Source organism: Microbacterium resistens (assembly GCF_021172025.1).
GTDB classification, from domain to species: domain Bacteria; phylum Actinomycetota; class Actinomycetes; order Actinomycetales; family Microbacteriaceae; genus Microbacterium; species Microbacterium resistens.
The window spans coordinates 960,704-1,183,412 of the sequence record NZ_CP082781.1; the positions used below are offsets into that span (position 1 = coordinate 960,704).

Consider the following 222,709-nt stretch of genomic DNA (forward strand, 5'->3'; position numbering starts at 1 on the left):
CAGCGCCACCGCGGTGGCGCGGCCGATGCCCGAGTCGGATCCCGTGACGATCGCACGTCGCGGCTCGAAGTGCTTCCCCCGCGCGGGACTCACGGCAGGTCCTCGACGTCGATCGTGTCGGAGTCCTCGTCCTCGTCGGTTTCCTCCTCGTCTCCGACCGGGTCTTCGCCGACCTGTCGAGCCACGAGGTCGTCGGGAACGTCCGCCCGTTCGTCCTCGGGCAGTCGCGGGTCCTCGGGCAGTCGCGAATCGCTCATCCTCGTCCTCCTTCGTCCGCCGCCCGGCGGCTCCGGGCGTGGTTCCGAGGATGCGCGGCACATCGTCCGCCCGCCCGGGGGTTGACATCCGCCTTCCACGGGGACAGGACGACCCTCTCCGCGTCGTTCGCTGCGCGACCGGCTCCCGACGGGTCAGGCCGTGGCCTGCAGCGTCTGGCGGCCGATCTCCAGCTCCTCGTTCGTGGGGACGACGAGTACCGTCACCCGGGAGTCGTCCGCGGAGATGACCCGGATCCCACGATCCGTGGACTCGTTGCGGGCGTCGTCGATCACCACGCCGGCGAAGCCGAGCGTCGCCATCGACTCGCGCCGCACGAGCGGATTGTTCTCGCCGACGCCCGCCGTGAACACGATCACGTCGGCGCCGCCGAGCTGAGCGAGGTACGCGCCGGCGTAGGCGCGGAGCCGGTGGATGTACACGTCGAGCGCGAGCGCGGCGTCCAGGTCGCCCCCACGCGCGCGCCCCTGCAGATCCCGCATGTCCGAGACCCCCGCGAGCCCCAGGAGCCCGCTGCGCTTGTTCAACAGGTCGTCGAGCTCGTCGATCGACAGTCCCGCACGGCGGGCGAGCTGGAGCAGGGACGCGGGGTCGATGTCGCCCGACCGGGTTCCCATCACCAGGCCTTCCAGGGGGGTCATCCCCATCGAGGTCTCCACCGATCGGCCTCCGTCGATCGCCGACACGGATGCGCCGTTCCCCAGGTGGAAGACGATCTGGCGGAGGTCCTGCACCGCCCGTCCGAGAAAGAGGGCGGCGGTCTCGGAGACGTACTTGTGCGAGGTCCCGTGGAAGCCGTACCGGCGCACGCGGTGCTCCCGCGCGAGCTCCTTGTCGATGGCATAGGTGTACGCCGCCGGCGGCAGGGTCTGGTGGAACGCGGTGTCGAAGACCGCGACGTGCGCGAGGTCCGGGAAGGCCTCCTCCGCCGCGCGGATCCCCTGCAGCGCGCCCGGATTGTGCAGCGGCGCGAGGACGGACAGCTCGTCGATGCCGCGCTCGACCTCCGGGGTGATGATCGTGGGGGCGAAGTAGCGCGCCCCGCCGTGGACCACCCGGTGGCCCACGGCCCGAGGCGGGTGCTCCTCCAGGGAGGGGCCATGCGCGGCGAACGCGTCCAGCATCACCTGGAACCCGGCCGTGTGGTCCGGGATCGGGAGTTCCCGGGTGAAGGTCTCCTCGCCGGCGCCGAGCGCCTCGTCGGCGGAGACCGTGTGCGACGACACCCCGAGGGGCTGGCCGATCCGCTCCACGAGACCCGATGCCAGCGCATGCTCGCTCTCGACATCCAGCAGCTGGTACTTGAAGGACGACGAGCCGCTGTTCACGATCAGCACGACGGTCATGACGGCGCCCCCGCCTCCGCGACGGACTGCGCCTGGATCGCCGTGATCGCGATCGTGTTCACGATGTCCTCGACGAGCGCCCCGCGGGAGAGATCGTTGATCGGCCGGTTCAGGCCCTGCAGCACCGGTCCGACGGCCACGGCGCCCGCGGAGCGCTGCACCGCCTTGTAGGTGTTGTTGCCGGTGTTGAGATCGGGGAACACGAACACCGTCGCCCGCCCCGCCACCGCCGACCCCGGCATCTTCGCCCGTGCCACGGCGGCGTCCGCGGCCGCGTCGTACTGGATCGGTCCCTCCACCGCGAGCTCGGGGGCGCGCTCGCGGACCAGGGCCGTCGCCTCGCGCACCTTCTCCACGTCCGCCCCGGACCCGGACTCCCCCGTCGAGTAGGAGAGCATGGCGATCCGCGGATCGATGCCGAACTGGCCCGCGGTCGCCGCCGACGAGATCGCGATGTCCGCGAGCTGGGTGCTGGTGGGATCGGGGATCACCGCGCAGTCCCCGTACACGAGGACGCGGTCGGCCAGTGCCATGAAGAAGACCGACGACACCACCGAGACACCGGGGCGCGTCTTGATGATCTCGAACGCCGGGCGGATCGTGTGGGCGGTCGTGTGCGCCGCGCCGGACACCATTCCGTCCGCCATCCCGAGGTGGACCATCATCGTGCCGAAATAGGACACGTCGGTGACGGTGTCCGCGGCCTGCCCCACCGTGACGCCCTTGTGCGCACGCAGCCGGGCGTACTCCTCGGCGAACCGGGCGACGAGCGCCGGATCCGTCGGCGACACGATCCGGGCCGCGTGCAGGTCCACACCGAGCTCCTGGGCGCGGCTGCGCACCGCGCTCTCCTCGCCGAGGATCACGAGATCGGCGATGCCGCGGCCGAGGACCACGCCGGCGGCCCGCAGGACCCGGTCGTCGTCCCCTTCGGGCAGCACGATCGTGCGCCGCTGGGCCCGCGCCCGTTCGAACAGCTCGTACTGGAACATCAGCGGCGTGACGACGCTGGAGTGGGCGACACCGAGCACGTCGATCAGCGCGGGCACGTCGACGTGACGCTCGAACAGCGCCAGCGCGCGGTCGGCCCGATGCGGTGCGTCGACGGACAGCCGGCCCGGCGTGTTCATCACGCGGACGGTCGTGTCGTAGGTGCCGAGATCCGTCGCGATGATCGGCAGCGTCGGGCCCAGGCCGTCCATGAGCCGGTCGACGGGCTCGGGCACGGCGAAGGGCCCGTTGAGCACGATCGCCGACACGGACGGGAAGGTCCCGGAGGCCTGCGCGAGCAGGGTCGCCAGAAGCACGTCGGCACGGTCGGCGGGGATCACGACGACCGCGCTGTCGAGCAGGCGCGGCAGTACGTTCACCATCGACATCCCGGCGATCACGACCTCCTGCACGTCACGGTCCAGGAGCGCCTCGTCCCCGCGCAGCAGCGTGCCGCCGAGGGAGCGCAGCACACCGCGGACGGAGGGCGCGACGAGCGACCGGTCCTCCGGCAGCGCCCAGACGGGGATCGCGGTTCCTTCTTCCCCGGCACCGCCGGAGAGGACTCCGCGGATCGCCGCCACGATGTCGTCGAGGCGCTCGCCGTCGGCCCGGTTCGCGACGATCGCGGCGAGCTCGGCGCGCTCTTCGGCGAGCTCGGCCAGGGCCAGAGCGGCGATCTGCGCCATGTGCTCCGGCGTGCGGGCGGCGGTGACGCCCAGCTGCTCCCCGTGCCCCTGGTGCTCGCGACCGCCCAGCACCAGGAGCACGGGCGCGCCGAGGTTCGCCGCAATGCGCGCGTTCATCCCCAGCTCGGCGGGACTGGCGACGTCCGTGTAGTCGCTGCCCAGGATCACGACGGCGTCGCACTGCGCCTGCACGGCCCGGTACCGCTCGACGATGCGTCCGAGCGCGGCGTCCGGGTCCCGTCGCAACTCGTCGTAGGTGACCCCGATCGCCTCCTCCGCGCCGATCTCGACGCCGTCCCGGGCCAGCAGCATCTCGAGCACGTCGTCGGCCCCGTCCGCCGAGCGCGTGATCGGGCGGAAGACGCCGACCCGGGGCGTCGCGCGTCGGAGCGCATCGATCACGCCCAACGCGATCACGGACTTCCCGGAATGGCCTTCGACCGACGTGATGAGGATGCTCTGCGTCACCGTCCCAGGCTACGGCGCCGGCACTGTCGGGGCGAGGCGCATCCGCCGGGACAAGCGCGCCTCAGGCGGTCGTCCAGCCGAACCGCCGCTGCAGCACCGCGGCGACCCGATCGAACCGGCGACGGTCCAGCGCCGCGGCCTCGCGCCGCATCCCGTCCCGGTGGACGCTGTAGAGCTGGTCGACGTCCACCCAGGACTCCCGGCCCTGCGAATCCCAGGCGCCCGTCCCGATCGAGAGGTAGTCCCGATCGCGGTCGTGCGACTTGCTCGTGAGCTTGACCGCGTAGACGCGATCGGTGCCGTGCTTCGCGATCACGAGCACCGGGCGGTCCTTGCCGCGTCCGTCCCGCTCCGCGAACGGCACCCACGTCCAGATGATCTCGCCCGCGTCCGGCTCCCCGTCGCGGTCCGGACGGTACTCGAGGGCGAGCCCGGTCACCGCGCGCGGATCGAGCTCCACGGTCTCGGTGCCGCCGCCGCGCCCCGGCGACGCAGCGATGGATCCGCCGGGACGCACCGCAGGGCTCGACGCGACGCCGTTGTCGCGTCGAGCCTCGGCGGAGCGGGAGGTCAGGGCCCGGAGCACCGCCATCCCCGCTTCCACCAGCGCGGAGAGGATGCCGTTGCCGTTGCCCGTTCTGCTCACGACGACACCCTATCCGCGCTCCGCCCGCCGGCCGCTCAACCGCGGGCGGAGCAGGCTGCTCACGAGGTGAGCGCGTAGCCCTCCTCGCCGTGGACGACCAGGTCGACCCCCGCGATCTCGTCCTCGCCGGTGACCCGGAACCCGATCGTCTTCTCGATCGCGAAGCCGATCGCCAGCGCGACGACGAAGGAGTAGACCAGCACTCCGCCGGAGGCGATGACCTGCACGGCCAGGAGCCGCAGGTCGCCGCCGGTGAACAGCCCCTGCCCGGTCGCGAAGAAGCCGAGATAGATCGTGCCGAGCAGACCGCCGATGAGGTGGATGCCCACGACGTCCAGGGAGTCGTCGTAGCCGAGGCGGAACTTCAGCTCCACCGCCAGCGCGCACGCGACGCCGGCCAGCGCGCCGAGGAGCAGCGCCCATCCCGGGTCCAGGTTCGCGCAGGCGGGGGTGATCGCCACGAGGCCCGCGACGGCGCCGGACACCGCGCCCACCGACGTGGGCTTGCCGTCCTTGATCTTCTCCACGAGGATCCACCCGAGGATCGCCGCGGCCGTCGCGCCCAGCGTGTTGATCGCGATCAGGCCGACCTTGCCCATGTCCTCGGACACCCATTCGGCGCCGGCGTTGAACCCGAACCACCCGAACCACAGCAGCGCCGCCCCCAGGAGCGTCAGCGGGACGTTGTGCGGCTTCTGGATCCCCTTCTGGAACCCGATGCGCTTGCCGAGGACGATGGAGAGCGCCAGCGCCGCGGCGCCGGCGTTGATGTGCACCGCCGTGCCGCCGGCGTAGTCGATCACGGCGATCCCGCTGTCCTCCCCGAACAGGGTCGTCCCGAGGTTCATGATCCAGCCGCCGCCCCAGACCCATGCGGCGATCGGGAAGTACCCCAGCGTCGCGAACACGCCGACGAAGATCAGCCACGGACCGAACTTGGCCCTGTCCGCGATGGCGCCCGAGATCAGGGCGACCGTGATGATCGCGAACGTGGCGCCGTACGCGACCGTGAGGAGGGAGACGTTGGCCTCAGGCGACGCCGCGATCGACGCGAGCCCGAAGTCGGCGAACGGGTTGCCGGCGAACGCACCGGGATCCGACACGGCGCTCATCGAGGATCCGTAGAGGATCCAGAGGACGGCCACCAGGCCGATCGACCCGAAGCTCATCATCATCATGCTGACGACGCTCTTGGCCTTCACCAGACCGCCGTAGAAGAACGCCACGCCGGGCGTCATCAGCAGCACGAGTGCCGTCGCGGTCACGCCCCAGGCGATGTTCCCCGGTGCATCCATGTCCATACCTCGCATTTCGGAAAGAGTGACCCCAGTGTGGCGAGGTCGCGTTTCCGCCGAGGACGCGCGGTGTTGCGCGCGGGTTACAGGAGCGGCTCCGGTGTGAACAGCGTGTTACGCGGCGAGCGGGCCGGCAGGCGTGCGCTCGGCGTGCGTGAGGGCGTTGAGACGGGAGATGGCGCGCAGGTACTTCTTGCGGTAGCCCCCGGCGAGCATCTCCGGGGAGAACACCTCGTCCAGGGACACCCCCGTGGCCGCGATGGGGATCTGCGCGTCGTAGGCGCGGTCGACGAACGCGACGAACCGCAGCGCCTCGGACTGGTCCGTGAGCTGGTGCACGGCGCGCAGACCCAGCACGCCGACCCCCTCCACGAGGCGGATGTACCGCGACGGGTGCACGCGCGCGAGGTGCCGGATCACGTCGTCGAAGGCGTCGTCGGACACGCAGGCCGTCTCCGCGAGCCGCGCGAGCTCCGCGCTGTACTCCGCGTCGTCGAGCACCACCGCATGCCCGTCCAGCGCCCGCTGACGGAAGTCCACGCCGTCGATCCGGATGGTCTCGAAGCTGTCGGCCATCTGGTGGATCTCGCGCAGGAAGTCCTGTGCGGCGAACCGCCCCTCCCCCAGCGCGTTCGGCGGTGTGTTGGAGGTGGCGGCGAGACGGGTCCCGGAACCGACCAGTTCCCCGAGGAGCCGGGTCATCACCATGGTGTCGCCGGGATCGTCGAGCTCGAACTCGTCGATGCACAGCAGGTCGGCTCCGCGCAGGAGGTCGACGGTGTTCTTGTAGCCGAGGGCGCCGACGAGCGCGGTGTACTCGATGAAGGACCCGAAGTACTTCCGGCGTGCGGGCATCGCGTGGTAGATCGAGGCCAGCAGGTGGGTCTTGCCGACGCCGAAGCCGCCGTCCAGGTAGACCCCGGGCTTCGTCTCCGGCTCCTTGGGCGCCCGGCGGAACAGCCCCGCCCGCTTGACCGGGGCGCTCCCGCCCGCGAAGCGCATCAGCGTCTGCTTCGCGTCCTCCTGCGAGGGATAGGCGGGGTCGGACCGGTAGCTGTCGAAGGTGGCCTCGTCGAACTGGGGCGGCGGGACGAGGCTCGCGAGCATCTCGGTCCCGGTGACCTGCGGCTGACGGTCGGTGAGGTGGACGATGCCGGGTCGGGCCGTCTGTTCGGTCATGCGAATCCTGTGTCGAAGTCTTACGGAACGACCCCGTCGCGCCGCGCGGCGCTCTAGGGTCGGAGAGACGGATCCACACTACGCCGTCCCCGCACCGAACCCGCCCGCGCACCACATCGAGGAGCCCGCCGTGACCGTCGAGATCGACACCTCATCCGCCAAGTTCGCAGAGTACGCCGAACCCGGACGACTCCTGACGACCGAATGGCTGGCCGCGCATCTCGGCGAAGAGGGACTCGTCGTCGTCGAGTCCGACGAGGACGTGCTGCTCTACGAGACCGGGCACATCCCCGGCGCCGTCAAGGTCGACTGGCACACCGAGCTGAACGACCCGGTGGTCCGCGACTACGTGGACGGACAGGGCTTCGCCGACCTGCTCAGCCGCAAGGGCATCGCGCGCGACGACACCGTGGTCATCTACGGCGACAAGAACAACTGGTGGGCCGCCTACGCCCTCTGGGTCTTCTCCCTGTTCGGTCACGAGGACGTGCGGCTGCTGGACGGAGGCCGGGACCGCTGGATCGCGGAGGGGCGCGAGCTCACCACCGACGCCCCGGACCGGGACCGCACCGACTACCCGGTGGTGGAGCGGGACGACACCGTCCTTCGCGCCTACAAGGACGACGTCAAGGCGTTCCTCGGGAAGGGACCGCTCATCGACGTGCGTTCCCCCGAGGAGTACAGCGGTGAGCGCACCTCGGCACCCGCATACCCCGAGGAGGGCGCGCTGCGCGCCGGCCACATCCCCACGGCGCAGAGCGTGCCGTGGGCGAAGGCGGTGGCGGAGGACGGCGGCTTCCGCCCTCGAGCCGAGCTCGAGGCGATCTACCGCGACGGCGCCGGCCTGTCGGACGGAGACGCGATCATCGCGTACTGCCGCATCGGTGAGCGCTCCAGTCACACCTGGTTCGTCCTCAAGCATCTTCTCGGGTTCGACGACGTCCGCAACTACGACGGCTCGTGGACCGAGTGGGGCAGCGCCGTGCGCGTCCCGATCGTGACGGGCTCCGAGCCCGGCACCGTGTGAGCGTGGGAGAATGGCGGGGATGACCGCCACGCTTCCGAACGCCCTCGCCGAGATCCGCGACGAGTTCCTCGAGCTGCCCGAGTCCGAGCGGCTTCAACTGCTCCTCGAGTTCTCCGGCGAGCTTCCCGACGTCCCCGCGGAAGTGGCGGATCACCCGGAGATGTGCGAACGCGTCGCCGAGTGCCAGTCGCCGGTGTACATCTACGTCGCGGTCGAGGACGGCGCCGTCGCGATGCACGCGACGGCGCCCGCCGAGGCGCCGACCACGCGCGGCTTCGCGAGCATCCTGGTCCAGGGGCTCACGGGTCTCAGCCCCGAGGAGGCGTTGGCGATCCCCGACGACTACCCGCAGTCGATCGGGCTGACGCGCGCCGTCTCGCCGCTGCGGATCGCGGGGATGACCGGCATGCTGATGCGCGCCAAGCGACAGATCCGGGAGCGCACCGGGATCAGCCCCGCCGCGCGCTGAGGCACAGGGGCGGTCACGCCTCGGCGAGACCCTGCTCGGCCAGCCACGAGGTGATCGCTTCCGACCAGCGGTTCTGGTCGTAGTTCCACAGTTTCGCGTGCCGCGCCCCGGTGAACGCCGGCATCGTGACGAGATCCGGGCGCGCGGCGGCCAGGGCGTGCGAGGCGTCCGCGGGCACGAACCCGTCGTCGTCGCTGTGCAGCACGAGCATCGGCACCGAGAGCTCGCCGGCCCGGGCGACCATGTCGAGGTCGTCGAAGGGGATCGCCTGCTCCGCTCCGCTCAGCCGGGCGCTCCACTCGCGCGACAGCGCGTCCATCGCCAGCCGGGGCAGCGGATCCGGCAGCCCCATCCCCTTCGCCTGAAAGCGCAGCACGGTCCGCCAGTCCACGACGGGCGACTCCAGGATCAGACCGGCGATCGCGTCGCGGTGCGCCGACGAGGTCACGGTCTGCAGGGCGATCGCGCCGCCCATCGACCACCCCATGAGGACGATGCGCTCCGCGCCGTGCCGCAGGGCGTGACCGATCGCCGCGTCCACGTCCCGCCACTCCGCGGCGCCCAGGGCGTAGGCACCGCCCCGGGTGCGCGGCGCCTCGCCGTCGTTCCGGTAGGAGGTCACGAGGACGGGCAGGCCCGCGGCATGGAGCACCGGCACCGCCCGCAGGCACTCGGCCCGGGTGGCCCCGCGCCCGTGGACCTGGATGACCCAGGTCGTCGAGGACCCGGGGAAGTACCAGGCCGGACACGGACCGGCGGGCGTCCCGATGAGGACGGACTCGTACGGGAGATGCAGTTCGCCGGGGCCGGTGTAGTAGATCCCGCTGAACGCGGCGCCGCGATCGAGCTGCGCCCCCGGCTCGATCTGCGTGAGCAGCTTCCTGCGGACGCTGTGGCCGTCGGCGGCGAGAACGGCGCCGAGCTTCACGTAACCGGGTGTCCCGCCGACGTAGAGGCCGTACCGGCCAGGGAGCTCCGTATCGGGGGTCCGGGCCAGCTCGATCGTCTGCGCGCCGGTGTCGACGGACAGGATCTCGGTGTCGAGCGCCCGGATCGACGGGGTGACCACCTTCCGCGCGATCCGGAGCACGAGTGCGCCGCCGATCGCGCCGCCGACGGCGACGGCTCCCGCAGCCGCCAGGAGCCCGATCGTCGCGGCGTGCCTGAGACTCTTCATCGCCTCCTGACTCTAGTCTGTCCGCGTGGACGCTCACCCCGGATCCGACGACGCCTTCGCGCGTGCGGCGACGGAGGTGCGCGCGATCCGCTTCCGCTCGGACATCATCGTCCGCGAGATCCCGGCCCCGGCCGGGCTCGCCCCGTCCTCGCTGGCGCTCGCCGCCGATGTGCGGCCCGACGACGACGGCGACTCCATCTACGGCAGCGGGCGGTTCGTCCTGCTGCACGACCCCGCCGAGCCGGACGCCTGGGGCGGACCATGGCGGATCGTCTCGTTCGCGCAGGCGCCGCTGGAGCCCGAGATCGGCACCGATCCCCTGTTGTCGGACGTCGCGTGGTCCTGGCTGATCGACGCCCTCGACTCCCGGGGCGCCGAGTATCACTCCGCGTCGGGGACCTCGACCAAGACGCTGTCGAAGGGGTTCGGCGGACTCGCCGCGGAGGGGGACGGCGCGCAGATCGAGCTGCGGGCGTCGTGGTCGCCGGACGGGGCGCTGACCCCGCATGCGGAGGCCTGGGCGGAGCTGGTCGGAATGCTCGCGGGACTGCCGCCGGGCTCGGAGAACATCGCCGTGTTCGGCGCCAGGAGAACCCTTCGTGACTGAGTTCGTCGTCATCGACACCCCCGTCGACTTCGCCGAGGCCTGCCGCCGTCTCGCCGCCGGCAGCGGCCCGGCCGCCGTCGACGTCGAGCGGGCGTCCGGTTTCCGCTATTCGCAGCGCGCCTACCTCGTGCAGGTGTTCCGTCGGGACGCGGGGGTCTTCCTCTTCGACCCGATCGCCATCCCCGACTTCGCCCCGCTCCAGGAGGCCCTCGCGGACGAGGAGTGGGTGCTGCACGCCGCGAGTCAGGACCTGCCCTCCCTCCGGGAGCTCGGCCTGCTGCCGGCCCGTCTGTTCGACACCGAACTCGCCGGGAGGCTCCTGGGCCACGAACGCGTGGGACTCGCCGCGGAGGTCGAGCACGCCCTCGGCATCACGCTCGCGAAGGAGCATTCCGCGGCCGACTGGTCGACCCGGCCGCTGCCGGAGTCCTGGCTCGAGTACGCCGCGCTGGACGTGCTCCATCTCGTGGACGTCCGCGACACGCTCGTCGCCGAACTCGAGGAGCAGCACAAGACCGAGTACGCCCGCCAGGAGTTCGAAGCGACCCGGACCCGGCTCCCCAAGCCCCCGCGCGAGGAGCCGTGGCGGCGGCTCAGCGGTCTGCATCAGGTCCGCGGCGCCCGCAACCTCGCTGTCGCGCGCGAGCTGTGGCAGGCCAGGGAGGACTACGCGCGGGAACAGGATGTGGCGCCCGGTCGCCTCGTGCCCGACCGCGCGCTCGTCGCCGCCGTCCTGGCCGCCCCGGCCTCCAAGAGCGCCCTCGCCGGCGTCTCGGCCTTCACCGGGCGTGCCAGCCGCACCCAGCTCGACCGCTGGTGGGCGGCGGTCGAGCGCGGCCGGACGAGCGAGCTGCTGCCCCGCGAGCGTGTGCCCAGCGACGCCCCGCCGCCGCCGCGCGCCTGGGCCGATCGGAACCCCGAGGCCGACGCCCGGCTGAAGGCCGCGCGCCCCGTGGTCGAAGCGCGCGCGGAGGAACTGCGCATGCCCACGGAGAACCTCCTCACGCCGGACTCGCTCCGCCGCGTCGCCTGGGAGCCGCCGAGCGTGATCGATGAGGCGACGATCGGCGAGGCGCTCGCGGAGCTCGGGGCGCGCCCCTGGCAGGTTGAGGAGACCGCACAGCGGATCGCACTCGCGTTTGTGGATGCCACGCAAACCGGTGAAGACCGTCCCGACGCGGCTTCGTAGGTTCGATCCAACCGATTCCCTCGGGGCGCCACCGACCCTCCTAGGCTGGGGACAACCCTGATAACTGGAGGCAGAGTGGCCGAGATCTCGGACGTCTTCTTCGTCGATGGAGTGCGCACCCCCTTCGGGCGCGCCGGCGAGAAAGGCATGTACTGGAACACCCGCGCGGACGACCTGGCGGTCAAGGCGACGATCGGGCTGATGGAGCGCAACGGCGGGGTCCCGCTGGACCGCATCGACGACGTGGCGATCGCCGCCACGTCCCAGACCGGAGACCAGGGCCTCACCCTCGGACGCTCCGTCGCGATCCTGGCAGGCCTTCCGCAGACCGTGCCCGGTCTCGCGGTCGAGCGCATGTGCGCCGGGGCCATGACGAGCGTCACCACCATGGGCGCCTCGATCGGCGTCGGCATGTACGACCTGGCGATCGCCGGCGGCGTCGAGCACATGGGGCGTCATCCCATCGGCAGCAACGCCGACCCCAACCCGCGCTTCGTCGCGGAGAAGATGGTGGACCCGGGCGCGCTCAACATGGGGGTGACGGCGGAGCGGATCTTCGACCGATTCCCGCACCTCACCAAGGAGCGCTCGGACCGCTTCGGCATGCTCAGCCAGCACAAGGTGCAGGCCGCCTACGACGCGGGCAAGATCCAGCCGGACCTCGTGCCCGTGGCCGTCAAGGGCGCCGACGGCGCCTGGGGCCTCGCGACCGAGGACGAGGGCCGCCGCCCGCAGACGACCATGGAGGACCTCGCCGGTCTCAAGACGCCGTTCCGCCCGCACGGACGCGTCACCGCCGGCACCTCCTCCCCGCTCACGGACGGTGCGACGATGTCGCTGCTCGCCGGCGGCGGCGCGGTGAAGGAGTTCGGCCTCTCGCCGAAGATGCGGATGGTCTCGTTCGCGTTCGCCGGCGTGCAGCCGGAGATCATGGGCATCGGTCCCATCCCGTCGACCGAGAAGGCGCTGAAGAAGGCCGGTCTCACGATCGACGACATCGGGCTGTTCGAGCTCAACGAGGCGTTCGCGATCCAGGTCATCTCGCTGCTGGACCACTTCGGCATCGCCGACGACGACCCCCGCGTCAACCCGTGGGGCGGCGCGATCGCGCTGGGTCACCCGCTCGCGGCCTCGGGCGTGCGTCTGATGATCCAGCTCGCCGCGCAGTTCGCCGAGCGTCCGGACGTCCGCTACGGCCTCACCGCCATGTGCGTGGGCCTCGGCCAGGGCGGTTCGGTCATCTGGGAGAACCCGTTCTACGACGGCAAGAAGCGCAAGTGAGGGATGCAGGAATGACGAACTACGACGCCATCGACTTCTCCCCCATCCAGGCTCTCACCGAGGGCGAGGTGGTCACGCACTCCCCTGTGCGCGACGTCCGCCTCCCCTCCGGCAAGGTGCTCGCGCTGATCACCCTGGACAACGGCCGCGACCACACCCGCCCGAACACGCTGGGCCCCGCGACCCTGACTGAACTCGGCGAGACGCTCGCCGGGCTCAAGGCCCGGGCGGCCGCCGGCGAGATCCAGGCGGTCGGCATCACCGGCAAGCAGTACATCCTCGCCGCCGGCGCCGACCTGTCCGACATCAGTCGGGTCGGCTCGCGCGACAACGCCCGGCTCATCGCGCAGCTCGGCCACAAGGTTCTCGGCTCGCTGTCGGAGCTGGGCGTGCCGTCGCTCGCCTTCGTCAACGGGCTCGCGCTGGGCGGCGGCATGGAGATCGCGCTCAACTCCACCTACCGCACGGTGGACGCCTCCGCCGCGGCGCTGGCGCTGCCCGAGGTCTTCCTCGGGATCATCCCCGGCTGGGGCGGCGCCTACCTCCTGCCGAACCTCATCGGCATCGAGAACGCGCTCGAGGTCGTCATCTCCAATCCGCTCAAGCAGAACCGCATGCTGAAGCCGCAGCAGGCGTTCGAGCTGGGCATCTTCGACGCCATCTTCCCGGCCGCGAACTACCTCGAGGACTCGCTCCGCTGGGCGGACGCCGTCCTCGGCGGCAAGAAGGTCGAACGCAAGAACGAACCGGGCAAGATCGAGCGCCTCACCAAGTGGCCGATCGCCATCAAGATGGCGCGCGGCATGCTCGAGTCCAAGATCGGCACCGTGCCGAAGTCCCCGTACGTGGCCCTCGACCTGCTCGACAAGGCCAAGAGCGGCACGAGGGAAGAAGGCTTCGCCCGTGAGGACGAGGCGCTTGCCGATCTCGTGACCGGCGACCAGTTCGCCGCGTCGATGTACGCGTTCGACCTCGTCCAGAAGCGGGCGAAGCGACCGGTCGGCGCGCCCGACAAGGAGCTCGCGAAGAAGGTCACGAAGGTCGGCATCATCGGCGCCGGGCTCATGGCGAGCCAGTTCGCCCTGCTGTTCGTGCGCCGGCTCCAGGTGCCCGTGCTCATCACCGACCTGGATCAGGCCCGCGTCGACAAGGGCGTCGCCTACATCCACGAGGAGATCGGGAAGCTCGAGGCCAAGGGGCGCCTCGACGCCGACACGGCGAACAAGCTGCGTGGGCTGGTCACCGGCACCACGGACAAGAGCCTCTACGCGGACTGCGACTTCGTCATCGAGGCGGTCTTCGAGGAGGTCGGCGTCAAGCAGCAGGTGTTCGGCGAGATCGAGCGGATCGTCGCCGAGGACGCCATCCTCGCGACCAACACCTCGTCGCTCTCCGTCGAGGAGATCGGCGCGAAGCTCGCCCACCCGGAGCGCCTGGTCGGGTTCCACTTCTTCAACCCGGTCGCGGTGATGCCGCTGATCGAGATCGTGAAGACCCCGCACACCACGGACGCGGCGCTGTCGACCGCCTTCGTCGTCGCCAAGGGCCTGGGCAAGAACGCGGTCCTCACCGCCGACGCCCCCGGCTTCGTGGTCAACCGCCTGCTGGCCAAGGTGATGGGCGAGGCCGCGCGCGCCGTCTACGAGGGCACGCCGGTGGCGGAGGTCGAGAAGGCGTTCGCCCCGCTGGGGCTTCCGATGGGTCCGTTCCAGCTCATCGACCTCGTCGGCTGGAAGGTCGCGGCGCACGTGCAGGACACGATGGTCCGCGCCTTCCCGGTGCGCTTCTACGCGAACGACAACTTCCACGCGCTCGCCGAACTGCCCGAGGTCGTCGAGAAGGACAAGGGCGGCCGCGTGACCGGCTTCACGAAGGCGGCGGAGAAGGTCGTGAAGGAGGCGGCCGGGTCGTCCCCGGCCTCCGCGGAGGAGATCCTGCGCCGCGTCCAGGACGGCCTCGCCCAGGAGATCCGTCTCATGCTGGACGAGGGCGTCGTCCCCGAGGTGGAGGACATCGACCTGTGCCTCATCCTCGGCGCCGGGTGGCCGTTCATCGACGGCGGCGCATCGCCGTACCTCGACCGCGAGGGCGCCTCGGAGCGCGCGTTCGGCGGGACCTTCCACACACCCCCGATCCGCGGCATCGCGAGCCGCTGACCCGCGCCGTGACGCGGAAGGGCCGTCTCCTCGGAGGCGGCCCTTCCGCGTGCCCCGTGCACGGCGCCGGCCTGCCCCTCATCAGCGCTGCGGCGTGTCCCGAAGCGCCCGCGCGGTGAACACGCCGCCGCGGAGCTCCGCCACGACCGTGCTCGCGTCGAGCTCGGCGGCCAGACGGATGTCCGTCTCGGCGTCCGGGTACTGCTCGGGCCGCGCACGGAGGTGGCGAGCCGAGCCGCTCGCGCTCACGAGGTGCCGCAACGCCCCGCGCAGGCTTCGGAACGACTCCGCGGTGAGCATCGCCTCGGGCGACACATGGTCGATCCCGCGTCGGATCAGCGCGTCGATGATCGCGCCCGCGCCCAGCTGGTCCTCCACGGCGAAGCGGAGACGCGGGTCGCCCGGCGCGATCGCCTCGCCTGCGGCGATCACGGCGACGCTCGTTCGCCGGTCCCGCCGCACCTGTTCGCGCAGGATCTCCTCCGCGACGGCGTCGGCGTTTCGGAGGCTCCCGGCGAGGACGACAGCGCCCGGAACGGTCGCCGCAGCGGCCGCCACCGGGGCGCCGTTGATCGAGGGGGCATTGTGCAGCGGCGTCGTCTCGGAACGCTCGGCGCGGACCGTCACGGTCGTCGTGAACCTCAGCACGTCGAGGACCACCACGACATCCGCCGGTGCAAGTCGGTCGAGCCCCGCGGCGCCCCATTCGAAGCGCACCTGGTACATCGCCTGGTCGAAGGCGGGATCGCGCATCGGTCCCGTCTCGGCGGCGCGACGGACCGCGCCGATCGGCGGGTTCACCGGGCCTCGTGGAGCGGGAGGTCGATCGCGCCGGTCTCGCCGGTCTGACGGGCCACAGGGATCCGCTTGCCGAGGACCTGGGCCACGACGTCCTGGGCGATCTTCGGCGCCGTGAGGCCCGCCGCCTCGAGGATCTGCTCGCGCGAGGCGTGATCGATGAACTCGTCCGGCACGCCGAGCTCGTCCACCGCCGTGTCCACTCCCGCCTCCCGCAGCACCTGTCGCACACGCGTGCCGATGCCGCCCACGCGGATGCCGTCCTCGAGCGTGATCACGAGGCGGTGTCGAGCGGCCAGCTCGATCACCGACGGCTGCACCGGGATGGCCCACCGCGGATCCACCACCGTGGCGCCGATCCCCTGGGCGCGCAAGCGGTGCGCCACGTCGAGGCCCAGGGCGGCGAAGGGGCCGATGCCCACGATCAGGACGTCCTCGGCCTCACCCCGAAACAGCACGTCCGTGCCGTCGGCGCGACGCTCGATCGCGGGGATCTCCTCGGTGGCCGCGCCCTTCGGGAACCGGATCACGGTGGGCGCGTCGTCGACGCGGACGGCTTCGTCGAGCGCTTCCCGCAGGCGCACGGCGTCGCGAGGGGCCGCGATCCGGATGCTCGGGACGATCTGCAGCATCGCGAGGTCCCAGATGCCGTGGTGGCTGGGACCGTCGGGTCCGGTCACGCCGGCACGGTCGAGGACGAAGGTCACGCCGGCACGGTGCAGTCCCACGTCCATCAGCACCTGATCGAACGCGCGTCCCATGAACGTGGCGTACACGGCGACCACGGGGTGCAGGCCCCCGTACGCGAGCCCGGCCGCGGACGCCACGGCGTGCTGCTCGGCGATGCCCACGTCGTACACGCGATCGGGGAAGCGCTCCGCGAACGGGGCAAGCCCCGTCGGCCGGAGCATGGCCGCCGTCATCGCGATGACGTTCGGCTCGCGGGCGCCGACGTCCACGAGCGCGTCCGAGAACACGTCGGTCCAGCTGCGCCCGCCGGACCCGCCGAGCGCACCGCCCGTCTTCGGGTCGATCTTGCCGACGGAGTGGAACTGATCCGCCTCGTCGTCGAGAGCGGGCTGGTAGCCGCGCCCCTTCTCCGTGATCGTGTGCACGATCACGGGTGCGCCGAACTGCTTCGCCATCTCCAGCGTCTCGGTGAGCGCCTCGATGTCGTGCCCGTCCACGGGACCGAGGTACTTGATGTCCAGGTTCGAGTACAGCGCCTCGTTGTTGACGAATCTCGCCAGGAACCCGTGCGTACCGCCTCGGACGCCGCGGAACAGGGCGCGGCCGAACGGTCCGAAGGCCCGGAACAGCCGGTCCGACTTCCGGTGCAGGTCGCGATAGGCGCCCGCCGTCCGCACCCGGTTGAGGTAACGGGACATCCCGCCGATGGTCGGCGCGTAGGAGCGGCCGTTGTCGTTCACGACGATGACGAGATTCCGGTCGTTGTCGTCGGTGATGTTGTTGAGGGCCTCCCAGGTCATGCCGCCGGTCAGGGCGCCGTCGCCGACGACGGCGACCACGTGACGGTCGGCACGTCCGGTCGCCGTGAGCGCGCGGGAGACGCCGTCCGCCCAGCTCAACGAGCTCGACGCGTGCGAGGACTCCACGACGTCGTGCTGGCTCTCCGAGCGCTGCGGGTAGCCCGCCAGACCGCCGCGCGAGCGCAGACCGGAGAAGTCCTGGCGCCCGGTGAGCAGCTTGTGCACGTAGGACTGGTGCCCGGTGTCGAAGATGATCGGGTCCTCCGGCGAGGAGAACACGCGGTGCAATGCGATCGTGAGCTCCACGACGCCGAGGTTCGGCCCGAGATGCCCGCCCGTGCGGGCCACGTTCTCGATGAGGAAGGCGCGGATCTCCGCCGCCAGCTCCTTGAGCTGCCCTGGCGAGAGGTCGTCGAGATCGCGCGGACCTGAGATCCCGGGGAGAATCGCCACCGTGCCTGCCTCCTGCGAGCTTGTCCGGCGCCGCCTGTGTGGCGCGCACCGCATCGTCCCAGACTACCGAGCCCTGCTCACCGCCCGCTGGACATCCGCCGGATCCGGACCCGTGTACCGGCCCCGCGGCCGCAGCCGCAGAGGCGTCCGCCCGTACTCGTCCAGGGCGTGCGCGCACCAGCCCGCGGAACGCGCGATCGCGAAGACGGTCTCGCCCGCGTCGTCGGGCATGTCCCAGGCGAGCATCATCGTGGCCAGTGCGAGATCGATCGACGGTCGCAGGCCGGTCCTGCTGCGGACGAGACCGGAGACGCTCTCGGCCGCCTCTCGCGCCCGGACCACGGCGGGATCGGATAGCTCGCCCAGGACCGACAGGAGGGTGCGGGCACGGGGATCTCCGTCGGGATACAGCGGCTGCCCGAAGCCCGGGACACCGGATCCGCCGCGCCGAGCCGCCGTTCCGACGGCCGTGGCCGGTTCCGCGCCCGCGGCCACCTCGCGGAGCATCCGGACCGCCTCGCCGCTCACCGCCCCGTGCAGAGCGGAGTCGAGCGCTCCCAGCCCCGCCGCCACGACCGCGTACGGATGGGCCCGCGCCGACGCGGCGGCCCGGGCCGCCACGGTCGACGCCGCCATGTCGTGGTCCACCAGCAGGACGAGCGCGGCGTCGAGGACGGCGACCCGATCCGGCGCCGCGGCCGCAGCGGTCAGGCGGGGCCAGAGACGGCCGGCGACCGGCTCGTGCGGGGCCGGCGCCGGGCCGAGCAGCGGCAGCGCGTCGGTCAGTCCCCCGATCAGACGGACGGCGACGCGGGCGACCGTCGGCGGCGCGAAATCGAACCGCTCCGGATCCGTGGCCGCCAGCGCGGAGACGGCGCTGAGCAGGCGGCTGAACGCCGGCGCCTCGGAGGGAAGCACGTCGAGAGCGCGGCGCGCGTACGACACCGTCCCGGGCGACGGCAGCGGCTCGGCGTCCGGGTCCGGTCGCACCGTCCCCTCCAGGAGCCAGCGCACCACGGCGTCGAACCGGCCGAGACTCGCGCCGTCGACGTCTCCCTCGCCGAACACGAGGTCGGTCACCGGGATCCCCCGGTACCAGAGCTCGCCGTCGTCGATCAGTGCGACGTCCGTGTCGATGACGCCGAGCGGGCTGCCGTCCGAGCCGGCCGCGGGTGCCGGACCGCGGACGGCCTCGGGCTTGCGTCGCCGCGACCGGGCGAAGCGCTCGACCTCCAGGACGTCGAAGGAGGATCCACGGCCGTCGCGTTCTCGGGAGATGAGCCCGCGCGAGACATAGGCGTAGAGCGTCTCGGTCCTCACCCCGAGCCGGGCGGCGGCCTGTGCGGCCGTGAGTCGGTCCATCTCGCTCCCATTGATCCGATCAACATTGACGATAGCGCCGTCCATATCGGATCGTGAAAGCGATCCCGTCGCGTCCGGCGACGGGAAGGAGCAGAGGAGCCGACGCATGGCCATGACCGTGGAACGCGATGACGACCGCCCCATCGAGGTGCCCCGCGGCCTCACGAACGTCGTGGTCGCGGAGACGGCGATCGGTGACGTCCGGGGCGCCGAGGGGACCTTCCACTACCGCGGCGTCTCCGGACCCGACCTCGCAGCCGACGCCCGCTTCGAGGACGCCTGGCACCTCGTCACCCTCGGCGCGCCGCTGCCCGACGACGCGGCCAGGGCCGCGTTCCGACGGCGGATCGGCGCCCTGCGCGCCCTGCCGACGGAGACCGCCGAGGGCCTCGCCGCGCTCGCCGGGAGCGGCCTGGACCCCATGGCGCTGCTGCGGACCGGCATCGCGCTGGTCTCGGCCGCGGACGGCAGACCGGCCCTCTACGACGAGGATCCGGACGGCCGGATCGACGACGCCCTGCGGATCGCCGCGGTCGCCCCCACGCTCGTCGCCGCCCAGCACCGCCTCGGCGCAGGCCTCGCTCCCGTCCCGCCCGACCCGTCGCTGGATCCGGTGACGGACTATCTCCGCATGCTCACCGGGGCGCGGCCAGACCCGCGTCTCTCCCGCGCGCTCGCGACGTACCTCACGGCGGCGATCGACCACGGTTTCAACGCCTCCACGTTCACGGCGCGCGTGATCGCCTCGACCGGCGCCGACCTCGCGTCCTGCGTCGGCGGGGCCCTCGGCGCGCTCTCGGGCCCGCTGCACGGCGGCGCGCCCGCCCGCGCGCTGGAGATGCTCGACGACGTGCGGGACCCGGACCACGCCGACGCGTGGGTACGCGAGCGCGTCCTCCGCGGCGAGCGGATCATGGGTTTCGGGCATGCCGTGTACCGCACCGAGGATCCGAGATCCCGGCTGCTCCGGGAGGTCGCGCTCGCGCTGCGCGCCGACGGGCTGGCCGGCGCCCGGGTCGATCTCGCCGTGGCCGTGGAGCGGACCGTCATCCGTGTCCTCGAGGAGCTCAAGCCCGGGCGCTCGCTGCGCACCAACGTCGAGCTGTACGCGGCCGTTGTCATGGAGGCCTGCCGGATCCCGCGTGAGCTGTTCACCCCGACGTTCGCCGCGGCGCGGATCATCGGCTGGGGCGCGCACGCGGTCGAACAGGCCGGCGACGGCAAGATCCTGCGGCCGTCGTCCCGCTACGTCGGACCCGAGACCGCCTGAGGGCTCGCTGCACGGTTCCCGTGAGAGACGGAAGGACCCCCGAGAGTCGCGGCTCTCGGGGGTCCCTGTCTCCTCGCGGCTCAGACCAGCGAACGCAGCACGTACTGGAGGATGCCGCCGTTGCGGTAGTAGTCGGCCTCACCGGGGGTGTCGATACGCACGACCGCGTCGAACTCGATCGTCTGCTTCCCCTCGGGCGAGAACTCGCTCGGCTCGGCCGTGACCTTGACGGTCTTCGGCGTCACGCCCTCGTTGAGCTGCTCCAGGCCCGAGATCGACACGATCTCGGTGCCGTCGAGACCGAGGGACTCCCACGACTCGCCGGCCGGGAACTGCAGCGGGACGACGCCCATGCCGATGAGGTTCGACCGGTGGATGCGCTCGAAGCTCTCGGTGATGACCGCCTTCACGCCGAGGAGGTTCGTGCCCTTGGCCGCCCAGTCGCGCGACGACCCCGAGCCGTACTCCTTGCCGCCGAAGATCACCAGCGGCGTGCCCTGCGCCTGGTAGTTCTGCGAGGCGTCGAAGATGTACGCCTGCGGACCGCCCGGCTGGGTGAAGTCGCGGGTGAAGCCGCCCTCGATCTGCTGTCCGTCGTTGACGGCCTTGACCAGGGCGTTCTTCAGGCGGATGTTCGCGAAGGTGCCCCGGATCATCACCTCGTGGTTGCCGCGGCGCGAGCCGTACGAGTTGAAGTCCTTCTGCGCCACGCCGTGCTCGGTGAGGTACTGCGCGGCCGGGGTGCCGGCCTTGATGTTGCCGGCGGGGCTGATGTGGTCGGTCGTCACCGAGTCGCCGAGCGTCGCGAGCACGCGGGCGCCCGTGATGTCCGTGACCGGTGCCGGCGTGCGCTCCATGCCGTCGAAGTAGGGGGCCTTGCGGACGTAGGTCGAGTCCGCGTCCCACTCGAAGATCGGGCCCGTCGGGGTGGGAAGGCTCGTCCAGCGCTCGTCCCCGTCGAAGACGGTGGCGTACTGCTTGATGAACTGGTCGCGCGAGATCGACGAATCGATGATCTCCTGGACCTCCTCCGGGGCGGGCCAGATGTCCTTGAGGAAGACGTCGTTCCCGTCCGCGTCGGTACCCAGCGGGTCCGACTCGAAGTCGAAGTTCATGGATCCGGCCAGGGCGTAGGCGACCACCAGCGGCGGCGAGGCCAGGTAGTTCATCTTGACGTCGGGGCTGATGCGCCCCTCGAAGTTGCGGTTGCCGGAGAGGACGGCCGTGACGGCGAGGTCGTGCTCGTTGATCGCCGCGGACACCTCCTCGATCAGCGGGCCGGAGTTCCCGATGCAGATCGTGCAGCCGTAGCCGACGGTGTAGAACCCGAGACCCTCGAGGTCCTTGTCCAGGCCGGACTTCTCGTAGTAGTCGGTCACGACCTTCGAACCGGGGCCGAGGGTGGTCTTGACCCAGGGCTTCTGCTTCAGGCCCTTCTCGAGCGCCTTGCGCGCGAGCAGGCCCGCAGCGATCATCACCGACGGGTTGGAGGTGTTCGTGCAGGACGTGATCGCCGCGAGCGTGACCGCACCGTTGTCCAGCAGGTACTTCTGCCCGTCCGGAGTCTTCACCTTCACCGGCTTGGACGCCACGTGCGGCGACCCGCTGGAGATCAGCACCTCGCCCGTGTGGGTGTGCTCATCGCCCGGCACCGCGCCCGGGTCGGAGGCGGGGAAGGTGCCCAGCGCGTCCGCGTCGACGATGTCCTCCGAGGTGGAGGGCGTGGCGTAGTTGACGATGTCCTTCTCGAACTGGGACTTCGCCTCGGACAACAGAATGCGGTCCTGCGGGCGCTTCGGGCCGGCGATCGAGGGCACGACGGTTCCGAGGTCCAGCTCCAGGTACTCGCTGTACTGCGGCTCGTTGGCGGGGTCGTGCCAGAGCTTCTGCTCCTTGGCGTACGCCTCGACGAGCGCGACCGCCTGCTCCTCGCGGCCGGTCAGGCGCAGGTAGTCGAGCGTGACGTCGTCGATGGGGAAGATCGCCGCGGTCGAGCCGAACTCCGGCGACATGTTGCCGATGGTCGCGCGGTTCGCGAGCGGGACGGAGGCCACGCCCTCGCCGTAGAACTCGACGAACTTGCCAACGACGCCGTGCTTGCGCAGCATGTCGGTGATCGTGAGGACGACGTCGGTGGCCGTGACGCCCGCCGGGATCTCGCCGGTCAGCTTGAAGCCGACCACGCGCGGGATGAGCATGGAGACGGGCTGGCCGAGCATCGCCGCCTCGGCCTCGATGCCGCCGACGCCCCAGCCGAGGACGCCCAGGCCGTTGACCATCGTCGTGTGCGAGTCGGTGCCGACGCAGGTGTCGGGGTAGGCGCGAAGGACGCCGTTCACGGAGCGGTCGTAGATGACCTTCGCCAGGTGCTCGATGTTCACCTGGTGCACGATGCCGGTGCCCGGGGGGACCACCTTGAAGTCGTCGAAGGCCGTCTGGCCCCAGCGGAGGAATTGGTACCGCTCGCCGTTGCGCTCGTACTCGATCTCGACGTTGCGCTCGATCGCGTCCGGGCGCCCGAAGAGGTCCGCGATCACGGAGTGGTCGATCACCATCTCGGCCGGCGAGAGCGGATTGATCTTGCTCGGGTCGCCGCCCAGGGCCGTCACGGCCTCGCGCATGGTGGCGAGGTCCACGATGCAGGGGACGCCGGTGAAGTCCTGCATGACCACGCGGGCCGGCGTGAACTGGATCTCCGTGTCCGGCTCCGCCGACGGGTCCCAGCTGCCCAGGGCCTCGATCTGCGCCTTGGTGACGTTCGCGCCGTCCTCGGTGCGGAGCAGGTTCTCCAGGAGCACCTTGAGACTGAAGGGGAGCTTCTCGAAACCGGGCACGGTGTCGATGCGGAAGATCTCGTAGTCGGTGCTGCCGACCGTCAGGGTGCTCTGGGCACCGAAGCTGTTCACCGTGGACACGAATCCGTCTCCTTCTGATCGGATGGGAGCGACAGGCGACTCCATCTTGCTCGCCCGCTGGGCGACAGGGCTAGCAAGGCGGACCTAACCAGTCTGCGCCTCGACCCGGGCGAGCGAAAGGGTGTCGATTTATCTTGATGTCGAGATAAATCTATCACGCATCCGGTGAGCGATCGGCCGCTTCCTTGGGCGCGTCGCGCGGGTACAGAGCTCGGACCGCGAGCCAGGTGACGGCGACCATCGGCGCGAACAGCGGCAGACCCATCACGATCTTCAGCGTGCCGAGCGCCGTGACGTTCCCGGCGAAGTAGAGCGGGAGCTGCACGGCGAGACGGGCGAAGAACAGCGACGCCCATGCGACGGTCAGCCAGAAGAACACACGACGCTTGCGGCGATCCGCGCGCCAGGCCTGCCCCTCCCCCATGAGCAGTCCCGCCGCGACGCCGATGAGCGCCCACCCGACCAGCGCGGAGACGAGCAGGACCGAGCCGTAGATCGCGTTGGTGAAGAAGCCCGGGACGAAGTTGTCCTGTCCCCGGCCGGTCCACAGCGCCAGCCCCGCGGCGAAGGCGACGGCGACCAGGCCGCCGATGGCGGCGGACGGCGGCGACTTCTGCAGCAGGCGCACGACGGAGAAGACCGCGGCGAGGCCGACGGAGATCCCGAGCGAGAGCACGAGCGGCTCCGGTCGGAGGGTGTAGATCAGGACGAACGCGAGGCTCGGCAGGACGGACTCCAGAACTCCCCGCCAGCCGCCCATCGCCCGCCAGACCACGTGCCCGGCATGGGCGTCGGCGGGCGCGTCGATCCCCATCCGGCGCGCCGCACCGCCGAGCGCCGAGGCGAACGCCTGCGAGGGGTCTGGGGCCGAGGATCCGGTTGCCGGCGGCGGCGTGTACCGTGCGTCCGCGGGCGCGGGGGCTCCCGCGTCGTCGGCGCCCGGCGACCGGTCCTCCCGCGGGTCGCTCACGCCGTGCCGGGCGCCGCGGGCATCCGCAGCGGGATGAGGTCCCGCGGCGGCATCGGCGAGCCGCCGCGCACCACGACGATGGAGCGGAACAGATCCTCGACCGCCGCCGCGGCCTCGGGATCGGAGGTGGCCGCGCCGCCGATGACGCCGCGCAGGAACCATCGCGGCCCGTCCACGCCGACGAATCGGGCGAGGCGCAGGCTGGTGCCGTCGCCCGCGACCGTCGGCACTTCCGCGAGCAGCTCGGCGCCGAGCGCGGTCTCGCGCTCCTCCACCCGGCCGCCCTGCTGGGTGATCTGCTCACGGATCTGGGCGCGCGTCTCCTCCCAGAGGCCCGACGACCGCGGGGCCGCGAACGGCTGGACCTGAAGGGTCGAGTCCGCGTAGTCCAGGCCGACGGCGACGATGCGCTTGGTCTGCTCCTCGACCTCGAGGCGGAGGTTCAGGCCCTCTCGCGGGAGGATCTTGATGCCGCCGAGGTCGATGTACGGACGAACAGGATTCGCCTCCGTCTCGTCGAACGGCCCGTCCACGGAGCGGTCCCCGTGCAGGGTCGGGACCTCCGCGGCGGCGGACTCTGTCGGCTCTGTCGGCTCGATGCTGTTGTCGTCGGTCATGCTCTCTCCTCCGCGCCGCTCGGGGCGGCGCTCTGGGTCTGGTATCCGCTGGAGCCGAACCCGCCCGCTCCGCGGACGCTGTCCTCCAGCGAATCCACGGGGATGAAGCGGGCTCGGGTCACCGGCATCACGATCATCTGGGCGATCCGGTCGCCGGGCGCGATCTCGTACGCCTCGCGCGGATCGGTGTTCAGGAGGCACACCTTGATCTCGCCGCGGTACCCCGCGTCGACCGTCCCCGGGGAGTTCACCACGGTGATCCCATGCTTGGCGGCCAGACCGCTGCGCGGGACGACGAACGCCGCGTATCCCTCGGGGAGGGCGATCCGCACACCGGTGCCGATCAGGGCCCGCTCCCCCGGCGCCAGCACGACCGCCTCGGTCGAGACGAGATCCGCGCCCGCGTCACCGGGGTGGGCGTAGGCAGGGACCTCGGGGGCGATAATGGGGACGTCCACGGTATCGGTCACGAGAAAGAGGCTAATGCAGAACCTCGCCGACGACGCGCGTCCGCGGTACAGCGAGCGTCTCACCCCCAGTCTCTGGCTCTTTCTGGCCGCCGCCGTCGGAGGACCCATGGTCACGCTCACGCTGATCCCGGTCGGCTCGGTCGTCGCGCTCGTGATCGGCTGCGCCGCCACGGCGGCGATCATCGGCCTGATGGTCCTCGCCTCTCCTCGTGTGCGGGTGGGCCGGCGGACGCTGCGCGCCGGCAGGGCGCACATCGATGCGCGGTGGTTGGGCGAGCCCTCGGCGCAGACCGGAGAGGCGGCGCGCGTCGCGCGCGGAGCGGGCCTTCCGGCACGCGGGTGGCATCTGATCCGCGGCGGCATCGACGGGGTGGTCGTGGTGCCGATCCTCGATCCCGACGATCCCGCCCCCACCTGGACCCTCTCGACGAGGACCCCCGACCGTCTGGCGGCGGCGATCGACGCGGCCAGACGCACGGCCGCCGACGGCTGACCCGGCGCGCGGCCGTCACCGGAAAGCAGAACGCGCCCTGGACCGGAGCGGTCAGGGCGCGAACGTCCGTCGGGTCAGGCGGCGCATTCCTTGCAGATCGGGCCCGACGCGTCCTCGTGGTCGAGCTGCGAACGGTGCTTCACCAGGAAGCAGCTCATGCAGGTGAACTCGTCCTGCTGGGCCGGGAGGACGACGACGTCGAGCTCGACGTCGGACAGGTCTGCGCCGGGCAGGTCGAAGTTGCTCGGGTTGTCGGAGTCCTCGTCGCCGACCGAGCCCGACAGCTTGTCGGGGACGCGCTCCTTGAGAGCCTCGATCGACTCGCTCTCGTCTTCGCTCTTGCGCGGGGCGTCGTAATCGGTTGCCATTGCGGTGATTCTCCACTTTCGTGATGCGAGTGGCGCGGTGCCGGGGGTATCGCTTCGTGCCGACTCAGCGGCGTGCCGTCGGGTGTTCGGCGGCCATAGTTTGCACGACCCGCGATCGTTTGGCAAATGCCGCGCTTCCGCCGATCCAAACTCGCGGCACGCCCACGCTATTCCCGTCCCGCGTCCGGGGCCCGTGACACGATGGGCGCACACCCATCAGAGGGGCTCTGCCATGGAACACGTCACGATCGTCGGCACCGAAGACAATCTCCTCGTCCTCGCGACGGAGTCGGGGACGCGCTTCGCCCTGCCCGTCGACGAGGTCCTGCGCGCCGAGATCCGGCGGGCGCGCGCACGCCAGGAGGAACGGGTGGCTCCGCTGGCCGCGAGCCCCCGGGAGATCCAGGCCCAGATCCGTGCCGGGCTGTCCGCCCGCGAGGTCGCCGAGCTCCTCGGCGTCCGCGTCGAGGACGTCGAGAAGTTCGAGGGACCCGTTCTCGCCGAGCGCGAGCACATCGTCGGCCAGGCCCTGGCCGTCCCCGTCCTCATCGGCAGCGAGGTCGAGCCGGACGCACAGCCCACCTTCGGGGTGGCGATCCGCGCCAAGCTCGCCGACGTCGGAGCGACCGCCGAGCGGTGGGCGAGCTGGAAGGACGAGTCCGGCTGGATCATCAAGCTCGAGTTCACCGCGTCCGAGGTCGACCACGACGCCCGGTGGAGCTTCGACCCCCGCCGCAGCGTCCTCTCACCCCTCAACGCGGACGCCACCCAGCTCTCGCGGCAGGGCTCGCTTCCCGAAGGGCTGATCCCGCGCCTGCGCGCCCTCGACAAGGAGCGCCCCTCCCCCTACAAGGACGACTCGCGCTTCGACTCCGGCGCGTTCGGACCGAGACTCGTTCCCGCCCCGAACGAGTCGCGGGAGGACGGTCGCGAGGAGAACGCCGCGCCGCAGCGATCCGCGCCCGCCGTCCAGGAGGCCGCGACCAACCGCGCACCGCAGGTCGCCTCGACGCCGTCGGACACCGCCGATCTGCTCGAGGCGCTTCGGCGGCGCCGCGGTCAGCGGGAGCTGGCGCCGAGCGCGGACGAGGCCGACGAGGCGCCCATCGCCCTCTTCGACGCCCTCGAGCCCGGCTACCGCGCGGGCACGGAGGATGCGACTCCGGATCCCGCTCCGCAGCCTTCGGCGCCCGCATCGCACGACGAGTCCGGCTCCCGTCGTCGCCGCCGCGAGATGCCCTCGTGGGACGAGATCGTCTTCGGCGCACGCACCGACGACTGAGCCCGAGCTCCGCGTCCCCCGAGCGCCCGCGCCCTCGCGCTCCTCGTCGCCAGATCAGGCAAACACACCAGAACAGGCACCGCTGGGCCCAAACCGCCTGAGCTCGCGCGTTCGCCTGACCCCACGCGCATGCCGGAACTCGCGCGTGACTCCTGCGCAAGAACCAGGCCCACGCCAGATCAGGCAAACACGCGAAAACAGGCGCCCCTGCGTCCAAACCGCCTGAGCTCGCGCGTTCGCCTGATCCACGCGCATGCCGGAACTCGCGCGCGGGGTCAGGAGGATCCGGTGACTTCTGGGTCAGCGGGCGAAGGCACCCATCCGCAGCAGGGGGACGCGGAGCTCCTCCGGGGTCAGCGAGCCGTGCTGGCCGACCATGTCCTGGGCCTTCTGATCCTCCGCCGCCCCGTCGTACAACGCCCAGGTTCCCCGCGCCGGGATCACGAGATCGCCGATCCGGGCGGCCGCGTCCGCGGTGACCTCGGCCCCGAACAGTCCGCCGGCGATCGCCTCATCCCGGGTGAGCACATCCGCGGCGCCCTCCGTCCCGGCCGCCCACGCGCTGCGCGCAGAGCCGAGGCGGTCCGGATCGTCGAGGTAGACGTGCAGCATGCGCGGCTCGCCGCCGATGTGCGCCACCCCGTCCCGCATCGGACCCGATTCATCCACGATCAGGTGTCGGTGACGGGGGACGTCGACCATGCCGTGATCCGCGGTCACGAGCACACCGACGCCACGCGGGACAGGGACGGAGAGCGCCGCGTCGATGTCCTCCAGCGCGGCCACCCACTCGGCCGACGCCACACCGTCCCGGTGCCCGGCCTTGTCCGCCTCCGGCAGGTAGCAGTACACCAGGGCGCCGTCGTTCTCCTCGGCGAGCCCGAGGGCGAGCGCGACCCGGTCGGCCCCGGACTTCGCGGCGTGGAAGTCGGCGCCGCGCAGCGTCGCCGCGCTGAAGCCGCTCCGCGCGTACGCGGGCAGGCCCACGGCGTGGACGGGGTGGCCGAGGGCGCGCGCACGCTCGAAGACGGTCGGCTCACGCTGCCACGACGCCGGATCGATCCGCTCCTGCTCCCACCCGCTGAGCTGGTTCACGAGCCGGCCGCGCTCACGGTCGAGGACCCGGTAGCCGACGAGCCCGTGCCGCCCGGGCGCGACTCCTGTGACGAGACTCGTCAGGGCGGATGCGGTCGTGGACGGGAAGACCGAGAACGCGACGTCGCGCTTGGTCATGGCCGACGCCAGGGTGCGGGCATGACCCGCGTGCGCGCGCAGCTGCGCCGCGCCCAGCCCGTCGATCACGACGAGGACTGCCGAGCGCACCGCGGGCAGCGGCTCGGCCTCACCGCGGTTCACGGGGGGATCGGCATCACGGGGGCTGCCGATGGCGTCGAGCAGGTCCTGCGCCACCCCGGTGATGCTCCGGGCGGTCGGCGGCACGGCCGGTAGCATAAGGGTCATCCGAGCCAGTCTCGCACGAGTGCCTTCGTGTGAGTCCCGGGCCGGACCCGGCGTCGAGGACCGCCTCCGCCGGCACCCGACCGACGCAGGAATCCCATGCCCCGCAGCACCACGCCGCCCGAGCCGATCGACGAGCGCATCCAGGACATCGACCTGACCAGCGAGATGCAGGGCTCGTATCTCGAGTACGCCTACTCCGTGATCTACTCGCGCGCGATCCCGGACGCCCGCGACGGCATGAAGCCCGTGCAGCGGCGCATCCTGTACCAGATGGCCGAGATGGGCCTGCGTCCCGAGCGCGGCCACGTCAAGAGCGCCCGCGTCGTGGGCGAGGTCATGGGAAAGCTCCACCCCCACGGCGACTCGGCGATCTATGACGCCCTCGTGCGGCTCGCCCAGGGCTTCGCGCTGCGGGTGCCGCTCGTCGACGGGCACGGCAACTTCGGATCGCTGGATGACGGTCCGGCCGCCTCCCGCTACACCGAGGCCCGCCTCGCCCCGCCGGCGCTGGCGCTGACCGAGAGCCTCGACGAGGACGTCGTCGAGTTCATCCCCAACTACGACGGCCAGTTCCAGCAGCCCTCCGTGCTCCCCGCCGCCTTCCCCAACCTGCTCGTCAACGGGGCGAGCGGGATCGCCGTGGGCATGGCCACGAACATGGCGCCGCACAACCTCATCGAGGTGGTGGCCGCCGCGATCCACCTCCTCGAGCACCCGGAGGCCACGACCGAGGAGCTCATGGAGTTCGTGCCCGGCCCGGACTTCCCCTCGGGCGGGATCCTCATGGGCCTCGACGGCGTGAAGGACGCCTACGCCAACGGCCGCGGCGCGCTGAAGGTCCGCGGAAAGGTGTCGATCGAGTCGCTCGGCCCTCGGCGGACCGGGATCGTCGTCACCGAGCTGCCGTACATGGTCGGCCCCGAGCGCCTGATCGAGAAGATCCGCGACGCGGTGCAGTCGAAGAAGCTCCAGGGGATCAGCGACGTCACCGATCTCACCGACCGCAACCACGGCATGCGGATCCAGATCGGGATCAAGACGGGCTTCGACCCGAACGCCGTGCTGGAGCAGCTGTACCGGCTGACCCCGCTCGAGGACTCGTTCAGCATCAACAACGTCGCCCTCGTGGAGGGACAGCCCCGCACCCTGGGGCTCAAGGAGCTGCTGTCCGTCTACGTGACGCACCGGCTCGAGGTGGTCACCCGTCGCAGCCGCTTCCGTCTCGCGCGCCGAGAAGAGCGTCTGCACCTGGTCGAGGGACTGCTGATCGCGATCCTCGACATCGACGAGGTGATCCAGGTCATCCGCTCCTCCGACGACGGAGAGCAGGCCCGGGCCCGGCTCCGCGACGTCTTCGACCTCTCGGAGCCGCAGGCCGAGTACATCCTGGAGCTGCGTCTGCGCCGCCTGACGAAGTTCTCGCGGATCGAGCTGGAGAGCGAGCGCGACAAGCTGCAGGCCGAGATCGCCGAGCTCCGCGACCTGCTCGGCAGCGACGCCCTCCTGCGCGCGCAGGTCGCGCGCGAGCTGGACGCCGCGGCCGAGCAGTACGGCACGCCCCGGCGCACCATGCTCCTCAACGCCGCACCGCCCAAGCCCCGCGTCGCCAAGGGCGCTGCCGTCGACCTGCAGATCGCCGACACCCCGACGGTGGTCGTGCTCTCCACGACCGGGCGCGCCGTGCGGGTGGACCTCGCCGAAGGGCAGGAGCTCGCCGCGGGAACGCGGCGCAGCAAGCACGACGCGGTCCTCGCGACCCTCGCGACGAGCACCCGGAGCGAGATCGGCGCGGTGACGAGCGCCGGTCGGGTCCTGCGCTTCTCCCCCGTCGACCTGCCCTCGGTGCCCTCGTCGTCCGTCCACCTGGCCGCCGGGGTTCCGCTTCGGGACTACATCGGCCTTCTCGACAAGAGCGAGAAGGTTCTGTCGCTCGTCCGCTTCGACGACGACACGCCGCTGGCGCTCGGAACGCGCGCCGGAGTGGTCAAGCGGGTGGTGCCATCGGGCCTCGCCGCGCGGCCGGAGGTCGAGGTCATCGGGCTCAAGGCAGGTGACACGGTCGTCGGCGCCGCCGCGGCCCCGGACGACGCCGAGCTCGTCTTCGTCAGCTCGGATGCACAGCTGCTGCACTTCCCTGCGTCGTCTGTGCGTCCCCAGGGCGGCGCCGCCGGCGGGATGGCGGGGATCAAGCTCGCCGCCGGAGCGGACGTGGTGTCGTTCTCGGTCGTGACGGATGTCGCGGACGCGGTCGTCGTCACCGTCTCCGGCGCGGACGGCGTGCTCGCGGGCACGGATGCGGGTCGGGCGAAGGTGTCCTCGTTCACGGAGTTCCCCGGGAAGGGCCGTGCCACCGGCGGCGTCCGCGCCCACTCGTTCCTCAAGGGCGAGGACAGGCTCCGCCTCGCCTGGGCCGGTCCGTCGCCTGCCCTGGCGGTCGGCCCCGACGGTGCCGCACGCACCCTGCCGGAATCGGGAGCCAAGCGGGACGCGTCCGGCCAGACGCTGGATGGCGTCGTGGGATCGATCGGCCGGGCCCTCGGCGCATGACGGGCTCCGTCGTCCTGGTCTCCGGTCTCCCCGGCGTCGGCAAGACCACGATCGCTCGTGCGCTCGCCGGCGCCGCGCCGAGGGGTGTGCACCTGGACAGCGATGACATCGGCGAGTCCTTCATCGTGTCCGGGCTGGTCGTCCCCGGCGCCGAGCCGGCGGACGAGGCTGAGCGTCAGCTCGCCCTGCGCCGCGAGAACCTGTTCGCTCTCTCCCGCAACTACACGGCCGCCGGCTTCGACGTCGCGGTCTCCGATGTCGTGCTGTGGCCGGGACTGCTGCGCGCGTACCGCATCGGCGTGTTCGCACCGCTCCGGTTCGTGCTTCTCACCGCCTCGCCGGAGGCGGTCTCGGCGCGCGACGCCGGACGGGACAAGCAGGTGGCAGCCGCCTGGACCCATCTTCGTGCCGCACAGGACGCCTGGCAGGCGCCCGGCCTGCGCATCGACACCACGACGTTGACCGCGGAGGCGACCCTCGAGGCGATCCACGACGGCTGGGACGCGGCGCTGGTCTGACGACCAAGACCCGCACGGATCGACGTCGGCTCAGCCGGTCCGCGTCCGCCCGAGGTCTTCGAAGCCCTCGGCGATGACACGGGAGAGGGTCCGCGCGTGGACGCCGTCCGGATCCAGGTCCGGATCGAAGATCGTGACGGAGGCGCCCCACGCGGCGGGGGCGAGGCCCCGGAGCAGCTCGATCAGCTCGTCCGGCGAGAGACCTCCCGGATCCGGGCTGTCGACCGCCGGCATGTGGATCGGGTCCAGGACGTCCACATCCACCTGGATCCAGTACCCGCCGTTCATCCCGGGCACGGAACGAACCCGCCCGGCCGCCCTCGCCCCGCCGTGCAGGATCACCTCCGATGCGGGGATCACGAGCGCCAGCGCCGCCTCGACCTCCGCGAGATCCTCGTCGTCGTCCCGGCATCCGACGTGCGCCACGCGATCCCCCGCGACGTAAGGGCCGAGCCCGTCGATGTCGGCGATCGCGGGGATGTGCCGGCCGACGAGCGCGGCCAGCCCCTCGCCGCCGACGGCGCCCACCGCGGGGCTGTTGCCGAGGTGTCGGAAGTCGGTGTGCCCGTCGACATGCACGAATCCGCCGCCGACGACGCGGGTGGCGAGTCCGGCGGCCACGGCGATGCTGCAGTCGCCGCCCAGCACCAGTGGAGCGAGCCCCTCGCCGCGGAGCCCGACCAGGCGGGCGGCCAGGCGGCGGGCGTGCTCGACGATCGCCTCCTGGTTGCGGACGACGTCGTGCGGGCGCGGTGCGTCCACATATCGCCCCGGCAGCACGACCCCGGCGTCGACGGCGCCGGCGCGGATCAGCCGCTCATGCAGCCCGGCCTCGCGCAGGGCCTCGGGCGCCTTGGCCGTCCCGGGGACCGCGCCGGGCTCGGGCGGGTTCAGTCCGAGGTTGGTGGGCGCCGAGAGGATCGCGATCATCGTCCCAGTCTGTCAACCGGCACCGACACCGGCCACCGCGGGGTCACGGTGCATCCACACGTCGATCCCGTCGTCCTCGTCGACCACGAACCCGTGCCGTGCGTACAGACGCTGCGCGGCCGAGCCGACCAGCACCTGCAGACGCAGACGGGTCATGGGCGCCTCTGCGCAGAGCGTCCGCAGGACCGCGGACCCGATGCCTCGGCCCTGGTGCGCGGGGTCCAGGTAGAACATCTCCAGCCACAGGTCGCCGCCGTCCGGCCGGAGCGTCACGGTGCCCACGGTCTCCTGGCCGATCAGGATCATCCGGGTGTTCCCGGGCGAGAAGTGCGCGACGACGCGGGCCCGCGACCGCTCGGGGTCCCAGCCCACGAGCCGGTCCAGATCCGCGCGCAGCGTCACCGCCTTGAGCGCGACCACGGTCTCGAGGTCGCCGGGCGTCGCGGGACGGAGGATCGGATCGCCCGCGGACAGCCGGGTCACGCGTCGATCGACTCGCGGGCGAGCTGGTCCGCGGAGTCCACGATGAACTCGCGCCGCGGCGCGACCTCGTTGCCCATCAGCAGCTCGAAGACGCGGCCGGCCTCCTCCGCGTCCTCCATCCGCACGCGCCGGAGCAGGCGTCCCGACCGGTCCATCGTGGTGGTGGCGAGCTGCTCGGCATCCATCTCGCCGAGACCCTTGTACCGCTGCACGGGCTCGTGCCAGCGCTTGTTCTGCTTGCGGAGCTTCGCCAGCAGGCTGTGCAGCTCCTGCTCGCTGTACGTGTAGACGGTCTCGTTCGGCTTGGATCCGGGGTTGATCACGATCACCCGGTGCAGCGGCGGCACCGCGGCGAAGACCCGGCCGTCCTCGATGAGCGGACGCATGTACCGGAAGAACAGCGTCAGCAGCAGCGTGCGGATGTGCGCGCCGTCCACGTCCGCGTCGCTCATCAGGATGACCTTGCCGTAGCGCGCGGTCGAGAGATCGAACGACCGGCCCGAGCCGGCACCGACGACCTGGATGATGGATGCGCACTCGGCGTTGGAGAGCATGTCGCTGACCGACGCCTTCTGCACGTTGAGGATCTTCCCCCGGATCGGGAGGAGCGCCTGGTACTCGCTGTTGCGGGCGTGCTTGGCGGTGCCGAGCGCCGAGTCGCCCTCGACGATGAACAGCTCGGACTCCGTGACGTCGTTCGTCCGGCAGTCGACGAGCTTGGCGGGCAGCGACGAGGATTCCAGCGCGTTCTTGCGACGCTGCGTCTCCTTGTGGGCGCGGGCCGAGACGCGCGCTTTCATCTCCGCGACGACCTTGTCCAGCAGCATGGAGGCCTGGTTCTTGTCGTCGCGCTTGGTGGACGAGAAGCGCAGGCCCAATTCCTTGCGCACCACCTGCGACACGATCGTGCGCACGGCCGGGGTCCCGAGGACCTCCTTGGTCTGTCCCTCGAACTGCGGTTCGGGCACGGTGACCGTGAGGACGGCGGAGAGCCCGGCGAGCACGTCGTCCTTCTCGATCTTGTCGTTGCCCGCCTTCAGGCGCCGGGCGTTCTGCTCCACCTGGCTGCGCATGACCTTCAGCAGCTCCTGCTCGAAGCCCTGCTGGTGCGTGCCGCCCTTGGGCGTCGCGATGATGTTGACGAAGGAACGGATCGTCGTGTCGTAGCCCGTCCCCCAGCGCAGGGCGATGTCGACCGTGCACTCCCGTTCGACCTCGGTCGCCCGCATGGAGCCGTCCGGCTGCAGGACCGGCACCGTCTCGGTGAACGAGCCGCTCCCCTGCAGCCGCCAGGTGTCGGTCACCGGGGCATCGGTGGCCAGATACTCGACGAACTCCGAGATCCCGCCCTCGTACAGATAGGACGTCTCGTTCACGGTCCCGGCATCCTCGCCGTCCGCTACGCGCGACGCGCGCTCGTCGCGCACGACGATCTCGAGCCCCGGCACGAGGAACGCCGTCTGCCGCGCCCGGTTCTCCAGATCGGGCAGCTGGAACGCCGCGTCCTTGGTGAAGATCTGGCGGTCGGCCCAGTACCGCACTCGCGTGCCGGTCACGCCCTTCGGCGCCTTCCCCACCACGCGCAGCTCGCTGCTTTTCTCGAACGGCGTGAACGGGGCGTCCGGTCGTGGCTCGCCGTTGTCGTCGAACACCCCTGGCTCGCCGCGGTGGAACGACATCGCGTAGGTCTTCCCGCCGCGGTCGACCTCGACGTCCAGACGCTCCGACAGCGCGTTGACGACCGATGCGCCGACGCCGTGCAGACCGCCCGAGGCCGCGTAGGAGCCGCCGCCGAACTTCCCGCCCGCGTGCAGCTTCGTGTAGACCACCTCGACGCCCGTCAGCCCGGTCCGCGGCTCGACGTCCACCGGGACGCCGCGTCCGCGGTCGCGGACCTCGACGCTGCCGTCGGCGTGCAGCACGACGTCGATGCGCGTGCCGTTGCCCGCGACGGCCTCGTCGACGGAGTTGTCGATGATCTCCCAGAGGCAGTGCATGAGCCCCGGGGACCCGTTCGATCCGATGTACATGCCCGGGCGCTTGCGAACGGCTTCGAGGCCCTCGAGAACCTGCAGATGATGGGCGGAGTACTCGGCGGTCACAATCCTCCATTTTATGGGCCTCTGCGCGGCGCCCTCGGAGGACACTCCCGTCCGGGGCCCTCGCGGGCGCGCGGCGTACGCGCTGAGCGAAACACGCCGTCGCGCGGGCATGACTCCCAGGTCCGCGTGGTTGTATTGAGCACGCTCCACCGCGTACCCGACAACCGAGGAGGCACCGAGATGAACGCGACAACCGAACGGGAAGCGCCCGCCTTCGAGCACCGCCTCACGGCGATGGATCGCTGCGACTCCTGCGGCGCGCAGGCCTACATCGCCGCCGTGGTCAACGGCAGCGAGCTGCTGTTCTGCGCCCACCACGGTCGCAAGTACGAGGAGAAGCTGCGTGCCGTGGCCACGAGCTGGCACGACGAGACGGCCCGCCTCCTCGACGCCTGACCGTCCCACCGACTGATCGAGACCCCGCGCCCTGCCACAGGGCACGGGGTCTCGCCGTCTCCACCCGGGGCGCCGCTCGCGGGCGAGCCCGTCAGGACACGTGACGACGCCGCACGCGCGACGCCAGGCGGGTGAGGATCTCCTCCCCGACCGTGTCGATGCTCTCCGCCAGCGTCGTCGCCGACGACTCTCCCCTCGTACCGGGCCCGAACAGGACGACCTCGTCGCCGGGAACGGCCCCGGGCCAGGCCTCGACGTGGACCGTCGCGAGCTCCACCGCGCGCAGTGGTCGGGGCCCGGCGGGGGTGCCGACGTCGACGCGACCGGCCAGGATGCTGGGGATCCCGTCGAGCGCGCCGATCCCGACGACCGCCTCTCCGTCCCGGACCTCCTCGACGCGCGCGCACAGCGACGCGATCGGGGCGAGTCCCGGCAGTTCGGGGCCGTCCGCGGACCGGATCCCGTAGCAGAACGCACCGACGCGGACGAGGGATCCGCGCAGCTCCGGCCGTGCCCAGGTCGCGGCCGACGCCGTCAGATGCGTGAGCGGCGACGACGCTCCGGCGCGCGCCGCCTCGTCCACCGCGCCGAGGAAGCGCCGGTGCGCGGCGTCGTCCTCCTCGTCGCTGGCCTCGGCGATATGACTCCAGACGCCGACCAGGTCGGCGTTCGCGTGGCCGCCGTGCCCGAGGACGCGGTCGAGCCCGTGAGCCCATTCCCCCGCCGACAGTCCGCTGCGATGCAGGCCGGTGTCGATCTTCAGGTGGATGCGGGCGCGGGCGCCGACGCGCTCGGACTGCGCGAGGACGCGCTCCAGGTAGGCGAGCGAACCGACCCCGAGGTCGACGCCGGCGATCAGCGCCTCGGCGATCTCGTCGTCCGCGGATGTCGCCCAGGCGAAGAGGCGCGGGCCGGAGCCGATGGCGTCGCGCAGGCCGACCGCGGTGGGGATGTCGTAGGTGCCGACCCAGTCGACGCCCGCCGTCACAGCGGTCTCGGCGGCCCATCCGGCGCCGTGGCCGTACGCGTCGTCCTTGACCACGAGCATCAGGGAGGACGGCTCCACGCGGTCACGGAGGACGGCGAGGTTCCGGCGGAACACGGTCTCATCGATGCGGAGCTCCGGACGAGTCATCACGCCTCCCAGGCCCGATCGCTGCGCTGCCCGGCCACCGCCACCAGCTCCGGGATCGAGAGCCCGGTGTGCGAGGCCCATGTGGCGAGAGCTCCGGCGAGCGGGCCGCGGCCGCCGAAGTAGGTCACCTCCGCGTCGTCCGGGACCTCGGCGTCGCCGATGTCCAGCACGCAGACGTCCATCGCGATGCGCCCGACGATCGGGAACACCGCGTCCCCGATCGCCGCGTGGGCGTGGCCGCCGAGGGAACGCACGACACCCTGCGCGTAGCCGCCCGTGACCAGCGCCAGGCGGGAGTCGCGCGGTGCGCGATACCGATAGCCGTACGAGACCCCGGCTCCCGCGGCGATCTCCTTCGTGGACAGCACGCGGCCCGTGAGCCGCATCACCGGCTCCCCGGGAAGAGTGCCGTCGGGCAGCGGCAGGCCGTAGAGCAGGTGCGGATCCAGGTCGGGCTCCACGTCGACCGACGCGGTGATCCCCTCGAGGCGCAGCGCGCCGGCTTCGGCGTCGGAGTCGACGAGGACGCCCCGCGCGCCGGCGGCCACCACGGCCTGCGCCACGGCGAGAAGGCCGTGCCCCCACGCGTCCCGGCGGAGGTCGGCGATCCCCGGACCCCCCGCCTCGACCGCACGAGCGGCGCCGAGCGCGAGCGCGGAGCGGGAGATGAGGGCTCGCAGCATGGCGCTCCGGGACAGCTCACTCACTCCGCCAGCCTACCTTTCGCCCTGTCGGCCGCCTCCGTGAGGAGGCGGTCACACCTGCATGTACGTGAAGACCTCGCCGTCGACGTTCTTCTCGATCGCGGCCCTGGCGCCCGCCGCGAGCTCATCCAGGGCGGCATGCGCGTCGCCCGTCGCGTAATGGAGGCCTCGCCGATCCACGACCATCGAGAGGATGGCGTCGGCGAACCGCGGGTTCAGCGGGAGGACCGGTCCCTGGACGTTCGTCGCGAACGCGCTGCCGGCGCGCACCGCCTCCCCCGTCCCGCCCGCGTGCGGGAACGACCCCTTGCCCGCGCGCACCGTGCCGTAGGGCTGCGCCCCGTCGTCGAGGCGCCAGGTCGACGCGTGGTCCTCGAACCCGATCAGCGGGCCGTCGGCGGTCTCGGCGATGATGTAGCCGACGCGGCGCTCACGCGTCCGTTCCACCCGGAACGGCAACAGGCCGAGGCCGTCGAGCACCTCGCCGTCCAGCAGGGTGACCCCTGCCGACAGCAGCTCCGCCCCGCCGCCGACGGCGAGGACGGGGACGTCGTCCTGCAGCGCACGGGCGAGCTCGTCGCGGCGTGCGCGCAGATCGTCGGCGACGATGCGCATCGCCGACAGCGGACCGTTGCCGATCACGATCGCGTCCGGGCTCTCGGGGGTCGGATCCCCGATCCCGGCGTGAAGGACCTCGACATCATGGCCCGCGCGCTGCAGGCGGGTCTCGAGAGCACGCACGTTGCCGCGGTCTCCGGTCACGCCGAGCTCGCGCGGGTAGAGCTGCACGATGCGGATCGTCTCCGCAGCCGGGGTCTCGCTCATCGTCGTGCCACCTCCTGGTCGCCGTGACCGAGGATCCGGCGCCCGATCATCATGAGCTCGTAGTTCACGAACCAGGTCTGACGTCCCGACGCCGTGTCGGGAAGAGACCGCATGTGCGCCACGGCCTTCTCCATGTCCGGCTCGACGAGCCCCATCGGGATTCCCGCGTGCTCGAGCCGCAGGGCCAGCTGATAGGCCTTCTCGCCGGTGACGACGTCGACATGGTCCAGGACGTCGAGGTCCACGTCGTAGAGCCACGAGACATCGGGCGTGCCCTCGTCGATCGCGAGCAGCAGACGCTCCGGAGCGCCGTCCAGCGCGTCCAGGTTCATCTGCAGGCTCGGTGCGTTCTTGAACATCACGAACTCGACCTGCTCGCCGTCGGCGGCGCCGCGCAGCGGGATCACCTCGCCGCGGCCGTACGCCGGAGCCATCCGCGCGAAGCCGTCGGCGGCCGCGTCCGCCGCGAACGACGAGCCCAGGACCCGCGCGGCCACCGTGAGGGCGGCTGCGGCGTCCGCCGCGTAGTGGAGGCCCTTGGCCGGAAGGGTGATGTCCACGGCGGAGCCGTCGACCGACACCGTCACCGCGCGTCCGTCCACCGCCGTCACCTCGGCGAAGGCCCGGTGCCCGAGGGCCCCGGCCTCGCCGCTGCGGGTGTCGTCCGCGTTCGCAAGCCCGTGCGCGGACGCGGCGATGATCTCCGGCGCCACGCCGAAGAAGGACACCTCGCCGCGCATCGCGTCGACGTCGATCTTGCTGAGGTACGGGTCGTCCCGGTTCACCACGACGTGGGACGACGCGCGCGTCGACGCCTCGAGCATCATGTCCGCCACGCGCTCGGTCTCGTAGAACCGGTAGAGCTGGTCGACCTGCACGTTCAGCGACAGGATCACGGACGGCGAGAGCAGATCGGCGAGATCCGCCGCGTACCCCTCATCCACCTCGAGCACGGCGACGTCCGCGCGCACACGACCGGTGAGGGTCGCATCCGCGAGCAGCGCGCTCGTCACGCCCTGCGGGAGGTTGGCTCCCGTCGGGTTCGTGAACACCGTGAGCCCGTGCGCGCGCAGCACCTCGCTGACCATGTGCGTCGTGGTGGTCTTGCCGTTGGAGCCCAGGACGAAGACGACGCCGTGCGGGAACTGCCCCGCGAGCGTCGGCAGCAACGAGGGCGCCAGACGGTTCGTCAGGTACCCCGGGAACGCCGAGCCGCCCCCGCGCAGGCGCGTGGCGAACCGAGCGAGCTTTCCTGCCGCGACGGGAAAGACGTAGCGGAGCCCGGGTGTGCGTGCGTGCGGCGGTCGCGCCTCACTCAAGGTAGTCACGCAGCGACTGCGACCGGCTGGGGTGCCGGAGCTTGGCCATGGTCTTCGACTCGATCTGACGGATGCGCTCTCGCGTCACCCCGAACGTGTCCCCGATCTGGTCCAGCGTCTTCGGCTGCCCGTCACCGAGCCCGAATCGCATGCGGATGACACCCGCCTCGCGCTCCGACAGCGAGTCGAGCAGCTGCTCGAGCTGCCGCTGCAGCATGGTGAAGCCCACCGCGTCGGCCGGGACCACCGCTTCGGTGTCCTCGATCAGGTCACCGAACTCGCTGTCCCCGTCCTCGCCGAGCGGCGTGTGCAGGGAGATGGGCTCGCGCCCGTACTTCTGCACCTCGATGACCTTCTCCGGAGTCATGTCGAGCTCCTTGGAGAGCTCTTCCGGAGTGGGTTCGCGACCGAGGTCCTGCAGCATCTGGCGCTGGACGCGGGCGAGCTTGTTGATGACCTCGACCATGTGCACCGGGATGCGGATGGTGCGGGCCTGGTCCGCCATGGCGCGCGTGATCGCCTGGCGGATCCACCACGTGGCGTAGGTGGAGAACTTGAAGCCCTTGGTGTAGTCGAACTTCTCCACCGCGCGGATGAGGCCGAGGTTGCCCTCCTGGATCAGGTCCAGGAACTGCATGCCTCGTCCGGTGTAGCGCTTGGCGAGCGAGACCACCAGGCGCAGGTTCGCACCGAGGAGATGGCTCTTCGCGCGCTGGCCGTCGCGGGCGACCCACTGCAGGTCGAGACCCAGCTGGCTCGACTTCTCCGCCGCCGACATGGTCGACAGCTTCTCCTCGGCGAACAGGCCCGCCTCGATCCGCATCGCGAGCTCGACCTCTTCGGCCGCGTTCAGGAGCGCGACCTTGCCGATCTGCTTCAGGTAGTCCTTGACCGGGTCCGCCGTGGCGCCCGTGATCTGGGTCGAGTAGACCGGGACGTCATCCTCGTCGCTCGAGGACAGCACGATGGCGCCCGTCGGCAGCGGCTCGCTGAACGCGGGCTTCTTGCCGTCCTCGTCGTCCCCGTCCGCCTCCGCGGCGGCGTCGGTCTCCGAGGCGCCGGCCTTGGCGTCGTCCTCGGGGATCTCGATGTCCTCGTCGACGGGCTCGTCGTCCTCGTCGGACTTCTTCTTCCGCCCACCGCTCTTCGCGGTCGAGGTGGCCGCGCCCGACGTCTTCTTCGCCGTCTTGGGCGCCCCGGCCTTCGTGGTCGCGGTCTCGTCGGCGACCGTCTCGTCGACGGTCTCGTCCGCTGCGGTCGCCGTGCTCTTCGTCGTCCGTGCGTTCTTCTTCGTGGCAGTCGTCACGTTTCGCCTTTCACGGGGGCTGCGCGGGCACCCCGGGCCATTTCGGACACTAGTAAGACCCTTGTCAAGTCCTCACATCGCGCACGATGAATGGTTGACAACGGGTCGGTCCTCCAGTATTGCACATCCTCAGAGCGATCGCGCCCGATTCGACGGATCTCCGTGGAACTTCGCCGCCGCGGCCGGAACGGGGCGGATGCGGGGCCGGTGATCAGCTCAGGCCACCGCGATCCTCGTCGGTCGGCCGGGAGGCGAGGAAGCGCTCCAGCTCGGCCGCCAGCTCGTCCGCGCTGGGCAGGGTCCCCTCGGCGAACCCTCCGCCCATCTCCACGGACAGGCCCGCCATGTACGCGTCGTGACGCTGCTCGAGCGTGCTGATCATCTGCCGCAGCTCGTCGTTGCCCTGCACCTGCTCGTCGACTCGCGCGAGATACTCGGACTCCTTCTCATGGAGGCCGTCCGTGGTCAGGACGAGACCGGTCGCCGTCATCAGCCGGTCGGCCACCGCGAGGACGGCGCCGGGGTGCTCGGTGTCGGCGAGGTAATGGGGAACCAGCAGCACGAACCCGGCGACGCGGGCGCCGCTCTGCGCGAAGCGGTACTCGAGGAGGTGGCCGACCGTTGCGGGGACCTGCGTGCGGGGACGCCACACGGAGTGCGCCGCGATCAGGTCGCTGCGCGTGCCGCTGACCGTGGTGCCGAACGGGCGGGTGTGCGGCACCGGCATGGCGATGGAGTGCGCCCAGGTCACGCTGCTCGCCCCGTATTCGGCCGCCAGGTCCTGGACCGCGTCGGAGAAGGCGTTCCACAGGAAGTCCGGCTCGTATCCGGAGAGCAGGAGGAACTGCTGCCCGAGAGCGTCGTGCGCCAGGGAGAGCTCCAGCCGGGACGGGCGGAACCCGGTCAGGTGATCCTGATCGAAGGTGATGATCGGCCGACGGGCCCGGTAGTCGAGGAGGAGGTCGTTGTCGAAGACCACCAGCGGCTGGGGAGACGTGGTCTCCTGGAGGTGGTCGATCAGACCGGACACCGCGGATCCCGCGTCGGTGAATCCGGTCAGCAGAACGATCAACGGCAGGCCGTCGGGCACGGCCGGGGCGCTGGCGACGCGTTCGGAGAGTTCACCGGAGAAGGGCATGCTCCCATGCTACGAGCCGTGCCGACGGGCGGGTCCGATGACCGCTGAGAGCGAACACGCAGAGCCGGGGCCGCACGCGGTCGGCTCGGCGCGCGAGCCTAGGATGGACGCATGACGTCTCCTGCGCTCGAGCTCTCACAAGGTGCTCCGGCGGATGCGAACGCGGAAGCGGTCGTGCTCGTCGTTCCCGGCATCCCCGACACCGCCGCCTCCCTCGCTCCGTTCGAGGCCGTGATCGCCCCTCTGGAGGCGGTCGGTCACAAGGCTCCGGTCAACTCCTATCTGCGCGTCGCCGCGCCGGACATCACCGACCTGCCGCTCGCGGTGGTCAGCGCCGGCCCGGACCCCGACGCGCAGCGCGTGCGCGAGGCGGTCGGCGCGGGGCTGCGCTCCCTGACCGGGTTCGACCGCGTCTCGGTGCTCCTGCCCGACGCGCTCCTGCCCTTCGCGGAGGCGGCGGCCGAGGGCGCGCTGCTCGGTGCCTATCGCTTCGACGACTACCGGTCCTCGGACGAGCCCCGCCGCGCCGGGACCGTGATCCTGCACGCGGACATCTCCGACGCGGCCGTGGCTCGGGCCGGCATCATGGCGGACGCCGTCGCGCTGACCAAGGACCTGATCACCACGCCGGCCCAGTGGATGGGCCCGTCCGATCTCGCCGACCGTGCGGTCCAGGCCGTTGACGGTCTCGGCATCACCGCCGAGGTCTGGGACGAGGACCGTCTCGCCGACGAGGGCTTCGGCGGCATCCTCGGGGTGGGCCAGGGCTCGGACCGCCCGCCCCGGCTCGTACGACTGGACTACTCCCCCGCCGATGCGGCCTCCCACATCGCCCTGGTCGGCAAGGGCATCACCTTCGACACCGGCGGGCTCTCGCTCAAGCCCGCGGCCAGCATGGTCGGCATGAAGTTCGACATGGCCGGCGCCGCCAGCGTCCTCGCGGTCGTCCGCGCGGTCGCCGCGCTCGCCCTCCCCGTGCGCGTCACCGCGTGGCTCTGCATCGCGGACAACATGCCGTCGGGACGCGCCACCCGCCCCGGGGACGTGCTCCGACTCGCCGGGGGCACCACCGTCGAGGTCCTGAACACCGACGCGGAGGGCCGCCTGGTCCTCGGCGACGGGCTCGTCGCCGCCAGCCGCGAGACCCCGGACGTCATCATCGACGTGGCGACGCTCACCGGCGCGATCATCGTCGCCCTCGGGATGCGGCACACCGGCGTCTTCGGCGACGACCCGACCGTCGAGGAGGTCCTCGCCGCCGCTTCCGCCACCGGAGAGCAGGCCTGGCCGATGCCGCTTCCCGACCATATGGAGGACGACCTGAAGTCGCCCATCGCCGACCTCGTGAACGCCAAGATCGGGGATCCGGCGGGCGGGTCGCTGTTCGCGGGCCTCTTCCTCCGACGGTTCGTGGGACGCACCTCAGACGCCGACGACGCACCGCGGATCCCCTGGGCGCACCTGGACATCGCCGGTTCGTCCGAGCACAAGGGCGGCCCCTACGGCTACACGGACAAGGGCGCGACGGGGGCAATGGTCCGCACGCTCATCGCCTTCGCCGAGAAGCGCGCGGGCGGAGCCGACGCATGACCGGCGGGAGCTTCGACGTCGTCGTGCTCGGCGGCGGCAGCGGCGGGTACGCCGCGGCGCTGCGCGCGGCCGAGCTCGGCAAGACGGTCGCGCTGATCGAGAAGGACAAGGTCGGGGGCACGTGCCTGCACCGCGGCTGCATCCCGACCAAGGCGCTGCTGCACGCCGCGGAGATCGCGGACAACGTCCGCGACGCCTCCGCCTACGGGGTCTCGGCTTCCTTCCAGGGCATCGACGCCGCCGGCGTCCGCGGGTACCGCGAGGGCATCGTCGCCAAGAAGCACAAGGGACTCGAAGGGCTCATCTCGGCACGCGGGATCACCGTGGTCTCCGGCGAGGGGCGCCTGCTCCCGGACCGCACGGTGGGCGTCGGGGACGACGTCTACACCGGCACGGACGTCGTCCTCGCCACGGGCTCGTACAGCCGAACCCTTCCCGGGCTGGAGATCGGCGGCCGCATCATCACGAGCGAGCAGGCGCTCGCGCTCGACGAGGTGCCCGGTCGCGTGATCATCCTGGGCGGGGGCGTCATCGGCGTGGAGTTCGCGAGCGTCTGGCGCTCGTTCGGCGCCGATGTGACCATCGTCGAAGCCCTCCCGCACCTCGCGCCCAACGAGGACATCGCCCTGAGCAAGGGACTGGAGCGCGCGTACCGCCGCCGGGGGATCACCTCCTCGCTCGGTGTGCGCTTCCAGAGCGCCGTCCAGGACGACTCCTCCGTCACGGTCACCCTCGAGGACGGGAAGACCTTCACCGGCGACTATCTCCTCGTCGCCGTCGGGCGCGGACCGGCCACCGACGGGCTCGGCTTCGCCGAGGCGGGGATCGAGCTCGACCGGGGCTTCGTGCTCACCGACGCGGAGCTGCGCACGGCCGTGCCGCACGTGTGGGCCGTGGGGGACATCGTCCCCGGGCTCCAGCTCGCGCATCGGGGCTTCCTGCAGGGGATCGCGGTCGCCGAGCGCATCGCCGGCCTCTCCCCCGCGCCCGTTCCGGAGAGCCAGATCCCCCGCGTCACCTATTCGCACCCGGAGCTCGCGTCGGTGGGGCTCACCGAGGCCGCGGCCGTGGACGCGCACGGCGCTGACCAGGTGGTCGCCTACGAGTACAACCTCGCCGGAAACGGCAAGAGCGAGATCATCGGCACCGGCGGCCTGGTGAAGGTCGTCCGTCAGAAGGACGGCCCGGTCCTCGGAGTCCACCTGCTCGGAGACCGCGTGGGAGAGCTCATCACCGAGGGACAACTCGCCGTCGCGTGGGAGGCCCACCCCGAGGACATCGCCCCGCTGATCCACGCCCACCCGACGCAGAGCGAAGCGCTGGGCGAGGCCTTCCTCGCCCTCGCCGGAAAGCCGCTGCACGCATTGTGAAAAAGAAATTGCGCATTGTGGAAATCTTGTCCGGCCGGAGCCACGCCACGGCCACTAAGCTGAACACCATCACGAACTTCCTGAAGGAGATCCCGTCATGAGCACATCCGTGGTCCTCCCCGCTCTCGGAGAGAGCGTCACCGAGGGTACGGTCACCCGCTGGCTCAAGCAGGTCGGCGACACCGTGCAGGCCGACGAGGGGCTGCTGGAGATCTCGACCGACAAGGTCGACACCGAGATCCCCTCGCCGGTGTCCGGCGTGCTCGAGGAGATCCTCGCCGCCGAGGACGAGACCGTCGAGGTCGGCGCCGTCCTCGCCCGCATCGGCGACGGGTCCGGGTCGTCCTCCTCCGACGACGCCCCCGCGGCCGCACCCGCCGAGGCCGAGTCCGCATCCGAGGTGGCCGAGGCGGTCGCACCTGAGCAGGCCGCCCCTGAGCAGGCCGCTCCCGCACAGGAGGCTCCCGCTGCGGAGGCTCCTGCCGCCGCGGCCCCCGCCGGCGATGCGACGGACGTCCGCCTCCCGGAGCTCGGCGAGAGCGTCACGGAGGGCACGGTCACGCGCTGGCTCAAGCAGGTCGGCGACACGGTCGAGGTCGATGAGGCCCTGCTGGAGATCTCCACCGACAAGGTCGACACCGAGATCCCCTCGCCGGTCGCCGGCGTGCTGCAGGAGATCCTCGCCGCCGAGGACGAGACCGTCGAGGTCGGCGCCGTCCTCGCCCGCGTCGGCAGCGGTGCGCCCGCAGCCCCCGCCGCCGAGGCTGCCCCGGCTCCGCAGGCCGCTCCCGAGACGCCCGCCCCGCAGGCGGCTCCGGCGGCCCCCGCCCCGCAGGCGGCTCCCGCCGCCCCGGCACCGCAGGCCGCCCCCGCGGCTCCCGCCCCGCAGGCGGCTCCCGCCGCCCCGGCACCGCAGACCGCACCTGCCGCCCCCGCGGCAACCGCCGACGCCGACGGAGAGAAGCTCTACGTCACCCCGCTCGTGCGCCGTCTGGCCGCCCAGCAGGGTGTGGACCTGGCCACCGTCACCGGGACCGGCGTCGGCGGGCGCATCCGCAAGGAGGACGTGCTCAACGCCGCCCAGAGCGCCCCGGCCGCCGCCGCAGCACCAGCGGCAGCGGCACCGGCGCCGCGCGAGGTCTCGCCGCTGCGCGGCACGACGCAGAAGATGACCCGCCTGCGGAAGGTGGTCGTCGAGCGCGCCGTTGCGTCCATGCAGCAGACGGCACAGTTGACGACGTTCGTCGAGGTGGACGTCACCGCGCTGGCCGCCTACCGCGACAGTGTGAAGGGGTCCTTCCAGCAGAAGACGGGCGACAAGCTGTCGTTCCTGCCCTTCTTCACGCTCGCCGCGGCGGAGGCCCTGCAGTCGTTCCCGATCATCAACGCGACGGTCGACGGCGACAACATCGTCTACCCGGCCACCGAGAACATCTCGATCGCGGTCGACACCGAGCGCGGACTGCTCACGCCGGTCGTCCGTGACGCGGCGTCGAAGAACCTCGCCCAGCTCGCCCATGAGATCGCGGATCTCGCGGCCCGTACGCGCGACAACAAGCTGAAGCCCGACGAGCTGGCCGGCGGCACCTTCACGGTGACGAACACCGGCTCGCGCGGCGCGCTCTTCGACACCCCGCTGGTGTTCCTCCCGCAGTCCGCGATCCTCGGCACCGGTACCGTGTTCAAGCGCCCCGGCGTCGTGACGGTGGACGGCGTGGACGCGATCGCCGTGCGCTCCTACGTGTTCCTGGCGATCTCGTACGACCACCGGATCATCGACGGCGCCGACGCGGCGCGCTTCCTCGGCGCGGTCAAGGCTCGCCTCGAGGCGGCGGACTTCTCGGCTCAGCTCGGAGTCTGACCCTCCGGTCCAGCCTCTTCGGATGGCGGATCCCCGACGTCATAGGCGTCGCGGATCCGCCATCCGTCGTCTGTGCGCACGAGGACGAGCATCTGCGAAGCGCCTCCCTCGCGATCGAGCCGGACGGCGGCGACATCGCCGTAGTCTTCGATGAGCACGGCGTCGCCGTCCACGGCGATCGCCCTGCCGGCACCTGGGCTCCCCGTGTCCCGGAGCTCGGGGACCCAGGCCCCTGCGCAGGCGTCCGCCTGCTCCGTCGCCTCACAGGCCTCCGCAGCGCTCAGAAGCGCAGGGACCGCGTCGAGAGGCGAGGCCGTCTCCTCCGGCATCGGGCTCGGCGAGGCGACGACGAGACTCTTCTCGGCATCTGCGGCGGGCGACGCCCCCGGGACCGAACTCGCCGCGTTCCCGCTCGGCGTCGACGCCTCCGGGGGCGGCTCCGTCCCTCCGACAGAGGGCGCGCTCGGCCACAGCATCCCGGCCGCCGACACGGCCACGGCCACCGCGCCGGCCGCGAGGACCGGACGGCGCCATCGCCGTTCCGGTGCCGACGCGGCCGGCGGCGATGCCGGGCGCGCCCCTCGCAGCCTCCGGAGCGCGCTCCACATCCGTGCGCCGACCGGACGCAGGAACACGCCGGAGAGCCTCGACGATACGGTGCGCTCGCTCCGCGCGGGCCAGGTTCCCGCGCCGAGCTCGTCCGACGCTCGCCGCAGGAAGCGGAGCCGCGGACGGCGTGACCGGCTCGGGAAGGCGTGGTCCTCCGCGACAAGGGATCGCGCGCCGGCATCCTCTTCCACGACCCGCCGGAGTTCGCGTGCCCGTACCGGTGTCGGCGGCTGTGTGGCGGCGCCGCCGAGCGGCTTCGGCGCAGCAAGCTCCAGCAGCTCCCGCTCCCACCCGCCGGCACGGTGCGGCAGGCGGCGCCGATCATCGCCGAGACCTTCGCCGATCCGCTGGAGGAGGCGGCCGAGCGTACGGTCACGCGTCTGCGAGGCGAGCGCATCGATGATGCCGCGCGTCGCCTCCTCGATGGAAGAGCCCCGACCGATCACGAACATCGGGCGCCCGTCCGCCGTCAGCCACCAGCCGCCCGACAGCGTGTCCTCGCCCGCTTCGACGAGCCCGCGCAGCACGCTCGCGACCAGCGTCGTCGTCTCGCCGGCGGCGAGCGGCGCCTCCCCCGCCCGTCGCATGCGCAGCGCCTGCTCCACCGTCTGCACGCACCACGGCAGGAGCACGTCATGACCGTCGGACCGGCGCACGAGATCGACCGGGCCGACGATGTGCTCGGCGCCGGCGTACCGCCACCCCGACCATCCCACGAGCCCCGCCGCGTCCGTGCAGACCCGGACCTCCTCCCGGGCGTCCGTGACCAGGCGCCCGGGAAAGGGACCCTCGCCGGGGTTCAGGGTGCGAACGGTGCGATGGGCCCGGTGCAGCGCCTCGGACTCGCCGTCTCGGAGATGACTCATGTGCCCATCTGAGCCGACCCCGGGCCCCGCCGCTCCCCCGCCGGCACGATCGGTGCACAACCCGACGTGGACGGTCCTTCGGGGAGGACGACGGTGACGTGTTCGCCCGTCGCGAGACGGGCAGGATCCGGCGGACGGAATCGGTAGGCTGGAAGGCATGGCAAATCGTCGTCCTCAGCCGGAGAAGCGTCCGGGCTTCTTCTCCCAGATCAAGTCGCTCTACCGCTTCACGCGGGAGGAGTACTCCTGGCTGCCGTGGCTGCTCATCGCCATCCTGATCGCCGGCGTGCTCGTCGGGCTGATCGTGGGCTATCTCATCCCGCCCTTCCAGATCTGGTCGCTGATCCTCTGGGCCATCACGGGTCTGATGGTCGGCGTGCTCGGTGCGATGTTCACCATGACGCGGCTGTCGACGAGCGCGATGTACAAGAAGATCGACGGCATGCCGGGGGCGGCCGGACACGTGCTGAGCACGAGCCTCGGGCGCAACTGGCAGGCGTCCGACACCCCCGTCGGCGTCAACCCCAAGACGCAGGAGGCGGTGTACCGCGCGGTCGGACGCGGCGGCATCGTCGTGGTGGGCGAAGGCGCGCGCGGACGGCTCACGCGTCTGGTCAAGGAGGAGCGCACGAAGGCGCTGCGCGTCGCCCAGGGCGTCCCGGTGAACGTGTACTACCTGGGCCACGGCGAGGACGAGGTCCCGATCGACCAGCTCACCAAGACCATCAAGAAGCTCCCCAAGGCGATCGACAAGGCGACGATGGCGGCGGTGATCAAGCGGCTGGAATCGGTGTCGCAGTCGTTGTCCTCGCTTCCGATCCCGAAGGGCATCGACCCGCTCAAGGCGCGCGCCCCTCGTCCGCGCTGACCCGGGCTCCCGAGCCCAGAAGCCCCGGCCGCTCCGTGAGCGCCGGGGCTTCCGCGTGTCCGCCTATGAGACGGGCGGCAGGGGCTCCTTGGGGAGCTTGCGCACCTTGGCGCGCCGACGCCGACGCTCGGGGATCATCGAGCGCATCTCATCCAGCTTGCCGAAGCACAGCAGCCGGTCCTCGGCCTCCAGCACCTGGTGCTTTCGCGGATTGGGGATGACCGAGACCCCGCGATGCAGGGTGAGCACGGTGATGTCGCGCTCCCACAGCCCGGACTCTCCGAGCGTCTTCCCGACGAGGTCGGCACCGCCGTGCACGAGCAGCTCGGCGACGCCGTACCCGGTCGAGACGGTCAGCCGCTGCCGGACGTCGATCTCGGGGAACGCGACCTGCCCGGCGATGTAGTCGATGATCGCACCCGCCACGTCGAGGTTCGTGGCCTCCTCGATCCCCTGCAGGCCGGGCGAGGAGTTGACCTCCATGACGAGCGGACCGTGCTCGCCCTCCAGCATGTCCACCCCGGCCACGCGCAGGCCCATGATCTGCGCGGAGCGGACGGCGGTCTGCTCGTAGACGGGGTCCAGCGTGACCGGCTCCACGGTCCCTCCCCGATGCACGTTGGAGCGGAACTCGTCCCCGTTGGCCACACGGCGCATCGCCGCGACGACCCGGTCGCCCACCACGAGCGCACGGATGTCGCGCCCACGGCTCTCCGCGATGAACTTCTGGATCAGCACGTTCTGCTTGGTCGAGTGAAGCGTCTCGATGATCGCCTCGGCCACCTTGACCTGCGGGGCGAGGATGACGCCGATGCCCTGGGTCCCCTCCAGCAGCTTGATGACGACGGGCGCTCCGCCCACGCGCTCGATCGCCGGGCGGACGTCCGCGCGGTTGCGCACGAACGCGGTGGCGGGCATGGAGATGTTGTGGCGGGAGAGGATCTGGTTGGCCCGGAGCTTGTCCCGGGCACTGGAGATGCCGTTGGCGGTGTTCGGCGTGTACACGTCCATCTGCTCGAACTGACGGACCACCGCCGTGCCGAAGTAGGTGATGGAGTTCCCGATCCGCGGCAGGATCGCGTCGTAGTCGCTGAGCGGTCTTCCCCGGTAGTGCAGGTCGGGTTCGTCCGAGGTCAGGTCGATCGCGAATCTCAGGGTGTTGAGCACCTTCACCTGATGCCCGCGTTGCAGGGCTGCGGCGCGGAGGCGCTGGGTGGAGTAGGCCTGAGGGGCGCGCGAGAGCACGGCGAGCTTCACTGAGATTTCCTGCCAGGATGGACGTTGTGGATCGGTCATCTCATTCAACCACCCTTACGGGGTGGCGCGAGTGGGTGAGCCTGCCGGACGTCGGAGTCCCGTGGATCAAGGCGAAGATCGACACCGGAGCGCGCAGCTCCTCGCTGCACGCCCAGCACATCCGCGAGTTCGATCGCGACGGCGAGCCGTGGGTCCGCTTCGACGTCCGTCCCTGGCAGGGCGCTCACGAGCTGGTGCCGGTCGAGCTCCCCGTGTTCGATCGACGGGACGTCCGCAGTTCGTCGGGCCACGCGCAGCGCCGCGTCGTCGTCCTCCTGGACCTGCTCCTCGTCGGGCGCCGCGTGACGGCCGAGGTCACACTCAGCAACCGCGCGGAGATGGGCTTCCGCATGCTCATCGGGCGCGAGGCGCTACGGCAGGGGTTCGTCATCGACCCCGCCCGTTCCTTCCTCGGCGGCAAGGCTCCGAAGGACTTCCGCCGCCGGAACCGAGGCGCCGCGCCCGTCGCCTGAGGACAGCGGCTTGCGCATCTGCTGGGTCGAGACCTCGTAGCCCGCGCTGAGGTAGAGCGCGATCGCGGCGCGGTTCCCGCCGAAGACGTTCAGCTCCAGCGCTTCGGCGCCGTGCGCGTGCGCCTCCTGCTCGACCGCGGCGAGGAGGGCTCGTCCGAGGCCTCTTCCCCGTCGTCCCGGCACGACCTCGATGTCGTACAGGAACGCGACCCCGGGAGCGCCCCGCGGATGGTCGAGCCCGACCCAGGCGCGTCCCACGGGCTCTCCTGCCTCATCCGTCGCCGTGCGAACGAGCATCCGCGGCGTCGAGGGCCCCGCGGGCAACGCCTGCTCGTTCTCCGCCCGAGCGCGCGCGACGGCGTCCTCCGGCGACCAGCGGCCCGCGGAGACCTGCTCGGCGGCGTACGCCTCGGCGAGCTCCCGCTGCCAGCGGTCGAACTCGTCGGCGGTCATCTCGCGGAGAAGGACGATGCTCATCGGCCTATCGTGGCATCCGCCGCTCGCGCCGTCACGCCCGGATCAGGACCGTGCCCACCGCCTTGTCATGGAGCCCGCGCTGATCCGGATCCCAGACGACGGCGGGGATGATCAGCAGAAGAAGGAGCGTGCGGACGACCGGACGCCAGACGCCCGTCCATCCTCCCCCGAGCATCACGAGCCGAAGCCCCACCAGGCGGTGCCCGGGGCTCCCCCCGATCGTCGGGATGAAGAGGATCTGCATCACGGCGAAGACCATGAGCGGCGCGAACTGCGACAGCCCCGCCTCCTGCGGGAGGTCGAACTGCCGGAAGCCGAAGAAGGCCATGGCGATGATGGTCGCCGCGGCGTAGTCGATCGCGAGTGCGGCGATCCGCCGCCCGATCCGGCCGACGCTCCCGGTGCCCGATGCGGGGAGACCGAGTCGTTCACCCGGGTAGGTCTGCACAGGATCGGCCATTCCTCCAGCCTAGGCGACGGCGTGTAACACGCCCGAAACATGGCAGACACCCTCGGGAAATTCCGCCGCCGTAGCCTGCTCACAGGCCGCTCGGCCCCACCCGTTCCCTCAGGAGTTGATGCATGTTCACCGATCCGGCAGACGTCCTTGCGTACATCCGCGAGAACGACGTCAAGTTCCTCGACATCCGTTTCACCGACCTGCCCGGCGTGCAGCAGCACTTCAACATCCCGGCCTCGACCGTCGACGAGGACTTCTTCGTCAACGGCCAGCTCTTCGACGGCTCGTCCATCCGCGGGTTCGCGAGCATCCACGAGTCGGACATGCAGCTGATCCCCGACGTCACCACCGCGTACATCGACCCGTTCCGCGAGGCGAGCACCCTCGTCATGGTGTTCGACATCTACAACCCGCGCACCGGCGAGATCTACAGCAAGGACCCGCGCCAGGTCGCCAAGAAGGCCGAGCAGTACCTGGCGTCGACCGGCATCGCCGACACCGCGTACTTCGCGCCCGAGGCGGAGTTCTACATCTTCGACGAGGTGCGGTACTCGATCACGGCCGGGGAGAGCTTCTACAAGGTCGACTCCGAGGAGGCCGCGTGGAACTCCGGCCGTGAGGAGGAGGGCGGCAACCTCGGCAACAAGACGCCGTTCAAGGGCGGGTACTTCCCCGTCTCCCCCGTCGACAAGACCGCGGACCTGCGCGACGACATCACGCTGCGTCTCATCGACGCCGGATTCGCGCTCGAGCGTTCGCACCACGAGGTCGGTACGGCCGGGCAGCAGGAGATCAACTACCGCTTCGACACGATGGTGCATGCGGCCGACGACATCCTGAAGTTCAAGTACATCGTCAAGAACACCGCGCAGGAGTGGAACAAGACGGTGACCTTCATGCCGAAGCCGCTCTTCGGCGACAACGGCTCGGGTATGCACACGCACCAGTCGCTGTGGCTCGACGGGAAGCCGCTGTTCTTCGACGAGAACGGCTACGGCCAGCTGAGCGACACTGCGCGCTGGTACATCGGCGGCCTCCTCGCGCACGCGCACGCGGTCCTCGCCTTCACCAACCCCACGCTGAACAGCTACCACCGTCTCGTGAAGCACTTCGAGGCCCCCGTGAACCTCGCGTACTCGGCGGGCAATCGCTCGGCCGCGATCCGCATCCCGCTGACGGGATCGAACCCCAAGGCCAAGCGCATCGAGTTCCGGGTGCCGGACGCCTCGGGCAACCCCTACCTCGCGTTCGCGGCGCAGCTCATGGCCGGCCTGGACGGAATCCGCAACCGCATCGAACCGCTCGAGCCGATCGACAAGGACCTGTACGAGCTCCCGCCGGAGGAGGCCAAGAACATCCCGCAGGTGCCCAACTCGCTGCTGGACTCGCTCGAGGCGCTCCGCAATGACCACGACTTCCTCCTCGAGGGCGGCGTGTTCACGGAGGAGCTCATCCAGACCTGGATCGACTACAAGTACAACAACGAGATCCTGCCGATGGCCCAGCGGCCGCACCCGTACGAGTTCGAGCTCTACTTCGGAGTCTGACGTCTGCTGACGACACTGTGAGCGCTCGGCTCCCGCGAGAAATCAAGGGAGCCGAGCGCTTTGTCGTACCCGACGTGTCGACTTGTCCACCCACCGGCGTCCATCTATGTCCACGTTCTCCGACGTCTGCTGGGTCACCTGCACGTGCTGCGCAGGGGAACGCACTCGCACGCATCGGGGCCGCATGGCGCCGCACGCACCGGGAAGGCCCCGCTGTACACGCGGCTCGGCCGCCGGGTCGGTTGCCCGGAAGGGGCGCTGACGAAATGGATCGAAAGCGTAGCTCGCCGTCCCCCTCGGCCGCGGCGGGCTCCGGATCGCTGGGTCCGTTGCCCTCCGGTCGGCAGGCGCGTCATCGGCGCGCCGGACCGTCCCCCTCGACCGCGAGCCGCCGGCCTCCGTCGACGACCGACGCGCCGAGTGCGGCTGCGCCGTCGTCCGCACTGACGTCTCGGCGTCGTCTCGGGACATCCGGTGGCAGGACGTAGCCGGGCTTCGGCGCGAGGCGCCTCACGCCGGGGGCTCCGGAGCGTCGATCGCCCAGCTCTCGGTCGCGATGAGATTCGCCCGTGCGCTCTCGCGGGCCGCCTGCGCGTCGCGGCGCTGGATCGCGGCCAGCACGTCGTCGTGTCCGCGCGGCTCCCTACGACGGAAGCCCTCCCGGTTCAGCGCGCGGTGCATTGACTCCTTGAGGTGCGGCAGGAGTGCCTGATACACCTCTCCGAGCACGGGGCTGTGCGCGGCGTCGGCGACGGCCGCATGGAACGCCGCATCGGCTCGTGCCCACTCACCGTCATCGGCCGCGTGCTTCGCCTCCAATGCGGCACGGATCCGAGCGATGTCGGCGTCGTCGGCGCGCATCGCCGCGAGGCCGGCGAGCTCGGGCTCGATGACGGCACGCGCCTCGAGGACCTGTTCCAGCGGCGGCTGTGCGTGAGCCAACGCGGTGCCGATCTCGCTGCGTGACCGGACGTACGTGCCGTCGCCTCGGCGGATCTCGAGCAGGCCCGCGTACTGCAGCGACCGCAGCGCCTCGCGGAGCGTGCCGCGCGACACTCCGAGCTGCGACATCAGTTCCGGTTCGGCCGGGATCCGCATGCCCACGGCCCATCGGCCCGAGAGGACCTCCGCACGGATCATCGAGGCCGCCTCGTCGCCGAGGCTCGTGCGGCGGATTGCGGGGAGTGTCATCCGTCGATAATATCAACCGCGCAAACATTAAACGTCTAACGTCTGATTGGTGAGTCATGTCGTCCCGCCAGGGGCCCATCGCCCCGTTCCTCCTCGTGCTCTGCCTCGGGCTCAATCTCCGCCTCGGCATCACCGGTGCCAGCCCGCTTCTCGGAGAGCTGCGCGCGACCGGGGCGCTGTCCGACCTGTCAGCGACGCTCGTCGCGAGCGTGCCCGTCTTCTTGTTCGCTTTTGCCGGTATCGGCGTGGTTCCGCTGCTGCGGCGGCGGGGAGTGCGCGCGACCGTCGGGATCGCGCTCACACTGCTCACCGGAGGTCTGGCCGTGCGAGCGATTCCGCACGGCACGGTCATTCTGATCGGGACCATCTGCGCCGCGGCCGGAATCGCCGCGATCAATATCGTGCTGCCCGCGATCATCCGTGACTGGTTCGCCGACCGCGGGCGTGGCCCGACCACGGGGTACACCAGCGCGATGGCGCTTGGTGCGGCGATCGCCGCGGCCGTGGCGCTGCCCCTGGCCGAGGGCCTCGGCGCACCGACGGCGAGCCTCGCTTTCTGGGCGCTGCCGGCGCTCGCCACCGGCGTGCTCTGGGTGCTGCTGGCCCCGCGTCGCGTCGGCGATCCGGCCGTGACCGCCTCGGGAGGAGCTGCCGAGACGAAGACGCGCGGCTGGCCCCGGGGCACTGTCCCGCTGCTGGCGTTCTTCGCCCTGCAGACGATGCTCAGCTACATCATCATCAGCTGGCTGCCGCAGATCGCGGCTGCGGGAGGCATCGACGAACGACGAGCCGGGCTGATGCTCGGCCTCGTGATGGCGGTGGGCGTGCCCGCCACCGCGCTCATCGTCCCCGCCGCCGGTCGCCACGCCTCGCGGGTCGTCGGCGTGATCGTCACCACCGTGTGCGCCGTGTCGGGTGCCGCCGGGCTCCTGCTCGCGCCGACCGCCGCGCCCGAGGCATGGGCCGTACTGATCGGGATCGGGATGAGCGGGTTCCCGTTTGCCCTCGCGCTGCTGTCGTCGATCGGCGACGAGCCCGCGCAGGTCGCCCGGGTCTCCTCGCTTACCCAGGTGGTGGGATATCTGCTCGGCGGAGTCGGTCCGCTCGCCTCGGGCTGGGCGGCGGTCTCCGCGGGCAGCTGGCAGCCCGTGGTCACGTTCATGATCGCGGGCGCCGTGCTGCAGGGCGTGATCGGTATCAGGTTGTCGACCGCGCTGCGCCCGGGTGCCTCCCCGCTGCCGCCCGTCGCCGCCCGCGCCGATGTGTGACGTGCCGAGGGCAGATCACGCGGCCGCTCGGTCATCCACGGACTCATCACCTTCTGCACCTTCTGCGTCGACCCGCGTGTCGGGCCGGCCGCGGAAGAGGTCGCCGCGCTCGGAGGCCTCTGAGCATCACAGCCGGATACGAGCTGTACCTCGGGGTGTAACCTCCGTACGGCCTGCTTCGAGGGCCTGACTCCCGTATCGCCCTGCGGAAGTCAGGCCCTCGTGACGTCGCTCGCGACATCCGCCGGGATCGGCCTCGGTCGTTTGACTCGCGGCCGCCGGAGAGTTCTTTGTTACGGCGATTGTTTCGGCGGGGAGGACGACATCGCCGGCGTCGGGATAGCATCTCCCCGTGGCCCTGACCTGTCGTTGTCGTTCCTGAGCGCGTTCCGCGCCTCTTCGACGACCTCAGACCACTTCGCGCAACCCCTGCGCCCCGTCCGTTCAGGAACCCACCGTGCGCTACGCCGCCCACGTCGCCGACCTCGTCGGCGCCACTCCCCTCGTCCGACTGTCCGCCGTGACCGCGGGACTGTCCGCAACCGTCCTCGCCAAGGCGGAGTACTTCAATCCCGGTGGGTCCGCCAAGGACCGCATCGCGCGATCGATCGTGGACGCCGCGGAACGCGAGGGGCTGCTCCGCCCGGGCGGGACGATCGTGGAGGCCACGAGCGGCAACACGGGCGCGGGACTCGCGCTGATCGCCGTCCAACGCGGCTACCGGATGGTGTTCGTCGTCCCGGACAAGTTCGACGGCGCCAAGGTTGCGACGCTGCGCGCCTACGGGGCCGACGTCGTCGTGACACCCGCCTCGGTGCCGCCGGAGCATCCCGAGTCGTACTACTCCGTCGCCGCTCGACTGGCCCGGGAGATCCCCGGCGCGTTCCACCCCAACCAGTTCGCGAACCCGAACGGCCCGCGGGCGCACTACGAGACGACCGGACCGGAGATCTGGTCCGACACCGACGGCCGGGTCACGCATTTCGTCGCCGGCATCGGGACCGGGGGGACCATCAGCGGAACCGGCCGATACCTGAAGGAGGTCGGCGCCGGGCGGGTGCAGGTGATCGGCGCCGATCCCCACGGCTCCATCTACGCCGACGGAGGCCCGATCCACCCCTACCTCGTCGAGGGCGTGGGCGAGGACTTCCTCCCGGACACCTTCGACGCCTCGGTCGTCGACCGGTACGAACGGGTCTCCGATGCCGAGGCGTTCGCGATGACACGCCGCCTCGCCAGGGAAGAGGGCCTGCTGGTCGGAGGTTCCAGCGGCATGGCCGTGGTCGCCGCGCTGCGGGTGGCCGAGGGACTGACCAGCGACGACGTCGTCGTCGTGCTGCTCCCCGATCACGGACGCGGCTACCTGGACAGGGTGTTCGACGACGACTGGATGACCGGGCACGGGTTCGCCGTGCGCCCCGCGCACACCGAAGGAGACCGCGCATGATCATCGAAACCCGCCACACCGCCACGGCCGCCATCCACGCGGGCCAGGCCGCCGATCCGCAGACCGGGGCCGTGATCCCGCCTCTGCACCTGTCGACCACGTTCGTCCAGGACGGGATCGGCGGACTCCGCCAGGGATACGAGTACGGACGCAGCGGCAACCCCACCAGGGACGCGCTCCAGGCCCAGCTCGCCGCGCTGGAGGACGGCACGCACGCTTTCTCCTTCGCCTCGGGTCTGGCCGCGGAGGACACCCTGCTCCGGGCGGTGCTGAAGCCGGGCGACCACGTGCTGCTCGGCGACGACGTGTACGGCGGAACCTTCCGGCTTCTGTCGCGGGTCCTCGGCGCCTGGGGCGTGACCGTGCAGGTCGTCGACATGAGCTCGCTCGACGCCGTGCGCGACGCGGTCGCCGCCCGGCCCCCGCGCGTGCTCTGGGTGGAGACGCCATCGAACCCGCTGCTGCGGATCTCGGACATCGCGGCCCTCGCGGAGATCGGCCACGCCGCCGGATCGGTGGTCGTGGTCGACAACACGTTCGCGACCCCGGCCCTCCAGCGTCCGCTGACCCTCGGCGCCGACGTGGTCGTCCACTCCACGACCAAGTACCTCGGAGGACATTCCGATGTCGTGGGCGGAGCCGTTGTGCTGCGCGATGAGGAACTCGCCGCGGAGATCGGCTTCCTGCAGTATGCCGTGGGCGCCGTGTCCGGCCCGTTCGACGCCTGGCTGACGACGCGCGGGATCAAGACGCTGCCGGTGCGGATGCGTCAGCACGGCGAGAACGCTCGGACCGTGGCCGAGTTCCTGGACGCCCACCCCGGCATCGCACGCGTCTACTACCCGGGCCTGCCGTCGCATCCCGGACACGACCTGGCGGCGCGTCAGATGAGCGGCTTCGGCGGGATCGTCTCCGTGGCGCTGGGGTCCGGAGCGGCTGCCCGGCGCTTCGCGGAGTCCACCCGTGTGTTCCAGCTGGCCGAGTCGCTGGGCGGCGTGGAATCGCTCGTCAACTACCCCGATGCGATGACGCACGCCTCTGTGCGCGGCACCGACGCCGCGGTCCCCGTGGAGGTCGTCCGGCTGTCGGTCGGGCTGGAGGACCCGTCGGATCTCCTCGCCGACCTGGAGCGCGCTTTACGTTGAGTCAGGCGCTGGATCAGCCGTAGAAGAGCTGCTCGAAGACGCGCCGCGCCCGGCGGGTCACCGCGAGGTACTCCTCCTCCACCGGGCCCGCCGAGCGCTCGGGATAGCCGAGGATGCGCCCCACGCCGTCGAGCTCCCGGACATCGACGGGGAGGACGTCGCGGGTCTGACCGGTCAGGAGCGTCATCGCCGAGCGCAGACGGCTCGACAGCAGCCACGCCTCACGCAGCCGCTCCCCCGCTTCGCGCGGGACGAGGCCCGTCTCCACGGCGGCCTCCAGAGCCTGCATCGTGGACGTGGTGCGCAGGCCCGGGACCTCGTGCGCGTGTTGAAGCTGAACGATCTGCACGAGCCACTCGACATCGCTGAGCGTGCCCGGCCCGAGCTTGAGGTGACGACGCGGGTCCACCCCCTGCGGCAGGCGCTCGCCCTCGACCCGTGCTTTGATCCGCTTGATCTCGCGGAGCGACGCGAGATCGAGCTGCGCGGGGTAGCGGACCGTGTCCGCCAGCTCCTCGAAGCGGCGGATGAGTTTGGCGCTCCCCGCGATCCCGCGCGCCCGCAGCAGCGCCTGCGACTCCCACGAGAGCGACCAGCGCCGGTAGTACTGCGCGTACGCGTCGAACGACCGGGCCACAGGGCCGTTTCGTCCTTCGGGGCGGAGGTCCGCATCGAGGTCGAGAGGGACCCGTTGGTCCGCCAGGTGCTCGCGGAGCCCGGCGACGATCTTCACCGCGTACCGCTGCGCACGCTCGGGGTCGATCCCGTTCGCGTCGTAGACGTACAGCACGTCCGCGTCCGAGCCGAATCCCAGCTCCGCACCGCCGAAACGCCCCATGGCGATCACCGAGAAGTCGAGCGCGTCGTCCTCCGGGGAGACGACCTCGCGCCGCACCGCGCGCAGCGCCGCCTGGATCGTCGCCTCCGTGATGGCGGTGAGGGCGGCCGCCACCTCGTCGATGCGAAGGACGTCCAGCACCGCGCCCATCGCCGTGCGCAGCAGTTCCCGGCGCCGGAGCGAGCGAACGGCGCGCAGCGCCGGCGTGATGGACTCATGCCGCGTCTGGATGGCCCGCGCCTCCTCGTCCAGCGCCGCCGCGCTGCGCGGCCGCAGGAGCTCGGTGCTGTCGAGCCACGCGACCGACTCGGGGATCCACTCCATCAGCTCGCCGACGTATCGTGAGGACGACAGCAGGCGGGTGAGGCTCTCGGCGGCGCCCGATGAGTCGCGCAGCATGCGCAGGAACCAGGGTGTGTCCCCGAGCCGCTCGCTGATCCGCCGGAACGCGATCAGGCCGTAGTCGGGATCGCTCCCGTCGGCGAACCAGCGCACCATGACCGGCATGAGGTGACGCTGGATGGTCGCCTTGCGGCTGATCCCCGTCGTGAGGGCGCCGATGTGCCGCAGCGCCCCCGCGGGGTCCCGGAAGCCGATCGCCGCCAGTCGGTCGTGGGCCTGCTCGGTCGACAGCGACCGCTCCTCCGCCGGGAGCCCGGCCACGGCGCTCAGCAGCGGCCGGTAGAAGAGCCGGGTATGCAGGTCGCGCACTTCCCGGCGCACGTCCTCCCAGCGCGCCCATACCCCTTCCGCGGTGTCCGCGACCCCGGTCGCGCGCGCGAGGACGCGGAGCCCCGCCGGCGTGCGCGGCATGAGATGCGTCCGCTGCAGGTCGCGCAGCTGCAGCCGGTGCTCCAGGAGCCGCAGCGTGCGGTAGTCCTGGCCGAACGTGGCCGCCTCCGCCCTGCCGATGTATCCGCCCGCGACGAGGGCGTCGAGAGATTCGAGGGTGCCGCGCGTGCGCAGCGACGGGTCCGTGAGCCCGTGCACGAGCTGCAGGAGCTGGACCGTGAACTCGATGTCCCGCAGGCCCCCGGGGCCGAGCTTGATCTGGTACGGCACATCGTCCGCAGCGATGTGCTCGGTCACGCGCTCGCGCATGCGCTGCACGCTGCCGACGAAGTCCTCACGCGCGGCGCTCGACCAGATCTTGGGCTGCACGGCCGCGAGGTACTCCCGGCCGAGCTGCGGGTCGCCTGCCGCCGGCCGCGCCTTCAGCAGCGCCTGGAACTCCCAGCTCTTCGCCCAGCGGTCGTAGTACGCGAGGTGCGAGCCGAGGGAGCGGACGAGAGCGCCCTGCTTGCCCTCCGGCCGCAGCGCCGCGTCCAGTTCCCAGAGCGGGGGCTCGGCCCCGATCCCCGAGACCGCGCCCGTCATCTCGCGGGCCAGGCGCGTCGCGACATCGATGGCCCGCGCCTCGGGGACGGCGTCCTCGTCGGCGGTCCCCGCGACGAAGATGACATCCACGTCGCTGATGTAGTTCAGCTCCTGCGCACCGGTCTTCCCCATCGCGATCACCGCGAGCCTCGTCGCCGCGACCTCCTCGGACGTCACGCGCACCCGTGCCGACGCGGACTCGGCGACGACGGCGGCCCGAGCGATCGCCAGACCGGCCTCCAGCGCTGCGTCCGCTGCGTCCGCCAACGCCCGCGCCACGACCGGTATGAACGCGACGGGATCCGTCGACGCGAGGTCGACGGAGGCGATCTCCGCGAGCGCTCGCCGGTAGGCCACCCGCAGCGCGATCCGCGCGGCGGCGTCGCCGCTTCGCGCGACCCCGTCCTCGGCGCCGACCGCGGCGAGGAACCGGGACCGCAGCGCATCCGCCGTCGGCACGGCGACCGGCGGGGACGCGAGGACGTCGAGCTCGGCGGGACGACGCTCGAAGAACCGGGCGAGCCCCGTGGATGCGCCGAAGAGCCGCCAGACCCCGGGCCGCGCGTGCGGGTCCCGCAGCAGGCGCGCGACGCCCTCCGGATCGCGACGGGCCACCCGCAGGAGCCCGGCGACGGCCTCGTCGGGATCGGCCGCGGAGAACCCGTCGAGGAGGGTGATCCGGTCCACGCCGGTCGTCGCCGACAGATCACTCAGCGCCGCAGCGGCCGCGGACAGATCGTCGAACCCCAGCCGGGCGAGCGCCGACAGCGAGACGGAGGCATCCGGGCGGGGCATGCGGGGATCAGAGCAGCTCGAGGTTGCTCTTGAGCTCGAACGGCGTCACCTGACCCCGGTACGCCTCCCACTCCTTGCGCTTGTTCAGCAGGACGTAGGTGAACACCTGCTCTCCCAGGGTCTCCGCGACGAGCTCCGAGTCCTCCATGTACTCCAGCGCGTGATCCAGGCTCGACGGCAGCGGCGCGTAGCCGAGGGCCCGCCGCTCCGCCTCGCTCAGCGACCAGACGTTGTCCTCGGCCTCGGGCGGGAGCTCGTAGCCCTCCTCGATCCCCTTCAGCCCCGCGGCCAGCATGAGCGCATAAGCGAGGTAGGGGTTCGCCGCGGAGTCCAGCGCCCGGTACTCCACGCGCGAGGACTGCCCCTTGTTCGGCTTGTACATCGGGACGCGCACGAGCGCGGAGCGGTTCGCGTGGCCCCACGTGATGAAGCTCGGCGCCTCGTCGCCGCCCCACAGGCGCTTGTACGAGTTGACGAACTGGTTCGTCACCGCCGCGATCTCGTTCGCGTGGCGCAGCAGTCCGGCGATGAACTGACGCCCGGTGCGCGAGAGCTGGTACTTGGCGCCCTCTTCGTAGAAGGCGTTGACGTCCCCCTCGAACAAGGACATGTGCGTGTGCATGCCGCTTCCCGGCTGATCGCTGAGCGGCTTCGGCATGAACGTCGCGTAGACGCCCTGCTCGATCGCCACCTCCTTGATCACGGTGCGGAAGGTCATGATGTTGTCGGCCGTGGTCAGTGCGTCGGCATAGCGCAGGTCGATCTCGTTCTGCCCCGGCCCGCCCTCGTGATGGCTGAACTCGACGGAGATCCCGAGATCCTCGAGCATCCGCACCGCGCTGCGGCGGAAGTCGTGCGCCGTGCCGCCGGGCACGTTGTCGAAGTAGCCTGCCGAGTCCACCGGGACGGGGCCGTCGGGCCCCGCCTCCTTCGACTTCAGCAGGTAGAACTCGATCTCCGGATGCGTGTAGAACGTGAACCCGGCGTCGGCGGCTTTGGCGAGCGTGCGCTTCAGCACGTGACGCGGATCCGCCACCGCCGGACGCCCGTCCGGCGTCGTGAGGTCGCAGAACATCCGCGCCGTGGGGTCGATCTCACCCCGCCAGGGCAGGATCTGGAAGGTTGTGGGGTCGGGCTGCGCGAGCAGGTCGGACTCGAAGCTGCGCGTCAGTCCCTCGATGGCGGACCCGTCGAACCCGATGCCCTCCGCGAACGCGCCCTCGACCTCCGCCGGCGCGATCGCCACGGACTTGAGCGTCCCGATCACATCCGTGAACCACAGGCGGACGAACTTGACGCCGCGCTCCTCGATCGTGCGCAGGACGAAGTCGCGCTGCTTGTCCACGGATCAGGCCTTGGCGTCGTCGGGGCCGGAGCCGCCCCAGGAGTCGTCCGCCGCGTCCTCCTCCGCCCAGACCCGGGCGTTCTCCTCGAGCTTCTCGGGCGCGCGTCGGGCCTCCGCCTCGGTGTCGAACGGGCCGACCCGGTCGACGGCGGGCGAGATCATCCCGAACTCGACGTCACCGGTGCGGATGTTGTACCAGTACTTCTTGTCGGCGTCTTCCACAGGGTTCCCCTTCGTCAGCGGCTGTCACGATCCTACTGTCGTCCGCGCTCATCGCTAGGCTGTGACGCATGGCACAAGCGATCGGCGTGGACATCGGCGGAACCGGGATCAAGGCGGGCATCGTCGATCTCGAACACGGCACCCTCTCCTCGGACCGCGTACGCGTCCCCACCCCGAAGGGCGCCTCCCCCGATGACGTGCTCACCGCGGTCAAGGAGGTCCTGGACACCCTCGGCGTGGCCGAGTCCACCCTCCCGCTGGGGGTGGCCTTCCCGGCGATCGTGAAGTACGGCAAGACGCTCTCGGCGGCCAATGTGTCGCCGGATTGGATCGGCTTCGAGGCCGAGGCCTTCTTCGAGAAGGGGCTCGGCCGCGAGATCCACTTCGTCAACGACGCCGACGCGGCCGGCGTCGCCGAGGCCCGCCACGGCGCCGCCCGTGACGCACGCGGTCTCACGATCGTCGCCACCCTCGGCACCGGCATCGGCTCCGCGTTCCTCTACAACGGCGTGCTGGTTCCGAACACGGAGCTCGGGCATCTGCTGTACGACGGCACGAGCGTGGAGGACGCCTCGATCGAGAAGTGGACCGCGTACTCCGCGATGGAGCGCGAGCAGCTGTCCTGGGAGGAGTGGTCGGCACGCCTCCAGGTCTTCTTCGCGCACGTGGAGTTCCTCTTCAGCCCCGATCTCTTCGTCGTCGGGGGCGGCGTCTCCAAGCACCCGGAGAAGTTCCTGCCGCTGCTCGATCTGAACACGCCCATCGTGGCGGCCGTCCACCGCAACTCCGCGGGCATCATCGGCGCCGCCTCGCTCGCCGCCGACTGACTGACCTCCCGGGTCTCCCGGGCCCTGCGCGCTACTCCAGGTCCAGCCGCAGCAGCCCGGGATGCCGAGCGGTCTCGACCCGGAGCACTTCGAACAGCTCCGCGATCCCGGGTGTCATGGTGACGCCCGAGCCGCTGAGCAGGTACGACGCCCTCCTCCCGGCCACCGGCTCCAGCACCAACCGGTGTCGACTGTACGACGGCGGTGTGAGCTGGATGCGGGTGAGCTGCGCGTACGGGTAGTCGACGTCGTCGATCCGCAGACCGAGGTGGTTCGCGCTCAGCTGCGCCGGCACGGACCGCGCCTTCCTGATCTGCTGCACGGATCCGATGAGGACCCCGACGGCGCCGAGGACAGCGAACGGCACGATCAGGATCAGCGCCGAGTAGTCGTTGAACTCCAGCCCGCCGGTCCCGAAGACCACGGCGACGGTCGCGAGTGCGAGCACGAGGAGCCCGACGCCGACGAGCCCGAGGGCCCGGGCGGACCGGCGCACGCGTCCGGCATCCGTGCGGAAGTGCGTGGGCAGCGAGGCGCCTCTCCTCGCGGCCTCCACCGCGTCCGCGGGATCCGGCGGCGCCACCGGTGCGAGCAGGGCCATCAGCTCGTTGAACTGTGCCCGCGTGTATCCGGGCAGGGAGACGGTCTCCGTCCCGGCGTCCGAGTGCACGGTCAGGGCACGGGTCGTCCCCGATCTCAGCCCGTTCGTGTAGTGCTCGGTCACCTTCGAGGCGAACTCCGTGTCCTTCCGCAGGTAGAGCCGGTTCTTCCCGGGGCGGAGGATCATGACGATGTCGGGGCGAACGACGATCCGCACGTTCGCGAACACGAACACGCAGACCGCGATGATGAGCGCCCCCGCCACGCAGAGGGCGAGGACGACCATCCCTCGGCCGCCGGTCGACATCTGACGGGGAAGATGACTCGGCACGATGAACAGCAGCGCCGTGGAGAGCAGAGCGGATCCCAGCAGGACGCCGATGATCGCCCGGAGCGGATTGCGTCGGAACACCCGTTCGTCGACCGGCACGGAGCCTTGAATCGTCATTCAATCATTCTGTTCCGGCGGCCATGCGCTGGCAAACGCGCGCTCGCGGCGCCGGCGGGGTGGTGAACGGGCCGGCCTGTACGCCGGGTTCTGTTCCGGGAGCCCTCTCGGGTGGTCCCTTCGACGGTCATCTCTCTCGGCGACACGTTGCCGTGCCGCTCCAGCGGCCTACCCGAGGACTCGGCGAGCCGCGTCAGCATCCTCTGTCTGGCCTTGCTCCGGGCGAGGTTTACCTGGCGGATCGTGTCGCCACGATTCCCGGTGGTCTCTTACACCACCCTTTCACCCTTACCTCCGCCCGCACGCGGGAGAGGCGGTCTGCTCTCTGTGGCACTGTCTCGCGGATTGCTCCGGGTGGGTGTTACCCACCGCCCTGCCCTGTGGAGCCCGGACGTTCCTCGGTGCGGTCTCCCGCCACGCGACCGTCCGGCCGACCCGTTCCCGATCAGTCTACCGGCGCGACCGGTGCCGCTCCTTTGCCCGCGTCCTCGGAGATGCGCAGGTCCAGCGGGATCTCGACCGGGAAGCCGGGGAACAGCCGCCGCGTCGCCGCGTCCGCCGACGCGCGCACCACGTCGGCCACCGTCTCGGCCTGCTCCTCGGGACAGTGCACGATCACCTCGTCGTGGAGGAAGAACGCCAGGTGCGCCTGCCGGGAGAAGACCGGCCCCGACCTCGGCGCGGGCCGTCCTGCGGGCGTCAGCGAGGCCAGGCGGTGCCGGATCTCGGCCAGCCACAGCAGCGACCACTCCGCCGCCGTCCCCTGCACGACGAAGTTGCGCGTGAAGCGCCCCCGGTCCCGCGCACGGCTGCGGGCACGCCGCTCGTCCGCCGCGCCGGCGTCCGGGTCGCTGGCGCGCGACTGTGTCGTGCTCCAGGACGCGTCCGGCCGCGGCGAGCCACGACCGAGCAGCGTCGAGACGACGCCGCCCTCCTCCCCCTCGCGGGCCGCCGCGTCCACGAGCGCCATGGCGCGGGGGAAGACGCCGCGCAGCCGCGGCGCGAGTCGACCGCTGTCTCCCGTGGTGGCCCCGTACATCGCCCCCAGCACGGCGTACTTCGCCTCCTCGCGGGTGGCCACCACCCCGGAGCGCACGATGCCCGCGTAGAGGTCGGCGCCCTGAGCCGCGGCGGCCATCGCCCGATCACGTGACATGGCGGCGAGCACGCGCGGCTCCAGCTGGGCGACGTCCGCGCACACGAGCAGCCACCCCGGATCCGCACGCACGGCCGGGCGCAGGCTCCGCGGGATCTGCAGCGCCCCGCCCCCGGCCGAGGCCCAGCGGCCGGTGACGACGCCGCCGGTGATGTACACCGGACGGAACCGCCCCTCGTGCACCCATTCGGCGAGCCAGCTCCACCCGTTCGCCGTGAACAGACGAGCCATGCGCTTGTACGCGAGCAGAGGAGGGATCACCGGGTGGTCCACCTCGGCGAGCTCCCATCGGGAGGTCGAGTCGACCATGACGCCGGCGCGGCGGAGCGCGCGCAGCAGCCGCGGCGGGCTGTCCGGGTTCAGCTGCGGGTCTTCGAGGAGCTGCCCGATCTCCCGGACCAGCGCTGCCATCCGTTCCGGGCGGCTCCCCCGTGGCGGACGGCGACCGAGGGCGTCGGTGAGGATCCGGTCATGGACGGCCTCGTCCCACGGCAGTCCCGCCGCCGTCATCTCTTCGGCGACGAGCGCCCCGGCGGACTCCGCGAGGCACAGCAGCTCCAGGCGCGCGTCGGGAGCGGTGCCGAGGGCGGCGCGCTGCCGGCGGAGCTCGGCGAGCACGGACTCGGCCTCCTCCTCGGCGCCGGCCCCGTCGTCGCCCAGGGAGAACAGGGCGGGGCGCCCCTCCGACGCGGGAGGATCGCCGCGCCGCCAGGCCGGGGATGCGGCGACAGGGTGGGGCAGCATCGTGGTGTCCCGGAGGATCGCATGGCACAGCAGGAGATCCTGGGCGCGGCGCAGCCGGACTCCGCCGGAGAGCAGGCGGGGATAGACGTCACGGACGCTGCGCACGACCCACCTCGGGGCGGACCGGCGCTCGTGGGCACCGACCCAGGCCACGAGCCCGTCGTCCCCGATCTCCTCCGTGGCGAAGACCTCGCCGTCCGCGTCCAGCAGCAACGCGCGCCACGCACCGCGACCCGGTGCGCGCCCGAGCACGATCGACGTGGGCCCGGATGCAGCCGGGGCAGCCGAGGTTGCCACGTTTCGAACCTAGGCCCTGCCGCCGACATCGACCGCCCGCGCCGCCCCCGATTGTTGCGTCCCGTCTCCGCGCACTCCCCACGCGCGTCCGAGCGCGTTAGCGTGGAACCGACCGATCCGCCGTCGAGAGGACCGTCATGACCGACATCGATCCCTTCACCGCCCACAACGGGTTCCGCCTGCCCGTTCAAGGCCTGGGCACCTACGCGTTCCGCGGCGAGGCCGGCGCCGACGCCGTCCGCGCCGGGATCGAGACCGGCTACCGGCTGATCGACTCGGCGTTCAACTACGAGAACGAGGGCGCGGTCGGCTGGGGCGTCTCGGGCGCGGCCGTGGACCGCGGAGAGCTCATCGTCACCACGAAGCTCGCGGGGCGTCACCACGAGCGGAGCAAGGCCCTCGTCTCGATCGAGGAGAGCCGGTTCCGGCTCGGTGTCGACGCCATCGACCTCCTCCTCATCCACTGGCCGAACCCCCGCGTGGACAAGTACGTCGAGGCGTGGGAGTCGCTGATCGAGGCCCGGGACCGGGGCCTGGTACGCCAGATCGGCGTCTCCAACTTCCTGCCGGAGCACCTCGAACGCATCGAGGACGCGACCGGGGTCCGCCCGGTCGTCAACCAGATCGAACTGCACCCGTACTTCCCGCAGACGGACGCGCTGGCGTACCACCGGGAGCAGGGCATCATCACCGAGGCGTGGAGCCCGCTGGGGCGCGCCGGCGACCTGTTCTCCGAGCCGGTCGTCACGAGGATCGCGGAGGAGCGCGGGCTCTCCCCCGCGCAGGTCGTCCTGGCATGGCACGCGACACGAGGGTCGGTCGCGATCCCGAAGGCCGCGGATCCGGCCCACCAGTCCGCGAACCTCGCCGCCGCCGATCTGCGCCTGTCCGCCGACGACGTCGACGCGGTGACGGCACTGGGGCGCGCGGACGGACGCCTCTTCGGCGCCGACCCGCGCACGCACGAGGAGCTCTGAGCGCCGAGCGCGCGATCAGCGCCGGTCGTCAGTCCGCGGCGGGGGTCGCCTGCAGACCCGACTCCTCCGTGCGGACGAGGATGCAGCCGCACTCCGGGCAGGACACGACCTCCTCCGGGTCCGCCTGGCGGATCACGTTGAGGTCGGTCCCGGAGAGCACCATGCGGCACCCCTCGCACGTCTGACGACGCAGCAGCGCGGCTCCGGCCGTGCGCTGCGCGCGGCGCTCGTACTCGCTGAGGAGCGACGGCGGGACCGAATCGGTGAGCGCGGCACGGTCCCGCGCGAGCTGCTCACCCTCCGTCGTGGCGGCGGCCACCTGCGCCTTGGCCTCGGCCGTCAAGCGCGTCCCCTCCTCGACGGTGGCGTCGATGAGAGCCTGCTGCGCGGCTCGCGCCGCTTCCGCCTCCTCCAGGCGCCCCATCACGTCGAGCTGCATGTCCTCCAGGTCGCTCTGGCGGCGTGCGAGGCTCGCGAGCTCCTGCTCCAGCGCGACGGCGTCCTTGGGGTTCGCCGTGGCGGCAAGACGCTGCGCGTCGCGGTCGCGGCGCTGCTCGACCAGCGCGACGTCCGACTCCACCCGTGTGAGCTCTGCCTGCACGTCGTCGCGCCGCCCCGTCAGGACCGTGAGCTCGCGCAGCTGCTCCTGACGGAGCGCGGCGAGCTCGTTGATCCGCTCCCCCTGCGGCGGATGGGTCCGCGCGTGCTCGGCGCGGGCGATCCGTCGGTCGAGGTCGGCGATGTCCAGGAGCACAATCTGGTGCGCGGGGTTGGCTTTCACGTCTCAAACCTACGCCAGGAACCGCGGCGTGCGGGGTCAGGCCGTCGTGCCGTCGACATAGAGCCATCCGCTCGGCTCCCGGACGAAGCGGCTCCGCTCGCGCAGTGCGCCACGCCCGTCCGCATCGCGGTAACGCGCGACGAACTGCACGGTCCCCTCGCGGTCGAACGGACCGCCGCTCTCCGTCGCTTGGACGTCCAGGGAGAGCCAGTCCATGTCGGCGTCGAGATCCACGCGGGCGGGTCGGGAATCCGGATGCCAGGTGCGGAGCAGGTGCTCCTCGTCGCCGACCGCGAAGGCGGTGAACCGCGATCTCATCAGACGCTCCGCGGTCGGGGCGGGGCGTCCGGCGAGGATCGGGCCGCAGCATGATCCGTAGACGTCGCCCGTCCCGCACGGACAGCGCTGGTCCTCCCGTATCCGCCGCATACGCCCTCCTCGTCCACCACCATAGCGCCGCCGTTCGACCCCCTTTCGGAATACCCCAATGGGGTATAGCGTTGGCGGGGATATGGACGACGAAGCGCACGAGACACATCGACACGCCGCCCCACGACCCTCCGATTCGGGCGCGCCGCAGCGCACGGACCACGCGGGCCACGCGCACGCAGCCCACGGAGCCCACGGAGCCCACCGGAGTCCTTCGGCACCTGCAGCGCATCACGCCCGTGACGGCGCCGCTCACGGAGACCACGCCGGGCACGCCGGCCACGGGGCCCCGACCGACCACGGCGGTCACGAGGGCCACGGCGGACATGCCGGCCACGGCGATCACGTCGGCCAGTTCCGACGGCTGTTCTGGATCATGCTCGTCCTCGCCGTCCCGGTGGTCGCGTTCTCCCCCATGTTCGCGATGCTGGTGGGCTACGTCGTCCCCGACGACCCGGTGATCCGCGCGATCCCGCCCGTGCTGGGCACCGTCGTCTTCCTCTGGGGCGGTCGGCCGTTCCTCACCGGCGCCGTCGACGAGCTCCGCGGACGCCGACCGGGCATGATGCTGCTGATCGCCCTCGCCATCACGGTCGCCTTCCTCGCCTCCTGGGGAGCGACGCTCGGGCTCCTCCACCACGAGCTCGACTTCTGGTGGGAGCTCGCGCTCCTGGTGGTGATCATGCTGCTCGGGCACTGGATCGAGATGCGCTCCCTGGCGCAGACCACCTCCGCGCTGGACTCGCTCGCCGCCCTGCTTCCCGACGAGGCCGAGCGCGTCGTCGGGGACGAGACCGAGTCCGTCTCCCCCGCACAGCTGCAGGTGGGCGACGTCGTCCTCGTGCGTCCGGGCGGACGGGTCCCGGCCGACGCCGTGATCGAGCAGGGGTCGGCGAGCGTGGACGAGTCGATGATCACCGGGGAGTCCCGCCCCGTGCAGCGCACCGTCGGCGACACGGTCGTGGCCGGCACCATCGCCACCGATTCGGGGATCCGCGCACGGGTGACCGCGGTGGGCGACGACACCGCCCTCGCGGGCATCGGCCGCCTGGTGGCGGACGCACAGAGCTCCAGCTCCCACGCCCAGCGTCTGGCGGATCGCGCCGCCGGGTGGCTGTTCTGGTTCGCGCTCATCGCCGGGGTCGTGACCGCCGTCGTCTGGACGGCCGTCGGGCTCCCGGACGCCGCGGTCGTACGCGCCATCACGGTCCTCGTGATCGCCTGCCCGCACGCGCTCGGCCTTGCGATCCCGCTGGTCGTCTCGATCGCGACGGAGCGCGCGGCGCGGGGAGGCATCCTCGTCAAGGACCGCATGGCGCTCGAGCGGATGCGCACCGTCGACGCGGTGTTGTTCGACAAGACCGGAACGCTCACCGAGGGCGCGCCCGCCGTGACGGCGGTCGTCCCGGCGGACGGCTACGACCAGGACGAGGTCCTGGCTCTGGCGGCGTCCGCCGAATCCGACTCCGAGCATCCCCTCGCCCGCGCGATCGTGACCGCCGCGGAGAGCCGGGAGCTCTCCCGGGCCACCGCGTCTGAGTTCCGCTCCGAGCCCGCCCTCGGCGTCCGCGCCCGGGTGGGCGACCGAACCGTCGAGGTCGGCGGACCGGCGCTCCTCGCGCAGGCCGGAGCCGACGAACTTCCGGCGTCCGAGGCATGGCGTGCCGAAGGCGCGATCATCCTGCACGTCCTCGTCGACGGGCGGGTCGCCGGTGCCCTCCGCCTCGCGGATGCGATCCGCGCCGAGTCCCGTGACGCCGTCCGGGCCCTCACCGCTCGCGGCATCGAGGTGGTGATGATCACGGGCGACGCCGAAGCCGTCGCGGCGTCCGTGGCCCGCGAGCTCGGCATCTCCCGCTATTTCGCGGGGGTGCGCCCCGAGGACAAGTCGGCGCGCGTCGCCGAGCTGCAGGCCGAGGGCCGCGCCGTCGCGATGGTCGGGGACGGAGTGAACGATGCCCCCGCCCTTGCCAGGGCCGACGTCGGCATCGCGATCGGCGCGGGGACCGATGTCGCCATCGGCTCCGCCGGGGTCATCCTCGCCAGCGACGATCCGCGGTCGGTCGTCGCCACGATCGAGCTGTCGCGGGCCGCCTACCGGAAGATGACGCAGAACCTGTGGTGGGCCGCGGGGTACAACCTCGCCGCCGTCCCGCTCGCGGCCGGCGTGCTCGCCCCGATCGGATTCCTCCTGCCGATGTCGGTGGGCGCCGTCCTGATGTCGGTCTCCACCGTGGTCGTCGCGCTCAATGCGCAGCTCCTTCGCCGACTCGACCTGCGCCCGGAGCGGTTCACGCGCTGACCGCCACCGGTGACGGTCGGAGTCAGAGACCGACGCGGTCCAGAGCCGCCGCGAGACGTGCGACCGCCCCATCCACGTCGTCGAGCTTGTCCAGTCCGAACAGGCCGATGCGGAACGTCGAATAGGTGTCCGGTTCGCCGCAGTGCAACGGGACGCCGGCAGCGATCTGCACACCGGCCTCGCGGAAGCGGGCGCCGCTCTGCAGCGCGGGGTCGTCCGTGTGCACGACGACGACGCTGGCGGCCGCGAACTCGGGCGCGGCGACGGAGGGCAGGCCCCGTTCGGCGAGGAGCGCACGGACCCGTCGTCCGAGCTCGACCTGGGCGCCCCGCAGCGCCGCGAACCCCCGTTCCCGGGTCTGCGCCATCAGACGCGCATCATGAGCCAACGTGTCGGTCGGCATCGTGGCGTGGTACGGCGCGCGTCCTTCCCGATACTCCTCGGCGATCCACAGCCATCGGCCGAGATCGATCGCGAAACTCGACGCCGTCCCCGCGCCGACCGCCGCGTGCCCGGCGGGGCTGAGCATCACGTATCCCGCACCCGGCGAGCCGCTCCACCCCTTCTGCGGCGCACTGAGGAGGACGTCGACGCCCAGGTCGCCCATGTCCACCCAGAGCGCCCCCGATGCGATGCAGTCCAGGACGAGCACTCCGCCGACACCATGCACCGCATCCGCCACGGCACGGACGTAGTCGTCGGGGAGCACCATGCCCGATGCGGTCTCCACGTGCGGCGCGAAGACGACCTCGGGGCGCTGCGTCCGGATCGCCTCCACGACCTCTTCCAGCGGCGCGGGCTGCCAGGCCGCCTGAGGCGCACCGTCCACGGGGCGCGCCGCGAGAACGGTGACGTCGTCCGAGATCCGTCCGGTCTCGAGGATCTGCGACCACCGGTACGAGAACAGCCCGTTGCGCAGGACGAGACAGCGGCGGCCTGTCGCGAGCTGACGGGCCACGGCCTCCATCGCATAGGTCCCGCCTCCCGGGACCACCGCCGCGCTGTGGGCGCTGTAGGCGGCACGGAGGATGGCGAGGATCTCCTGCATCACCCCGACGAAGCGCGCGGACATGTGGTTCAGGGAGCAGTCGGTGAAGACCACCGAGTATTCGAGCAGGCCACCCGGATCGACGTCATCGTGCGGAAGGGTCATGGGGCCAGCCTGGCACACCCGCGCGCGCGACGCCGATCCGATGCCGTTCAGGCGATCGCGTACTGCACGAAGCCGGTGTCGCGCGCGACCCGGTCGTACAGTGCGCGGGCGGCGGTGTTGCCGGACTGCGTCAGCCAGTACACCTTCGCGCACCCGTTCTCGCGCGCCCAGGTCGCGACGTGGCCGATGAGCGCGCGACCGGTCCCCGCCCCGCGCGCCGACGGGACGACGAACAGATCCTCGAGGTAGCAGTAGGGGCCGCGCGTCCAGGTCGCCGGGTGCGCCAGCCAGTGCACGAGCCCCACCGCGGTACCGTCGTCGTCCCGCGCGATCGTCGCGTGCATGTCGATCCCCGCCACGAGCCGCTCGAACGTGTGAGCGGTGACGTCGGGCGCGATCGTGGCCTCGTAGAAGTCGAGGTAACCGGTCCACAGCGCGAGCCAGTCGTCGTGGTCGGCCGCGGTCAGCGGGGCGAGGGTGGTCATCCGTCGATCCTAGGCCTCGCCACCGGCGTCGCCGTGACGGGATCGTCCTTCGAGGCCAGAGGCCACGCCGTCAACGAATCACCTCCGCCGAGGCCCGGAACGCAAGTATGGTGGTATAGCTATGGCTCAACGACGCGACCGTCCCCCGGCTCCCGCATCGGCGGCGGACGAGGCCCAGTGGTGGGCGACTCCGCGGGTCGCGGAGGTCCTCGGCATCAGCCGCCAAGCCATCAACGCCCGCGTGCGCAACCGGAAGCTCCTCGCTGCTCCGGGCCACGGCGTCACCCTGTTCCCGGCATGGCAGTTCGACGAGCAGACCGGCGCCGTCCGGCCCGAGGTCGCCGAGCTCCTGGACGCCGTGGACAGCGGGATCCCGGCGGAGGCGATCGCGCGATGGTCCGTCTCCCCCGGGCCGGACGCCGCGCCCCCGGGAGACCTCCTCCGCAGCCCGGCGACGAAGGCCGAGGCGCTGCGCCTCGCGCGCTCTCTCGAGCCGGAGGCGCTTCCCGCGCCCGGGGCCGAGGACGCCGACGAGGTTCCCGACGACGTCGCCGGCTGGATGCCCGCCCGCGCCGAGTCCAGCGAGGCCCAGCGGGCGATCCTCCTGGCGGCGGCCGAGCTGTTCGCGCGGAAGGGACCGGCGAAGACCTCGCTCCGCGAGATCGCGACCGCCGCCGACGTGCCCTACGGACTGATCCACCGTCACTACCAGACGAAGGAGAACCTCCTCGTCGCGGTGATGCAGCTCCTCGTCGCCTACGGCGGTGAGCGTCTCTCCGGGGAGCAGGACATCTACGCCGCCATCGACAACTCCTTCGGCGCGGACCTCGACGCGGGGCAGTTCGGCCGGATGCTCACCTGGGCCGTGTTCGAGGGCACCCCGCCGGAGCGCCTGCTCGGGGGCGCCCGGTCGCGCGGCTACCGCACGCAGATCGAAGCACTGTGGCAGGACCCCGCCCGGCCGACGACGCCCGGACGCTTCGACGCGGAGGTGCTGGCATCGTTGATCGCGCTCATCGGCTCGGTCTGGAACATGTACGAGCCCTACTTCAGCGCTCTCTCGGACCGCGCCGACGACCCCGCCAGCCGCGAGGGCCTGCGACGTGAGGTGGCTGACATGCTGAAGCTCCTCGTCTACGCGACGCGACCCGCGGACGGATCCTGACGGGATCAGGCGGGCATCCGCAGCACGCCGCGGTCGAGCACCCCCGCGCGAGCATCGTCGAAGAGCATCTCGAAGTCGTCGAGCTCGTAGGTCCGCGTCACCAGCTCGTCGAGCAGGAGGAGCCCCCGGCGATAGAGCTCGAGATACATCGGGACATCCGCTCCCGGCCGGGATGAGCCATACCGGCAGCCGAGCACCGAACGATCCATGTACAACGCGCTCGCCGGCACCGACAGCCGCGTCTCCGGGCCGGCCACTCCGAGCATGATCAGCTGACCGCCCCAGTCGAGCATCTCCATGGCCTGGCTGGTCACGGCCTCGCCGCCCACGCAGTCGAACGCATGGCCGACGCCTCCGCCGGAGAGCTCGCGGACGCGTGCCGCCGCGTCGCCATCCGTCGCGTCGACGAACGCGGTGGCCCCGAAGCGCTCCGCCTGGGCCGCCTTGCCCGGATTGGTGTCGACGACGATGATCCGGGCGGCACCCGCGACCCGGGCCGCCTGGACCACGTTGAGTCCGATCCCGCCCGCGCCGATCACCGCCACCGAGTCGCCCGGTCGCACGCGCGCACGGTTGAAGACGGCTCCCGCGCCGGTGAGCACCGCGCAGCCGATCAGGCACGCCGTCTCCAGAGGGACGTCCTTCGGGATCGAGATCGCCTGCTGCGCCTGGACCACGATCCGTTCGCTGAAGGTGGACAGCGTCGCGAAGTTGTGGACGGCGGTGTCGCCGCGCCGGAACGGCGTGGCGGTCTTGCCGAACGACTCACGACACATCGTCGGGTGACCCGCCGCGCACGACGGGCATCGCCCGCACGTCGCCAACGTGGCCAGCACCACGTGATCCCCGACCTGCGGCGCCGTGACCCCGGGCCCTACCGCCTCCACGACGCCCGCGCCCTCGTGGCCGAGGATCACCGGCGAGGGGAACGGGATCTTGCCGCGCATCACGCTCAGGTCGCTCTGGCACAGCCCGCTCGCCACGACGCGGACGATCACCTCGCCGTGTCCCGGGTCGCGGAGCTCGACATCGTCGACGAGCGTGTTCTCCGTACCGTCAAAGACGATCGCTCTCATGGTCTTCCGCCTTTCAGTGGATGCGTGCGGTCAGGAGCTCCCGCGGCGACGCTGTCGACGCCGCGGTGAAGTGGTAGTCGGAGACCTGCAGCGCCTCGCACATCTCGAAGAACCGCTCGCCCGTCCAGGGCGCGTTCATCTGCAGCCGCCCGAACTCGTTCACGTAGTAGTTCCGTTTCATCGTGCTGTGCTCGGACAGGTAGATGAGCTTCTGCGCCTCCGCGTGCAGCTCCTCGTTATATCTGTCGAAGACGTCCTGGCGCACCGCCATCGAAGCATGACCGCCCTCGAGCATCGCGACGATCCCCTGTGCGACGTACCGGCTCCAGATCTCGAACCAGGTGGGCAGCCCCGCTCCTCCGGCGACCGGCTGCGAGTTCGGCCCGTACAGCAGGAACAGGTTCGGGAAGCGCGGAACCGTCATGCCCAGGTAGGCCTGTGCTCCCTGCGGACGCCAGACCTCCTCCAGGCTCACCCCGCCCTCGCCGTAGTACGCGGTCGGCCAGACGTACTTCTCCGTCTGGAAGCCCACCGCCGCGAGGATCACCTCCGTCTCGCGCGCGGTCCCGTCCGCGGTCACGATCGCGGTCTCCTCGATGCGATCGATCGCGGTCGACACGAGCTCGACGTTCGGTCGCGTCAGTGACGCATACCAGTTGTTGTCGACCACGGGGCGCCGCGTCATCGGCGCGTAGTCGGGCACGAGCTGATCCACCAGGTCGCGCCGGCCACCGACCTGATGCTCGATGTAGCGGGTCAGGAGAGCGCGCAGGTCGTCATTGCGCTCGCTGACCGCGCCCCCGCCCTCGATCCATCGCGCGTCGGTCGTGAGGACGTTGCGCAGCTCGATCGTGCCCATCGCGGCGACGTACTTGTTCCAGTTCCAGTAGAACGGCAGAGCGCCGATGAGCCACTGGAGCTCGTCGGGGATCGGGACCCCGTAATTGGCGCGCGGCGAGATCCACTGCGGGGTGCGCTGGTACACCGTCACCGACTCGGCGGTCTCGGCGACCTTCGACAGGAGCTGCACCCCCGTCGACCCGTTGCCGATGACCGCCACCCTCTTGCCGGTGCAGTCCACTCCGTCGTGCCACCGCGCGGTGTGCACCACATCACCGGCGAACCCCTCCGCGCCCTCGATCGGCAGATCGCGCGGCGTCGCGAAGATGCCGCTCGCCGCGACGACGACATCGGCGCGGACGATCTGGTCGGGCTGCCCTTCCCGGGAGACCGTCAGCGTCCAGTCCTGGCTCCGGTCGTCGAATCGTGCGACGCGGACGTCGCTGCCGAACGAGATCCGATCGAACACCCCGTGCCGCCGCGCCACGTGCTCGATGTACGCCCGGACGTCCGCCTGGCGGGCGAAGTACGCGGGCCAGGGGTACTTCTTCTCGAACCCGTACTCGTACGTGGCGCTGAGTGTGTCCACCCCGGCATCCGGATAGGTGTTGATGCTCCAGACGCCGCCGACCTCGGACCGACGTTCGTAGACGGTGAACGGGATGCCGAGCTGGGCGAGCTGGACCCCCATCGCGATCCCGGCGATGCCCGCGCCCACGATCGCCACGTGGTACCCGTCCGGGACCGAGGGGTCCGCCGTCCAGCGCGCCTGGAACGGCATGTCGCCGAAGCTCGGGATCTGACGCCGCAGCGTCAGCTCGGGAGGTTCGAGCCGGCGCCCTTCGAGCATCTGGATCAGCTCGTCGATCTCAGAAGCCGTCGGCTCGGGCAGCTCCTCCTCTGCGGGGGCGCCGGTCAGCAGCAGTTCGACGGCCTTGCGCCGGATCAGCTCCTCGTCCTCGACCGCGAACGAGACCGTGTCGGCGACGGCGCCGTACACCCGACGCGGCACGATCGAGGCGATCTCGGGGTCCCGGGTGATCTGGTACAGGGAGAGCCGCAAGGCGTTGACGTCGGCGTGCGCGACCGCGCGCTCGACGAAGCTCCGTTCAGGCATGTCTGCTTCCAATGCTCGATGGGCGGCCTGGGCCGCCGGGGACTGCGTCAGCCGGCCGTCGGGACCGCGAGGGCCGCGTCCGACACGGACTCGCGGAGGACCTGCTTGCGGATCTTCATGGTCGGGGTCTTGGGCATCTCGTCCACGAGGACGACCTGCTCGGGGAACTTCGCCGGTGAGATGCCCGAGGCGCGACAGTGCTCGCGCACCGCGGCCAGATCCGGCGCCTCGCCTCCTGGTGCCGCGACGAGCACCGCGCAGATCCGCTCCCCGGTCCGTTCGTCCGGAAGGCCGAGCACCGCCACGTCGGCGATGCCGGGGTGAGCCGCCAGGACGTCCTCGATCTCCGCCGGGCTGATCGTCTCCCCCTTCCGGATGATGAGGTCCTTCTCGCGCCCGACGAGGACGAGATGTCCGTCCGGGTCGAGACGCCCCACGTCGCCGGTGAACAGCCACCCCTCGGCGTCGAACGGCGCGACCGGCTGACCGTCCACGAGGTAGTGGAGAAAGCGCATCTCCCCGCGCAGCCAGACCCGGCCGGCCTCCCCGGCCGCCAGGGCGTCGCCCTCCTCCGACCGGATCTCCACCTCGCACCCCTGCACCGGACGCCCGGAGGTCGTCGCGAGGTGTTCGACGCTGTCGCCCACGCGTGCGGAGGTGATCATCGGGCACTCGGTCATCCCGTATGCGTGCAGCACCGGCACTCCCATCTCGGCGAGCACGTCGCGGAACAGGCTCTCCGGCATCGGCGCGCCTCCGCCCGCCAGGATCCGCAGAGTGGGCACGAGCACGGTGCCGGGCGCCTTGCGCTGCTGTTCGAGCAGCAGCGCGTAGTGCGGCGTCGATCCGCCCGTCACCGTCACGCCGGCGTCCCGCATCAGCGCGACCGCGGCTGCCGGCTCATAGACCTCCATGAGCACGAGCGACATGCCGCTCACGAGCGACGCCACGAGCATGTCCGGGCCGCCGATGTGCGCGTACGGGAACAGCACCGTCGCGACGTCGCTCGCCGTCGCCTCGATCGCCGCAGCCAGCGCGCTCCCGCCGGCGATCAGCGTGCCGTCCGCGTGGCAGACTCCCTTGGGCGCCGAGGTGGTGCCCGACGTCGTGTAGATCCACCGCACCTCGTCACGTCCTTCCGGCGCGGGCGGCAGCGACGCGGGGTCGCCGTCGGGCAGGGTCTCCCCGAGCACGATCACCTCGACCCGGTCACCGCTGGCGGCGCGGACGCCGTGCGCCATGGCGGCGTGGTCGAAACCGCGGAACTCGGGGATCGTGATCAGCCACTCGGTGCCGCACTGCGCGACCATCGCGGTGACCTCCCGCTCCCGGTACAGCGGGATGATCGGGTTCTGCACGACGCCGAGCCTCGACAGGGCCAGGCTCAGCACGATCGTGTCGATCCTCGTGGGGAGCTGCCAGCTCACCACGGCTCCTGGTCCGATGCCGAGATCCCTCAGTCCGGCGGCGACCCGCTCGGCGCGGCCGGCCACGTCCGCGAACGTCTCCGTGCGGCCGTGTTCGTCGCGAAGCGCCACCGCAGCTCCGGTGGCAGCGGCCCGGAGACTCAGCAGGTGCCAGAGGGAGACGGCATCGGCCGTCGAGACGTCTCGGGGCGTGTCCGTCGGCCTCACGAGTCCTCCTTGGTGTCCGGCGCGGATCGCAGCGGATCCGGGGTGAGCAGGGGGTATCCGGTGCGCAGCAGCGCGTTGGCGTGTCCGTGCCAGTGGATGTCGAAGGCCGCCTGGATCGCGGTGCGCTGCCCCATCACGTCGAGCCCCTGGTTGATGGCGCGTTTGGCCGTGGCCAGCCCCCACGCGTCCATCTCCGAGATCTCGCGGGCGAGCGCCATCGTCTGGGCGTCCAGATCGTCCAGGGGAACGACGCGGTTGACCATCCCGGCGTCGTACGCCTCGGCCGCGCTGAAGGTGCGCGCTGTGAACAGCATCTCCTTGGCGCGGCGAGCGCCGAGCTCCCAGAGATGCGCGTGGTACTCCACCCCGCCGACGCCGAACTTGACGACCGGGTCGCTGAAGGACGCCGTCTCGGCCGCGACGATGAGATCACACGGCCAGATCACGTTCAGTGCACCGGCGATGCAGGCGCCCTGCACCGCGGCGATGGACGGCTTGGGGATGTCGCGCCAGCGCTGGGAGAAGCCGAGATAGTGCTCGCTCTCCCATCCGTAGGCGCTCTCCATCACGGTCTTGCCGTCGCGGAAGTATCCCGGCGCGGGAGTGCGGAGATCGTGCCCGGCCGAGAAGTTGTCGCCGTTGGCCCGGATCACGATCACCTTCACCGCGTCGTCGGCGGCGGCCTGCTGCCATCGTGCGTCGAGGTCGCGCAGCATCGACTCGTCCTGGGCGTTGTGCTTCTCCGGCCGGTCGAGGCTGATGACGGCCACGGCGTCATCCACGCGGTAGTCGATGTAGCTCACGCGGCCGACTCCGCCCACCGTCGGTCGAGCGCCGACACGACGTCGGCCTCGTTGCGGGCATCCGATCCGAAGTCGAACTGCCAGCGCTTCGCGGCATTCGTGAACAGGTGGACGGACGACTCGACCATGAAGCCGATGCCCGCGTGCACCTCGTGGGCACCGTGCACCATCACCTGCGCCGTGCGCGCGGCCTGTCGGCGGAGAAGGCCCAGGTGCGGCTGCACGTCCTCTCCGGCATCGAGGGCCCGGGCCGTGGAGCGCACGTGCACCGAGGTCCGATGCACGGCGAGGGCGATGTCCGTGCAGAGGTACTGCACGGCCTGGAACCGTCCGATGGGACCGCCGAACTGATGCCGCTCCCGCGCATAGCGGACGGTGATCTCCAGCAGGCGCTGCCCGGCTCCGACCACCTGCGCCGCTCGGAGGACCGCGGCGCGGGCGTCGGCCAGCTCCACGGCGGCATCCGCGCCCGCGCCCCGGGCCAGCACGTCCTCGGACGCGAGCGGCGTGTTCGAGAACCTCACTGCGAACAGCGGACGCTCCCCCAGATTCGGCATCGCCTCGACCTCGACGGAGTCCCCGGACGGGACCCGTGCGAGCGCGTTCTCCGCACCTCGCGCGTGGACCAGAAAGGCATCCGCCCGGTCCGCGAAGCCGACGGCGAGCGCGGTGCCGCTCAGCGCGCCGTCCCGGACGGAGACGTGCTCTCCCCAGTCGGCGGAGGAGAACACCGGGACGACGATCGTCGCGCCATCGCCGATGCGATCCGCCAGTTCCCTGGCGTCTGCCGTGCCCGCTGCCAGCGAGGCGTCGCGCGCCGTCATCAGGTCCAGGAGCGGCCCGTCCACCAGCGCGCGCCCCATCTCCGTGAAGATCGCCGCGATCGTGCCCAGCGGCGCACGATCTTCATCCGCGCCCGTCGGGTCCCCCAGCTGCAACCAGCCCAGGTCGGCGAACTGCGCCACCTGCTCCTCGAAGGACAACGTGCTCGCACGATCCTCCAACGGCGAGTACCGCGAGAACGCGGCCCTGCCGATATCCGCGAGGACGTCGTAGTCCTCGCCCCATGCCACATCCATCTTGTCCTCCTATCGCGGCAGACCGAGTCCGCGCGTGGCCAGCACCATGCGTTTGAGTTGGGAGGTCCCTCCGGCGTGGTTCGCGAACGACTGCCTGTACCAGGCCTCGGGTCTCCCGTCGAGCACTGCTCCGGGCGCGCCGGGACGGAGCTGACTCGCGGGTCCGAGCACGCGATCGTAGATCTGCGCGAACAGCGGTTCGGACTCCTTGGCGATCACCTGCTGCACGCCCCCGCCCCAGGGCGTCTGGCGTCCCGCCGCGTTGTCCCCGATGATCTCGTACGCCATCAGGCGCTGGGTCTGCACGATATCGGCGAGCTCGGTGAGATCGGCCCGCACGTGGGGGTCGTCGAGCAGGCCCGGGATGCTCCGGCAATGCGCGATGAGCGCGCGGAGCCGTTCCTCCTGCATCGCGTAGATCGGCTCCACCGTTCCCGACGCGTAGAAGGCGCGCATGATGTAGCTCCACCCCATGCCCTCCTCGCCGATCAGCGCGTCGGCCGGCACCCGGACGTGATCGAGGTAGGTCGTGGACTGCACGCCGCCGCCGTAGTTGCGCATCGGGTGGAGCGTGACTCCGGGGCTCTTGAGATCCACGACGAAGATGCTGATCGCGTCGCGCGCCGCCTCATCGGTGGAGGTGCGCGCGGCGACGTAGAGCACGTCCGACATCGGCCCCCAGGAGGTGAACGCCTTCTGGCCGGTGATCACCCACTCCTCGCCGTCACGGACGGCCTTCGTCCGGAGCGACCCGAGGTCGGACCCGGCCTCGGGCTCGGTGAGCCCCTCCGCCCAGAGCACGCGCATGTTCGCGATCTCGGGCAGCAGTCGCTTCTTCTGTTCTTCCGTGCCGCCGACCAGGATGGTGCCCGCGGCCAGGAAGATGCCGACCGAGTTGATCATGGGCGCGTCCGCCGCGTACAGCTCCTCCAGCAGGATCTGGTTCGCCACGGGCGGGAGTCCCTTGCCGCCGTACTCGACCGGCCAGGTGAGGCCGATCCATCCCTTCGCGGCGACCTTCCTGCTGAACTCCAGTGCGATGGCCCATTGCTCCGGAGCATCGTCGAACTCCGGGTTGAAGGCGTGCTCCTTGGGCAGCTCCGCGTCGAGGAACGCCCGGATCTCGGCACGCCAGCGTTCGAGATCCTCCCCCAGTTTCCCGCGCATCAGGCGTTCTCCGCCACGAGCTCGTCGGTCCCCGCGCGCTGCTCCTCGGCGCCGCTGCCCTTGTGGCCGGCGGGGTAGAAGCGACGCGCCCACTGGCGGATGTCCCGGAAGCCGGCCGCCTCGGCCGTCGCCAGCCCGGGAGGCTCGGTGTACCGCTGGTGCTCCCAGATCGCGAGGTCGGCGCGCAACTGCCCGATGGCGCTGCGCTGCCGCTTGGCGACGCGCTCCTCGCTCTCGCCGTCCTCCTTGCTGGCCCAGGCGGTGAAGCGGAGGATCGAGGTCTCGTCGTCCACGGGGGTGACCGCGGTGATGCTGCAGATGGCACCGACACCGTAGGCGTACGAGAAGCCGAGCCCGAGGCCCAGCAGACCGGCGAACGTCCGGCCTTCGACGGTCTCGGTCCCGCCGTCCGCCGTGCGGACGGAGAAGTCGAGCGCCAGCTCGGAACGGAAGTCGTGCTCGCCGAACTCACGGCTCACCACGGTCGGGATCTCCTCGGCACGGTGCACGTACTTGAAGTGCGCGAAGTCGACGCCGTTCTCCGCGACGTACTGGGGGTGGATCGGCAGAGCCTCGGACTGGAACCGCGCGCCCTCGTCGGGGACGTGGTAGTCGTCCTCGGAGCCGCTGCCGGGAAAGAGACCGAAGACGCTCGGCACCTCGTACAGGGGCGCACCGCCGTCGTGGTTGTGCCAGAGGTACACGATCCCGTCCCGCTCGGCGGTGTGCCAGGCCCCGATCCGCCGTGCCCGGTTCACCGAGTCCTGATACGGGATCAGGGTGTTCTTGCCCGCGATGCTCCAGCGCCAGCCGTGGAACGGACACTGGATGTCCTCGCCGCACACCGTGCCGCCGTACGCCATGTTCGCGCCCAGATGCTCGCAGTACGCGTTGAGCACCGCGAGCTTCCCGCTCTCGGTGCGAAACGCCACCAGATCGCGATCGAAGTACCGGAGGGGTGTGACGTCACCGACCTCGAAATCGCTCGACCATCCGATCTGGAACCAGCCGGTCGGCTTCATGGAAAGGGCCATCGATGTCACAGTCGTCCTCCTTGAACCCTGGCGGCGGGCACTCGCGGAACTGTGCGACCCGCGATGCGTCCGATGCGGTCCGGTCCTTCGCGGGACCTCCTCCATGAGGCCTCGCGCGGTCACCCGCCGTGGTGACTGCAATCACTGTAGCCAGTGGCTACACTTGCGTCAACCTGAGGCAACGCCGCCCGGGTCCTGATCGGAGGAAGGCCACGATGACGCGCACAGATCCCCCCACCCGCACCTATCCGGGACGACTGCGACTCGACGGGCGCGCGCTCGTCGTCGTGGGCGCCGGCCAGGGCATGGGACGAGAGACCAGCCATGCCCTCGCCCAGAGCGGAGCCCGCGTCGTCTGCGCGGACATCGACGCGGATCGAGCCAGGCAGGTCGCCGCGGAGGTCGACGGGATCCCCTGGTCCGGCGACGTCACGCAGGACGACGAGGTCGCCCGGCTCGTGCATGACGCCGTCGGACTCCTGGACGGCCCGCTGAGCGGCTTCGTCGACATCGTCGGCATGGCGGAATGGGCCGCGGTGCTGGACATGGATCCGCAGACGTGGGATGCGCAGTTCTCGATCTGCCTCCGCCACGCGCATCTGCTCAGTCGGCACATCGGCCGGCACATGATCGAGACGGGAACGGCGGGGACGATGACCTTCATCTCATCGCTGCACGGCCTGACCGCCTCCGTGCACCATGCCGCCTACGGGGCGGCGAAGGCGGGGCTGGTGTCGCTCGTGAAGACGCTCGCCAGCGAGCTCGGCCCTCGCGGCATCCGCGCGAACGCGGTCGCGCCGGGCTCCATCCTCACCCCGAGGATCCTCGCCGCAGGCACGGACGCCCTGCGCGAGCGCGCCGCCGCGGTCGCGCCCCTGAAGCGCAACGGCTCCCCCTCCGACGTCGCTTCCGCCGCTCTCTTCCTCACGAGCGACCTCTCCGCCTTCGTCACCGGTCAGACGATCGCGGTCGACGGCGGCGTCAGCATCATCGACCCTTTCGAGAGCCTGCTGTCATGAGCGCCGCGATCCCCGCCGAGCGCGCCTGTGCCCTCGCCACTCCGCAGAGCCTCCTGGATCGACGTCAGCGGATCGCCTCCGCACCGGAGGCGCCTCCGCTCCCCGGTGTCGAGACCACCGAAGTCCGGATCGGCGGCGTGCGCTGCCTGAGCAGTTCCGCGCAGCGACGACCGGACGACGGGCCGCAGCCGACCACCGTCTACTTCCACGGCGGAGGCTACCGCCTCGGGTCCCCCGAACTGTTCCGAGCCTTCGCGGAACAGCTCGCGCTCGCCAGCGGCGAGCGTGTGATCGCCGTGGACTACCGCCTCGCCCCCGAGCATCCGTATCCCGCAGCCCTGCACGACGCGATCCACGTCTACCGCGCGCTCGCGGGATCGTCGCCGACGCCGCCCGCTCTCGTCGGCGACTCCGCTGGAGGCGGGCTGGCCGCCGCGCTCGCCGCCGCCGGGGCCGCGCTCGGGCTCCCCCGTCCTCGCGCGCTCGTCCTGCTCTCGGGATGGGTGGATCTCCGCTGCACCGCCGAGAGCTATCGCACCCGCGCCGACACCGATCCCCTGTTCGGGCACGCAGACGCCCGCACAGCGGCGGCGCAATACCTGCAGGGCTGGCCGGACGACGATCCGTTGGCCTCGCCGGTCCTCGGCGATCTCCGCGGGTTCCCTCCGGCGCTCCTCCTCGCCAGTTCTTCGGAGTGCCTCCTCGACGACACCCTCGCGATGTCCGCAGGACTCGCGCGCGCAGGGGTGCCGGTGCGGGCGGAGGTCTTCGCCGACCTCCCGCACGCCTGGCCGACGGTCGATCCGGCCCGCGCGGAGTCCGCTCGGGCCGTCCGCATCGTCGCGGACGCCCTCGCGCGCACCACCACCGGGTGAGCGCGGGCTGTCCGCCGGGTCGGACGCCCCGGCGGACAGCGCGCAGCATCAGCCCGCCCACGCCTCCGCGATGTCCGCGGCGGTCGGTTGGGCCCCGAGCGCCCGCAGCGAGTGCCGCAGCACGTCGTCGCCGTACTCGAGCGGGACTCCGACCACCCCGTCACGGACCACGACGACCCTGTACCCGAGGTTCACGGCCTCGATCGCCGTCCCGATCACGCCGACGTTGAGCGAGACGCCGCCGAGGACCACGGTGCGCACGCCCAGCGAACGCAGTACGGTGTCGAGATCGGTTCCGGTGAACGCCGACATCCCGTGACGCCGCCAGGAGAGCACATCGCCGGGTCGCGGCCTCAACTCGGGGAGGACATCGGTGTCCGCCGCCCCCTCGCGCAGCCGGTCCGGATCGCTGCGCTGCAGCCGAGCCAGCGTCGGCGTGTTGATCGGAGTGCCGACGCCGTCCGCGCGGAAGCGGACCACCGCATGGACCACCGGCACGTCGACCTCGCGCGCCGCCCGGACGACCTCGGCGAGCGCGGCGACGATACCTCGCTCGCGCGCGGCGTCGACCAGCGGAGCGAGAAGCGGACCGGAGAGGTCGCCGACCACCCCGCGCTGCATCTCCATGAGCACGACGGCCGTGTGCTCCCGAGAAACGAGCTCTCTGAGGTCCATCGCCTTCTCCTTGCTCTTCGTCGATGCGCCGACCAGCCGAACCGCCACGCGTCAGAAGGCGATCTCGACCTCGTCCGAGGCCGGTCGCGTCTGGCAGCCGAGGAGGTATCCCTCGTCGATGTCCTCCTGGTCCATCGCCTCGGTCGGAGCCATGGACACCTCCCCGGAGACGAGGCGACAGGCGCACGAGCCACACTCTCCCGAGCGGCACGAGTACGGCACGTCGATTCCGCGGGCCAGCAGCACGTCCACCAGCGTGCGATCGCGCGGCCAGGCGACCTCGTGCGTCTCCCCGTCGAGATGGACGACACCCTTCGCAGCACCCGCGGATCCGGCGTCCTGGTCGGCAGGCTCCTCGGGCACGGGTGCCACCTCGTCGAACGGGTTGCCGGAGAGCGAGGAGAACACCTCGCGGTGGACCCGGTCGGCGCCGAACCCGGCGTGACGGAGACCGTCGGCGACGGTGCGCATGAAAGGCGGCGGCCCGCACAGGTACGCGTCCGCGTCGGGATGGCTCGCCGCGGCGTCCGCGACCCGCGGGATGTCCGGGTAGCCGTGCTCGTCGTCGTACCAGTGCAGCATGCTCAGCCGGTCGGGATGCTTCTCCGCCAGAGCGTTCAACTCGGCGCGGAAGATCACCGAGTCCCGATCCCGATTCGCGTACACGAGTCGGATGCGCCCCGTGCCGTCGCGAAGCGCCGCCTTGAGGATCGAGATCACCGGGGTGATGCCGCTGCCGCCGGCGAAGAGCAGGAGGTCCGCGTCGAGCCTCCTCAGCACGAAGGACCCCGACGGCGGGAGAACGGTGATCAGGTCCCCGACGCGAATGCTGTCGCACAGCCAGTTCGATGCGTATCCGCCGTCGGTCCGTTTCACGGTGACCTTGAGATGCGCGTCGATGCCGGGCGTGCTGGAGAGCGAGTAGGAGCGGGCGACCGCACCGGTGCGTTCGCTGGGGATGCGCAGCGTGAGGAACTGCCCCGGGCGGTAGTCGAACACTCGCGACAGCTCGGGCGGGACGCCGAAGACGAGCGAGCGCGCGTCCGCCGTCTCCTCGATGACGTCCACGATGCGCAGCTCCGCCGGTGCGATCCGTGCCGGCTCAGCCATGGGGTCCTCCTTCGGGCCTGCCCGTCGTGGGCGCGGGGCAGCGACGCAGGTCAACGGGCGATCGCCTCGACTGTAGCCATTGGCCACAGTCGCGTCAATATCGAGGATCGCACGCCAGTCCGGACACGCCGAGCGGCAGGGTTGACGCTCGCGTGGCCACTGGCTACAGTCGGTGCGATCGTCATCGATCATCGGGGCGGCGGCGCCGCTGCCACCGTCCCGGAAACGATCGACGTCATGCGATCGTCGTCGAGCACAGAGCTCGGCGGACACGGATCGCACCCGTCTTCAACGAGGAGGATGATGTGAGCACACACAGGTCGAACTGGGGCCGCTGGGGCGCGTCGGATGAGCGCGGTGCCCTGAACCTCCTGACACCGGAACGCGTCCTCGCGGCCCTGCAGCTGCCCAGGACCGGTAAGACGTACGGCCTGAGCATCCCGATCCAGCGCAGTGGCGTCCCGAACCTGGACTACCGAGGCGCCCCGCAGCGGCTCACCCTGACCAACCACGATGACGAGGCGATGGCCCGGGCCAACGGCGGCGCGCCCGGAGTCGGTGCGAACGAGGATCAGCTGATCATTCCCTCCCACACCTCCACGCACATGGACGCGCTCTGTCACGTCTACGCGGACGGAAAGATCTACAACGGATTCCCCGCCGAGGGGATGACCCCGTATCTCGGCGCCGACAAGTGCGACATCACCCAGGTCGGCGGCATCGCCGGACGCGGGGTGCTCATCGACGTCGCCGCATCCAAGGGAGAAGATCCCCTCCCGGCCGGCTACGTCATCACCGCCGCCGACCTGCAGCAGGCGCTGGAGGCGCAGGGCGTCGAGCTTCAGACGGGCGACATGGTCCTCATCCGCACCGGCTGGATGGAGGACTACCTCAAGAACCAGGGCCAGCAGATGCCGCAGCCGGGCATCGGCCGGGAGGCCGCCAGGTTCCTGGCGGAGCAGGACGTCGCCCTCGTGGGCTCGGACAACGCGGCCGTCGAACCGATCCCCTTCGACGAGAACGTGTATCTGGGCGGGCACATCATCCTGCTCGTGGAGCACGGGATCCACCTGGTCGAGAACATGAACCTCAGCGAGCTCGCGGCCGACCGCTGTTATGAGTTCCTGCTGTCGATCGGCGCGCTGAAGGTCACCGGCGCCACGGCGAGCCCGGTCACCCCGGTGGCCATCGGCTGAGCGAACGCCCCATCGGATCGAGACCGCCGCGACGACGGAGCCGCCGCATGTCCCCCTCACTCCCTCGTACCGGCGCCCCTGACAGTCGCCCCGCCCGGCCGAGCACCACACCTATCGACGAAGGACGATGATGACCCTCACCGACACGACCACGACCACGACGCGCGACCCGCACCTGTGGGTGCCGCAACGCAAGGTGGACGACCTGGAGTGGTTCCGCCGGAAGTACGCCGAGGAGCGCGACAAGCGACTGCCGAACACCGGCGCCGACACCTATCAGGCGGTCGGTTTCGACGGAGACCTGGCCGCTTTCGACGCCGATCCGCACGCGACCGGCACCCGCACCGCGCCGCCGTGCACCGCGGAGGTCGACGTCCTCATCATCGGCGCGGGCTTCATGGGGATGAGCGCCGGGATCGAGCTCACCAAACGCGGGCGGACGGATTTCCTCATCCTCGACGTGGCGGCGGACTTCGGCGGCACCTGGTACTGGAACCGATACCCGGGCGTGCGGTGCGATGTCGAGTCCTACGTGTACCTGCCGTACCTGGAGGACACCGGATACATCCCGACCGAGCGCTACGTCCGCGGCAGCGAGATCTTCGCCTACTGCCAGTCGCTGGCGAAGCAGTTCGACCTCTACGAGCGCGCCCTGTTCCAGACCCGCGTGACCGGGATGGAGTGGGATGAGGCGGCAGCGCGCTGGATCGTCCGGACCGACGCCGGAGACGCGGTGCGCGCACGATTCGTCTCGACGCAGAGCGGGACCTTCAGCCGCCCGCAGCTGCCCGGCATCCCCGGCATCGAGACGTTCGCGGGGCACAGCTTCCACACGAGCCGGTGGGACTACGACTACACCGGAGGAGACATCACCGGGAACCTGGAGAAGCTCCGCGACAAGCGGGTCGCGATCATCGGCACCGGGGCCACCGGCGTGCAGGCGATCCCCCAGCTCGCCGAGTACGCGCAGTCGCTCGTCGTCTTCCAGCGCACCCCCACGCAGATCGCCCCGCGGGAGAACGCGCCGACCGACCTGGAGTGGTTCCGCTCGTTGCCGGAGGGATGGCACCAGGCGCGACGCGCGACCTTCGACAAGTGCGCCATGGACCGCGCGACCGCGGACTGCGAGGTGGACGACGGCTGGATCAAGTTCGCGAAGTACCAGCTCGGCGCGATCTTCGAAGCGGGTGGCGCGGAGCCCACTCTCGAGCAGCTCATGGACGCGATGGAGCGCTCGGACTACGAGTGGAACGAGATGCTCCGTGACCGCGTCGACGCGATCGTCGAGGATCCGGAGAAGGCCGAGAAGCTCAAGAGCTACTACCGCACCATGTGCAAGCGCCCCGGGTTCAGCGATGACTTCCTCCCGGCGTTCAACCGGGACTCGGTGACCATCGTGGACACGTCCGAGACCCCGATCGACCGGATCACCGAACGCGGCATCGTGGTCGGCGACCACGAGTATGAGGTGGACCTCATCGTGTTCGCGACGGGGTTCCAGATCGGCCGGACCTGGACAGACCGGGCCGGATACGACGTCGTCGGCCGCGACGGCAGGATCCTGTCGGAAAAGTTCGCCACCGGAACGAGCACGTACCACGGCTTCCTCAGCGAGGACTTCCCCAACCTCTTCTTCCTCGGCTTCGTCCAGTCCACGGCGGTCTCGAACATCGCGAACCTCATCGATCATCAGGCACGGCACATGGTCTACATGATCGACAAGTGCCTGACCGAACAGATCAAGGCGATCCAGCCGACCTCCGAGGCCGAGGCCGGGTGGAACGAGACGATCGCCGGGCACGCCGAGATGCGCCGGGACTGGAACCGGACCTGCACCCCGGGCCAGTACAACAACGAGGGCCGGATCGACGACAAGCGCAGCACCCTGGTGGCAGGCCTCTACGGCCCGGGGTACGAGTACTTCGACATGCTGCAGCAGTGGCGCGAAGACGACCGGTTCGACGGCCTGGCGCTCACCCGCTGAACCGAGAAGGAGAAGACCATGACGCTGACGCCCGTCCGACTCGGATACGCGCTGTTCACCCTGGTGGATCCCCACCGCGGCCACGAGGTCGCGTACAACCGGTGGTACGAACGGGACCACCGATACTCCGGCTGCATGATCGGCCCGGGCTGGTTCGCCGGCAGCCGATGGGTGGCCACCCGCGCGATGAAGGACCTGCGCTTTCCCGCATCGGGCCCCGTGGCCAGCACCGTGGACGAGGGCTCGTATCTCGCTGCCTACTGGGTGCACGAGCCGGATGCCGAGGTCGCGGACGCCTGGGCGCAGAAGCAGGTCGGCGAGCTGTACGCCGCCGGACGAGGCTTCCCGGAGCGCTCGCACGTCCACACCGCCCAGTACCTGCCGGACTCGACGGTGTCGGCGGGAGAGGACTCCGTGCCGTTGGAGCTCGCGCACGATCACCGGTACGGGGGTCTCGTCGTCCTGATGATCGAGCCCGCAGCGGGCGTCTCGCGCACCGACGCGATCCAGGCGATCGAAAAGGGGCCCGCGGCCGCCCTGCTCGGCAAGGGCGCCGTCGACCTGATCAGCAGCTGGCGGATGAAGCCCTGGCCCGCCGACCATGACGTCCCGATGAAGATGGGCAATGACGGCGGCACCGCGGAGCGCATCCTGCAGATGCTCTTCCTGGAGGACGAGCCCGTCCGGAGCTGGCCGCAGATCATCGACTATGCGGCGGACATCGAGCGGTCGGGGGCCGGCACCGTGACCTTCGCCTCACCCTTCCTTCCCACCATTGTCGGCACCGACATCTACACGGACGAGCTGTGGTGACCGTGCACGACGACGACCGGACGCCGACATGCTGAGCGGCGAGAAGATCCTGGTGACCGGGGTCGCGGGACAGATCGCCTTCCCGATCGCCCGCATGCTCGCCGCGGACAACGACGTCTGGGGGCTCGCGCGCTTCAGCGATCCGCAGGCGCGGGAGCGAGTCCGCGAGGCGGGGATCACTCCGGTCGCGTGCGATCTCGCAGCCGGGGACTTCACCGGAGTCCCGAGCGACGTCACCTACGTCGTCCACCTGGCCGCAAGCCAGGCGCCGGGCTGGGACTACGACGGCGCCATCCGCGCGAACGCGGAGGGCACCGGGCTGCTCCTCCAGCACTGCCGGAAGGCCCGGGGCGCGCTCGTCATGTCGACGCACTCCGTGTACCGCCCGCAGGACGACCCGCGCTACGTGTTCACCGAGGAGTCGCCGCTCGGCGACTGCAACGCCACACACAGCCCGACGTACTCGATGTCGAAGATCAGCCAGGAGGCGACAGCACGACTGGCGGCCCGCGCCTTCGACATTCCGGTCACGATCGCCCGGATGAACGCCTCGTACGGGCCGAACGGCGGTCTGCCCGCTCACCATGTCGATGCGATCGCCGAGGGTAGACCCGTCACGACCCGTTGGGATCCGTGTCTGTACAGTCCGATCTACGAGGACGACATCAACGCCCAGACCTCCGCGCTCCTGGAGGCGGCGACGATTCCCGCGACCATCGTCAACTGGGGCGGCGACGAGCCAGTGAGCGTCCAGGAGTGGTGCTCGTACGCCGCCGAGCTCATGGGGACGGCCGCCGACGTCGTGGTCGCCCCGATCGACAACACGCTCCGGGGTTCGGTCGCCGACAACGCCCGCAGGCTCTCGATCACCGGCCCGTGCACGGTCGACTGGCGCGAGGGCATCCGCAGGACCGTCGCCGCGCGGCACCCGCAGCGGCTCACCGCATCGACCCGCTGATCCCCGATAGACGACAACAGTGAGGACTTCGGCCATGACCGCGCAGAGCGCACCGTCGCACACCACCTTCGACCCGTTCGCCGAGTACGACACCGCCACGCTCGTCTCCTCCGACCTCTTCGAGATCGCCGCTCCCGTCGAGCGAGTGTGGGAGGTGCTGGTGGACATGCCGCGCTACGGCGAATGGAACCCGTTCTGCGTTCGCGCCGAGTCCACCCTCGAGCTCGGCGCGCCGGTCCACATGAGCCTGGTCGACTACACCGGCGGCGGTGCCCTCTTCCCGGGCGTCGAGTTCGTCTGCGCGGTGGAACCGAATCACTTGCTGTCGTGGGAGCTTCCGTTTACCGAGGAGTGGCCGTACGCGGCACGGCGGGACCAGATCCTGGAGTCCGTCGGCCCCGAGCTCACCCGGTACCGCTCGACGGACGCGTTCCTCGGTCCGAACGCCATCCATGTCATGCGGTTCTCGGGTCCGTGGGTGACCCGCGCCTTCAACGACACCGGTCGCGCGCTGAAACGGCGTGCCGAGGCGCTCCACCGCGGCGAGATCGCCTGACACGTTTCACCGGCGGGTCCTGATCCCGGGACGGCGAGGTCGTTCCTGGCCTGTTCGCACCTGGGGAACACTCCCGCCCTGTCCGAGACCGTCTGGCGGCCGCCTTCTCATCGACATCGAGGAACACACAATGCCGAACATCCCCAGCACGATCGACCAGATCCTGCTCGAGCACGCGCTCAGCCAGGTCCTGATCCGCTATGCCACCGCGGTCGATACCCGCGAGCTCGCCCTGTTCGACGAGGTCTTCACCTCCGACTGCACCTCGACGTATGGCGGCGATTACGTGTGTCACGGAGTCGAGGAGCTCCGCCGCATGATCGATCTGCACATGGGAGGGTGCGGTCCGACCCAGCACCTCCTCGGCAATCTGGAGGTCGACGCCTCCGATCCGAGTCGTGTCCGCAGCCGGATCCATGTCCGCGCCGTGCACGCGGGCGCGGGTGATCGGGCGGATCTCCGCTACGACGCCGTCGGCCACTACGACGACGAGTGGGTTCTCGTGCCCGCGGGCTGGCGGATTCATCGCCGAAGCATGACGCTGCTGCTGGAGATCGGCGACCGGAGCGTGATGCGGCCCGCGCCTGCCGTCGACTACCCCGCTCAGGACGTGTGACAACCGAGAAGGACGATCCATGCTGCTGCAAGACAAAGTCGTCATCGTGTCCGGCATCGGACCCGGTCTGGGCATTCGCCTGGCACGACAAGCCGCCCGTTTCCAGGCGTCCGCGGTCGTGCTTGCGGCGCGCACCCCGTCACGCCTCGACGACGCGGTCGCACAGATGACGGCAGCCGGGCACACCTGCGAAGTGATGGCAGTGCCGACCGACATCACGGACGCCGATCAGTGTCGGCGACTCGCGGACGCGACGGTCGAGCGGTTCGGCCGCATCGATGCGCTGATAAACACCGCGTACGAGCATGGCCCGTGGGAGCCCTCGGGCACGGCATCCATGGACGGCTGGCGGCAGGCGATCGAGGTCAACCTGTACGGTTCGGTGCAGATGACGCAGGCCGTGATCCCGCAGATGACGCGACAGGCGGACGGCAGCATCGTCATGATCAACACCGTGGCGACGCGCCGGGTGAATCAGCTCGAATCCGATCGGCATCCGCGTCAACAGCACCTATATCGGCTGGATGGACGGCGAGCCGGTCCGTCAGTACCTGGAGGCCGATTCGGGACGTCAGGGGATCACCGCGGATGCGCTGGCCGACGAGATCGGGAAGCAGATCCCGCTGCGGAACGAGATCCCTCGCGAAGAGGACTGCGCGACGGCCTCACTGTTCCTCGCAAGCGACTATGCGCGCGCGATCACCGGGGCTCATCTCGACGTCAACGGCGGCTTCTTCCTCGGCCGCTGACCGTTCCGCCTCACTGCGCGCGGCGGTAGTGCACGGCGATCGCCCCGTTGCGCAGGGGCGTCGCCGACACCAGAGCGAGATTCCGCGTGTGCCGTAGTCCCCGCTCATAGAGGGTGGGGCCGTGGCCGGCGATCCGGGGGTGGACCAGGAAGCGGTACTCGTCGATGAGGTCCAGGCGGTCCAGCGAGACCGCCAGTGCGCCGCTGCCGAGGAGCACTCCGTCCGGGGTCTCGTCCTTGAGCCTCTGTACCGCCCCGCGCAGGTCGTCGCCGGCGAGGTGATGACTGTTCGTCCAGGGAAAGTCCGTCCTCGTCGAGGACACGACGTGTTTCGGCTTCGTCTCCAGTGCGACGGCCCAGTCGCGCATGGCCGGAGGCGCCGGCTCGTCCCCGCGCGCCACCGCCGGCCAGAAGGCCTCCATCATCTCGTACGTGACCCGACCCCAGAGCATCGCCCCCGTCTCGGACATGAGGCCGGTGAAGTAGGCGTGCGTCTCGTCGTCGGCGATCCCCTCCTCGTGGTCGACACACCCGTCGAGCGTCAGGTTGAGGGAGAACGTCAGAAGTCCCATGGCGCGAGCCTAGGCCTCGGATCGGAAGACCGCCACGGGTGGGAGCCGAAGCCGACGTCGGCGCGTGGGCCCTGCCGGGATCGAACCGACGACATCCACGGTGGAGTCCGGGCACTTGGCTCCGGTGACGCCGCTGTTCGGTCGTGCCGTCAGCTAGGCCCGCTACCGCATTCTGCCGCGGATGCCCGCGGCACGACTCGCACGAGAATCCCGCTGCGACTCTGGGCGTGGCGGTCCTCGAAGCCGATATCTCGGAGTCCCTAACGTCAGCATCATGCTCGACGACGAGCGGTCCCCTGAAGGAGTCCCCATGCACGTTCACGACCTGGAAGCGCTCGAGATGTTCCTGGACTACCAGCGCTCCAAGAACCTCTCCCCCACGACGATCCGCAACCGTCGAAGCATCCTGACGACCCTAGCCGGGCAGGTCGGGAACCTCGTCGAATGTGACGTGTTCTCGCTCCGCCGTTACGTCGGCCGAGAGAACGTGAAGGCAGGCACTCGTCGCACCGAGCGCGGAGCGATCGTCGCGTTCTACACGTTCCTCCACGAGGAGGGCATCCGCCCCGACAACCCATCGACGCGGCTGCCGATCATCCGCGTCCCCAAGGGCGAGCCTCGTCCGTTCAGCGCCGAGCAGATCGACGCCATGCTGAACTCCGGCGCGTACCGACGCACCCAGGCGATGATCCTCGTCGGCTATTACCAGGGCTTCCGGGTCTCCTCGATCGCCCGCGTGCACGGTCACGACATCGACCTGATGACAGACACCATCAGCACGCTCGGCAAGGGCGCGAAGCTCCGCCGGCTACCCCTGCACCCGGTGATCCGCGAGCTCTCCCACACGATGCCGAAGGACTCGTGGTGGTTCCCGGCACGCAAGGACCCGTCGAAGCCGATGCGGTCCGACTCGGTCACGAACCTGATCACGAAGGCGAAGATCCGGGCCGGCATCCTCGACCCCTTGCTCACCCCGCACTCTCTGCGCCACGCGTTCGGTACAGACCTCGTCGAGCAGGACGTCGACATCCGTGTGGTGCAGGAGCTCATGATGCACGAGACGCTCACCACGACCCAGATCTATACGCGGGTCAGCGAACGGAGGAAGCGCGCAGGGATCGTCGCCCTCCCCGCGCGTCCGATCCCCACCCGCTCGGGAAGGAAGACCCCCCACGCGGCGTGAGCCTGCCGCAGACGCACGAAATCGCCCCGCACAGCCGATTGGCTACGCGGGGCGATTCTGTCGCTCCTGATTGGTACTCAGCCGTTCAGGTTCGCGATCGCGAAGTCGGCTTCCTCCTGGGTGAACTTCTCGCCATACTCGCTCGTCAGCTGGTCCCGGATCGCCTCCGGCGACATCGCCATCTGCTCCTGGTAAGTCTTCGCCTTCGCAAGCGCGTTCGCGTTCCAGTCTGCCTTCACGTTGTCGACCGCATACTGAGCTGCCTCAGGGCTGAATTTCTCACCGTATTCGGACGTCAGCTGGTCGTACAGGCCCGCCTTGCTCATGTACATGACAGACGAGTACATCTCCGCCTTCTTGAGCGCCGATACGAACTCGGCTGGCACCTCAGGCTGTGCCGGCGCAGGTGCCTCCTCTGGCTCAGCAGGCGGAGCCTCGGTCTCTACGACAGGCGCGGGCGTGGCCTCCGGTTCGCTGACCGACGTCTCAACCGGAGAAGACGCCGGCTGGCCCTTGTTCCCCAGTCCGAGAGCGCTACCGATGCCACCGATCACAATCACAGCAGCCGCGATCGCGCCGGCGATGATCCAGCCCTTCTTGGACTTCTTCGCGGGCTGTGCGGGTGCCACAGGCGCCGCAGGAGCGGCTGGCTCAAGCCACTGCGTGCCGTCCCAATAGCGCTGCTCGTTGTTCGCGTGCGGAGCGGGGTACCATCCGGGCGCGGGTGTGTTCTCGGACATGGACTGCCTTTCGGAGACTACGAGAGCGGAAGCGCCGGCGCTTGACTCTCGGAGCGCCTGCGCGCTCTGATCGGGAGACTACTGGTGAAGCGATTCCCGTTGCCGGCCGGTCAGATAACGATTCAGGATCACCGCAGGGCGCCGTTCTCAACGATGGTGACGTCGGCGGTTGGGCGTAGTCTCCGGCCACGATGGGAACGAACCGCCGCTACGCGCACGTGATCGACCGGGAGCGGGATGAGCAGATCCTGGCCCGGTGGGTCGCGACGGCGGGGCCGTTGCAGTCCCTGACTCCGGACGAGCTGGACCTGGCGAACGAGCCGGTGACGATCGCGCCGAAGCCGCCGCATGCGCGGGCGTGGGTGCGGTTCGGGGCGCAGCCGGCGAAGGTCGACTGCGTCGTCGAGCGGTGGACGGAGAAGGCGTGCGGGGTGTCGTTCACGGTCCAGGGGAAGACGTTCCGCTGCTGGGTGTGGTCGAACGCGGTCATGGCGCCGGCACCTCGGGGCGGGCAGAGCGCGTGAGCAGCTAGTGAGCTCGTCAGTGTTCACCTCGCCCCGGTGCGGTCAGAGTTGCCAGGTGCGTCGCCCGTGTCCGTGCGGGTTGTCTCGGTGGTGCCGCTTCTTCGCTGTCCGGGCAACCGTCTCCTCGGAAGGGATGTACGTTTGCCAGTGTCTCGACAGCTCGTCCTGCCACGCGCTCGTGTGGGCCGGTGGTGGTTGCGCGCCGCCCTCGTTCTCCCATCGGGCTTCTGCGCTGCGATCGGCACTGGATGTTGTGGTGTTCATGTTCGGACGTTACGCCCCGAACATGTGGGCGTTCCCAGGTGGCTCCACCTGTCGGTTCCGGCGCCGCCCGGCCACGACTCGGGAACGGTTTTGTCGTGCGGCTCAGATGGTGAGGTGTGCGCGTTGTTCGAGGAGCGGGCAGGTGAACACGTCGCGTTCTCCGAGCCCGACGCGGTTGATGTAGCGGACCACAATGGCATAGGAGGCGAAGAGCCCGACCTGGGTGTAGGGCACATCGTGCGCGCGGCAATAGCGTTCGACGATCGGCGCCGCGCTGCGGAGGTGCGGCCGCGGCATCGACGGGAAGAGGTGGTGTTCGATCTGGTAGTTGAGTCCGCCCATGGCGACGTCGAGGAATCGATTGCCGCGGATGTTTCGACTCATCATCACTTGCCTGTGCAGGAAGTCGAGCCGCAAGTCTCGGGGCACGATGGGCATTCCTTTGTGGTTCGGTGCGAAGGCGACTCCCATGTAGAACCCGAAGACTCCCAGTTGGACGGCGAGGAACGCGACGGCGATCCCGGGCGACAGCACGAGGAAGACGAGGGCCACGTATCCGATCATTCGGATACCGAGAAAGGCGGCCTCAGCCCAACGTCGTTCCAACCGGCCTCGCGCGAAGACACGCCTGGCGCTGGACGCGTGGAGCGATATTCCCTCGAGTAGCAAGATCGGGAAGAAGAAGACACCTTGGTGCGCTCGAAGCCAGCGCACCATGTGGTTGCGGTTCTTCGATGAGGCCTCGGCGGTCACGGCGATCACGGGAAGCTCGATGTCGGGGTCGGACCCGAGCTTGTTCGGGTTCGCGTGATGTCGGGTGTGCTTGTTCTGCCACCACCCATAACTCATCCCGATCAGCAGGTCACCGAGGATCAGGCTGACCCAGTCGTTCCATTTCCCTGATGCGAAGATCTGCCGGTGAGCCGCGTCGTGTCCGAGGAACGCGATCTGCGTGAGCACGATTCCGAGGGTCGCGGCGACGAGAAGCTGCCACCAGCTCTCCCCGATCCAGACGAACACGGCGAGACACGCGCCCAACAAGACTGGCGCGACGATCAACTTCGTCCAGTAATACCCGTAGCGGCGGCGCAGGAAACCGCCCGCGCGGATCTCCTGCGCGAGTTCCGTGAAGGCGCTGGTGCCGCGCACGGCCCTGTCGCGCGGGCCGGTCCGGATCGTCGTGCGTATCTCACCCATGATGACCTCATTCCCGGGGACGCGAGTCAGCGATCCGCACCGCCCTCTTCGACCCAGTCTTCGATTCGTTGATCGTCGTCGACGATCGGTACGGCGACTTCCCAGGTGAAGGACACCGCATCGGCCAGTTCCTGCACCGACGCCACCCGCACCTGCTCACGCTGCGAAGCATCCTGGAATCGCCGTGCCGCCATCTCGCGGCGAGCAAGAATCGCCGCGCTGATGGACGCCACTCTCTCCGCAAGCGCTGCGGCGAGACCATCACGTAGCTCTTCGAGATTGGTGTTAGCGATCTCCAACCGTCGATCCGCGACGCGGAGCTCGACAGCGGGATACCCGCGCGACGAAAGGAACGCACGCATCAGTTCCCCGTGGATCGCCGCCTCCTCCTCACGATCCACTTTGCGGGAGAACACCGCCTCGACGGTATAGCGGTCCGGGGCGTCCTCCGTCATCAGCGTCCCTGGAAGCGAGCCGGCGAGGACGACGGTCAGGCCGAGCAGTTCAGAGCTTTGCCCTTCGATCTTCACTTTTGCGTTCATCTCCTGACGGTACGCCCCCTCCCTGGGACCGCATACAGGTGACCACCTGCATCATCGCTCACTCGGCCACGGCGGCCGGCTGGCAATCGGATTCGGCTTCATGGACCGCGCAGCCCGCGGGGCGGAGACGAATGCCAGCGCGGCGCGGAACAGATCGTCGAGGATCCGGAACGTGGCCGTCCCCACACCGAACCCAACCCACGTCACCTCATACGCCCCTTTTCCACGCTGCTCGACATACGCGACGAGATAGCGGGGGTCGCCCTCGCTCCAAGACTCGTCACAGAGCCTCCACGAATGGGCGGAAGACCGAAGCAACGCAAGGCGCGGGGCGGGCCAAGACGACATCACGGGACCTCCGTCCGTTGGCGAAGATGCGCACGCCGTTGTCCGCAACAAGGCCCAGCATGCTCATGGGACGGGCCTCACGACAGGGGCTTGACAACAACTCTGACGCTCCCCGCCCCAACACGACCGCTAGGCCACTTCATGGAGGACTCCCACCGGGACCACGAACGTCCCCGTTGACGACAGCCACGGCGAGAGCCCTCATCCTGCAACGAGCCACCGCTAACGCACTCCCCCAGAGCACGCCGGTAACCCACTCCGGACGCTACGCCTGTTGTCTCACCATTACTAGCCCCGAGCATGAGATCGCTCGTTTCGGCCCTTCACGCTCGGAACCGGCGTAGCGTGACCCTCATGTGGACAGTACTCGTGATCTTGCTCATCGCATGGGTGGTGCTGTCAGTCATCGGATTCGTTTTCGAGGGTCTGCTTTGGCTCGGCATCATCGGGATCGTGCTCTTCATCGGCACGGTCATCTTCGGGATCCTCCGGCAACGCGCGAACCGCGCAAAAGCCTGACCCCACCCACCGCGCGAACCGGCCCGGTATCGACACGGAACACCCCACCCCCGAGGGATGGGAAACAGGAAGCAGGACCATCATGACCGTAGGCGACAGCATCAAACGCGCCGCACAAGGAACGAAGAACGTCACCGACAAAGTCGTCGACGCAGTCGAATCAAAAATCGGCGACGTCACAGACACCATCCATGACGCGGCCCACGACGCCAGCGACAGAATCCACAAAGCAACCGGACGCGAGCCGAAGGAAAAGTAGACGTGCCCGAACAAACGAAATCCGCCCCACCCTCCCGAAGGAGAGTGGGGCGGTTCGCTCAGATCGGGAGGTCTCTGTCAGTCATCCATCGTTGCGAGATAGGTCGCCGCGAAGTGCTGGATCACCGACTCCGCATCCATGCCTGCCGCGACTGAGAGCTGATCGACCATCTGGGCGGCGTAGCGTGCCAGCGCGAACGCGATTGCCTCGGCCGACACCTCGTCGGGCAGATCCGCCACTGTCGCACGGAAGTCACGCTCGGCACGTTCGGCGGTCTCGCTGCCGGGCATGGATCTCGAGTGTTCCAGGGCACTCGTGAGCAGTGCTGGCACCCGCAGGTTGACCTGTCGCGCGAGACGTTCGGCTTCCGTCATGCGGGCGAGCTTAGTCGTCGGAAGATCCGTTCATGTAGTCGCTGGCGGCCCGGTCCTGGTTCGCCCCGTTCATGCCTGGGAGACCGCGAGGGATGCGGAAGTGCCCGCCTCCCCGGCCGTCCGGTGTAAAGCTCCCGTCCTCGCCAGCGGGTATCGCCTCGGCGGTAACGATAGGCGCCTCGCCCACGGTGGTCGTGTTGCCGCCGCCGTTGACGAAGGCGCGCCACTGGCGTCGGGTCATCGGGGTGGTGGTGCCGTCGATCAATGTGTAGGCGGTGGCGCCGGCGGGCGCGGATCCTGCGCCGAGCTTCTTCAGCCACTCGTCGACGGCCGGGATCGCCATCACACGAGAGATCGCAGCGCTGATGGCAGCGAGAGCGGCTATCGCTCCCGAGATCCACGCCACCGCGGGGCCCGGGAGGACGTCCTGGATGGCGGTGAGGATCTGCGGTGCGACCAGGACGGTGGTGGCGAGGATCGCGGCGCCGGCGACGAGCACCTGCACCGCGGTTCGGATGGCCCGCTGTAGCGGGAACCAGATGTTGCTCATGGGGTCTCCTGGGAAGGTGTGGGGAGGCAGACGATTGCCTGCGCCCGGTGGAAGGTGCCGAACTCTTCGTCGGCGATGGAGAGCCAGACCGTGGTGGCGGTCCAGCCGTCGGGACAGGTAGGTCCGGGCGCCCCGTCGAGTCCCGGAGCGCCGGGCTCTCCCTGGGGCCCCTGTGGCCCCTGGGGTCCTGCGGGCCCCTGGGCTCCGCTGGGACCGGGCTCGCCTCGCGGGCCGGGAGGTCCGGGCTGCCCTGTAGGTCCCGGCGCTCCGTCCTTGCCAGGGACGCCCGGAGCGCCAGCCGGACCTTGCGCACCGGCGGGACCGGGGACGCCATCGGCGCCGGGGCGCCCCGGGAGTCCATCGACTCCGGCCGCGCCCGGCGCGCCGTTGACGCCGTCAACTCCCGCAGCGCCGGGAGCGCCGGGGTCGCCCTTCGGACCGGGGTCCCCTGGGGCGCCCTTCTCCCCTCGCGGTCCCTGCGGGCCGGGGGCACCGGGCGCGCCGGGTTCGCCCTTGACGACCTCGGCGGGTTCCTCAGCGGCGGGGTTGTCGCCGGTGCGGTGCACGTACTCGTCGTACAGCGACTGGTACTCGGCCCAGATCGCATCACGCTGTCGGGTCGTGTCGATCGCCCACCAGGCGACGGATCCCATCGCGAGAACGACGACCGTGAGAACGACGATCAGCCAGCGGCGAGCGGAACGCGCCTGACGGCGGTCCCACTCCGCCACCGCGGCCGTGGTGTCCGAGATGTTGTCGGTCATGACTTCAGTCCCTCCGGGTACGGCGGGGGCGGTGGCTTCTTCCCGTCTGTGATGTGCTGGCGGAGCACGTGGATGTAGTCGTCCTTCGCACGGCCGACCCTCTCCCCCTGCTCGACACGCTCAGTGAGACCGTCGACGCGCTCGGAGAGACGCTCGATCTCGGCGTGCAGCGACGTAACGAGCGTCTTCGTCGCGTCACCCTTCGACGGCAGCTTGCCGAGAAGCTGGGTGACCGCCGCGCCGAGGACGATCCCACCGGCACCGATCAGGGCCAGCAGGATGTCCTGCGGCATGGCGGCTCCTCAGGGGTCAGGCGGCAGTCTTGGTCTTCGCGATGAGCTCGTCGAGGGACTTCGCGAGCCCGTCGGTGCGGACCTGGACGCCCTGGACGGCGGCGAGGGCCTCGTCCTCCTTCGACCAAAGCCGACCCCGGCCGAAGTTCCCCTCGAGGTCGAAGGCACGGCCCGCCATGACGAGGTCGAACGCGTACCAGGGGATCCCGAAGGTGCGCTGGATCCGGTTCAGGCCGTCGTTGCCGACCTCGACGAACATCGTCCGCTGCCCGTTCTCGGTGCCCATGCGGGACTCACGGTTCAGCAGCCATCCGGCCTGCCGCGCCTGCTCGACGTCGGTCTCGTGCTCCAGGAAGCGCGGACCCACGGTGAAGACGTGCAGCCCGTTCCAGCGGGCGGTGATCATGCTCATGACGGTGTCCTCCTCGGGCACGTGGACGGTCGCGGGCGCGGCCGAGAGTCGGTCGGTGATGAACGGGACGGAGTCGATCTGGTCGCCGTCGACGACGACCTCGAGGTGCAGGTGGACACCGGTCGCGGTGCCGGTCATCCCCATCACGCCGAGCGGCTGCCCGGCCGTGACGTGGTCGCCGACGCCGACGCTGCGGGAGTCGAGATGCAAGGACCGGGACACGCCCCACGCGTGCTGGATCCACACCTGCGTGCCACCGCCGGACCATCCGGCTGGGGTGCCTGCGACGATGACCTCGCCGTCGTCGATCGCACGGACCGTGTCGAAGCCGACGAAGTCGGTTCCGTAATGCCAGGCGGGCGTCCCCCAGACCGGGTGGATCCCGCGGTAGCCGAAGTCGTCCGAGACAGTCGGGCGATCCGTCGATCCGTTGGGCCAGAGCATGCGTGCTCCTCTCATGACGAAGCCCCGCACAGGGCGGGGCGAGCAGATCGTTCGGTGGGAGCGGTTATCCCCAGAGGGGGCGGTACCGGTACGCGAGGATCCCTTGCCGGAACCCGAACGTGTCCTGCGTCGTGGTGTAGGTGTCGATCAGTGCCTGGCTGTCCTCGTTGGGCCAGAGGGCGTGGAGGATGTCGACGTGCGCCTGAATCCGGATCGTGCCGCTCCCGGGCCAGTACGGGTACAGGCTCGGGTACCGGGTCCAGTGCGCCACGGTTTCCCAGACGCCCTTGAACGTTGACCCGTCCGACGTCACATAGTCGTAGAGCCATTCCCCGTTGAACCGGGCGATCTCTGCCGTCTGCGCCATGGCGCTGAGCAGGAAGTTGCAGTAGTGCAGCCCGTTGGCCTCGCGCAGGATCTCCCGGACGGGAACGTTGCCCTTGATGTCGCTCTCGAAGATCTCCCGCCAGCGAGCGATCCCCTTGTCGAACATGGCCCGGTCGTTGAGGAACGCGCCCGCTGCGACTTCGAGGAGGCACCCCCACATGGCGCGGTTCTCGGTCTGGACGTACGCGGTGCTCATGTCCATGTGCGCGCGCGTGAACGTCTCCATCGTGCTCTTCAGCTCCGGCGTGTACGCGGCGGATCCTTCGATGAGCTGCGCGGCCTGCATGAACAGGGTCCACTTGTACGACCAGGTGAGGCGCGACTCTCCGAGGTTCACGAACGTCTGGATCGTCGTCCACGGTTCGATGATTCGAACAACAGCTGCCGCGTCCGCCTCGTCTCCGAGCATCCGATACCGGATGCCCAGATCCACGGCGGTGATCCCGTCGTCACGCATGATGACCGTCAACGCGTTGTTCGCGACGGGGTCGTCGTAGTAGTTCGGGATGTTGAACGGGTCGATCGGCCCCTTCGGGGTGTACGTGTTGTCGATCTCCAGGATGCCGTTCCACTTCTGCGTCATCCGGTTGTCGAGCTGATCGTTCGCGATCATGTCCGCGAGCGTCGCGAGCCGGTCCCGGTTGAACAGGTGCATCGACGTGGCGAACTTCTCCGGCTGCGAGATCGTGCGGATACGTTCCGGCGTCAGGAGGCTCACGACAACCGCTCCAACCTGGCGCTGAGGATGAAGATCGCAGCCGCGAACGTGTCGGAGGTCGAGTTTCCCGTGCGCTGCACCTCGATGCTGATCTCGTCCATGTCCGTCACGTCCAACGACCCGGACACCACATGCGACGACACGGAGTCGATCGGTCCGACAACTAGGGTGTTCGTGCTGACGCCGAACGTCCGCACGGGAGCTCCAGACTTGTAGGCGACACCGGCACGCGCGAGACGCAGGTTGCCGCTCCCCGAAACAGCAGGGATGTAGAAGATCCGGACAGCCGCGGTGTTCCAGCCCTGGGGGATCTTCACGGTCCCCGCGAGACGGTTCTGCGCACCCTGCGGACAGTTCCACCCGTAGAACCCGGGGATGCCGTTCACGACCGTGTACTGCGCCGATTCCCCGTTACGCAGCGTCAACGGGATCGACACAGACGGCGCAACGACCGCCGTCTGGATCGCGGCACGCATCGCACTCGACGGGTCCAAGATCGCCGCCACGACCTCCGCGATCGTCGTCACAGCCGGATCCGCCCACACGTCATCTGACGTCATCGCCAGGCCAGGGTCCACCGGCCCGATGAACAGGTTCGTCGCACCAGGAACACGCGCCGGGTACGCCGTGCCATCCCAGACGCGCTTCACCGGGTAGTCCCCGTTCAGCGCAGCCTTCGTAGCCGAATCGACCGCCAGAACATACGCCGCCACCGCCGCGTCGTTCTCGATCGCGTTCGTCCCCGGCAGACCCCGCGGCACCTTGAAGTGCGCGTGCTTCACCTCCGTGGTGCCCGACATGATCACCTCAGCCGGGGCATCCGCCGGCACGGACTCCGCCGACGCCGACGACAGCGTGCCCGGGACACCCTGCTCACCCTTCGCGCCCCGAGGGATACCGAAGTGCACATGCACGTCCGTGGTGCCCGACATCGACGCGGTCGCCGAAGCCTCCGGCGGCAGCGTCGCGACCGAGATCGAACTGATCGTCCCCCGGTCGCCCTTGTCGCCCTTCGGCCCACGGATGTTGTCAACGAGTTCCCAAGCCATCTCAGCTCCAAACCTTCACGTCACCCGTGGTCGGGTGAATCCAATAGATTCCGGATCGGTCGACCGGTGGCCGGGCCGTGTCGTACCAGACACGGGTCATCACGCCAGGCATCGTCGCGACCGGCCCGCCACCGATCTGCGCGGTGAAATCCCACTGAGCCCACCCCTTCGGGTCCGGGTCATCAGCGGACTCCAGCCACTCGCAGCGCAGCGTGTACCTGGTCGGCGGGACCAGATCGACCGACGCCGTCAGATCGACCGAGAACGAACCACTCGACGAGACCGGCACCGGGATACGCTTCGCCGCGGCCGGCCCAGAAGGCGACATCGCGTCCTGCTGCGGAGCAACCCACAACCGAGGAACCGCGTTCGGAAACGGAGCCTCCCCGAAATCGGTGAGCTTCCCCGTATACGTGTAGACGGCCATCAGTGCCTCCAAACGACGAACGCCCCTCGCGGGGCGTCAGATATGTTGATGCGCATGAGCGCAGACGTGTACGGGCAGGACCTCTCACCCGAGGCTCTGTACGACCCGACAGTGATGTCGTTGCCAGAGACTTTCGAGTGCCCCAAATGCAGCGCCCGCTCACGGCATCTGCGAGTGCCGCTAGCCGTGCTCGTCCACCACGAGTACGGGCGGTCTCACGATCCATTCGTAGACGACGTCCCATACGGCTTCGAAGGCAACTGGCTGAGCGGCCCTCCAAGCACCTATGAGCAGTGGACGGCTTCGGTCTGTCTTGGATGCGGCAAGTCGTCCGTCTGGCGTGGGCAGAAGCTGATCTACCCGGCACCACCCCAGAAACTGAATCCCCATCCCGACCTCAGCACGGAAGCCTCTTCTCTGTTCAAGGAGGCCACCGCAGTGCGACCTCACTCGCCTCGCGCGGCGGCGGCCCTCGCGCGGGCAGCGATGGAGGCTCAGCTGAAGGCGCTCTTTCCCAGTACACGTGCCGCCAACCTGCAAGATCGTCTAGGAGAGCTACGACAGCACGTACGGCCGGGACTCTGGAAGCTGCTCACCACCCTTCGCGTCGTCGGGAACGACGCGCTCCATGGCAGTGATGGTTCCGTAGCGATCGACCTCACCGGGGCCGATGCGGACGTCATTGATGCACTACTCGGAGCAATCAATCTGCTGGTGGACGAGATGGTTACGCAAGCCCGCGAGACGGATGCGCTGTACCTCAAGATCCCGGAGTCCAAGCGAGAGGCCGCAGAGCGGGCGGCGGACCTCTTCACGCCACGGGAAGGACCCACTCCGCCGGCAGCATGACCCGCCCGGCCGACGTGTCGACGAGCACGGCGGGACCATCCGTGTATGCGACGAGCATGCCTCGCCACTCCGCGTCGGTCAGCCGAGGATTCCTCACCGCCACGACCTCGCCCACACGATCTGAAACGTCCATCGCTCCCGCCCACCTCTCTGGCGCCCTCGCCGCCGTTCGCGATATCGTCAGGGCACGAAGAAGCCCCCGCCGGTGGACAGACCGACGAGGGCAACGACCCAGAATGGACCTGGATCATGCCCAAGCGTACAAGCGCCGCCACCATCGCAGTAGCGGCCGTTCTCCTGCTCACCCTGGCCGGGTGCGCCGGGACCCCGGAGAGCCCCGCATCCGAGCCCACAGCACCCGCCGCGGCCACGTCCGCTCCCCCAGCGGAGACACCGACGCCGACCGATGCTCCGACCGGACCGGTCGAAGTCACCGCGGCACCGTCCCCCGAGTCCACGTGGACGCTGCGCGACCAGGTCATCGCTGACATCCACGCCTCGCTGGTCGGACAGGGCTACAACGTGACAACCGAGCAGGTAGTCCAGGCCGCCGACTACACGTGCGAGCAGCTTGCCGCGGGTGTGGACAAGTCAGAGATCGTGCCCTTCACTGGCGACTTCCCTGCCGACAGGGTCGAGGGGATAATCAACAGCTTCGAGCGGGTCTACTGCGCGCCCTAGATCTGCTGCGGCAGCTTCGACCGCGGGTTCACCGGCACACCGTCGACGTGTACCTCGAAGTGAAGGTGCGCACCGAACGATTGTCCCGTGTTGCCGACGGGGCCGAGGATCTGCCCTCGGTTGACTACCTGGCCGACGCTGACGAGCGGCGCCGTGTCCATGTGCGCGTAGAGCGTCTTGAGGTTCGGGCTGCCGCCGTGGTCGATGATCACGCAGTTGCCGTACCCGCCGTTGTCGCCGGCCAGGATCACGGTGCCGGCAGCTGCGGCAGGGATCGGAGATCCCGTGGTCACCCCTCCGGTTCCGAAGTCGATGCCCTGGTGGAACGCTGAGCCGCTTTCTCCCGGTTCGCGAGGACCGAACTCGTCGGTGACGGTGTTCGGAGGGAACGGCCACATCAACAGGCTTCCGTGAGGACCGCCCGTGTTCGACTGCACCTCATAGAGCTGCTTGCTCGTCGGGTCGATGCCGAGCCAGGAGAGGCCGACTCCCGACCCATCGACCGGCGCACCTCGGACGGTGATGCCGGAGTTGGAGAGCGCGATGCTCTTGTCGGCCCCGTACTGAAGGGAGACGAGGTTCGGTCCGACGTAGGCGCGGTTGTTGCCCTGGATGATCCGGGCGCCACCGTTGGGATCGGCCTGCACCTTCGCCCCGCCGGGGAAACTGATCGAACCGCCTTCGGTCGGGTCGATGATCATGTTCCCGATGCGCAGCTTCCCGTTGTCGAGCACCTCGACGTCGCCACGGATCTTGCCTGCGCCGACCATCTCCCAGAGGCCGTTCCAGGTGAGCTTCCCGGTTCCGAGGACGTCACCCTCGATGGTGCCGTTGCCGATCAGGTTCCACAGGCCCCGCCAGTCCAGCTTCCCGGTGCCGACGGTGTCGCCGCTGATCGTTCCCGGACCTTCGAGGGTCCACGGGCCGACCCACCGGAAGTCGCCCTCGCCGACCAGCTGGCCGATGACCTGGAGTGTGCCGCCGGAGTCGATCAGCAGCAGCCCGCCGATGAACCGCATGCGCCCGTTCGTGATCGAGCTGTTCTCCAACATCGCGCCGGAGTAAAGCCGGTCCACACGGCGGACGAGACGCTCGATCCACCCCCATGCGTCGTTCAGGTCACGCGCCACCTTGCACCTCCACGTTGATCTGGTTCGAGAACGACCCCGAAGCGGCGATGACCCGCAACGGGTGACGACCGTTCGGGAAGACGCGGTGACCAGACGATTCGAGCGTCCACCCGCGCGCGACCGTGGCGTGGCCGGCGGGGTACTCGTCCGAGGCGGTGAACGTCCTGACCGTCCACTGTGCTTGCACGTCCCGGTTCGCGGCCACCCACGCGTTCGTCGCGGCCTGCAGTCGGTCGCCGTCGAGGTCGGGAAAGTCTCGCTTCGCGTCCCGGATCGGGATCAGGTACGGGCCGCCGCCCGCCCACCGGACGGGCTGGTCCTGACCGGTGCCGGATCCGATGCCCTGGCCACCGGTGATCTGTGATGCGCCGGACTCCTTGTAGCGGACACCGCCGAGCGGTGAGTCTGCGGCCTGCAGGTGGAAGTAGCTCATGCCGACCGACACCGCGGCGGCGACGTGCACCTGGAACCGGAGCTGCCTGGTGCCGGTGAGATAGGGGCGGAACAGGACCTCGTAGCCCTCGTCCTCGACCTGCTTCAACAGGTCCGCGATCGTGAGCTTCTTCCAGAACTCCCACACCGCCGAGAACGACCCGGCACTGTCCGCGGGGAGATCGATCGGGTACGCCCACTCCGGCGACCACTGCATGAACCGGGCGAGGATGGCCCGCACCGCGCCCGAGTGGGACCGGTTGGAGATGGTGAGGGTGCCCTGGTCGTAGATGGAAACGCCGTACGTCAACCGCCAGTTGGCCTCATTGCGGATCTCCACCCCGGTCACGGTGACCGTGGACGTGTCCTCGTCGAAGTCCCAGTCCTCGACCTTCCACGCCCCGACGACCGAGGCCGCGCCCCAACGGAGGGACAGCAACGTCGAGTTCGGCGCGAACAGCCGGCGGATCTCGGCGAGCGTGAGCCCATCATCCGTGTCCTCTACCGCGAACACGAACGTGCACGTGCCGGTGCCGCTGACGTTCATCGACCACTGCGTACCGCCCTCCGTCGCCTTCGCGGTGACCTGCTCGCGTTCGTCCCCGGTGATCGCGTCATGTGTCCAGAGGGTCAACATGCGCGCCTCCTCACACGTCGGTGTCGGTGATCCGCACCCGCCCCGGAACGGACAAGGTGTGCTTCATCGGCTCGCGCGGCGGCACCGCCCAGAGGTCGCCACGTCCGACGCCGGGCATCTCCGTCCCGTTGCGGCGCACCCGGCCATTGCGAAGGTCCACGGTGTGGGTGCCGCCCGCGGTCGCACCGGACACGGTGAACGTTCCGGCCGAGGAGGTGATGGTGTAGCCGGCGGGGGCGTTCGGGATCTCCACCACCGGGAAGGCGGGGAAGTTCCCATATGAGAACACGTCGACCACCGTCGCCGTCGCGGAGGGGCTCGGCGGGGCCAGCCGGTCCCCTGGGAGCACCGCGGTGTCGCCGTACTTCCGGGGATCCGCGAACACCAGCTGCACCTGGAACTCCGCACGCAGGTACCGTCCGAAGCGGATCCCCTTGTCGTCGCACTCGGCGAGGATCCTCCGCCCGTATGCCCTCCGAAGGTTGCCCTGGTGCTCGATGGTGACGGTCATCCGCGGACCTGTCGCGCCGATGCCGGCGACGGAGTCGGACAGCTTCCCCAGCTCGAACTCTGACGGGGCGATCACCCACCCGTCGATCGTGACCACCCTCGACGGGAGGAACACGGGCACGTCGAACTCGCCGTGCTGCACGGCGCGCGCGAGCGCCTCGCGACGCCCGGCAGGGAGTCCCTGCCATCCCTGGAACCCGTCTTTGCGGACGAACAGCCCATACGGGCGGGACATGTCCCGGGGGTGGCCGAGGATCTCCCGCCCATCAACATGGATCTGGAGCATCAGCCACCCCCGTTCTCATACCCGTGCCCGTCGAGCCAACGACGACAGCCGCTGCCCCGTCGCCTCCACCGCCTCCTCAGGAGGCATATGAGCGAAGTGGTTGTTTTGCGTGATCCTGGCCCCTGCGGCCGGCACGGATCCCGAACCGCCGGAGACGTCGGGCCCGGGACCTGCACCGTTGCCGGGGAAACCCGGGAACGGCGGGTCTCCCCCGTCGTCGAAGCCAGACACGAACTGATCCCACGTCGCCTGACCCGACCGGCGAAGCGCCGTCCACCCGGAGCCCGCGAGCGGTCCTCGCTTCGCGGGCGAGTGCGGGAAGAACCCGGTCAGCCAGTCGAGCGCACCCGACACGGCATCACCGATCGGGCCGAGCATCTCCTCGATACCGTCGAGGAACCCCTGCATCAGGGACCGGCCGGAGTCGACCAGCCACCCGCTGAGATCCCCCACCGCGTCGACCGCCCGCTGCGGGAGCCCCTGCAGCCATGCGATCGCACCGTCGACACCGGCCCCCACGATTGCGGGGATCTGGCCGAACCAGTCCAGGAAGCCGGACAACAGTTCCCCGCCCCACGCGATGACATCCCCCAGCGGGCCCGAGAGGTTCAGCAGCCGGTCCTTGAACTCTTCAAGGGAGGCATCCCCGGAGATGAGGTCGAACAGCGCCCCGAGCATGTTGGTCGCATCGAGACTGCCCTGCGCCCACCACGCCACGAGCGGAGCGATGGCTCCGACGAGGTCAAGCACGGCGGGCAACGCGTCCGCGAACGACTCCAGAAGATCCGGGAGCAGCGGAAGCAGGTCCTTGGCAATCTCGGTCAGATCAGGCAGTACATCCGCGAATGCCTGTGCGAGCGCGGGCCCCTGCTCCTCGGCGAGTTGACCGATGACCGGAAGGAGATCATCACCGACGATCCCGGCGAGCTGCTCAGCGACCGGTAGGAACCCGTCACCGATCTTCGCTTGAATGTCCTCCCAGGATGCCGCGTTGACTCGGTTCTTGTTCGCGAGCTCATCCTGCGTGTTCGCGAAGTCCCCCGCGACGTCGGACGTCGCCTCGAGGAGCTTCCCGTACCGGGCTTGAACCTTCTCAGCCTCGGTGAGCTCGCCGGTACCGTCGCCGATACCGTTCGCGAGCGCGTATGCCTCCACGGCCGCCGCGGATAGGTCAATGCCGTACTTCCGCAACGGCTCCGTCTCGCCTGCAAGACCGGACTGGAAGAGCCCGAGCGCGTCGGACACGTCCAGGTTGAACACCGACGCGAAATCGGTCCCACGGCCGATCAGGTCTTCCAGCGTCCCAACGACGTCACCACCGGATCCCGCGATCGTCTTCACGAACGCTGAGAACTGAGTCGCGTACCCGTTCAGGTCGTTCTTGCTGAGACCGAACGCCTTCGCGCTGTTCTCGCCGAGTTTCAGGACCGCGTCGGCCGCGTCACCATAGGACACCTCGACAGCGTTCACGGACTCGTTCAGATCCGATGCGATATCGATCGTCCCAAGGACGAAGTCTTTCGCCTCACGGAACGCGTCGGCGGCGATGCTTCCGATCCCGAGAGCAGCGAACGCGGCGATCAGCGGGCCGGCGAAGGACTTCACCCCTCCGATCACCGAGGACCGGAACCCGTTGACGCCCTTGCTACCCGCCTCAGTGAGCTCGTCCCCGGCCCGGTCTGCGGCACGCGCCAGTTCGCCCTGTGCGCGCTTCAGATCGTCCGTCGCGGACTCGGTCTGCTTGTGGTCGCGTTCGAGGTCCCTGGACGCCTTCGCGAGCCGCTCCTGAGCACGGATGACCTGCGACGAGTCCTGCGCGTACTTCTTGTTCGCCTCGTTGAGCTGCGCCTGCGCGACCCGGACCTTCCCGATCGCGTCCTGTTCCTTCAACCGCGCGGTCGACAGGGCACGGGACGCCTTCGCGACATCCGCCTCGAGCTGCTTCGTGACCTTGTCCGAGGCGCCCTTCGCGGATCCCTCGAACGCGGCTTTGAAGCCCTGCCCCGCGGCCTTGCCGGAGTCGGATCCGGTCTTCGAGAAGATGCGCCGGAAGCCCTGCCCGGCGGACGTCGCGGCACCCTCCGCCTCCGCGTTCGTCTTCTTCCGGAAGCCCTGGAAGGTAGGGACGACGGCGACCTCGGCGACAGCGACCTGGGATGCCATGCAGACACCCCCTATCGATCTCGGAGTGCGCTCCGCTTCATGAGCTGCTTCGTGAGCTCTTCCCGCTGCTCAGCGGACACGTCCTCGTTCGTGGTCTCGTCCGCCCACGGCCGCGGGAACCGGAACGGCTCAGGTGCGGCCTTGACGTCGCGGTGCACGTTCGCGAACCACTCCGCGAGCGTGATCTGCGCGATCTCGGCGTGCGACCCGACCCGCAAGAACCCACGCAGGTCGGCGAACAGGTGCGACCCGGTCTCCCGCAACAGCTCCTCGATCAGATCCGCCGCGCGCAGGTAGCGCAGTCGGCGGGTGCCGAGATCGTCGAGGTCGAGACCAAGCCTCTGCAGGTCGAACCGGATTGGCTTGCGGTGCTCCTCTACGAATCGGAGGAGCCCAAGGATTCCCCCAGCGGCATGTCCATCGCCTTCTGGAACTCGAGGAACATCGCCCGCTGGACTCGCCGGCGCTCGATCACGCCCATGGCCGCGTAGGCCTCCTGGAAGTTCGCGCCGAACGTGCGCGCCATGATCTCGAACTGCTCCTCTTCGGAGCGGTCCTCCTCATCCGCGCCCATCGCGAGCTTCAACAGATCAGGCGGGAAGTCGAGATCGATGGTGAGCTTGAAGCCCGCCTTCGTCGTGTAGTGCAGCACGTCCTCCACGACCGTGTAGGTCAGCGGGGACGTCTCGGCCGTCTTCGGTGCGCTCGGCTTCCGGGCGGGCGTCTTGCGCGCGGTGGGCTTCTTCGTGGTCGTAGCAACCATGTCGGACTCCTTCGTGGGTGATGTGGGTGCGTGGGTCAGGGGTAGCGGGGCGCCGGTCCACCCACGAGGAGCCGGCGCCCCGCCGTCTGTCACTCGGCGGGGAGAACCCACTCGCCGAAGTGGTCGTTGTTCACCAGCGGCGACCGGTTCACCTTGAAGGTGATCGCGTCGCCGAGGACCTCGCCGCGCGTGTTCCGGTCCTCCGCGACCGTGTCGACCTGCGTGTTCGGGGCGACGCGACGGCGGATCATCCCGTTCTTGAAGATCTCCTCCGAGAACAGGACGTACTGGGTCGCGTGACCGCCACCGTCGAACGTGATGTACCCGTTCGCGTCCGGGGTCTTGCCGGACTTGATCTCCCGCACCCACGGGTTCTGCTCCGCGGCGGTCGCAGCGACCTGCACATTCGACAGGCCCGACGGGATCGAGTACCCGTCCTGCCAGAACTCGAGCGCGTCGCCGGTCTTCTCGTAGGTCCATCCGGGCCCGCCGTCGGTCTTCAGCAGACCGAGCTTCTTGAACGCGGCCGCGAGCACGAGAGCGGGGTCTGCGCCCTCGACCGGGGTCGGGAACACCGTCCCGAACGGTGCCAGCGCGACGAATCCCGTGACGGGGACGCCGACCAGCGTGATGTCATTCCCAGCGGCGTCAGCCATCAGGGGTTCCTCCTTGCACGAGGAAGACCCCCGTGCACGTCGCGCGAGGGCCTTCGGAATGGGGTGTGGGTGGTCAGAGAGCCGAGCCGACCACGGTCAGCTCGAACGTCAGATAGCGGCACGCGAGAGGCTGAGTGCCGCCCTCGACCGGGATCGGGCCCGACGAGGACTGCACTGCGGCGACCGGGTTCCCCGGCTCCACGCGTGCACTGTCGTCGATCAGGGCCCGCACGATCCGGGCCAGGTCGTTCGCGTCCTTCGGGAGCGCCTTCGTGCCCGCGTAGACGGTGACCCCGAGCGCGGCGTCGTCGGTGATGATCTCGCCCGACGAGGACCCGTCGTACCGGATCACGACGAGCCGCTTCGGCCACGCCGCGTTCGGGTCCGGGTGCTTGTTGTCGACCTTCACGTCCCGGCACACCGGCTCCGGCCGGGCCTGAAGCTGAGCGCGCAGCCACGTCGTGAAGAACAGCTCCAGGTCCGCGTGGATCACGGCGGTCATCGGCGTCTCGCGTTCTTCTTCACCGCGCGCGCCAGGTTCCCGGTCTTCGCCTCCACGATGAGCGCCTTGTCGTCGTCCGAGTAGACGAGTCCGACCGCGCGCTCTTGGTACTTCATGCCGGTCTTGATGGAGTTCCGGTACTCCTTCGTCGCGCCGACCGGGGCGTCCGCGCGGGCCGTGCGGGCGATGTCCTCGGTCGCAGCCATCACGGCGCCCGCGATGCCTGAGCTGCGGGCGAGCTCGTTCATCGACGGGTTGTCCCACTTGAGAGCCATGATCAGCCCTCCTTCATGTCGAGCGGGATCTCGACCACCGGCTGCCACCCGGTGAACGGGTTCGTGTCGGCCGCGGGGCGCACGTTGACGTAGAACACCTCGGAGCCTCGACGGATCCGGTCGCCGGGGAGCACGTCGACGTCCGGGTCGTTGCAGTAGAGCGACTTCTCCGTGAGGATCTGCGACCGTGTCGCGTCCAGAGGCGCCGTGGACGACGAGGACGCGATGAACACCTGGTCGATGGTGAGCGTGTCCAGCGGGTCGTCCCACGACCCCGGCACCTGTGTACCGGGGTCGTAGGGATCCTCGACCGGTCGGCGACGCTCGCGCACCACCGTCTCGCCGAAGGGGAACTCCATCAGCAGTCACCCTCCTCAGGCGGGATCATCTCCACACGGCGAAGACGGTTCCCGAACCGGATTGCGTCCGGCGCCGGCATCCGCACACTGCGGACGTTCCCGAGTCCCACGATCGCGTCGAGGTCGTCGAGCTGCTCCGGGAGGAACCACTTCAGCAGGTGGGCGCGGGCGTTGTAGCGGACGTTCGCAGGCCCGATGGTCTGCGAGTCCACCATGACCTTGGGCTGACCGAGCTTGTGCACGATCGCGTCGGCGCATGCCGAGACGAACGCAGGCTCGTTCTCCGTGGTCATCCGGTCCCCGTACCGCGCGTTCAGACGCAGCGCGAGGACCGGAAGCCACGCCTCAGCCCTGGTCGTCTGCGCCGCCGTCAGCGTCGGCAGGAACGGATCCAGCTTCTGCATCGTTAGCGTCAGCATCGCCGTCCTCCTCCGCGCTCGCAGCGGCCTCGATGACCGACACGATGTCGGCCTTCTTCTTCGCGCCGCCGAGGTCGATGCCGTGTTCCTCGGCGTATGCCCTGAGCTCGTCGACCTTCAGCTTCGAGATGTCCACCGTCTCCTGCTCAGCAGGGGCGGGCGATCCTGGGACCACCCACCCCTGCGAGATGTAGGAGTCGGCGACGTTGTCCGGCACGGTGACCTGACGGCCCTTGCCGGGGTGCTTCAGCGTGATGCTCATGCTCGTCGCCTCCTTCGCTTACGGCGTGACCGCGGCCGGAGTGACTGCGGCCGCGGGCTCGGCCTTGCCGGTGCCCGTGATGGTGTTGCCCAGCGCGTACGCGTACCGCGCCTTGAAGCGCAGTGCGACGTAGTCGCGCTCGGCCAGGTTGATGCCGCCGACCGTTGCCTGGTCGAGGAACTTCACCTGGATGTCGGACCGCTGGCCGATCTTCACCCGGCCCCGGTCGGCGACGATCGCCGTGGCGCGCGCGTTGTCCCATGCACCGTTGTCGACGAACTGCGCCGACAGGCCAGCGATGTCGTCGCTGAAGGTGCCGTCGCCGCCGAGCGTGCGCGAGAGGATCGCGGTGCCGTCCGACGCGCGGAGGTTCGCGAGACGGAAGCGCAGGCCACGGGACGAGAGGATCGACGTCGGGTTGGCGCCCGAGTCAGCAACCGCGCCCGCGGCCTGGAAGATCGACCCTGCGAGGTCGTCTTCGCCGGGCGTGGTCGACACCTGGAAGACGTTGCCGTCCGCCGTGGCCGACGCGAGCAGGTCCGGGTCGAGCCAGGTCGTCGGCTTGTCGACGCCGAACAGGATCGCCTCGTCGAGCTTCTGCCCGATCGCGCGACCGCCCTGCGTCGCGAGCAGCGTCAGACCGTCCTCGGACATGTCCTCGAGGACGTCCTCGTGGATCGGGAGGATCACCGCGAGTTCCTCGACGACGAACTTCTTGTTGCCCCAGATCACCTTCGAGGTCGGCTTCACGCCAGCCGCGTCAGTCGCGGACTCCGACACCCACTGAGCCTCGGGGAGGGTCGTGAGCACCGGCGCGTTGGTGGTCTTGGTGCCGAGAGGGACGGTACCGAAGGCGCGGATCGCAGCCGAACCCTCCACGTCGCCCGCGGCGTCGAGGAAGATGTTCGAGTACTCCTCCTGGATGAGCGTCGCCACATCGGCGCGCGAGATATCTGCCATGCTGTCGTCTCCTTAACGACGAAGCCGCCCCGGGCGGGACGGCGGATGGTTGAGGGTGTGATGCAGGTCAGGCGGTCTTACGACTCGCGCCGAGCGCGCGAAGCGCAGCGGCGGCCTTCCCCTTACCGGCCTCGGTGGCCGTGTCGGTCTGCTCACCCGTTCCGGGCTTCGGCCGGGTCCGCGGCGTCGGCTTTCCTGCCTTCAGCAGGTACGGCTTGTCCGTCGCGAGCTTGTCGATCGCCTTCTTGATCGCGTCGACGTCCGGCTCGTCGTCCTTCACGAGCTCCTCCGAGTCGAGGAACGCGAGCACGTCGCCCGGATCCGTGAAGCCAGCAGCGGTGGCCGCGAGCTTCACCTCCGACGACACGATCCGGCCGAGGAACTTCGTCCGCGTCTCGCCCGCAGCCTCTGCGCGAGCGGCCTCCAGGGCCTTCTCGTGCTCGGTCTTCTGCGACTCGAGGTACTGGTCGTGCTCCGCGGCCTTCTTCTTCAGGTCCTCGTAGTCGGCGTACTTCTGCCGCTCCCGCGCGAGACGGGACTCGATGACGCGGTTGAACTCCTCTTGCGTCGCGGGAGGCGTGTACGCGGGCGGCTCGACGCCGTCCTGACCGCCCTGCTGGGTGGCCTCGCCTCCCCCGCCACCGTCGCCGCCCTCCGTGTTGAACACGAGGAACGGGTGACGATCGAACTGGGTGAACATGGATCCTCCTACGGAGTTGTGGGTGTGCCGGCATCGATGGCAGGTGCCGTTCCTGCATCCCCGCCCGAAGCGGGTGTGATCTGCGCGAGGTCACCGCGGAGGCCAGCGCCTGCACGATTCGCGATCTCGCGAGCTTCGTCCGACGTGAGGACCTTCCCCACGCCGAGGTAGATGGACTGGATCAGGTTCGCCAGCTCGACCGGAGACGACGCCGATCGCAGATTCTCGGCCGCCACGACCGCCGCCTCAGCGTCCGCCTTCGTCCAACCGGGGATCATCCGGTACAGGGCCTCGAGCGGGCCCGTGTCGGCCATGACCTTCTGGATCGCGTCGGTCACCTGCGACAGCGACCACGACGAGACGTTCTCCCACTCGACCTGATCGCTCGCGGACTTCGCCGCGCTCTCGTCGCCGAGCATCGCGGCCGCCGTGCGCATCGCGAGCTCGTACCCCTCACCGAGCGCCTTCTTCCGCGCCGACAGGTTCCGGTGGTACCCAGCCTCCGCGGCCGCGATGCCCTCAGCGGACATATTCACGACGGCGCCGAGCAGGTAGTGCGGCGGGACCTGCACGACCGCGCTGAAGTGCTTGATGTGCGCGTCGAGCGCCGCGACGGCTTTGTCGAGATCCGCGGCCGGGAACGCGCCGAAGCGTGCCGTCTCCCCTGCCTCGCCGCCGGCGTGCAGCAACGAGTCCACGGAAGCTCGCACCTCGGGGTCAACGTCCCCGCCGGCCATCCACTTCTGCGGGAACCCGGCGTACCGCTGGAGCATCTGAAGCGTGAACGTGCCGTCCACGATCCGCTTGTACACGGGCACCTTGTCCGCGATCGAGGAACGCGGGGACGCGTCAAGCGTGTTCGACACCCCGACCACGGGGGCCGCGGCCATCCCGTGCTCCTCGGTCTTCACGTCGACCGGCGCCGCCGGCGTCCCCGTGAACCGGTAGATGACCTCCTCGTCGAGGAGCATCCACTCGCCCTGCCAGAACGTCTCTTTGCCCGTCCGCGGCTTCCGCCGGTGCAACACGTACCGGGGGTACTCGTCCCACGGGTCGTCGTACACGGCGTACGTGTCGAGTGCACCCATGGGACGCATCACGACACTGTCGGAGTCCGCGCCGGGCAGGATCGCGACGAACCCGCGACCGAAACCGACAGCGTCGCGCGTGACGACATCCTGCCGTCCGTCCATCCCGTTCGCGCGCCACGCACGCTCCCAGATCTCCGCGTTCGTGTAGCCAGAGACGATGCAGCCCTGCGCGATCGCGTCCCGCGCGAAACCCAGCCAGGGCGACGCCGACTTCCGCAGCAGGTCCTTGTACTCGGCGTCGGCGTTGTCCGGCATCCACGTCTTCAGCAGTTGCCCGTCGATGTGCTTCTGCAGCGTCTGGAGCGGCGCCCACGCGGCGCGCGCGTCCGACTGCAGGTCCGCGCCGAGCTTCCCCAGTGCCGCGTTGTCGAGGCTCATGCGTATCCCTTCACGACAGGTCGCTTCTTCACGGGCGTGGACTCGCGCTTGAGCACACCCCAGACGGCCCAGGTGACTGCCTGCGCCTGCGTGATCGGCTTCTTCGAATCGGACGGCTCCCACGTCTGCCCACCCGCGCGCGTCGTGCGCACGGCGGCGAACTGCAGGGACGCGGTCACCTCGGGCTGATCGCGATGCACGACCATGCGCGCGTTCGAGTGCTCGATGAACAACTGGTGCGCGGCGGTGACCTCGTGGACGTTCATCGCGAGGAACTTCACCCCGGCGCCCGTCAGCGCAGCGATCACCGCGGTCGCATTCTTCGCATCGAGCACGACGAGCGCATCGCCGAGGTCAGCCTTCAGCTTCTTCACGTAGGCGGCCACCCACAGGGTGCCGGCCGCGGTCTTCTTGTGCTCGACCGCGATCCGGTCGCCGTCGACACGGCGCGCTGCCGCGACCGTGGCCGAGCCCCCGCCCTGCGACAGGGCAATCGCGATCACGGCCCCTGGCGCCGTGCCGTCGACCGGGAACTGGCCGGCGGCGTCGATCCACGTCTGTAGGTCCAGTTCGGACAGCGACTCGGCAACCTCTTCGGGACGATTCGGCCACACGGCGAAACGCTCCTGCAGCAGCTCGTCGCGATCCGTCGCACGGGCGACCTGCTCGGCGACCGTCTCAGGTTCGATCCACGAGCCCATCGCGGGGACTGCCTGACGCCACACAGCAGGGTCGTTCACGTCGATCTTGCTCGCGCGCTTCGGATCCTCCGCGCCCTCCGGCGACCACTCCTGCCACGCCGTACGGGCAGCGCCACGTCGACCGCGGTCACGGACACCTTCGAACACCTCGCCGTCGTTCTCCTCGGACGGCACCGTGCCGACGTACAGCTCCTGCCGATTCGGAATGGTCGACTGCGTGTACGTCAGAGCCTTGCGCGCCGACGCCGGCAGCTCTTGCGCCTCGTCATAGACGATGTCAGTCGCAGCGAAACCGCGGCCCGACTTCTTCGACCTGGCCACGAACCGGACCCGGTCGCCGAGCAGCTGCCCCGGACGGCGCTTCAGGACGATCGCTTCCTTGCCGTTCGCCGTGTACACGTGATCCACCAGCTCCATGAGCCGGTCGTTCGCCTGCACGATGCCCGATAGCTTCTCGAACGTCTCCGTCGCCGTCTTCAGCTCGTGAGCCGTGTGCAGCACCGTCCGCCGCCGCTTGTCCTCGGTGGGGAACAGGAACAGCCGGGCGAGGTCGTACGCGACGAGGATCTCGCTCTTACCGTTCTGCCGAGACACCAGCAGACCGCACTCCGACGCAGCCCAACGGCCATCGCCGTCGATGTCGTGCCACGCCCACAGGACGTACTCCTGCCAGTCCTCGAGCTTCATCCCGCACGCCGTCGCGAAGTCGACCGCGAGCTCTCCCCACGACCCGACCGAGTCAGGACGACTTTCGAGGCGCGGGCGCTGGTCCCCGAGCAGCGATTCCAAGGAAGGCAAACGGATCAGCCTCCCCCGACGCGGCGGCCGGAGCCGTCCCGCTGACCTTCACCAGCTCGTCGACCAACTCCGAATGCCGCTTCGACAGCGTCACGATCTTCATCGGGTCGGCGTCGACGAGCGCCTCCATCGCCTTCTTCACCAGCGCCATGTTCGCCAGCAACTCCGCTCGCGCGTCAACGTCCCCCTTCGGCGCGATCGGCATCTCCACCGAGCCACCCGGCAGCGCCACGATCGGCGCCGACTGCTCCTCGTCCTGCGCCCGCCCCGACTTCGACCGCTGATACTCCGCGTTCGCCGCCCTACACGCCTCGTCCACAGGCTCTCCACGCCGCTGATGACGCTTGTAGGCCGTCCGGGTGCCGCACGGGGCGAGCTCACGAGGCATCCGACACCTCCTGGGTCATGGGTCAGGCCGATGGGTCGGAGAGAGACGAGGACAGGCGGAGCGGGAGGTGTCCCTTGAGTCGGGCCTTGGGGTGTACCCCCGGGTGTCAGGTTGCCCGGGCATCACGCGAGACGCTACGGTTGCGGGCAGACCGCTCGTAGCTCAATGGATAGAGCAGCCCTCTAACGAAGGGAAGGTTGTGGGTTCGAGTCCCACCGGGTGCTTCCGAGGGCTCTGACAAGGACGTCAGGGCCCTCGAGCCTTCTTTCAGGAGGCTGCCCATATCTCTACCTCCGCCGCGTCACCCTTCCGGCTGTTGCAGCCGAGGTGCATCGGGACCAGGTCCTGCTTCACCAGGTGCCCGCCGTTCGTGAGCGCGGTGTCGTGGTCTGCGCTGAACGACATCGGGTCGGGGTACGGGATCGACAGGTCGAACGGCTCCCCGCATCCGTAGCTCCCGCCGTACCCGCACGGCAGGTTTTCCCGTTCGACGCGGCGCTTCAGCGCGGCGCGCTTGCGGCGATACGCCTTGTACCCGCGGCCGTGGTGAAGGTCCCCCATCGAGCACCTCGATCCTGACCGGCATCCGATGTCCCCGGGCTTTTGTATCGTCGAAAGCCATGCTCTGCACTTCGCGGGGCGACAGAAGAGATGGGGTTCCGTGGACAGACCAGAGACCTACGAGTTCGCCGAGGTGATCGTCGGCTTCCTCAATGATGACGACGGCATGGCGACCTTCATGCAAGTGCGCAGTATCACCGGCGATGAGACGACCGCTGACTTCGGTCATGGCCCTCTCGAAGCGCTCAACCTGATGGGAGCGCAGGGCTGGCAGCTACACTCCGAGCGCGAAGCCACCGAGGGTCGCATCATGTGGGTCTGGAGCGCACTGCGCCGGAGCTCGAAGAACCCGCCGTACCAGTGGCAGGCTCGCGAGTTCCTGATGTCACGCCCAGTTCGCGACTAGTCCATCCTCCTGTGGGGCGGCCGGTCTGGGGAAGGCCGGCCGCCCGTGGGAGGGGACGCGGGTTGGGGACCCGGGGCAGGAAACGACGAAGGGCCCGCACCGTGTGGTGGGGCCCTTCCGACATTCCTGCTGATCATTAAGTTAGGGGGATTCAACGGAGACCGTGCAAGTTGCTCTCTCGGCGTGTCGCTTCTTCGCGTTCCCGTTGCATCTTGCGAAGTCGGGCCTGCCAGACCGGGTCGGCGGTCATGCGTTCCCGCCACCACTTCTTGAGCACCGCCTCCTCGACGACCCGGTGTCGTTGCCCGTCGCGGACCTGCCAGCCCATCGGCATCCCGTTGCGGCGCCACCGCTTGATCGTGATGACCGACCGGCGAGCGACCTTCGCCGCTTCCCGGTAGGTGAGGTACTCAGCCATCGGGAACCTCGTCGAGCGTGACTCCATGGTCGCCTCTGAGGCACTCTGACCCGCCGAACGCCCTGCGGATCATGCACGGCTCGCATTCGAGGCCACGGGACGCCCTGTCGAGCCAGGAGCCCGGGTAGGGCGCCTTGTGATGGACGCAGGCAGGATCCGTCGTCAGGTGCCGACGGCGGGGCTTGTCGAGGAACTCCTGGAACCACCACGACGCGACGATCAGCCAGGCGCTCATCGGTTCCCTCCCTCGGCTTCGGCGGCAGCACGCAGAGCGGCGCGCATCGACTCACGGAGGCTCTGTCGGCTCGTGCGAAACCACGCATCCAGACCTGCGGCCACCGCCGCGTCGGACGGTTCGCCCTGCGGCTCCGCTGCCAGAGCGTTCGCCATCTCCACGAGGGTGCTCACCAGCGTCTCGGTGTCGTCGTAGCGGCGGTAGTGGTCGGCAAGCTCGCGAGCCTCGCGGATCAGGGTCGCCCGGTATCCGGACGGTTCGCCCTGCACGGTGCGCTCGCGGAACAGGATGCCCGCGTTCTGCATCGCATTCACAGCGTCTTGCGCCTTCGGCATCGAGAGCGGTCCAGCGGGATACACCAGGGCGGCATACACCTTGCGAAGAGTGCCCTCGTCGTAGTAATCGCCCTGCACGGTGCGGCGGAGAGCGGCGAGGACGCGCTCTACGCTCTCGTCGTCGGTCGTCCCCAAGGCGTCGTGCCACCCGCAGTGAGGGTCTACTAGTCCTCGGGTCGTGTACGCCTCATCGCAAATGCACATCCCAACGGAATCCATGAGATTCCGCTCCAGAGCTTGACGGATGGCTTCCCGCTCGTCGTCGGTCGGGGCCTGCGCCTCCTCGAACACGGCGAGGGCGGCAGCGGCGAACTCCCGGTCCCGGAGTCCGACATGCGCGGTCACTCCGCGCATTGCCACGGCCCCCGCCTTCGCGGCCTTTTCGATCAACTGCTCACGGTTCATCGGTCCCTCTTCTCTCGTGCGGTCCGCAGGAGTTCTGCGAACCTCGTGCGGTCGGCCTCGGAGACGCCGCCCTTCGCCTGGATGGGTTTCCCGTCGACCTCGGTGATCTCCATCCGCTCCTCGACGGGGGTTTCTTCTCGTGTCTCGTCGCCGCAGGTCGAGCACTGGCGGACTTCGACGGATCGGGGGCCGGTGGTCCCGCTGACCCAGTGGGACCGGACCGCGGTCTCGCCGCAGATGACGCACAGTTCGGGTGGGCGCCGGCGGGGCGCGTTGAACACCCCGTACCGGCCGCGGAGGTGCCGGATGAGGCGGAACATCTCGTCCCTGTGCTCGTCGAGCTCGCTGATCTCGCTGATCGGTTCGGCGTGGTCGATGAGCCACCCGACGGTCACCAGGGCGATGCTGCGGGCCGTGAGCGGGTCAGGGTTCACCCGGGGTGCTACCGGGGGTAGATCGGCCGCCCACGGGGCGTACACGTCCCGATTCAGCCATGCCGAGCACGCCTCCGTGTACCCCGACACCCACTCCCAGAGCTCGCGGGCGTCAGCGGCGGCACCCTTCGGCACCATGGCCCCGTCCGAGGTCACGTCGAACTGATCCAGGAGCGCCATGTTGTCGATGTGGCCGCCGCCGGTGATCTGGATCTTGTCGAACCGGGAACCACCCCGGGAGACGGGGATCTTCGGGAGGGTGGCCTCGACGAGCGCGTCCATGATCGCCGGGACGTGCGAGAGATGCCACTCGAAGCTGTCCACCCAGCGACGGTGCACGCTGTCCTGCAGGTCTTCTGTAGTGAGCATCACGCAGCCTCCTTCATGATCTCCGCGTAGAAGGCATCGGACAGCGCCTGCATGCGTCCGTCTGCCGTCCCGAGCCTCTTCACCGCGCGGTTGCATGCCGCGCAGAGCCGGCGGCCCGTGTGCTTGATGTGCCATCGCACGAGGTTCGGCTCCACGAGCTCGTGCCCGCGCTTGCAGTGGGTCTGTGCGAGGCCCCTCTGCGTGCCATGTGCCGTGCGGTCCGCCGCGTTCGCGAGCGACGTGTCCCACCGGAGGTTGCTCAGGCGGTTGTCGTCGCGGACGCCGTTCTCGTGGCACGACTCCATGCCGTCAGGGCATGGGCCGACGAACGCCTCGAGCACCAGGCGGTGCACCTTCTTCGTCTCACAGATGCCGTTGGCCGTGAGCGTCGTCTGCAGGTAGCCGCGAGGGTGCGGGCGTAGCCCCATCATCCGTCCGCGCACGCGGCGCCCCGACGATGAAAGCCGGGAGAGTGAGCGCACGCGCCCGAGGTTGCTGACCTCGTACTTGCCCTCGTAGCCGACGACGGGTCGCCACTCCTCGAACTCCCGGATCCACCGGTGATGCGCCGCCACCGGGTCGATCGCCATGATGATCTCGGTCATGACGCTGCCACCTTCCGGAGGTACGCCGCACGTCGCTTCTGCTGAGCCGCGATCAACTGGTCGTGCTCATCAGAGCGGTGGGATTCGCCCCAGTGTGAGACGTGCCATTCCGGGCCGCGGTCGTGCTTGCGAGTCGTGCAGTGGTCAAGCTGAGCGCACTCGTCGCAGACACGAAAGGCCTTGCCGCCTGCGGCACCGCCTTGGTTCATCGCACAACTGCGGCCACAGTCCCGGCAGCGCGCGGAACTCAAGAATCGTCTCCACTCGTCCTTTGTGATCTTCGAGTCGTCCTTGCGTCGCGGGAGATCCGACCGCATGCCCTCCTCCGCCCAGTGCCAGCCGAAGTCCTCGATCTCGGGCTCCCAGACGGGTTCCCACACGACCCGGGTTTCCTCGAACTGGTCGAGCTCGAACAGCGCATCCATCACCTCGTCTCCTCGTCCGCTCGGAGCGCGGCGAGACAGTTCGGGCAGGTCACGTCCTGCCGGGCCATCGCCGACTTCGTGTTCGGGGAACCGCAGTAGGCGCGGTTCGGGTACGCCGACGGGGCATGGACACGATCCCCCACGGGCGTCGGCTTCATGCCGCACCGTCCTCGTGGCACTGGTGAGCGCACGGCACCCATTCGTCCGTCAGCGTGAGGACTTCCCCGTCGCAGTTCCCGCACTTCCCCGCGATGCACTCCGGGTGCACATGCTCGACGTCGAACCGTGCGACCGCGACGGGTCGCACAAGCTCGGCTGCCGCGCTCTCCGCCTCCCCCGCAGCCCGGACAAGCTCCGCGGCGAACTGGCGCGCCTGAGAGGCCGTGAGCGTCTGCCGGCGCTTCCTCATCTCCGCTTCGACTCGGCAGTCGTCGGTGACGTCCGCCGCAGCCACGAACCGGATGTGCTCTTCCTCGATCATCGTTCCGTCTCCTCGATCCCCAGCCGGGCGCGGATGTCCGCCCGGAGCGCATTCATCCGCGCGACCCTCGCGCGCGTGGCGTCGGTCTTCGCACGGTCGCCCTTGTCGTGGTCGAGGCCGGACGCGCCCAGGCGCAGCGCCTCGATCTGGTTCGCCAACCGCAGCTCGGCGGTGAGGTCGTCGATCGCGTCGACGATCCGGCGTGCTGTCTTCGTTCCCATTCCCCAGGTCCCTTCTCAGTAGGTCGGTTCCCACGGCCAGACCTGGCCGCGGACAAGTCGTGTGGGCCACTCGCGGCGGTCGCGGTCGCCGCGCCACCGGACGAGGCTGAACGTCGGGTGCCGTCCCTCGATCTGCTTGTCGCGGCGGAGGCCGAGGCCGAACTCGGGCCAGCCGAGGAGCGCACTCGACCCGCGAGGGCGGAGCTCGCGCTCCCCCGACGTCGAGCGGGCGTGGCCGGCGTGGACCTCGAGGAGCATCGCGACGCCCCGTTCACGGATGGAGTCGAGTGCGTGCAGCAGCGGAGCGACGTCCTCGTCCGTGTTCAGCGACGACCCGCCCGCGACCCGGTACAGGGGGCCGAGGAGCAGCAGGTCCGGTTTCGCTTCGTCGATCCACCGGTGGATCCGTCCGAGGTCGTTCGGGCGGGTGATGTCCATCACCGGGACGCAGTGCACCGCCATGTGGTTGCGGGGATCCCGCCGGCCACGGGTGGCCGCGGTCTCGGCGAGCCCGCGCACCGCACGCCGCCACTGCCGTTCGCTGTTCTCCGCATCGACGACGAGGACGTTCAGCGGGTCGATGTGATGGAACTGGAACGGGTGGATCCCGGCCGCGCACAGCACGGCGACCTGCCGCAGCCACGTGGACTTCCCGACGCCCTCGCCGGCGGACAGCATCAGCCGGTCGTTGCGTTCGAGGAGGTCCGGGATCACCCAGTCGTAGGCGTCTTCCGCCTCGGGAACGTCGAGGAGGCTCCGCAGCCATCGGATGGACTCCGCGGACGCTGCCATGTCCCGCACCTGTCGCAGGTCCTCGGCGGCGCGCGCCATGACCGTCCCGAGCTCCAGGCCGCCGTCCTGCAGGCGGGCGCCGATCTCGGCGAGCATCCGCCGCACCGACGCCTCCCGGACCTTCTCCGCGTAGTACAGGGCGGCGTCCGCGGTCGTGGTTCCCCAGTCGGCGAGGTGGTTGAGGTCGATGCCGACGACGTCCCACGCGGCGAGCTGGTCCCAGACGGACAGGTAGTCGACGTGCGCGCCCGCGGCGATCATCTCCGAGACGCCGGTGAAGATCCGGCCGAGCCGCAGGTCGTGGAAGTCGCCCGCGGTGACCTCCCGGCGCAGCCCGTCCATGATCCGCGGGTGCGCGAGCAGCCCGCCGATCACCCGCTGCTCGAACATCGCCAGCGTGTCCGCACGCTCCGGTTCCGGAGCCGCGTACGGGTCCTCCGGCGGAGTCTCGTCGATCAGGTAGTCGCTCACCGTTCGACCGCCTTCCGGCCAGCAGCGAGCCGCTGAGCAGCCTCCAGCGCCGCGGGCTCCGGATCGACGAGGTTGCCCCACTCGTCCTCGACCGGGCCCAGCGCGGCGAAGCGAATCCTCTCCACGTTCGCCCGCACGTGCGCCGGCGTCAGGTAGGCGGTCGACTCACGGAAGTGCAGCTTCGCCGCCTCGACCGCCATGCCGTGATCGAGATCCGCGACGAGCTCGAACCACGCGAGGACCGTCGCTTCCTCGACCCGCCGGTTGTCGATGATCTGGATCCGTGTCAGCAGATCCGTCGTCTCCTGGACGTTCATCGCAGTGCTCCCCGCTGGGCGTCGTACTGCGCCTGCAGCCGCGCGCCCATCTCCATGCCCGCGAGCAGCCGATCGTTCGGGCCGAGGCTGAGGTGACCGCCGCGTCCCTGCGCTGGCTCGGGCAGCGGGTCGTTCCATCTCTCCGCGTTCAGCCACGACGCCCCATACGGCACGAACTGCCGCTCGGGTCGATACGGCGACTGCGCGTACGCGCGAGCGGCCTCCACGATCACGTTCGGGTCGGTCTTCTTGATTGCCTTCGCCCAGGCGCTCTGCGCGGTCTTCTTCGAGTCCTTCCGAGGCCAGACAGCCCAGAAGTCATCGAATGAGCAAGAGGCTCTATCTACCTCTTCTCTATCTACCTCTATAAGAGGAGCGCATTGCAGCTCCTGTCCGGTCGCTCGGCCTTCCGTGTCCGGTCGCTCAGACCGACCGGACAGATTGGCCGATCCCTCCGCGCGACCATTCGGATGCAATGTGTAGGCGTCGGTCTTGCTGTTCGCCCGACCCTCACCGCCGCGCCGTGCTCGACGCTCGATGACCCCCAACTCCTCGAGGTGGCCCATCATGCGGCGCACGGTGCGCTCGCTCAGCCCCGACTCCTCAGCGATCGTCGCCTGCGACGGGAAGATCGCTCCCATGCCCGCGCGCGAAGACAACGACGCGTAGACGAGGATCGCGTTCCGCGGCACCCGCTTCTCGCGGATCATCCAGTTCGGGACCGCCGCGAATCCCTCAGCCCTACTCATCTCCCCAGCCCTTCTCTACTTCGACGGCGCGCCCGGCTCGGGTGAGCAGCCACCAGGTGCCGTCTTGTCTCTTGACCCGCGTCCCCGCGGGAGTGTCGATCCCGTTCAGCGGGACCAGGTATCCGTACTCGCGTGCCATCGCCCGGAACCTCTCCACCCACCCGTGGCACCCGGTGGTCCCGGAGCCGCAGAGGATGAGGCAGTTCGAGATGTCCGCGACTTCCAGCCGCGACGTCCCGCCAGCACCCCGCGGGCGCCGGTGGTGCGCCGACCATCCGCGGCCGCGGTCCTCGAACCGGAGCGGGCGCCGGCAGCGGAAGCACGCCTCCCGCTCCCGCTCGAAGAACGCGACCCGAACCGTCGCCGCGGTGAAGTCTCCGGCGCCCATCAGATGTCCACCACTTCGATGGCCTCATCGAACGTCGGCGACTTCCGATGGCAGGCGCTGCACTCGATACCGGTCGCGCGGCGCAGGGCCCGCTCGATCTGCCGCCGGATCCGAACCGCATGCGACCGACACAGGAACACGCACCGTCGGCATCCACGGCAGACGAACGCGACCTGCGCGTCGTGGAAGCTGCCGATCTTCCGTTCGCATCGTGGTCTCAGGTCGAGACGACTCAGCACTGCCTCCTCGTTCAGCAGCGTGGCCATCACGCGCCTCCCGTCAGCCCGCGCGAGTGCGCCTGATCGGCGAACCGCGCATCGGCCCTGTCGGTCCTGTGGTTCTCCAGAGCCGAATCGAGCGCCTGCAGGAAGTTCCGCATCGCCCGCTCCCGCTGCTCCGCAACGAGATACGTCAGCTTCAGGTCCGCGAGCTCGGCGGCGGCCATGTGCTCCGCCAGACCGAGCGCCACCTTCCGACCCTCGAGTGCGGCCTTCTCCGTGATCTCGACGACCCGCTTCGCATGCTGGCCCTCGTAGTCGCCCTTGGCCTCGCCGAACTCCTTGCCGGCGGTGCGCAGCTCCCAGGCGAAGTCGAACCGCAGTGCGGTGATCCGCTGCCCGTAGGTCGCGCCGGCGCCGAGGTGGTAGATCGTGTCGGCGAGCTTCTGGTGCAGCGGGTCGGAGTCATCGACTTCGAGGCCGATCAGGCTCCGCAGCAGGTTCCGCACGTCCGGGTGGATCTCGTTCATCGGTCGAACACCCCCACCGCGACGACGTCGACCTGTGCGTGCGGTGCGCGCTCGAAGACGATCTCGGCGCCATCGTCCGTGCGGGTGATGATGTGGACCCGGTCGGCGGGGACCGCGCCGCCGCGGATGCGGAGCACGGTCACCGCCTGACCGTCCAGCTGGACCCGGTCGCCGGGCATCACCGCGTGGACCGGGATCCGGCCAGGGACCTTCACGGACGGGTCCGCGAGTGGCGACTGCCGGAAGTCGATCCCGAGGATCGCCCCGTGCTCGTCACGCACCACGGCGACGCTCACGGCTGGTCACCGCCTTCGATGCCGTACTCGGCCATCTCCTCCGGCGTCAGCGACAGCGGATCCTCAGCGACGGCAGGAGTGCCGCTCCCCGGTCCGGTCGGCTCGTCTGACGCGCTCCCGGTCGCCTCCGCACCGTTGGGGCCACTGGCGTCCTTCGGCTCGCCAGCGGGCAGCGGGTCACGCTGAGCGGAGCGGGTCCCGGCTTCGAGCGTCGGCGCCGTCGCGCGCGGTCCCTGAGGTGCGGGCTCGTCGTGCAGCTCGTAGTCGAGCTCCTCCTCCGTGTAGAGCCCGGAGAGCTCCATCGGGAACGCGCGCCGCAGGGCGAGCGCCTCGGCGACCTTCCCGAGCATGAGGTCCGGCATCCGCTGCCACATCGGCGACAGCTCCTCGCCAACGCGCTGACGGTTCTCCCACTTCGGGACCATCACCGCGTACGACGACCACCGCGCCACCGCGAACAGGGGTTCCTCGAATCCGCGCCGGCGGACGCCGACACGCGCCGCGGCCGGTGGCTTCTGGTCGAGCCACACGTCGACCCACGTCTTGCCGTCGCCGGTCCACTCGACCGGGGTCTGCCCGGCGTACTGGCCTGACCGCTGAGCGACCAGCCGGAACCCGTCGATGCTGACCGTGATCGTCCATTTCCCGCCCCGCTCGATCGCGTAGATCTGCTTCGCGATCGGGTCCAGGCCGGTGCGCTGGCAGTGGGCGAGGAACGCGACGACCGTCGATCGCGGCGCCGGCTCGGGCGGTCCGTTCTTCGGCCGCTTGACCAGGCCAGCCGCGTCTAGCAGCGCCTTCTCGTCGTCTGACCACTGCGACGGGTCCGCGGTCGTCGGGAGCGCGATCGGCTTCGGCCGCTCCATCACTGCGACGCTCACAGCCACGCCTCCCCCGGCCGGTACAGCTCACCGATCACGAGCGCGTCCATCTCCGACTCGCCGCGGGGACCGTCCATGGCCCGCGCGATCCCGGTCGCGTGGAGGAAGGTCCCCCACACGTCGTCGCCGCGTTCCATCTCGACGACGTGGTAGTTGTTCTCCTCGACGTGGATGACGACGTGATCCGTAATCCCGAGGTTCTCCATCGGCACCTCGCCGCCGCCGTCGCCGACGTAGAAGTCGGCCCGACCGTACGCTTCGAGTTGCAGGGCGTTGTCGCCATACACGGCCCGTGCCGTCTTGATGTCCGCGAGGAACACCCGCCCCGGGAACAACGGCGAGGTGAACACCAGGTCGAACGTCCCGCCGTAGGGCACAGCGAGGTTGCACACCGGCGCTTCCGTGATGACCGGGACGACCTGCCACTCGTTCAGGAACCGGACGTACTGGTCGACCTTCTTCGCGACCTCGTCCGGGATCCCCTCTACCCGCTCGCCGTGGACCAGCTTCTCGCCGTACGCGTGCACGGCCGTGCCCTTCACCGCCGCGGTGTTCCGCTTCCGCTCGTGCGCCTTCGACACCGTCTGGATGAACTCCGAGTACGGCGCCTTCGCGAGCTCGTCGCGCTTCTCCCACGCCAGCTGTGCGGCCTCGCCGGCAGCCCAGTTGATCAGCGCCGGCTTCGGCATCCCGAGGGACAGGATCTTCGTGACCGAGAGGATCTTCTGTCCGTCGAGGAGGTAGCCGTGGTTGCGGCCATAGTTGCGGCGGCGGAAGCGGCCCGCGCTCACACCCGCCAGAGTCGCCGTGCTCATTCGTCGACCTCCGGGAGGTCGAGAGCCTCAACGCCCGTGCGGTCCTTCTGTGCCGCGTCGCGCAGCTTCACCGCGGCGGCGATCGCCTTCTCGTCGTGCAGCGGCTCGATGCTGAATGTCTTCACGACCGGGTACGTCTCCCCCGCCAGCGCCTTCGACACGACCTCGTCGAGCCGGTAGGTGACGATCGCGACGATCGGCTCCGCGTCCTGCGCGTTCTGGATCAGCTCCTCCTCCATCCCGAAGAACCCGTTGCGCTCCTCCGGAGGCACGGACTTGTTGAATGCGGTCGGCTTGGTCTCCATCAGCTCTTCCCCTGTTCCGCGAGCACGAGCTCGCCCTCGACGGGCCACGCGACCTTCGCGTGCGCCCTGACCTGGTCCGCCCGGTACGGAACCGGCAGGCCCAGCTGCGCGGCACCGGCGCCCGCGAGGGCCACCGCGTCCGCAACGTTGTGATCCGGGACGTGAACGCCCGGGAAGTCCGCCCGCACCTGAGCGAGCACCGAGTCCTTCGAAGAGCGCCCGTAGCCGGTCGCGATCAGCGCCCGCGTCATCGGATCGATCGCCACGACCGGGCCGCGAGCGAGGAGCTGGTCGATGAGCATCCAGCGCAGCCCTCCCATCTCGTCCGGCTTCCCACGGAACTTCGCGTGCGGCGCCGGCCCCTCGATCACCGACAAATCGACCCGTCGCGGCACCACCGCGAGGATGTCCATCAGCAGGTGCCGGATCCGCCTCCGCTCCTGCGCGACGTCCGCCGGGGTCTCGCCGCGCCACCGTGCCCGCCACGTCTCCCAACGCAGCGGCTCGCACCCGTCGAGCACGGGCCCGAACTCGACCATCGCGACACCCGTGCACGTCAGCGACGGGTCAACGCCCAGCACGACGCTCACCGGATCACCATCGCGACGACCAGCAGCCCGAGAGCCACGACACCCGACACCGCCGCAGCGAGCGGCCACCCGCTCACGAGCGACACCGGCTCAGGCTCGGGCAGCTCGACCGGACCGGACACGACCGGGACGCGCTCCACGCGCGTCGGCGCCGCGGTCACGCCGCACCACCCATGTCGAGCATGTCCTCGGCGTGCAGCTCATGAGCCTTCGCCAGCCCCCGCAGGTAGTCGAGGCCCCAGCCCATCCGCGCGGCGATGTTGAACGCCGTCACGTGCTCCGGCCAAAGCGCCGCGAGCTTCCCGCGATTGTCCTCGTCGGCGGCGGCCGTGAGCGCGAACAGCCGCGTCACGAAGTGCCCGCCGTCCTCGCCGAGGTTCGTGTCCCCGAAGTACCACAGCGCCTGCCGCACCACCTCCGGCGACAACGTCACCCGCTGCACCTCGACAGTCCCGTTCCCTGTTCCCATGTCCCTGTCCCTCTTGCTCAGCGCGACAGCGCCGTGTAGTAGTCGTCACGCAGCTCCTGCGTGACCCTGGTCTTGTGCTGCTGCGCGTGAGCACGGGCTCGGCTGCACGCGAGGCAAGCCCGACGCCCGATCCGCTCATGCGAGGCGACGAGGTTCGGCTCAACCAACGGGTGCCCATACGGGCACTCGGATCGACGCGTCATCGAGTGAGTTCTCTGCCGCACCGCGTCTTGGACGTTCCCGCTACGGGAGTCCCACCGGAGGTTCGTCAGGCGCGCATCGCGGCGGTTGCCGTTCTCGTGGCACGCATCGGCACCATCAGGACGGGGGCCGACGAACGCTTCCAGGACAAGGGTGTGAACCGTCCGCATGCTTCGACGCCCTGGAGCTTGAAGATCGACGCTCGGATAGCCGGAGCTCTGCGGCGTGGCACGTAGAAGCCGCTCCGGGACCGACTGCCGCTTGCCGTCCGACCTCGTGATGATGCGCGCCAAGCTACGTACTCGACCGTGATCGCTCACCTCGTAGGCGCCTTCGAACCCGACGACCGGAAGCCATTGCTCACTCATCTCGCCCCGCCCAGAAGTCCGATCGGAAACCACCGACCGCCCACACCAGGACGACGGCGAAGACCGTTGCCAGCAGCAGGAGGCCATTCGCCCGCATGCCCACGAGCGCCAGCACGAGGCACAGCAGCGTGAGCAGCAGCGACACCCACGCGATCAGCGGGCGCGCGCTTCCCGTGCGGAGCGGCGCATCGGCCCCAGTCGTGCGCCGCTCCGTGGGAGACCCATCCCCAGGGGTCCGGTCCGGTCCCCACGACCGGGAGTTCATGCCGCTGCCTCGGCCGTCTTCTTCGACGGCTCGTGACGCAGCGCCTCAGCGATGCTCGCCATGTCGTAGCGCCGATGCCCCGACGGGAGCTTGATGAAGGCGATCTCGCCGCGGTCCGCCATTCGCCCCAGCGTCTTCACCGAGACGTACAGTCGCTCTGCTGCCACACGCGGCGGAACGTATGTCCGTTCTGCCGGATCATTCCGTTTGGTCATGTTTCAGCACAGTACATGCCGTTTGGGCATGATCAAGCCTTCTCGACCGAAAACTTGCGAAGCTGTCCGATTTGTCGCTAATATCTCCTACATGAGCACCGACACGCATGCACAGGACCTGACGGAACAGTCGATCGAGGTCGAGGTCAACCGTCGTGTCGTGATGCTGATGTGGGACCGCAAGCTCACGCAGACGACTCTGGCGTCCGCCATGGGCTTCACGCAGTCCGCGCTCTCGAAGAAGCTTCACGGCCGAAGCGGCTGGGGTATCGACGAGCTCGCGTCCGCTGCCCGCGTCCTGAAGACGTCGATCGGCTATCTCGTCGGGGAGACAGAAGACCCCCACCCGGCATCGCCGAGCAGGGGTCGCATGGTGGGCCCTGCCGGGATCGAACCGACGACATCCACGGTGTAAACGTGGCGCTCTACCAGCTGAGCTAAAGGCCCGCGCTCGGAAGTCTACCGATCCCGACAGCGCGCGGCGACGGACCTAGACTGGCGGCCATGGCGGAACGAGGAGGCAGCGGGAGCCTCGTCGACCTGCTCGACCGGCGGTGGGGGCGCGCCTACTTCGCGTTCCAGGCGCTCGCGGGGATCGCGTGGTGGATCGGCGTCTTCACCGCCCCGCTCGTCCGCGACAGCACACTGGGACGCCTCGATCCCGTCCTCGTCGCGGTGTTCGACATCCCGCTCTTCGTCGGCGCCTCCGTCCTCGTCGCCGCCGGTGTCCGTGCCGCCGTGTGGGTGGCGGTCCCCTGGACGGCGCTCGTCTCGATCGGCATGGCGACGTACGCGACGGTGACCGGGCTGGGCGGATGGGGCGCCTTGGCGATGGCGGTCGCCGCGCTCGCCTCGGTCGGGGCCGGAATCCTCGTGCTTCTCGACCGCGTGCCCGTCGAGTGGATCGTCGTCGGACCGTTTCGGTTCCGGTCCGCTCCCCCGGCTCCGGCCGGAACCCACCTCGCCCGCACCGGGATCCAGACTCTCGTGTTCTCCGGCGTGCTGCTCCTGGCCGTCCCCCTGGTCATCCTCTTCTTCGAGCAGCGTTGGGGACTGCACCCTCCCGTGCCGCCCGCCGTGCGCCTCGCGGGCGCGGCCCTGTTCGTGCCCGCGCTCGCGCTCTCGCTCTGGTCCGGTGTCGCCGTGTCGCTGCGTGGCGGCGGGACACCGCTGCCGTCCGTCATGCCGAACCGCCTCGTCGTCACCGGTCCGTACCGGTTCGTGCGCAACCCCATGGCCGTGGGCGGGATCGCGCAGGGGGTCGCGGTGGGACTGATGCTCGGATCCTGGCTCGTCGTCGCCTACGCGCTGGCCGGATCGGTGGTGTGGAACACCCTGGTGCGCCCGCAGGAGGAGGCCGACCTCGAACGCCGCTTCGGCCGGGAGTTCCTCGACTATCGGGAGGAGGTCTCCTGCTGGATCCCCCGGTTGCACCCGCGCGCCGCGGAGAGGACCCGCGTGCACCACGGGTCGGCGACCTCACCGCCCGATGCGCATCTCGACCCCCGCGAACGGGGCTAGGGTATCCAACAAGGCGTGCTGTACGAATGCGACAAGCGTTCCTCATGCCTCATCCCGTTTCCTTGGCACGACCTGCCAGACAGACGAAAGGCTCCCCGTGACCGTTCACGATCAGGATCCGTACTCTCAGGGCCCGCTGGACAGCGACCCCGAGGAGACCGGCGAATGGCAGCAGTCCCTCGACGAACTCGTGGAGGCGAAGGGCCACGGCCGCGGACGAGAGATCATGCTCAGTCTGCTCAAGCGCTCCAAGGAGCTGCACCTGGGCGTCCCGATGGTCCCGACGACGGACTACATCAACACGATCGCCCCGGAGAACGAGCCCGACTTCCCCGGCGACGAGGAGATCGAGCGCCGTTACCGCGCGTGGATCCGCTGGAACGCCGCCATCACGGTCCACCGCGCCCAGCGACCTGGCATCGGCGTCGGCGGTCACATCTCCACGTACGCCTCCTCGGCCGCTCTCTACGAGGTCGGCTTCAACCACTTCTTCCACGGCGCGGACGCCTCCGGCGGCGCCGACCAGATCTTCATCCAGGGGCACGCGTCTCCGGGTATCTACGCCCGGTCGTTTCTTGAGGGACGCCTCACCGAGCAGCACCTGGACGGATTCCGGCAGGAGGCCTCGGCCGCCCCGTACGGTCTTCCCTCCTACCCGCACCCGCGGCTCATGCCGGAGTACTGGCAGTTCCCGACCGTGTCGATGGGTCTGGGACCGATCAACGCGATCTACCAGGCGATGTCCAACAAGTACCTGGAGAACCGCGGGATCAAGGACACCTCGGGCTCGCACGTGTGGGCGTTCCTCGGCGACGGCGAGATGGACGAGGTCGAGAGCCGCGGACAGCTCCAGGTGGCCGCGAACGAGGGCCTGGACAACCTCACCTTCGTGATCAACTGCAACCTGCAGCGCCTCGACGGCCCGGTGCGCGGCAACGGCAAGATCATCCAGGAGCTGGAGAGCTTCTTCCGCGGCGCCGGCTGGAACGTCATCAAGGTGATCTGGGGCCGGGAGTGGGACGACCTCCTCGCCCGCGACGCCGACGGTGCCCTGCTGAACATCATGAACTCGACTCCGGACGGCGACTACCAGACGTACAAGGCCGAGTCGGGCGCGTTCATCCGCGAGCACTTCTTCGGGCAGGACGAGCGGGCGGCGAACCTCGTCAAGGACTACTCGGACGAGCAGATCTGGAACCTCAAGCGCGGCGGCCACGACTACCGCAAGGTCTACGCGGCCTTCAAGGCGGCCACCGAGCACAAGGGCCAGCCGACGGTCATCCTCGCCAAGACGGTCAAGGGCTACGGCCTGGGCCCGCACTTCGAGGGGCGCAACGCGACGCACCAGATGAAGAAGATGACCCTCGAGAACCTGAAGACGTTCCGCGACGCGATGCACATCCCGATCACGGACGCGCAGCTCGAGGAGAACCCGTACCTGCCCCCGTACTACAACCCGGGACCCCAGGACGAGACCATCCAGTACATGCTGGAGCGCCGCAAGGGGCTCGGCGGGTTCCTCCCGGAGCGTCGCAGCACCCACGTGGGTCTCAGCCTTCCGGACGAGAAGGCCTACGCCCTTCCCAAGAAGGGCTCGGGCACGCAGGAGGTCGCCACCACGATGGCGTTCGTGCGTCTGCTGAAGGACCTGCTGCGCTCGAAGGACTTCGGGCACCGGATCGTGCCGATCATCCCGGACGAGGCGCGCACCTTCGGCATGGACGCGTACTTCCCGACCGCGAAGATCTACAACCCGAACGGCCAGCACTACACCTCGGTCGACCGCGAGCTCCTCCTCGCCTACAAGGAGAGCCCCCAGGGACAGATCGTCCACGTCGGCATCAACGAGGCCGGCGCCCTGGCCGCGTTCACGGCGACGGGCACCTCGTACGCCACGCACGGCGAGCCGCTGATCCCGATCTACATCTTCTACTCGATGTTCGGCTTCCAGCGCACCGGCGACGCGCAGTGGGCCGCCGGCGACCAGATGACCCGCGGGTTCATCATCGGCGCAACGGCGGGCCGCACGACGCTCACCGGCGAGGGCCTGCAGCACGCCGACGGGCACTCCCATCTGCTCGCGGCGACGAACCCGGCGACGGTGTCGTACGACCCGGCCTACGGCTACGAGATCGCGCACATCGTCCGTTCCGGCCTGGAGCGGATGTACGGCGGCGAGCACGCCGACCCGAACGTCATGTACTACCTCACGGTGTACAACGAGCCGATGATCCAGCCCGCCGAGCCGGAGGGCGTGGACGTCGACGGCATCGTCCGCGGCATCCACCGCGTCTCCGTCGGCGAGGGCGACGGGCACCGCGCGCAGATCCTCGCCTCGGGCGTGGGCCTGCCGTGGGCGCACGAGGCGCAGCAGCTCCTGAAGGACGACTGGGGCGTCGTCGCCGACGTGTGGTCGGTGACGAGCTGGACCGAGCTGCGCCGCGACGGGCTCGCGGTGGACGAGCACAACTTCCTCCACCCGGAGCAGGAGCCGCGCACCGCGTACCTGACCGAGAAGCTGAAGGATGCGCAGGGACCGGTCGTCGCCGTCAGCGACTTCATGAACGCGGTCCAGGATCAGATCCGCCCGTGGGTCACCCAGCCGTACTACACGCTGGGAGCCGACGGCTTCGGGTTCTCCGACACCCGCGCCGCCGCGCGGCGGTTCTTCAAGATCGACGGCCCGTCGATCGTGGTCCGCACCCTGCAGGCGCTCGCGGACGCGGGCGCGGTGGACCGTGCGCTCGTCGGCCAGGCGATCGAGAAGTACCGCCTGCACGACGTCAACGCCGGAACCAGCGGCAACGCGGGCGGCGAGAGCTGACACCCGCGTGACCGACTCGTCCCCCACGATGACCAAGGCGTCGACGCTCACGTGGCTGCGACGCATCTCCGGGGACCTGGCCACGGCGACGCTCCAGCGGCTCGAGGAGTCGCTGCCCTGGTACGCCGAGATGCCACCGGCCCGACGCTCCGCCGTCGGGCTGGTGGCGCAGGCCGGGATCACGTCGTTCATCCAGTGGTACGACGACCCGACGTCCACGCCGTGGATCGCCGCCGACATCTTCGCCGCGGCCCCGCGTGAGCTGCTGCGCAGCGTCAGCCTGCAGCAGACGCTGCAGCTCATCCGCGTGACCGTCGAGGTCACCGAGGAGCGTGTCGCCGGCAAGGGCGAGCATCTGCGCGAGGCGATCCTGCTGTACTCCCGGGACGTCGCGTTCGCCGCGGCCGACGTCTACGCCCGGGCTGCGGAAGCCCGCGGCCTCTGGGACGCCCGCCTGGAAGCCCTCGTCGTCGACTCGATCCTGACCGGCGAAGCCGATGAGGAGCTGCCCAGCCGGATCGCCGCGCTCGGCTGGCACGGCCACGGCGAGGTGTGCGTCATCGTGGGCACCACGCCGCCGCAGTTCGACGTCGACCAGGTGCGGCGCACCGCTCGCAAGCTGTCGGTCGACGTGCTCATCGGCGTCCAGGGATCGCGTCTGGTCCTCGTGATCGGGCGGGCGCGGTCGGCGTCCAAGGCCGAGGACGAGGGCGACGCCGAGGAGGAGCAGCTGTCGTTCAGCGAGATCGCGCGGCGGCTCGAGCCTTCGTTCGGCCCCGGCTACGTCGTCGTCGGCCCCGCCGTCGCCGCGCTCGTCGATGCGGGGCAGAGCGCCCGTGCCGCGCTGGCCGGGTTCGCCGTCGCGAAGGCCTGGCGCGGCGCCCCCCGTCCGGTCGAGGCGGACGACCTGCTCCCCGAACGGACCATCGCCGGCGATCCGCTCGCCAAGCAGACGCTCATCGAGCGGATCTACCGCCCGCTGCAGGCGCACTCGACCGATCTCATCACCACGCTGTGGAGCTACCTCGACAACGGCCGATCGCTGGAGGCGACCGCCCGTGAGCTCTTCGTGCACCCGAACACCGTGCGCTACCGCCTGAAGCGGGTGAGCGAGGTGATCGGGTGGGACGCGACCGGACCGCGCGAGGCCCTGATCCTGCAGACCGCGCTCGTGCTCGGATCGATCGGGGCGGCCGAGCCCGTGCGCCGCCGCGCCCATCCGCGCCGTCCGCGGTGACCCCGCTGTACGCCACACACAACTGTTCCTCGGATTCTTGTGAGGGATGTGCCACCGAAACCGCGCATTCGTTGGCAGACTGGAACCCGTGATCGTCGTCGCATGTCCCGGACAGGGCTCTCAGACCCCCGGATTCCTCTCCCCCTGGCTCGAGCTCGAAGGAGTCGCCGAGCTGCTGGACTCCTTCTCCGAGGCGGCCGAAGTGGACCTCGCTCTGCACGGCACGGAGTCGGACGCCGATACGATCCGGGACACCCGGATCGCGCAGCCGCTCATCGTCGCCGCGTCGATGATCGCCGGCAAGCTCCTGCGCGAGCGCGCCGGACGAACGCCGGACGGAATCGCGGGCCACTCGGTCGGCGAGCTCGCCGCCCTGGCCGGCGCCGGGGTCGTTTCGGGGACCACCGCGATGCGTCTGGTCGGCATCCGCGGCCGAGCCATGGCCGATGCGGCCGCCGCCACGCCCACCGGCATGAGCGCGGTGCTCGGCGGCGACGAGGACGCCGTGCTCGCTCGACTCGCCGAGCTCGAGCTGACCCCCGCGAACTACAACGGCGGCAGCCAGATCGTCGCGGCCGGGACCCTCCCGGCCCTCGCCGCGCTCTCCGAGGAACCGGTGCGCGGCACGCGCGTCATCCCGCTGCAGGTGGCCGGCGCGTTCCACACCTCCTACATGGCCCCCGCGGTGGAGACCCTCCGCGCGGCCGTCGACGGCGTCGAGGCGCAGGACCCCCAGACGCTGCTGTGGACGAACCACGACGGATCCGTGGTCTCGGACGGATCCGCGGCGCTGGAGCTCCTCGTGAACCAGGTCGCCTCCCCCGTGCGCTGGGACCTCTGCATGGCGTCGTTCGCCGAGCACGGCATCACCGGCCTCATCGAGCTCACCCCCGCCGGCGCGCTCACCGGTCTTGCCAAGCGCGGGCTGCGGGGCGTGCCGGCCGTCGCGGTGAAGACCCCCGAAGACCTCGACGCGGCCGTGGCGCTGCTGAACGGAGAAGCCGCATGACCGGGCTCACGCAGGCCACCGGGCCCGCCTACACGCGCATCTACGCATACGGCGCCGCACGCGGCGAGAACGCCGTCCCCAACGAGGACCTCGTCGGTCCGATCGATTCCAGCGATGAGTGGATCCGCCAGCGGACCGGAATCGTCACGCGGGTCCGGGCGGACGCCGGCACGGACGCGATCGACCTCGCCACCGAGGCCGCCAAGGAGGCCGTCGCGACCGCGGGCGTCGACCCGCGGGACGTCGACCTCGTGATCGTGGCGACGATCAGCAACCCGAAGCAGACCCCGTCCGTGTCGGCGATCGTCGCGGACCGGATCGGCGCGAACCCCGCCGCGGCCTACGACATGAACGCCGCGTGCGCGGGGTACGCGTACGGCATCGCCCAGGCCGACGCCCTGATCCGCGCCGGAGCGGCCCGGTACGCCGTCGTGATCGGCGCCGAGAAGCTGTCCGACATCGTCGACCCGACCGACCGGAGCATCTCGTTCCTGCTCGGTGACGGCGCCGGCGCCGCGGTCGTGGGCCCGAGCGACACGCCGGGCATCTCGCCCGCGGTGTGGGGCTCGGACGGTTCCAAGGCCGATGCCGTCGGCATGAACCACACCCTCGTCGACTTCCGCGACGGGAAGGCTCCGTGGCCGACCCTGCGCCAGGAGGGCCCGACCGTGTTCCGCTGGGCCGTCTGGGAGATGGTCAAGGTCGCTCGGGAGGCGCTGGAGAAGGCCGGTGTGGAGGCCTCGGATCTCGCCGCCTTCATCCCGCACCAGGCGAACATGCGGATCGTCGACGAGTTCGCCAAGCAGCTGAAGCTCCCGGAGAGCACGGTCATCGCGCGCGACATCGAGACCACCGGCAACACGTCCGCGGCCTCGATCCCGCTCGCCAGTCACCGACTCATGCAGGAGCACCCGGAGCTCAGCGGCGGCCTCGCCCTGCAGATCGGGTTCGGCGCGGGTCTCGTGTTCGCCGCGCAGGTCGTCGTGCTCCCCTGACGATCCGTCGTCGCCTCCTAGACTGTTCACCGGTTCCGAAACCATCCAAGAAAGAGGAAAAGCCATGGCTTTCACCAACGATGAGGTCCTCGCGGGCCTCGCCGAGCTCATCACCGACGAGACGGGCATCGACGCCTCCGAGGTCGCCCTCGAGAAGTCCTTCACGGACGACCTCGACATCGACTCGATCTCGATGATGACGATCGTCGTCAACGCCGAGGAGAAGTTCGGCGTGACCATCCCGGACGACGAGGTCAAGAACCTCAAGACCGTCAAGGACGCGGTCGACTTCATCGTCGCCGGCCAGGAGTGACACCCGTGGATGCCACCCCCGCGTCCGCGGGGCGTGGCGTCCTCGCCTCATGGCGCCTTCTCCCCCACACGGACACATGACCCGCGATCGCGGACACCCAGCCCCACAAGGACTCCCCACATGACCAAGCGCATCGTCGTCACCGGCATCGGCGCGACCTCCGGGATCGGAGGGACGGCTCCCGAGAACTGGGCCAACCTCCTCGCCGGCGCGTCCGGCGCCCACACCCTGGAGCACGACTGGGTCGCGCAGTACGAGCTGCCCGTGACCTTCGCGGCCGAGGCCTCCGTCCGGCCCGAGGAGGTCCTGCCCCGCCATGAGGCCAAGCGGCTCGACCCGTCGACCCAGTTCGCCCTCATCGCCGCCCGGGAGGCCTGGGAGGACGCCGGTGCGCCCGACGTCGAGCCCGAGCGGCTCGGCATCGACTGGGCGACGGGCATCGGCGGACTGTGGACGCTGCTCGATGCGTGGGACACCCTGCGCGAGAAGGGTCCGCGGCGTGTGATGCCGCTGACGGTCCCGATGCTCATGCCGAACGCCGGTGCGGGGAACCTCTCGCTGCACTTCGGCGCGAAGGCCTACGCCCGCTCCGTGGTCAGCGCGTGCGCGTCGAGCACGGAGTCCATCGTCAACGCCTACGAGCACCTGCAGGACGGACTCGCGGACGTCGTGATCGCGGGAGGCGCGGAATCCGCGATCCACCCGATCACGATGGCCGCGTTCGCGTCCGCGCAGGCGCTCTCGCGTCGCAACGACGACCCGGAGCACGCATCGCGGCCCGGCGCCGTCGACCGCGACGGCTTCGTAATGGGCGAAGGCGGCGCCGCGGTCGTCATGGAGACCGAGGAGCACGCCAAGGCCCGCGGGGCGAAGATCTACGCCTACGTCGTGGGCGGCGGGGTCACCGCGGACGCCTACCACATCACCGGCAACGACCCCGAGGGATGGGGTGCGGCCCGCGCGGTCGAGCAGGCGCTGGCCGCCGCCGGGGCCACCGCCGACGAGGTCACCCACATCAACGCCCACGCCACCTCGACCCCGGTCGGCGACCCGAACGAGTACGTCGCGCTCAAGCGCATCTTCGGCGACCGCCTGGACGAGATCCCCGTCTCGGCCACCAAGGCGTCGACGGGGCACCTTCTCGGCGGCACCGGCGCACTGGAAGCGGTGTTCACCATCCTGGCGCTGCGCGACCGCGTCGCACCGCCCACGATCAACATGACCGAGCAGGATCCCGAGGTGCCGTTCCGGCTCTCCGGCGAGCCGCAGCCGCTCGGCGAGGGCCCGCAGCTCGCCATCAGCAACTCGTTCGGCTTCGGCGGGCACAACGCGGTCGCCGCGTTCCGCAGCTACGACGGCTGAGACGGCGTCCGCTCGTCTCGCGACCTCGAGGCCCCCGGGATCATCCCGGGGGCCTCGTATCGTCCGGGGCGCCGATTCCCTTTCCCGCCGGCCGGGTCCTTGCTCTCCGGTCTTCGGTAGTCGGACCTCTGCGCCCCTGCCTGACCCCGACCCCGACGAGACGTCGGGATCGGACGCGGCTAGCCGACCTTGTGGAGCCAGACCACGTGCGCGTCGTCGCTCGCGTGCCGGAAGGGCTCGAGCTCTTCGTCCCACGCCGCACCCAGCGCGACGTCGAGCTCGCGCTGGAGGTCGACGGCGTTCCCGGCGGCGATCTCCATCGCGTAACGGATGCGGTCCTCTCCGACGACGATGTTGCCGGCGGCGTCGGTCTGCGCGTAGTGGATGCCGAGCCCCGGCGTGTGCAGCCAGCGTCCGCCGTCGCTGCGCGGCGTCGGGTCCTCGGTCACCTCGAAACGGAGATGCTCCCAGCCGCGGATCGCCGTCGCCAGCGCGGCTCCCGTCCCGGCCGGGCCGTCCCAGTAGAACTCCGCCCTGCGGGCGCCTTCCAGCACGGGCTGGTCCGCCCACTCGAAGTTGACGGCGCGCCCGAGGGCGCGACCCACCGCCCACTCCAGGTGGGGGCAGAGCGCGCGTGGCGCAGAGTGGATGAACACCACTCCGCGTGCGTGTGCAGTCGCCATGTTCTCTCCGTTTCCTCAGGTGCGTCTTCCCCTACGACCTGATCCGCGAAGCACGGCGTTCCTATGCGGTTATGCGCCTATTCTCACCGAGAACCGGTGAAATCACAAGCATGTAACTCTTGACGTCGCCGGCGTGTCGGCGACGGGCGCCCGCCGACAGGACGACGCGGGCCCCGGACGCTGTCGCGCCGGGGCCCGCGGTACGTGTCCGCCCGGAGGCGGTCACCGTGCGAGGAGGCTCAGGCCTCGCTCATCGCGATCTTCTCCTGCTGCCCCTTGGCGGCGTAGTAGGCCGCCCGGGCGGCGTCGCGCCGCGCCTGCTCGGCGTAGCCGGCGTCGAGGACGTCCTGCGAGACCTCGTAGTTCTCGACGTCCTGCGTGCCGTGGTACTTCTCGATGTACGCGTCGAGCTCGGGGCCCGAGGTCCACGAGGTGATGAGGCAGTAGCGGGGCTCGGTGCCGTTGTGGGTAGCGGCGTGCCACAGACGCTGCGTGTCCACGATCAGCTGCGCGCCGGCCGGCAGGGCGATGCGGTACTCGACGCTCGGGTCGGTCCGGTTCTCGCGCAGGACGAAGTAGCTGTCCTTGTCGTCGGTCAGGTTGAAGAAGCCGCGAACGACCCAGCCGGTGCCGTCGGGGTTGAGGCGGTTGTTGTCGTCCTGGTGCAGGTTGTACAGGCACTCGCCGTACGTGGTCGGCTGCAGCTCGATCACGCGGCAGCGGCCGACGTTCGCACCCGGCTCCTGCGCGCGACGGGTCAGGTTCGGCGCCTTGGCCGTCTGCGAGTCGATCCAGACGCCGTCCTTGTCGGTGCGCGGGGGCACGTGGTTCCAGAACCCGTTGCACTCGATCTCGCCCTTGGCCGAGGCCAGGGGGGCGAAACGCGTGTCACCCGAGGACTTCCAGTCGACGTACTCGATGTCGAGCCACTCCTTGGGGTCGAGCTCCTGGGCGTAGCTGTCGAGGACGACGAAGCCCTTGTCCTCGAGGGCGGCGGACTTGATGTATCCCATGATCTGAGTCATGTCCTTTCATAAGGGGCCAGCGAAGTTTTTACAGGCCCTTCTTAGGACAGCCTAACATCGGGCTCCGCGCGTGCCCGGGGACCCCGCGCCGTGAAAAACCGACGGGCCGCCCGGAGCACCGGACGCCCGCTGCGGAGAGGGGCACGGCCTAAGCTGGAAGGGCCGGCGAGCGCGCAGCATGCCGGCGTACGAGGACCGCAGAGCAAGGGACGAGTCAGCAGAATGAGCATGGCCACGAACGTCGAGGCGACCGCAGTCAACACGATCGAATGGCTCTCCGCCGACTCCACGACCATCGTGGTCCCGGTGTATCAGAGGCAGTACCGGTGGGACATCGGCGGCTGCGAGCAGCTCCTCGCCGACGTCCGCGCGGTGGCGGCTCAGGACGACGCGCACCGCCACTTCATCGGCTCGATCCTGTCGGCTCAGGACGCCGGTGCCGACGCGGACCTCGTGCTGATCGACGGGCAGCAGCGGATCACCACCCTCATGCTCCTCGTCGCCGCCCTGCATCACGCGGTGCGGGAGCAGGACCCGGCGCTCGCCGCCGAGCTCGAGCGCGTCTTGGTGCGGGCCGACGACGCGACGCGCACGAAGCTGCGCCCGCACCACGCGTGGGCGGACCTCTACGAGTCCGTCGTGCTGGACCGCCGCTCCCCCTCCGACGAGCGCGAGTCGCGCTTCGACGACAACTACGCCTTCTTCCGCAGTCAGGTCCACGCGGACGAGGCGCCCCGGATCTGGCGCGGGCTGCAGAAGCTGGAGCACGTGTCCATCACGCTCGGCGCGGACGCGAACGCCCAGCAGATCTTCGAGAGCCTGAACTCGACCGGAGAGCCCCTTCGCGACCACGAGCTGATCCACAACTACGTGCTGATGGGCCTGTCCCACGCCGAGCAGCTCGCGGTGGAGACGGAGTTCTGGCTGCCGATCGAACGCAACACCGGGGAGCTCATCGGCGCGTTCTGGCGTCACTTCCTGATCATGACGACCGGCCGCGAAGTGGCCGTCGCCGGCGAGCACGGCGTGTACAGCGCCTTCCGCCAGAGCTTCCCGCACCTCGGGCTGGACGAGCTTCGGACCCAGGCGGGCGTCTGGCGCGAGTTCTCGGAGATCTACCGGGTGCTGCTCGACCCCTCCCGCGAGCCCGATCCCGACATCCGTCGCCAGCTCCGGTACGTGAACACGTTCGGGCGCGCGACATACCCGCTGCTGCTCAGCGCCTACCGCGACCACTCGCTCGGCCTGATCGGCAAGGACGAGCTCATCGGCACGCTGGAGAACGTCCAGTCGCTCCTGCTGCGGCGCAGCGTGGTGGGCGTCCCGACGGACCGCCTGATCGCCCGGCTCTGCCGCGCGCGCGCCCAGGGCCCGGAACAGCTCCTGCGCGCCATCGCCCGGATCACCCCCTCCGACGAGCGCGTGCGGGTCGCGCTGAAGTACAGCGAGCTCCCCCACGCGGCCTACGTCCTGGGCCGGCTCGAGGGGATCGACGATCCGGAGGCCTTCGACGTCGAGCACATCGTCCCGCTGGCGCCGCATGAGTCCTGGTCCGGTGACGGCGAGCGCCCGTGGAGCGAGTACACGGAGGACGAGCAGAACAGTCACCGCGCGCTCGCGCCGACCCTGGGGAACCTCACGCTGCTGGAGGCGCCGCTGGCAGAGCGGGTGTTCGGGGCCTCCTTCCCCGACAAGCGCGACACCTATGCGCGCAGCCGTGCCGCGGCCACCCGCGTGCTCGCGACGCGCGACGCCTGGGGCACCTCCGCCATCACCGCGCGGACGGTGGAGCTGACCGAGACGTTCGTATCGGTGTGGAAGCGGCCGGCGGTCACCGACATCGACGACGACGGACTGACCCCGATCCTGGACGCCGTGCGCCGGCGCGGATGGCCCCAGGGCTGGGACCGCGAGTTCGAGTACGTGGAGTACCGCGGCGAGCACTGGGAGGTCTACGACGTCAAGTACCTCTTCAATCGCGTGTTCCGGCGGGGATGGACCGACACCCGCGACGCCGTCCTCGCGTACAGCGCCCGTCGGGGCGGTCCGATCTACGAGGAGAAGGCGTGGAACGGACAGTGGGACGAGCTGGACGAGAACCACTTCCTCTACATGGGCTGGGACTCCAAGTACATGATGGGCGCGATCCAGGGTCTGCTGGAGGAGTCCGGACTCGCCCCGGAGGTCTTCGTCAAGTACTCCTACATCGGGAACGTGATGTGATGACCTCGGCGCGCACCGCCGTCCGCCGGATGCAGGATCTGACGGTTCACGAGCACACGCTGACGGTTCCCCTCGTGTGGGGGGACCCGTCCGACACCCGCACCATCGACGTCTTCGCCGCGGTCGTGTCGCGGTCCGGCGGCGAGGAGCTCCCGTTCCTCGTCTTCCTCCAGGGCGGTCCCGGACACGAGGCGCCCCGGGCCTTCCACTCCCCCACGGGGCCGCTGTGGCTGGACGACGCCCTCCGGGAGTACCGCGTCGTCCTGCTGGACCAGCGGGGCACCGGGCGCTCGACGCCGGTCGGGGACCGAGATCTCGACGCGGGCCCTGATGCGGCCGCCGAGCGTCTCACCCATCTGCGCGCGGACGCGATCGTCCGCGACGCCGAGGCGCTGCGGGCGCATCTCGGCGCCGACCGGTGGAACCTGCTCGGCCAGTCGTTCGGCGGTTTCACCACGCTCGCCTACCTCAGTGCCTTCCCCGACGCCCTGGACCACGTGTACATCACCGGAGGGCTCAGCACCGTCACCCGCCATCCGGACGAGGTCTACGCGCTGTGCTACGACAAGATGCGCGACGCGTCGAACCGCTACTACCGGCGCTTCCCCGAGCACCGGGACCGGATGCACCGCCTCGTCGACCGGGCCGCGTCCGGCGGCATCGTGCTCCCGGACGGCGAGGTCGTCTCGCCGTCCCGCCTGCGTTCGGTCGGCTCCGCCCTCGGCACCAACGACGGCTGGCAGTCGATCTGGTCCCTGCTCGAGCTCGATCCGGACTCCCCCGCCTTCCGGTACGACCTCGCCCGCGCGATGCCGTTCGACGGACGCAACCCGCTCTACTACGTGTTCCACGAGTCCAGTTACGCGAGCGGCCACACCACCTCGTGGTCCGCCGAACGGGTCGAGCCGGACGACTTCCGCGAGGACGTCACCCTGTTCACCGGCGAGCACATCCGCAGCGAGTGGACCGAGACCGTACCTGCGTTCCGCCCCTGGGCGGCCGTCGCCCGTGCCCTCGCCGAGCACCCGTGGCCGCGGATCTACGACGCCGAGGCCCTCGCCTCGTCCGGCGCGCGGGGTGCCGCCGCCGTGTACGTCAACGACGTCTACGTCCCGCTGGAGTTCTCCCTGGAGACCGCCGCGCTCCTGCCGGGCGTGACCCCGTGGATCACGAGCGAGTACGAGCACAACGGCCTGCGATCGGGCCCCGTCCTCGCCCGCCTGCAGGACATCGTGCGCGGTCGCCGGGTGCGCTGACCCGACGCCGCCCGGGCTCTGCCGTTGCAGGGCGCCGGCGTCAACCCCCTCGAGCATCGGTCGTCGCCTGCAGTAGCGTGCATCGTCCACGAACCCGACGGAAGGCGCAGACATGTCGCACGACGACGCACGAGAGCCCGCACACGGCCTCCCCGAGCCGACCAGGGGCGGAACGACGCACGCCGCCTGGGGCGCGGGGAATCCGCGGCTGCTCGTCTCCCGGGAGGACGAACGCCAGGTCTTCGATCTCGTCGACGACCGCACGGCGATCGGTTCCGCACCGGATGCGCAGCTCCGACTCGACGGCGCGGACCCTGTGCACGCGACGATCACGCATGACGACCAGGACGAGTACGTGCTGGAGCTGCACGCCGCCGGGGAGATGAACGCCCGCCCGGACGTCTCGGGGACGGACGCGGAGCGGGGCGAGATCCTCCGCACCGGGGCCCGGTTCACCGTGGCCGACTGGACCCTCGTGTTCCAGCGCGACGAGTTCGCGGATCATGGCCGCCCGTACGGCGGGCGCGAAGGCGGCGAGCTGTCCGACCAGCCTCCGCAGCCCGCGCGACCGGACTACCGGCGCGACGAGCCGGGCGACGAGCGCCCGCTGGAGGTGCACGACAGCTGAGGGCCGCGGAGGACGACGGGACGCGCGGGCGCCCCGTCGTCCTCCCCCGCGAGCTCAGCTGTTGCGGAGCATGTCGATCAGCTCGCCCTTTCGGCGATCGGAGTAGCCGTGCAGACCGATCTCCTTCGCGCGATGGCGCAGTTCATCGACCGTCCACTCCTCGTACGGTTCCGCATCGCCGCCACGGCGACCGACCGCGGAACGGCCGTCCCTGGCCGCGGCGTTCGCGATCCGCGCGGCCTTCTGCTTGGAGGCGCCGTCCTCGCGCAGCTCCTGGTAGACCTCTTCATCCTTCACGCTGTTCCTGCGCGAACCGGGCATGTCTCTGCTCCTCTCGTGTGATCCGTTCTCGCGGCCTCAGTCCACCTGTTCGCCCTGGGTCCGGATGAACTGTCGGTCCTCCGGGCCCAGACTCGCTCCGTCCGGGATGTCGGTGCCCGTGGATTCCGCGATCTCGCGGCGCACCTCCTCCGACAACGGGGCGTCGAGGTCGCGGAGGATGCGGTGCTTGGCCTCCATGGACAGCGTCGGCCACCACCGATGCGCGTCGTACTCGGCCATCCGGATCTCCTCTCGGCTCGGCGGACGTCGGCCCGCATCGCCAGGCTGTCGCGGTCACGCGGAGCGGACGAGGGCCTTGACGATCCCCGCTCGGCGTGACAATGCGCCGCCGTGTCAAGAGCCTGTCGCGTCGGCGGCGTCCGTCTCAGAATGAGGGGCCCCTTCCGACAGGAGAACGCGATGACCGCAGACACGTTCGGGGTCGAGGAGGAGTTCATGCTCGTCGACCCGGCGCGGCTCACCCCCGTGCACGAGGGGCCGGCGGCCATCGCCGCGCTCCGTGGCGGCCGAGGATACGGAGATGTCGCCGCCGAGTTCCTCCCCTGCCAGGTCGAGCACTCCACGCGGGTCTGCTCCGGCTGGGACGAGCTCGCGGACGAACTCCACACCTTCCGACGGGCGCTGTCGCACTGGGCCGACCGGCACGGGCTCCTGGCCGTCGGCAGCGGCACCCCGTACCGTCGGCCGCAGGAGACGGCGTCGCCGCGCTCCGCCCGCTATCGCCGCATCGCCCGCGACGTCGGAGCACTGACGCAGGAGCACCTCCTGAACGGCCTGCACGTGCATACCTGCATCTCGGACAGGAATCAGGGGGTGCGAGTGATGAACGGCCTGCGCCCCTGGCTGCCGCTTCTGCTGGCCGTGTCCGCGAACTCCCCGTTCTGGGAGGGGCAGGACACCGGGTACCGGAGCTGGCGGGCGATCCAGACCCGGCGCTGGACCACCTACGGGGTGCCCCCGTTCCTCCGCGACGCGGACGAGTACGACCGGCTGCACGCGCGGTTGACCGACGTCGGCGCCACGCGGAAGGGCGATGGGCTCAACTGGGCGATCCGCTTCTCCGCACACCTGCCCACCATCGAGACCCGCGTGTGCGACGCCCAGCTGGCCCCTGCGGCGTCGGTCTCGCTCGCCGCCCTCCTCGTGGCACTCGCCCGCTCCTTCGACGACGCCCGCGTCGAACCGGAGCCGGTGCCGTCGGCCGAGATCGATGCCGAGATGTGGCACGCCGCCCGCTACGGGCTCTCCCGCGGCGCCTTCGACCCGGTTTCCGGCAGGCACGAGCGGACCGGCGTCGTCCTCGACCGGCTGCGCGCGACGATCCGCCCCGTGGCCACCGCATCGATGCGCGTGCTCATCGACGACCTTCTGGACGCGACATCGAGCGAACGCTCCGGAGCGGATCTCCAGCGCCGTGCCGGAAAGGAGGGCGACACCGCCCTCGCCTCCCTGTACCGCAGCGCGATGACCGCCGCACCCTGAAAACCTTGTGTCCGCGGCACCCCGTGCCCGACCGCGTGCTCAGCGCCCTCCGCCGTCGATGTCGTCCTCTTCCCACTGGGTGCTCGGCGCCGCCGACGAGGACTCGGCGGGCTCGGGCACGAGGTACAGCCCGTGCGGCGAGTTCGCGGTGTACGCGAGCGCGTCGATCCACGCGACGTTCAGACGCGGCTGCCTGCTGCCGAAGTACTTGTAGACCATCGGCACCTGCGGATGCATCCAGACGCTCGTACGGCCGTCCCCGACGCTGGCGTCGTCGCGCCAGGTGAAGAAGAACGACTCGCCGCGGCGCAGTTTGCTGCCGATCACCACCTGCAGGTGGGCGAGCACCCGGTCGTCGAACTCCTTTTTGACGGTCCCGTCGTACGTGAGAGTGCCCATGCTCCTCCTTCGGGCGCGACTCCGGCGGGCCGGAGTCCGCCGTGGGGGAAGCCGCCCCGTGGTCCCAGGCTGGCATCGACCCGCCGCGGGGGCAAGTTCGGGGGCGGATCAGTCCGTCTGCTCCCCGCCGTGGATCTCTCCGCGCCAGGCTCCCGTGGGGTGGTGCGTCTCGATGAACCGCTTGAAGTTCTCCAGATCCCGGCGCACCATCGCGTCGTCGATGCCCAGGGCGGCCCCCGCGCGCTCGGAGAACGTCTCCGGCCGCCAGCTCATCTCCAGCGACACGCGCGTGCCGCCCGACGGGTCCACCGCGAACCGAACGGTGCCGGCGTGGACCTCCTCGTCGACGCTGCGCCAGGTGATGTGATCGTCGGGCACCTGGTCGACCACCGTGGCGGTGAACTCGCGTCTGACGCCGCCGATCTCCACCCGCCACCGCGTGCGCTCCGCTGTCGTCTGCTCGATGCTCTCCACCGCCGTCATGAAGTCGGGGAAGTCCTCGAACTGGGTCCACTGGTCGTAGGCGACCGGCACCGGGACGTCGACGACCGTGGATGCCCGCACTGTGCTGTACATGCTCGTCTCCTCGCGCTCGGAAGAGCGAGATTACGTCCCTCTCCGCACCGGCGCAGGAGGGTTCCGCCCGCCGGAGGGCATGAGTATGCTCCGCTACCCCGCTACCCCGCTACCCGCGACGCCCGGCCAGGGCAACCCCCTCGCCGACGCCGACGCGTCGCCCTAGCCTCCGATCCAGAGGCGCATGGCGCCTTCGGCACGCGTGCCCCGCGTCGCCGCACGTCAGCCCCCCGGGAGGACACCATAAACGCACGACACGACCCCGGTCGTCCCGACCCCCGCGATCGCGGAGCGCAGGGACACCCTTCCCAGGCGGAAGGAGAGGATCCGGACGCCCCGGAGGGCACCGACCCCTGGATCCCCGGCCACCCGTCCCAGGCCGAGGGCGAGGATCCCGATGATGACGCCGACTCCTGAAGGGATCGCCGAGGAGCGGCGGGCTCGTATCGGCATGGCCGTCGTGTTCTGGACCTGGATCACGATCCTGGGCGGCGGGCTGGTCGTCATGCTGGCCATCGCCGGGGCGGGACGCTGACATGCGCCGCCTCATCCGCGACCATGCCCTGAGCCTGCTGTTCCTCCTCCTGTTCCTCGGGGCGCTCGGGGGCCAGGCGATCGCCGGGTACGCCCGCTACGCCTCTGAGCAGCAGGAGCACGGGGGCGTCGTCGAGAGCTTCGGCGGCTTCCTGCTCTCCTCCGAGTTCGTCGTCGACGTCGCCGAGAACTGGCAGTCCGAGTTCCTCCAGTTCCTGCTCTTCATCACGGCGACCATCTGGCTCGTGCAGCGCGGCTCGCCCGAGTCGAAGAAGCCGGAGGACGAGGGCCCCGGGAACGATGAGGATCAGCTCGTCGGGGCGCACGCGCGACCGGACTCACCGCGATGGGCGCGCGCCGGCGGCTGGCGGACCTGGCTCTACGGCAACTCCCTCGTCCTGGTGATGGGGGCGGTCTTCGTGCTGTCGTGGCTCGCACAGTCCCTCGCCGGCGCGGTGGTCTACAACGCCGAGCAGGCACAGCACGGCCAGCCCGCGATCACCTGGGCGCAGTACCTCGCGTCCCCCGACTTCTGGGATCGCACGCTGCAGAACTGGCAGTCGGAGTTCCTCGCGGTGGGTGCGATGGTGGGCCTGTCCATCTATCTCCGCCAGCGCGGGTCGGCCGAGTCCAAGCCCGTGGGCGTTCCGCATCGGCTCAGCGCCTGGGAGTCCGACTGACCTCAGTCCAGTGCGCGGACGCCCGTCGCCCGCGGGCGTCCGCGTCGGCCGATCACCAGCGCGGAGAGGATCATCAGGACGGCCAGCACCAGGTGCAGCACGTTGTCGGCGGCATTGAGCGGGACGACATCGCCCTCCCGGCCCGCGAGGAAGAGCCCGTAGACCCACAGCGCCAGATAGACCACTCCGCCCCACAGCAGGTAGTGGCGGGAGGCCGCCGGGCGGATCGCCGCGACGACGCCGACGACGCCGAACAGCAGGTGCACGGCGTTGTGGAGGACGGACACCTGGAAGAGACCGAGCAGGTACGCCTCCGAGCCGTGTCCCAGCGGCTGCAGGTGCTCCAGGCCCTGGGTCAGCCCCGGGACGAAGCCGGCCACCCCGACGAGGAGGAAGACCACGCCGGCGGCGAGCGCCACCTTCTGCACCGCGCTGCCCGCGTACGGCTGCCCCGGCCGTGCCTCGGATCGGTCGTCCGTCGTCATCATGGCTCCTCCTGCGGTCGTCGCCGGACGCACGACGCTAGCCCGGCCATGGCGGGCCGCCGAGGGGATTGACAACGTCCCGGCGCCGACCGATCCGGTGTCAACCCCCTGCCGGTCCGGACGAGGCCGGGCGAGGGTGCGAGGCGGGCGCAGAGGACCGCGACGCGCCCGAGAGGAGGGTCCCATGCCGATCCGTGCGGAGTCGCTGTGGCGGGAGCGCCCCGTGGAGGTGCCGACGACGCCCCTCCCCCAGGCCGTCGAGGTCCTGGTGGCGGGCGCCGGGCTGACCGGTCTCACCTGCGCCCTGGAACTGGCTCGCCGCGGGCACCGCGTGCACGTCGTGGAGGCGCGACGGATCGGCGCGGGCACGACCGGAGGAACCACCGGCAAGCTGAGCCTGCTGCAGGGCGGGAGGTACGGCGAGGTGCACCGCCGCGCCGGACGCTCGGCCCTGGGCGCATACGCGGCCGCGAACCGCGTCGGCGCGGATTGGCTCCGCCGCGAGATGCGCGAGGATCCCGGCGCCCTGCACGGCGAGACCGCCGTGACGTTCGCGACCTCTCCCGAGGGGCTGCGGGCACTGTCGCGCGAACGGGAGGCGAGCAGGATCGCCGGCGTCCCGCTGCTCTCCGGCGGCGACACAGGGCTTCCCTTCCCGGTGCTCGGCGTCCTGCGGCTGGGCGACCAGGCCGCTCTCGATCCGCGGGAGGTCCTGCGGATCCTGTCGGAGCGGGCGTTCCGTGCCGGCGTCGGGTTCAGCATGGGCGCCCGCGTCACCGGCGCCGATCCGCTGCCCGGCGGGGTCGACGTGACCACGACCGGAGGAAGGACCCGTGCGTCCCGTCTCGTCGTCGCGACGGGCTTCCCCGCGGTGGAGGACGGGTCCTTCACGATGCTCCTGTCGCCGTCCCGGGAGTTCGTCGCCGCCTACCGGGTGCGGGATCCGGACGCCCTGCCCCGCGGGATGCATCTCTCCGTCGACCATCCGCGCCGGTCGTTGCGCACGGCGGTCGACGGATCCGGCGAGAGGCTGCTCCTCGTCGGCGGAGAGCCGTTCGTCCCCGGGCGGGTGTCTGACACCGGCGCGCGTCTGGCCGCGCTCGACGCGTGGACGCAGGAGCGCTTCGGCGTCGCGCAACGCGTGCGGTGGTGGGGCGCGCAGGACTACGCCCTTCCGACGATGCTCCCCTTCGCCGGCGGCCGTCCGCGGACGGGCGAGCGGATCCTTCTGGCCACCGGCTACGCGAAGTGGGGAATGACCAACGCCGTCGCCGCCGCGCTCGCCGTGGCCGCCCGCGTCGACGGCGGCTCGCCGCCCTGGTCCGAGGTGTTCGAACGGCCGCGGATCGGCCTGCGGAGCGCGCCCACGCTCGTGGGCGCCGCTGCGGCGACCGCGGTCAACGCCCTGCGCGGCCGGGTGCTGCCGACCCGTCGCCCCGCGCCGGACTCCGTCGTGCGTGCACGGGTGGTGCGACGGGGTCTCGGCCCTCCCGTGGCCGAGACCCGCACCCAGGAGGGGCGCTGTGCGGTGTCGGCGGTGTGCACGCATCTCGGGGGCATCGTCACGTGGAACGACGTGGAGCGCAGCTGGGACTGTCCGCTCCACGGCTCGCGGTTCGCGCCGGACGGGACCGTCCTCGAAGGGCCCGCCGTCCGGGATCTTCCCCGCGTCGACGAGGAGCGGCCGTGATCGTCGGGTATCACGCGTCGCACGAGCAGTTCGGCCCGGACCTGCTCCGGGACTGCGTGATCGCGGCGGAACGTGCCGGGTTCGATGCCGCGATGTGCTCGGACCACCTCGCCCCGTGGGGCGCACGGCAGGGCGAGTCCGGATTCGCCTGGGCATGGCTCGGGGCCGTCCTTCAGGCCACCTCCCTGCCTCTGGGCGTCGTGACCGCGCCGGGCTACCGGTACCACCCCGCGGTGATCGCCCAGGCGGTCGCGACGGTGGAGCTGATGTTCCCCGGGCGGTTCTGGGCGGCGTTGGGCAGCGGCGAGGCGGTCAACGAGCACGTGACCGCCCTCCCCTGGCCCGCGAAGCCCGACCGCGACCGCGCCTGGGAGGCCACTGCCCGCTCCATCCGAGAGCTCCTCCGCGGGCAGGTCGTCACCGCGCTCGATCCTCCGCGCATCGACCGTGCCCGGGTGTGGAGCCTGCCGCCCTCCCCTCCGCCGCTGCTCGCCGCGGCGGTCTCTCCGGCGACCGCCGCCCGGGCCGCCGGCTGGGCCGACGGGCTGATCACGGTCGCGCCCCAGCCCGATCCGCCCGAGCGGGTGCTGGCGGCGTTCCGCGATGCGGGGGGACGAGGACGCGCAGTCCTCCAGGTCCACGTCTGCCTCGCCGAGAGCGAGTCGCTGGCGCTGGCGGCCGCCAGGGACCAGTGGCGTCACAGCGCCGTCTCCGCCGATCGCGTGTGGGACCTCGCGCTGCCGGAGGAGTTCGACGCCCATCCCGCCCCGGACGACGACGCCCTCCGCTCCGCCGTCGTCATCGACACCGACGCCGGACGACTGGCGGAGAGGATCCTCGACCTCGCCCGCGGGTTCGACGAAGTCCAGCTCCACCAGGTGGCCAGGGACCAGCTGGCCTTCATCGACCGCGCGGGAAGCGACCTGCTCCCCGCGCTGCGGAGCGCCGCATGAAGCCCGCGGACGTGAGCGACCTCTGGTGGCGTACGGCCGTCGTCTACTGCCTCGACGTCGAGACGTTCCAGGACTCGAACGGCGACGGCATCGGGGACTTCCCCGGCCTGTCCAGTCGGATCGAGCACCTCGTGGAGCTCGGGGTGACCTGCGTCTGGCTCCTGCCGTTCCACCCCTCCCCGAACCGCGATGACGGCTACGACATCAGCGACCACTACGGAGTCGACCCGCGCCTGGGCACGGCGGGCGACGTCGTGGAGTTCCTGCGCATCGCGCACGACCGCGGCATCCGCGTGATCATGGATCTCGTCCTCAACCACACCTCGGACCGGCACCCCTGGTTCCGCTCGGCCCGTCGCTCGCCGGACAGCCCGTTCCGCGACTACTACGTCTGGTCCGACGATCCTCCGCGAGCGGGGCGTCATCCCGTGTTCCCCGGCGAGGAGGACGACGTCTGGACGTTCGACGAGAAGGCCGGGCAGTACTACCACCACTCGTTCCACCGGTTTCAGCCCGATCTGAACCTCGCCCACCCCGCGGTGCGGGCCGAGTTCGCGCGCATCGTCGGCTACTGGCTGGAACTGGGCGTCGACGGCTTCCGCCTCGACGCCGTGCCCTTCCTCATCGGACCGCCCGGCGCCGCCGACCACGCGGATCCGCACGCCTTCCTCCGTGAGCTGCGACGGTTCATCGGACGGCGGCGCGGGGACGCCGTGCTCCTCGGCGAGGTGGGACTCAGCCACGCCGACCAGGTGGAGTACTTCGGCACCCGCGGGACGGAGCTGGACCTGCAGTTCGACTTCGACACGATGACCGCCACGTTCCTCGCCCTGGCCCGCCGCGAGGCGGAGCCGCTGCGCGCGATCCTCGGGAGCCGTCCGCTCGTGGACGCGAGCCAGGGATGGGCGATGTTCCTGCGCAACCACGACGAGCTGACGGTCGAGCTCCGAGAGCCCGACGAGCGGGAGGACGTGTTCGCGGCGTTCGCGCCGGACGAGCGCCAGCGCGTCTACGACCGCGGGATCACCCGCCGGCTCGCTCCCCTGCTCGACGGCGACCCGCGACGCCTCCGTCTCGCCTACAGCCTGCTCTTCTCCGCGCCCGGCGCACCGGTGCTGCTCTACGGCGAGGAGATCGGGATGGGAGAGATCCCCCGGACGCCCGACCGCCTCGCCGTCCGCACGCCGATGCAGTGGACGGCGGAGCCGGCCGCAGGCTTCTCCACGGCCCGGCGCTCGCGCCTGGTCCGCCGCCTCCCGGACGACGGCTACGCCCCGCGTCATGTCTCGGTCCAGGAGCAGCAGAACGATCCCGGCTCCCTGCTCGCCTTCGTCCGCCGGCTCATCGCGCGGTATCGGGCGACGCCCGAGATCGCGTGGGGGCGGACGGAGGTGCTGCCGGCGGACGACCCCGCCGTCTTCAGCCACGCACAGATCGAGGACGACCGCGTCTTCCTCGCCGTGCACAATCTGTCCGAGTCCGCCTGCAGTGTCCGTGTGGACCTGCGCTCCCTGCCCCCGCACGGCCCGCTGCGCGACATCCTGGGCACCGGTGCTCCTGCCGCCGACGCCGAGGAGCGGACGATGACCATCGACCTCGACGCCTACGGCTTCCGCTGGTTCCTGGGCGACCGGGGGCAGGGATGATGTCAACCCCCTCGTGATGCCGTCGTGCGCACGGCAGTCTCGGACGAGGCCATCGAGAGGAGACACCGTGAACCGTGCCGCCGACCCCCGCACCCTCCACGACGACCAGTTCGCCCCGCAGAGCCAGGAGCAGCCGGGGCAGACGTCGCGGATGCGTCCCCGACCGGATCATGGCGAGGAGTCCTACCGCGGCCACGGACGGCTCGCGGACCGCAAGACCTTCATCACCGGCGGGGACTCGGGCATCGGACGGGCGGTCGCGATCGCCTTCGCCCGCGAGGGCGCCGATGTCGCGATCGTGCACATGCCCGAGGAGCAGGAGGACGCGGACGACACGCTCGGATTGATCCGCGACGCCGGTCGCACCGGTCTCAGCCTGGCCGGTGACGTGCGCGATGAGGCCTTCGCGGAGGAGAGCGTGAAGGAGGCGCGGCGCAGCTTCGGGCGTCTCGACGTCGTCGTGCTCAATGCCGGATACCAGCACGATGTGGAGGGGCTGGCGCAATTGGACACCGAGGACATGCGCCGGGTCTTCCAGACGAACCTGGAGGGACTGCTCTTCTCGGCCCGCACGGCGCTGCCGCTGCTCGAATCGGGGGCGTCCCTCATCGTCACCGCCTCGATCCAGGCGTTCCAGCCGTCCCCGGGCCTCATCGACTACGCCATGACCAAGGCCGCGCAGGTCGCGTTCGTGAAGGCGCTGGCGGAGGAGGCCGGGCCCCGCGGCATCCGCGTGAACGCGGTGGCCCCCGGTCCGATCTGGACGCCGCTCATCCCCGGCACAGGATGGGACGAGGACAAGGTGGCCGAGTTCGGCAGCGACACGCCCCTGGGGCGCGCCGGACAGCCGGCCGAGCTCGCCGGCGCCTACGTCTTCCTCGCCTCCGACGACGCGTCGTACGTCTCGGGCGCCATCCTGCCCGTCACCGGAGGGAAGCCGCTGTGAACGTCTCGGGGGAACGTCCCGGACCGAGACCCCGCTGGCGGCTGCGACCGCTCGGCGAGACGGGGTGGCGCATCTGCGACGACACCCGGGGCGAGCATGATCCCGCGCACCTCGTCGCCTACGTCGACCGGGACGGCTTCGGCGCACTGAACGTCATCTGGCTGCGCTCGCCGTGTCCGTCGCGGCGCCGCTTCCACGACCTGGACGAGCTGCTCTCGGCACTGGAGTCCCTCGGCGACGTGGACCCGCTGCCCGGGTCGACCCGCCCGGTCCCGATCCCCCACCTCCCGCCGGCGACCGGATGAGGGCCACGATGAGATCCTCGACCGCAACCGGGCACGCGGGCTCGCGCCCCGCCGCAGCGGGGACGTTCTGGACCCTGCTTCCGAACCCCACCCCCGCCGAGCTCGCCCGGGCCACGCAGGGCTGGGACCTGCACCCGCTGATCACGGCCGACCTCACCCAGCGCCGCCGACACCCGAAGCTCGAGCGCTTCGGAGAGGTCCGGTACCTGACCGTGTGGGACATCGACCCACGGGACGGGCGTCAGGCCTCCGATGCCGAGCTGCGGTTCGTCTTCGACGACGAGCGGCTCCTCATCGTCCAGCAGGGGCCGACGGAGCACCTGCGCGACATCGGGGCCCTCCTCACCGCCGCCGACGCGCTCCCGGTGCGCTCCCCCGTCTCCGCGGTGTACCGGGTGCTCAACGCCGTGGTGACCGACTTCGTCCAGATCGGCGCGGACATCGAGCGGGAGCTCGAAAGGGTGGAGGCCGAGGTCTTCGATAGCCGCGTGCACGAGGACTACCGGCGGATCTACCGTCTGCGGCAGCGGATCGGGACGATCGACCGGGCCGCCTCGGGGCTCGCGGAGGCAGTGCGCGACGGGCGGGCGGAGATCGAGGCCGCCACCGTCGGGGAGACGGCGCTGCGCCCCTACTTTCGCCGCCTCGTGAACGATGTCGAGGGAGTGGCCCGGCTCGCCGCCGCAGAGCACGTCGCCCTCGACGCCGTCGTCTCCAGTCACGAGAGCAACGTCTCGACGCGGCAGAACCAGGACATGCGGACGATCTCCTCCTTCGCCGCGCTCCTGGCGATCCCGACGGTCGTCGCCGGCATCTACGGGATGAACTTCAAGAACCTGCCTCTGGTGCAATGGCAGTTCGGCTGGCTCGTGATCGGACTGTCCATCGTCGTGGTCGATGTCGTCGCGGTCGTGCTCTTCCTCCGGCGGGGCTGGCTCGGCAAGGGGCGGAGGGGCCGTGCCGCGGAGGACGAGGAATAGCCCGGCAACGGCTGCCCCCTACGCCCGCCGGACGGCTCGTGGGGCAGGCGGGACTCGAACCCGCGATCGTTGGGTTATGAGCCCACTGCCTTGACCAGCTTGGCCACTGCCCCGGAGACTCCAGCCTAGCGGGGCGTGACGACGCGCTGTTCGTGCTCGTCAGCGGGTCTCGGCGGGGACGTCGACCGCGGCGGCGTGGGCCGTGGTGTGCCGACGGTACGCGTGGGCGTTCTCGCGCAGGCGCGCCCGTTCCTCGGCGCTGAGCGCTCGGCGCACCTTCGCCGGGACGCCCGCGACGAGCGAACCGTCCGGCACCACGGTTCCGCCGAGCACCACCGCTCCGCCGGCGATCAGGCACTCCTCGCCGATGACCGCTTCGGACAGCACCACGGCGCCCATTCCCACGAGGGACCCGTCACCGATGGTGCAGCCGTGGACCACGGCGTTGTGCCCGATCGAGACGTCCACTCCGATCCGCACCGGATGGCCCGCGTCGACGTGAACGGACACGTTGTCCTGGACGTTGCTGCCGGCACCGACCGTGATGGTGTCGGAATCCGCGCGGAGCACGGCGTTGTACCAGACGCTCGCGCCCTCGCCGAGGACGACCTCCCCCACGATCCGGGACCCTTCGGCCAGGAAGGCCGTCGGATCGATGCGCGGAGAACGGCCAGGCAGGGACAGGATGCTCCCCCGTCCGCTCATCGCGCCATCGCCTCCTTGAGGGCGGCCGTGTACTGCGGGGCCAGGGTGTCCACGAACGTGGCGGTCAGGTGGTCCTGGTCGCGATAGACGTTGGCCCCGCCCACGACGGTGCGGCAGATCTCGTCGTCGCAGAACACCGGGGTGAAGTCCAGCAGGGTGACGCCCTCCGTCTGCGCTGCCGCGTCGCGCAGCGGGTCGTCGGCGGTCAGCAACTCCGAGCGCGCGCCGTCGCACGAGGCCGCGTCGCGCGTGCGCAGGCACTTGTTGGGGTCGGTCTCCCACACGGGGTTGTCCACGACGGTCACCACCGGCGTGCCCCGCGCGATCATCTGGCCCCACACGTCCTTGTAGCCGGCGACAGCGGCGTCGTGGCCCGAGTCGAAGCCCCGGGCATCGAACGAGGTGGTCGAGAGCGCGGCGGTGAACGCCACGTCGAAGTCCCGCTTCTCCAGGTCCGCGGCCACCCCGGCGCGCCAGTCGTCGCACGCCTGGCCGAACGCGCCGCCCGCCGCGAGCGGCGTGCTGTTCCACGGGCATGCGCCCTTGAAGTACGTCACCAGGTGCCAGCCCTCGCGCTCGGCGATGTCCTGGAACGTGCTGAGAACCTGGAAGGCGTGGCTGTCGCCGATGAGCGCCACCTGCGGGGCCTCGGGATCGTCCGAGCCGTACTCGCACACGACGGGCCGGGAGTCGTTGAGCTGGACGAAGCAGCCGTCGGCGTTGGACGGTCGGTCCACCCGAGCGAACCCGGGCGCGGGGAGGATCGTGTCACTCACCGTGCCCGCGCACGCCTCGTCCAGGACCACGGCGGCGCCGAAGCACTCCGGCGGGTTCTCGCGCAGCTCCTTGATCGCCTGCACGCCCCGGTCGTAGGCGGGGGCGTTCACCACCCAGCCGATGCCCGCGGACCCGGCGACGACCACCATGGCCGCGAGCGACGCCCACAGTGTCAGCCGCGGCGGGCGAGACGTCAGCGGCTTCCAGGAGCGCACGGGGTCCTCCACGAAGCGCTTGGTGAGCCACGCCAGCACGAAGCAGATCACCAGCAGCGCGACCCGGTGGTAGATCGTCAGCCCCCAGAACGGGACCGAGGGGGCGATGATGATGAGCGGCCAGTGCCACAGGTACAGGCTGTAGGAGATGTCGCCCGTGAACGTCATGGGGCGCAGCGACAGCACCCGCGTCGGATACCACCAGCGGTCCGTGTTCGAGGCCGCGATCACCGCCGCCGCGCCGAGGGTGGGCAGGGCCGCGGCGTATCCGGGGAAGGGCGTCTGCGCATCGAAGCGGAACGCGCTGTACAGGAGGGCGACGATGCCGGCCCAGCCGAGCACGAAGCTCAGCGCCGCACCGCGCACGCGCAGCATCGGCACCAGCGCGATGACCGCTCCCACGCCGAACTGCCACATCCGGCCGAACGTGACGAAGTATGCCGGCGCCGGGTTCGTGATCGTGAAGACCACGCAGAAGACGAACGACGCGACCGACACGACCCCGATCGCGATGGCGGCGGCCCGCAGCCGCGCACCCCGGAACCACTTCACCGCGACCCATGCGGCAAGGAGCATGATGAGCGGCCAGAGCACGTAGAACTGCTCCTCCAACGAGAGCGACCAGTAGTGCTGCACGGTCGTCGGGTCGCCGGAGTGCGCCAGATAGTCGGCGGAGTCGAAGGCGAGGAACCAGTTCTCGACGTAGAAGGTGGAGGCGACGATCTCCTTGATCTCGCCCGGAAGCGCCGCGGTGGGCATGAGGTAGGGCGTCGACACGACGATCGCGCAGAACAGCAGGACGAGCAGCGATGCCGGCAGGAGCCGGCGAGCCCGCCGTGCCCAGAACCGGCCGAGCCGGACCGTCCCCGTCGAGGTCAGCTCGCGGGCGAGGTGCGAGGTGATGAGGAACCCGGAGATGACGAAGAACACGTCGACGCCGACGTAGCCGCCGCTCAGCCGCGCGGGCCAGAAGTGATAGAGCACCACGAACAGGACGGCGATCGCGCGCAGCCCCTGGACGTGCGGCAGGAACCGGGAGGCGGATGACGAAGCGGTCGGGGCGTCCGCGGAAGGACGAGGACGGGATCGTCGGAGGTCGACGCGGGAGGATTCACCAGCAGAGGCCACCAGACGACGGTAGCGCGGATCCCTGGACGCCCCGGTCCGGCGCGCGCTCACACCGCGGGAAAGGAGTGAGGCGAGCCTTCCCGAACTTGCCTCTGATCTGCGTCTTAGCCATGCCTCAGCTTGCTTGCGGAACATTCTGAGACGAGTAGCGTTGTCCCTGACGAAGCCGGAAACGATCTACGGAGGACGATCAGAATGAGCAAGGCAGAGACCATCACCACCACCGCGAGCGACCCGACCGTCGCCGCCGCCGCCGCGCAGTTCCTGACCCCGGTCGTGCTGGGCCTCCAGGCGCTGACCATCAACGGCAAGCAGGCGCACTGGCACGTCCGCGGCGCCAACTTCGTCGGTGTGCACGAGCTCCTCGACACCATCGTCGCCCACGCCGGCGACTTCGCCGACACCGCGGCGGAGCGCATCGTGGCTCTCGGTCTGCCGATCGACGCGCGCGTCGCCACGGTCGCGGAGAAGGCCGCCGCCACGAAGGTCCCCGCGGGCTTCACGAGCTCGGACGAGCTCGTGCGCGACGTGATCGCGGACATCGACGCGATCCTCGCCGACGTGCGCGCGGCCGTGGAGGGGCTCGACGAGATCGACCTCACCAGCCAGGACGTGGCCATCGAGATCCAGCGCGGCCTGGAGAAGGACCGCTGGTTCCTCGTCTCCCACGTCGCCGCCTGACCACGGCTCACCCGACGAGACCCCGCGCCGCTCCCGGTGCGGGGTCTCGTCGTCTGCGCGCGCGAGAAGCGCTCAGGCGCGGGCGCCGTGCTGCAGATAAGTGAGGACCGCGAGGACGCGTCGGTGGTCGGTCCCCGAGTCCTCCAGCCCGAGCTTGCCGAAGATCGCGCTGATGTTCTTCTCCACCGCGCCGACGCCGATCACGAGGCGGTCGGCGATCGACGCGTTGCTGCGACCCGCCGCCATCTCCTCCAGCACGTCGCGTTCCCGCGGCGTGAGCAGGCTCACCGGATCCGGGCCGCGCGATACGAGCTGCTGCACGACATGGGGATCCAGCACGGTGCCTCCCGCCCGGACCCGGAGAACCGCCTCCGAGAGCTCCTCCAGCGAGGCCACCCTGTCCTTGAGCAGGTAGCCGACCCCGCCGGTTCCGGAGCCGAGGAGCTCGCGCGCATACACCCCCTCGACGTACTGGCTCAGCACGAGGATCGCGATCCCCGGAGCCTCCGCGCGCAGGGACAGGGCGGCGCGGATGCCCTCGTCGCGGAACGTCGGCGGCATGCGGACATCCAGCACCGCGACATCCGCGCCCGCCTCCCGGGTCCGTGCGACGACGTCGTCGACGTCGCCGTACGCGCCCACGGTCTCGAACCCCGCTTCCTCGAACAGGCGGACCAGCCCCTCGCGGAGCAGCACCGAGTCCTCGAACAGGATCACGCGGGGAGGGCCGGGGATCGTCACCGCTCCAGGATACGGACCCGCGGGTCCGTATCCTGGCGTCACGCGGCCGGGACCCGGACCCGGATCTCGGTGGGGCCGCCGGTCGGGCTGTCGATCTCCATGTCGCCGCGGAGCCCCTGGACGCGCTGACGCAGCCCCTCCAGGCCGTGCCCGGGACGCGGGAGCGCCCCGCCGCGTCCGTCGTCTCGCACCCGGACCTCCACCGCCGCGCCGTCCAGCGTCGCGGTGAGCTCCACGCCTGCGGCCCCCGAGTGCTTCGCGGCGTTCGTGAGCAGCTCGGCGACGACGAAGTAGAGGTTGCGCGAGGTCTCGGGAGTCAGCACGCCGTCGATGCGCGGGTCGATCGCGCTGGTGACGGGCAGGGCGCCGGCCGTCCCGAGCGCGCGCAGCGCCTCGACGATCCCTCGGTCCTGCAGCAGAGGCGGCGCGACCCCGCCCGCGAGCGCCCGCAGCTCGTCCAGCGCCGCCTGGGCATGCGCGCGCGACTCCTGCGCGAGGCGCTGCGCCGCCTCCGCGTCGCCCGCCGCGGCGCGTCGCTCGATGGCGCCGAGATCCATCTGCAGCCGGACCAGACGCTGCTGCGGGCCGTCGTGGATGTCCCGTTCGAGCCGCCGGAGGGCCAGGTCCTCGGCCTGGATCGCGGCACCCCGGGACGCGTCCAGCTCCGCGACCTCCGCCTCGTGGTCGTCCGCGTCCCAGCGGCCGAGCATCCCGGCGGTGGCGGCGTGGTGCAGGCGCACGAGACCGCGCAGCACGAGCGGAAGCGTGACCAGGAACACCAGCCCCACCACCAGGTACATCATCGAGGCCCACAGGTGCGGATCCGGATCGGGATCGATGCCGCCGAAGAGGTGCTCCACGGCCCAGCCGACCCACACCTGCTCGGAGTTGCCGTCCGGGATGAACGAGGCCCAGAACCAGTAGGTCGGACCGCCCAGCGCCATGGCGAGCCACGACACCCCGAGTCCGAACGCGAGAATCGCGATGACGGGGCGCACGAGGACGGCATGCACGAGGGCCATCCAGTAGTGGCCGTTGCGCAGCGGCTGGGTCAGACCCGCCCATCGTCCCTCCCCGCGCCCGCGCCGCCAGTCGGGAGCGGGGAACGCCGGCATCCCGACCCACCGCTGCAGCGCGGTGTCCGCGGCGGCGAAGCCACGGGAGAGGAAGAGGGAGGCCACCATCAGCGGGACGCCGATCACGAGGACCAGCGTCCCGACGCCGAGCAGGAACACGCTGACGCTCAGCCCCATGGCGAGGATCGCCAAGGGCAGCGAGAGGATCGCCAGGTAGACGGCCGCGCGCGGCGCCATGATCCACGCCGCGGCGTAGCCGCGCGAACGTGCCGCGGGTGCGGCCGGCGGATCGGACAGGGGCCTGGTCATCGTCGCCTCCGGGGCGGGTCGGGTGGTGTCCTGCAGGGTCATCGGGTCCTCCGGTTCCGGCCGGACGACCGCGGCGGTCGTCCTCCGTCCAGGATCCCGCGGGCGTATCCGCGTCCGCCATGCGGTGGCCGCCCCGAAGGATGGTGGGGCTATCCCCCGTATCCGGGGTCGAGGTATGTCGCCCGACCCGCCAGCAGCGTCGCCTGCACGGGCATGCTCCGCAGCTCGGCGGCCGACGCGGACGACGGATCGAGACCGCACAGGACGAGATCGGCGTCCGCTCCGGGCCGGATCCGGGCCGGAGACTCCCCGTCCGTGCCGGTCCCTCCGCGGCCGCTGGCCGCGAGGGCCGTCTCGACGTCCAGCCGCTCCTCGGGGTGCCAGGCGGGCCGGTCGTCGTCGGTGCGGTGCACGGCCGCAGCGACAGCCAACCAGGGATCGAGCGGGGCCACGGGCGCATCGGAGCCGAACCGCAGGGACGCGCCGGCGCGATGCAGGGAGGCGAGGGGGTAGGCGAGCGCGGTCTGCGCGGCCCACAGCGCATCCGCGGCATCGCGGTCGTCGACGGCGTGCTGCGGCTGCACGCTCGCCGCGACCCCGAGGCGCGCGAAGCGCGCCAGATCGGCATGACGCACGAGCTGGGCGTGCTCGATCGTCCCCGTCGCCCCGCTGAGCGCGAACGCGTCGAACGCCGACGACAGCGCCACGTCCCCGATCGCGTGGACGGCGGCATCGATGCCTGCGCCGGCGGCGCGGACCAGCATGTCGCGGAGCTCTTCGGGGGCGACGGTGAGCACCCCGTGGTTGTGCGGGTCGTCCGTGTATCCCGCCGAGCACGCGGCGGTGCGCGTGCCCAGGGAGCCGTCGGAGATCACTTTCAGCGGGCCGCGTCGGACGAGGCCGAGCGGATCACCCTCGATCCCCGATCCGCTCGTCCATCCCTCCGCGATCGCGCGGTCCAGGTGATCGGGGTAGACGGCGAACGCGACCCGGTGGGCGTCGAAGCCCGCGGCCAGTCGCCGCGCCCAGGCATCCTCGTTCCAGGCCATGTCGAAGTCCACGATCCCGACGACGCCGCGCGACGCGGCGCGGCGGGCCGCATCGGCCACCGCGGCGTCCGCGAGGGCGGGCTCGGCCGCGTTCAGCCGACGAGAGATCTCGAACGCGTCCGCCTCCCGGAGCAGTCCGTCCGTCGTGGGCGCGAACCCCTCGCGACGGAACGCCGCGGAGTTCAGCCACACGCTGTGGACGTCGGCGTTGATGAGGTACGTCGGCACGTCGCCGGTCGCGGCGTCGAGGAGCCCCAGGTCCGGAGCGTCCGTCCATCGCACCGCACGATAGCCGCTGCCCACGCGCCGGCCGTCCGGAAGCACCGCCGCGCGGGACATCCGATCGGCGGCCTCACGCGCGGATCCGACGTCGCCCAGCGGCTCGCGCTGCGCCGCGAGCGCCCACTGCACGGTGTGGACGTGGTGATCCCAGAGGCCGGGCACGACCCAGCCCCCGTCACCGTCGAGGATGCTGCCGCGGGCGAGGCGGCTGAGGTCGAGCGCTCCCGTCGGCGCCACATCGGCGATGCGCCCGTCCGCGATCAGAATGTCCACCGGCTCGTCCGTGGGAAGCAGGCTCCGCTCGGCGGTCGCCACCCGGACGGCCCGCAGCGCCCCGACGAGCGTCACGATCCGGCCCGCGCCGCGCGTGCCGCCCGGCGCGCGTCCTGGGCGCGTCGCATCTCGGCGGCCAGCGCCGCGTTCGCGAACGGACCGGTGCCCGACAGCTCCGCGATCACGTTCTCGATGACCTCGTCCGGACGGTTCTGACTGAGCTTGCGTTTGGCCGTCACTCGCGTGGGCGTCAGCCGGAAGCCGACCGTCCCCGCCTCCAGCCGGCGCACGAACGCGTCGTCGTTCGGCGGGGCCCACATCCCGCGCGGCTGCGGAAGGGCCCCCTCGAACCGATCGACGAGACGCTCGAGCACACGCAGGTTCTCCTCCGTGGACAGGATCTCGGGGATGCCGGAGAGGTGGACCGCGACATAGTTCCACGTCGGGACCGCCGCGGTGTCCCCGTACCACCCCGGGGACACGTAGCCGTGCGGTCCCTGGAACACGATCGTCAGCTCCTCCCGCCCGAGTCCGAGGACGAGGTCGTCGGGGCGTCCGACGTGGCCCAGCACCGTCAGGTCCTCACGCTCGGGGTCGAGCAGCACCGCGTAGTGGGACGCGGTCGTGCCCTGTGCGTCCCGGCCGACGAGGGTCGCCCACGGGTGGGCGTCGATCACCCGGCGCAGCTCCGCCGGGTCGGTCATCGCGAAGCTGGGGTTCTGACGCACTCCCTCAGCCTAGGCCCCCGGATGCGGAGCGGATCAGCCCTTGGCCTGCTTCACGACGGGGATCGCCTGCGTCTTCCAGTCGTCGTAGCCGGGGTCGCCCGCCATGAACGACTCGATCTCCCCCTTCGAGGCGCGCAGCTTCGGATCGTTGTCCAGGTACTTCTTCGTCTCGCGCGCGATCAGCGGCGACAGGATGAGCAGCCCGATCAGGTTCGGCACCGCCATCAGCCCGTTCATCACGTCGGAGAAGGACCAGACGACGTTGAGCTGGACGGTGCACCCCACGAACACGACCAGGGAGAACAGGATGCGGAAGGGCATCACCGCGCGTCGTCCGATCAGCCGCTCGATGTTGCGCTCCCCGTAGTAGGACCACCCGAGAATCGTCGACGCGGCGAACATGACGAGCCCGATCGTGACGATGTAGTGCCCCCACTCTCCGGGGAGCCCGTGGGAGAACGCCTGGCCGGTCATCAGCGCGGGGCTGATCTGCTCACCGGTGGCGGGATCGATCGCCTTCCAGGTGCCCGTGGCGACGATGACGAGCCCCGTGCACGTCACCACGATGATCGTGTCGATGAAGGTCTGCGTCATCGACACCAGACCCTGGCGCACCGGATGGCTGGTCTGCGCGGCCGCCGCCGCGATCGCCGCCGAGCCCATCCCGGACTCGTTCGAGAAGATGCCGCGCGCCACGCCGAACTGGACCGCGATGATGATCGCCGATCCCGCGAAGCCGCCGACCGCGCTCGTCCCCGTGAACGCCTCCGAGAAGATCTGCGCGAAGGCTCCCGGCAGCGCGCCGACGTTCGCGATGAGGATGTACAGCGCGCCGAGCACGTAGAAGATGATCATGATCGGCACGAACCCCGCGGTCACGCGTCCGATCGACTTGATGCCGCCGACGAGGACGAGCAGGGCGAACACGGTGAGCACGACGCCGGTCACCCACGTGGGCACGGCGAAGCTCGCCTCCAGGTTGGTCGCGATGGAATTGCCCTGGGTCATGTTCCCGATGCCGAAGCAGGCGAAGACCGCGAAGACGGCGAACAGGAGCGCCAGGGTCCTGCCGAGGGGTCCCCGGATGCCGCGCTCCAGGTAGTACTGCGGGCCGCCGGACTTCTCCCCGGCCGCGTCCGTCGTCCGGAACCGCACGCCGAGGAACGCCTCCGAGTACTTCGACGCCATCCCGAGCAGGCCCGTCACCCACATCCAGAACAGGGCGCCCGGTCCCCCGATCCCGATGGCCGTCGCGACGCCCACGATGTTCCCGGTCCCGACCGTGGCCGCCAGCGCCGTCGTCAGCGCCTGGAACTGCGAGATGTCTCCGTCGGACCCGGGGTCCTTCCGAGTGAACAGCCCCAGGCGCAGCGCCGATCCGAGACGCAGGAACTGGATCCCGCCGAGGCGGATCGTGAGGTACAGCCCCGTGCCGAGCAGCAGCGGGATGAGGAAGAACGGCCCCCAGATGAGGCCGCCCAGGAAGTCGAGCGCGGATTGCAGGCCGGAGAGATCCATGGTGCTCCTGTCGGATGCGTCGGTGCAGCGGACCCGTCCACTCTATGCAGCAACGCGGCCGAGATCACCAGCGCGGGGTGTCCCCGGCGTGTCCGCCGACGTCCGTCACGCCTGGCAGGAGGGGCACCAGTAGAGCTTGCGCGCGCCGATCTCCTCGAGCACGATGTCCGTTCCGCAGACGCGGCACGGCAGGCCGGCCCGGTGGTACACCCAGTGCCGATCGTCGCGATGCGCCATCGCCGCACGGTACTGCTCCGGGGTGAGGTCGTCCATCGTCATCATCTGCCCGGTCTCGACGCCGATCGCGAGCAGCCGGACCCAGTCGCGCCAGAGCGCGCGCACGACGTCCTCCGGGACGGCCGTGCCGGGCGTGTGGGGGTTGAGCCGCGCGCGGAAGAGCATCTCGGCCCGGTAGACGTTGCCGATGCCGCTGACGACGGCCTGGTCCATGAGCAGCAGCGCGATGGGCGTGCCCTTCTTCCGCACCGCCGCGACGAAGCGCTCTTCGCCCTCGGCAGGGTCGCCGACCAGCGGGTCCGGACCGAGCTTGGCGACGGTGGCGAGCATCTCATCCGGTGTCTGCAGCACGCAGGCGGTCGGCCCGCGCAGGTCCGCGCAGGTGACGTCGGTGAGCAGGCGCAGGCGCACCTGCCCGACGACGGGCGGCGGCCACTCGTCGCCCTCGTCCGCCAGTCCCCTGGTCTGCTCCGACATCCGCACGTGGACCCGGGTCTTCCGCGGTGCGCCGATCGACGAGAGCGAGTTCTCCCCGGCGGTGTCGAGAATGGGAGCGTCGAGCTCGGAGCCGAGCTCCGTGCCCCGCTGGTTCGTCTGCCCCATCCGCCCGTTCGCCGAGGCGATCGTGGGATCCACGAGGATGTCGCCGGCGAAGTCCCACGCCCCATAGAGACCCAGGTGCACGCGCAGCCACAGGTCCCCCTCGGTCTCGAGGAACATCTGCTTCCCCACCGCCTGGACGCTCTCCACGACCCGGCCGTCCAGCAGCGCCGCCCCTTCCGCGAATCGCCCTTGCGGGCTCGAGGCGGAGACGGGCTTGCCGACGAAGTTCCGGGCGAACTGGCGGGCGATCCGGTGGACGGAGTGACCCTCGGGCATCAGGCGCGCGGGTCCGGGAGCAGCGAGCCGTCGCGCTCGAAGTCCGCGATCTGGCCGATCCGTCGGACGTGCCGCTCGTCGCCCGAGAAGGGAGTCGCGATGAACCGGTCGATGAACTCCGCGACCTGCTCGAAGGTGTGCTGGCGAGCGCCGATCGCGATCACGTTCGCGTCGTTGTGCTCGCGCGCGAGCTCCGCGGTCGCGATGCTCCACACGAGGGCGGCGCGGATCCCCTCGACCTTGTTCGCGGCGATCTGCTCGCCGTTGCCGGAACCGCCGAACACCACGCCGAGCGCCTCGACCCCGGCGCGCTGATCCGCGATGGTGGCCTGAGCCGCGCGGATGCAGAATGCCGGGTAGTCGTCGAGCGCGTCGTACTCGACCGGACCGTGATCGACCACCTCGTGACCGGCCGCGGAGAGGTGGTGCTGCAGCTGCGTGGAGAACTCGAGGCCGGCGTGATCGGTGGCGATGTGGATGCGCATAGGCCAATCCTACGGAGGTGTCAGGGGGCGATGCCCGCGGCGGCGGGACGGAAGCCCAGGCGCACGTTCTCGCAGTCCCCGGGCCGGGACACGTCGTACCACGGGCCGAGCTCGGTCAGGTGCGGGCGCTCGGCCGCCGGGGTGCCGTGGACGCGCTCGAGGACGAGGTCCACGAGACCGGAGACGAACGCCGGGTGCGTGCCGGGCGTGGGCGTGCGGATCATCCGCAGCCCTGCCTCCGCCGCGCTCTCCATGGCCTCGGTGTCCAGGTCCCAGAGCACCTCCATGTGATCGCTGACGAAGCCCAGGGGCACGACGACCACGGCCCGGGCGCCCCGGTCGGGGAGCTCGGCGATGACGTCGTTGATGTCCGGCTCCAGCCACGGCTGGGTCGGCGGGCCCGAGCGCGACTGGAAGACCAGCTCCCACGGCAGGGTGCCGGCCTGCGGGACGCTCGCGGCGAGCGTCGACATGATGTGCGCGGCGACGGCACGGTGCTGCGCCTCGTACGCGCCGCCCTCGCCCCAGTCACGGTCCCGGGGACCCGAGCGACGCGCGTCGTCGACCGGGATACTGTGCGTGGAGAAGAGGACCGTGATCGCCTCGGGGGCGATGCCGTCGCCGAGCAGGGTCCGCACCGCCGCCTCGACGCCCTCCTGGAAGGGGGCGACGAACCCGGGGTGGTCGAAGAAGAGGCGGACCTTGTCCGCGGTGAGCACGCCGCCGAGCCCGGACTCGTCCATCGCGATGGCGATGTCCTCCCGGTACTGACGGTCGCTGGAGTAGGAGCTGTAGGCGCTGGTCGCCAGGACCAGGAGCGTGCGGTGCCCGTCCTGCGCCGCGGCGGTGAAGGCCTCGTGCAGGTACGGACCCCAGTTCCGGTTCCCCCAGTAGACGGGCAGGTCGAGGCCTCGTCGGGCGATCTCCGCCTCCAGGGCCGCCTTGAGCTCCCGGTTCTGCGCGTTGATCGGGCTCACGCCGCCGAAGTGCCGGTAGTGGTGCGCGACCTCCTCGAGGCGCTCGTCGGGGATCCCCCGCCCGCGCGTGACGTTGCGCAGGAACGGGATCACGTCGTCCTGGCCCTCCGGCCCGCCGAAGCTCGCCAGCACGACGGCGTCGTAGTCGACCGGCACCTCCACGTGCGCGGGCCCGGAGCGGGCTGCTTCGGAGGCGTGCAGGACGGGGACGGCTGTCTGAGGCGTGGCGGGATCGATCACGTCCTCCATGCTCCCACCTCACACCTTTCACTCAGCCGAGGATGGCAGTGAACGTGCGCTGGCGTAGGCTGTCAGGGTTGCCGTCGCCGCCAGCAGCGTGAAACCGCGGCAGATCCCCTCACCCCATGGGAGACCGAGTAGTGCCTGGAGAGAACCTCACCCGTATCGAGGCGCAGGAGCGCCGCGAGATCGTCGACACGCAGTCGTACGAGATCTCGCTGGATCTGACGAAGGGCGCGGAGGTCTTCGGATCCCGCAGCGTCGTGCGCTTCACCGCCACGCCCGGGGCCTCGACCTTCATCGACCTCATCGCCCGCGAGGTCCGCGAGATCACGCTCAACGGCGAGCCGGTCGACGTGGACTCCGCCTTCGCCGATTCCCGGATCCGGCTCACCGGTCTCGCGGCCGAGAACACGCTGATCGTGGACGCGGACTGCCTCTACACCAACACGGGCGAGGGCCTGCACCGGTTCGTCGACCCCGTGGACGGCGAGGTGTACCTGTACTCCCAGTTCGAGGTCCCCGACTCCCGCCGGGTCTTCGCCGTCTTCGAGCAGCCCGACCTCAAGGCCACCTTCCAGTTCACGATCACGGCCCCGGCCGCGTGGAAGGTCGTGTCCAACTCCCCCACCCCGGAGCCGATCGTGCACGACGCCTCGACCGGCTCCGGCACCGGCGAGAAGCCCGCGGTCGCGACCTGGGGCTTCGAGCCGACGCCGCGGATCTCCTCGTACATCACCGCCATCATCGCCGGCCCGTACGAGGCGACGTTCTCCGAGCTCACCAGCGCCTCCGGCCGGGTGATCCCGCTCGGCGTCTACGGACGAAAGAGCCTCTGGGAGCACCTCGACGCGGACTACATCTTCGACAAGACCCGCGAGGGCTTCGCGTACTACGAGGAGAAGTTCGGCGTCCCGTACCCGTTCGCGAAGTACGACCAGCTCTTCGTCCCGGAGTTCAACGCCGGGGCGATGGAGAACGCCGGGGCGGTGACGTTCACCGAGACCTACGTGTTCCGCAGCAAGGTGACCGACGCCGTGAAGGAGCGCCGCGTCGTCACCATCCTCCATGAGCTCGCCCACATGTGGTTCGGCGACCTCGTGACCATGAAGTGGTGGAACGACCTGTGGCTGAACGAGTCGTTCGCCGAGTGGGCGTCGACGATCGCCACCGCCGAGGCCACGGAGTGGCGCGAGGCGTGGACGACGTTCAACGCCATGGAGAAGACCTGGGCCTACCGTCAGGACCAGCTCCCCTCCACGCACCCGATCGTGGCCGAGATCAACGACCTCGACGACGTGCAGGTGAACTTCGACGGCATCACCTACGCCAAGGGCGGTTCCGTCCTCAAGCAGCTCGCCGCCTGGGTCGGCATCGAGGCCTTCTTCGCCGGCGTCTCCGAGTACTTCCAGAAGCACTCCTGGGGCAACACGGAGCTGAGCGACCTCCTCGTCGAGCTCGAGCGCACCAGCGGACGCGACCTGTCGACGTGGTCCAAGAAGTGGCTGGAGACCGCCGGGGTCAACACGCTCTCCCCGGTGATCGCCGAGGCGGCGGACGGCACGATCTCCCGATTCGCCGTGACCCAGACCGCCCCCGCCGACTACCCCACCATCCGGCCGCACCGGCTCGGCATCGGCTTCTACGACCTCGACGAGGCGGGCGCGCTGGTGCGCGTGCACCACGTCGAGGTGGACGTCGACGGCGACCGGACGGAGATCCCCGAGCTGCAGGGGCGGAAGCGTCCCGCGCTCGTCCTGCTGAACGACGAGGACCTGGCCTACGCGAAGATCCGCCTCGACGAGCGCTCGCTGGAGACGGCGATCGCGCACCTCGCGGACATCAGCGACCCGCTCGCCCGGTCGCTGGTCTGGGGCGCCGCCTGGGACCAGACGCGCGACGCGGAGAGCGCGGCCTCGGACTACCTCGACCTGGTGCTCGGCAACATCGGCCGCGAGACCGAGTCCACCACCGTCCGCACCACGCTGGCGCAGCTCCAGACCGCGGCGTCGCTGTACGTCACGCCGGAGAACCGCGTCGCCGCCCGGACGCGGGTGGCGGACGGGCTGTGGGAGCTCGCGCAGGCGGCCGCTCCCGGCAGCGACAGCCAGCTGCAGTTCGTCGCGGCCTTCGCCAACGCGCTGGTGACGCCCGAGCACGCGGACACCGTCCGCCGGCTGCGCGACGGCGATCTGACCCTGGACGGGCTCACGATCGACACCGACCTGTCCTGGCAGCTGCTGGCGGGGCTCGCCGCCGCCGGTGCCGTGGATGCCGCGGACATCGACGCCGCGCTGGCCGCCGACAATACCTCGAAGGGCGCCGAGTTCGCCGCCCAGGCGCGGGCCGCGCTGCCCACGCCCGAGGCGAAGCAGGCGGCCTGGGCCGCGCTGGTCGAGAACGACGACCTGTCGAACACCCTCGTGCGCTCGTCCGCTCTCGGCTTCACCCACCCGTCCGGCGCCGCGCTGCTGCGTCCGTTCGTGGCGTCGTACTTCGACAGCCTGCTGCCGCTGTGGGAGGGCCGGACGTTCCAGGTCGCGAACTACCTGATCGTCGGGCTGTACCCCAAGGCCCTCGCCGACGAGGAGCTGCGCAGCGCGACCCGCGCCTGGCTCGCCGCCCACCCCGACGCCGCGCCGGCGCTGCGCCGGCTGGTCCACGAGAACCTCGCGGACGTCGACCGCGCCCTCGCCGCGCAGGCCCGCGACGCCGATCAGGGCTGAGCGCCGTCGACGGGGCCGGGCGATCCGTCGTCCGGCCCCGTCGTTCTCCCTCGTGATCCTCAGTCTCCGCCGAGGTGGCCGGAACTAGGATCGTGACGATGCACATCCTCCCCACCGCCCCCTCGACGGAAGACGTCACCGAAGAGGCGCTGACCCTCTGGCAGCAGTTCCTCAAAGGCCTCGGCGAGGCCGGAATGAACCTCCTCTGGTGCGTGCTCGCCATCGCGGGCTGCGTCCTCGCCGCGTACCTGCTGCGCCTCGTGATCCGGAGGGTCGTGCGCCGGATCGTCGACGGCGCCAAGAACAAGGCACGCGTCACGGACACCCAGGCCCTGGAACGGTCCCCGCTCGCCGACATGCGCCTCGTGCAGCGCACTCGCACCCTCGGCACGATCCTGCAGAACATCGTCAACGTGATGCTCGGCATCGTCGCGATCATGATCGTCGTGACGATCCTCGCCCCGAACCTGCTGGGATCCCTCACCCTCCTGACGGCCGCGGCCGGCGCCGGTCTCGGCTTCGGCGCGCAGAACATCGTCAAGGACGTGCTCAACGGCCTCTTCATCGTCGCGGAGGACCAGATCGGGATCGGCGACGTCGTTGACCTGGGGCTCGCCACGGGCGTCGTCGAGTACGTGAGCGTGCGGGTGACGCAGGTCCGCGACGTCAACGGCACCCTCTGGTACGTGCGCAACGGCGAGGTCACCCGGATCGGCAACATGTCGCAGGGCTGGGCCCGTGCGATCGTGGACGTCGGGGTCGCACCGGACGCCGACGTCGCCGCCGTCGAGGAGGCGATGCTCTCCGCGGCCCAGGGCCTCGCGAAGGACCCGAAGTGGCGCACGCGGATCGTCGAGAAGCCCGAGCTGTGGGGCCTGGAGGCCGTCGACGGCGAGGCGCTGGTCGTGCGCATCGTCATCAAGACGCGGGCGAACGCCATGGACGACGTGGCGCAGGAGCTGCGTCGTCGGCTGCGCTCCGCCATCGCGGAGATCGGCGTCGCGCTCCCGAGCCTCGCCTCGGTGCAGCTCACCGGTCCCGAGGGCGCCCGGCGGGTGCGCGGTGCGAACCCGCCGCAGACCCGGCCCACGGCGGTGACGGGCGTGCCCGAGCGAGGCTTCTGGCGCCGGCGCAAGCCCGAACAGGACCCGATGCCCACTCCCCCGTCGCCGACCAAGCCGCCGGCCCCTGCGCCGAAGAAGGGGTCGGGGCACGCGAAAGGCCGTCCGGCGCGCCCGGACGCCGACACAGCTGACGGCACCGACGACGGCCGCGATCAGGAGAAGCCATGACCCTCACCTTCTACGAGGAGGTCGGCGGCGCGGACACGTTCCGCACGATCGTCGACGTGTTCTACCGAGAGGTCGCGCAGGATCCGGTCCTCAAGCCGATGTACCCCGAGGAGGACCTGGGGCCCGCCGCCGACCGCCTCCGGATGTTCCTGGAGCAGTACTGGGGAGGTCCGACCGCGTACGGGGAGCAGCGCGGGCATCCCCGGCTGCGGATGCGGCACATGCCGTTCCGGGTCGATCCGGACGCGCGCGACCGGTGGCTGCGCTGCATGCGCACGGCACTCGACGAGGCGAAGCTGTCACCGCTGCACGACGCGACGCTCTGGGACTACCTCGAACGCGCCGCGTATGCGATGGTGAACACGATGGAACCCGCGGGGATCGGTCCGCAGGCCGCCGGCCGGCCGACCCTGGAGACCCGCGCCGCGCAGAGGCCGACGGAGACCCCATGACCACGACACCCGCCATCCGCTCCACCGACGTCCTTGTGATCGGATGGGGGTTGGCGGGTCTGGTCGCCGCCGCCGAGGCCGTCTCGGCCGGACGGCGAGTGGTGATCGTCGACCAGGAGCCGCGCACGAACCTCGGCGGACAGGCGTGGTGGTCCTTCGGCGGGCTCTTCCTGGTCGACTCGCCCGAGCAGCGCCGCATGGGGATCCACGACTCCCTGGACCTCGCGCGGCAGGACTGGTTCGGCACCGCGGGGTTCGACCGGCCCGAGGACGAGTGGGCACGGCGCTGGGCCGAGGCGTACGTGCAGTTCGCCGCCGGCGAGAAGCGCGCCTGGCTCCACGAGCGCGGCGTGCGCTTCTTCCCCGTCGTCGGGTGGGCCGAGCGGGGCGGTTACGGCGCCACCGGGCCGGGCAACTCCGTCCCGCGCTTCCACATCGTCTGGGGCACCGGCCCAGGGATCGTCGCGCCGTTCGCGGACGCGGTCGCCGAGGCGGAGAAGCGCGGTCACCTCACGGTGCTGCCCCGCCACCGCGTGACGGGCCTGGTCGTCACGGACGGCGCCGTGACCGGCGCGCACGGAGACGTCCTGGCCAGCTCGCCGTCGGCGCGCGGCGTCCCCTCCTCCCGTGACATCGTCGGCGCCTTCGAGATCCACGCCGGCGCGACGATCCTCGCGTCGGGGGGCATCGGCGGAAACCACGACCTCGTGCGGAGGATGTGGCCGGCGTCGCTGGGCGCGCCTCCCGCCGACATGCTCACCGGGGTGCCGGCGTACGTGGACGGATCCGGGTTGCAGATCGCCGCGGACGGCGGCGCCCGGGTCGTCAACGGCGATCGCATGTGGCACTACGTGGAAGGGGTCCGCAACGTCGATCCCGTCTGGCCCGGCCACGGCATCCGCATCCTTCCGGGACCCTCCTCGCTGTGGCTCGACGCGACCGGCGCCCGGCTCCCCGTTCCCCTGTATCCCGGGTTCGACACGCTGGGCACGCTCGCGCACCTGCGCGGCACCGGCTACGACCACTCGTGGTTCGTGACGTCGCAGCAGATCGTCGAGAAGGAGTTCGCGCTCTCCGGCAGCGAGCAGAACCCGGACCTGACCGGCAAAGACGTCGCGCTGCTGCTGCGCTCGCGGATCGGGAAGGGGCCCACCGGCCCGGTCCAGGCGTTCCTCGACCGCGGCGAGGACTTCGTCGTGGAGGACGACCTCGGAGGCCTCATCGCCCGCATGCGGGAACTGCCGGGAGGCGACGCCCTCGACGCGGATCGGGTCCGCGACGAGGTCGTGGCCCGCGACCGCGAGATGTCCAACGACTTCACCAAGGACGCCCAGATCGCGATGCTGCGCTCGGCGCGCGCCTATCGCGGCGACCGCCTCATCCGCACGGCCGCGCCGCACCGTCTCCAGGACCCCGCGGCGGGCCCGCTGATCGCCGTGCGGCTGCACGTGATCACTCGCAAGACGCTCGGCGGGGTGCAGACCGATCTCGACGGCCGGGCCCTGGACGCCGGCGGCGCGGCCATCCCCGGCCTGTTCGCCGCGGGCGAGGCGAGCGGCTTCGGCGGCGGGGGCGTCCACGGCTACCGCGCCCTGGAAGGGACGTTCCTCGGCGGATGCCTCTTCTCGGGCCGTCAGGCCGGGCGGGCCGCCGCACGCTGAGCGAGGAGCCCGCGGGCCACGTCGGCCACGTGCTCCGGGGTGATGCCGTGCCTCGCCAGGATCTCCTCCCCCGCGCCCGACTCGCCGAACGTCTCGACGCCGACGACGCGTCCGTCCCGACCGACCCAGCGATACCAGCCGTCCCCGCGACCCGCCTCGATCGCGACGCGTGCGGACACCGACGCAGGAAGGACCTCCTCCTGCCACGCCGGGTCGCTCTGCGCGAACCACTCCAGGCTCGGCAGCGACACCACGCGGACCGCGACGCCGTCGTCCGCGAGCATGCGGGCAGCCGCCACCGCGACCGCCACCTCGCTGCCGGTCGCCAGGAGCGCCAGGTCGTCCCCGGCGTCGTGCTGCCAGCGGACGTACCCGCCGGAAGCCGTGAGCCGCGACGCCTCCGCGCCGCCGGGCAGGGTGGGAAGACCCTGCCGCGAGAGGACCAGGGCGGCAGGCCCGGACGGGCGGACGAGCAGGCGGCGCCAGGCGCCGATCACCTCGGCGGTGTCCGCCGGACGGATCACGGCGAGTCCCGGCACCGTCCGCAGCGACGCCACCTGCTCGACCGGCTGATGCGTCGGCCCGTCCTCCCCCACGGCGACCGAGTCGTGCGTGTAGACGTACACCGTCGGCAGCCCCATGAGCGCGGCGAGGCGGATCGCGGGGCGCTGGTAGTCGCTGAACGCCAGGTATGTGGAGCCGAACGGCCGCCAGAGGCCGTGGAGCGCGATACCGCTCAGGATCGCCGCCATCGCATGCTCGCGGATGCCGAAGGGGAGGAAGGCTCCGCCCGGGGCCGCGGCTGAGACCGCGTCGCCCGGGATCGCGACGTTCGTGGACTCCGACAGATCCGCCGATCCGCCCCAGAGCCCACCCCACCGCTGCAGGGCGGCGATCACCTGCCCGTTGGCCTTGCGGGTCGCCACCGGTTCCCCCTCCTCGGGGAAGCGGAGCCCGTCCAGCACGGCGAGGGCCTCCGCGGCGTCGGGGTCGCGCGCGCCGAGCACCGTCGGCACCGCCGAGGAGGCCGCCAGGCGGTCCCGCGCGGCGGCGAGCCCGGGGTGGGCGTTCCGCCACCGCGCCTCGTCCTCCTGCCACGTCCGCTCGAGCTCCTCCCCGCGGGCGAGGGCCGCCCGGGTCGTGGCGAGGATCCCGTCGTCGATCAGGTCCTCCAGGCGGCTCTCGGACGGGTACCCGAGGAGCTCGAGCACGGCCTGCGTCTCCTCGGCGCCCAGTCCGCCCGAGTGCGCGGCGGGGGTCCCGGATCGATGCGGCGCCGGGGCGCCGATGACGCTGCGGACGGCGACGAGGGTCGGCGCGCCCTGGCGCTCTCGCGCGTCCGTCAGGACGCGCTCGATCTGGGCGAGATCGCGGTGATCGTCCACCTCGAGCACGCGCCATCCGTAGGCGCGGTACCGGGCGCGGACGTCCTCGCCGAACGCGACATCGGTCCCGCCGTCGATCGTGATCCCGTTGTCGTCCCAGATGAGGACGAGGTTGTCGACGCCCAATGTGCCCGCCAGACTGCTGGCCTCGCCGGAGACGCCCTCCTGAAGGCATCCGTCGCCCGCCAGCACGAACACCGTGCGGTCCCACAGACCGGCGCCCGCGCCGTGGAGCGCTTCGTCGCGGCGCATCGCGAGGGCGATCCCGACCGCGCTGGCGACCCCCTGCCCGAGCGGTCCGGTCGACATCTCCACGCCGGCGGTGTGCCCGAGCTCGGGGTGACCGGGGGTCCGCGCGCCGAGCGTGCGGCTCGCCGCGATGTCGTCGATCGTCAGCCCGTAGCCGGTGAGGAAGAGCTGGGTGTAGAGCACGAGGCTGGCATGACCCGCCGACAGGACGAACCGGTCCCGCCCCGTCCATGCCGGGTGGGCGGGGTTGTGCCGGAGGATCCGCTGGAAGAGCACGTGGGCCACCGGCGCCATCGCCATGGCGGTCCCCGCGTGGCCGTGGCCCTTGCGCTGCACCGCCACCGCCGGGATGGCGATGGCCGCCCTGACGGCGCGCTCCTCCTCGGCATCACGAGCACCGACGACGGCGCGGTGGACGAGGCGGTCGGCGGGCATGGAGGAGGATGGAGAGGCAACCATGCGGGCCACTTTGGTATAGAAGTAGTCATAAGTCAATCGTCCGATCGCGATCACTCAGGGAGCAGCGATGACTCACGCCTCCGCGACCGGGTCCGGCGTCGTCCTCGGACTCATCCGGTCGGGCGCCGCCACGACCCGCCGCGACCTCCTCGACGCCCTGGGCTGGTCTCGCGTGACGCTGGAGCGCCGGCTGGAGGAGCTGCTGTCCGCCGGGCTCATCGTGCACGCCGGCTCCCGCGCGAGCGGGGGCGGGCGACCGCGGGAGGAGTTCGCGGTCGACAAGGACCGGGGGCTGGTCCTCGCCATCGACATCGGCAGCTCGCACACCCGGGTCGCGATCACCGATCTGCACGGCGCCGTTCTCGTCGAGGACGAGGCCGACATCGGCCTCTTCGACGGCCCCGAGGAGATCTTCAGCTGGTCGCGACAGGTGTTCGAGTTCCTGCTGCGCGGCCTCGGCCGACCCGTGTCGGACGTGCTCGGGGTGGGGATCGGCGTGCCGGGGCCGGTCGATCCGACGACCGGGCGGCTGGGCAGCCCGCAGCTGGATCCGCGCTGGGACGACGTCCGCGTGGTGGACTACCTCACCGAGCTCAGCGACGACGTGATCGTCGCCGTCGACCGGGACGTGAACATCCTCGCGCTCGGCGAGGCGCGGTTCGGATGGCCCGAGTACCGGGACCTCGTGGTCGTGAAGTCCGGAATCGGCCTCGGCTGCGCCTTCGTCCTCGACGGCGGCATCGTCCGCGGCAGCCGCGGAGGCGCCGGCCAGCTCAGCGCCCCTCTGCGCGCCCGCCTGAGCGATCCGCTGCGGCGTCTGGAGACCGTCGCGAGCGGCGGCACGATCCGGGACGACCTGTCCGCCTCCGGCATCCGGGTGCGCACGAGCGCCGAGATCGTCGCCCTGGCGGCGGACGGCGACGCCGAGGTGCAGCGGCTCATCCGCGAGGCGGGCGAGACCATCGGATACGCCCTCGCCGACGTGGTGGGCCTGCTGAACCCGTCTGCCGTGGTCATCGGTGGGAACCTCGCCGAGGCCGGCGACCTCTACGTCGGGGCGATCCGTCGCTCCCTGTTCGGCTCGGCTCACGCCTATTCCCGACAGGGACTGGTCGTCGAGCGCGCACGGCTGGCCGAGAAGGCCGGCGTCCGCGGCGGCTCCGCCCTCGCCCTCGACGCCCTGTTCGCCCCGGATCGGATCAGCGAGCTCACCCGGAGCTGAACGCCGCCGAGGCGCGGGCGTGTCGGGCCAGAGATCTGGCGCTTTCGTATAGAACTATGCAAAAGTAATCCGAGGCGGAGCGCATCGTCCCCGCCGGCGTTCAGCAAGGAGGCAGGATGACGCTCGCCGACCATCTTCCCGAGTCAGCGATCCGCACGGGTGCGCACGCGAGCGACTGGCGGTCGGCCGTGACCCTCGCTGGGGACGTGCTCGTCTCCCGCGGGATCACGACGGACGCCTACACCGCCGAGATGCTGTCCGCGATCGACGAGCACGGACCGTACATCGTGATCGCCCCCGGCTTCGCGCTGGCCCACTCGCGTCCTTCCGCCGCTGTCCTGGGCACGGGCTTCAGCTGGGTCGGGCTCGCCGAGCCGGTGGAGTTCGGCAGCGAGGCGAACGATCCCGTGCGCCTCGTCGTGGGACTGGCCGCGGTGGACCACGACGCGCACCTGGAAGCCATGGCCGCGCTCGCGGGTGTCCTCGCGGACGACGACGTGCTCAGCGCGGCGCTGTCCGCGACGACCCCCGCCGAGGTGCGTGCCATCCTCGCCGGCACGGCCCCGGACAACGGCCGCACCCCGACCCGAGAGGAAGACACGAAATGAAGATCGTTGCTGTGTGCGGAATGGGCATCGGAACCTCCGTGCTGCTGAAGATGAACGCCGAGAAGGCGCTTCGTGCGCTGGACGTCGACGCCGAGGTGGAGGCCGCCGACATCGGCAGCGCCCGCGGCGCCGCGCGGATGGCGAACCTCGTGCTCACCTCGGCCGAGCTGGCCGAGGAGATCGGCGACGTCCCCACCGAGGTCATCGTCATCTCCAACTTCACCGACGTCGCGGAGATCACGGACAAGCTGTCCGCGTTCCTGGCCAAGTAGTCCCCCCTCAGATCGATTGGAGCCCCAATGGAGTGGCTGGTCGTTGTCCTGAACTTCATCGGACAGCAGATACTCAACGTCCCCGCATACCTGATCGGCATCATCACCGCGATCGGGCTCATCGCCCTTCGGCGCAACACCGGTCAGGTCATCGGCGGTGCGCTCAAGGCGACGCTCGGCTTCCTGATCCTCGGCGCCGGCGCCGGGGTGGTAGTCGCCTCCCTGGCGCCCCTCGGCGAGCTCATCCTCGAGGTGACCGGAGCCCAGGGGGTGATCCCCACCAACGAGGTCATCACGGCGATCGCCTCGGAGAAGTACGGCGCGACCAGCGCGTACGTGCTCGTCCTCGGCTTCGTCGTGATGCTCCTGCTCGCGCGGTTCACGCCCCTCAAGTACATCTTCCTGACCGGCCACCACATGGTGTTCATGGCCCTGATGATCTCGGTCGTCCTCACCGTCGGGTTCGGTGAGGAGCTGAGCTGGCTCGTCGTCATCGTCGGCGCCGTCCTGCTCGGGGTGATCATGGTCGTCATGCCCGCCTTCGCCCAGCCGTGGATGAAGAAGATCACCGGTGACGACACGATCGCGATGGGGCACTTCGGCAGCGCCGGGTACATCGCCGCGGGCGCCGTCGGCCAGGCCGTCGGGCGGCGCAGCCGCTCCACGGAGGAGATCCGGTTCCCCAAGGGACTGAGCTTCCTGCGCGACTCGATGGTGGCCACCGCGCTGTCCATGGTGCTCATCTATCTCGTGTTCGTCGTCTGGGGGCTGATCGCCGCCCCCGAGAAGACGCTGGAGCTGCTCGGCAGCACCGACGGCGGCGCCGCCGTGATGGCCGGGTTCGGACAGGCCCTGCAGTTCGGCGTCGGCGTCGCCGTCATCCTCTACGGTGTGCGCACCGTGCTGGGCGAGCTGGTCCCCGCCTTCCAGGGCGTCGCGGAGAAGGTCGTGCCGGGCGCGAAGCCCGCCCTCGACGTCCCGATCGTGTTCCCGTTCGGCGCCAATGCGGTCCTCATCGGATTCATCAGCTCGTTCGTCGGAGGCCTGTTCACCCTCGTGCTCCTCGCCGTGTGGCTGAACCCGATGTTCGGTCTCGCGCTGATCCTCCCGGGCATGGTCCCGCACTTCTTCACCGGTGGGGGCGCCGGCGTCTTCGGCAACGCCGCCGGCGGGCGCATCGGCGCCGTCGCGGGGGGCTTCGTGAACGGCATCATCATCACGATCCTGCCCGCGGTCCTCCTGCTGGTCATGGGCGAGTTCGGCTTCGCGAACAGCACGTTCGGAGACGCCGACTTCGGCTGGTTCGGCACCGTCATCGGCGTGAGCGTCATGGGCCCGACGCTCCTCGGCGTCATCCTGTGCGTCGCCATCGCCGCCGTCCTGGTCGCGGCCGCGTCGGTGTGGCAGCGCAAGGTCGTCGACGGCGGCTGGGTGCCCGGCGCGAAGCGCGACGCCTACCTCGCCGAGCAGTCCGCGCAGGCATCCGCCACGAAATGACCGCGACCGGCGGGGCGCGCCCTGAGCGCGTCCCGCCGACAGGAAGGAACGGCCCCATGACACAGCACACCCGCACGATCACGATCCTCGCCGAGGAGGGCCTGCACGCCCGGCCTGCGAAGCAGTTCGCGCAGACCGCCAAGGACGCCGGGATCACCGTCACGGTCGCGACGGAGGGGGGAAAGCCGGTGAACGCCGCCAGCATCCTGGCGCTTCTCTCCCTCGGTGCCGGAAAGGGCGACACCGTCACGCTCACGGCGGAGGGAACCGATGCGGAGGCGGTCCTGGACCGCCTCCAGCGGGTCCTCACCGAGGGTCACGACGGCGGCGGCGAATGACGCGGCTCTCGGGGAGCGGGATCGGGCTCGGCGTCGCGGTCGGGCCCGTCGCCCGGATGGCGGAACCGGAACCCGACCCCGTCGACGAGGACAGCGCCCTGGGAGCCGATGCGGAGCGCGCGCGGGCCCGCGAGGCCATCGCCGCCACGGTCGGCGACCTCACCGCCCGGGCCGCCGCGGCAGAGGGCACGGCCGCGGAGGTCCTCGAGGCTCAGGCGATGATGGCCGAGGACCCGACCCTCTCCGAGGCGATCGACGCACGGATCGACGCCGGAGCCACCGCAGAGTGGGCGGTCCACGCGGCCATCGCCGAGTTCCGGGAACAGCTCGCCGGCATCGGCGGGTATCTCGGGGAGCGCGCCGCCGACCTCACGGACGTCTCCCGCCGCGTGATCGCATCCCTGCGCGGCCGCCCCGCGCCGGGTCTGCCCGTGCGCGACGAGCCGTACGTGCTCGTCGCGCGCGATCTCGCGCCGGCGGACACGGCGGGACTCGACCGTGCCACCGTGCTCGCCCTGGTGACCGCGGACGGCGGCCCCACGTCGCACACCGCGATCCTCGCGCGCGAGATGGGGATCCCCGCCGTCGTCGCCGTCGGGGACGTCAGCTCCTGCGTGGACGGGGAGACCGTGATCGTGGATGCGGCCCAGGGCGCCGTCGTGGTCGCACCCGGCCCGAAGGAGCGTGAGGAGGCCGAGCGGCGTGCGGACGAGCGGAGGACGCGTGCCGGTGCGACCGGGCCCGGCGTCCTCGCCGACGGCCACCCGGTCCCGCTGCTGGCCAACCTCGGGTCCCCGGCCGAGGCGCCGGAGGCCGCGCGGCTCGGCGCCGAAGGCGTCGGGCTTTTCCGCACAGAGTTCCTCTTCCTCGGTGCTCGGCACGCGCCGACGCGCGATCACCAGGTCGCCGCCTACCGCGAGCTCTTTCGGGCCTTCGCCGGCAAGAAGGTCGTCGTCCGGGTCCTCGACGCCGGGGCGGACAAGCCCCTGCCCTTCCTCACCGACGGCGGCGAGGAGAATCCTGCGCTCGGGAGACGCGGTCTTCGCGCCCTGCGTGCCCACGAGGAGATCCTGCGCACGCAGCTGGAAGCGCTCGCGGTGGCGTCCGCGGACAGCGAGGTCGAGCTCTGGGTCATGGCGCCCATGGTCTCCACCGCCGAGGAGGCCGCCTACTTCGCCGCACTCGCCCATGAGCACGGGATCCGCGCCGCCGGCGTGATGATCGAGGTCCCGTCCAGCGCGCTCATCGCCGATCGGATCCTGCGCCATGCCGACTTCGCGTCCATCGGGACGAACGACCTGACGCAGTACACCCTCGCCGCCGACCGCCAGCTCGGCACGGTCGCGTCCCTTCAGGACCCCTGGCACCCCGCCGTCCTCCGCCTCGTCCGCGAGGTGGGCGTCGCCGGACGCGCGGCCGGTCGCGCCGTGGGCGTCTGCGGCGAGGCCGCCGCCGATCCTCTGCTCGCGGTCGTGCTCGTCGGGCTCGGCGCGGACACCCTGTCGATGGCTCCCTCAGCGATCGGCGACGTCCGCCTCGCGCTGTCGCGCGTGACCCGGACGGAGGCGGAGCGAGCAGCCGTCGCCGCCCTCGCCGCAGAGGACGCCGCAGCGGCGAAGGCCGCGGCGCAGGCCGTTGTGGCGGCGTCCGGGTGACGGGCGCCGCCCACTGATGCGTCGACTCAGGACGACGCGGCTGCGCCGGTCGAGCGCACCGGGGTGAGCCCGGTCGCCACGGGGCCGCGCGCGAGCACGTGTCCCCGGCGGAACGCCAGGCGCGTCCAGCGGCCGGACCGCGTCACCCGCACCTGCTCGGCCCCGGAGATGAATCCGAAGGCGTGCGCCGCGAAGGCCACACCGCGGGGGAGGTTCAGGAGGTCCTCATCCGGCTCGCCCCAGACCCGCGCGCGAAGCGCGCGGACCGCCTCCTCGCCGGCGCCCGGAGGCGTGCCGTGGGCGACCGCCGAGATCCCCCATTGCGCACGCTGCGCGATCAGGTCGGCGCCCAGCTCGCCGACCTGATCCCACCCGCCCCGCGGCGGGGAGACCCCGGCCCATGCGGGGGCCAGACCGGTCTCCGGCAACGCCAGAGCGCGCGGATCGTCGGTCGCGCCGAGTTCGGACACCACGATGTCGCACTGGAGCTCCGGATCGGCGCGCAGCACCCGCAGGGCGAGGATCGTCGGGGTGGAGTCGAAGAACCCCTGCGGCGCCAGCGCCGCGGCCGTCATCACAAGCACCCCTTCGGAGGCCTGCAATCGCACGCCCTCGTCGGCGGCGCGCACGGCGCGGGAGGCGAAGGTCACGGCGTCGCGCGCCGTATCGGCGTCGGCGAGGATCAGAGGGGTCGACACCCGTCCTAAACTACCAAGCGACACCGCCTCCGGATTCGCTCCGCTCCCCCGCGACGAAGGGTCTCGATGAACGCCGACAACGCCCGCCGATCGGTCCGGCAACTCCTCGACGTGCTGGATCTCGACGGGTCGGACGCACGCACGACCGAGGACATCTTCACCGGCGCGTCGCACGCGATGCCCACCGGCCGTGTCTACGGCGGGCAGGTGCTCGCGCAGTCGCTCATCGCCGCCGAACGCACCCTGCCCGACGACCGCGTGGTGCACTCGATGCACGGCTATTTCCTGCGGCCGGGCGATGCGTCCCAGGGGATCACGTTCGCGGTGGACCGGATCCACGACGGCCGGTCCTTCTCGACCCGTCGCTCGCAGGCCTATCAGAACGGTGTGCCCATCTTCTCGATGATCGCGTCGTTCCAGGACGAGGACCCGGGGATCGAGCACGCCGTCCCGATGCCGGAGGGAGTGCCCGCTCCCGAGGACCTGCCCGCGGACGACGCCGTCGAGGGGATCGACCATCACCCGGTCACGCGTCGCCTTCTGGCCGAGCGCCCGGCGGATGTGCGTCATGTGGAGGGCCCGCTCTACGCCTCCGTCGAGGGAGCCCGTCAGCCCCGGCAGGCCGTGTGGATGCGGATGCGCGCCCCGTTCCCGGACGACCCCGCGCTGCACCGCGCCGCGCTCGCGTACCTCAGCGACATGACCATCCAGGAGTCGATCCTCCGTGCGCACGCCGTCACCTGGCAGACCCCGGGCTTGAAGGTCGCCAGCCTCGATCACGCCATGTGGTGGCATCGTCCCGGGCGCGTGGACGAGTGGCTGCTCTACGTCCAGGAGTCGCCGAACGCCCGCGGCGGCCGAGGACTCGCCCAGGGGCGGATCTACACCCGCGAGGGCGTGCTCGTCGCCACCGTCGCCCAGGAGATCATGGTGCGCGTCCCCGGCCTGTGACCGGGCGGCTGAGCGACCGCCCTGTCCCCGGAAGGGCCGGCACCGCAGGCGTCAGCGGTGGGCGTACGCGATCGAGGGGCCGAGGTACGGCTCCCAGGCCGACCGCATCTCCGGGGTGATCCGCGTCGGTCGTCCCGAGGCGGCGTTGACGAGGACGATCACGGCCGTGGAGCGGGCGTAGAGCACCCGCTCCGCGGCAGACGGGTCGTTGAACACCTCGTAGCAGACCTCGATGCTCGATCCGCCGAGCTTGCCGAACCACATCTGCACCTCGAGCGGGTGCCGCTGATAGGGCACCGGCGCGAGGTACTCGATCTCCTGCCGGGCGACGAGCGTGAGCACGCCGGCGTCGATGCCCGAGTCCAGCACGGCCGTCGCCGGTGCGTGCTCGCCGCCGCCCGGACGCCAGAACGCCCGCACCCGCGCCTCCTCGAGGAGCTTGAGCATCGAGGTGTTGTTGACGTGGTTGAACGCGTCCAGGTCCCCCCACCGCAGGTGGATCGGGACGTGCAGGCGCCGGAGCTCGGCCGGGGACTCGGGCATCGCCGGCTCAGTCGCGCGTGAGCTTGCGGTGCGTGGAGCGGTGCGGCTTCGCCGCGTCCGGCCCGAGACGCTCGATCTTGTTCTGCTCGTAGGCCTCGAAGTTGCCCTCGAACCAGTACCACTGGTCGGGCTTCTCGTCGGTGCCCTCGTAGGCCAGGATGTGCGTGGCGATGCGGTCCAGGAACCAGCGGTCGTGCGTGATCACCACGGCGCAGCCAGGGAACTCCAGCAGGGCGTTCTCCAGCGAGGAGAGGGTCTCGACGTCGAGGTCGTTGGTGGGCTCGTCGAGGAGCAGGAGGTTGCCGCCCTCCTTGAGCGTGAGGGCGAGGTTCAGCCGGTTGCGCTCACCGCCGGAGAGCACTCCCGCCTTCTTCTGCTGGTCCGGGCCCTTGAACCCGAACTTGGAGACGTAGGCGCGCGACGGGATCTCCGTCTTGCCGACGGTGATGAAGTCGAGGCCGTCCGACACGACCTCCCAGAGGGTCTTGTCCGGGTCGATGCTCGCGCGGGACTGATCGACGTAGCTGATCTTGACGGTCTCGCCGATCTTCAGGTCGCCGCCGTCGAGCGGCTCCAGGCCGACGATCGTCTTGAACAGCGTCGTCTTGCCGACGCCGTTCGGTCCGATCACGCCGACGATCCCGTTCGGCGGCAGGCTGAAGCTCAGCCCGTCGATGAGGGAGCGCCCGTCGAAGCCCTTCTTCAGGTTCTTCGCCTCGATCACCACGTTGCCCAGGCGCGGACCCGCGGGGATCTGGATCTCCTCGAAGTCGAGCTTCCGCGTCCGCTCCGCCTCCGCCGCCATCTCCTCGTAGCGCGCCAGACGCGCCTTCGACTTCGTCTGGCGCCCCTTGGCGCTGGAGCGGACCCACTCGAGCTCGTCCTTCAAGCGCTTCGCGAGCTTGGCGTCCTTCTTGCCCTGGATGTCGAGGCGCTCGGCCTTCTTCTCCAGGTACGTCGAGTAGTTGCCCTCGTAGCCGATCAGGCGGCCGCGGTCGACCTCGGCGATCCACTCCGCGACGTGGTCGAGGAAGTACCGGTCGTGGGTGATCGCGATGACGGCGCCCTTGTAGGCCTGCAAGTGCTGCTCGAGCCACAGCACGCTCTCCGCGTCGAGGTGGTTCGTGGGCTCGTCCAGCAGCAGGAGGTCGGGCTTCTGCAGCAGGAGCTTCGCCAGCGCCACACGGCGCTTCTCCCCACCGGACAGCGGACCGATCGCGGCGTCGCCCGGCGGGGTCCGCAGCGCGTCCATGGCCTGCTCCAGCTGGGAGTCGAGGTCCCAGCCGTCGGCGGCGTCGATCTCCTCCTGGAGCGTCCCCATCTCCGCCAGCAGCGCGTCGAAGTCCGCGTCGGGGTCCGCCATCAGGGCGGAGATCTCGTTGAAGCGGTCCACCTTCGCCTTGATCGCGATCCCGTCCTGGATGTTCTCCAGAACCGTCTTGGACTCGTCGAGCTCGGGCTCCTGCATGAGGATGCCGACCGAGAAGCCGGGGGTGAGCTTCGCCTCGCCGTTCGAGGGCGTGTCCAGGCCCGCCATGATCTTGAGGATCGTCGACTTGCCGGCGCCGTTCGGGCCCACCATGCCGATCTTCGCGCCGGGCAGGAACGCCATGGTCACGTCGTCCAGGATCAGCTTGTCGCCCACCGCCTTGCGGGCGCGGACCATGGAATAGATGTACTCGGCCACGAAGAAGCACTCCCTCTGTCGGCATGTTTCCGCCGACTCGGATGTCGGCGTCTCCCCCGGCGCCACGCGCGGGGATGAACGACTCTCCAGCCTACCGGCGGATCGCCCCGTGTCGAACGCCGCCCGGGGCGGGCGCGTTTCGTCTCGGTGCTGCGCCCCTCGCTCAACGACCGGGGGGTCGCAGTTCGGTCGTTGAGCGAGCGCAGCGAGACGAAACGTGGTGACCCGGGCTGGGCGCGTTCGTCTCGGTGCGGCGCTCCTCGCTCAACGACCGGGGGCGGGCCGGACGGGGCGGGGTCGCCCGGGCGTCACCAGTCGATCGGCATGGTGTCGCCGACGAGGCAGCGCCCCTCGGCGAGCTGGGGCATGACGGCGGTGACCGGCTGGTCCCCGGTGGACGGCCCGACCTGCCCCATCAGGCACTGATCCGTTCCCCAGCGGACGGAGAACAGGATGCTCTCCGCCGGGTACTCGACGGTCGAGATGTCCTTCGTCACCTGCATGTCGGCGCGGTTGAATCCCGCGGCCGTGAGGGCGTCCACGTACGCCCGGCTGGAGACGCGCTGCTCCGACGCCCAGACCTGCGCCACGATCGACTGGAAGAAGGGGAGATTGTCCTCGGCGGACCCTTCCGGCACCAGCGCGGGCCCCGCCGGGGCCGGTTCCGCGGTCGCGCTCGGCTCCGCCGTCGGCGTCGTGCGGGTGTCCTCCGCCGGCTGCCCCGTGCACCCGGCGAGCAGCAGGAGCGCTGCGGTCGCCGCGACGACGGAAGTGACGAGCCGACGGGGCTCGCGCGAGAGCGTGGACGAGACGGAGCGCAGCACGGTCCGAGTCTATGCGGGCCACCTGCGAAGCCCCTGCGCGCGAGTGCCGCCGCCCCGCGGCGACGCCCGGCTAGAACGGGATCTGACCCGCACCGACCCCGACCGCGGCCCAGTCGTCCGCCGCCCCGGACTCCGCGCCTCGCTGCGGGGAGTCGTCGGCGGGCTCGTGCCGCGGCGTCGCCTCACGGGGCGGTTCGACCGCCCGGATGTTCTTCGTGTAGACGCTCGTCCCGAAACGGAGGTCGGATCCGAGCAGGTCCGCCTCCAGGTCCGCGCTCGTGCCGCGCTGGCCGTCCTTGCTCTCCCAGTCCCGGATCCGCAGTCGTCCGTGGACGACGACGCTCGTCCCCTTGCGGAGGGACTGCGCCGCGTTCTCGGCCAGGCGTCGATAGGCGGACACGGCGTACCAATTGGTGGACAGGTCCACCCACTCCCCCGTCCGGGCATCGCGCTTGCGGAGGTTGCTCGCCAGCCGGAACTTCAGCACGCTGACGCCGGTGGGCGTTCGTTCCAGCCGCGGTTCCGTCGCGATCGTGCCCGCCACGGTGATGGTGTCCGTCATGTGTCGCTCCTCTGGTCGTGCCGGCGGGACCGCCGGGTGCTGTCCAGAGTGGCCGCCCCGTCCACGGCGCGGGGCGCCGATCCGGGAACCGTGCATAACGGGCCGGATCCGCCCGCCGGGGAGGAGGAGACTCAGTCCCGCAGGTACTCCGCGAACCGGGCGCGCACCTTGTTGACCTTGGGCACCGCCACGGCCAGGCAGTACCCCTGGCCCGGGTTCTTCGCGAAGAAGTCCTGGTGATACTCCTCGGCCGGGTAGAACGTGCCGAGCGGCTCGATGGTGGTCACCGGCTGACCGTCCCAGAGGTCGGCGGCGCGATCGCGTGCGGCCTCGAACAGCGCCCGCTGCCGATCGTCCGCGGGGAACATCGCACTGCGGTACTGGGTCCCGATGTCGTTGCCCTGACGATTGAGCTGGCGGGGGTCGTGCATCGTGAAGAAGGCGTCGAGGATGACCTCCGACGGGATGACGTCGGGGTCGAACGTGACCGCCACGGCCTCGGCGTGACCGGTGGTCCCGGTGCACACGAGCTCGTAACCGGGATCCGCCACGGTTCCCCCGGTGTATCCGGACACCACCGACTCCACGCCCCGGAGCGGACGGTACGCCGCGTCCAGGCACCAGAAGCAGCCGCCGGCGAGCACGAAGGTCTCCATCAGTTCCTCTCCCCGCGAGGCCCTCCGGCCCGCGGCGTCCTCCACGCTACGCCCTTCCCCGCCGCCTCCGGGTCGTCCTTCCTGTGAGGAGTCAATGGACCACCAGGAGGAGCGCCGCGACCCCGATGAACAGCGCCCCGAAGACCGTGTTGAGCCGGCGCCGTCCGCGCGCCGTCCGGGTCCAGCGTCGGAACGGACCCGCCGCGGCGGCGAAGAAGAACCACATGACGGCGACGTCCACCACGACGACGGTGCCGATCAGCACGAGATACTGCCCCCAGGGTTCCCGATCGAGCCGGATGAACTGCGGGACGAACGCGAGGAAGAACACGATGGCCTTCGGATTCAGCAGATTCACCCAGAACCCTCGGCGGAGCATCGACCACGCGCTCTCCCGCGGACGGGCGATCTCGGCGGCGTCGTCGACGTCGTCCGACTTCGCGACGATGAGTCGGACGCCCAGGAACACCAAGTAGGCGGCACCGAGGTAGCGGATCGCCTCGAAGACCACGGGCGAGCGGGAGACGAGCAGCCCCACCCCCGCGGCCACGATCGCCACGTGCACGACGAGGGCGAGCTGCTGCCCGGCGATCCCCCACAATGACCGCCGCCACCCCTCGTTCAGGGCGTTGGTCATCGTGTTGATGGCCCCCGCGCCCGGCGTGAAGCTGATCACCACGCACGCGAACAGCAGGGAGAGCCAGATCGTCCACGTCACGACGTCAGTGTAGAGATGCGGCGCGGCGCGCCCCGACGCGGCGCGCATCCGCGAATGTCGGTGGTCGTCCTTATGTTCGAAGACGAAAGGAGTGATCATGACCCCTCACACCCCGCGCGGCCGTAGCGCGACCGCGACCTCGCCCGCCGTTCCCGCCGTCCGTTGGGCGACACCCGCCCTGTCCCGTACACGAGAGACCCTCCAGCCCGCCGGCGAACGCCTGTGGCGGGTCCTGGACGAGCGGGGCACGATCCGCGGGCACCTTCGCGTCGCACCGGATCCGCTCGGCGTCCGCTACCGCGCCGAGCGTCTGCACCTCGCCACCGGGGCCTTCCGCCTCGTCGGAGAGTTCTGGTCGCCGGACGACGCCGTCGCCGCCCTCCGGTTCTAGACCGTGCCCAGCTGTGGACAGCGCCTGAAAGAAGCCTAGGCGATCCACCGTCAGCGCAACTTCGAGCGTGTGCTGGCCCATCTCCGCAACCACCCGTGCGTGGACTGTGGAGAGACGGATCCCGTCGTCTTGGACTTCGATCACCTCCCCGAGTTCGAGAAGCGTTTCGAGATCGCACGCGCCGTCGGCGCGTCGACGAGGTCGTGGCGCAGCATCGCGGAAGAGATAGAGAAATGCGACGTCGTCTGCGCGAACTGCCACCGGCGCCGCACGGCACGCCGCGGCGGGCACAGGAAGTTCCAGGCGGGGATCTCCGGGACCGTCGATCGCGTCGGGTTCACGGTGCCGGCACAGGAGCCGGTGCCTCATGGCGGAGGCGCGAAAGGGCGCCGCGGATGCCCCTGCGAACCGTGTCGCCGACGACGACGGGAGTATGCGCGATCCTGGCGCTCCTCTCGTCGCGTCGCCGAGCGCGGCGCGGAAACGTGACAGCCGGTAACCTGGGTCTCGACCCCCAGTAGCTCAGCGGAAGAGCATCGACCTTCTAAGTCGCCGGTCGCACGTTCGAATCGTGCCTGGGGGACGACCCGACGGCGTGTCCGACCACGTCATTAGGATGGAGGCATGGTTTCAGCCTCCGAGAACGACCGGCTCGTCTGGATCGACTGCGAGATGACGGGCCTCGATCTCGAGGTGGACGAACTGGTCGAGATCGCCGTGGTCATCACGGACTTCGAGCTTCGTCCCGTCGACCCCGGCTTCCAGGTCGTCATCGCGCCGAGCACCGCCGCCCTCGAGAACATGGGCGAGTTCGTGACGGAGATGCACCGCACCTCGGGCCTGCTGGACGAGATCCCCTCCGGGATCCCGCTCGCGCAGGCGCAGGAGCGCACGCTCGAGTACATCCGCCGGTTCGTCCCGCTGGAGCGCAAGGCCCCTCTTGCCGGGAACACGATCGGGACCGACCGGATGTTCCTCGCCAAGTACATGCCCGAGGTCGACCAGTACCTGCACTACCGGAACGTCGACGTCTCCAGCATCAAGGAGCTGGCCCGGCGGTGGTATCCGCGGGTGTTCTTCCAGGCCCCCGCGAAGGACGGCGGACACCGCGCCCTGGCCGACATCCTGGAGTCGATCCGGGAGCTCCAGTACTACCGTCGCGCCGTGTTCGTGACCGAGCCGGGGCCCTCCAGCGACGAGGCCAAGTCGCTCTCCCAGGACGTCGTGTCAGAGTTCGCCCCGAACGTGTAATAGACTTTCCTGGTTGCCTGCTCCGGCAGGCACATGGTGGGTATAGCTCAGTCGGTAGAGCACCTGGTTGTGGTCCAGGGGGTCGCGGGTTCAAGTCCCGTTACTCACCCCAATGTGGCGAGGTTCACTCCTGAACCTCGCCACTTCTCTTTCGGCGGGCGGACGTCCCGAGCGGAGCCGGCCGGATCCGCTCGCGCGGCGACGCTGACGTCCCGCTCGCTCGGTAGCATCGAAGGCATGCCCTCCTTCGTCCGCGACGCGACCGATGCCGACCTCGCCCGGCTGTCGGAGATCGAGCGAGCGGCGGACGCCGCCTTCACCGCGGTGTTCGGCGACGTCGACTGGGGCGAGCCGCCCTCCGGTGCGGAGCGGATCACGGAGCCGGGCTTCGTCCTCGTCGTCGCCGAGGCCGAGGAGGGCGATCCGGTGGGGTTCGTCCACGTCCTCGAGCACGACGGCGAGGGGCACCTGGAGCAGCTCTCGGTGCTGCCCGACCACGCGCGCCGAGGTCACGGGCGCGCCCTGGTTGAAGCCGCGTTGGCGGAGGCCGAGGAGCGCGAGTACACGGCCGTGACGCTCAGGACGTACGCCGACGTGCCCTGGAACGCGCCGTTCTACGCGTCCCTCGGCTTCGCGCAGCGGCCCGCGCCGGACGACGAGTTCCACCGCGCGCTGGCGGCGGCGGAGGATCGCTGGGGGCTCGCCGACCATGGTCCACGGGTGCACATGGCGATCGACCTGCACCGCCCCGCCCTGGAGATGGATGCGGAGGCCTTCGAGGCCCTGGTCGTGGACGAGCTGGACCGCCTTCCCGATGACATGGTGGACGGTCTCGACAACGTGGTCTTCGTCGTCGAGGACCGCTCGGAGGACGGCTCCACCGACCTGCTCGGCCTCTACGACGGGCTCGCCGTCACCGAGCGCGGCAACTACGGGATGGGAGAGCTCCCGGACCGCATCATCGTCTACCGCGAAGCACATCTCGCGCAGTGCGCGACCGAGGAGGAGCTGCGCGACGAGGTGCACACCACGCTCGTCCACGAGATCGCCCACTACTACGGCATCGACGATGCGCAACTGCACGAACTGGGGTGGGCATGAGCACTCCCCTCGCCACCCCCGACCTCGATGAGGAGACCGACCTCCAGGCGGTCGCGGCACGTCCGTGGCAGCTCGTCGTGTGGGACGACCCGGTCAACCTCATGAGCTACGTGGTGCGGGTGTTCCGCACGTACTTCGGCTACCCGTCCGACGTGGCCACCCGACTCATGCTCGCCGTCCACAACGAAGGCCATGCCGTCGTGGCGACCGGACCCCGCGAGACCATGGAGGTCCACGCCCAGGCCATGCACGACTACGGCCTCTGGGCCACCGTCCGCGAATCCGCGGACTGACCACGCACATCAGCGCTCCCGCAAGGACACCCGTGAACGATCGCATCATCCTCGTCCCGCTCGCCCGTCTCGAGGGCCGCCACCTCGCCGACCTGGTCGAGCAGTTCCTGGAGATCCTCGCCGACACCGACCTCGAGCAAGACCCGGGGCTCGACCGGCTCACCCCCGCGGTCTACCCCGACGACCCCGAGGCCTCCGCCGAGTTCGCGCGCGCGACCTCCGACGACCTCCTCGACCGCCGCGCGGCCGACGCGCGCATCGTCCGCGCCGGGCTCGAGCGGTTCACCGCGGACGACGGCGCCCCGGACGACATGGACCCGCTGGACGTCGTGATCGCCGATGCGGAGCTGGACGCCTGGCTGCGCACGCTGACGGCGCTGCGGCTGGTGATCGCGTCCCGACTCGGCATCGAGACGGATGCGCCGCACGATCCCGAGGATCCGCGCTTCGGCGTCTACGACTGGCTCGGCTACCGCTTGGAAGGACTCATCGAGGCCGCCGACGCGCGTGACGACGCCTGATCCGCCACGTCACGGAACCTCGATCAGCACCGTCGCACGCTCCTGTGGGCGATGAGCACGGATGTGCTCCTCCTCCTGCCGCGCCCACCGCTCCCAGTGCGGACGGAATGCGTCCCCGTCACGGGTCAGCGCGCGGCGTCTCCGGCTCGGCTCGGGCGACTGCACCCACACGCGGACGTCCGCGATGCGCGCGGAATCGGCGGTGACCGCGCCACACCCCTCGAGGATGACGCCGCGGGCCGGATCCACCGCATGGCTCTCGGCGTAGGCGCCCGTCTCCCAGTCGTATCGCTCCCAGGTCCCGATCAGTCCCCGCCCGTGCGGACGCAGGATCTGCTCGACCGCGCGCGAGGACCCTTCCTCCAAACCGTCCCACCCCGGATAGATCGAGTCCAGGGCGATCAGCTGCGCGTCGGCGCTCAAGGGCCACTGCGCCGCCAGGAGCCGCGCGATGCTGGACTTCCCCGCCCCGCTGCGGCCGTCGATCAGGACGACCGGGTTCGACGCCGCGACCGCTCGCACGGTCGCGCGCAGACGCGCGACCCCCTCGTGAATGGCGCGGGCGACCGGGTCGTCACTTCTTGAGAGCACGGATGATGCGGGTCACCGCGCGCCCGGCGACCCACACGAAGGGCACGGCGACGGCGAGGAACGAGATGATGTTGGGCTCGAACCGGAGCCCCTCCTCCCGCCGGACGTAGACGCCGAGGGGGATCGCCAGCCCTCCGCCTCCGCCACCGCTGCCTTCACCGTTGCTGCCCGACGCGTCGAAGTCTCCTCCGCCGAAGCCCGAGAACGTGAGCGCCACGGGCGTGAACGCGGCGCCGTCGACCTCCTGCGTCTCCCCGTAGGCGCTCTTCACCCCGAAGGACGCGGAATTCTTGCCAAGCTCGAGTGCGATGTGCGGCATGCGTCCACGCTAACCCACTCTCCCCCGCTACGGGAGGCCGCTCTCGCCCGTGTCCCGCGCCCCGCCTCGGCCGTGGGCTCAGTCCACGCCATGGGCCCGCGGATGCCCGGGCGCCCCTCGCCCCTCACCGGCGCCGACATGCCGTGCGCGGGTGATCATGGCCGACCCGAACCGTGCGCGCGCGTCGTCCAGCGCGCTCTCCACCCGGCGCCAGTCCGCGTCGTCGTCCCACAGCGTCATCCCGCCGCCGGCGGGGCCGAGCCGCTCCGCGCGCACCCCGATGAGCCGAACCGGATCGCGACGGTCGATCGCGTCGAACAGCGCCCGCGCCACCTCGCCGATGCGCTGCCCGACGGCCGACGGCTCGGGCAGCGTCTGGGACCTGCTGAGAGTGGTGAAGTCCGAGAACCGGACCTTGATCGCCACACCGCCCGCTTCCCAGCCCGCCCGTCGAAGCCTCGCGGCGACGCGGTCCGCCAGCCGCAGGAGCTCCGAGCGCAGCATCTCTGGATCCGTCACGTCGTGCTCGAAGGTCTCCTCGTGCCCGACGCTCTTCTCCACCCGCGTCGTCTCCACCGCCCGCGGGTCGCGCCCGAAGGACAGGTCACGAAGCCGCGCCGCCAGCGCCGGTCCGACCGTGCGCTCGAGGGCCGGCTCCGGCACCGTGCGGAGGTCGCCGATCAGCCGGATGCCCCGGGACTCCAGCGCCTCGGCCGCCTTGGGACCGACCCCCCACATGGCCCGCACCGGCTTCGGGGCGAGGAAGTCCAGCGTCTCCGCCTCCGGGACGATGAGCAGTCCGTCCGGCTTCGACAGGGTCGAGGCCATCTTCGCCACATGCTTGGTCGCCGCGGCTCCCACGCTGCACGTGATGCCGACCTCCTCGCGGACCCGGCTCCGGATCAGGCGGGCGACGTGCCCGGGGCTGCCCCACAGCCGACGGACGCCTCGGACGTCGAGGAACGCCTCATCGATCGACAGCGGCTCGACGAGCGGCGTCACGGATTCGAAGATGGCCATCACCGCCCGCGAGACCTCCTGGTAGCGCTGGAAGTCCGGTGGCACGATGCGCGCCGCCGGGCACAGCCGGATCGCCTGCGACACGGGCATCGCCGACCGCACGCCGTAGCGGCGTGCCTCGTACGACGCACTCGAGACGACGGAGCGCCCGTCCGGGGAGCCGATGATCAGCGGCACGCCGCGCAGGCTCGGGTCGTGCAGGACCTCCACCGCCGCATAGAAGGCGTCCATGTCGACGTGGAGGATGTCGGCGCCGGTGTCGTCCGCATCGTCGGGCGAGACGATGCGCCCCGATCCGTCACCGCGTCCCATACGCCCATTCTCGCGCAGGCCACCGACACGGCACGCCGCCGAGCGGCGCGATGCTTCCGGTCAGCGCTGCGCGGCGGCGGCGACCAGGGAGGCGAGGATCGACACCGTCATCGCGACCACCACCGCGTTGAAGGCGAACGCGATCACCGTGTGGACGCGCACTGCGCTGAGGCCGGCGCGCGTGCGCGGTGTTCCGCCCGAGATCGCGCCGACGGCGGAGATCATCACCGACATGGACACGAAGTCGATGAACCGCGGATCGTCGTCGAGATCGAAGGCGATGCGTTCTCCCCCGGCGTGCAGCCGGAAGTATCGCAGCGCGAAGGCGTAGACCATCGTCGCCCATGCCCCGGCGGCGGTGAGCAGCACGATGGCCGGCATCAGCAGTCCGTGGCCCGCGTCCGGAGTGGTCGACGCGGCGATCGCGACCACGATCGCCGCGGCCGCCGCGGAGACGGCCCAGTTCTCGGCTGCGCCGAACCCCAGCAGACGCGTCAGCAGCCCCGGCGGCCGATGGTGCTGCGCGCTCGCGATCCGCAGCGCGCGATCGGCGGCGGTGCGGACGAACAGCACGTGGGTCCAGACGAGATAGATCCCCGTGGAGACGAGGAACATCGCGCAGACCGCCAACAGCACCGAACCGGACGCCAGCCGGTCCTGCCGGACGACGGAGACGACGAACGGGACGACCACGATCGGTGCCGCGACGAGCGCCGCGATCCCTCCGCGGACGTCATCGCTGTACGCGATCGGGTACGCCCCGTTCCTCGTTCGGGCCATCGGTCGCGCCCTACTGGGCCGCACGCTCCAGGATGAGCTCCCGGACGCGCGCGGCGTCGGCCTGGCCCTTCATCGCCTTCATCACGGCCCCGATCACCGCGCCCGCAGCCTGCACCTTGCCGTCCCGGATCTTGGCCAGCACGTCCGGCTGCGCGGCGAGGGCCTCGTCGATCGCGGCGATCAGCGCGCCGTCATCCGACACCACGGCGAGCCCGCGGGCGTCGACGACCTCCTGCGGCGTGCCCTCCCCCGCGATGACGCCCTCGAGCACCTGGCGCGCGAGCTTGTCGGTGAGGGTGCCCTCGTCCACCAGCCGCTGCAGCGCGGCGACGTTCTCCGGGGACACGAGATCCGCCGCGTCACGCTCCTGCGCGTTGGCGATGCGGGAGATCTCCCCCGTCCACCACTTGCGGGCCGCCGCCGGCGTCGCACCCGCGGCGATGGTGGCCGCCACCTCATCGAGCAGGCCGCCGTTGCGGACGTCCTGGAACTCCAGGTCGGTGAAGCCCCACTCCGCCTTCAGCCGCCTCCTACGGGCGACCGGCTGCTCGGGCAGGGCCGCCCGCAGCTCTTCCACGAGCTCGCGGGAGGGGCGCACCGGCAGCAGATCCGGCTCCGGGAAGTACCGGTAGTCGTCCGCGTCGGACTTGGGACGCCCGGGCGACGTTGTCCCCGTGTCCTCGTGCCAGTGCCGCGTCTCCTGCGTGATGGTGCCGCCGCCCGCGAGGATCTGCGCCTGGCGCTGGATCTCGTACCGCACGGCGCGCTCGACCGAGCGCATCGAGTTCACGTTCTTCGTCTCGGTACGGGTGCCCAGCTTCTCCTGCCCGCGCGGGCGGAGCGAGACGTTGGCGTCGCAGCGCAGATTGCCGCGCTCCATCCGCGCCTCCGAGATGCCGAGCCCGCGGACGATGTCGCGGATCGCGGCGATGTACGCCTTCGCGATCTCCGGCGCACGGTGTTCGGCGCCGAAGATCGGCTTGGTGACGATCTCGACGAGCGGGACGCCGGCGCGGTTGTAGTCGACGAGCGAGTACTCCGCGCCCTGGATGCGGCCGGTGGACCCGCCCACGTGGGTGAGCTTGCCGGCATCCTCCTCCATGTGCGCACGTTCGATGGGAACGGTCACGAGGGTGCCGTCCTCCAGCTCCACCTCGACGGATCCGTCGAACGCGATCGGCTCGTCGTACTGCGAGATCTGGTAGTTCTTGCCGAGATCCGGGTAGAAGTAGTTCTTCCGGGCGAAGCGGCTGGACTCCGCGATGGAGCAGCCCAGCGCGAGCCCCAGGCTGATCGAGGAACGCACCGCGGTCGCGTTCACGACCGGCAGCGAGCCGGGAAGCCCGAGGTCGACCGGGGCGATCAGCGTGTTCGGCTCGGCGCCGTGGTAGGCCTCGTTCGCGGGGTTCGGCGCGTCCGAGAACATCTTCGTCGCGGTGTTCAGCTCGACGTGCACCTCGAAGCCCAGCACGGGCTCGAAGAGCTCCAGAGCCTTGTCGAAGTCCATCAGCGCGGCGGCGGCCATCAGCGCTTCCCTCCTTCGAGGACCGGGGCCCGATCGAGCAGCGGTCCTCCCCATGCGTCGACGAGCAGAGCCTCCAGCGCGGCGCCGACGCGGTACAGACGCGCGTCCTCACGGGCGGGGGCGAGGAACTGGATCCCGACGGGCAGACCGTCCTCGGGCGCGAGGCCCGACGGGATGGAGATCCCGGGGACGCCCGCGAGGTTCGCGGGGATCGTGGTCAGATCGTTCAGGTACATCTGCAGCGGGTCGCCGATCTTCTCGCCCAGCCGGAACGCGGTCGTCGGCGCCGACGGCGTGGCGATCACGTCGACCTGGGCGAAGGCGGCGGCGAAGTCCTGCTGGATGAGCGTGCGCACCTTCTGCGCGCTGCCGTAGTACGCGTCGTAGTAGCCCGCGGACAGCGCATAGGTGCCCAGGATGATCCGTCGCTTCACCTCGGGGCCGAACCCCGCCTCGCGGGTCGCCGACATCACGTCCTCGACCGTGGGCGTGCCCTCCGGCGTCACCCGCAACCCGAAGCGCACGGAGTCGAACTTCGCCAGGTTGCTCGACGCCTCGGCCGGGAGGATCAGGTAATAGGCCGCCACCCCGTACTCGAAGTGCGGGGCCGAGACCTCGACGATCTCGGCTCCGTGGGCTTCGAGAGTGGCGAGCGCCTCACGGAACGACGACGCGACGCCGTCCTGGAAGCCGGAGTCGGGCAGCTCGGCGACGACGCCGACCTTGAGCCCCTTCAGCACCTCGCCCGTGGCCCCCTCGCGGGCGGCGGCGGCGAACGACGGCCACGCGTCCGGGAGCGACGTGGAGTCCTTCGGGTCGTGCCCGCCGATCACGTCATGGAGCAGGCCGGCGTCCAGCACCGTGCGCGTCACGGGGCCCACCTGGTCCAGGCTCGAGGCCAGAGCGATCGCTCCGTACCGGCTGACGCCGCCATAGGTGGGCTTCACGCCGACCGTGCCGGTGACGTGGGCGGGCTGTCGGATCGAGCCGCCGGTGTCGGAGCCGAGGGCCAGCGGCGCCTCGAACGCGGCGACGGCCGCGGCCGAGCCGCCTCCGGATCCCCCGGGGATACGGTCCAGGTCCCACGGGTTGTGGGTGGGGCCGTAGGCGGAGTGCTCCGTGGACGAACCCATGGCGAACTCGTCCATGTTCGTCTTGCCGAGCGCCACGAGGCCCGCGGCGCGGGAGCGCGCGACGACGGTCGCGTCGAACGGCGACCGGTACCCCTCGAGGATCTTCGAGCCGCTGGTCGAGGGCTGATCCGTCGTGACCAGGACGTCCTTGATCGCCAGCGGGACGCCGGCGATCGGGCCGAGCTCCTCGCCGGCGGCGCGGCGGCGGTCGATCTCCGCGGCGGCGTCCGCAGCGCCCTCGTTGACGTGCAGGAACGCGTGCACGTCGCCGTCCACGGCCGCGATGCGGTCCAGATGCGCCCGGGTGGCCTCCACGCTGGAGACGTCGCCGGCGGCGATCCGCTCCCCCAACTCCGCCGCGGTCCAGCGGATGATCTCGCTGTCGGCTCGTTCCGTCACTGTTCTTCTCCCAGGATGGCGGTGACCCGGAATCGGTCGTCGTCGGAATCCGGCGCGTTCTGCAGCGTCTGCTCGATCGTGAGCGTCTGGCCGGGCACGTCATCGCGGAACACGTTGTGCAGGGCGATCGGGTGGCTGGTCGCCACGACCTCCGGGGTCGCGACCTCCGACACCTTCGCGATGTTGTCGACGATGGCGTCGAGCTGACCGGTCAACTCGGTCACCTCGTCGTCCGAGAGCTGGATGCGCGCGAGCACACCGAGGTGGCGCACGAGATCGGGGGTGATTTCAGACACGCCTCCAGTCTAGGAGAGGCCCACGACGCTTCTTCGCGACGCCGCGGCCGGCACCCGACCCGGACGCACGCCGCGCAATAGGCTGAACAGCATGACGACGTTCGACCCGCCGCGCCCCTGGACCGCCAGCTACGCCGACGGGGTCCCCGAGGATCTGGCTCCGGTCACGGGCTCGCTCGTGGACATCGTCGAGGCCTCCGCCCGCGACTACCCGGACGCCCCCGCCCTCGAGTTCTTCGGGAGGACGACGAGCTACCGCGATCTGCAGGCCGCGATCGAGCGCGCCGCCGCAGGCCTCGCGGCGCGGGGCGTGCGCGCGGGCGATCCGGTCGCGATCGTGCTCCCGAACTGCCCGCAGCACATCGTCGCCTTCTACGCGGTCCTCCGCCTGGGCGCCGTCGTCGTCGAGCACAACCCGCTGTACACGCCGCGCGAGCTGCGCAAGCAGTTCGAGGACCACGGCGCGAAGCACGCGATCGTCTGGAACAAGGTCGTCGACACGGTCCAGGCGTTCCCCGCGGACCTCGCGGTCACGAACCTCGTCTCGGTCGACGTGACCCGGGCTATGCCCGCGCTCACGCGTCTCGCGCTGCGGCTGCCGGTCGCCAAGGCACGGGAGTCGCGAGCGGCGCTGACCACCCGGGTGCGCGGCACCGTGCCCTGGGAGTCCGTCGTCGCCGCCGCGCCCCTGCCGACCGCGCACCCGCGCCCGCGGACCGACGACCTCGCGATCATCCAGTACACGTCGGGGACGACCGGTACGCCCAAGGGCGCGTCCCTCACGCACCGCAACCTCCTCGCGAACGCCGCGCAGGCGCAGTCGTGGGTGCCGTCGATCACGCGCGGAGACGGCTGCGTCGTCTACGCGGTGCTGCCGATGTTCCACGCCTACGGGCTCACCCTCTGCCTGACGTTCGCGATGTCGATGGGCGCGCGCCTGGTCCTGTTCCCGAAGTTCGACCCGGATCTCGTGCTCGCCGTGACCAGGAAGCACCCCGCGACGTTCCTTCCGCTGGTCCCGCCGATCGCGGAGCGTCTGCTCTCCGCCGCCCGCGCCAAGGGGGTCTCGCTGGCGGGGACCGAGGTGGCCATCTCCGGCGCCATGGCGCTGTCCCACGACCTCGTCGTCCCATTCGAGGAGGCGACCGGCGGCTACCTCGTCGAGGGCTACGGGCTCAGCGAGTGCTCCCCGGTCCTGATGGCGAACCCCGTCGCCGACAACCGCGTGCCCGGCACCGTGGGTCTGCCGCTGCCGGGAACCGAATGCCGGGTGGTCGACCCCGAGGACCCGACCACCGATGTCGCCCCGGGAAGCCCCGGCGAGCTCGTCGTCCGCGGCCCGCAGGTGTTCTCCGGCTACTACGGCAAACCCGAGGAGACCGAGGCCGTCTTCGTCGACGGCTGGTTCCGCACGGGCGACATCGTGACGATCGACGACGACGGCTTCGTGCGGATCGTGGACCGGATCAAGGAGCTCATCATCACCGGCGGCTTCAACGTCGCCCCGACCGAGGTGGAGGGCGCGCTGCGCCAGCATCCGGACGTGGCCGACGCCGCCGTCGTGGGCCTTCCCAGCGAGCACTCCGGCGAGGAGGTCGTCGCCGCCATCGTCGTCGACGGATCGACGGACGTCGACGTGGAGGCGATCCGCGAGTTCGCACGCAGCATCCTCACCCCGTACAAGGTTCCGCGGCGGATCTTCGTCGTCGACGAGCTTCCGCGCTCCCTGATCGGCAAGGTGCTGCGGCGCCAGGTGCGGGACAAGCTCCTGGCCCTCACGAGCGGATCCTGAGCCGAGCCCGAGCCGCCCGGGGCCGGTGGATCCGCAGCCGAGGCGCTACGGTTGGGAAGTGGCCCCTGACGATGCGCAGCTGAACGACTCCCCCGACGACGCCGAGGGCGGCGCGACGCCGCCCGGTTTCGACGCGCTCGGCATCACCGGTCCTGTCCTGAAGGCGATCCGCGACCTCGGCTACGAGACGCCGTCGCCGATCCAGCAGGCCACGATCCCGACGCTGCTGAGCGGACGCGACGTCGTCGGGATGGCGCAGACGGGAACCGGCAAGACCGCCGCGTTCGCCCTGCCGATCCTGGAGCGGCTGGACACCTCTGCCAAGACGCCCCGCGCGCTGGTGCTGGCGCCGACGCGCGAGCTCGCCCTGCAGGTCGCCGAGGCCTTCGAGTCGTACTCCGCCCACATGCGCGGCGTCCACCTCCTCCCCGTGTACGGCGGCCAGGGCTACGGCGTGCAGCTGTCGGCCCTCCGTCGCGGGGTGAACATCGTCGTCGGCACGCCGGGGCGCATCATGGACCATCTGGCCAAGGGGACGCTCGACCTCTCCGAGCTGGAGTACCTCGTCCTGGACGAGGCGGACGAGATGCTCAAGATGGGCTTCGCGGAGGATGTCGAGCAGATCCTCGCGCAGACGCCCGAGGACAAGCAGGTCGCGCTCTTCTCCGCCACGATGCCCGCACAGATCCGGCGGATCGCGCAGCAGTACCTGCGTGATCCCGAGGAGATCTCGGTCAAGTCGAAGACCGCCACCAACGCGAACATCACCCAGCGCTATCTCGTCGTCTCGTATGCGCAGAAGGTGGACGCGCTCACCCGCATCCTCGAGGTCGAGAACTTCGACGGGATGATCGTGTTCGTCCGGACCAAGAACGAGACCGAGACGCTCGCCGAGAAGCTGCGCGCCCGCGGATACTCGGCCGCCGCGATCAACGGCGACATCCCGCAGAACCTCCGAGAGCGCACCGTCAACCAGCTCAAGGACGCCAAGCTCGACATCCTCGTCGCCACGGATGTCGCCGCCCGCGGACTCGACGTCGAGCGCATCAGCCACGTCGTCAACTTCGACATCCCCACGGACACCGAGTCCTACGTGCACCGCATCGGGCGGACGGGGCGCGCGGGCCGCACAGGCGATGCCATCAGCTTCATCACGCCCCGTGAGCGCTATCTGCTCGGCCACATCGAGAAGGCGACCCGCCAGCAGCCCACCCTCATGACGCTCCCGACGACCGAGGACGTGAACTCGACCCGACTCGCCCGCTTCGACGACGCGATCACCGCGGCGCTGCAGGAGACGAGTCGGATCGAGGGCTTCCGCGACATCATCGCGCACTACGTGCGCCATCACGACGTGCCGGAGGCGGACGTCGCGGCTGCCCTCGCGATCGTCGCGCAGGGCGAGACGCCGCTGCTCCTGGATCCGGAGAACGATCCCCTCGCCCGCGCGGTGGCGGCCGACAACCGTCCCGTCCGGACGAAGGAGAGGGACGCCCGCGGACCGCGGACCGAACGGCGCGGACGCGGCGACTACACGCCGTACCGGATCGAGGTCGGCCGCCGTCAGCGGGTCGAGCCCCGGCAGATCGTGGGGGCCCTGGCGAACGAGGGCGGGCTGGGCCGCGACGACTTCGGCGCGATCTCGATCAAGCCGGACTTCTCGATCGTCGAGCTTCCCGCGAACCTCGACCCGGGGGTCCTCGATCGGCTGCGCGACACGCGGATCTCCGGCCGGCTCATCGAGATCAAGCCCGATCGGGGCGTGCCGAACCGCCGTGGTCCGCGCGACGCCGATCGACGCGCTCCCCGCGACGCGGACCGCCCGCGCCGGGCCGAGGACCGCCCGCGGCGTGACGAGGACCGGCCGTACCGCAAGCCCCGCCACAAGGGCTGACACGAGGCCGAGCCGCGCCGACGCGTGATGGTGCGGTCGCGGGGGTCACCCGCGCCGCCCGGACGCCATGGCGTGCCCGTCAGTCGAGAGCAGCCGGTCCCTCGGTGACCAGGACGTGGAACTGCGCCGCGTCCAGGATCCGGATGCCGAGCTCCTCGGCCTTGGCGAGCTTCGAGCCGGCGCCAGGCCCCGCGGCCACGAAGTCGGTCTTCTTCGACACCGATGAGGCGGCCTTCCCCCCGGCCTTGATGATCGCCTCCTGCGCGCCGTCGCGCGTGTACCCGTCGAGGCTTCCGGTCGCGACGACGGTGAGCCCTTCGAGCACGCCGCCCTCGGCGACCGCCGCGCCCGGTCCGGGATGACCGGGCGTCGTCCACTGCACGCCCGCCTCGGCCCACTGCCGCACGATGTCCTGGTGCCAGTCGACCTGGAACCACTCCACCAGGGAGTCGGCGATGATCCCGCCCACCCCCTCGACGGCGGCGAGCTCCTCCCGCGACGCCGCACGGATGGCGTCGAGCGATCCGAACCACTGCGCGAGCGCCCGTGCCGCAACCGGGCCGACGTGACGGATGTTGAGGGAGACGAGCAGCCGCCACAGCTCCTTGGTCTTCGCGCGCTCCAGCTCGGCGAGGAGCTTCATCGCCTGAGACGACGGCTGCGGCCCCGTGCGCCCCTCCTTCTTCTCCGCCGCCGTCGGGTTGCGCCGGAAGGGCGCACGGGTCTTCACGATCCCGTCCTCGTCCTCCTTGGGCAGCCCGGTCTCCGCGTCGCGCACGACGACCTCGATCGGGACGATCTGCTCCAGGCTCAGCGTGAACAGCCCCGCCTCCGTCTCCAGCGGCGGCGTCTCCGGACGGCTGGGCTGGGTCAGCGCGGCCGCGGTGACCTCGCCCAGCGCCTCGATGTCCAGAGCGCCGCGGGAGCCGATGTGCTCCACCCGCCCGCGCACCTGCGCCGGGCACGACCGCGCGTTCGGGCAGCGGAGGTCGATGTCCCCCTCCTTCATCGGCCGGAGCCGCGTCCCGCACTCCGGGCACCGCTCCGGCATCACGAACTCGCGCTCGGTGCCGTCGCGCTTGTCGACCACGGGGCCGAGGACCTCGGGGATCACGTCGCCGGCCTTGCGGAGCACCACGGTGTCCCCGATCAGCACGCCCTTCGCCTTCACGACGTCCTTGTTGTGCAGCGTGGCCTGGCGGACGACGCTTCCCGCGACGTGGGCGGGGGCCATCACCGCGAACGGCGTCGCACGCCCGGTCCGGCCGACCGAGACGACGATGTCGAGCAGCGTCGTCTGCACCTCCTCCGGCGGGTACTTGTAGGCGATCGCCCACCGAGGAGCGCGGCTCGTCGCGCCCAGTTCGTCGTGCAGCGCGAGCTCGTCCACCTTGACGACGATGCCGTCCAGCTCGTGCTCGATGTCGTGCCGGTGCTCGCCGAAGTGCGCGACGACCTCCACGACCTCGTCGACCGAGGAGCACACCCGGGTGTGCGGGCTCGTCGGGAGCCCCCACTCGGCGAGGAGCTCGTACACCTGGCTCTGCGCGCCGACCGGCGGGTCGGGCCACGCCCCGATGCCGTGCACGTACAGCGCGAGCGAGGCGATGCGCAGGAGCCCGGCCTCGAGCTCCATGCCGTCCTTCTTGTCGATCTGCTGCCGGAGCCCGCCGCTCGCCGCGTTCCGGGGATTGGCGAAGGCCGGGAAGCGTCGCGCAGCGGCGGCCCGCGCCTTGTCCTCATCGAAGGGGCGCTTGGATCCGCTGCGCGCCTCCCATCGCGCGAGCGCCTCCGCGTAGGCGCGCTCCCGGAACTCCGCCTGGGCGGCGTTGAGCCGTTCGAAGGCGGCGACCGGGATGAACACCTCGCCGCGGACCTCGACGATGCGCGGGTGACCGGTGCCGCTCAGCCGCTGCGGGATCCCCGCCACGCGAAGCGCGTTCTCGGTCACGATCTCGCCGACGCGCCCGTCCCCCCGCGTCGCGGCGGAGGTCAGCACACCGTCCTCGTACCGGAGGTTGATCGCGAGGCCGTCGATCTTCAGCTCGGTGAGCCAGGCGACCGGGCGCCCCGCGGCGGCCTGCGTCTTCGCCGCCCATTCGCGCAGCTCCTCCACGGAGAAGACGTTGTCGAGGCTCAGCATCCGTTCGGCGTGCTCGATGGTGGCGAGCCCGGTCGCCTCGGCGGCGCCGACCATCTGCGTCGGCGAGTCCTGCCCCTGGAGCTCGGGATGGAGCCGCTCGAGCTCCTCCAGCCGGTGCATCCAGCTGTCGTAGGTCGCGTCGTCGACGATCGACGTGTCGCGACCGTAGTACGCGTCCTTCGCCTCGAGGATGCGAGTGGTCAGCTCCTCGGCTTCGACGCGGGCGTCCTGCAGCGAGATCTCGTTCTCCGGCACCGCCCCAGTCTACGAGCGGCCACGGACGTTTTCCGGGCGCGGCGTCCCCTGCCCGCCGCCCGGAGGCGCCCCGTGACGACCGGGCTCAGGGAATCCGGACGGCGCGGCAGGCGAGGTGCAGCGCCAGCCGGGCCTCGGGATCGCTCATGTCGATGCCGAGCAGCTCCTGCACCCGGCGGATGCGGACGGCGACCGTGTTGCGGTGCAGTCCCAGCGCGGACGCCGTCGCGGCGATCCCCGACTCATGGTCCAGGTACGCCGCCAAGGTGGTCAGCAGCTCTCCCCCGCCCTCGCGCAGCGGGGCGAGCAGCGACTCGGCCGCCGGCACGAACGCATCGTTTCCCGTCCACGCCAGCAGCAGCTGCTCCAGCCCGAGGCTGTCGACGCGCACGAACCAGCCGGTCGCCGAGCGCGCCGCGGCGATGCGCGCCGCATCCCCGGCCTCGTCCAGCGTCACGGCCAGCCCGGCGACGGCGGACTGCAGCGAGCCCACCCCGGTGGCGACGGGGAAGTCGCGCATCGCCGCGACGTGGAGCTCCCGCAGCGCGGCCACCGCCCGCTCCACGCGTGCAGGCCCCGGCGCTTGCGCGAACGTCAGCCAGCCGGTCACACCTCGTCCGGCGGTCGTCGCGTGCGCCTCGGCGTCGATCGCGCCCAGCCCCGCCCGAAGCGAGCGCAGCAGCGAGAACGGGTCCAGCCGGCCGCGCGCGGCCATGTGGAACCCCAGATGATGCCCCTGGGTCCGCCACCCGCGCTCCGCCATCCGTCGCTCGACGTCGTCGTCCGCGGCGCCGCGGAGATCCAGGAAGTCGCGCAGCAGCGCAGAGGACACCGCCGCGTCGTTGACCGCGGCGACCTCGTCGATGAGGATGCGCGCGGCGATGGCGGGCATCGCGATCTCCGCGGCGACGGACAGCGCCTGCAGCTGCGCCTCGCCGAGTCCGTCCCCGAAGATCGCGAGCCGCAGCCCGGTCCGGCCGGGGCTGTCGACGCGGACGGACGCCGCCGCCGCGCCCTCGGCACGGGCCAGGTCGGTCCACGAGTCGAACCCGATCGCCGCATGCAGCTCCTCGCGGAGGTGCCCGCCCGTCTCCAGCACCACGCCGGTCCGGTCGATGAGCGCCACGCCCCGCCCCAGGTTCGCCGCGATATGCCGCAGCAGATCGGCGAGGTCCGCCGCGGAGTATTCGAACGACTGCGCCACCTTCCGCACCAGCCCCAGGGTGAGGGCGTCGCGCGCCTCGATCAGCATCCAGCAGGACCGCGCGAGCTGGACCGGCCGGGCCACGTCCAGCAGGCTGAGCCTGAGGCGATCGGCGAGGCGGCGCGCTCCCTGATCGACCTCCGACGCGCCGGGGACGGCGAGAGCGGTGTAGCCGCGGTCCCGCACCCGCCGGATCATCGCGTCCTGCTGCCACGTGGTCGCGGGCATCCGCGTCATGAGGATCGCGAGGCGTCCCGTGCCGGGATCGCCCAGATCCTCCTCCCGGCTCTCGACGGCGACCGCCTCCCACTGCGCCTGCGCGGGCCCCGCGATCAGGCGGAGGCCGCCGGTGCCCGGCTCCGCGAGCAGCGCCGACAGGCTCAGGCCCGCGCTCACGCGGCATCCAGTTCGACAAGCCCGTAGGCGGAGGGCCGAACGTGGCGCGCCCGATCGGGCCGCGCCTCCCACCAGGCCGGGGCCGGGATCGCCAGCACCGCGACATGACGGGCGAGCGAGAGGTCGGTCACCTCGAGGATCTCGCGCGAGACCGCGTCGATCACGACGATCACCGTGGGTGACGACGCGACCAGCCGCCCGTCGCTGACGAGCGCGAGCGTCTCGGATCGGGTGATGATCCGGTGGACGGTCCCGTCGGTGCCGGACACCTCGACGGCGCTCACGTGCGGATCCGCGGCGTACGGTGCGGACGAGAGGATCCGCCCCTCCGCGAGCAGGCGCGCGCCCAGCGCGTCGGCCAGCTCGGCGAGGGAGCGCCCCGAGGACCGGACGAAGGCCCGTCCCAGCTCGCGGGCGTGCGCGAGGTGCCCCGGGATCGCGTGCTCGCGCAGGTCGCCGACGGTGAACCCCGCGAGCACGGCCCCTCCCGCGCCTCCCGCCTGGATGATCGCCGCCCGCACGACGCGCTCGGCATCGATCGCCCGTCCCGCCTCGACGAGCGCCACGCCTCCGGCGCCCGTCTCGCAGGCGAACACCAGCCCGGGCACCCGGTCGACGAACAGCGACATCTGATCGAGGCCCGGCACGGCACGCCCCGTGCAGTCGGCGTCGACCACCGTGTGCGACCCGGCGAGCAGCAGCGGGGCCAGGCCGTTCAGTCCGCCCCCTTCGAGGGAGCAGACCGCCGGCACGGGGTGTCCGAGCCAACGCTCGACCGCGCCCAGCAGCGGACGGAACGGATCGCTTCCCGGCATCCGTTCCCCGAGCAGCATGGTCGCGCCGACGAAGGCGACCCCGAGGCACGGCGTCGCGGGATCCAGCTCCTCCGGCAGGGCGGCCTCGACCGGCCACGACCCCGACCCGGCGAGCATGAGCTCCAGCATGGTGGTGGAGCCCCCGCCGCCCGAGCCGAGCAGCGCGTAGCCGCGTCCGAGAGCGGCCAGGTCCTCACGCCCGATCCGGCTCGCCATGGGACCAGCCTAGAGCGTGGACCCTCGGTCGCCCGATGCGGCCGGCTCCTCCACGACCAGGTCCTCCACGGGCACGAACCGCTCGTCCAGTCCGAACGCCGAGGGGCCGAAGGCGGCGAGCGCCTCCGGGGTGCGCATCATGTCCGGCGTCGAGATGCCGAGCACCCGCACCCGCTGACCGTAGCGGAGCCCCTCGGTGGTGACCGGCTCGGCGCTCTCGTGGTCGACCACGCAGATGAGGTCCGGCACGATCGCCACCAGCCGTCCGCCCCGACGCGCGACGAGGTTCTCGTTCTGGAACGAGATCTCGAAGGGATCGCCCTCATCGCCGAGCGGCGCGATGATCGCGCGTCCCTTCGCGAAGCCGTCCGTCGTCCGCCGTTCGACGTCGATCACCTTGCCCACGCAGAGCTCACGCACATGGGCGTAGAGGGTGCGCGACAGCGTGTCGGCGATCGCCGCGAACGGCGAGCGGTGCTCCTCGCGCGCCAGGCGGATCGCCCGCCCCAGCGCCAGCGCCATGGAGAGCGTCCGGGGAACGGCCGTGCGGCGCACGTCCGCACCGCTCATCGCGTACTCCGCGATGTGGCCCACGCCGCCGAGCCGGATCGTGATCCCCCGCGCCAGCCATTCCATCTGCCTGTCGTCGTCACCGGTGTCGATCACGACCCTCTCCCCGCGCTCCCCCGCGAGCGCGAGCGGGGAGCCGTGCACCCCGTAGACCGCGAAGGTCTCCATCGACAGCTCGGGGAACGCGCGGCCCATGCCGTCCGCATCGACGACCGGCAGGCCGGTCTCGGCAGCGACGACGAGGGGGATCATCGAGTTGATCCCGCCGCATTCGATCGGCATGGTCGCGTCGGCCGTGCGTCCGAGGTGCTCCTCCAGGGTGCGCAGCGCCAGGGTCGGCTCCGTGCCCGCCGGGATCTTCTCCACCATCACCGTGGGCGCGCCCATCTGCGCGGTCGGGATGACGAACAGGTCGTCGGCGAGCTCGTCCGGGTCGAGCACGGTGATCGCGCCGTCTCCCAGGACGCGCTCGACGAGCATGGTGCCGATGTAGGGGTCGCCGCCCCCGCCGGTGCCGAGCAGGGTCGCGCCCCGCGCGAGGTCCGGCAGATCCGCCGCCGTCAGCTGCCAGCTCATGCCACCGGCTCCGAGGCGCCGGCCGTCGAGAGCGTCCCGTCGAAACGACGCGCGGGCGTGTCGTAGCCGAAGTACCCGGGGCCCACCATGGCCAGGGCCTCCGCGGAGTGCCAGCGCTCGTCCGCGGGCGCGGCGATCACACGGACCCGCTGGCCGTACCGCAGGCCCTCGGTGGTGATCGGCTCGCCCGAATCGCCCTCCAGCACCATGATCAGATCCGGTGTGGTGGCGAGCACGTCGCCGTCCTTCTCGGCGACGAGGTGCTCGTTCTGGAACTGCAGCGTGAGGGAGGTCCCGGCGTCCCCGTCGATCCGGGCGCGGCCGCGTGCGAACCCGGTCGTGGTCGCGCGCTGCACGTCCACGACCTTGCCGTCGAAGAGCTCACGGCCGCCCAGGAGGATGAGGGCCGCGTCGACCGGGTCGGTCTTGTCCTCCCGTGCGGCGGCGATCGCCTGGCCGATCGCGATGCAGCGCGAGAGCGATCCCCGCACGAGCGAGGTGCGCGCCTGCGTCCCCGACATCGAGAAGCCCGAGATCATGACGGAGCATCCCATCTCCACGCAGGCGACGCGGGCGATGCGTTCCGTCCACGAGTTGTCGACGGTCTGCAGGACGCCGGTGTTGCCCTTCTCGTCGCTGAACGCGAGCGGCGACGCCGTCACGCCGGAGAGGGTGGGCAGCACCATCTGCAGTTCGGGGAACGCCCGCCCCATTCCGTCCGCGTCGATCAGCGGGAGGCTCAGTGCCGCCGCGGCGGCGATCGGGATGGTGGAGTTGACCCCGCCGACCTCCGCACAGGCGATGTGGGTGACAGCGCGGCCCAGGTGCACGCCGAGGGCGCGCACCGGTTCGACGACCTCGGCAAGACTGGGCAGCTTCTCGACCATGACCGTCGGGGCGCCCATCATCGCCACGAAGAGCACCAGGGCGTCGTCCGGGACGTCGTCCAGATCGACCACCGTGAGCTCGCCGGAGCCGAGCGCCTGGCGGGCCAGCAGGGCCCCGATGTACGGGTCTCCCCCGCCCCCGGTGCCGAGCACCGCTGCGCCGCGGGCGAGTCCGTCGATGTCCTCTGCCGTGATGGTCCGGGTCATGTCACGCCCCCATGTCCAGGTCGCCGACCGCCTTCGCGCGGATCCGCGTGGCGTTTCCCGGCAGGTACGGGATCGGCACCTCGTCGAAGTCGATGACGGAGACCGTGGACGGCTTCGCCCCGGCGGCGATCGCCTTGTCGACCGCCTCGGCGCGCACCTCCGCGATGGTCTCGTCCCTGCGGCCCGGCGCGATCGCGTAGACCTTGTCGATCTCGCCTCCGACCTGGGCGATCGAGGCACCGATCGCGTTGGCGACCGCGTAGTTCTCCGGGCGGTGCACGGTCCCGAACAGCGGCAGCTCGTCGGGCAGCAGGATCGATCCGCCGCCGACGGCGACGACCGCGATCGGATCGGGCGAGGTGCGCATCCGGTCCACGGCCTCGGAGACCCGCTCGGCGATGCGCTCGAGCACGCGCGCGACGAACGCGGGGTCGAGGTGCGCGACCTTGGAGGCGTCGCCCACCTCGGCCCGCCCGGCCGCCACCGCGATGTCGGTCGCGGTCAGTGTGCTGCCGCCGAAGACGAGCGCCTCGGTGGTGAGGCGATAGCCGACGGAGGCGGGGCCGACCTCCCCCGTCTCCTCGTCCACGATGCTGCCCCCGCCGATGCCCAGCGAGAGCACGTCCGGCATCCGGAAGTTGGTGCGGATCCCCGCGACCTTCACCTCGTTGGCCGTCTCCCGGGGGAAGCCGTTGATGAGGAGCCCGACGTCGGCCGTCGTTCCGCCGACGTCGATCACCGCGCAGTCGGCGAGCCCGCTGGTGGCCGCGGCCCCGCGCATGGAGTTGGTCGGGCCCGAGGCGAACGTGGCCACCGGGTATCGGCGCACGTACTCCTCGTCCATCAGGGTGCCGTCGTTCTGGCTGAGGAAGATCGGCGCCTCGATGCCCTGCGCACGGACCGCTGCGGTGAGGCCGTCGACGATCTCCGAGGCGAGCTCGCGGAGTGCGGCGTTGATGATCGTGGCGTTCTCGCGCTCCAGCAGCCCGATCCGGCCGATCTCATGCGAGAGCGAGATCGCCACGTCCGGCCCCAGCACCGCGCCGACGATCTCGGCCGCCTGGGTCTCGAGGTCGTGGTTGACGGGGCTGAACACCGACGAGATCGCGACCGAGCGCACCCCGTTGGCCTTCATGTCCTCCGCGTGCGCCCGGAGCTCTTCCGGGTCCAGGGGCGAGATCGGACGACCGTCGAACTCGTACCCGCCGTGCGCGAGGTAGCTGCGCGCCTGCGTGGCCTCGACGAGGACCTCCGGCCAGTCCACGAGGGGCGGGAGGGCCCGGGTCGCCGGAAGGCCCAGCCGCAGCGCCGCCGTCGGCGCCAGCCGGCTGGCCTGCACGAGCGCGTTGATGAAGTGCGTGGTTCCGATCATGACCGCGTCGATGTCCCCGCCCTCGAACGAGTGCCCCGCTCGGAGGTCCTCGATCGCCTGAACGATCCCGCTCGTCACGTCCGGGGTCGTCGAGTGCTTCACCCCGGCCAGGGTGCGGGTGCCGTCCATGAGGACGGCGTCGGTGTTGGTGCCGCCGACGTCGATGCCGATGTGCATGGTGCTCGCTTTCGTGTGGAGGATTCGGGACCGGTCAGGCCGCGGCGCGCGCGGTGTCGGCGGAGGCCGCCTGGCGAGTGGTGGCGACCCCGACGCCGTGCACCCAGCCGAGCTTGCCTGCGACGATGTAGAGCACCATCGAGAGGAACAGGCTGAGCAGGGACGGGATGCCCCAGGTGACGAAGTAGCCGACCAGGGACGAGACCAGCCAGACGACGATCGTCGCCGGGACGATCCGCGGGGCGGTCGCGGGCAGCGTCCCGGCGTCGCGCGTCGCGTCCAGCGCGGGGCGCCAGCGCCGCACCACGTAGTACTCCGCGACCATGATCCCCGCGATCGGCGGGAACGCGACGCTCAGCACGACGAGGAACTCGGTGAACTGCCCGAGGATCCCGACGGCCGCCAGCACCGATCCGACGACGCCGAGGACGATCGTCGTCGTCACGCGGTGCAGGTTCTTGCCGAAGGCGGTGGAGATGAAGTTCACCAGGCCGAGGGTCGAGGAGTACAGGTTCCAGTCGTTGATCTTCAACGTGCCGGTGAGGACGATGAACAGGCCCACGAACCCGACCGAGGAAGTCACGATGGCGACGATGTCGCCGGTCGCCGCCGCGTGCGCCAGCAGGACGCCCGCGAGACCGATGACGAACTCCCCGAGCGAGACGCCCACGACCGTCTGCTTCACGACGTCCGCCCGGGACCGGTTGAACCGGGTCATGTCCCCCGTGATGATCGCCCCCACGATGAGGCCGCCCGCGACGATACCCGTGCCCGCCCACACGCTCATCGTCGGCCCCGGCGCCGGACCGGTGACCAGCTCGACGAGGTCGTGGCGGGTGAGCTCGCTGATCACGGACCAGCCGACCAGGATCAGGAACAGCGGCACCGTGATGTTCGCGAGCCACTGCATGCCGACGAAGCCGAAGGCCACGATCGCCGTCACCGCGAGGCCGAAGATGAGGCTCCAGGCCCAGACCGGCAGCGCCCCGGGCATGAGCGCGTCCAGGGACTGCGCCGAGATCGCGGACTGGATGCCGAACCAGCCGATCAGGCTGATGCCGATCGCCAGGCCGACGAGCGATGCGCCGATCTCGCCGAAGCCCGTCCAGCGGGCCAGCAGCGCCGTGTTCAGCCCTTCACGCTGGCCGATGAAGCCGACCACGCACATGATCACCTCGAGGATGAGCGAGCCGAAGAGGAACGCGAGGAATGCCTCGCCGAAGGTCATGCTGTAGCCCAGGGTCGCGCCGAGGAGGAACTGCGACAGCGCGGACACCTGTCCGAACCGCTGGACCGCGATCCCGAACCAGGGCTTGCGCGCGTCGGGAGTCACCCGGGAGAGCGCGAAATCATCGGTGTGCGCCATGCGTGCCATGAGGTTTCCTTCGGGAGGAGGACGGGTTGTGGCCACCGTAGTCAGCGCAGTCCTCCAGCGAAATGTGCATACTGCACGCCCGAGCGCATCGGATGTGCACTCTGCACGCTTCCCCGGCCGCTTTCCGAATGTCTCTCCCCCGGCTCCCCCTGCGCCAGCGACCGAGGCAGGTCCCGCGAGACCCCCTCTCCCCACCCAGACCCCCTCCCAGATACGACTCTGAGAGGGGGTCTCGGCGCGGAGAGGGGGTTTCGGCGAAAGGAAGGACGGACCAACGCGGACCGGGGAAGCGAAGGGTGCGGGGGGGGACGGAGATGGGTCAGACGGCGGCGGGGACCGCGGACACCGTGGCGTCGATCGTGAACTGGCCGAGCACGCGCGTGCCCGCGTAGAGCACCGCGCTCTGCCCGGGGGCCACGCCGTCCAGCGGCCGGTCGGGGACCACGCGGATCCCGTCCTCGCCCACGAACGCCCGGGCGGGCACCGGATCCGCGTGCGCGCGGATCTGCACGTCGCACACGAACTCGTCCTCGTGCGGCGCCGCCCCCGCCCACGACCGGCGGTGACCCGAGATCTCCGCGATCGCGAGAGCCTCCTTGGGCCCCACCACGACGGTGTTGCTCACCGGGCGGACCTCGAGGACGAAGCGCGGCTTGCCGTCCGGCGCCGGGACGCCCAGGCGCAGCCCCCGGCGCTGGCCGACGGTGAACGCGTGCGCGCCGTCGTGGGAGCCCACCACGGCGCCCGAGCGATCGACGATGTCGCCCTCGGCGCTGCCCACCTTCTCGGCGAGCCAGCCGCGGGTGTCGCCGTCCGGGATGAAGCAGATGTCGTGGCTGTCCGGCTTCTGCGCGACGCTGAGCCCGCGCTCGGCCGCCTCGGCGCGGACGAGGGCCTTCGAGGGGGTCGAGCCCAGCGGGAACAGCGTGTGGGCGAGCTGCTGCGCGGTGAGCACGCCGAGGACGTAGGACTGGTCCTTGGCGGCGTCCGACGCCCGGTGCAGCTCGAGACCGTCCTCCCCGTCGACCAGGGTCGCGTAGTGCCCGGTGCAGACCGCGTCGAAGCCGAGCTCCAGCGCACGCTCCAGGAGCGCCGCGAACTTGATCTTCTCGTTGCAGCGCAGACACGGGTTCGGGGTGCGTCCGGCGCGGTACTCGGAGACGAAGTCCTCGATGACGTCGTCCCGGAAGCGCTCGGAGAAGTCCCAGACGTAGAACGGGATGCCGAGCCGGTCCGCGGCGCGGCGGGCGTCCATCGCGTCCTCGATCGTGCAGCATCCCCGGCTGCCGGTGCGCAGCGTGCCGCCGGCCCGGGACAGCGCGAGATGGACGCCGGTGACGTCGTGCCCCGCCTCCACGGCGCGAGCCGCGGCGACCGCGGAGTCCACGCCACCGCTCATCGCCGCCAGGATCCGCATGTCCCCAGTCTACGAGCGCTCGCCAGGGCGAGGGCCGGACGAGCGTCGCTCAGCGGTGCCCGGCGGCGCGTCGGTGCACGTCGCCGATCACGGCGGTCACCGCGTCGACGTCCTCGTCCGCCGTCGTCCGCCCGAGACTGAACCGCAGCACGCGCCGCGCCTCCGCCTCCGAGCGCCCGAGCGCCTGGACGACGTGGGACGGCTCGGCGACCCCCGCCTGGCAGGCGGATCCCGCGGACGCGGAGATGCCGGCCTGATCGAGCAGGAGCAGCATGCTCTCGCTCGGCGCCGCGGGGAAGAGGATGTTCGCGTTGCCGGGGAGCCGGGACGGCCGGTCGCCGTCCCCGTCCGGGTCGCCGAGGAGCACGGCGCCGGGGACCGCGGAGAGGACGCCGTGGACGAGGCGCTCCCGCAGGGCACGCAGTCGCCGCCCCTCCCCGTCACGTTCCTCCTCCGCGCACTCGGCCGCCCTGGCCAGCGCCGCGGCCCCCGCGATGTCCTGCGTGCCCGGCCGCAGCCCGCGCTGCTGCCCGCCGCCGTGCAGCAGCGGGGCGATCCGCGCGGTCCGCGAGACCACGAGCGCCCCCGTGCCCACCGGCGCTCCGATCTTGTGCCCGGCGACGCTCATGGCGACGAGGCCGACGCCCGCCGGCGCATCCGCGCGCAGGACGCGGAACGGCACCGCGACGTGCCCGAACGCGGCGACCGCGTCCAGATGCAGCGGGACGCCCACCCCCGCGGCGACCCGAGACAGGCCCGGTGCGTCGTTCACCGTGCCGACCTCGTTGTTCGCGACGAGAGCCGTGGCCAAGGCCGCCCCATCGTCCGCGAGCCCGCGGGCGAACGCCTCGAGCGGGATGCGGCCGACCCCGTCGACGGGCACCGGGATGACGCGGGCGCCGTCCGCGGCGAGCGCGGCGACCGTGTCCAGCGTCGCGTGATGCTCCCCGTCCGGGAGGATCACCGCATCCCGGTCGTCCGCACGCCCTTTCCAGAGCCCCTGGAGCGCCAGGTTGACCGACTCGGTGCCGCCGGAGGTGAAGACCACCTCGATCGGATCGGCGTCGAGCACCGCGGCGAGGCGTTCCCGCGACTCCTCCAGGATCCGGCGCGCCTGCTGTCCCGCGCCGTGGGTGGACGAGGCGTTCCCCACGACCGCGGAGGCCCGGATCCACTCCTGCGCCGCCTCGGGGCGCAGCGGGGACGTCGCGGCGTGGTCGAGATAGTGCACACGACTACTCTCGCACCCCCGTGCCGTTCGGGATCCGCGCGGCTGAGACGCGGTGGCGGCGTTCCTGGGACGCAGTTGCGCCGACGACACGCCGATGGCCGTACTCTGGAACCCATGTGTCCGCATGTGTCCGCCGAGCCCGTCGTGCCCGATGAGCAGGGATGCGCCCTGTGCAGTCCGGCGCTCGACGACCTCGGCGTGCGTCTGCATGACGGCGGCGGCACGCTCCGCGTCTGGTCCCGCAACGCCGGCTCGGTCGAGCTCGTGGTGTTCGACGAGACCGACCTCGACTGGGAGACGGCCCAGCTTCCGCTGGAGCGCAAGCCCGGCGGGGTCTGGGAGGTGACGACCGAGCTGCTGACGCCCGGCGCCCGGTACGCGCTCCGCGTCAACGGCGCCCACAGCCCGGGCAACACGTTCAACCCGGAGACGCTGCTGCTGGACCCGTACGCCCGCGGCCTCGCCGAGGGCGACGGGTATGCGGAATGGCGCTCGGTGGTCGTCGCGGACGGGTTCGACTGGGGCGTCACGGCCAAGCCCCGCATCCCCCTGGACCGCACGGTGATCTACGAGGGACACGTCAAGGGGCTGACCAAGCGGCACCCGGGCGTTCCGCCCGCGCTCCACGGCACCTACGCCGGCCTCGCGCATCCCGCGATGATCGAGCACCTCCGAGCGATCGGCGTGACCACGGTCGAGCTGCTCCCGGTGCACGCGTTCGTCCCGGAGCCGCGCCTGCTGGAGCGCGGGCTCACCAACTACTGGGGCTACAACACCCTGAACTTCTTCACCCCGCACGCCGCCTACGCGACCGAGGAGTCGCGCAAGGAGGGGCCGGAGGCCGTGCTGGCCGAGTTCAAGGGGATGGTCCGGCTCCTGCACGAGGCCGGTCTGGAGGTGATCCTCGACGTGGTCTACAACCACACGAGCGAGGAGGGCATCGGCGGCCCCCGCTCCAGCCTCCGCGGAATCGACAACGCGTCCTACTACCGGCAGCAGCCGGACGGGGCGTACATCGACACGACGGGCTGCGGCAACACGCTGAACACGGCGACCGACGCCGCCGCGCGGCTGGTGCTGGACTCGCTGCGCTACTGGACCACCGAGATGCAGGTGGACGGATTCCGCTTCGACCTCGCCGTCGCGCTCGGACGCGACGCCGCCCACGAGTTCACCCCGGACCACCCGCTTCTGCAGGCCATCCGAACCGACCCCGTGCTCGCGGACGCCAAGATCATCGCCGAGCCGTGGGACGTCGGAATGGGCGGCTGGCACACCGGCGGGTTCCCCCCGGGGTGGAGCGAGTGGAACGACCGCTACCGCGACCGGGTCCGCAACTTCTGGCTGAGCGACATCGACTACGCCCGCCGCGCCTCCGCCCCCGTCGGGATCGGCGGGTTCGCCAATCGCCTGGCGGGTTCCGCGAACACCTACAGCGAGGAGCGCGGGCCGCTCGCGAGCATCAACTTCGTCACCGCGCACGACGGCTTCACGCTCCACGACCTGGTCTCGTACGACGTCAAGCACAACGAGGCCAACGGCGAGGACAACCACGACGGCGCGGACATGAACCGCTCGTTCAACCACGGAGCCGAGGGTCCGACCGACGATCCGGTCATCCTCGCGGCCCGGCGCAAGGCGATGCGGAACCTCCTCGGCACGCTCATGCTCTCCGCCGGCGTGCCGATGCTGACCGCGGGCGACGAGTTCGGCCGCACCCAGCGCGGCAACAACAACGCGTACTGCCAGGACGGTCCGCTGACGTGGCTGAGCTGGGAGCACGAGACGTGGCAGCAGGACCTGCTCGCCCACGTCTCGCTGCTCACCCGCCTGCGTGCGGAGAACCCGGCGCTGCGCCCGCTCCGGTACGCGCGCCTGGGCGAGCACATCCCCAACGCCTCGATCATGGACTGGTACGACCAGGACGGCGACACCATGGAGGTCGAGCAGTGGAACGACCCCCGCAACCGGACGCTGCAGTACGTGGCCTCCTCGACGCCGGACACCGAGGAGTTCAACCGGATCCTGCTGATCGTCCACGGCACCGAAGCGCCGATCGACGTGCGCCTGCCGGAGATCGAGGGCGTCACCCGGTTCGTGTCGCTGTGGTCGAGCGCGGACGAGCGCCCTGCCGAGGATCCCACGGAGCACCGCCCCGGCGAGGTCATCGCGATCCCCGGGACCTCCATGCGGCTGTTCCGCGCGGAGTGACCCGCTATCCCCGCACCGCCCGCCGCGGTAGGTTCGGGGTGTGGCCCCACGTCCTGGTTCCTCTCGTCGTCCCGAGGCTCTCCGGAGCCCCGCGCAGATCCCGCTGCGGCCCGCTCCCGAACCGGACGACGCCGACACGCTGACCCCGCGGATCCCGCTCGCCGCGCCTTCGCCGAGCGTCCCGGGGGGCTTCCTGCCGAAGGCCTTCGCCCGCGAGGTCGTCCCGTTCCGGGTCGTCGCCTTCCGCGAGGGCCACGACCGGATCGGCGTGCACCTGCGCCTCCTCTCCCCCGACGGCGCGGAGACGCTGCATCGGCTGGAGCCGCTCGACGACGGCACGGACCGCTTCGAGGTCTGCGTCGCCCTGGACGAGCTCGGCCCCTGGTCCTTCCGTTTCGAGGCGTTCGCCGACGAGTTCGCCACGTGGGCCCACGCGGCCGAGGTGAAGCTGCGGGCGGGAGTGGACGCGGCCGTGGTGCGCATGCTCGGCGCCGATCTGCTCCGGCGCGCCGCCGCGCAGAAGGACCGCCCGGCCGCCGAGCGCCGCCGGCTCTCCGCTCATGCCGAGGACCTGGCGGCGCCGGACGGGCCCGCCGAGGCGGCGCTCGCTGTCGCGACGGACCCGGAGCTGGCCGCGGTGTTCCGGCAGCGTCCGCTGACGGAACTCGACTCGGTCACCGGCTGGCAGCGGATCCTCGTCGAGCGCACCCGCGCGGGCGTCGGCGCCTGGTACGAGTTCTTCCCGCGCTCCGAGGGGGCGGTGCGCCTTCCGGACGGAGGGATCCGCAGCGGCACGTTCCGGACGGCCGCCGAGCGGCTCCCCGCCGTCGCCGACATGGGGTTCGACATCGTCTACCTGCCTCCGATCCACCCGATCGGGCGGATCCACCGGAAGGGGCCCAACAACACGCTGGTCGCCGGCCCCGACGACCCGGGATCGCCCTGGGCGGTCGGATCCGCGGAGGGCGGGCACGACGCGGTGCATCCCGACCTCGGGACGCTCCAGGACTTTCGGGACTTCGTGGGGAGGGCGAAGGAGCTGGGTCTCGAGGTGGCGCTGGACCTCGCCCTGCAGGCCGCGCCGGACCACCCCTGGGTGACCGCGCACCCGGAGTGGTTCACTCCTCTGCCCGACGGCACCATCGCCTACGCGGAGAACCCGCCGAAGAAGTACCAGGACATCTATCCGCTGAACTTCGACAGGGACGGGGCCGGGCTCTGCGCCGAGGTGCTGCGGATCGTGCGGCACTGGATCGCGCAGGGCGTGCGGATCTTCCGGGTGGACAATCCCCACACCAAGCCCCTGCGCTTCTGGGAGTGGCTGATCCGCACGGTCAACGCCGAGCACCCGGACGTGATCTTCCTGGCCGAGGCCTTCACCCGCCCGGCGCCGCTGCGGGGGCTCGCTGCGGTGGGCTTCCAGCAGAGCTACACCTACTTCACCTGGCGCAACACCAAGGCCGAGCTGGAGGAGTTCCTCTCCTCCCTCGCGGAGGAGACGGCGGACTACCTCCGTCCGAACCTCTTCGTGAACACCCCGGACATCCTCACGGAGTACCTCCAGTTCGGCGGCCGCGCCGCCTACCGCATCCGCGCGGCCATCGCGGCGACGGCGGCGCCGACCTACGGCGTCTACGCCGGCTTCGAGCTGTTCGAGAACGTCGCCCGCCCGGGGTCCGAGGAGAACGTCGACAACGAGAAGTACGAGTACAAGCTGCGGGACTGGGCGGGCGCCGAGGAGGCCGGCGACTCGCTGGCACCCTACCTGCGCCGGCTCAACGAGATCCGCCGTGCGCACCCTGCGCTCCGCCAGCTCCGCAACCTCCGCGTGCACTGGAGCGACGACGACGCGATCCTCGTGTACTCGAAGCATCTCGATGCCGCGTTCACGGGCACGGGAGACGCCGACACGATCATCGTCGTCGTCAACGTCGACCCCCACTCCGTGCGTCAGACGACCGTCCACCTCGACACCCGCGTCTGGGGCGTCGAGCCGGGCGACCCGTTCGAGGTCGAGGACCTCCTGACCGGTGCCGTCTGGACCTGGACCGACCACGACTACG

At 70.6% G+C, this 222,709-nt stretch carries 228 protein-coding genes, 5 tRNA genes, 1 other RNA gene and 2 pseudogenes (2 of these 236 cut by a window edge); 86 read left to right on the plus strand and 150 right to left on the minus strand.

What is annotated here, in order from left to right; genetic code table 11:
* The 7 genes from K8F61_RS04605 to zapE all read right to left on the minus strand — a co-directional run.
* Positions 1–93, minus strand: partial view of an SDR family oxidoreductase gene (locus K8F61_RS04605; protein ID WP_231820832.1) — the start only. 723 nt of this gene lie to the left of the window's left edge; only the first 93 of its 816 coding nucleotides appear in the window; its start codon is at positions 91–93; its stop codon lies off the left edge, out of view.
* Complete coding sequence (locus tag K8F61_RS04610; protein WP_231820833.1) at positions 90–257, minus strand: hypothetical protein; 168 nt, start codon at positions 255–257, stop codon at positions 90–92. The genes K8F61_RS04605 and K8F61_RS04610 overlap by 4 nt, the downstream gene beginning before the upstream one ends.
* Positions 258–410: 153 nt before the next feature.
* Positions 411–1,622 (minus strand): acetate/propionate family kinase, encoded by a 1,212-nt coding sequence (locus tag K8F61_RS04615; RefSeq protein WP_231820834.1) that lies wholly within the window; start codon positions 1,620–1,622, stop codon positions 411–413.
* Positions 1,619–3,769 (minus strand): phosphate acetyltransferase, encoded by a 2,151-nt coding sequence (gene pta / locus K8F61_RS04620; protein ID WP_231820835.1) that lies wholly within the window; start codon positions 3,767–3,769, stop codon positions 1,619–1,621. The genes K8F61_RS04615 and pta overlap by 4 nt, the downstream gene beginning before the upstream one ends.
* Before the next feature lie 61 nt (positions 3,770–3,830).
* On the minus strand, positions 3,831–4,415 hold the full coding sequence (locus K8F61_RS04625; RefSeq protein WP_231820836.1) for a type II toxin-antitoxin system PemK/MazF family toxin: 585 nt from the start codon (positions 4,413–4,415) through the stop codon (positions 3,831–3,833).
* Between the two features lie 59 nt (positions 4,416–4,474).
* Positions 4,475–5,710, minus strand: coding sequence for an ammonium transporter (locus K8F61_RS04630; RefSeq protein WP_067243127.1), 1,236 nt, complete (start codon positions 5,708–5,710; stop codon positions 4,475–4,477).
* 114 nt (positions 5,711–5,824) lie between these two features.
* Positions 5,825–6,889: a cell division protein ZapE gene (gene zapE, locus K8F61_RS04635; protein WP_219085428.1), complete on the minus strand. Its 1,065-nt coding sequence runs from the start codon at positions 6,887–6,889 to the stop codon at positions 5,825–5,827.
* Positions 6,890–7,019: 130 nt separating this feature from the next.
* Here zapE and K8F61_RS04640 point away from each other — a divergent pair, with 130 nt between their 5' ends.
* Together K8F61_RS04640 and K8F61_RS04645 are read left to right on the plus strand one after the other, a co-directional pair.
* Positions 7,020–7,916, plus strand: a complete 897-nt coding sequence (locus tag K8F61_RS04640; RefSeq protein ID WP_231820837.1) for a sulfurtransferase — start codon at positions 7,020–7,022, stop codon at positions 7,914–7,916.
* A gap of 19 nt (positions 7,917–7,935) precedes the next feature.
* Positions 7,936–8,385 carry a SufE family protein gene (locus K8F61_RS04645; RefSeq protein WP_067243111.1) on the plus strand — a complete coding sequence of 150 codons (450 nt, stop codon included), beginning with the start codon at positions 7,936–7,938 and terminating at the stop codon, positions 8,383–8,385.
* A 13-nt stretch (positions 8,386–8,398) separates the two neighbouring features.
* Here K8F61_RS04645 and K8F61_RS04650 read toward each other — a convergent pair whose 3' ends face one another.
* A complete protein-coding gene (locus tag K8F61_RS04650; RefSeq protein WP_231820838.1) occupies positions 8,399–9,562 on the minus strand; it encodes an alpha/beta hydrolase family protein in 1,164 nt (387 codons plus the stop codon).
* A gap of 25 nt (positions 9,563–9,587) precedes the next feature.
* Between K8F61_RS04650 and K8F61_RS04655 the strand changes: the two genes are divergently transcribed.
* The 4 genes from K8F61_RS04655 (at position 9,588) to K8F61_RS04670 (ending at position 14,795) form a co-directional block, all read left to right on the plus strand.
* Positions 9,588–10,169, plus strand: a complete 582-nt coding sequence (locus tag K8F61_RS04655) for a DUF3000 domain-containing protein (protein WP_231820839.1) — start codon at positions 9,588–9,590, stop codon at positions 10,167–10,169.
* On the plus strand, positions 10,162–11,358 hold the full coding sequence (locus tag K8F61_RS04660; RefSeq protein WP_231820840.1) for a ribonuclease D: 1,197 nt from the start codon (positions 10,162–10,164) through the stop codon (positions 11,356–11,358). Before K8F61_RS04655 ends, K8F61_RS04660 begins: the two co-directional genes overlap by 8 nt.
* Before the next feature lie 75 nt (positions 11,359–11,433).
* Complete coding sequence (locus K8F61_RS04665; protein ID WP_067250325.1) at positions 11,434–12,639, plus strand: thiolase family protein; 1,206 nt, start codon at positions 11,434–11,436, stop codon at positions 12,637–12,639.
* Between the two features lie 11 nt (positions 12,640–12,650).
* A complete protein-coding gene (locus K8F61_RS04670; protein WP_231820841.1) occupies positions 12,651–14,795 on the plus strand; it encodes a 3-hydroxyacyl-CoA dehydrogenase NAD-binding domain-containing protein in 2,145 nt (714 codons plus the stop codon).
* Positions 14,796–14,876: 81 nt separating this feature from the next.
* Here K8F61_RS04670 and K8F61_RS04675 read toward each other — a convergent pair whose 3' ends face one another.
* From K8F61_RS04675 to K8F61_RS04685, 3 genes are all read right to left on the minus strand, one after another.
* Positions 14,877–15,548 carry a 2-phosphosulfolactate phosphatase gene (locus tag K8F61_RS04675; RefSeq protein WP_231820842.1) on the minus strand — a complete coding sequence of 224 codons (672 nt, stop codon included), beginning with the start codon at positions 15,546–15,548 and terminating at the stop codon, positions 14,877–14,879.
* A gap of 44 nt (positions 15,549–15,592) precedes the next feature.
* A complete protein-coding gene (gene dxs, locus K8F61_RS04680; protein WP_231820843.1) occupies positions 15,593–17,536 on the minus strand; it encodes a 1-deoxy-D-xylulose-5-phosphate synthase in 1,944 nt (647 codons plus the stop codon).
* A gap of 63 nt (positions 17,537–17,599) precedes the next feature.
* On the minus strand, positions 17,600–18,898 hold the full coding sequence (locus K8F61_RS04685; protein ID WP_231820844.1) for a citrate synthase: 1,299 nt from the start codon (positions 18,896–18,898) through the stop codon (positions 17,600–17,602).
* Positions 18,899–19,004: 106 nt separating this feature from the next.
* Here K8F61_RS04685 and K8F61_RS04690 point away from each other — a divergent pair, with 106 nt between their 5' ends.
* Positions 19,005–20,168, plus strand: a complete 1,164-nt coding sequence (locus K8F61_RS04690) for a citrate/2-methylcitrate synthase (RefSeq protein ID WP_231820845.1) — start codon at positions 19,005–19,007, stop codon at positions 20,166–20,168.
* 80 nt (positions 20,169–20,248) lie between these two features.
* Here the strand turns inward: K8F61_RS04690 and K8F61_RS04695 are convergent, their stop codons facing one another.
* From K8F61_RS04695 to dut, 4 genes are all read right to left on the minus strand, one after another.
* A complete protein-coding gene (locus tag K8F61_RS04695) occupies positions 20,249–23,128 on the minus strand; it encodes an aconitate hydratase (protein ID WP_174522545.1) in 2,880 nt (959 codons plus the stop codon).
* Between the two features lie 109 nt (positions 23,129–23,237).
* On the minus strand, positions 23,238–24,053 hold the full coding sequence (locus tag K8F61_RS04700) for a DUF3159 domain-containing protein (RefSeq protein ID WP_231820846.1): 816 nt from the start codon (positions 24,051–24,053) through the stop codon (positions 23,238–23,240).
* A complete protein-coding gene (locus tag K8F61_RS04705) occupies positions 24,050–24,670 on the minus strand; it encodes a DUF3710 domain-containing protein (protein ID WP_231820847.1) in 621 nt (206 codons plus the stop codon). Before K8F61_RS04705 ends, K8F61_RS04700 begins: the two co-directional genes overlap by 4 nt.
* Entirely contained in the window at positions 24,667–25,140 is a 474-nt protein-coding gene (dut, locus tag K8F61_RS04710) for a dUTP diphosphatase (protein ID WP_067247730.1), read from the minus strand. Before dut ends, K8F61_RS04705 begins: the two co-directional genes overlap by 4 nt.
* A gap of 13 nt (positions 25,141–25,153) precedes the next feature.
* Here dut and K8F61_RS04715 point away from each other — a divergent pair, with 13 nt between their 5' ends.
* Complete coding sequence (locus K8F61_RS04715) at positions 25,154–25,633, plus strand: DUF3093 domain-containing protein (RefSeq protein ID WP_231820848.1); 480 nt, start codon at positions 25,154–25,156, stop codon at positions 25,631–25,633.
* A gap of 74 nt (positions 25,634–25,707) precedes the next feature.
* On the opposite strand, the gene K8F61_RS04720 is transcribed toward K8F61_RS04715, so the two are convergent.
* Positions 25,708–26,001, minus strand: a complete 294-nt coding sequence (locus K8F61_RS04720) for a DUF4193 domain-containing protein (RefSeq protein ID WP_067247723.1) — start codon at positions 25,999–26,001, stop codon at positions 25,708–25,710.
* 232 nt (positions 26,002–26,233) lie between these two features.
* On the opposite strand from K8F61_RS04720, the gene sepH reads away from it, so the two are divergent.
* The gene (gene sepH, locus K8F61_RS04725; protein WP_231820849.1) at positions 26,234–27,283 is read left to right on the plus strand and encodes a septation protein SepH; all 1,050 of its coding nucleotides are present in this window, start codon (positions 26,234–26,236) and stop codon (positions 27,281–27,283) included.
* A gap of 300 nt (positions 27,284–27,583) precedes the next feature.
* On the opposite strand, the gene K8F61_RS04730 is transcribed toward sepH, so the two are convergent.
* Positions 27,584–28,744, minus strand: coding sequence for an alkaline phosphatase family protein (locus tag K8F61_RS04730; protein ID WP_231820850.1), 1,161 nt, complete (start codon positions 28,742–28,744; stop codon positions 27,584–27,586).
* A gap of 96 nt (positions 28,745–28,840) precedes the next feature.
* On the opposite strand from K8F61_RS04730, the gene K8F61_RS04735 reads away from it, so the two are divergent.
* Both K8F61_RS04735 and K8F61_RS04740 read left to right on the plus strand, forming a co-directional pair.
* Complete coding sequence (locus K8F61_RS04735; protein ID WP_231820851.1) at positions 28,841–31,291, plus strand: DNA gyrase/topoisomerase IV subunit A; 2,451 nt, start codon at positions 28,841–28,843, stop codon at positions 31,289–31,291.
* The gene (locus K8F61_RS04740; protein ID WP_231820852.1) at positions 31,288–31,809 is read left to right on the plus strand and encodes an AAA family ATPase; all 522 of its coding nucleotides are present in this window, start codon (positions 31,288–31,290) and stop codon (positions 31,807–31,809) included. The genes K8F61_RS04735 and K8F61_RS04740 overlap by 4 nt, the downstream gene beginning before the upstream one ends.
* A 30-nt stretch (positions 31,810–31,839) precedes the next feature.
* Here K8F61_RS04740 and K8F61_RS04745 read toward each other — a convergent pair whose 3' ends face one another.
* From K8F61_RS04745 to K8F61_RS04755, 3 genes are read right to left on the minus strand one after another with little or no spacing between them, the layout of a single operon-like run.
* A complete protein-coding gene (locus K8F61_RS04745) occupies positions 31,840–32,739 on the minus strand; it encodes an arginase family protein (RefSeq protein WP_231820853.1) in 900 nt (299 codons plus the stop codon).
* A 12-nt stretch (positions 32,740–32,751) separates the two neighbouring features.
* Positions 32,752–33,222 carry a GNAT family N-acetyltransferase gene (locus K8F61_RS04750; protein WP_067247710.1) on the minus strand — a complete coding sequence of 157 codons (471 nt, stop codon included), beginning with the start codon at positions 33,220–33,222 and terminating at the stop codon, positions 32,752–32,754.
* Positions 33,219–35,324 (minus strand): DNA gyrase/topoisomerase IV subunit B, encoded by a 2,106-nt coding sequence (locus tag K8F61_RS04755; protein ID WP_231820854.1) that lies wholly within the window; start codon positions 35,322–35,324, stop codon positions 33,219–33,221. Before K8F61_RS04755 ends, K8F61_RS04750 begins: the two co-directional genes overlap by 4 nt.
* A 180-nt stretch (positions 35,325–35,504) precedes the next feature.
* Between K8F61_RS04755 and K8F61_RS04760 the strand changes: the two genes are divergently transcribed.
* The gene (locus K8F61_RS04760; RefSeq protein ID WP_067247707.1) at positions 35,505–35,720 is read left to right on the plus strand and encodes a DUF7455 domain-containing protein; all 216 of its coding nucleotides are present in this window, start codon (positions 35,505–35,507) and stop codon (positions 35,718–35,720) included.
* A 91-nt stretch (positions 35,721–35,811) separates the two neighbouring features.
* On the opposite strand, the gene K8F61_RS04765 is transcribed toward K8F61_RS04760, so the two are convergent.
* The 6 genes from K8F61_RS04765 to K8F61_RS04790 form a co-directional block, all read right to left on the minus strand.
* Positions 35,812–36,855 (minus strand): alanine racemase, encoded by a 1,044-nt coding sequence (locus K8F61_RS04765; protein ID WP_231820855.1) that lies wholly within the window; start codon positions 36,853–36,855, stop codon positions 35,812–35,814.
* Positions 36,855–37,562, minus strand: a complete 708-nt coding sequence (locus tag K8F61_RS04770; RefSeq protein ID WP_231820856.1) for an alanine racemase — start codon at positions 37,560–37,562, stop codon at positions 36,855–36,857. Before K8F61_RS04770 ends, K8F61_RS04765 begins: the two co-directional genes overlap by 1 nt.
* A 48-nt stretch (positions 37,563–37,610) precedes the next feature.
* Complete coding sequence (locus tag K8F61_RS04775) at positions 37,611–38,384, minus strand: type 1 glutamine amidotransferase (RefSeq protein WP_219085415.1); 774 nt, start codon at positions 38,382–38,384, stop codon at positions 37,611–37,613.
* The gene (locus K8F61_RS04780; RefSeq protein ID WP_231820857.1) at positions 38,381–39,712 is read right to left on the minus strand and encodes a MurT ligase domain-containing protein; all 1,332 of its coding nucleotides are present in this window, start codon (positions 39,710–39,712) and stop codon (positions 38,381–38,383) included. Before K8F61_RS04780 ends, K8F61_RS04775 begins: the two co-directional genes overlap by 4 nt.
* Positions 39,696–41,009, minus strand: a complete 1,314-nt coding sequence (locus tag K8F61_RS04785; RefSeq protein WP_219085414.1) for an RNA polymerase sigma factor — start codon at positions 41,007–41,009, stop codon at positions 39,696–39,698. Before K8F61_RS04785 ends, K8F61_RS04780 begins: the two co-directional genes overlap by 17 nt.
* Positions 41,010–41,220: 211 nt before the next feature.
* On the minus strand, positions 41,221–42,147 hold the full coding sequence (locus K8F61_RS04790; protein WP_231820858.1) for a proteasome assembly chaperone family protein: 927 nt from the start codon (positions 42,145–42,147) through the stop codon (positions 41,221–41,223).
* Between the two features lie 111 nt (positions 42,148–42,258).
* Here K8F61_RS04790 and K8F61_RS04795 point away from each other — a divergent pair, with 111 nt between their 5' ends.
* The 3 genes from K8F61_RS04795 to sucB all read left to right on the plus strand — a co-directional run bounded on the left by K8F61_RS04795 (position 42,259) and on the right by sucB (position 46,968).
* Positions 42,259–43,737 carry a leucyl aminopeptidase gene (locus tag K8F61_RS04795; RefSeq protein WP_231820859.1) on the plus strand — a complete coding sequence of 493 codons (1,479 nt, stop codon included), beginning with the start codon at positions 42,259–42,261 and terminating at the stop codon, positions 43,735–43,737.
* Positions 43,734–45,107, plus strand: a complete 1,374-nt coding sequence (lpdA, locus tag K8F61_RS04800) for a dihydrolipoyl dehydrogenase (RefSeq protein ID WP_231820860.1) — start codon at positions 43,734–43,736, stop codon at positions 45,105–45,107. Before K8F61_RS04795 ends, lpdA begins: the two co-directional genes overlap by 4 nt.
* Positions 45,108–45,204: 97 nt before the next feature.
* Complete coding sequence (gene sucB, locus K8F61_RS04805; protein ID WP_231820861.1) at positions 45,205–46,968, plus strand: 2-oxoglutarate dehydrogenase, E2 component, dihydrolipoamide succinyltransferase; 1,764 nt, start codon at positions 45,205–45,207, stop codon at positions 46,966–46,968.
* On the opposite strand, the gene K8F61_RS04810 is transcribed toward sucB, so the two are convergent.
* Positions 46,953–48,443: a hypothetical protein gene (locus tag K8F61_RS04810; RefSeq protein WP_231820862.1), complete on the minus strand. Its 1,491-nt coding sequence runs from the start codon at positions 48,441–48,443 to the stop codon at positions 46,953–46,955. The two genes, sucB and K8F61_RS04810, sit on opposite strands and share 16 nt — an antisense overlap.
* Positions 48,444–48,600: 157 nt before the next feature.
* Between K8F61_RS04810 and K8F61_RS04815 the strand changes: the two genes are divergently transcribed.
* Positions 48,601–49,311 (plus strand): DUF4191 family protein, encoded by a 711-nt coding sequence (locus tag K8F61_RS04815; protein WP_067243202.1) that lies wholly within the window; start codon positions 48,601–48,603, stop codon positions 49,309–49,311.
* A gap of 63 nt (positions 49,312–49,374) precedes the next feature.
* On the opposite strand, the gene K8F61_RS04820 is transcribed toward K8F61_RS04815, so the two are convergent.
* A complete protein-coding gene (locus tag K8F61_RS04820; protein WP_067243201.1) occupies positions 49,375–50,568 on the minus strand; it encodes a RimK family alpha-L-glutamate ligase in 1,194 nt (397 codons plus the stop codon).
* 17 nt (positions 50,569–50,585) lie between these two features.
* Between K8F61_RS04820 and K8F61_RS04825 the strand changes: the two genes are divergently transcribed.
* Entirely contained in the window at positions 50,586–51,080 is a 495-nt protein-coding gene (locus tag K8F61_RS04825) for an ATP-dependent zinc protease family protein (RefSeq protein ID WP_067243200.1), read from the plus strand.
* On the opposite strand, the gene K8F61_RS04830 is transcribed toward K8F61_RS04825, so the two are convergent.
* Together K8F61_RS04830 and K8F61_RS04835 are read right to left on the minus strand one after the other, a co-directional pair.
* On the minus strand, positions 50,979–51,557 hold the full coding sequence (locus tag K8F61_RS04830; protein ID WP_231820863.1) for a GNAT family N-acetyltransferase: 579 nt from the start codon (positions 51,555–51,557) through the stop codon (positions 50,979–50,981). The genes K8F61_RS04825 and K8F61_RS04830 overlap by 102 nt on opposite strands.
* Before the next feature lie 31 nt (positions 51,558–51,588).
* A complete protein-coding gene (locus tag K8F61_RS04835; RefSeq protein WP_219085779.1) occupies positions 51,589–52,017 on the minus strand; it encodes an RDD family protein in 429 nt (142 codons plus the stop codon).
* A gap of 122 nt (positions 52,018–52,139) precedes the next feature.
* Here K8F61_RS04835 and glnA point away from each other — a divergent pair, with 122 nt between their 5' ends.
* On the plus strand, positions 52,140–53,564 hold the full coding sequence (gene glnA, locus K8F61_RS04840) for a type I glutamate--ammonia ligase (protein WP_231820864.1): 1,425 nt from the start codon (positions 52,140–52,142) through the stop codon (positions 53,562–53,564).
* A gap of 510 nt (positions 53,565–54,074) precedes the next feature.
* Here glnA and K8F61_RS04845 read toward each other — a convergent pair.
* On the minus strand, positions 54,075–54,755 hold the full coding sequence (locus K8F61_RS04845; RefSeq protein WP_231820865.1) for a FadR/GntR family transcriptional regulator: 681 nt from the start codon (positions 54,753–54,755) through the stop codon (positions 54,075–54,077).
* A gap of 56 nt (positions 54,756–54,811) precedes the next feature.
* On the opposite strand from K8F61_RS04845, the gene K8F61_RS04850 reads away from it, so the two are divergent.
* The 3 genes from K8F61_RS04850 to K8F61_RS04860 all read left to right on the plus strand — a co-directional run bounded on the left by K8F61_RS04850 (position 54,812) and on the right by K8F61_RS04860 (position 58,615).
* Positions 54,812–56,023 carry an MFS transporter gene (locus tag K8F61_RS04850; RefSeq protein WP_231820866.1) on the plus strand — a complete coding sequence of 404 codons (1,212 nt, stop codon included), beginning with the start codon at positions 54,812–54,814 and terminating at the stop codon, positions 56,021–56,023.
* A 457-nt stretch (positions 56,024–56,480) separates the two neighbouring features.
* Complete coding sequence (locus K8F61_RS04855; protein ID WP_219085780.1) at positions 56,481–57,470, plus strand: PLP-dependent cysteine synthase family protein; 990 nt, start codon at positions 56,481–56,483, stop codon at positions 57,468–57,470.
* Complete coding sequence (locus K8F61_RS04860; RefSeq protein WP_231820867.1) at positions 57,467–58,615, plus strand: cystathionine gamma-synthase; 1,149 nt, start codon at positions 57,467–57,469, stop codon at positions 58,613–58,615. The genes K8F61_RS04855 and K8F61_RS04860 overlap by 4 nt, the downstream gene beginning before the upstream one ends.
* Before the next feature lie 13 nt (positions 58,616–58,628).
* On the opposite strand, the gene K8F61_RS04865 is transcribed toward K8F61_RS04860, so the two are convergent.
* From K8F61_RS04865 to K8F61_RS04875, 3 genes are read right to left on the minus strand one after another with little or no spacing between them, the layout of a single operon-like run.
* Entirely contained in the window at positions 58,629–61,625 is a 2,997-nt protein-coding gene (locus K8F61_RS04865; RefSeq protein WP_231820868.1) for a bifunctional [glutamine synthetase] adenylyltransferase/[glutamine synthetase]-adenylyl-L-tyrosine phosphorylase, read from the minus strand.
* 7 nt (positions 61,626–61,632) lie between these two features.
* Entirely contained in the window at positions 61,633–62,970 is a 1,338-nt protein-coding gene (locus K8F61_RS04870) for a glutamine synthetase family protein (protein ID WP_067243178.1), read from the minus strand.
* Between the two features lie 3 nt (positions 62,971–62,973).
* Positions 62,974–63,192: a hypothetical protein gene (locus tag K8F61_RS04875; RefSeq protein WP_067243177.1), complete on the minus strand. Its 219-nt coding sequence runs from the start codon at positions 63,190–63,192 to the stop codon at positions 62,974–62,976.
* Positions 63,193–63,260: 68 nt separating this feature from the next.
* Between K8F61_RS04875 and ppgK the strand changes: the two genes are divergently transcribed.
* The gene (gene ppgK / locus K8F61_RS04880) at positions 63,261–64,019 is read left to right on the plus strand and encodes a polyphosphate--glucose phosphotransferase (RefSeq protein WP_067243176.1); all 759 of its coding nucleotides are present in this window, start codon (positions 63,261–63,263) and stop codon (positions 64,017–64,019) included.
* A gap of 31 nt (positions 64,020–64,050) precedes the next feature.
* Here ppgK and K8F61_RS04885 read toward each other — a convergent pair whose 3' ends face one another.
* The 3 genes from K8F61_RS04885 to K8F61_RS04895 all read right to left on the minus strand — a co-directional run bounded on the left by K8F61_RS04885 (position 64,051) and on the right by K8F61_RS04895 (position 67,264).
* Positions 64,051–65,067: a hypothetical protein gene (locus K8F61_RS04885; protein ID WP_231820869.1), complete on the minus strand. Its 1,017-nt coding sequence runs from the start codon at positions 65,065–65,067 to the stop codon at positions 64,051–64,053.
* Between the two features lie 63 nt (positions 65,068–65,130).
* Positions 65,131–65,505: RNase P RNA component class A (gene rnpB / locus K8F61_RS04890), an RNA gene on the minus strand.
* 7 nt (positions 65,506–65,512) lie between these two features.
* Positions 65,513–67,264, minus strand: coding sequence for a bifunctional 3'-5' exonuclease/DNA polymerase (locus K8F61_RS04895; protein WP_231820870.1), 1,752 nt, complete (start codon positions 67,262–67,264; stop codon positions 65,513–65,515).
* A gap of 137 nt (positions 67,265–67,401) precedes the next feature.
* On the opposite strand from K8F61_RS04895, the gene K8F61_RS04900 reads away from it, so the two are divergent.
* Positions 67,402–68,241 carry an aldo/keto reductase gene (locus K8F61_RS04900; protein WP_067243173.1) on the plus strand — a complete coding sequence of 280 codons (840 nt, stop codon included), beginning with the start codon at positions 67,402–67,404 and terminating at the stop codon, positions 68,239–68,241.
* 28 nt (positions 68,242–68,269) lie between these two features.
* On the opposite strand, the gene K8F61_RS04905 is transcribed toward K8F61_RS04900, so the two are convergent.
* Complete coding sequence (locus K8F61_RS04905; RefSeq protein WP_067243172.1) at positions 68,270–69,022, minus strand: zinc ribbon domain-containing protein; 753 nt, start codon at positions 69,020–69,022, stop codon at positions 68,270–68,272.
* Between the two features lie 36 nt (positions 69,023–69,058).
* Positions 69,059–69,340: a YchJ family protein gene (locus tag K8F61_RS04910; RefSeq protein ID WP_336246453.1), complete on the minus strand. Its 282-nt coding sequence runs from the start codon at positions 69,338–69,340 to the stop codon at positions 69,059–69,061.
* A gap of 193 nt (positions 69,341–69,533) precedes the next feature.
* Here K8F61_RS04910 and K8F61_RS04915 point away from each other — a divergent pair, with 193 nt between their 5' ends.
* Complete coding sequence (locus tag K8F61_RS04915; RefSeq protein ID WP_418888073.1) at positions 69,534–71,753, plus strand: heavy metal translocating P-type ATPase; 2,220 nt, start codon at positions 69,534–69,536, stop codon at positions 71,751–71,753.
* Between the two features lie 22 nt (positions 71,754–71,775).
* Here the strand turns inward: K8F61_RS04915 and K8F61_RS04920 are convergent, their stop codons facing one another.
* Together K8F61_RS04920 and K8F61_RS04925 are read right to left on the minus strand one after the other, a co-directional pair.
* Positions 71,776–72,906: an aminotransferase class V-fold PLP-dependent enzyme gene (locus K8F61_RS04920; RefSeq protein WP_231820873.1), complete on the minus strand. Its 1,131-nt coding sequence runs from the start codon at positions 72,904–72,906 to the stop codon at positions 71,776–71,778.
* 47 nt (positions 72,907–72,953) lie between these two features.
* Positions 72,954–73,391, minus strand: coding sequence for a GNAT family N-acetyltransferase (locus K8F61_RS04925; protein WP_219085792.1), 438 nt, complete (start codon positions 73,389–73,391; stop codon positions 72,954–72,956).
* A 121-nt stretch (positions 73,392–73,512) separates the two neighbouring features.
* Between K8F61_RS04925 and K8F61_RS04930 the strand changes: the two genes are divergently transcribed.
* A complete protein-coding gene (locus K8F61_RS04930) occupies positions 73,513–74,556 on the plus strand; it encodes a TetR/AcrR family transcriptional regulator (RefSeq protein WP_231820874.1) in 1,044 nt (347 codons plus the stop codon).
* 5 nt (positions 74,557–74,561) lie between these two features.
* On the opposite strand, the gene K8F61_RS04935 is transcribed toward K8F61_RS04930, so the two are convergent.
* The 7 genes from K8F61_RS04935 to K8F61_RS04965 are packed head-to-tail and all read right to left on the minus strand — an operon-like array spanning position 74,562 to position 83,306.
* Positions 74,562–75,632 (minus strand): Zn-dependent alcohol dehydrogenase, encoded by a 1,071-nt coding sequence (locus tag K8F61_RS04935; RefSeq protein ID WP_231820875.1) that lies wholly within the window; start codon positions 75,630–75,632, stop codon positions 74,562–74,564.
* A 13-nt stretch (positions 75,633–75,645) separates the two neighbouring features.
* Entirely contained in the window at positions 75,646–77,589 is a 1,944-nt protein-coding gene (locus K8F61_RS04940) for a flavin-containing monooxygenase (RefSeq protein WP_231820876.1), read from the minus strand.
* Positions 77,590–77,636: 47 nt separating this feature from the next.
* On the minus strand, positions 77,637–79,223 hold the full coding sequence (locus K8F61_RS04945; RefSeq protein WP_231820877.1) for an AMP-binding protein: 1,587 nt from the start codon (positions 79,221–79,223) through the stop codon (positions 77,637–77,639).
* Positions 79,220–80,026 (minus strand): enoyl-CoA hydratase, encoded by an 807-nt coding sequence (locus K8F61_RS04950; RefSeq protein WP_231820878.1) that lies wholly within the window; start codon positions 80,024–80,026, stop codon positions 79,220–79,222. Before K8F61_RS04950 ends, K8F61_RS04945 begins: the two co-directional genes overlap by 4 nt.
* Complete coding sequence (locus K8F61_RS04955; RefSeq protein WP_231820879.1) at positions 80,023–81,105, minus strand: acyl-CoA dehydrogenase family protein; 1,083 nt, start codon at positions 81,103–81,105, stop codon at positions 80,023–80,025. The genes K8F61_RS04950 and K8F61_RS04955 overlap by 4 nt, the downstream gene beginning before the upstream one ends.
* Before the next feature lie 9 nt (positions 81,106–81,114).
* Positions 81,115–82,272 (minus strand): acyl-CoA dehydrogenase family protein, encoded by a 1,158-nt coding sequence (locus K8F61_RS04960; protein WP_067243162.1) that lies wholly within the window; start codon positions 82,270–82,272, stop codon positions 81,115–81,117.
* The gene (locus K8F61_RS04965; protein ID WP_231820880.1) at positions 82,272–83,306 is read right to left on the minus strand and encodes a Rieske 2Fe-2S domain-containing protein; all 1,035 of its coding nucleotides are present in this window, start codon (positions 83,304–83,306) and stop codon (positions 82,272–82,274) included. The genes K8F61_RS04960 and K8F61_RS04965 overlap by 1 nt, the downstream gene beginning before the upstream one ends.
* Before the next feature lie 215 nt (positions 83,307–83,521).
* On the opposite strand from K8F61_RS04965, the gene K8F61_RS04970 reads away from it, so the two are divergent.
* Both K8F61_RS04970 and K8F61_RS04975 read left to right on the plus strand, forming a co-directional pair.
* A complete protein-coding gene (locus tag K8F61_RS04970; protein ID WP_219085801.1) occupies positions 83,522–84,325 on the plus strand; it encodes an SDR family NAD(P)-dependent oxidoreductase in 804 nt (267 codons plus the stop codon).
* A complete protein-coding gene (locus tag K8F61_RS04975) occupies positions 84,322–85,200 on the plus strand; it encodes an alpha/beta hydrolase (RefSeq protein ID WP_231820881.1) in 879 nt (292 codons plus the stop codon). Before K8F61_RS04970 ends, K8F61_RS04975 begins: the two co-directional genes overlap by 4 nt.
* 48 nt (positions 85,201–85,248) lie before the next feature.
* On the opposite strand, the gene K8F61_RS04980 is transcribed toward K8F61_RS04975, so the two are convergent.
* Positions 85,249–85,875, minus strand: a complete 627-nt coding sequence (locus K8F61_RS04980) for an isochorismatase family protein (protein ID WP_231820882.1) — start codon at positions 85,873–85,875, stop codon at positions 85,249–85,251.
* 51 nt (positions 85,876–85,926) lie between these two features.
* Positions 85,927–86,985, minus strand: a complete 1,059-nt coding sequence (locus K8F61_RS04985) for a ferredoxin--NADP reductase (RefSeq protein WP_231820883.1) — start codon at positions 86,983–86,985, stop codon at positions 85,927–85,929.
* A gap of 305 nt (positions 86,986–87,290) precedes the next feature.
* Between K8F61_RS04985 and K8F61_RS04990 the strand changes: the two genes are divergently transcribed.
* The 8 genes and pseudogenes from K8F61_RS04990 (at position 87,291) to K8F61_RS19025 (ending at position 93,857) form a co-directional block, all read left to right on the plus strand.
* Positions 87,291–88,181 carry a cyclase family protein gene (locus K8F61_RS04990; protein WP_231820884.1) on the plus strand — a complete coding sequence of 297 codons (891 nt, stop codon included), beginning with the start codon at positions 87,291–87,293 and terminating at the stop codon, positions 88,179–88,181.
* Between the two features lie 127 nt (positions 88,182–88,308).
* Positions 88,309–90,165, plus strand: a complete 1,857-nt coding sequence (locus K8F61_RS04995) for a flavin-containing monooxygenase (RefSeq protein WP_231820885.1) — start codon at positions 88,309–88,311, stop codon at positions 90,163–90,165.
* A gap of 18 nt (positions 90,166–90,183) precedes the next feature.
* Entirely contained in the window at positions 90,184–90,978 is a 795-nt protein-coding gene (locus K8F61_RS05000; RefSeq protein ID WP_231820886.1) for a hypothetical protein, read from the plus strand.
* 52 nt (positions 90,979–91,030) lie between these two features.
* The gene (locus K8F61_RS05005) at positions 91,031–91,936 is read left to right on the plus strand and encodes an NAD-dependent epimerase/dehydratase family protein (RefSeq protein WP_231820887.1); all 906 of its coding nucleotides are present in this window, start codon (positions 91,031–91,033) and stop codon (positions 91,934–91,936) included.
* A gap of 34 nt (positions 91,937–91,970) precedes the next feature.
* Positions 91,971–92,492, plus strand: a complete 522-nt coding sequence (locus K8F61_RS05010) for an SRPBCC domain-containing protein (RefSeq protein WP_067243153.1) — start codon at positions 91,971–91,973, stop codon at positions 92,490–92,492.
* Between the two features lie 130 nt (positions 92,493–92,622).
* A complete protein-coding gene (locus K8F61_RS05015) occupies positions 92,623–93,108 on the plus strand; it encodes a nuclear transport factor 2 family protein (protein ID WP_231820888.1) in 486 nt (161 codons plus the stop codon).
* A gap of 19 nt (positions 93,109–93,127) precedes the next feature.
* Positions 93,128–93,523 (plus strand): annotated as a pseudogene (locus tag K8F61_RS19130) (SDR family NAD(P)-dependent oxidoreductase); the annotation flags it as partial.
* A gap of 109 nt (positions 93,524–93,632) precedes the next feature.
* A complete protein-coding gene (locus tag K8F61_RS19025) occupies positions 93,633–93,857 on the plus strand; it encodes an SDR family oxidoreductase (protein ID WP_269456633.1) in 225 nt (74 codons plus the stop codon).
* Positions 93,858–93,867: 10 nt separating this feature from the next.
* On the opposite strand, the gene K8F61_RS05025 is transcribed toward K8F61_RS19025, so the two are convergent.
* Positions 93,868–94,428 carry a dihydrofolate reductase family protein gene (locus K8F61_RS05025; RefSeq protein WP_231820889.1) on the minus strand — a complete coding sequence of 187 codons (561 nt, stop codon included), beginning with the start codon at positions 94,426–94,428 and terminating at the stop codon, positions 93,868–93,870.
* Between the two features lie 310 nt (positions 94,429–94,738).
* Here K8F61_RS05025 and K8F61_RS05030 point away from each other — a divergent pair, with 310 nt between their 5' ends.
* Positions 94,739–95,611 (plus strand): tyrosine-type recombinase/integrase, encoded by an 873-nt coding sequence (locus tag K8F61_RS05030; protein ID WP_231820890.1) that lies wholly within the window; start codon positions 94,739–94,741, stop codon positions 95,609–95,611.
* A 77-nt stretch (positions 95,612–95,688) separates the two neighbouring features.
* On the opposite strand, the gene K8F61_RS05035 is transcribed toward K8F61_RS05030, so the two are convergent.
* Positions 95,689–96,351, minus strand: coding sequence for an Ltp family lipoprotein (locus tag K8F61_RS05035; protein ID WP_231820891.1), 663 nt, complete (start codon positions 96,349–96,351; stop codon positions 95,689–95,691).
* A gap of 191 nt (positions 96,352–96,542) precedes the next feature.
* Here K8F61_RS05035 and K8F61_RS05040 point away from each other — a divergent pair, with 191 nt between their 5' ends.
* Positions 96,543–96,875 (plus strand): hypothetical protein, encoded by a 333-nt coding sequence (locus tag K8F61_RS05040; protein ID WP_231820892.1) that lies wholly within the window; start codon positions 96,543–96,545, stop codon positions 96,873–96,875.
* 366 nt (positions 96,876–97,241) lie between these two features.
* On the opposite strand, the gene K8F61_RS05045 is transcribed toward K8F61_RS05040, so the two are convergent.
* Together K8F61_RS05045 and K8F61_RS05050 are read right to left on the minus strand one after the other, a co-directional pair.
* Complete coding sequence (locus K8F61_RS05045) at positions 97,242–98,336, minus strand: fatty acid desaturase family protein (protein ID WP_231820893.1); 1,095 nt, start codon at positions 98,334–98,336, stop codon at positions 97,242–97,244.
* A 26-nt stretch (positions 98,337–98,362) separates the two neighbouring features.
* Complete coding sequence (locus tag K8F61_RS05050) at positions 98,363–98,878, minus strand: hypothetical protein (RefSeq protein ID WP_231820894.1); 516 nt, start codon at positions 98,876–98,878, stop codon at positions 98,363–98,365.
* 717 nt (positions 98,879–99,595) lie between these two features.
* On the opposite strand from K8F61_RS05050, the gene K8F61_RS05055 reads away from it, so the two are divergent.
* Positions 99,596–99,745, plus strand: coding sequence for a hypothetical protein (locus K8F61_RS05055; protein ID WP_231821600.1), 150 nt, complete (start codon positions 99,596–99,598; stop codon positions 99,743–99,745).
* A gap of 82 nt (positions 99,746–99,827) precedes the next feature.
* Positions 99,828–100,004 carry a hypothetical protein gene (locus K8F61_RS05060; protein ID WP_231820895.1) on the plus strand — a complete coding sequence of 59 codons (177 nt, stop codon included), beginning with the start codon at positions 99,828–99,830 and terminating at the stop codon, positions 100,002–100,004.
* A gap of 77 nt (positions 100,005–100,081) precedes the next feature.
* On the opposite strand, the gene K8F61_RS05065 is transcribed toward K8F61_RS05060, so the two are convergent.
* The 8 genes from K8F61_RS05065 to K8F61_RS05100 all read right to left on the minus strand — a co-directional run bounded on the left by K8F61_RS05065 (position 100,082) and on the right by K8F61_RS05100 (position 105,422).
* Positions 100,082–100,378, minus strand: coding sequence for a hypothetical protein (locus K8F61_RS05065; RefSeq protein ID WP_231820896.1), 297 nt, complete (start codon positions 100,376–100,378; stop codon positions 100,082–100,084).
* A 10-nt stretch (positions 100,379–100,388) separates the two neighbouring features.
* On the minus strand, positions 100,389–100,928 hold the full coding sequence (locus K8F61_RS05070; protein ID WP_231820897.1) for a hypothetical protein: 540 nt from the start codon (positions 100,926–100,928) through the stop codon (positions 100,389–100,391).
* Positions 100,925–101,692, minus strand: coding sequence for a collagen-like domain-containing protein (locus K8F61_RS19030; RefSeq protein ID WP_269456634.1), 768 nt, complete (start codon positions 101,690–101,692; stop codon positions 100,925–100,927). The genes K8F61_RS05070 and K8F61_RS19030 overlap by 4 nt, the downstream gene beginning before the upstream one ends.
* Positions 101,689–101,985, minus strand: a complete 297-nt coding sequence (locus K8F61_RS05080; RefSeq protein WP_231820898.1) for a hypothetical protein — start codon at positions 101,983–101,985, stop codon at positions 101,689–101,691. The genes K8F61_RS19030 and K8F61_RS05080 overlap by 4 nt, the downstream gene beginning before the upstream one ends.
* Positions 101,986–102,001: 16 nt before the next feature.
* A complete protein-coding gene (locus K8F61_RS05085) occupies positions 102,002–102,841 on the minus strand; it encodes a M23 family metallopeptidase (protein WP_231820899.1) in 840 nt (279 codons plus the stop codon).
* A gap of 64 nt (positions 102,842–102,905) precedes the next feature.
* Complete coding sequence (locus K8F61_RS05090; RefSeq protein ID WP_231820900.1) at positions 102,906–103,946, minus strand: alginate lyase family protein; 1,041 nt, start codon at positions 103,944–103,946, stop codon at positions 102,906–102,908.
* Entirely contained in the window at positions 103,943–104,995 is a 1,053-nt protein-coding gene (locus K8F61_RS05095; RefSeq protein WP_231820901.1) for a hypothetical protein, read from the minus strand. The genes K8F61_RS05090 and K8F61_RS05095 overlap by 4 nt, the downstream gene beginning before the upstream one ends.
* Before the next feature lies 1 nt (position 104,996).
* The gene (locus K8F61_RS05100) at positions 104,997–105,422 is read right to left on the minus strand and encodes a hypothetical protein (protein WP_231820902.1); all 426 of its coding nucleotides are present in this window, start codon (positions 105,420–105,422) and stop codon (positions 104,997–104,999) included.
* Between the two features lie 54 nt (positions 105,423–105,476).
* On the opposite strand from K8F61_RS05100, the gene K8F61_RS05105 reads away from it, so the two are divergent.
* Positions 105,477–106,271: a DUF4145 domain-containing protein gene (locus K8F61_RS05105; protein WP_231820903.1), complete on the plus strand. Its 795-nt coding sequence runs from the start codon at positions 105,477–105,479 to the stop codon at positions 106,269–106,271.
* Here the strand turns inward: K8F61_RS05105 and K8F61_RS05110 are convergent.
* Positions 106,234–106,404 carry a hypothetical protein gene (locus K8F61_RS05110; protein WP_231820904.1) on the minus strand — a complete coding sequence of 57 codons (171 nt, stop codon included), beginning with the start codon at positions 106,402–106,404 and terminating at the stop codon, positions 106,234–106,236. The genes K8F61_RS05105 and K8F61_RS05110 overlap by 38 nt on opposite strands.
* A 116-nt stretch (positions 106,405–106,520) precedes the next feature.
* Here K8F61_RS05110 and K8F61_RS05115 point away from each other — a divergent pair, with 116 nt between their 5' ends.
* Positions 106,521–106,952 carry a hypothetical protein gene (locus tag K8F61_RS05115; RefSeq protein WP_231820905.1) on the plus strand — a complete coding sequence of 144 codons (432 nt, stop codon included), beginning with the start codon at positions 106,521–106,523 and terminating at the stop codon, positions 106,950–106,952.
* Here K8F61_RS05115 and K8F61_RS05120 read toward each other — a convergent pair.
* The 17 genes from K8F61_RS05120 to K8F61_RS05200 all read right to left on the minus strand — a co-directional run bounded on the left by K8F61_RS05120 (position 106,949) and on the right by K8F61_RS05200 (position 120,362).
* Complete coding sequence (locus tag K8F61_RS05120; protein WP_231820906.1) at positions 106,949–108,082, minus strand: M23 family metallopeptidase; 1,134 nt, start codon at positions 108,080–108,082, stop codon at positions 106,949–106,951. The two genes, K8F61_RS05115 and K8F61_RS05120, sit on opposite strands and share 4 nt — an antisense overlap.
* The gene (locus K8F61_RS05125; protein WP_231820907.1) at positions 108,072–109,151 is read right to left on the minus strand and encodes a hypothetical protein; all 1,080 of its coding nucleotides are present in this window, start codon (positions 109,149–109,151) and stop codon (positions 108,072–108,074) included. Before K8F61_RS05125 ends, K8F61_RS05120 begins: the two co-directional genes overlap by 11 nt.
* 10 nt (positions 109,152–109,161) lie before the next feature.
* Positions 109,162–109,896: a hypothetical protein gene (locus K8F61_RS05130; protein ID WP_231820908.1), complete on the minus strand. Its 735-nt coding sequence runs from the start codon at positions 109,894–109,896 to the stop codon at positions 109,162–109,164.
* A gap of 66 nt (positions 109,897–109,962) precedes the next feature.
* Entirely contained in the window at positions 109,963–112,110 is a 2,148-nt protein-coding gene (locus K8F61_RS05135; protein ID WP_231820909.1) for a phage tail protein, read from the minus strand.
* Positions 112,111–112,121: 11 nt separating this feature from the next.
* Positions 112,122–112,373 carry a hypothetical protein gene (locus K8F61_RS05140; RefSeq protein WP_231820910.1) on the minus strand — a complete coding sequence of 84 codons (252 nt, stop codon included), beginning with the start codon at positions 112,371–112,373 and terminating at the stop codon, positions 112,122–112,124.
* A 113-nt stretch (positions 112,374–112,486) separates the two neighbouring features.
* Positions 112,487–112,873, minus strand: a complete 387-nt coding sequence (locus K8F61_RS05145) for a hypothetical protein (protein WP_231820911.1) — start codon at positions 112,871–112,873, stop codon at positions 112,487–112,489.
* 89 nt (positions 112,874–112,962) lie between these two features.
* Positions 112,963–113,529 (minus strand): phage tail tube protein, encoded by a 567-nt coding sequence (locus tag K8F61_RS05150; protein ID WP_231820912.1) that lies wholly within the window; start codon positions 113,527–113,529, stop codon positions 112,963–112,965.
* A 73-nt stretch (positions 113,530–113,602) separates the two neighbouring features.
* Entirely contained in the window at positions 113,603–114,031 is a 429-nt protein-coding gene (locus tag K8F61_RS05155; RefSeq protein WP_231820913.1) for a hypothetical protein, read from the minus strand.
* Positions 114,028–114,306 (minus strand): hypothetical protein, encoded by a 279-nt coding sequence (locus K8F61_RS05160; protein ID WP_231820914.1) that lies wholly within the window; start codon positions 114,304–114,306, stop codon positions 114,028–114,030. The genes K8F61_RS05155 and K8F61_RS05160 overlap by 4 nt, the downstream gene beginning before the upstream one ends.
* Before the next feature lie 2 nt (positions 114,307–114,308).
* The gene (locus K8F61_RS05165) at positions 114,309–114,665 is read right to left on the minus strand and encodes a hypothetical protein (protein ID WP_231820915.1); all 357 of its coding nucleotides are present in this window, start codon (positions 114,663–114,665) and stop codon (positions 114,309–114,311) included.
* Entirely contained in the window at positions 114,665–115,084 is a 420-nt protein-coding gene (locus K8F61_RS05170; protein ID WP_231820916.1) for a hypothetical protein, read from the minus strand. The genes K8F61_RS05165 and K8F61_RS05170 overlap by 1 nt, the downstream gene beginning before the upstream one ends.
* Entirely contained in the window at positions 115,011–115,346 is a 336-nt protein-coding gene (locus K8F61_RS05175; protein ID WP_231820917.1) for a Rho termination factor N-terminal domain-containing protein, read from the minus strand. The genes K8F61_RS05170 and K8F61_RS05175 overlap by 74 nt, the downstream gene beginning before the upstream one ends.
* An 18-nt stretch (positions 115,347–115,364) precedes the next feature.
* Positions 115,365–116,306 carry a phage major capsid protein gene (locus tag K8F61_RS05180; protein WP_231820918.1) on the minus strand — a complete coding sequence of 314 codons (942 nt, stop codon included), beginning with the start codon at positions 116,304–116,306 and terminating at the stop codon, positions 115,365–115,367.
* Positions 116,307–116,373: 67 nt separating this feature from the next.
* On the minus strand, positions 116,374–117,006 hold the full coding sequence (locus tag K8F61_RS05185) for a phage scaffolding protein (RefSeq protein ID WP_231820919.1): 633 nt from the start codon (positions 117,004–117,006) through the stop codon (positions 116,374–116,376).
* An 8-nt stretch (positions 117,007–117,014) separates the two neighbouring features.
* Positions 117,015–118,475 carry a phage portal protein gene (locus K8F61_RS05190; RefSeq protein WP_231820920.1) on the minus strand — a complete coding sequence of 487 codons (1,461 nt, stop codon included), beginning with the start codon at positions 118,473–118,475 and terminating at the stop codon, positions 117,015–117,017.
* Positions 118,472–119,863, minus strand: a complete 1,392-nt coding sequence (locus tag K8F61_RS05195; RefSeq protein WP_231820921.1) for a phage terminase family protein — start codon at positions 119,861–119,863, stop codon at positions 118,472–118,474. Before K8F61_RS05195 ends, K8F61_RS05190 begins: the two co-directional genes overlap by 4 nt.
* A gap of 52 nt (positions 119,864–119,915) precedes the next feature.
* Positions 119,916–120,362, minus strand: coding sequence for a hypothetical protein (locus K8F61_RS05200; RefSeq protein WP_231820922.1), 447 nt, complete (start codon positions 120,360–120,362; stop codon positions 119,916–119,918).
* Between the two features lie 152 nt (positions 120,363–120,514).
* Here K8F61_RS05200 and K8F61_RS05205 point away from each other — a divergent pair.
* Positions 120,515–120,586 (plus strand) — tRNA-Val (locus K8F61_RS05205).
* A 43-nt stretch (positions 120,587–120,629) separates the two neighbouring features.
* On the opposite strand, the gene K8F61_RS05210 is transcribed toward K8F61_RS05205, so the two are convergent.
* Complete coding sequence (locus K8F61_RS05210; protein WP_231820923.1) at positions 120,630–120,923, minus strand: hypothetical protein; 294 nt, start codon at positions 120,921–120,923, stop codon at positions 120,630–120,632.
* A 100-nt stretch (positions 120,924–121,023) separates the two neighbouring features.
* On the opposite strand from K8F61_RS05210, the gene K8F61_RS05215 reads away from it, so the two are divergent.
* On the plus strand, positions 121,024–121,329 hold the full coding sequence (locus K8F61_RS05215) for a hypothetical protein (protein WP_231820924.1): 306 nt from the start codon (positions 121,024–121,026) through the stop codon (positions 121,327–121,329).
* A gap of 151 nt (positions 121,330–121,480) precedes the next feature.
* On the opposite strand, the gene K8F61_RS05220 is transcribed toward K8F61_RS05215, so the two are convergent.
* The 26 genes and pseudogenes from K8F61_RS05220 to K8F61_RS05340 all read right to left on the minus strand — a co-directional run bounded on the left by K8F61_RS05220 (position 121,481) and on the right by K8F61_RS05340 (position 133,079).
* Positions 121,481–121,747 (minus strand): hypothetical protein, encoded by a 267-nt coding sequence (locus tag K8F61_RS05220; protein WP_231820925.1) that lies wholly within the window; start codon positions 121,745–121,747, stop codon positions 121,481–121,483.
* Positions 121,740–121,982, minus strand: coding sequence for a hypothetical protein (locus K8F61_RS05225; protein ID WP_231820926.1), 243 nt, complete (start codon positions 121,980–121,982; stop codon positions 121,740–121,742). Before K8F61_RS05225 ends, K8F61_RS05220 begins: the two co-directional genes overlap by 8 nt.
* Positions 121,979–122,722, minus strand: a complete 744-nt coding sequence (locus K8F61_RS05230; RefSeq protein WP_231820927.1) for a hypothetical protein — start codon at positions 122,720–122,722, stop codon at positions 121,979–121,981. Before K8F61_RS05230 ends, K8F61_RS05225 begins: the two co-directional genes overlap by 4 nt.
* A complete protein-coding gene (locus K8F61_RS05235; RefSeq protein ID WP_231820928.1) occupies positions 122,719–123,525 on the minus strand; it encodes a hypothetical protein in 807 nt (268 codons plus the stop codon). The genes K8F61_RS05230 and K8F61_RS05235 overlap by 4 nt, the downstream gene beginning before the upstream one ends.
* Positions 123,525–124,130: an NUMOD4 motif-containing HNH endonuclease gene (locus K8F61_RS05240; RefSeq protein ID WP_231820929.1), complete on the minus strand. Its 606-nt coding sequence runs from the start codon at positions 124,128–124,130 to the stop codon at positions 123,525–123,527. Before K8F61_RS05240 ends, K8F61_RS05235 begins: the two co-directional genes overlap by 1 nt.
* Positions 124,127–124,555: a hypothetical protein gene (locus K8F61_RS05245; RefSeq protein WP_231820930.1), complete on the minus strand. Its 429-nt coding sequence runs from the start codon at positions 124,553–124,555 to the stop codon at positions 124,127–124,129. Before K8F61_RS05245 ends, K8F61_RS05240 begins: the two co-directional genes overlap by 4 nt.
* On the minus strand, positions 124,555–124,713 hold the full coding sequence (locus tag K8F61_RS05250) for a hypothetical protein (protein WP_231820931.1): 159 nt from the start codon (positions 124,711–124,713) through the stop codon (positions 124,555–124,557). The genes K8F61_RS05245 and K8F61_RS05250 overlap by 1 nt, the downstream gene beginning before the upstream one ends.
* A complete protein-coding gene (locus K8F61_RS05255; RefSeq protein WP_231820932.1) occupies positions 124,710–125,036 on the minus strand; it encodes a hypothetical protein in 327 nt (108 codons plus the stop codon). Before K8F61_RS05255 ends, K8F61_RS05250 begins: the two co-directional genes overlap by 4 nt.
* Positions 125,033–125,257: a hypothetical protein gene (locus tag K8F61_RS05260; protein WP_231820933.1), complete on the minus strand. Its 225-nt coding sequence runs from the start codon at positions 125,255–125,257 to the stop codon at positions 125,033–125,035. The genes K8F61_RS05255 and K8F61_RS05260 overlap by 4 nt, the downstream gene beginning before the upstream one ends.
* 15 nt (positions 125,258–125,272) lie before the next feature.
* Entirely contained in the window at positions 125,273–126,520 is a 1,248-nt protein-coding gene (locus K8F61_RS05265) for an AAA family ATPase (RefSeq protein ID WP_231820934.1), read from the minus strand.
* Positions 126,517–126,837, minus strand: a complete 321-nt coding sequence (locus K8F61_RS05270) for a hypothetical protein (protein ID WP_231820935.1) — start codon at positions 126,835–126,837, stop codon at positions 126,517–126,519. Before K8F61_RS05270 ends, K8F61_RS05265 begins: the two co-directional genes overlap by 4 nt.
* Positions 126,834–127,586 (minus strand): helix-turn-helix domain-containing protein, encoded by a 753-nt coding sequence (locus K8F61_RS05275; protein ID WP_231820936.1) that lies wholly within the window; start codon positions 127,584–127,586, stop codon positions 126,834–126,836. Before K8F61_RS05275 ends, K8F61_RS05270 begins: the two co-directional genes overlap by 4 nt.
* On the minus strand, positions 127,579–127,974 hold the full coding sequence (locus tag K8F61_RS05280) for a hypothetical protein (RefSeq protein ID WP_231820937.1): 396 nt from the start codon (positions 127,972–127,974) through the stop codon (positions 127,579–127,581). Before K8F61_RS05280 ends, K8F61_RS05275 begins: the two co-directional genes overlap by 8 nt.
* Complete coding sequence (locus tag K8F61_RS05285) at positions 127,974–128,240, minus strand: hypothetical protein (protein WP_231820938.1); 267 nt, start codon at positions 128,238–128,240, stop codon at positions 127,974–127,976. Before K8F61_RS05285 ends, K8F61_RS05280 begins: the two co-directional genes overlap by 1 nt.
* Positions 128,240–128,722, minus strand: coding sequence for a hypothetical protein (locus K8F61_RS05290; RefSeq protein ID WP_231820939.1), 483 nt, complete (start codon positions 128,720–128,722; stop codon positions 128,240–128,242). Before K8F61_RS05290 ends, K8F61_RS05285 begins: the two co-directional genes overlap by 1 nt.
* A complete protein-coding gene (locus tag K8F61_RS05295) occupies positions 128,719–129,018 on the minus strand; it encodes a hypothetical protein (RefSeq protein ID WP_231820940.1) in 300 nt (99 codons plus the stop codon). Before K8F61_RS05295 ends, K8F61_RS05290 begins: the two co-directional genes overlap by 4 nt.
* Positions 129,015–129,899: a phage recombination protein Bet gene (gene bet / locus K8F61_RS05300; RefSeq protein WP_231820941.1), complete on the minus strand. Its 885-nt coding sequence runs from the start codon at positions 129,897–129,899 to the stop codon at positions 129,015–129,017. Before bet ends, K8F61_RS05295 begins: the two co-directional genes overlap by 4 nt.
* Entirely contained in the window at positions 129,896–130,714 is an 819-nt protein-coding gene (locus K8F61_RS05305; protein WP_231820942.1) for a hypothetical protein, read from the minus strand. Before K8F61_RS05305 ends, bet begins: the two co-directional genes overlap by 4 nt.
* Entirely contained in the window at positions 130,711–131,019 is a 309-nt protein-coding gene (locus K8F61_RS05310) for a hypothetical protein (protein ID WP_231820943.1), read from the minus strand. Before K8F61_RS05310 ends, K8F61_RS05305 begins: the two co-directional genes overlap by 4 nt.
* Entirely contained in the window at positions 131,019–131,609 is a 591-nt protein-coding gene (locus K8F61_RS05315; RefSeq protein WP_231820944.1) for a hypothetical protein, read from the minus strand. The genes K8F61_RS05310 and K8F61_RS05315 overlap by 1 nt, the downstream gene beginning before the upstream one ends.
* Positions 131,606–131,770, minus strand: a complete 165-nt coding sequence (locus K8F61_RS05320; RefSeq protein WP_231820945.1) for a hypothetical protein — start codon at positions 131,768–131,770, stop codon at positions 131,606–131,608. The genes K8F61_RS05315 and K8F61_RS05320 overlap by 4 nt, the downstream gene beginning before the upstream one ends.
* A complete protein-coding gene (locus K8F61_RS05325) occupies positions 131,767–132,078 on the minus strand; it encodes a hypothetical protein (protein ID WP_231820946.1) in 312 nt (103 codons plus the stop codon). Before K8F61_RS05325 ends, K8F61_RS05320 begins: the two co-directional genes overlap by 4 nt.
* 17 nt (positions 132,079–132,095) lie before the next feature.
* Entirely contained in the window at positions 132,096–132,281 is a 186-nt protein-coding gene (locus K8F61_RS05330) for a hypothetical protein (RefSeq protein ID WP_231820947.1), read from the minus strand.
* 90 nt (positions 132,282–132,371) lie between these two features.
* Positions 132,372–132,734: pseudogene (locus K8F61_RS19135) on the minus strand (NUMOD4 domain-containing protein); the annotation flags it as partial.
* The gene (locus K8F61_RS05335; RefSeq protein ID WP_231820948.1) at positions 132,640–132,912 is read right to left on the minus strand and encodes a hypothetical protein; all 273 of its coding nucleotides are present in this window, start codon (positions 132,910–132,912) and stop codon (positions 132,640–132,642) included. The pseudogene K8F61_RS19135 and the gene K8F61_RS05335, both read right to left, overlap by 95 nt.
* Positions 132,909–133,079 (minus strand): helix-turn-helix domain-containing protein, encoded by a 171-nt coding sequence (locus tag K8F61_RS05340; RefSeq protein ID WP_231820949.1) that lies wholly within the window; start codon positions 133,077–133,079, stop codon positions 132,909–132,911. The genes K8F61_RS05335 and K8F61_RS05340 overlap by 4 nt, the downstream gene beginning before the upstream one ends.
* A 259-nt stretch (positions 133,080–133,338) precedes the next feature.
* Between K8F61_RS05340 and K8F61_RS19140 the strand changes: the two genes are divergently transcribed.
* A complete protein-coding gene (locus tag K8F61_RS19140) occupies positions 133,339–133,542 on the plus strand; it encodes a hypothetical protein (protein WP_418888086.1) in 204 nt (67 codons plus the stop codon).
* Here the strand turns inward: K8F61_RS19140 and K8F61_RS05345 are convergent.
* Positions 133,499–133,574 (minus strand) — tRNA-Val (locus K8F61_RS05345). The genes K8F61_RS19140 and K8F61_RS05345 overlap by 44 nt on opposite strands.
* A gap of 57 nt (positions 133,575–133,631) precedes the next feature.
* Between K8F61_RS05345 and K8F61_RS05350 the strand changes: the two genes are divergently transcribed.
* The 7 genes from K8F61_RS05350 to K8F61_RS05380 all read left to right on the plus strand — a co-directional run bounded on the left by K8F61_RS05350 (position 133,632) and on the right by K8F61_RS05380 (position 142,388).
* Positions 133,632–134,648, plus strand: a complete 1,017-nt coding sequence (locus K8F61_RS05350) for a methyltransferase family protein (RefSeq protein WP_231820950.1) — start codon at positions 133,632–133,634, stop codon at positions 134,646–134,648.
* A 97-nt stretch (positions 134,649–134,745) separates the two neighbouring features.
* A complete protein-coding gene (gene aceE / locus K8F61_RS05355) occupies positions 134,746–137,472 on the plus strand; it encodes a pyruvate dehydrogenase (acetyl-transferring), homodimeric type (RefSeq protein WP_219086444.1) in 2,727 nt (908 codons plus the stop codon).
* A gap of 28 nt (positions 137,473–137,500) precedes the next feature.
* On the plus strand, positions 137,501–138,709 hold the full coding sequence (locus tag K8F61_RS05360) for a PucR family transcriptional regulator (protein WP_067243150.1): 1,209 nt from the start codon (positions 137,501–137,503) through the stop codon (positions 138,707–138,709).
* A gap of 88 nt (positions 138,710–138,797) precedes the next feature.
* Entirely contained in the window at positions 138,798–139,718 is a 921-nt protein-coding gene (locus tag K8F61_RS05365; RefSeq protein WP_231820951.1) for an ACP S-malonyltransferase, read from the plus strand.
* A complete protein-coding gene (locus tag K8F61_RS05370; RefSeq protein ID WP_231820952.1) occupies positions 139,715–140,713 on the plus strand; it encodes a beta-ketoacyl-ACP synthase III in 999 nt (332 codons plus the stop codon). The genes K8F61_RS05365 and K8F61_RS05370 overlap by 4 nt, the downstream gene beginning before the upstream one ends.
* Before the next feature lie 64 nt (positions 140,714–140,777).
* Positions 140,778–141,026 carry an acyl carrier protein gene (locus K8F61_RS05375; protein ID WP_067243147.1) on the plus strand — a complete coding sequence of 83 codons (249 nt, stop codon included), beginning with the start codon at positions 140,778–140,780 and terminating at the stop codon, positions 141,024–141,026.
* 120 nt (positions 141,027–141,146) lie between these two features.
* Positions 141,147–142,388 (plus strand): beta-ketoacyl-[acyl-carrier-protein] synthase family protein, encoded by a 1,242-nt coding sequence (locus tag K8F61_RS05380; protein ID WP_231820953.1) that lies wholly within the window; start codon positions 141,147–141,149, stop codon positions 142,386–142,388.
* A gap of 179 nt (positions 142,389–142,567) precedes the next feature.
* On the opposite strand, the gene K8F61_RS05385 is transcribed toward K8F61_RS05380, so the two are convergent.
* Positions 142,568–143,071, minus strand: a complete 504-nt coding sequence (locus K8F61_RS05385; protein WP_067243145.1) for a DUF3145 domain-containing protein — start codon at positions 143,069–143,071, stop codon at positions 142,568–142,570.
* 239 nt (positions 143,072–143,310) lie between these two features.
* Complete coding sequence (locus tag K8F61_RS05390; protein ID WP_067243191.1) at positions 143,311–144,084, minus strand: hypothetical protein; 774 nt, start codon at positions 144,082–144,084, stop codon at positions 143,311–143,313.
* A gap of 240 nt (positions 144,085–144,324) precedes the next feature.
* Here K8F61_RS05390 and K8F61_RS05395 point away from each other — a divergent pair, with 240 nt between their 5' ends.
* The 3 genes from K8F61_RS05395 (at position 144,325) to K8F61_RS05405 (ending at position 148,203) form a co-directional block, all read left to right on the plus strand.
* Positions 144,325–146,319 (plus strand): DUF262 domain-containing protein, encoded by a 1,995-nt coding sequence (locus K8F61_RS05395; RefSeq protein WP_231820955.1) that lies wholly within the window; start codon positions 144,325–144,327, stop codon positions 146,317–146,319.
* Positions 146,319–147,575 (plus strand): alpha/beta fold hydrolase, encoded by a 1,257-nt coding sequence (locus tag K8F61_RS05400; protein ID WP_231820956.1) that lies wholly within the window; start codon positions 146,319–146,321, stop codon positions 147,573–147,575. The genes K8F61_RS05395 and K8F61_RS05400 overlap by 1 nt, the downstream gene beginning before the upstream one ends.
* Before the next feature lie 112 nt (positions 147,576–147,687).
* The gene (locus tag K8F61_RS05405; RefSeq protein ID WP_231820957.1) at positions 147,688–148,203 is read left to right on the plus strand and encodes an FHA domain-containing protein; all 516 of its coding nucleotides are present in this window, start codon (positions 147,688–147,690) and stop codon (positions 148,201–148,203) included.
* A gap of 54 nt (positions 148,204–148,257) precedes the next feature.
* On the opposite strand, the gene K8F61_RS05410 is transcribed toward K8F61_RS05405, so the two are convergent.
* Together K8F61_RS05410 and K8F61_RS05415 are read right to left on the minus strand one after the other, a co-directional pair.
* Positions 148,258–148,524 (minus strand): DUF7218 family protein, encoded by a 267-nt coding sequence (locus K8F61_RS05410; RefSeq protein WP_067243141.1) that lies wholly within the window; start codon positions 148,522–148,524, stop codon positions 148,258–148,260.
* A 36-nt stretch (positions 148,525–148,560) separates the two neighbouring features.
* Positions 148,561–148,764 (minus strand): hypothetical protein, encoded by a 204-nt coding sequence (locus K8F61_RS05415; protein ID WP_067243140.1) that lies wholly within the window; start codon positions 148,762–148,764, stop codon positions 148,561–148,563.
* Between the two features lie 180 nt (positions 148,765–148,944).
* On the opposite strand from K8F61_RS05415, the gene K8F61_RS05420 reads away from it, so the two are divergent.
* Positions 148,945–150,027, plus strand: a complete 1,083-nt coding sequence (locus K8F61_RS05420; protein WP_231820958.1) for a carboxylate-amine ligase — start codon at positions 148,945–148,947, stop codon at positions 150,025–150,027.
* 39 nt (positions 150,028–150,066) lie between these two features.
* On the opposite strand, the gene K8F61_RS05425 is transcribed toward K8F61_RS05420, so the two are convergent.
* The gene (locus K8F61_RS05425; protein ID WP_067243138.1) at positions 150,067–150,426 is read right to left on the minus strand and encodes a DUF7882 family protein; all 360 of its coding nucleotides are present in this window, start codon (positions 150,424–150,426) and stop codon (positions 150,067–150,069) included.
* A gap of 108 nt (positions 150,427–150,534) precedes the next feature.
* Positions 150,535–151,002: an SRPBCC family protein gene (locus tag K8F61_RS05430; RefSeq protein WP_067243137.1), complete on the minus strand. Its 468-nt coding sequence runs from the start codon at positions 151,000–151,002 to the stop codon at positions 150,535–150,537.
* Between the two features lie 397 nt (positions 151,003–151,399).
* Here K8F61_RS05430 and K8F61_RS05435 point away from each other — a divergent pair, with 397 nt between their 5' ends.
* Positions 151,400–151,537: a hypothetical protein gene (locus K8F61_RS05435; RefSeq protein WP_231820959.1), complete on the plus strand. Its 138-nt coding sequence runs from the start codon at positions 151,400–151,402 to the stop codon at positions 151,535–151,537.
* Position 151,538: 1 nt separating this feature from the next.
* A complete protein-coding gene (locus tag K8F61_RS05440) occupies positions 151,539–152,216 on the plus strand; it encodes a DUF6766 family protein (RefSeq protein ID WP_231820960.1) in 678 nt (225 codons plus the stop codon).
* A gap of 2 nt (positions 152,217–152,218) precedes the next feature.
* Here K8F61_RS05440 and K8F61_RS05445 read toward each other — a convergent pair whose 3' ends face one another.
* Positions 152,219–152,704, minus strand: a complete 486-nt coding sequence (locus tag K8F61_RS05445) for a DUF4383 domain-containing protein (protein ID WP_231820961.1) — start codon at positions 152,702–152,704, stop codon at positions 152,219–152,221.
* A gap of 181 nt (positions 152,705–152,885) precedes the next feature.
* Between K8F61_RS05445 and K8F61_RS05450 the strand changes: the two genes are divergently transcribed.
* From K8F61_RS05450 to K8F61_RS05475, 6 genes are all read left to right on the plus strand, one after another.
* Complete coding sequence (locus K8F61_RS05450; RefSeq protein WP_231820962.1) at positions 152,886–154,391, plus strand: FAD-dependent oxidoreductase; 1,506 nt, start codon at positions 152,886–152,888, stop codon at positions 154,389–154,391.
* Complete coding sequence (locus tag K8F61_RS05455) at positions 154,388–155,344, plus strand: TIGR03557 family F420-dependent LLM class oxidoreductase (protein ID WP_231820963.1); 957 nt, start codon at positions 154,388–154,390, stop codon at positions 155,342–155,344. Before K8F61_RS05450 ends, K8F61_RS05455 begins: the two co-directional genes overlap by 4 nt.
* Positions 155,341–156,990, plus strand: coding sequence for an alpha-amylase family protein (locus K8F61_RS05460; protein ID WP_231820964.1), 1,650 nt, complete (start codon positions 155,341–155,343; stop codon positions 156,988–156,990). The genes K8F61_RS05455 and K8F61_RS05460 overlap by 4 nt, the downstream gene beginning before the upstream one ends.
* 67 nt (positions 156,991–157,057) lie before the next feature.
* Positions 157,058–157,936, plus strand: coding sequence for an SDR family oxidoreductase (locus tag K8F61_RS05465; RefSeq protein WP_231820965.1), 879 nt, complete (start codon positions 157,058–157,060; stop codon positions 157,934–157,936).
* Positions 157,933–158,241, plus strand: a complete 309-nt coding sequence (locus K8F61_RS05470; protein WP_067243131.1) for a hypothetical protein — start codon at positions 157,933–157,935, stop codon at positions 158,239–158,241. The genes K8F61_RS05465 and K8F61_RS05470 overlap by 4 nt, the downstream gene beginning before the upstream one ends.
* A gap of 8 nt (positions 158,242–158,249) precedes the next feature.
* Entirely contained in the window at positions 158,250–159,221 is a 972-nt protein-coding gene (locus tag K8F61_RS05475; protein WP_231820966.1) for a CorA family divalent cation transporter, read from the plus strand.
* 39 nt (positions 159,222–159,260) lie between these two features.
* Here the strand turns inward: K8F61_RS05475 and K8F61_RS05480 are convergent.
* From K8F61_RS05480 to K8F61_RS05490, 3 genes are all read right to left on the minus strand, one after another.
* Positions 159,261–159,334 (minus strand) — tRNA-Ile (locus tag K8F61_RS05480).
* Positions 159,335–159,380: 46 nt separating this feature from the next.
* Positions 159,381–159,926, minus strand: coding sequence for a gamma carbonic anhydrase family protein (locus tag K8F61_RS05485; protein ID WP_231820967.1), 546 nt, complete (start codon positions 159,924–159,926; stop codon positions 159,381–159,383).
* The gene (locus K8F61_RS05490) at positions 159,923–162,046 is read right to left on the minus strand and encodes an acyltransferase family protein (RefSeq protein ID WP_231820968.1); all 2,124 of its coding nucleotides are present in this window, start codon (positions 162,044–162,046) and stop codon (positions 159,923–159,925) included. Before K8F61_RS05490 ends, K8F61_RS05485 begins: the two co-directional genes overlap by 4 nt.
* A 195-nt stretch (positions 162,047–162,241) precedes the next feature.
* On the opposite strand from K8F61_RS05490, the gene K8F61_RS05495 reads away from it, so the two are divergent.
* Entirely contained in the window at positions 162,242–162,727 is a 486-nt protein-coding gene (locus tag K8F61_RS05495; RefSeq protein ID WP_067243128.1) for a Dps family protein, read from the plus strand.
* Positions 162,728–162,799: 72 nt separating this feature from the next.
* Here K8F61_RS05495 and K8F61_RS05500 read toward each other — a convergent pair whose 3' ends face one another.
* The 8 genes from K8F61_RS05500 to K8F61_RS05535 all read right to left on the minus strand — a co-directional run bounded on the left by K8F61_RS05500 (position 162,800) and on the right by K8F61_RS05535 (position 171,530).
* A complete protein-coding gene (locus tag K8F61_RS05500) occupies positions 162,800–163,468 on the minus strand; it encodes a response regulator transcription factor (protein WP_231820969.1) in 669 nt (222 codons plus the stop codon).
* Positions 163,469–163,506: 38 nt separating this feature from the next.
* Positions 163,507–164,895 (minus strand): sensor histidine kinase, encoded by a 1,389-nt coding sequence (locus K8F61_RS05505; protein ID WP_219086372.1) that lies wholly within the window; start codon positions 164,893–164,895, stop codon positions 163,507–163,509.
* 107 nt (positions 164,896–165,002) lie between these two features.
* Positions 165,003–166,532: an amidohydrolase gene (locus K8F61_RS05510; RefSeq protein ID WP_231820970.1), complete on the minus strand. Its 1,530-nt coding sequence runs from the start codon at positions 166,530–166,532 to the stop codon at positions 165,003–165,005.
* Positions 166,529–167,185, minus strand: a complete 657-nt coding sequence (locus K8F61_RS05515) for an FMN-binding negative transcriptional regulator (protein WP_174522553.1) — start codon at positions 167,183–167,185, stop codon at positions 166,529–166,531. The genes K8F61_RS05510 and K8F61_RS05515 overlap by 4 nt, the downstream gene beginning before the upstream one ends.
* 33 nt (positions 167,186–167,218) lie before the next feature.
* A complete protein-coding gene (locus K8F61_RS05520) occupies positions 167,219–168,703 on the minus strand; it encodes an alanine/glycine:cation symporter family protein (protein ID WP_231820971.1) in 1,485 nt (494 codons plus the stop codon).
* 105 nt (positions 168,704–168,808) lie between these two features.
* Positions 168,809–169,819, minus strand: coding sequence for an Fpg/Nei family DNA glycosylase (locus K8F61_RS05525; protein WP_231820972.1), 1,011 nt, complete (start codon positions 169,817–169,819; stop codon positions 168,809–168,811).
* On the minus strand, positions 169,819–170,304 hold the full coding sequence (locus K8F61_RS05530) for a ribose-5-phosphate isomerase (protein ID WP_067249111.1): 486 nt from the start codon (positions 170,302–170,304) through the stop codon (positions 169,819–169,821). Before K8F61_RS05530 ends, K8F61_RS05525 begins: the two co-directional genes overlap by 1 nt.
* 20 nt (positions 170,305–170,324) lie before the next feature.
* Positions 170,325–171,530 (minus strand): ferrochelatase, encoded by a 1,206-nt coding sequence (locus tag K8F61_RS05535; RefSeq protein ID WP_231820973.1) that lies wholly within the window; start codon positions 171,528–171,530, stop codon positions 170,325–170,327.
* A 131-nt stretch (positions 171,531–171,661) separates the two neighbouring features.
* Here K8F61_RS05535 and pepN point away from each other — a divergent pair, with 131 nt between their 5' ends.
* The 4 genes from pepN to K8F61_RS05555 all read left to right on the plus strand — a co-directional run bounded on the left by pepN (position 171,662) and on the right by K8F61_RS05555 (position 177,652).
* Positions 171,662–174,247, plus strand: a complete 2,586-nt coding sequence (pepN, locus tag K8F61_RS05540) for an aminopeptidase N (protein WP_067249115.1) — start codon at positions 171,662–171,664, stop codon at positions 174,245–174,247.
* A gap of 98 nt (positions 174,248–174,345) precedes the next feature.
* Positions 174,346–175,539, plus strand: a complete 1,194-nt coding sequence (locus K8F61_RS05545; protein WP_418888074.1) for a mechanosensitive ion channel family protein — start codon at positions 174,346–174,348, stop codon at positions 175,537–175,539.
* Positions 175,536–175,991, plus strand: coding sequence for a globin (locus tag K8F61_RS05550; RefSeq protein ID WP_231820974.1), 456 nt, complete (start codon positions 175,536–175,538; stop codon positions 175,989–175,991). Before K8F61_RS05545 ends, K8F61_RS05550 begins: the two co-directional genes overlap by 4 nt.
* Positions 175,988–177,652, plus strand: a complete 1,665-nt coding sequence (locus K8F61_RS05555; RefSeq protein WP_231820975.1) for an FAD-binding dehydrogenase — start codon at positions 175,988–175,990, stop codon at positions 177,650–177,652. Before K8F61_RS05550 ends, K8F61_RS05555 begins: the two co-directional genes overlap by 4 nt.
* Here K8F61_RS05555 and K8F61_RS05560 read toward each other — a convergent pair.
* On the minus strand, positions 177,625–179,721 hold the full coding sequence (locus tag K8F61_RS05560) for a transketolase family protein (protein WP_231820976.1): 2,097 nt from the start codon (positions 179,719–179,721) through the stop codon (positions 177,625–177,627). The two genes, K8F61_RS05555 and K8F61_RS05560, sit on opposite strands and share 28 nt — an antisense overlap.
* 91 nt (positions 179,722–179,812) lie before the next feature.
* Here K8F61_RS05560 and K8F61_RS05565 point away from each other — a divergent pair, with 91 nt between their 5' ends.
* The 6 genes from K8F61_RS05565 to ptsP all read left to right on the plus strand — a co-directional run bounded on the left by K8F61_RS05565 (position 179,813) and on the right by ptsP (position 185,337).
* Positions 179,813–180,967, plus strand: a complete 1,155-nt coding sequence (locus K8F61_RS05565; RefSeq protein ID WP_231820977.1) for an ROK family transcriptional regulator — start codon at positions 179,813–179,815, stop codon at positions 180,965–180,967.
* 116 nt (positions 180,968–181,083) lie between these two features.
* Positions 181,084–181,575 (plus strand): PTS sugar transporter subunit IIA, encoded by a 492-nt coding sequence (locus tag K8F61_RS05570; protein ID WP_067243259.1) that lies wholly within the window; start codon positions 181,084–181,086, stop codon positions 181,573–181,575.
* Entirely contained in the window at positions 181,572–181,847 is a 276-nt protein-coding gene (locus K8F61_RS05575) for a PTS sugar transporter subunit IIB (RefSeq protein ID WP_067243258.1), read from the plus strand. The genes K8F61_RS05570 and K8F61_RS05575 overlap by 4 nt, the downstream gene beginning before the upstream one ends.
* A 27-nt stretch (positions 181,848–181,874) precedes the next feature.
* Positions 181,875–183,344 (plus strand): PTS ascorbate transporter subunit IIC, encoded by a 1,470-nt coding sequence (locus tag K8F61_RS05580; protein WP_067243257.1) that lies wholly within the window; start codon positions 181,875–181,877, stop codon positions 183,342–183,344.
* Positions 183,345–183,400: 56 nt separating this feature from the next.
* The gene (locus K8F61_RS05585) at positions 183,401–183,682 is read left to right on the plus strand and encodes an HPr family phosphocarrier protein (RefSeq protein ID WP_067243256.1); all 282 of its coding nucleotides are present in this window, start codon (positions 183,401–183,403) and stop codon (positions 183,680–183,682) included.
* Positions 183,679–185,337 (plus strand): phosphoenolpyruvate--protein phosphotransferase, encoded by a 1,659-nt coding sequence (gene ptsP, locus K8F61_RS05590; RefSeq protein ID WP_231820978.1) that lies wholly within the window; start codon positions 183,679–183,681, stop codon positions 185,335–185,337. The genes K8F61_RS05585 and ptsP overlap by 4 nt, the downstream gene beginning before the upstream one ends.
* 26 nt (positions 185,338–185,363) lie before the next feature.
* Here ptsP and K8F61_RS05595 read toward each other — a convergent pair whose 3' ends face one another.
* Positions 185,364–186,035: a DUF8185 domain-containing protein gene (locus tag K8F61_RS05595; protein ID WP_231820979.1), complete on the minus strand. Its 672-nt coding sequence runs from the start codon at positions 186,033–186,035 to the stop codon at positions 185,364–185,366.
* A 66-nt stretch (positions 186,036–186,101) separates the two neighbouring features.
* Here K8F61_RS05595 and K8F61_RS05600 point away from each other — a divergent pair, with 66 nt between their 5' ends.
* On the plus strand, positions 186,102–186,986 hold the full coding sequence (locus K8F61_RS05600) for an acyl-CoA thioesterase (RefSeq protein ID WP_231820980.1): 885 nt from the start codon (positions 186,102–186,104) through the stop codon (positions 186,984–186,986).
* A gap of 51 nt (positions 186,987–187,037) precedes the next feature.
* On the opposite strand, the gene K8F61_RS05605 is transcribed toward K8F61_RS05600, so the two are convergent.
* The 6 genes from K8F61_RS05605 to K8F61_RS05630 all read right to left on the minus strand — a co-directional run bounded on the left by K8F61_RS05605 (position 187,038) and on the right by K8F61_RS05630 (position 191,976).
* Positions 187,038–187,529, minus strand: a complete 492-nt coding sequence (locus tag K8F61_RS05605; protein WP_067243252.1) for an acyl-CoA thioesterase — start codon at positions 187,527–187,529, stop codon at positions 187,038–187,040.
* Between the two features lie 7 nt (positions 187,530–187,536).
* On the minus strand, positions 187,537–189,216 hold the full coding sequence (gene ettA / locus K8F61_RS05610; RefSeq protein ID WP_067243251.1) for an energy-dependent translational throttle protein EttA: 1,680 nt from the start codon (positions 189,214–189,216) through the stop codon (positions 187,537–187,539).
* A gap of 308 nt (positions 189,217–189,524) precedes the next feature.
* Entirely contained in the window at positions 189,525–190,040 is a 516-nt protein-coding gene (locus tag K8F61_RS05615; protein WP_336246454.1) for a DUF6993 domain-containing protein, read from the minus strand.
* A 70-nt stretch (positions 190,041–190,110) separates the two neighbouring features.
* Positions 190,111–190,602, minus strand: coding sequence for a single-stranded DNA-binding protein (locus K8F61_RS05620; RefSeq protein ID WP_231820981.1), 492 nt, complete (start codon positions 190,600–190,602; stop codon positions 190,111–190,113).
* A gap of 131 nt (positions 190,603–190,733) precedes the next feature.
* Positions 190,734–191,258, minus strand: coding sequence for a peptide-methionine (S)-S-oxide reductase MsrA (gene msrA, locus K8F61_RS05625; RefSeq protein WP_067243249.1), 525 nt, complete (start codon positions 191,256–191,258; stop codon positions 190,734–190,736).
* A gap of 91 nt (positions 191,259–191,349) precedes the next feature.
* The gene (locus K8F61_RS05630; protein ID WP_231820982.1) at positions 191,350–191,976 is read right to left on the minus strand and encodes a LysE family translocator; all 627 of its coding nucleotides are present in this window, start codon (positions 191,974–191,976) and stop codon (positions 191,350–191,352) included.
* A 97-nt stretch (positions 191,977–192,073) separates the two neighbouring features.
* On the opposite strand from K8F61_RS05630, the gene K8F61_RS05635 reads away from it, so the two are divergent.
* The 7 genes from K8F61_RS05635 to K8F61_RS05665 all read left to right on the plus strand — a co-directional run bounded on the left by K8F61_RS05635 (position 192,074) and on the right by K8F61_RS05665 (position 195,533).
* A complete protein-coding gene (locus tag K8F61_RS05635; RefSeq protein WP_231820983.1) occupies positions 192,074–192,367 on the plus strand; it encodes a hypothetical protein in 294 nt (97 codons plus the stop codon).
* Between the two features lie 511 nt (positions 192,368–192,878).
* A tRNA-Arg gene (locus K8F61_RS05640) sits at positions 192,879–192,950 on the plus strand.
* Between the two features lie 41 nt (positions 192,951–192,991).
* Entirely contained in the window at positions 192,992–193,618 is a 627-nt protein-coding gene (gene orn / locus K8F61_RS05645; RefSeq protein ID WP_231820984.1) for an oligoribonuclease, read from the plus strand.
* A gap of 36 nt (positions 193,619–193,654) precedes the next feature.
* Positions 193,655–193,730: transfer RNA gene (locus K8F61_RS05650), tRNA-His, on the plus strand.
* A gap of 125 nt (positions 193,731–193,855) precedes the next feature.
* Positions 193,856–194,719 (plus strand): GNAT family N-acetyltransferase, encoded by an 864-nt coding sequence (locus K8F61_RS05655; RefSeq protein WP_231820985.1) that lies wholly within the window; start codon positions 193,856–193,858, stop codon positions 194,717–194,719.
* The gene (clpS, locus tag K8F61_RS05660) at positions 194,716–195,012 is read left to right on the plus strand and encodes an ATP-dependent Clp protease adapter ClpS (RefSeq protein WP_067243275.1); all 297 of its coding nucleotides are present in this window, start codon (positions 194,716–194,718) and stop codon (positions 195,010–195,012) included. Before K8F61_RS05655 ends, clpS begins: the two co-directional genes overlap by 4 nt.
* A 32-nt stretch (positions 195,013–195,044) precedes the next feature.
* A complete protein-coding gene (locus K8F61_RS05665; RefSeq protein WP_231820986.1) occupies positions 195,045–195,533 on the plus strand; it encodes a DUF2017 family protein in 489 nt (162 codons plus the stop codon).
* A 9-nt stretch (positions 195,534–195,542) separates the two neighbouring features.
* Here K8F61_RS05665 and K8F61_RS05670 read toward each other — a convergent pair whose 3' ends face one another.
* The 7 genes from K8F61_RS05670 to gatC all read right to left on the minus strand — a co-directional run bounded on the left by K8F61_RS05670 (position 195,543) and on the right by gatC (position 201,908).
* Complete coding sequence (locus K8F61_RS05670) at positions 195,543–196,124, minus strand: nucleoside/nucleotide kinase family protein (protein WP_231820987.1); 582 nt, start codon at positions 196,122–196,124, stop codon at positions 195,543–195,545.
* Complete coding sequence (locus K8F61_RS05675) at positions 196,108–196,443, minus strand: hypothetical protein (protein ID WP_067243244.1); 336 nt, start codon at positions 196,441–196,443, stop codon at positions 196,108–196,110. The genes K8F61_RS05670 and K8F61_RS05675 overlap by 17 nt, the downstream gene beginning before the upstream one ends.
* 78 nt (positions 196,444–196,521) lie before the next feature.
* Complete coding sequence (dinB, locus tag K8F61_RS05680; RefSeq protein WP_231820988.1) at positions 196,522–197,775, minus strand: DNA polymerase IV; 1,254 nt, start codon at positions 197,773–197,775, stop codon at positions 196,522–196,524.
* A gap of 60 nt (positions 197,776–197,835) precedes the next feature.
* Positions 197,836–198,555: a DUF1345 domain-containing protein gene (locus K8F61_RS05685; RefSeq protein WP_231820989.1), complete on the minus strand. Its 720-nt coding sequence runs from the start codon at positions 198,553–198,555 to the stop codon at positions 197,836–197,838.
* Between the two features lie 10 nt (positions 198,556–198,565).
* Positions 198,566–200,080: an Asp-tRNA(Asn)/Glu-tRNA(Gln) amidotransferase subunit GatB gene (gene gatB / locus K8F61_RS05690; protein ID WP_231820990.1), complete on the minus strand. Its 1,515-nt coding sequence runs from the start codon at positions 200,078–200,080 to the stop codon at positions 198,566–198,568.
* Entirely contained in the window at positions 200,080–201,612 is a 1,533-nt protein-coding gene (gene gatA / locus K8F61_RS05695; protein WP_231820991.1) for an Asp-tRNA(Asn)/Glu-tRNA(Gln) amidotransferase subunit GatA, read from the minus strand. The genes gatB and gatA overlap by 1 nt, the downstream gene beginning before the upstream one ends.
* Positions 201,609–201,908, minus strand: a complete 300-nt coding sequence (gene gatC, locus K8F61_RS05700) for an Asp-tRNA(Asn)/Glu-tRNA(Gln) amidotransferase subunit GatC (protein WP_067243239.1) — start codon at positions 201,906–201,908, stop codon at positions 201,609–201,611. Before gatC ends, gatA begins: the two co-directional genes overlap by 4 nt.
* 91 nt (positions 201,909–201,999) lie before the next feature.
* On the opposite strand from gatC, the gene K8F61_RS05705 reads away from it, so the two are divergent.
* Both K8F61_RS05705 and K8F61_RS05710 read left to right on the plus strand, forming a co-directional pair.
* Positions 202,000–203,700 carry a long-chain-fatty-acid--CoA ligase gene (locus K8F61_RS05705; RefSeq protein WP_067243238.1) on the plus strand — a complete coding sequence of 567 codons (1,701 nt, stop codon included), beginning with the start codon at positions 202,000–202,002 and terminating at the stop codon, positions 203,698–203,700.
* 58 nt (positions 203,701–203,758) lie between these two features.
* Complete coding sequence (locus K8F61_RS05710) at positions 203,759–205,594, plus strand: DEAD/DEAH box helicase (RefSeq protein ID WP_418888075.1); 1,836 nt, start codon at positions 203,759–203,761, stop codon at positions 205,592–205,594.
* 79 nt (positions 205,595–205,673) lie between these two features.
* Here K8F61_RS05710 and ligA read toward each other — a convergent pair whose 3' ends face one another.
* The 9 genes from ligA to K8F61_RS05755 form a co-directional block, all read right to left on the minus strand.
* Positions 205,674–207,992 carry an NAD-dependent DNA ligase LigA gene (ligA, locus tag K8F61_RS05715; protein ID WP_231820992.1) on the minus strand — a complete coding sequence of 773 codons (2,319 nt, stop codon included), beginning with the start codon at positions 207,990–207,992 and terminating at the stop codon, positions 205,674–205,676.
* 85 nt (positions 207,993–208,077) lie between these two features.
* Positions 208,078–209,592: a PucR family transcriptional regulator gene (locus tag K8F61_RS05720; protein ID WP_231820993.1), complete on the minus strand. Its 1,515-nt coding sequence runs from the start codon at positions 209,590–209,592 to the stop codon at positions 208,078–208,080.
* Complete coding sequence (locus K8F61_RS05725) at positions 209,589–210,623, minus strand: S-methyl thiohydantoin desulfurase domain-containing protein (RefSeq protein ID WP_219084782.1); 1,035 nt, start codon at positions 210,621–210,623, stop codon at positions 209,589–209,591. Before K8F61_RS05725 ends, K8F61_RS05720 begins: the two co-directional genes overlap by 4 nt.
* Before the next feature lie 9 nt (positions 210,624–210,632).
* Positions 210,633–211,769, minus strand: coding sequence for a DUF917 domain-containing protein (locus tag K8F61_RS05730; protein WP_231820994.1), 1,137 nt, complete (start codon positions 211,767–211,769; stop codon positions 210,633–210,635).
* Positions 211,766–212,863, minus strand: coding sequence for a DUF917 domain-containing protein (locus tag K8F61_RS05735; RefSeq protein WP_231820995.1), 1,098 nt, complete (start codon positions 212,861–212,863; stop codon positions 211,766–211,768). Before K8F61_RS05735 ends, K8F61_RS05730 begins: the two co-directional genes overlap by 4 nt.
* A 1-nt stretch (position 212,864) precedes the next feature.
* Positions 212,865–214,412, minus strand: a complete 1,548-nt coding sequence (locus tag K8F61_RS05740) for a hydantoinase/oxoprolinase N-terminal domain-containing protein (protein WP_067243233.1) — start codon at positions 214,410–214,412, stop codon at positions 212,865–212,867.
* Between the two features lie 34 nt (positions 214,413–214,446).
* Entirely contained in the window at positions 214,447–215,787 is a 1,341-nt protein-coding gene (locus K8F61_RS05745) for a purine-cytosine permease family protein (RefSeq protein WP_219084779.1), read from the minus strand.
* Positions 215,788–216,106: 319 nt separating this feature from the next.
* Positions 216,107–217,204, minus strand: a complete 1,098-nt coding sequence (gene mnmA, locus K8F61_RS05750) for a tRNA 2-thiouridine(34) synthase MnmA (RefSeq protein ID WP_157517879.1) — start codon at positions 217,202–217,204, stop codon at positions 216,107–216,109.
* Positions 217,205–217,253: 49 nt separating this feature from the next.
* A complete protein-coding gene (locus K8F61_RS05755; protein ID WP_231820996.1) occupies positions 217,254–218,435 on the minus strand; it encodes a cysteine desulfurase family protein in 1,182 nt (393 codons plus the stop codon).
* Between the two features lie 114 nt (positions 218,436–218,549).
* On the opposite strand from K8F61_RS05755, the gene glgX reads away from it, so the two are divergent.
* A complete protein-coding gene (gene glgX, locus K8F61_RS05760; protein WP_231820997.1) occupies positions 218,550–220,646 on the plus strand; it encodes a glycogen debranching protein GlgX in 2,097 nt (698 codons plus the stop codon).
* A 40-nt stretch (positions 220,647–220,686) separates the two neighbouring features.
* Positions 220,687–222,709, plus strand: partial view of a maltotransferase domain-containing protein gene (locus K8F61_RS05765; protein ID WP_418888076.1) — the 5' portion only. Its footprint extends 62 nt past the window's final position; the window shows 2,023 of its 2,085 coding nt (coding positions 1–2,023); it begins with the start codon at positions 220,687–220,689; its stop codon lies off the right edge, out of view.

Excerpts from the sequence above, each read along its gene's own strand:
- K8F61_RS04610 (WP_231820833.1), bottom strand. The coding sequence starts at position 257 with ATGAGCGATTCGCGACTGCCCGAGGACCCGCGACTGCCCGAGGACGAA.
- K8F61_RS04615 (WP_231820834.1), bottom strand. The coding sequence starts at position 1,622 with ATGACCGTCGTGCTGATCGTGAACAGCGGCTCGTCGTCCTTCAAGTAC.
- K8F61_RS04630 (WP_067243127.1), bottom strand. The coding sequence starts at position 5,710 with ATGGATGCACCGGGGAACATCGCCTGGGGCGTGACCGCGACGGCACTC.
- zapE (WP_219085428.1), bottom strand. The coding sequence starts at position 6,889 with ATGACCGAACAGACGGCCCGACCCGGCATCGTCCACCTCACCGACCGT.
- K8F61_RS04645 (WP_067243111.1), top strand. The coding sequence starts at position 7,936 with ATGACCGCCACGCTTCCGAACGCCCTCGCCGAGATCCGCGACGAGTTC.
- K8F61_RS04650 (WP_231820838.1), bottom strand. The coding sequence starts at position 9,562 with ATGAAGAGTCTCAGGCACGCCGCGACGATCGGGCTCCTGGCGGCTGCG.
- K8F61_RS04670 (WP_231820841.1), top strand. The coding sequence starts at position 12,651 with ATGACGAACTACGACGCCATCGACTTCTCCCCCATCCAGGCTCTCACC.
- K8F61_RS04675 (WP_231820842.1), bottom strand. The coding sequence starts at position 15,548 with ATGCGCGATCCCGCCTTCGACCAGGCGATGTACCAGGTGCGCTTCGAA.
- K8F61_RS04685 (WP_231820844.1), bottom strand. The coding sequence starts at position 18,898 with ATGGACCGACTCACGGCCGCACAGGCCGCCGCCCGGCTCGGGGTGAGG.
- K8F61_RS04690 (WP_231820845.1), top strand. The coding sequence starts at position 19,005 with ATGGCCATGACCGTGGAACGCGATGACGACCGCCCCATCGAGGTGCCC.
- K8F61_RS04695 (WP_174522545.1), bottom strand. The coding sequence starts at position 23,128 with ATGGAGTCGCCTGTCGCTCCCATCCGATCAGAAGGAGACGGATTCGTG.
- K8F61_RS04705 (WP_231820847.1), bottom strand. The coding sequence starts at position 24,670 with ATGACCGACGACAACAGCATCGAGCCGACAGAGCCGACAGAGTCCGCC.
- K8F61_RS04715 (WP_231820848.1), top strand. The coding sequence starts at position 25,154 with ATGCAGAACCTCGCCGACGACGCGCGTCCGCGGTACAGCGAGCGTCTC.
- K8F61_RS04720 (WP_067247723.1), bottom strand. The coding sequence starts at position 26,001 with ATGGCAACCGATTACGACGCCCCGCGCAAGAGCGAAGACGAGAGCGAG.
- sepH (WP_231820849.1), top strand. The coding sequence starts at position 26,234 with ATGGAACACGTCACGATCGTCGGCACCGAAGACAATCTCCTCGTCCTC.
- K8F61_RS04730 (WP_231820850.1), bottom strand. The coding sequence starts at position 28,744 with ATGACCCTTATGCTACCGGCCGTGCCGCCGACCGCCCGGAGCATCACC.
- K8F61_RS04735 (WP_231820851.1), top strand. The coding sequence starts at position 28,841 with ATGCCCCGCAGCACCACGCCGCCCGAGCCGATCGACGAGCGCATCCAG.
- K8F61_RS04740 (WP_231820852.1), top strand. The coding sequence starts at position 31,288 with ATGACGGGCTCCGTCGTCCTGGTCTCCGGTCTCCCCGGCGTCGGCAAG.
- K8F61_RS04745 (WP_231820853.1), bottom strand. The coding sequence starts at position 32,739 with ATGATCGCGATCCTCTCGGCGCCCACCAACCTCGGACTGAACCCGCCC.
- K8F61_RS04760 (WP_067247707.1), top strand. The coding sequence starts at position 35,505 with ATGAACGCGACAACCGAACGGGAAGCGCCCGCCTTCGAGCACCGCCTC.
- K8F61_RS04765 (WP_231820855.1), bottom strand. The coding sequence starts at position 36,855 with ATGACTCGTCCGGAGCTCCGCATCGATGAGACCGTGTTCCGCCGGAAC.
- K8F61_RS04775 (WP_219085415.1), bottom strand. The coding sequence starts at position 38,384 with ATGAGCGAGACCCCGGCTGCGGAGACGATCCGCATCGTGCAGCTCTAC.
- K8F61_RS04790 (WP_231820858.1), bottom strand. The coding sequence starts at position 42,147 with ATGCCCTTCTCCGGTGAACTCTCCGAACGCGTCGCCAGCGCCCCGGCC.
- K8F61_RS04795 (WP_231820859.1), top strand. The coding sequence starts at position 42,259 with ATGACGTCTCCTGCGCTCGAGCTCTCACAAGGTGCTCCGGCGGATGCG.
- lpdA (WP_231820860.1), top strand. The coding sequence starts at position 43,734 with ATGACCGGCGGGAGCTTCGACGTCGTCGTGCTCGGCGGCGGCAGCGGC.
- sucB (WP_231820861.1), top strand. The coding sequence starts at position 45,205 with ATGAGCACATCCGTGGTCCTCCCCGCTCTCGGAGAGAGCGTCACCGAG.
- K8F61_RS04810 (WP_231820862.1), bottom strand. The coding sequence starts at position 48,443 with ATGAGTCATCTCCGAGACGGCGAGTCCGAGGCGCTGCACCGGGCCCAT.
- K8F61_RS04815 (WP_067243202.1), top strand. The coding sequence starts at position 48,601 with ATGGCAAATCGTCGTCCTCAGCCGGAGAAGCGTCCGGGCTTCTTCTCC.
- K8F61_RS04825 (WP_067243200.1), top strand. The coding sequence starts at position 50,586 with ATGGACGTTGTGGATCGGTCATCTCATTCAACCACCCTTACGGGGTGG.
- K8F61_RS04830 (WP_231820863.1), bottom strand. The coding sequence starts at position 51,557 with ATGAGCATCGTCCTTCTCCGCGAGATGACCGCCGACGAGTTCGACCGC.
- K8F61_RS04835 (WP_219085779.1), bottom strand. The coding sequence starts at position 52,017 with ATGGCCGATCCTGTGCAGACCTACCCGGGTGAACGACTCGGTCTCCCC.
- glnA (WP_231820864.1), top strand. The coding sequence starts at position 52,140 with ATGTTCACCGATCCGGCAGACGTCCTTGCGTACATCCGCGAGAACGAC.
- K8F61_RS04845 (WP_231820865.1), bottom strand. The coding sequence starts at position 54,755 with ATGACACTCCCCGCAATCCGCCGCACGAGCCTCGGCGACGAGGCGGCC.
- K8F61_RS04850 (WP_231820866.1), top strand. The coding sequence starts at position 54,812 with ATGTCGTCCCGCCAGGGGCCCATCGCCCCGTTCCTCCTCGTGCTCTGC.
- K8F61_RS04860 (WP_231820867.1), top strand. The coding sequence starts at position 57,467 with ATGATCATCGAAACCCGCCACACCGCCACGGCCGCCATCCACGCGGGC.
- K8F61_RS04865 (WP_231820868.1), bottom strand. The coding sequence starts at position 61,625 with ATGCCCCGCCCGGATGCCTCCGTCTCGCTGTCGGCGCTCGCCCGGCTG.
- ppgK (WP_067243176.1), top strand. The coding sequence starts at position 63,261 with ATGGCACAAGCGATCGGCGTGGACATCGGCGGAACCGGGATCAAGGCG.
- K8F61_RS04885 (WP_231820869.1), bottom strand. The coding sequence starts at position 65,067 with ATGACGATTCAAGGCTCCGTGCCGGTCGACGAACGGGTGTTCCGACGC.
- K8F61_RS04900 (WP_067243173.1), top strand. The coding sequence starts at position 67,402 with ATGACCGACATCGATCCCTTCACCGCCCACAACGGGTTCCGCCTGCCC.
- K8F61_RS04910 (WP_336246453.1), bottom strand. The coding sequence starts at position 69,340 with ATGAGATCGCGGTTCACCGCCTTCGCGGTCGGCGACGAGGAGCACCTG.
- K8F61_RS04915 (WP_418888073.1), top strand. The coding sequence starts at position 69,534 with ATGGACGACGAAGCGCACGAGACACATCGACACGCCGCCCCACGACCC.
- K8F61_RS04920 (WP_231820873.1), bottom strand. The coding sequence starts at position 72,906 with ATGACCCTTCCGCACGATGACGTCGATCCGGGTGGCCTGCTCGAATAC.
- K8F61_RS04925 (WP_219085792.1), bottom strand. The coding sequence starts at position 73,391 with ATGACCACCCTCGCCCCGCTGACCGCGGCCGACCACGACGACTGGCTC.
- K8F61_RS04930 (WP_231820874.1), top strand. The coding sequence starts at position 73,513 with ATGGCTCAACGACGCGACCGTCCCCCGGCTCCCGCATCGGCGGCGGAC.
- K8F61_RS04935 (WP_231820875.1), bottom strand. The coding sequence starts at position 75,632 with ATGAGAGCGATCGTCTTTGACGGTACGGAGAACACGCTCGTCGACGAT.
- K8F61_RS04940 (WP_231820876.1), bottom strand. The coding sequence starts at position 77,589 with ATGCCTGAACGGAGCTTCGTCGAGCGCGCGGTCGCGCACGCCGACGTC.
- K8F61_RS04955 (WP_231820879.1), bottom strand. The coding sequence starts at position 81,105 with ATGGATGTGGCATGGGGCGAGGACTACGACGTCCTCGCGGATATCGGC.
- K8F61_RS04960 (WP_067243162.1), bottom strand. The coding sequence starts at position 82,272 with ATGCGCGGGAAACTGGGGGAGGATCTCGAACGCTGGCGTGCCGAGATC.
- K8F61_RS04965 (WP_231820880.1), bottom strand. The coding sequence starts at position 83,306 with ATGGCCCTTTCCATGAAGCCGACCGGCTGGTTCCAGATCGGATGGTCG.
- K8F61_RS04970 (WP_219085801.1), top strand. The coding sequence starts at position 83,522 with ATGACGCGCACAGATCCCCCCACCCGCACCTATCCGGGACGACTGCGA.
- K8F61_RS04975 (WP_231820881.1), top strand. The coding sequence starts at position 84,322 with ATGAGCGCCGCGATCCCCGCCGAGCGCGCCTGTGCCCTCGCCACTCCG.
- K8F61_RS04980 (WP_231820882.1), bottom strand. The coding sequence starts at position 85,875 with ATGGACCTCAGAGAGCTCGTTTCTCGGGAGCACACGGCCGTCGTGCTC.
- K8F61_RS04985 (WP_231820883.1), bottom strand. The coding sequence starts at position 86,985 with ATGGCTGAGCCGGCACGGATCGCACCGGCGGAGCTGCGCATCGTGGAC.
- K8F61_RS04995 (WP_231820885.1), top strand. The coding sequence starts at position 88,309 with ATGATGACCCTCACCGACACGACCACGACCACGACGCGCGACCCGCAC.
- K8F61_RS05000 (WP_231820886.1), top strand. The coding sequence starts at position 90,184 with ATGACGCTGACGCCCGTCCGACTCGGATACGCGCTGTTCACCCTGGTG.
- K8F61_RS05010 (WP_067243153.1), top strand. The coding sequence starts at position 91,971 with ATGACCGCGCAGAGCGCACCGTCGCACACCACCTTCGACCCGTTCGCC.
- K8F61_RS05015 (WP_231820888.1), top strand. The coding sequence starts at position 92,623 with ATGCCGAACATCCCCAGCACGATCGACCAGATCCTGCTCGAGCACGCG.
- K8F61_RS19025 (WP_269456633.1), top strand. The coding sequence starts at position 93,633 with ATGGACGGCGAGCCGGTCCGTCAGTACCTGGAGGCCGATTCGGGACGT.
- K8F61_RS05025 (WP_231820889.1), bottom strand. The coding sequence starts at position 94,428 with ATGGGACTTCTGACGTTCTCCCTCAACCTGACGCTCGACGGGTGTGTC.
- K8F61_RS05030 (WP_231820890.1), top strand. The coding sequence starts at position 94,739 with ATGCACGTTCACGACCTGGAAGCGCTCGAGATGTTCCTGGACTACCAG.
- K8F61_RS05035 (WP_231820891.1), bottom strand. The coding sequence starts at position 96,351 with ATGTCCGAGAACACACCCGCGCCCGGATGGTACCCCGCTCCGCACGCG.
- K8F61_RS05040 (WP_231820892.1), top strand. The coding sequence starts at position 96,543 with ATGGGAACGAACCGCCGCTACGCGCACGTGATCGACCGGGAGCGGGAT.
- K8F61_RS05045 (WP_231820893.1), bottom strand. The coding sequence starts at position 98,336 with ATGGGTGAGATACGCACGACGATCCGGACCGGCCCGCGCGACAGGGCC.
- K8F61_RS05050 (WP_231820894.1), bottom strand. The coding sequence starts at position 98,878 with ATGAACGCAAAAGTGAAGATCGAAGGGCAAAGCTCTGAACTGCTCGGC.
- K8F61_RS05060 (WP_231820895.1), top strand. The coding sequence starts at position 99,828 with ATGACCGTAGGCGACAGCATCAAACGCGCCGCACAAGGAACGAAGAAC.
- K8F61_RS05065 (WP_231820896.1), bottom strand. The coding sequence starts at position 100,378 with ATGACGGAAGCCGAACGTCTCGCGCGACAGGTCAACCTGCGGGTGCCA.
- K8F61_RS05070 (WP_231820897.1), bottom strand. The coding sequence starts at position 100,928 with ATGAGCAACATCTGGTTCCCGCTACAGCGGGCCATCCGAACCGCGGTG.
- K8F61_RS19030 (WP_269456634.1), bottom strand. The coding sequence starts at position 101,692 with ATGACCGACAACATCTCGGACACCACGGCCGCGGTGGCGGAGTGGGAC.
- K8F61_RS05080 (WP_231820898.1), bottom strand. The coding sequence starts at position 101,985 with ATGCCGCAGGACATCCTGCTGGCCCTGATCGGTGCCGGTGGGATCGTC.
- K8F61_RS05085 (WP_231820899.1), bottom strand. The coding sequence starts at position 102,841 with ATGCTCTGGCCCAACGGATCGACGGATCGCCCGACTGTCTCGGACGAC.
- K8F61_RS05095 (WP_231820901.1), bottom strand. The coding sequence starts at position 104,995 with ATGGCTTGGGAACTCGTTGACAACATCCGTGGGCCGAAGGGCGACAAG.
- K8F61_RS05100 (WP_231820902.1), bottom strand. The coding sequence starts at position 105,422 with ATGGCCGTCTACACGTATACGGGGAAGCTCACCGATTTCGGGGAGGCT.
- K8F61_RS05105 (WP_231820903.1), top strand. The coding sequence starts at position 105,477 with ATGAGCGCAGACGTGTACGGGCAGGACCTCTCACCCGAGGCTCTGTAC.
- K8F61_RS05110 (WP_231820904.1), bottom strand. The coding sequence starts at position 106,404 with ATGGACGTTTCAGATCGTGTGGGCGAGGTCGTGGCGGTGAGGAATCCT.
- K8F61_RS05115 (WP_231820905.1), top strand. The coding sequence starts at position 106,521 with ATGCCCAAGCGTACAAGCGCCGCCACCATCGCAGTAGCGGCCGTTCTC.
- K8F61_RS05125 (WP_231820907.1), bottom strand. The coding sequence starts at position 109,151 with ATGTTGACCCTCTGGACACATGACGCGATCACCGGGGACGAACGCGAG.
- K8F61_RS05130 (WP_231820908.1), bottom strand. The coding sequence starts at position 109,896 with ATGTCCCGCCCGTATGGGCTGTTCGTCCGCAAAGACGGGTTCCAGGGA.
- K8F61_RS05135 (WP_231820909.1), bottom strand. The coding sequence starts at position 112,110 with ATGGCATCCCAGGTCGCTGTCGCCGAGGTCGCCGTCGTCCCTACCTTC.
- K8F61_RS05145 (WP_231820911.1), bottom strand. The coding sequence starts at position 112,873 with ATGGTTGCTACGACCACGAAGAAGCCCACCGCGCGCAAGACGCCCGCC.
- K8F61_RS05150 (WP_231820912.1), bottom strand. The coding sequence starts at position 113,529 with ATGGCTGACGCCGCTGGGAATGACATCACGCTGGTCGGCGTCCCCGTC.
- K8F61_RS05155 (WP_231820913.1), bottom strand. The coding sequence starts at position 114,031 with ATGACCGCCGTGATCCACGCGGACCTGGAGCTGTTCTTCACGACGTGG.
- K8F61_RS05160 (WP_231820914.1), bottom strand. The coding sequence starts at position 114,306 with ATGGCTCTCAAGTGGGACAACCCGTCGATGAACGAGCTCGCCCGCAGC.
- K8F61_RS05165 (WP_231820915.1), bottom strand. The coding sequence starts at position 114,665 with ATGGAGTTCCCCTTCGGCGAGACGGTGGTGCGCGAGCGTCGCCGACCG.
- K8F61_RS05170 (WP_231820916.1), bottom strand. The coding sequence starts at position 115,084 with ATGCTGACGCTAACGATGCAGAAGCTGGATCCGTTCCTGCCGACGCTG.
- K8F61_RS05175 (WP_231820917.1), bottom strand. The coding sequence starts at position 115,346 with ATGAGCATCACGCTGAAGCACCCCGGCAAGGGCCGTCAGGTCACCGTG.
- K8F61_RS05180 (WP_231820918.1), bottom strand. The coding sequence starts at position 116,306 with ATGGCAGATATCTCGCGCGCCGATGTGGCGACGCTCATCCAGGAGGAG.
- K8F61_RS05185 (WP_231820919.1), bottom strand. The coding sequence starts at position 117,006 with ATGTTCACCCAGTTCGATCGTCACCCGTTCCTCGTGTTCAACACGGAG.
- K8F61_RS05190 (WP_231820920.1), bottom strand. The coding sequence starts at position 118,475 with ATGAGCCTCGACAACGCGGCACTGGGGAAGCTCGGCGCGGACCTGCAG.
- K8F61_RS05195 (WP_231820921.1), bottom strand. The coding sequence starts at position 119,863 with ATGAAGCTCGAGGACTGGCAGGAGTACGTCCTGTGGGCGTGGCACGAC.
- K8F61_RS05200 (WP_231820922.1), bottom strand. The coding sequence starts at position 120,362 with ATGCCTCGTGAGCTCGCCCCGTGCGGCACCCGGACGGCCTACAAGCGT.
- K8F61_RS05210 (WP_231820923.1), bottom strand. The coding sequence starts at position 120,923 with ATGGGGGACCTTCACCACGGCCGCGGGTACAAGGCGTATCGCCGCAAG.
- K8F61_RS05220 (WP_231820925.1), bottom strand. The coding sequence starts at position 121,747 with ATGGCTGAGTACCTCACCTACCGGGAAGCGGCGAAGGTCGCTCGCCGG.
- K8F61_RS05225 (WP_231820926.1), bottom strand. The coding sequence starts at position 121,982 with ATGAGCGCCTGGCTGATCGTCGCGTCGTGGTGGTTCCAGGAGTTCCTC.
- K8F61_RS05230 (WP_231820927.1), bottom strand. The coding sequence starts at position 122,722 with ATGAACCGTGAGCAGTTGATCGAAAAGGCCGCGAAGGCGGGGGCCGTG.
- K8F61_RS05235 (WP_231820928.1), bottom strand. The coding sequence starts at position 123,525 with ATGCTCACTACAGAAGACCTGCAGGACAGCGTGCACCGTCGCTGGGTG.
- K8F61_RS05240 (WP_231820929.1), bottom strand. The coding sequence starts at position 124,130 with ATGACCGAGATCATCATGGCGATCGACCCGGTGGCGGCGCATCACCGG.
- K8F61_RS05245 (WP_231820930.1), bottom strand. The coding sequence starts at position 124,555 with ATGGATGCGCTGTTCGAGCTCGACCAGTTCGAGGAAACCCGGGTCGTG.
- K8F61_RS05250 (WP_231820931.1), bottom strand. The coding sequence starts at position 124,713 with ATGAAGCCGACGCCCGTGGGGGATCGTGTCCATGCCCCGTCGGCGTAC.
- K8F61_RS05255 (WP_231820932.1), bottom strand. The coding sequence starts at position 125,036 with ATGATCGAGGAAGAGCACATCCGGTTCGTGGCTGCGGCGGACGTCACC.
- K8F61_RS05260 (WP_231820933.1), bottom strand. The coding sequence starts at position 125,257 with ATGGGAACGAAGACAGCACGCCGGATCGTCGACGCGATCGACGACCTC.
- K8F61_RS05270 (WP_231820935.1), bottom strand. The coding sequence starts at position 126,837 with ATGAACGTCCAGGAGACGACGGATCTGCTGACACGGATCCAGATCATC.
- K8F61_RS05275 (WP_231820936.1), bottom strand. The coding sequence starts at position 127,586 with ATGAGTAGGGCTGAGGGATTCGCGGCGGTCCCGAACTGGATGATCCGC.
- K8F61_RS05280 (WP_231820937.1), bottom strand. The coding sequence starts at position 127,974 with ATGGGCGCCGGAGACTTCACCGCGGCGACGGTTCGGGTCGCGTTCTTC.
- K8F61_RS05285 (WP_231820938.1), bottom strand. The coding sequence starts at position 128,240 with ATGGCCACGCTGCTGAACGAGGAGGCAGTGCTGAGTCGTCTCGACCTG.
- K8F61_RS05290 (WP_231820939.1), bottom strand. The coding sequence starts at position 128,722 with ATGAACGAGATCCACCCGGACGTGCGGAACCTGCTGCGGAGCCTGATC.
- K8F61_RS05305 (WP_231820942.1), bottom strand. The coding sequence starts at position 130,714 with ATGAGCACGGCGACTCTGGCGGGTGTGAGCGCGGGCCGCTTCCGCCGC.
- K8F61_RS05310 (WP_231820943.1), bottom strand. The coding sequence starts at position 131,019 with ATGGAGACCAAGCCGACCGCATTCAACAAGTCCGTGCCTCCGGAGGAG.
- K8F61_RS05325 (WP_231820946.1), bottom strand. The coding sequence starts at position 132,078 with ATGGGAACAGGGAACGGGACTGTCGAGGTGCAGCGGGTGACGTTGTCG.
- K8F61_RS05330 (WP_231820947.1), bottom strand. The coding sequence starts at position 132,281 with ATGACGCGTCGATCCGAGTGCCCGTATGGGCACCCGTTGGTTGAGCCG.
- K8F61_RS05335 (WP_231820948.1), bottom strand. The coding sequence starts at position 132,912 with ATGAACTCCCGGTCGTGGGGACCGGACCGGACCCCTGGGGATGGGTCT.
- K8F61_RS19140 (WP_418888086.1), top strand. The coding sequence starts at position 133,339 with ATGGGCTTCACGCAGTCCGCGCTCTCGAAGAAGCTTCACGGCCGAAGC.
- K8F61_RS05350 (WP_231820950.1), top strand. The coding sequence starts at position 133,632 with ATGGCGGAACGAGGAGGCAGCGGGAGCCTCGTCGACCTGCTCGACCGG.
- K8F61_RS05360 (WP_067243150.1), top strand. The coding sequence starts at position 137,501 with ATGACCAAGGCGTCGACGCTCACGTGGCTGCGACGCATCTCCGGGGAC.
- K8F61_RS05370 (WP_231820952.1), top strand. The coding sequence starts at position 139,715 with ATGACCGGGCTCACGCAGGCCACCGGGCCCGCCTACACGCGCATCTAC.
- K8F61_RS05375 (WP_067243147.1), top strand. The coding sequence starts at position 140,778 with ATGGCTTTCACCAACGATGAGGTCCTCGCGGGCCTCGCCGAGCTCATC.
- K8F61_RS05380 (WP_231820953.1), top strand. The coding sequence starts at position 141,147 with ATGACCAAGCGCATCGTCGTCACCGGCATCGGCGCGACCTCCGGGATC.
- K8F61_RS05385 (WP_067243145.1), bottom strand. The coding sequence starts at position 143,071 with ATGGCGACTGCACACGCACGCGGAGTGGTGTTCATCCACTCTGCGCCA.
- K8F61_RS05390 (WP_067243191.1), bottom strand. The coding sequence starts at position 144,084 with ATGGGATACATCAAGTCCGCCGCCCTCGAGGACAAGGGCTTCGTCGTC.
- K8F61_RS05395 (WP_231820955.1), top strand. The coding sequence starts at position 144,325 with ATGGCCACGAACGTCGAGGCGACCGCAGTCAACACGATCGAATGGCTC.
- K8F61_RS05400 (WP_231820956.1), top strand. The coding sequence starts at position 146,319 with ATGACCTCGGCGCGCACCGCCGTCCGCCGGATGCAGGATCTGACGGTT.
- K8F61_RS05405 (WP_231820957.1), top strand. The coding sequence starts at position 147,688 with ATGTCGCACGACGACGCACGAGAGCCCGCACACGGCCTCCCCGAGCCG.
- K8F61_RS05410 (WP_067243141.1), bottom strand. The coding sequence starts at position 148,524 with ATGCCCGGTTCGCGCAGGAACAGCGTGAAGGATGAAGAGGTCTACCAG.
- K8F61_RS05415 (WP_067243140.1), bottom strand. The coding sequence starts at position 148,764 with ATGGCCGAGTACGACGCGCATCGGTGGTGGCCGACGCTGTCCATGGAG.
- K8F61_RS05420 (WP_231820958.1), top strand. The coding sequence starts at position 148,945 with ATGACCGCAGACACGTTCGGGGTCGAGGAGGAGTTCATGCTCGTCGAC.
- K8F61_RS05425 (WP_067243138.1), bottom strand. The coding sequence starts at position 150,426 with ATGGGCACTCTCACGTACGACGGGACCGTCAAAAAGGAGTTCGACGAC.
- K8F61_RS05430 (WP_067243137.1), bottom strand. The coding sequence starts at position 151,002 with ATGTACAGCACAGTGCGGGCATCCACGGTCGTCGACGTCCCGGTGCCG.
- K8F61_RS05435 (WP_231820959.1), top strand. The coding sequence starts at position 151,400 with ATGATGACGCCGACTCCTGAAGGGATCGCCGAGGAGCGGCGGGCTCGT.
- K8F61_RS05440 (WP_231820960.1), top strand. The coding sequence starts at position 151,539 with ATGCGCCGCCTCATCCGCGACCATGCCCTGAGCCTGCTGTTCCTCCTC.
- K8F61_RS05445 (WP_231820961.1), bottom strand. The coding sequence starts at position 152,704 with ATGATGACGACGGACGACCGATCCGAGGCACGGCCGGGGCAGCCGTAC.
- K8F61_RS05450 (WP_231820962.1), top strand. The coding sequence starts at position 152,886 with ATGCCGATCCGTGCGGAGTCGCTGTGGCGGGAGCGCCCCGTGGAGGTG.
- K8F61_RS05460 (WP_231820964.1), top strand. The coding sequence starts at position 155,341 with ATGAAGCCCGCGGACGTGAGCGACCTCTGGTGGCGTACGGCCGTCGTC.
- K8F61_RS05475 (WP_231820966.1), top strand. The coding sequence starts at position 158,250 with ATGAGATCCTCGACCGCAACCGGGCACGCGGGCTCGCGCCCCGCCGCA.
- K8F61_RS05485 (WP_231820967.1), bottom strand. The coding sequence starts at position 159,926 with ATGAGCGGACGGGGGAGCATCCTGTCCCTGCCTGGCCGTTCTCCGCGC.
- K8F61_RS05495 (WP_067243128.1), top strand. The coding sequence starts at position 162,242 with ATGAGCAAGGCAGAGACCATCACCACCACCGCGAGCGACCCGACCGTC.
- K8F61_RS05505 (WP_219086372.1), bottom strand. The coding sequence starts at position 164,895 with ATGACCCTGCAGGACACCACCCGACCCGCCCCGGAGGCGACGATGACC.
- K8F61_RS05520 (WP_231820971.1), bottom strand. The coding sequence starts at position 168,703 with ATGGATCTCTCCGGCCTGCAATCCGCGCTCGACTTCCTGGGCGGCCTC.
- K8F61_RS05525 (WP_231820972.1), bottom strand. The coding sequence starts at position 169,819 with ATGCCCGAGGGTCACTCCGTCCACCGGATCGCCCGCCAGTTCGCCCGG.
- K8F61_RS05530 (WP_067249111.1), bottom strand. The coding sequence starts at position 170,304 with ATGCGCATCCACATCGCCACCGATCACGCCGGCCTCGAGTTCTCCACG.
- K8F61_RS05535 (WP_231820973.1), bottom strand. The coding sequence starts at position 171,530 with ATGGAGGACGTGATCGATCCCGCCACGCCTCAGACAGCCGTCCCCGTC.
- K8F61_RS05545 (WP_418888074.1), top strand. The coding sequence starts at position 174,346 with ATGCACATCCTCCCCACCGCCCCCTCGACGGAAGACGTCACCGAAGAG.
- K8F61_RS05550 (WP_231820974.1), top strand. The coding sequence starts at position 175,536 with ATGACCCTCACCTTCTACGAGGAGGTCGGCGGCGCGGACACGTTCCGC.
- K8F61_RS05555 (WP_231820975.1), top strand. The coding sequence starts at position 175,988 with ATGACCACGACACCCGCCATCCGCTCCACCGACGTCCTTGTGATCGGA.
- K8F61_RS05560 (WP_231820976.1), bottom strand. The coding sequence starts at position 179,721 with ATGCCCGCCGACCGCCTCGTCCACCGCGCCGTCGTCGGTGCTCGTGAT.
- K8F61_RS05565 (WP_231820977.1), top strand. The coding sequence starts at position 179,813 with ATGACTCACGCCTCCGCGACCGGGTCCGGCGTCGTCCTCGGACTCATC.
- K8F61_RS05570 (WP_067243259.1), top strand. The coding sequence starts at position 181,084 with ATGACGCTCGCCGACCATCTTCCCGAGTCAGCGATCCGCACGGGTGCG.
- K8F61_RS05575 (WP_067243258.1), top strand. The coding sequence starts at position 181,572 with ATGAAGATCGTTGCTGTGTGCGGAATGGGCATCGGAACCTCCGTGCTG.
- K8F61_RS05580 (WP_067243257.1), top strand. The coding sequence starts at position 181,875 with ATGGAGTGGCTGGTCGTTGTCCTGAACTTCATCGGACAGCAGATACTC.
- K8F61_RS05585 (WP_067243256.1), top strand. The coding sequence starts at position 183,401 with ATGACACAGCACACCCGCACGATCACGATCCTCGCCGAGGAGGGCCTG.
- ptsP (WP_231820978.1), top strand. The coding sequence starts at position 183,679 with ATGACGCGGCTCTCGGGGAGCGGGATCGGGCTCGGCGTCGCGGTCGGG.
- K8F61_RS05600 (WP_231820980.1), top strand. The coding sequence starts at position 186,102 with ATGAACGCCGACAACGCCCGCCGATCGGTCCGGCAACTCCTCGACGTG.
- K8F61_RS05605 (WP_067243252.1), bottom strand. The coding sequence starts at position 187,529 with ATGCCCGAGTCCCCGGCCGAGCTCCGGCGCCTGCACGTCCCGATCCAC.
- K8F61_RS05620 (WP_231820981.1), bottom strand. The coding sequence starts at position 190,602 with ATGACGGACACCATCACCGTGGCGGGCACGATCGCGACGGAACCGCGG.
- msrA (WP_067243249.1), bottom strand. The coding sequence starts at position 191,258 with ATGGAGACCTTCGTGCTCGCCGGCGGCTGCTTCTGGTGCCTGGACGCG.
- K8F61_RS05635 (WP_231820983.1), top strand. The coding sequence starts at position 192,074 with ATGACCCCTCACACCCCGCGCGGCCGTAGCGCGACCGCGACCTCGCCC.
- orn (WP_231820984.1), top strand. The coding sequence starts at position 192,992 with ATGGTTTCAGCCTCCGAGAACGACCGGCTCGTCTGGATCGACTGCGAG.
- K8F61_RS05655 (WP_231820985.1), top strand. The coding sequence starts at position 193,856 with ATGCCCTCCTTCGTCCGCGACGCGACCGATGCCGACCTCGCCCGGCTG.
- clpS (WP_067243275.1), top strand. The coding sequence starts at position 194,716 with ATGAGCACTCCCCTCGCCACCCCCGACCTCGATGAGGAGACCGACCTC.
- K8F61_RS05675 (WP_067243244.1), bottom strand. The coding sequence starts at position 196,443 with ATGCCGCACATCGCACTCGAGCTTGGCAAGAATTCCGCGTCCTTCGGG.
- dinB (WP_231820988.1), bottom strand. The coding sequence starts at position 197,775 with ATGGGACGCGGTGACGGATCGGGGCGCATCGTCTCGCCCGACGATGCG.
- K8F61_RS05685 (WP_231820989.1), bottom strand. The coding sequence starts at position 198,555 with ATGGCCCGAACGAGGAACGGGGCGTACCCGATCGCGTACAGCGATGAC.
- gatB (WP_231820990.1), bottom strand. The coding sequence starts at position 200,080 with ATGGCCGCCGCCGCGCTGATGGACTTCGACAAGGCTCTGGAGCTCTTC.
- K8F61_RS05705 (WP_067243238.1), top strand. The coding sequence starts at position 202,000 with ATGACGACGTTCGACCCGCCGCGCCCCTGGACCGCCAGCTACGCCGAC.
- K8F61_RS05725 (WP_219084782.1), bottom strand. The coding sequence starts at position 210,623 with ATGGCGAGCCGGATCGGGCGTGAGGACCTGGCCGCTCTCGGACGCGGC.
- K8F61_RS05730 (WP_231820994.1), bottom strand. The coding sequence starts at position 211,769 with ATGAGCTGGCAGCTGACGGCGGCGGATCTGCCGGACCTCGCGCGGGGC.
- K8F61_RS05735 (WP_231820995.1), bottom strand. The coding sequence starts at position 212,863 with ATGACCCGGACCATCACGGCAGAGGACATCGACGGACTCGCCCGCGGC.
- K8F61_RS05740 (WP_067243233.1), bottom strand. The coding sequence starts at position 214,412 with ATGCACATCGGCATCGACGTCGGCGGCACCAACACCGACGCCGTCCTC.
- K8F61_RS05745 (WP_219084779.1), bottom strand. The coding sequence starts at position 215,787 with ATGGCACGCATGGCGCACACCGATGATTTCGCGCTCTCCCGGGTGACT.
- mnmA (WP_157517879.1), bottom strand. The coding sequence starts at position 217,204 with ATGCGGATCCTGGCGGCGATGAGCGGTGGCGTGGACTCCGCGGTCGCC.
- glgX (WP_231820997.1), top strand. The coding sequence starts at position 218,550 with ATGTGTCCGCATGTGTCCGCCGAGCCCGTCGTGCCCGATGAGCAGGGA.